Origin of the sequence: Chitinophaga chungangae, assembly GCF_017742215.1 — a bacterium.
GTDB lineage: Bacteria > Bacteroidota > Bacteroidia > Chitinophagales > Chitinophagaceae > Chitinophaga > Chitinophaga chungangae.
On sequence record NZ_JAGHKP010000003.1, the window covers coordinates 1 to 230,686 of the forward strand.

General features: G+C 53.9%; 147 protein-coding genes and 1 tRNA gene (1 of these 148 cut by a window edge). 106 read left to right on the top strand and 42 right to left on the bottom strand.

All coding sequences use genetic code 11. The features are described from left to right. The first annotated feature begins 508 nt into the window (after positions 1-508). Positions 509-1,753 (top strand): thioredoxin family protein, encoded by a 1,245-nt coding sequence (locus J7I43_RS14550; RefSeq protein ID WP_209146447.1) that lies wholly within the window; start codon positions 509-511, stop codon positions 1,751-1,753. Here J7I43_RS14550 and J7I43_RS14555 read toward each other — a convergent pair. Beyond that, the gene (locus tag J7I43_RS14555) at positions 1,744-2,685 is read right to left on the bottom strand and encodes a DUF5996 family protein (RefSeq protein WP_209146448.1); all 942 of its coding nucleotides are present in this window, start codon (positions 2,683-2,685) and stop codon (positions 1,744-1,746) included. The genes J7I43_RS14550 and J7I43_RS14555 overlap by 10 nt on opposite strands. 217 nt (positions 2,686-2,902) lie before the next feature. Between J7I43_RS14555 and J7I43_RS14560 the strand changes: the two genes are divergently transcribed. The 4 genes from J7I43_RS14560 to J7I43_RS14575 all read left to right on the top strand — a co-directional run bounded on the left by J7I43_RS14560 (position 2,903) and on the right by J7I43_RS14575 (position 9,824). Continuing rightward, on the top strand, positions 2,903-3,487 hold the full coding sequence (locus tag J7I43_RS14560; protein WP_209146449.1) for an RNA polymerase sigma factor: 585 nt from the start codon (positions 2,903-2,905) through the stop codon (positions 3,485-3,487). 88 nt (positions 3,488-3,575) lie between these two features. Continuing rightward, positions 3,576-4,700 (top strand): FecR family protein, encoded by a 1,125-nt coding sequence (locus J7I43_RS14565; RefSeq protein WP_209146450.1) that lies wholly within the window; start codon positions 3,576-3,578, stop codon positions 4,698-4,700. An 84-nt stretch (positions 4,701-4,784) separates the two neighbouring features. Then, the gene (locus J7I43_RS14570; protein ID WP_209146451.1) at positions 4,785-8,228 is read left to right on the top strand and encodes a TonB-dependent receptor; all 3,444 of its coding nucleotides are present in this window, start codon (positions 4,785-4,787) and stop codon (positions 8,226-8,228) included. 12 nt (positions 8,229-8,240) lie between these two features. Then, positions 8,241-9,824, top strand: a complete 1,584-nt coding sequence (locus J7I43_RS14575; RefSeq protein WP_209146452.1) for a RagB/SusD family nutrient uptake outer membrane protein — start codon at positions 8,241-8,243, stop codon at positions 9,822-9,824. 75 nt (positions 9,825-9,899) lie between these two features. Here the strand turns inward: J7I43_RS14575 and J7I43_RS14580 are convergent, their stop codons facing one another. The 3 genes from J7I43_RS14580 to J7I43_RS14590 form a co-directional block, all read right to left on the bottom strand. After that, entirely contained in the window at positions 9,900-11,393 is a 1,494-nt protein-coding gene (locus J7I43_RS14580; protein WP_209146453.1) for a glycoside hydrolase family 28 protein, read from the bottom strand. Positions 11,394-11,421: 28 nt separating this feature from the next. Next, positions 11,422-13,512, bottom strand: a complete 2,091-nt coding sequence (locus J7I43_RS14585; protein WP_209146454.1) for an alpha/beta hydrolase — start codon at positions 13,510-13,512, stop codon at positions 11,422-11,424. A 289-nt stretch (positions 13,513-13,801) separates the two neighbouring features. Continuing rightward, entirely contained in the window at positions 13,802-14,533 is a 732-nt protein-coding gene (locus J7I43_RS14590) for a GntR family transcriptional regulator (protein ID WP_209146455.1), read from the bottom strand. Between the two features lie 201 nt (positions 14,534-14,734). Here J7I43_RS14590 and J7I43_RS14595 point away from each other — a divergent pair, with 201 nt between their 5' ends. From J7I43_RS14595 to J7I43_RS14670, 16 genes are all read left to right on the top strand, one after another. Further along, positions 14,735-16,477, top strand: a complete 1,743-nt coding sequence (locus J7I43_RS14595) for a class I mannose-6-phosphate isomerase (RefSeq protein ID WP_209146456.1) — start codon at positions 14,735-14,737, stop codon at positions 16,475-16,477. Positions 16,478-16,487: 10 nt separating this feature from the next. Beyond that, on the top strand, positions 16,488-18,815 hold the full coding sequence (locus tag J7I43_RS14600; protein ID WP_209146457.1) for a GH92 family glycosyl hydrolase: 2,328 nt from the start codon (positions 16,488-16,490) through the stop codon (positions 18,813-18,815). 3 nt (positions 18,816-18,818) lie between these two features. Next, positions 18,819-20,132, top strand: coding sequence for an MFS transporter (locus J7I43_RS14605; protein WP_209146458.1), 1,314 nt, complete (start codon positions 18,819-18,821; stop codon positions 20,130-20,132). A gap of 9 nt (positions 20,133-20,141) precedes the next feature. Continuing rightward, a complete protein-coding gene (locus tag J7I43_RS14610; RefSeq protein WP_209146459.1) occupies positions 20,142-21,044 on the top strand; it encodes an ROK family protein in 903 nt (300 codons plus the stop codon). Next, positions 21,041-23,365, top strand: a complete 2,325-nt coding sequence (locus J7I43_RS14615) for a GH92 family glycosyl hydrolase (RefSeq protein WP_209146460.1) — start codon at positions 21,041-21,043, stop codon at positions 23,363-23,365. Before J7I43_RS14610 ends, J7I43_RS14615 begins: the two co-directional genes overlap by 4 nt. Positions 23,366-24,304: 939 nt before the next feature. Further along, the gene (locus J7I43_RS14620; RefSeq protein ID WP_209146461.1) at positions 24,305-27,676 is read left to right on the top strand and encodes a SusC/RagA family TonB-linked outer membrane protein; all 3,372 of its coding nucleotides are present in this window, start codon (positions 24,305-24,307) and stop codon (positions 27,674-27,676) included. Between the two features lie 60 nt (positions 27,677-27,736). Continuing rightward, complete coding sequence (locus J7I43_RS14625) at positions 27,737-29,425, top strand: SusD/RagB family nutrient-binding outer membrane lipoprotein (protein WP_209146462.1); 1,689 nt, start codon at positions 27,737-27,739, stop codon at positions 29,423-29,425. 110 nt (positions 29,426-29,535) lie between these two features. Continuing rightward, entirely contained in the window at positions 29,536-30,093 is a 558-nt protein-coding gene (locus tag J7I43_RS14630) for a redoxin domain-containing protein (RefSeq protein ID WP_209146463.1), read from the top strand. Between the two features lie 5 nt (positions 30,094-30,098). Then, entirely contained in the window at positions 30,099-31,394 is a 1,296-nt protein-coding gene (locus J7I43_RS14635; RefSeq protein ID WP_209146464.1) for a c-type cytochrome, read from the top strand. A gap of 43 nt (positions 31,395-31,437) precedes the next feature. Then, positions 31,438-32,655: an ROK family protein gene (locus J7I43_RS14640; RefSeq protein ID WP_209146465.1), complete on the top strand. Its 1,218-nt coding sequence runs from the start codon at positions 31,438-31,440 to the stop codon at positions 32,653-32,655. A 26-nt stretch (positions 32,656-32,681) separates the two neighbouring features. Continuing rightward, positions 32,682-35,141: a carboxylesterase family protein gene (locus tag J7I43_RS14645; RefSeq protein WP_209146466.1), complete on the top strand. Its 2,460-nt coding sequence runs from the start codon at positions 32,682-32,684 to the stop codon at positions 35,139-35,141. 80 nt (positions 35,142-35,221) lie between these two features. Next, positions 35,222-36,208: a GlxA family transcriptional regulator gene (locus tag J7I43_RS14650; protein ID WP_209146467.1), complete on the top strand. Its 987-nt coding sequence runs from the start codon at positions 35,222-35,224 to the stop codon at positions 36,206-36,208. A 517-nt stretch (positions 36,209-36,725) separates the two neighbouring features. Continuing rightward, positions 36,726-39,506 carry a TonB-dependent receptor gene (locus J7I43_RS14655; protein ID WP_209146468.1) on the top strand — a complete coding sequence of 927 codons (2,781 nt, stop codon included), beginning with the start codon at positions 36,726-36,728 and terminating at the stop codon, positions 39,504-39,506. A 28-nt stretch (positions 39,507-39,534) separates the two neighbouring features. After that, positions 39,535-40,740, top strand: a complete 1,206-nt coding sequence (locus tag J7I43_RS14660) for a DUF4876 domain-containing protein (protein WP_209146469.1) — start codon at positions 39,535-39,537, stop codon at positions 40,738-40,740. Between the two features lie 33 nt (positions 40,741-40,773). Then, positions 40,774-42,246, top strand: a complete 1,473-nt coding sequence (locus J7I43_RS14665; RefSeq protein ID WP_378108790.1) for a DUF6850 family outer membrane beta-barrel protein — start codon at positions 40,774-40,776, stop codon at positions 42,244-42,246. A gap of 21 nt (positions 42,247-42,267) precedes the next feature. Then, a complete protein-coding gene (locus tag J7I43_RS14670) occupies positions 42,268-43,389 on the top strand; it encodes a cytochrome-c peroxidase (protein WP_209146471.1) in 1,122 nt (373 codons plus the stop codon). Here the strand turns inward: J7I43_RS14670 and J7I43_RS14675 are convergent. From J7I43_RS14675 to J7I43_RS14730, 12 genes are all read right to left on the bottom strand, one after another. Then, a complete protein-coding gene (locus tag J7I43_RS14675) occupies positions 43,386-46,751 on the bottom strand; it encodes a GH92 family glycosyl hydrolase (RefSeq protein ID WP_209146472.1) in 3,366 nt (1,121 codons plus the stop codon). The genes J7I43_RS14670 and J7I43_RS14675 overlap by 4 nt on opposite strands. Further along, positions 46,708-48,690 (bottom strand): glycosyl hydrolase 115 family protein, encoded by a 1,983-nt coding sequence (locus tag J7I43_RS14680; protein WP_209146473.1) that lies wholly within the window; start codon positions 48,688-48,690, stop codon positions 46,708-46,710. Before J7I43_RS14680 ends, J7I43_RS14675 begins: the two co-directional genes overlap by 44 nt. A gap of 47 nt (positions 48,691-48,737) precedes the next feature. Continuing rightward, positions 48,738-50,321, bottom strand: a complete 1,584-nt coding sequence (locus J7I43_RS14685) for an arylsulfatase (RefSeq protein ID WP_209146474.1) — start codon at positions 50,319-50,321, stop codon at positions 48,738-48,740. Positions 50,322-50,331: 10 nt separating this feature from the next. Then, positions 50,332-51,861: a sulfatase family protein gene (locus tag J7I43_RS14690; protein ID WP_209146475.1), complete on the bottom strand. Its 1,530-nt coding sequence runs from the start codon at positions 51,859-51,861 to the stop codon at positions 50,332-50,334. Further along, positions 51,836-53,362, bottom strand: a complete 1,527-nt coding sequence (locus J7I43_RS14695; RefSeq protein ID WP_209146476.1) for a sulfatase family protein — start codon at positions 53,360-53,362, stop codon at positions 51,836-51,838. Before J7I43_RS14695 ends, J7I43_RS14690 begins: the two co-directional genes overlap by 26 nt. A 23-nt stretch (positions 53,363-53,385) precedes the next feature. Beyond that, the gene (locus J7I43_RS14700; RefSeq protein ID WP_209146477.1) at positions 53,386-54,930 is read right to left on the bottom strand and encodes a sulfatase family protein; all 1,545 of its coding nucleotides are present in this window, start codon (positions 54,928-54,930) and stop codon (positions 53,386-53,388) included. A 2-nt stretch (positions 54,931-54,932) separates the two neighbouring features. Continuing rightward, positions 54,933-58,751, bottom strand: coding sequence for a DUF4962 domain-containing protein (locus J7I43_RS14705; RefSeq protein WP_209146478.1), 3,819 nt, complete (start codon positions 58,749-58,751; stop codon positions 54,933-54,935). A 32-nt stretch (positions 58,752-58,783) separates the two neighbouring features. Next, positions 58,784-60,181 carry a TolB-like translocation protein gene (locus J7I43_RS14710; RefSeq protein WP_209146479.1) on the bottom strand — a complete coding sequence of 466 codons (1,398 nt, stop codon included), beginning with the start codon at positions 60,179-60,181 and terminating at the stop codon, positions 58,784-58,786. Continuing rightward, positions 60,181-61,998 (bottom strand): RagB/SusD family nutrient uptake outer membrane protein, encoded by a 1,818-nt coding sequence (locus tag J7I43_RS14715; protein WP_209146480.1) that lies wholly within the window; start codon positions 61,996-61,998, stop codon positions 60,181-60,183. The genes J7I43_RS14710 and J7I43_RS14715 overlap by 1 nt, the downstream gene beginning before the upstream one ends. Positions 61,999-62,023: 25 nt before the next feature. Then, complete coding sequence (locus J7I43_RS14720) at positions 62,024-65,302, bottom strand: TonB-dependent receptor (RefSeq protein ID WP_209146481.1); 3,279 nt, start codon at positions 65,300-65,302, stop codon at positions 62,024-62,026. 198 nt (positions 65,303-65,500) lie between these two features. Beyond that, positions 65,501-66,484, bottom strand: a complete 984-nt coding sequence (locus tag J7I43_RS14725; protein WP_209146482.1) for a FecR family protein — start codon at positions 66,482-66,484, stop codon at positions 65,501-65,503. A 135-nt stretch (positions 66,485-66,619) separates the two neighbouring features. Further along, positions 66,620-67,177 (bottom strand): RNA polymerase sigma-70 factor, encoded by a 558-nt coding sequence (locus J7I43_RS14730; RefSeq protein WP_209146483.1) that lies wholly within the window; start codon positions 67,175-67,177, stop codon positions 66,620-66,622. A gap of 351 nt (positions 67,178-67,528) precedes the next feature. Between J7I43_RS14730 and J7I43_RS14735 the strand changes: the two genes are divergently transcribed. From J7I43_RS14735 to J7I43_RS14870, 28 genes are all read left to right on the top strand, one after another. Then, positions 67,529-68,128, top strand: a complete 600-nt coding sequence (locus J7I43_RS14735) for an RNA polymerase sigma factor (protein ID WP_209146484.1) — start codon at positions 67,529-67,531, stop codon at positions 68,126-68,128. A gap of 106 nt (positions 68,129-68,234) precedes the next feature. Further along, entirely contained in the window at positions 68,235-69,434 is a 1,200-nt protein-coding gene (locus tag J7I43_RS14740; RefSeq protein WP_209146485.1) for a FecR family protein, read from the top strand. 252 nt (positions 69,435-69,686) lie between these two features. Next, entirely contained in the window at positions 69,687-73,178 is a 3,492-nt protein-coding gene (locus tag J7I43_RS14745) for a SusC/RagA family TonB-linked outer membrane protein (RefSeq protein ID WP_209146486.1), read from the top strand. 11 nt (positions 73,179-73,189) lie between these two features. Further along, a complete protein-coding gene (locus J7I43_RS14750; protein WP_209146487.1) occupies positions 73,190-74,620 on the top strand; it encodes a RagB/SusD family nutrient uptake outer membrane protein in 1,431 nt (476 codons plus the stop codon). A 76-nt stretch (positions 74,621-74,696) separates the two neighbouring features. Beyond that, positions 74,697-75,641: an ABC transporter ATP-binding protein gene (locus J7I43_RS14755; protein ID WP_209146488.1), complete on the top strand. Its 945-nt coding sequence runs from the start codon at positions 74,697-74,699 to the stop codon at positions 75,639-75,641. Then, the gene (locus J7I43_RS14760; RefSeq protein WP_209146489.1) at positions 75,638-77,848 is read left to right on the top strand and encodes a Gldg family protein; all 2,211 of its coding nucleotides are present in this window, start codon (positions 75,638-75,640) and stop codon (positions 77,846-77,848) included. Before J7I43_RS14755 ends, J7I43_RS14760 begins: the two co-directional genes overlap by 4 nt. A 246-nt stretch (positions 77,849-78,094) precedes the next feature. After that, positions 78,095-78,700: an RNA polymerase sigma factor gene (locus J7I43_RS14765; protein WP_209146490.1), complete on the top strand. Its 606-nt coding sequence runs from the start codon at positions 78,095-78,097 to the stop codon at positions 78,698-78,700. 57 nt (positions 78,701-78,757) lie between these two features. Further along, a complete protein-coding gene (locus J7I43_RS14770; RefSeq protein WP_209146491.1) occupies positions 78,758-79,945 on the top strand; it encodes a FecR family protein in 1,188 nt (395 codons plus the stop codon). Positions 79,946-80,069: 124 nt separating this feature from the next. Next, positions 80,070-83,720, top strand: coding sequence for a SusC/RagA family TonB-linked outer membrane protein (locus J7I43_RS14775; RefSeq protein WP_209146492.1), 3,651 nt, complete (start codon positions 80,070-80,072; stop codon positions 83,718-83,720). 27 nt (positions 83,721-83,747) lie between these two features. Then, on the top strand, positions 83,748-85,181 hold the full coding sequence (locus tag J7I43_RS14780; RefSeq protein WP_209146493.1) for a RagB/SusD family nutrient uptake outer membrane protein: 1,434 nt from the start codon (positions 83,748-83,750) through the stop codon (positions 85,179-85,181). 37 nt (positions 85,182-85,218) lie between these two features. Beyond that, positions 85,219-86,487 carry a TlpA disulfide reductase family protein gene (locus J7I43_RS14785; RefSeq protein WP_209146494.1) on the top strand — a complete coding sequence of 423 codons (1,269 nt, stop codon included), beginning with the start codon at positions 85,219-85,221 and terminating at the stop codon, positions 86,485-86,487. Positions 86,488-86,958: 471 nt separating this feature from the next. Then, positions 86,959-87,324 (top strand): hypothetical protein, encoded by a 366-nt coding sequence (locus tag J7I43_RS14790; RefSeq protein WP_209146495.1) that lies wholly within the window; start codon positions 86,959-86,961, stop codon positions 87,322-87,324. Positions 87,325-87,361: 37 nt separating this feature from the next. After that, positions 87,362-88,462 carry a C2 domain-containing protein gene (locus J7I43_RS14795; protein ID WP_209146496.1) on the top strand — a complete coding sequence of 367 codons (1,101 nt, stop codon included), beginning with the start codon at positions 87,362-87,364 and terminating at the stop codon, positions 88,460-88,462. Positions 88,463-88,704: 242 nt separating this feature from the next. Then, positions 88,705-89,268 carry an RNA polymerase sigma-70 factor gene (locus J7I43_RS14800; RefSeq protein WP_209146497.1) on the top strand — a complete coding sequence of 188 codons (564 nt, stop codon included), beginning with the start codon at positions 88,705-88,707 and terminating at the stop codon, positions 89,266-89,268. Between the two features lie 68 nt (positions 89,269-89,336). Then, the gene (locus J7I43_RS14805) at positions 89,337-90,410 is read left to right on the top strand and encodes a FecR family protein (RefSeq protein WP_209146498.1); all 1,074 of its coding nucleotides are present in this window, start codon (positions 89,337-89,339) and stop codon (positions 90,408-90,410) included. Between the two features lie 283 nt (positions 90,411-90,693). After that, positions 90,694-94,077, top strand: a complete 3,384-nt coding sequence (locus J7I43_RS14810; RefSeq protein WP_209146499.1) for a SusC/RagA family TonB-linked outer membrane protein — start codon at positions 90,694-90,696, stop codon at positions 94,075-94,077. Positions 94,078-94,100: 23 nt separating this feature from the next. After that, entirely contained in the window at positions 94,101-95,780 is a 1,680-nt protein-coding gene (locus J7I43_RS14815) for a RagB/SusD family nutrient uptake outer membrane protein (RefSeq protein WP_209146500.1), read from the top strand. A gap of 33 nt (positions 95,781-95,813) precedes the next feature. Beyond that, positions 95,814-96,791 carry a discoidin domain-containing protein gene (locus tag J7I43_RS14820; RefSeq protein ID WP_209146501.1) on the top strand — a complete coding sequence of 326 codons (978 nt, stop codon included), beginning with the start codon at positions 95,814-95,816 and terminating at the stop codon, positions 96,789-96,791. Between the two features lie 298 nt (positions 96,792-97,089). Next, positions 97,090-98,448, top strand: coding sequence for a MutS-related protein (locus tag J7I43_RS14825; RefSeq protein WP_209146502.1), 1,359 nt, complete (start codon positions 97,090-97,092; stop codon positions 98,446-98,448). Next, the gene (locus tag J7I43_RS14830; RefSeq protein ID WP_209146503.1) at positions 98,445-99,752 is read left to right on the top strand and encodes a MutS-related protein; all 1,308 of its coding nucleotides are present in this window, start codon (positions 98,445-98,447) and stop codon (positions 99,750-99,752) included. The genes J7I43_RS14825 and J7I43_RS14830 overlap by 4 nt, the downstream gene beginning before the upstream one ends. Before the next feature lie 24 nt (positions 99,753-99,776). Then, a complete protein-coding gene (locus J7I43_RS14835) occupies positions 99,777-100,364 on the top strand; it encodes an RNA polymerase sigma factor (protein ID WP_209146504.1) in 588 nt (195 codons plus the stop codon). A gap of 110 nt (positions 100,365-100,474) precedes the next feature. Then, entirely contained in the window at positions 100,475-101,695 is a 1,221-nt protein-coding gene (locus J7I43_RS14840) for a FecR family protein (RefSeq protein ID WP_209146505.1), read from the top strand. Positions 101,696-101,803: 108 nt separating this feature from the next. Further along, a complete protein-coding gene (locus J7I43_RS14845) occupies positions 101,804-105,145 on the top strand; it encodes a SusC/RagA family TonB-linked outer membrane protein (protein ID WP_209146506.1) in 3,342 nt (1,113 codons plus the stop codon). Beyond that, positions 105,146-106,543 carry a RagB/SusD family nutrient uptake outer membrane protein gene (locus J7I43_RS14850; protein WP_209146507.1) on the top strand — a complete coding sequence of 466 codons (1,398 nt, stop codon included), beginning with the start codon at positions 105,146-105,148 and terminating at the stop codon, positions 106,541-106,543. It begins immediately after the preceding gene. Positions 106,544-106,570: 27 nt separating this feature from the next. After that, positions 106,571-107,275, top strand: coding sequence for a DUF4843 domain-containing protein (locus tag J7I43_RS14855; RefSeq protein ID WP_209146508.1), 705 nt, complete (start codon positions 106,571-106,573; stop codon positions 107,273-107,275). A 5-nt stretch (positions 107,276-107,280) separates the two neighbouring features. Then, a complete protein-coding gene (locus tag J7I43_RS14860; protein WP_209146509.1) occupies positions 107,281-108,804 on the top strand; it encodes a PKD-like family lipoprotein in 1,524 nt (507 codons plus the stop codon). Between the two features lie 7 nt (positions 108,805-108,811). Then, complete coding sequence (locus J7I43_RS14865) at positions 108,812-109,744, top strand: ABC transporter ATP-binding protein (protein WP_209146510.1); 933 nt, start codon at positions 108,812-108,814, stop codon at positions 109,742-109,744. A 17-nt stretch (positions 109,745-109,761) separates the two neighbouring features. Then, entirely contained in the window at positions 109,762-112,080 is a 2,319-nt protein-coding gene (locus J7I43_RS14870; protein WP_209146511.1) for a Gldg family protein, read from the top strand. Between the two features lie 160 nt (positions 112,081-112,240). On the opposite strand, the gene pdxR is transcribed toward J7I43_RS14870, so the two are convergent. Continuing rightward, entirely contained in the window at positions 112,241-113,764 is a 1,524-nt protein-coding gene (gene pdxR / locus J7I43_RS14875) for a MocR-like pyridoxine biosynthesis transcription factor PdxR (RefSeq protein WP_209146512.1), read from the bottom strand. A gap of 193 nt (positions 113,765-113,957) precedes the next feature. On the opposite strand from pdxR, the gene J7I43_RS14880 reads away from it, so the two are divergent. The 9 genes from J7I43_RS14880 to J7I43_RS14920 all read left to right on the top strand — a co-directional run bounded on the left by J7I43_RS14880 (position 113,958) and on the right by J7I43_RS14920 (position 119,853). After that, positions 113,958-114,884, top strand: coding sequence for an NADP-dependent oxidoreductase (locus J7I43_RS14880; protein ID WP_209146513.1), 927 nt, complete (start codon positions 113,958-113,960; stop codon positions 114,882-114,884). Between the two features lie 324 nt (positions 114,885-115,208). Beyond that, entirely contained in the window at positions 115,209-115,958 is a 750-nt protein-coding gene (locus J7I43_RS14885) for an AraC family transcriptional regulator (RefSeq protein WP_209146514.1), read from the top strand. A 94-nt stretch (positions 115,959-116,052) separates the two neighbouring features. Beyond that, on the top strand, positions 116,053-117,048 hold the full coding sequence (locus tag J7I43_RS14890; protein WP_209146515.1) for an L-histidine N(alpha)-methyltransferase: 996 nt from the start codon (positions 116,053-116,055) through the stop codon (positions 117,046-117,048). A 58-nt stretch (positions 117,049-117,106) separates the two neighbouring features. Next, the gene (locus tag J7I43_RS14895; protein ID WP_209146516.1) at positions 117,107-117,460 is read left to right on the top strand and encodes a hypothetical protein; all 354 of its coding nucleotides are present in this window, start codon (positions 117,107-117,109) and stop codon (positions 117,458-117,460) included. Between the two features lie 51 nt (positions 117,461-117,511). Then, positions 117,512-117,955: a hypothetical protein gene (locus J7I43_RS14900; protein WP_209146517.1), complete on the top strand. Its 444-nt coding sequence runs from the start codon at positions 117,512-117,514 to the stop codon at positions 117,953-117,955. 17 nt (positions 117,956-117,972) lie between these two features. Then, positions 117,973-118,431: a peptide-methionine (R)-S-oxide reductase MsrB gene (gene msrB, locus J7I43_RS14905; protein WP_209146518.1), complete on the top strand. Its 459-nt coding sequence runs from the start codon at positions 117,973-117,975 to the stop codon at positions 118,429-118,431. Position 118,432: 1 nt separating this feature from the next. Further along, complete coding sequence (locus J7I43_RS14910) at positions 118,433-118,753, top strand: GNAT family N-acetyltransferase (protein WP_209146519.1); 321 nt, start codon at positions 118,433-118,435, stop codon at positions 118,751-118,753. A 34-nt stretch (positions 118,754-118,787) separates the two neighbouring features. Beyond that, a complete protein-coding gene (locus tag J7I43_RS14915; RefSeq protein ID WP_209146520.1) occupies positions 118,788-119,318 on the top strand; it encodes a carboxymuconolactone decarboxylase family protein in 531 nt (176 codons plus the stop codon). Positions 119,319-119,340: 22 nt separating this feature from the next. Next, complete coding sequence (locus tag J7I43_RS14920; RefSeq protein ID WP_209146521.1) at positions 119,341-119,853, top strand: OsmC family protein; 513 nt, start codon at positions 119,341-119,343, stop codon at positions 119,851-119,853. Between the two features lie 212 nt (positions 119,854-120,065). On the opposite strand, the gene J7I43_RS14925 is transcribed toward J7I43_RS14920, so the two are convergent. From J7I43_RS14925 to J7I43_RS14945, 5 genes are all read right to left on the bottom strand, one after another. After that, positions 120,066-120,860, bottom strand: a complete 795-nt coding sequence (locus tag J7I43_RS14925; protein WP_209146522.1) for a hypothetical protein — start codon at positions 120,858-120,860, stop codon at positions 120,066-120,068. 11 nt (positions 120,861-120,871) lie between these two features. Continuing rightward, positions 120,872-121,645, bottom strand: coding sequence for a hypothetical protein (locus J7I43_RS14930; protein ID WP_209146523.1), 774 nt, complete (start codon positions 121,643-121,645; stop codon positions 120,872-120,874). Positions 121,646-121,673: 28 nt separating this feature from the next. Continuing rightward, on the bottom strand, positions 121,674-125,096 hold the full coding sequence (locus tag J7I43_RS14935) for a TonB-dependent receptor (RefSeq protein WP_209146524.1): 3,423 nt from the start codon (positions 125,094-125,096) through the stop codon (positions 121,674-121,676). A 163-nt stretch (positions 125,097-125,259) separates the two neighbouring features. Continuing rightward, positions 125,260-126,195 carry a FecR family protein gene (locus J7I43_RS14940; protein WP_209146525.1) on the bottom strand — a complete coding sequence of 312 codons (936 nt, stop codon included), beginning with the start codon at positions 126,193-126,195 and terminating at the stop codon, positions 125,260-125,262. Between the two features lie 97 nt (positions 126,196-126,292). Then, positions 126,293-126,871: an RNA polymerase sigma factor gene (locus J7I43_RS14945; protein ID WP_209146526.1), complete on the bottom strand. Its 579-nt coding sequence runs from the start codon at positions 126,869-126,871 to the stop codon at positions 126,293-126,295. Between the two features lie 141 nt (positions 126,872-127,012). On the opposite strand from J7I43_RS14945, the gene J7I43_RS14950 reads away from it, so the two are divergent. From J7I43_RS14950 to J7I43_RS14970, 5 genes are all read left to right on the top strand, one after another. Beyond that, entirely contained in the window at positions 127,013-127,576 is a 564-nt protein-coding gene (locus J7I43_RS14950) for an RNA polymerase sigma-70 factor (protein WP_209146527.1), read from the top strand. A gap of 257 nt (positions 127,577-127,833) precedes the next feature. Further along, a complete protein-coding gene (locus J7I43_RS14955; RefSeq protein ID WP_209146528.1) occupies positions 127,834-128,973 on the top strand; it encodes a FecR family protein in 1,140 nt (379 codons plus the stop codon). Positions 128,974-129,130: 157 nt separating this feature from the next. Continuing rightward, the gene (locus tag J7I43_RS14960; RefSeq protein ID WP_209146529.1) at positions 129,131-132,472 is read left to right on the top strand and encodes a TonB-dependent receptor; all 3,342 of its coding nucleotides are present in this window, start codon (positions 129,131-129,133) and stop codon (positions 132,470-132,472) included. Between the two features lie 26 nt (positions 132,473-132,498). After that, positions 132,499-133,344, top strand: a complete 846-nt coding sequence (locus J7I43_RS14965) for a hypothetical protein (protein WP_209146530.1) — start codon at positions 132,499-132,501, stop codon at positions 133,342-133,344. 645 nt (positions 133,345-133,989) lie between these two features. Next, positions 133,990-134,151, top strand: coding sequence for a hypothetical protein (locus J7I43_RS14970; protein WP_209146531.1), 162 nt, complete (start codon positions 133,990-133,992; stop codon positions 134,149-134,151). Positions 134,152-134,248: 97 nt separating this feature from the next. On the opposite strand, the gene J7I43_RS14975 is transcribed toward J7I43_RS14970, so the two are convergent. From J7I43_RS14975 to J7I43_RS14985, 3 genes are all read right to left on the bottom strand, one after another. Then, a tRNA-Leu gene (locus J7I43_RS14975) sits at positions 134,249-134,332 on the bottom strand. Between the two features lie 449 nt (positions 134,333-134,781). Then, positions 134,782-136,464 carry a C25 family cysteine peptidase gene (locus J7I43_RS14980; RefSeq protein ID WP_209146532.1) on the bottom strand — a complete coding sequence of 561 codons (1,683 nt, stop codon included), beginning with the start codon at positions 136,462-136,464 and terminating at the stop codon, positions 134,782-134,784. A gap of 124 nt (positions 136,465-136,588) precedes the next feature. Beyond that, entirely contained in the window at positions 136,589-137,569 is a 981-nt protein-coding gene (locus J7I43_RS14985) for an MBL fold metallo-hydrolase (RefSeq protein WP_209146533.1), read from the bottom strand. A 70-nt stretch (positions 137,570-137,639) separates the two neighbouring features. Between J7I43_RS14985 and J7I43_RS14990 the strand changes: the two genes are divergently transcribed. Beyond that, positions 137,640-137,990, top strand: coding sequence for an MmcQ/YjbR family DNA-binding protein (locus J7I43_RS14990; RefSeq protein ID WP_209146534.1), 351 nt, complete (start codon positions 137,640-137,642; stop codon positions 137,988-137,990). 21 nt (positions 137,991-138,011) lie between these two features. Here the strand turns inward: J7I43_RS14990 and J7I43_RS14995 are convergent, their stop codons facing one another. Beyond that, positions 138,012-141,326 carry an ATP-binding protein gene (locus tag J7I43_RS14995; RefSeq protein WP_209146535.1) on the bottom strand — a complete coding sequence of 1,105 codons (3,315 nt, stop codon included), beginning with the start codon at positions 141,324-141,326 and terminating at the stop codon, positions 138,012-138,014. A gap of 17 nt (positions 141,327-141,343) precedes the next feature. Next, positions 141,344-143,197, bottom strand: coding sequence for a hypothetical protein (locus tag J7I43_RS15000; protein ID WP_209146536.1), 1,854 nt, complete (start codon positions 143,195-143,197; stop codon positions 141,344-141,346). Between the two features lie 205 nt (positions 143,198-143,402). On the opposite strand from J7I43_RS15000, the gene J7I43_RS15005 reads away from it, so the two are divergent. The 3 genes from J7I43_RS15005 to J7I43_RS15015 all read left to right on the top strand — a co-directional run bounded on the left by J7I43_RS15005 (position 143,403) and on the right by J7I43_RS15015 (position 153,253). After that, positions 143,403-146,702 (top strand): caspase family protein, encoded by a 3,300-nt coding sequence (locus J7I43_RS15005; RefSeq protein WP_209146537.1) that lies wholly within the window; start codon positions 143,403-143,405, stop codon positions 146,700-146,702. Between the two features lie 11 nt (positions 146,703-146,713). Continuing rightward, the gene (locus J7I43_RS15010) at positions 146,714-149,317 is read left to right on the top strand and encodes a S8 family serine peptidase (protein WP_209146538.1); all 2,604 of its coding nucleotides are present in this window, start codon (positions 146,714-146,716) and stop codon (positions 149,315-149,317) included. Between the two features lie 345 nt (positions 149,318-149,662). Further along, positions 149,663-153,253, top strand: coding sequence for a PAS domain S-box protein (locus J7I43_RS15015; protein WP_209146539.1), 3,591 nt, complete (start codon positions 149,663-149,665; stop codon positions 153,251-153,253). Positions 153,254-153,255: 2 nt separating this feature from the next. On the opposite strand, the gene J7I43_RS15020 is transcribed toward J7I43_RS15015, so the two are convergent. From J7I43_RS15020 to J7I43_RS15035, 4 genes are all read right to left on the bottom strand, one after another. Then, positions 153,256-153,696 (bottom strand): GNAT family N-acetyltransferase, encoded by a 441-nt coding sequence (locus tag J7I43_RS15020; RefSeq protein WP_209146540.1) that lies wholly within the window; start codon positions 153,694-153,696, stop codon positions 153,256-153,258. 47 nt (positions 153,697-153,743) lie between these two features. Beyond that, positions 153,744-154,562 (bottom strand): universal stress protein, encoded by an 819-nt coding sequence (locus J7I43_RS15025; RefSeq protein WP_209146541.1) that lies wholly within the window; start codon positions 154,560-154,562, stop codon positions 153,744-153,746. 181 nt (positions 154,563-154,743) lie between these two features. Further along, complete coding sequence (locus J7I43_RS15030) at positions 154,744-155,715, bottom strand: glycoside hydrolase family 43 protein (RefSeq protein ID WP_209146542.1); 972 nt, start codon at positions 155,713-155,715, stop codon at positions 154,744-154,746. A 24-nt stretch (positions 155,716-155,739) separates the two neighbouring features. Next, positions 155,740-156,165, bottom strand: coding sequence for a carbohydrate-binding protein (locus J7I43_RS15035; protein ID WP_209146543.1), 426 nt, complete (start codon positions 156,163-156,165; stop codon positions 155,740-155,742). 234 nt (positions 156,166-156,399) lie between these two features. Here J7I43_RS15035 and J7I43_RS15040 point away from each other — a divergent pair, with 234 nt between their 5' ends. The 3 genes from J7I43_RS15040 (at position 156,400) to J7I43_RS15050 (ending at position 163,394) form a co-directional block, all read left to right on the top strand. After that, positions 156,400-158,913 (top strand): kelch repeat-containing protein, encoded by a 2,514-nt coding sequence (locus J7I43_RS15040; RefSeq protein WP_209146544.1) that lies wholly within the window; start codon positions 156,400-156,402, stop codon positions 158,911-158,913. A 245-nt stretch (positions 158,914-159,158) separates the two neighbouring features. Next, a complete protein-coding gene (locus tag J7I43_RS15045) occupies positions 159,159-161,282 on the top strand; it encodes a GH92 family glycosyl hydrolase (protein ID WP_209146545.1) in 2,124 nt (707 codons plus the stop codon). Between the two features lie 33 nt (positions 161,283-161,315). Continuing rightward, the gene (locus J7I43_RS15050) at positions 161,316-163,394 is read left to right on the top strand and encodes a T9SS type A sorting domain-containing protein (protein WP_209146546.1); all 2,079 of its coding nucleotides are present in this window, start codon (positions 161,316-161,318) and stop codon (positions 163,392-163,394) included. A gap of 109 nt (positions 163,395-163,503) precedes the next feature. Here the strand turns inward: J7I43_RS15050 and J7I43_RS15055 are convergent, their stop codons facing one another. Next, the gene (locus tag J7I43_RS15055; RefSeq protein ID WP_209146547.1) at positions 163,504-164,283 is read right to left on the bottom strand and encodes a DUF5602 domain-containing protein; all 780 of its coding nucleotides are present in this window, start codon (positions 164,281-164,283) and stop codon (positions 163,504-163,506) included. Between the two features lie 105 nt (positions 164,284-164,388). Continuing rightward, positions 164,389-165,717, bottom strand: a complete 1,329-nt coding sequence (locus J7I43_RS15060) for a sensor histidine kinase (RefSeq protein WP_209146548.1) — start codon at positions 165,715-165,717, stop codon at positions 164,389-164,391. A gap of 85 nt (positions 165,718-165,802) precedes the next feature. On the opposite strand from J7I43_RS15060, the gene J7I43_RS15065 reads away from it, so the two are divergent. Together J7I43_RS15065 and J7I43_RS15070 are read left to right on the top strand one after the other, a co-directional pair. Continuing rightward, entirely contained in the window at positions 165,803-166,645 is an 843-nt protein-coding gene (locus J7I43_RS15065) for a ribonuclease E inhibitor RraB (RefSeq protein WP_209146549.1), read from the top strand. Positions 166,646-166,698: 53 nt separating this feature from the next. Next, positions 166,699-167,547, top strand: a complete 849-nt coding sequence (locus J7I43_RS15070; RefSeq protein ID WP_209146550.1) for a ThuA domain-containing protein — start codon at positions 166,699-166,701, stop codon at positions 167,545-167,547. A gap of 110 nt (positions 167,548-167,657) precedes the next feature. On the opposite strand, the gene J7I43_RS15075 is transcribed toward J7I43_RS15070, so the two are convergent. After that, a complete protein-coding gene (locus J7I43_RS15075; protein WP_209146551.1) occupies positions 167,658-168,623 on the bottom strand; it encodes a serine hydrolase domain-containing protein in 966 nt (321 codons plus the stop codon). Between the two features lie 133 nt (positions 168,624-168,756). Here J7I43_RS15075 and J7I43_RS15080 point away from each other — a divergent pair, with 133 nt between their 5' ends. Then, the gene (locus tag J7I43_RS15080) at positions 168,757-169,116 is read left to right on the top strand and encodes a nuclear transport factor 2 family protein (RefSeq protein WP_209146552.1); all 360 of its coding nucleotides are present in this window, start codon (positions 168,757-168,759) and stop codon (positions 169,114-169,116) included. An 88-nt stretch (positions 169,117-169,204) separates the two neighbouring features. Beyond that, entirely contained in the window at positions 169,205-169,372 is a 168-nt protein-coding gene (locus J7I43_RS15085) for a hypothetical protein (protein ID WP_209146553.1), read from the top strand. Positions 169,373-169,416: 44 nt separating this feature from the next. Here J7I43_RS15085 and J7I43_RS15090 read toward each other — a convergent pair whose 3' ends face one another. Then, positions 169,417-171,810: an ABC transporter permease gene (locus J7I43_RS15090; RefSeq protein WP_209146554.1), complete on the bottom strand. Its 2,394-nt coding sequence runs from the start codon at positions 171,808-171,810 to the stop codon at positions 169,417-169,419. Between the two features lie 413 nt (positions 171,811-172,223). Between J7I43_RS15090 and J7I43_RS15095 the strand changes: the two genes are divergently transcribed. The 6 genes from J7I43_RS15095 (at position 172,224) to J7I43_RS15120 (ending at position 181,928) form a co-directional block, all read left to right on the top strand. Continuing rightward, on the top strand, positions 172,224-175,331 hold the full coding sequence (locus tag J7I43_RS15095) for a SusC/RagA family TonB-linked outer membrane protein (protein WP_209146555.1): 3,108 nt from the start codon (positions 172,224-172,226) through the stop codon (positions 175,329-175,331). A gap of 11 nt (positions 175,332-175,342) precedes the next feature. After that, complete coding sequence (locus tag J7I43_RS15100) at positions 175,343-177,208, top strand: RagB/SusD family nutrient uptake outer membrane protein (protein WP_209146556.1); 1,866 nt, start codon at positions 175,343-175,345, stop codon at positions 177,206-177,208. Positions 177,209-177,225: 17 nt separating this feature from the next. After that, a complete protein-coding gene (locus J7I43_RS15105; RefSeq protein ID WP_209146557.1) occupies positions 177,226-177,627 on the top strand; it encodes a hypothetical protein in 402 nt (133 codons plus the stop codon). A 24-nt stretch (positions 177,628-177,651) separates the two neighbouring features. Further along, positions 177,652-178,635: a DUF4466 family protein gene (locus J7I43_RS15110; RefSeq protein WP_209146558.1), complete on the top strand. Its 984-nt coding sequence runs from the start codon at positions 177,652-177,654 to the stop codon at positions 178,633-178,635. 70 nt (positions 178,636-178,705) lie between these two features. After that, positions 178,706-180,748 carry a right-handed parallel beta-helix repeat-containing protein gene (locus J7I43_RS15115; RefSeq protein WP_209146559.1) on the top strand — a complete coding sequence of 681 codons (2,043 nt, stop codon included), beginning with the start codon at positions 178,706-178,708 and terminating at the stop codon, positions 180,746-180,748. Then, on the top strand, positions 180,723-181,928 hold the full coding sequence (locus J7I43_RS15120) for an alginate lyase family protein (RefSeq protein WP_209146560.1): 1,206 nt from the start codon (positions 180,723-180,725) through the stop codon (positions 181,926-181,928). The genes J7I43_RS15115 and J7I43_RS15120 overlap by 26 nt, the downstream gene beginning before the upstream one ends. A gap of 72 nt (positions 181,929-182,000) precedes the next feature. Here J7I43_RS15120 and J7I43_RS15125 read toward each other — a convergent pair whose 3' ends face one another. Further along, positions 182,001-182,813 (bottom strand): ThuA domain-containing protein, encoded by an 813-nt coding sequence (locus J7I43_RS15125; RefSeq protein WP_209146561.1) that lies wholly within the window; start codon positions 182,811-182,813, stop codon positions 182,001-182,003. 54 nt (positions 182,814-182,867) lie between these two features. Between J7I43_RS15125 and rpiA the strand changes: the two genes are divergently transcribed. Together rpiA and J7I43_RS15135 are read left to right on the top strand one after the other, a co-directional pair. Then, a complete protein-coding gene (gene rpiA, locus J7I43_RS15130) occupies positions 182,868-183,527 on the top strand; it encodes a ribose-5-phosphate isomerase RpiA (protein WP_209146562.1) in 660 nt (219 codons plus the stop codon). Between the two features lie 98 nt (positions 183,528-183,625). Next, the gene (locus J7I43_RS15135) at positions 183,626-185,284 is read left to right on the top strand and encodes a glycoside hydrolase family 28 protein (RefSeq protein WP_209146563.1); all 1,659 of its coding nucleotides are present in this window, start codon (positions 183,626-183,628) and stop codon (positions 185,282-185,284) included. Positions 185,285-185,291: 7 nt separating this feature from the next. Here J7I43_RS15135 and J7I43_RS15140 read toward each other — a convergent pair whose 3' ends face one another. The 4 genes from J7I43_RS15140 to J7I43_RS15155 are packed head-to-tail and all read right to left on the bottom strand — an operon-like array spanning position 185,292 to position 192,373. Beyond that, positions 185,292-186,011, bottom strand: coding sequence for a DUF4998 domain-containing protein (locus tag J7I43_RS15140; protein ID WP_209146564.1), 720 nt, complete (start codon positions 186,009-186,011; stop codon positions 185,292-185,294). An 18-nt stretch (positions 186,012-186,029) separates the two neighbouring features. Continuing rightward, positions 186,030-187,244, bottom strand: a complete 1,215-nt coding sequence (locus J7I43_RS15145; protein WP_209146565.1) for a DUF5000 domain-containing lipoprotein — start codon at positions 187,242-187,244, stop codon at positions 186,030-186,032. A gap of 24 nt (positions 187,245-187,268) precedes the next feature. Continuing rightward, positions 187,269-189,185, bottom strand: coding sequence for a RagB/SusD family nutrient uptake outer membrane protein (locus tag J7I43_RS15150; protein WP_209146566.1), 1,917 nt, complete (start codon positions 189,183-189,185; stop codon positions 187,269-187,271). An 11-nt stretch (positions 189,186-189,196) separates the two neighbouring features. Beyond that, the gene (locus tag J7I43_RS15155) at positions 189,197-192,373 is read right to left on the bottom strand and encodes a SusC/RagA family TonB-linked outer membrane protein (RefSeq protein WP_209146567.1); all 3,177 of its coding nucleotides are present in this window, start codon (positions 192,371-192,373) and stop codon (positions 189,197-189,199) included. A 519-nt stretch (positions 192,374-192,892) separates the two neighbouring features. Here J7I43_RS15155 and J7I43_RS15160 point away from each other — a divergent pair. The 15 genes from J7I43_RS15160 to J7I43_RS15230 all read left to right on the top strand — a co-directional run bounded on the left by J7I43_RS15160 (position 192,893) and on the right by J7I43_RS15230 (position 217,256). Further along, positions 192,893-193,528 carry an RNA polymerase sigma-70 factor gene (locus J7I43_RS15160; RefSeq protein WP_209146568.1) on the top strand — a complete coding sequence of 212 codons (636 nt, stop codon included), beginning with the start codon at positions 192,893-192,895 and terminating at the stop codon, positions 193,526-193,528. Positions 193,529-193,576: 48 nt separating this feature from the next. After that, positions 193,577-194,617, top strand: a complete 1,041-nt coding sequence (locus J7I43_RS15165) for a FecR family protein (RefSeq protein ID WP_209146569.1) — start codon at positions 193,577-193,579, stop codon at positions 194,615-194,617. 46 nt (positions 194,618-194,663) lie between these two features. Further along, complete coding sequence (locus tag J7I43_RS15170) at positions 194,664-198,155, top strand: SusC/RagA family TonB-linked outer membrane protein (RefSeq protein ID WP_209146570.1); 3,492 nt, start codon at positions 194,664-194,666, stop codon at positions 198,153-198,155. 93 nt (positions 198,156-198,248) lie between these two features. After that, positions 198,249-199,853, top strand: a complete 1,605-nt coding sequence (locus J7I43_RS15175) for a RagB/SusD family nutrient uptake outer membrane protein (protein WP_209146571.1) — start codon at positions 198,249-198,251, stop codon at positions 199,851-199,853. A 23-nt stretch (positions 199,854-199,876) separates the two neighbouring features. Next, on the top strand, positions 199,877-201,013 hold the full coding sequence (locus tag J7I43_RS15180; RefSeq protein ID WP_209146572.1) for a SusE domain-containing protein: 1,137 nt from the start codon (positions 199,877-199,879) through the stop codon (positions 201,011-201,013). An 8-nt stretch (positions 201,014-201,021) separates the two neighbouring features. Continuing rightward, complete coding sequence (locus tag J7I43_RS15185; RefSeq protein ID WP_209146573.1) at positions 201,022-202,161, top strand: glycoside hydrolase family 76 protein; 1,140 nt, start codon at positions 201,022-201,024, stop codon at positions 202,159-202,161. Positions 202,162-202,343: 182 nt separating this feature from the next. Further along, positions 202,344-204,716, top strand: coding sequence for an ABC transporter permease (locus J7I43_RS15190; protein WP_209146574.1), 2,373 nt, complete (start codon positions 202,344-202,346; stop codon positions 204,714-204,716). Positions 204,717-204,873: 157 nt separating this feature from the next. After that, complete coding sequence (locus J7I43_RS15195; RefSeq protein ID WP_209146575.1) at positions 204,874-205,461, top strand: RNA polymerase sigma factor; 588 nt, start codon at positions 204,874-204,876, stop codon at positions 205,459-205,461. An 82-nt stretch (positions 205,462-205,543) separates the two neighbouring features. Then, positions 205,544-206,563, top strand: a complete 1,020-nt coding sequence (locus J7I43_RS15200) for a FecR domain-containing protein (protein ID WP_209146576.1) — start codon at positions 205,544-205,546, stop codon at positions 206,561-206,563. 145 nt (positions 206,564-206,708) lie between these two features. Beyond that, the gene (locus tag J7I43_RS15205) at positions 206,709-210,188 is read left to right on the top strand and encodes a SusC/RagA family TonB-linked outer membrane protein (RefSeq protein ID WP_209146577.1); all 3,480 of its coding nucleotides are present in this window, start codon (positions 206,709-206,711) and stop codon (positions 210,186-210,188) included. A 12-nt stretch (positions 210,189-210,200) separates the two neighbouring features. Then, a complete protein-coding gene (locus J7I43_RS15210; protein ID WP_209146578.1) occupies positions 210,201-211,664 on the top strand; it encodes a RagB/SusD family nutrient uptake outer membrane protein in 1,464 nt (487 codons plus the stop codon). Positions 211,665-211,675: 11 nt separating this feature from the next. Beyond that, a complete protein-coding gene (locus tag J7I43_RS15215; protein WP_209146579.1) occupies positions 211,676-212,509 on the top strand; it encodes a DUF4843 domain-containing protein in 834 nt (277 codons plus the stop codon). Between the two features lie 16 nt (positions 212,510-212,525). Continuing rightward, entirely contained in the window at positions 212,526-213,947 is a 1,422-nt protein-coding gene (locus J7I43_RS15220; RefSeq protein WP_209146580.1) for a PKD-like family lipoprotein, read from the top strand. A 32-nt stretch (positions 213,948-213,979) separates the two neighbouring features. After that, complete coding sequence (locus J7I43_RS15225) at positions 213,980-215,098, top strand: TlpA disulfide reductase family protein (RefSeq protein WP_209146581.1); 1,119 nt, start codon at positions 213,980-213,982, stop codon at positions 215,096-215,098. A gap of 253 nt (positions 215,099-215,351) precedes the next feature. Next, positions 215,352-217,256 (top strand): glycoside hydrolase, encoded by a 1,905-nt coding sequence (locus J7I43_RS15230; protein WP_209146582.1) that lies wholly within the window; start codon positions 215,352-215,354, stop codon positions 217,254-217,256. Between the two features lie 4 nt (positions 217,257-217,260). Here the strand turns inward: J7I43_RS15230 and J7I43_RS15235 are convergent, their stop codons facing one another. Further along, complete coding sequence (locus J7I43_RS15235) at positions 217,261-217,929, bottom strand: Crp/Fnr family transcriptional regulator (protein WP_209146583.1); 669 nt, start codon at positions 217,927-217,929, stop codon at positions 217,261-217,263. A 121-nt stretch (positions 217,930-218,050) separates the two neighbouring features. Between J7I43_RS15235 and J7I43_RS15240 the strand changes: the two genes are divergently transcribed. The 7 genes from J7I43_RS15240 (at position 218,051) to J7I43_RS15270 (ending at position 227,686) form a co-directional block, all read left to right on the top strand. Continuing rightward, a complete protein-coding gene (locus tag J7I43_RS15240) occupies positions 218,051-219,895 on the top strand; it encodes a chloride channel protein (protein ID WP_209146584.1) in 1,845 nt (614 codons plus the stop codon). Between the two features lie 216 nt (positions 219,896-220,111). Further along, complete coding sequence (locus tag J7I43_RS15245) at positions 220,112-220,783, top strand: hypothetical protein (protein ID WP_209146585.1); 672 nt, start codon at positions 220,112-220,114, stop codon at positions 220,781-220,783. A gap of 184 nt (positions 220,784-220,967) precedes the next feature. Next, the gene (locus J7I43_RS15250; protein ID WP_209146586.1) at positions 220,968-222,518 is read left to right on the top strand and encodes a putative Ig domain-containing protein; all 1,551 of its coding nucleotides are present in this window, start codon (positions 220,968-220,970) and stop codon (positions 222,516-222,518) included. A 66-nt stretch (positions 222,519-222,584) separates the two neighbouring features. Further along, positions 222,585-222,962, top strand: a complete 378-nt coding sequence (locus tag J7I43_RS15255; protein ID WP_209146587.1) for a hypothetical protein — start codon at positions 222,585-222,587, stop codon at positions 222,960-222,962. A 33-nt stretch (positions 222,963-222,995) separates the two neighbouring features. Next, on the top strand, positions 222,996-224,540 hold the full coding sequence (locus J7I43_RS15260) for a hypothetical protein (RefSeq protein ID WP_209146588.1): 1,545 nt from the start codon (positions 222,996-222,998) through the stop codon (positions 224,538-224,540). A gap of 165 nt (positions 224,541-224,705) precedes the next feature. Next, positions 224,706-226,349 carry an acyl-CoA dehydrogenase family protein gene (locus J7I43_RS15265; RefSeq protein ID WP_209146589.1) on the top strand — a complete coding sequence of 548 codons (1,644 nt, stop codon included), beginning with the start codon at positions 224,706-224,708 and terminating at the stop codon, positions 226,347-226,349. A 71-nt stretch (positions 226,350-226,420) separates the two neighbouring features. After that, complete coding sequence (locus tag J7I43_RS15270) at positions 226,421-227,686, top strand: TCR/Tet family MFS transporter (protein ID WP_209146590.1); 1,266 nt, start codon at positions 226,421-226,423, stop codon at positions 227,684-227,686. Positions 227,687-227,733: 47 nt separating this feature from the next. Here J7I43_RS15270 and J7I43_RS15275 read toward each other — a convergent pair whose 3' ends face one another. Next, on the bottom strand, positions 227,734-229,176 hold the full coding sequence (locus J7I43_RS15275) for a PQQ-dependent sugar dehydrogenase (RefSeq protein WP_209146591.1): 1,443 nt from the start codon (positions 229,174-229,176) through the stop codon (positions 227,734-227,736). A gap of 288 nt (positions 229,177-229,464) precedes the next feature. On the opposite strand from J7I43_RS15275, the gene J7I43_RS15280 reads away from it, so the two are divergent. Beyond that, complete coding sequence (locus J7I43_RS15280) at positions 229,465-230,217, top strand: LuxR C-terminal-related transcriptional regulator (RefSeq protein WP_209146592.1); 753 nt, start codon at positions 229,465-229,467, stop codon at positions 230,215-230,217. Between the two features lie 306 nt (positions 230,218-230,523). Beyond that, positions 230,524-230,686 carry the start of a hypothetical protein gene (locus J7I43_RS15285; protein WP_209146593.1) on the top strand. The gene runs 1,694 nt beyond the window's last position, so only the first 163 of its 1,857 coding nucleotides appear in the window; the start codon lies at positions 230,524-230,526; the stop codon falls past the right edge of the window.

Genomic DNA, 230,686 nt, shown 5'->3' on the forward strand with positions numbered 1-230,686 from the left:
AGGCATCGACCCGAAACGGTTGTATTACAGCAACAAAGGCGAGCTGGAACCGGTGAACAAATGCAAGGACGGCGTGCCCTGCAGCGAGGAAGAATACAGGGAGAACAGGCGTTCGGAACTGAAAGTGAAATGGTAAAATTAAAACCGATAAAAAGGACTACAATATTGGACAGGTTATGTTGACGCATAACCGTATGAAAGGCGTACCGGCCATTCCTGGCGGGTAATTTCAAAATACGTATACTTTCAACTTGGCAAATGTGTAAGAAAAAGAAGCCGGAATTTTTTCCGGCTTTTTATTTTGTTATCCAGAGAACGAAGCGGAATTTTTTAAAGCAGATGTAATGTCCTGCTGACGATTTTTTCTTCGGCGATCCCTTCCGGCGGCGACTGTTTCTTGTTGCAGAAATATTCCGTAAAGCCGCTGTGGCGATGCTTCGATAATCCTGCTGCTTTCTTTTTTATTAAAAATAGACCTATTGTCCCGCGTATTCGGTATTTTTAGAACATGCGCATCCTGAAAATACTGCTCCTTTCATTGATAAGTTTTTCCGCAGCAGCGGCAGACACGGCTCCGGGCGTACAGTTTTTTGAAGGTTCCTGGGCCGAATTGCTTCAAACCGCCCAGAAACAGGGCAAGCTGATATTTGTTGACGTGTACACCGACTGGTGCCCGCCCTGCAAGCAGATGGACAAAGAAATATTCCCCTTAAAAGATGTGGGAGACAGTTACAACGCCATGTTCATCAACTATCGGCTGGACGCGGAAAAGGGCGAAGGCGTTCAGCTCGCCGGGCAATTCGCGGTGAAGGCTTATCCCACCTATCTCTACCTCGATGCAAAAGGCTCGCTGCTATACCGCGCCGTAGGCTTTCAGACCCCGGAAATGCTGGCCGCTAACGCGAAACAGGCCATGGCTTCCAGTGTAGCCGGCAATAATTCCATCAGCTTTTTTGAAACACAATTCAAAAACGGGAAACGCGATGCGGATTTCTTGCGCGCATATCTCAAACGCACGGCCGAACTGGGCCTCGACAATACTACCGCACTGAATGCATATCTGGAAACGCTGCCTGTCAGCAGGCTTTCGACGGAAGGCGAACTGCTGTATCTCAGCGAACAACTTTCCAGCGCGCGCAGCAATGCGCTTGAATTTGTAATGACGCATTACGACAAGCTGAACGCGGAACAAAAGAAAAAAGTTGCCGCCCGCCTGTACTCCGCGCTGCTCTACACGGCCAGCGGAGCGTCGATGAAAGAAGGCAGGCCCGTGGAGGTGAAGCAGATACTCGCTTATATCACGCAGCTGGAACCGGAGCTCACCGCAAAACAACTTGAAGGCGCCAGCCGGATGCGCATGATGTATTACGGCATGGTAAAAGATGTTGCGGGCTTGAAAAAAACGGGGTACAACCTGGTCGGCCGGTCGATGGACATACCGATGGATTCGGTACGCGCGGAAGACGCGAAACTTTACGAACAAACCATGAAACCCTTCCTCACCGGCGAGCGGGACAGCACGAAGATCCCGGGTTTCCAGGAAGAAAAACAATTCATCGTCAATCAATATTCCCGCAAGCTCGCCATGCCGCTGTACGAATCAGCCACCGCGTTCGCCAAAACGCTCGATCCCGGAGATCCCGCACTGGCAGATGCTTTGCGCTGGGCCTTGCGTTTACGGGAGCTGATGCCCGCAGATAACCGGTTCGACGAACTGGTGAGCCGCCTGCGCACGCTTTCGGCTCAACGGTAACACCCGAATTCCGTTTCAAAAGAAGACAGGTCGCACTCCAATGCCACGCGGTCCCATTTGCCGGTGTTGGCCGCCGCTTCGTACGTGGTCTGAAAAAAGTCCATCAGCGCGGCTTCAGGGTCGGCAGATTGCTGCACTATTGCGTATGGCAAGAGGTATTCTCCCATTTCAGCACTGTAAAACGCGCCTTCCGGTTTTAAAGGCTGTTCCCCGAAACCGGGCGCGGCGGGATAGGCATATGCATAGAAGGCCGCGTGCGGGTACTGATCATTACCCGGCCAGAAACCGCAGGAGCTCACTTCTTTCGAATACGATTCCTGCATTACTTTATCGGGCATATTCGGCGTGGAGCCCTGGTACAGCGGCGCATCGCGGCCGGAGAAACGGGTTACGGCCAGGTCGAACCCGCCCCAGAAAAAATGCACCGGGCTGCATTTGCCCGTAAACCGCGTGCGGAAGCGGGTGAGCACGGTATGCACGTTTACCAGCGCCTGCCAGAACGCCTGCATCTGTTCGGGGTTGTAGGATTGATGCACCCGGTCTTCCGAAAAAGGAATGGCATTTTCCATTTCGCTCGGCGCGGCATGGATCGTTACGTCGATCTTCAGCTGCTTTAATTTTTTAAACACTTCATTGTAAAAATCCGCGACGGTCATCGGCCTTAATTCGATCGTTTCCCGCTCTCCCTTGCTGGTGGTGATTTCCAGCCGGTGATGCACAAAATCGAAACCGATCCCGAAAATGCCCGGATCATACGGCATACTGCCCGTGCCGAGGCCGAAGGGCGTCACGTACAGCGTAACATGCCAGGAATGGTTCAGCCAGGGCATTGTTCTCAACCTGATCTTGCCCACGATCTGCGTCCAGAGGTGAACGGTGGCAAGCGTATCTTTCCAGCTGGAATAATCCAGTACAGGCCAGTTGTTTTGCATAAAAAATATATTGAGGTACGTTATCTTAACAACCAAAAGCGCCGTTAAGTTGCGCTTAACAGCAGTAATTAACAGCCGTGCAAGCGCTTGTCCGCTAAATTGTTGCGTCCCGCAAAACAGCCGTTGCGAATTAGATGGTCGTGAACCAAAACAATTTTTTAATATTGTGTCAAGACGTACCGTCTGGAAATTACAGGAAGTTTTTATCAACCACATTATGGATCATGCATACAGCCAACTATCAGACCTGGAACTGGCGGGCTTGCTGAAGTCCGGGGACCAGTCTGCCTTTGCACAGATCTATGAGCGTTACTGGCGGGTTATTTACGGCCACGTATACAAAATGCTGCTGGACGAGGAAGAAGCGAAAGACGTGATACAGGAGGTGTTCAGCGAAATATGGATAAAACGGGAACAGCACTACTCCAACCTGGCCGGTTATTTATATGTATCGGCCCGTCATAAAGTGATCAACCTCGTCAGGAAAACCAAATTCCACAGCGCATACCTCGATTCGCTCAGCCGTTTTGCCAACGGGATCAGCACCGCCACGCTCGAGCAGCTGGACGAAAAAGACCTCGCGGCCGCCATCGAGCGGGAAATACAGGGCCTTCCGCCGAGAATGAAAGAGATATTCGAGCTCAGCCGGAAAGAAAACCTGAGCTACAAAGAGATTGCCGGCCGGCTCGGCATATCAGACAAAACAGTAAAAAAACAGATGCATAAATCCTTGCAGCAGATCAGGCTGAACCTGAAAGATTCGGGCGCGGTAGCGATCGTTTTGCTGGCATGGATACGCTGACGGAAATTTTTTTTGGACCCGGGTACTACCTTCCCTTTTTCCGGTTGTCTTATTATTAAAGCCGCCCTCCGGGCACAATACAATTACTGTGGACCAACAACAGGCAGAAGAACTTTTGACGAGATACGCCGAAGGCACCGCCAGCGAAGCTGAACGGGCCATGGTAGAGCGTTGGTACGAATCGGAGGCGGCGGGCCGCCAGCTTGGCGACGAACATTTCTTCGAACATCTGAACACGGAGATCTGGGCGGGAACGCTGGAAAAAGCGGGCATCAGCCGCCCGCCGGCACGCCGTAAAATATTCAGCCTGTACAGGGCTGCGGCCGCTGCGGCCGTCCTGTTGCTGGTTGCGGCGGGTTTGGTCTGGCTGATGAAAGGCCGTGAAACGGGCGCTGTCCGGCAGCCGGTTGCGGCCCAGCAGGAAAATATCCTGCCGGGAAGCAACAAAGCGATACTCACGCTCGGCAACGGCCAGTCCATTTCGTTGACGGACGCGGCAGACGGGGAGCTGGCGCGGCAGGGAGATACGCGTATTTCCAAAACAAAGGAAGGCCAGCTGGCTTACGAACCTGGCGCAGGCACGGGGGCGGCCAGCCACAATACCGTCAGCACGCCGCGCGGCGGGCAATACAGGATCGATCTGCCGGACGGCACGCGCGTTTGGCTGAACGCCGCATCGTCGCTCACGTTCCCGGCGTCGTTCGCGGGACTGCGGGATCGTAGCGTGGAATTGTCCGGCGAAGCGTATTTCGAAGTGGCCGGAGACGCGGGCAAACCATTCAAAGTGATCAGCAACGGGCATACAGTGGAAGTGCTGGGCACGCATTTCAACGTCAACGCTTACCACGACGAGCCCGATATAAAAACCACCCTGCTGGAAGGGGCCGTGAAAGTGAACGGCAGCCTGCTGAAGCCGGGCCAGCAGTCGGTGCTGCATAACGGAACGATCAGCATCCGCGACACGGAAACGGAAGCGGCCACGGCGTGGAAAAATGGCGAGTTCATCTTCAACGGGCAGGACTTCAAAACCGTGATGCGCATGATCTCGCGCTGGTACGACGTAGACGTGGAATATGAATACGATCCGAAACCGTTCCGTATCGGCGGCGAAGTATCGCGCGGCAGAAATATTGCCGAAGTGCTGAAGATGCTGGAAGTAACAGGAGGAGTTAAATTCAGGATAGAAGACAGGACGATCAAAGTGATCAGATAAGCTGGAATATTACCAATAAGCCCTGGCATGAGAAGCCTTTTTGATAAAAAGGCCCGGGCATTTATCAACTAAAATACCGATTGAATGTTCAAACAAATTACCGGGAAAGGTAAGCGGCCCCGCTATGCCTCCACGTTTCCGCTCGTTATGAAGTTCGCCTTCGCGATGCTGTTAAGCGCCGCTTTACAGGCCAGCGCCGCTTCGGGCTACGCGCAAAACATCACCATCAACGAAAAGAACGCACCGCTGGAGAAGATCCTCAAGCTCATCCGCGTACAAAGCGGCTACGATTTTATGTATGATAAAGATCTTATCAGCAAAATCGACAAAGTAGACCTCCAGGTCAAAAATGTAACCGTGCAGCAGGCCATGCAACGCTGTCTCGCCGGTTTGCCGCTGAGCTTTTACATAGACGACCGTATGATCGTGATCAAAAAAAAGGAAGCCGCGCCCCAGCAAAAAATGGACAGTACCATTACCGGCCGGGTGACAGACGATGAAAGCGGCGAAGCCGTACCCGGCGCTTCCGTGATGGTAAAAGGCGGCAGCGCCCGCGCGGTAACCGACCAGGACGGTCATTTCAGGATCGCCGCGCCCGACGGCGCCGTAGTAGTGATCAGCTTTATCGGCTACGAAAAAAAAGAAGCGGTGGTAAACGGGCGGGAACTGTCCGTAAAAATATCGCCCACCGCATCGGCCATGAAAGAAGTAGTGGTAACGGGTTATGGCGAAACCAGGAGAAGAGACCTCACCGGCTCCATTGCATCGGTGAAGATGGAAGATTTTCATAAAGCGCCCGTGCGCTCTTTTGAAGAAGCGCTGGCCGGCCGCGTGGCGGGCGTGCAGGTAAGCTCTTCAGACGGGCAGCCCGGCGCGGACATGAGGGTGGTGATCAGGGGGAACAATTCCGTTACGCAAGACAACTCGCCGTTGTACGTGATAGACGGTTTCCCGATGGAAAGCCCGGACAACAACGCCATCAATCCTTCCGAGATCACCAGCATCGAAATATTGAAAGACGCTTCCGCCACGGCCATTTACGGCGCGCGCGGCGCGAACGGCGTTGTGATCATCACCACCAAAAAAGGCCGGGAAGGCCCGCCGGTGATCACTTACAACGGTTACTACGGCATCCAGCAGAATATCCGGAAAATGGACCTGATGGAACCTTACGAATTTGTAAAGTACCAGGTGGAACGCGACAGCGCGCTCGCCAATCCCGCTTATCTCGCCAACGGCAAAAGCATCGAAGAATACCGCAACGTAAAAGGGCTCGACCTGCAGGACGAAATTTTCAGGATACAGCCCATGCAAAACCATTTTATTTCCATCAGCGGCGGCACCAAAGCCACCAAATACCTGATCTCCGGGTCGTACCTCAACCAGGACGGGGTGATCGTGAACACCGGTTACGACCGCTTCCAGGGGCGTCTTAATGTAGAAACCGCCATCAGCGATAATTTTAAAGTAGGCATCAACGCCAACCTGAGCCATCTCGACAAATTCGGCACCACGCCGGCTACCGGCAGGGGCTCGGTATTTTCCAGCAACCTGATGTACAGCGTGTGGGGTTTCAGGCCGGTAACCGGCAATTCAGGCAGCGCGCTGATCGACGAGGAAATAGACGATGTGGTGGACCCTTTGAGCGATTACCGCTTCAATCCTTTGTATTCGGTGAAGAACGAGCACCGGCAAACGCTTTCGGATATAACGATGGTGAACGGTTTTGCGGAATACAAAATCGGCAAATACCTGACGCTGCGCGTAACCGGCGGCATGACCAAAGAAAAGATCAAAACGGAAGCGTTTAATAACAGCAAAACCGCGACGGGCAGCCCGTTTACCCAGGCCGGGAAAAACTTTGGCGTGAACGGTTCGGTGAATTTTGTGGAAAGGAACAGTTATCTGAACGAAAATACCCTCACCTTCAACAAAGAACTGAACCGCTCGCACCGCATCAACGCGGTGGCGGGTTTTACCGCGCAAAGCAGCAACAGCGCACGGAACGGTTATGCCGCCAACCAGGTGCCCAACGAGGCCCTGGGCGTAGCCGGCCTCCGGGAAGGAACGCCGGTGACCGTCAATTCCGGCGCGTCTTCTTTTACGCTTGCGTCGTTTCTCGGGAGAGTGAATTACACCTTCCGCGATAAATATTTACTGACGGCGTCGTTCCGCGCAGACGGCTCCTCCAAATTCTCCGACGGCAACAAATGGGGCTTCTTTCCCTCCGGCTCCGTGGCCTGGAGGATCAACGAAGAAGCGTTCATGAAATCGCTTCGTTTTATTTCCAATGCCAAGCTGAGAGCGAGCTACGGCGTAACGGGCAACAACCGCGTGTCTGACTTCGCTTATCTCTCCGCCATCACATTGCCGGCCGGTATAGCTTACAGTTTCGACAACCTGCCGGTGAAAGCCGCGATATTGTCCGAGTTGGGCACGAAAATGCTGAAATGGGAAAGCACGCGTCAAAGTAACATCGGGCTGGACCTCGGTTTCTTCGACCAGCGCCTCACGCTCGAAGCGGACGCGTATAAAAAAATGACCTCCGACCTGTTGCTGAACGCCAAACTGCCCACTTCCATGGGTTTCACGGAGGCGTTCAAAAATATCGGCAAAGTGCAGAACAGCGGCCTGGAGTTCACGCTCAACGGCGATATTCTCCGGAAAACCGCGTTGAAGTGGAACGCAGGTTTCAATATTTCCTTCAACAAAAACAAACTGGTACAGCTGGCGGACAACCAGACCGAACTGCTGTCTATCCTCACCTGGAACCTCGACTTCAGCAAAGTGCCGTTGTATATCGCTGAAGTGGGCGCGCCCATCTCGCAGTATTACGGCTACATCTGGGAAGGCAATTACCAGTACAGCGATTTTGATGAAACCAGCCCGGGCGTTTATGCGCTTAAAGACGGCGTGGCTACATACCGTACAAACCGCGCGCAGACGCAGCCGGGAGACATCCGCCTCAAAGATATCACCGGGGACGGAAAAGTGAATACAGACGACCGTACAGTGATCGGCAATCCCAACCCGGATTACACCGGCGGTTTTACCAACAATTTTTCATGGAAAGGTTTTGACCTGAACGTGTTTTTCCAGTTCGCCGTCGGGCAGGAAATATTCAATGCCAACCGCATCATTTTTGAAGGCGGCGGCAGGATGCACCAGAACATGTTTGCCACTTACGAAAACCGCTGGACGCCGGAAAACCAGAACAACACCTACTACCGCACCAACGGGCAGGGCCCGGCGGATTTCGGTTATTCCACCCGCCTCGTGGAAGACGGTTCTTACCTGCGCCTGAAAACGGTGGCGCTGGGATATAATATTCCCGCCGGCGTTTTAAAAAGAATAAAACTGAGCAGCCTGCGCGTGTACGCATCCGCGCAAAACCTGGTCACCTGGACGAAATATTCCGGTTTCGACCCCGAGGTGTCCGCCTTTGATTCCGCGCTCACACCCGGTTTCGATTACTCCGTTTATCCACGTGCCAGAACCATCACCTTTGGCCTTAACATGACATTATAAAAGAAGCTGAACATGAAAAAATCACTCGTCCTGTTAATTGCGATCACACTGCTGGCCGGCACTTCCTGCAAAAAGTTCCTCGCCACCAAACCGAAGGATTTTTCTTCACCCGAACAGTATTACAGCACTGAAAAGGAGCTGAACGAAGCGCTGGCGGGCGTATACGCATCGCTGACCACCACTTCCACCTATGGGCTTTATTTGTCTTTGTTCCTTGCCCACGGCAGCGACGAAGCATTTTATAAAAATACGACCAGCGCCGCCAACGCCATGGCGTACGATCATAATACCGCGGATACGTATGTAGACCAGGTGTGGAGAGACCTTTACATCGGCATCAACCGCGCCAATTACCTGCTGGCCAATATCCACAAACCGGAGATGGGCGAAGGCGCGAGGAATGTGATCAAAGGCGAAACCCTTTTCCTGCGCGCGTTTATGTATTTCCAGCTCATTTCGCTCTGGGGCGATGTGCCGCTAATGCTCGATCCTACGGAAGACAGCCGGAATACGGACAACCCGAGAACGCCCTCCAAACAGGTGTTTGACCAGATCGTGGGAGACATGATCGCCGCCAAAGACCTCGTGAACAGCTACACGGTTACCGGAAAACCGACGCACATATCGAAAACCGCGATCATGGGCATGCTGGCGCGGGTGTACCTGAAAATGGCAGGCGAGCCGCTGAAGGACGTGAGCAAATACGCGGACGCGCGGGCCTGGGCAGACAGTGTGATCCAATCCGGCATTCACCGCCTGAACGCCGATTATAAACAAGTGTTCATCAACGAGACGGCAGACCTGTACGATACACAATTCAATGAAACGCTGTGGGAGATAGAGTTTTACGGCAACAGCACCGAAACGCTGAAGATGGGCGGCCGTTTCGTGAACTATGCGTCCACGCTTAACCGCGACAACGTGGCGGGTTACGCTTATGAAAGGATCGGCGCTACGGGCACACTCTATAAAATGTACGCGCCCGGCGATCTGCGCCGCGATTGGAACATCGCGCCTTACAGCTTCCGCGGCAACAAAGGAACGGAAGAAGTCGAGAAAGCGCCCACGGACATCTATTCCAGGAGCTGCGGAAAATGGAGAAGGAAATACGAAACATTTTTGCCGAGAAGTACCGATTACGGCCCGACGAACTTCCCAATGCTCCGGTATTCAGACGTGCTGCTGATGTTCGCCGAGGCGGACAATGAAGTGAACGGAGGCCCCTCCGCCGCCGCGTACGACGCCATCAACCAGGTGCGCAGGCGCGGTTACGGCAAACTGTTGCCGGACGCGACGGATATCACCGGGGCCGATTTCAGCGGGATGGACCATGGATCTTTCTTGTCTGCATTACAGCAGGAACGCGCCAGGGAGCTGACTTTTGAAGCGCTCCGCAAACACGACCTGATCCGATGGGGCATCTTTATCCCGGTGATGAAAGCCGTGGGAGCCGATCACGGAGCGAATGCGCCCGCCAACCTGAAATACGCCACGCGCGGCTACAACAATGTGGAAGAAAAACACAAACTGTTGCCGATCCCCAGCCTTGAAATGTCACTGAACAAAGCGATGGAACAAAACCCGCTCTGGAAATAAGATAAACACCGCTGAAAAAAGCAAGTCCCGCTTCTGTTTTACACGGAAGCGGGACTTGATTTTTATGTAGATTTTTTATTGGCCGGTCGTTTTCATCAGCTGCTTTTCCCAACCTGCAGGCGTTTCCACCTGCAGATGTTTTACATCGTTGCCGATAAAAAAATGAGAAGCGCCGTTATTTTCGATTTTCGCTATGTTTTTTATTTGCAGCCCCTCCACATCTTCCGCCATCACCGGCGGGCGCGGGTCCTGCGCTGCGGAGCCGAGCATCAGGCCGTTGATCTGTACGTTTTTAGCGTGGCGGATAAAAAGCCCGGAGGAAGGTAGTTCTTTCCATACGGTGGGCTGGGGGTAACCTTTTTCATCTTCCTTCACGTCTTTAAAACCGGCCAGGTAACCGCCGGGCTGAACGCCGCCTTTGTTGAAGAACTGGATATTGGAAAGCGAAATGTTTTCAACGTAATGGCCCGGAATAGCGGTGACAGACGAGCAATAATTGCCGGTATTGTAAGCCGTCACATTGCTGATCACGATATTTTTCATGGTGCCGACAGGGGGCGCCGGGGCGTCTGCCGTGTGTTTGCGGGCGCGGTTGCCAAGGCGAACGTACAACGGGCAATTGGAGCCGCTGATGGTCACGTTGCTGATGTTGACGCCTTCCATGGCGCCGCCGTCCACGATTTCGAGGGAGAGGCCCGCGATGCCGTTCGCATTGCCGTAGATCGGCGGATGTTCGTTGCGGCTGGGTTTGATCACGCAGTTTGAAATGGCGATGTTTTTAAACCCGCCGGTGGATTCGGTGCCGGCTTTAATGGCGTTGCAGAAGCTGGACACGATGCAGTTGGTGATGAGGAGGTCTTCCGTAGCGGCCGCGCCCGTGCTTTTGATCACGATCGCATCATCGTCCGTATCGAACACTGAATTGGACAATATAAACCGCCTGCAACCGTCGATGTCGATGCCGTCGTTGTTGCGGTTGGCGTGGTTGTACACGTTGATGCGATCCACGGTTACGTCTTCGCAATCGAGGTAATGCTGGTTCCAGATGGCGGCGTTGAGCATGCGCACCTGTTCCACGCGCACGTTGCGGCAGGAGATGAACAGGATATTGCGCGGGCGGCCGTCCATATCGCCGCCCAGTTTGTTTTTCGGGTTGCCGGGGTGTTTGGCGCCGTTGCCGTCGATGGTGCCGGGGCCGGTTACCGCGATGTTGACGGCTTCGCTGGCATAAATGAGCGCATGCCATCCGCCGGGATCTTTTTGCGAACGGTAACGCGGCTGCGGCTGTGTGGGGAAATCTTCTTTCGCTGCGCTGGCCAGCAATGTGGCGCCCATTTGCAGATGCAGTTCCACGTTGTTTTTTAGGACGATCGTGCCGGAGCTGAAAATACCCGCGGGAACGATCACCCGGCCTCCGCCGTTCGCATGGCATTCACCGACGGCTTTATTGATAGCGGCGGTGTTGATGTTGCCCGCGCCGGGTTTTGCGCCGAAATCCGTGATCAGGTAGTCGTTTGCGGCTGCCTGAAACGAGAGGGCGCACAGCCAAAGCCATCCTGTTTTTTTCATTATGTTCATCATTTTTTTGATTGTTTCGTCAGTCATTGAGCCACCACAGCAGCGCGTTTTGTACATCCGCCAGGGGTACGGTTTTTAGCCGGTCTTCTGCATGTTGTTGCCGGTAAATATTTTGGAGGAATGAAACATCGTCCATTTCACCCGCGATCAGCAATTTTTTAGGAGCGAGGCTGGCGGCGAGATCGGGGAGGTCGTACACGCCGTTTGCACCGGCCACGGCGCTTTGTATCAGCATTGGTTCGTAAGTGCGGCTGGAAAGAATATTGTACCATGATGCACTGGGATGAACGAGCGCTACCCGTGAAATGTTTTTATCGAATGCGACGGCGTGCAGCAGAACGGGCGCCATGTGTTCCTGCGCAAGACCGGATATTTCCTTCACCCCATTTTGCGCCAGCACGCCTGCAAGCCTTGCCACATCGCCCGCGCGGATGCCGGTGATGCTGCGGCCGGTTTGAACGGCGGCGAACCAGAGATTATACGAAATGCTGTCGATGAAGGAATCGCCCTGGAAAATACCCGGGCCGGTTTCGCCGGTGCCGATCATGTCCGGCGCGAGAACAGTAAAACCCTGTTTCACCAGCCATTCCATTTGCCCGCCCGCACCCGCGTCTTTCGCCTTTCCGGCGGGATGCAGGTAGATAACGGCTTTGCCGCCCGCGTTTCCCGGTTTCATCAGAATGTATGGCACCACATAATCGCCTTCGCCTTTGATGAAATATTTTTCAATCACATATCCCTCCTTCCGCAAACGGCCGGTGAACACCGGCGAAGCGGCAACGGCCGGCGCACGATAGCCGGAAAGTATCCGCGCGGAATCGAGCATGGCCGGAATGTAGGAAGGTTGTTTCCTGGCGTTTTCAAGCCGCGCGTGCTGCTGTTTGGCTTGTACCAGGTGAAGGCTGAAGAGGGTTTCGCCTTTCAGCGAAGTGCTGAGCTGCCCGGTGGGCGTTACCTGCAGTTCTTTCGCGCTCAGCGGCTGTACATCCTCATCCACAGCCGTTCCCGGCCTGCCGAGATGTTGTTGCAGGAACGCGTACAGCGCTTCGCGGTTCTTTTTGGTGGAGGCATGCGGCGCATCGTCCGTCACCATCTGGAAATTTTCTTTTCCGTCCAAAGCGGCATACATCGCGGCAACTTCCCGGGCGCTTTCCTGCGCGCCTTGTATGGAAAACATATCGCGCGAAGTGGTGATCATCAGGCAGGGTTTGGGCGCGCGTACCATCAGCAGGTCGCCCATATCGAGCCCGCGCGCGATGCCGCCCGGGAAGTTCTGTTCCGCGTCCTGCGGGCCAATGGATTGAAAGAGCCGGGTGAAACTGGTGATATAATTTTCGGGTGCAGCCACTTTGATGCGTTCGTCGAATGCCGCGATATAAGCGCTTTGCGTGCCGCCGCCGGAACGGCCGGTAACCGCGATGCGCGAAGCGTCCACTTCTTTCCGCGAAAGCAGGAGGTCTACCGCCCTGATGCCGTCCCAGATCATGTACATCGCCAGCGTACGGCCATTCATGAACAGCTGTGCGCCGGGGTAAGAGTGTTCGTTAGACGGCCATTTGTGTTTCGATCTTTTGGTCGCGGCATCGTAATATTCCAGCCGCTCTCCCTGTCCTACCGGGTCAAACGCAAACACGACGAAACCTTTTTTCACGAGGTTCAGTATCACGTGCTGGTAAACGGCCGAGCGGTAGCCGGTGGCGGAATGGCCGCTGCAATACAATACGGCCGGGGCTTTTTCGCCTTTTTTCAGTTCCGGGACGAACAACGAGCCGGTTACAAAAAAACCGGGCTGCGATTCGTACACGATGTTCTCCACCCGGAAACCATCCTTTTTCAGCGTGGCGGTCACTTTCACGTGCAGCGGCGTTTTTTCCGGGAACGCGCCCACGGCTTCCTGCAGCGTTTTCCGGAGCCATAGCCTGCGTTGTTCCCATTGCGTGGGAGATTGCAGGGCGGAAACTTCCTCCGCGCGTTTTTCAAGGTGCACGAAAGCTTCCGCGGCAAGATGATGATAGAGGGAATTGGGCGCATCGCTGTATTGCATCCATTTCTGAAGCACATCGAGCTCCTGCTGTGCGTTTGCATTGGCGGCGGCCAGCAGCACGATCATACACGCTGCGTACAGGCGGGCGCAAAGCCTGGTTATTGGAATTCTTCTAAACATACGACATTCAGGCCCCATGCCGGGGGCGGCTTTTTCATAACACGACATACAAACTGTTTGCTGTTATAAATTAGACAACTGAAAAGGGGCGTGGTAGTATGGAAGATAAAGTTTTTTGTTTATTCGCAACGGTTTTGATCACTTCGAGGATAGCATGGTTAATATCCAATATTTGTAAGAATGTATGTACATGAATCATTTCCAGGTCTACGCCCAAAAGCCGGATATCGTTTTATTATGTCCGGCGGCTTTCCACGGTGTACACGAAACTTTCCGCTTTGTAGTACCCGAGGTTATATTCGATGGGGCGGTCGCCCTGGTCGTACACGAACCGTTTGCGCAATAGCAGCGGGCTTCCCGGCTCTATTTCCAGCTTTCCCGCCACGAATTTATCCGCGGCCCTGGCGCTGATCTCTTCTTTTGAAAGACTGGCGATCACGTGATGGTCTTTTTCGAGGATCTCGTACAGCGGGCGTTTAAAATCTTCTTCCCCGGTGAGGCCCACGCGCGGGTGGAAGTAGGAGATGAAATACACGAAAGGCTCTTCCTGCTTGCCCCTGAGGCGTTCCAGCTTCAGTACTTTTTTGGCAGTGTCAACACCGAAAAAATTAGCGATGGCTTCTTCCGGATATACCCAGCTGACGTGCAATTCGAAGTTGCGGATGGGAATGCCGCGGGCCTGCATTTCCTGCGAAAAGCTCAGCCAGTTCTTGGATTTGGAGCTTACGGAAGGCTCGGCGATACGGGTGCCCACGCCTTTTTTGCGGATCAGCAAACCCTCGTATACGAGTTTGTTCAGCGCCTGCCTCAGCGTAGTGCGGGAAATAGCGAGCTGTTTAGCGAGCTCTACCTCGTTGGGAAACATTTTGCCGTCGGCAAAATGTGGGTCTTTGATGAGCTTGCGAAGCAATTCTTCAGCCTGGAGATGCAGGGGAACAGCACTCCTGTGATCGATACTGAGTTTCATATTGGTAACCCAAAAGTAGAAAAAAAAGTTTGTATCTATGGATTATGTATGTATGTTTGTACATATGGCTCCGTTGCCGACCTAGTCTGGGAATAACAATTCAACATGTAAAATCGTATTTATTCAGTTATGGAGATTAGCCCAAATGTTGCAGGCAGTGCGCAGGCAAAAGGAACTAAATGGAGAAAAACCTCCCAACCCATGATGCCGCAACAGGTTACGGTCGCTGGCAGTCGCCGCGGGTACGACATCAACCCGTTCCATTCGTTGGCCGGCGGAAAGATCTTCAACGGCTATGCCTCGCTGGCGGAATGGATCAAGGAACGGAAATCCGTCAGGATCGACGGTTTTGTCGGCGTGTTCTGGAAAGAAGTGCGCCAGCTGCTGGACGAACAGTTCCGCCACGCGGGCCTCAGCGTGAAATGGACGGAAACGGCCGGTTACCTGAAACCTTCGGCCGAAATAGAAAAGATGGTGGCGCCATATATCGGCACGCCCGGTTCGGTGTGGGGCACTAAAGCCGCGCTGGATATCGGCGATTTTTTCCTGCCCGGGCTTGCACAGCTGTCTGCCGATGCTGTTTTTGATATCAATATCGTGATCGGCACCGGCGCGGCGCTCGTGAAAAACGACGCGCCGCTGATCTACCTCGATCTGCCGAAAAATGAATTGCAATACCGTATGAAAGCCGGTACAGTCCTGAACCTGGGCGCTTCTTCCGCAGGCAGTTCCTCCGAAATGTACAAACGGTTTTATTTCGTGGACTGGGTGGTGCTCAACGAACATAAATGCCGCATCGTGAACGAGATCGCGGTGATCGGCGACGCGCAGTGGAAAGATTCGCTGAACTGGATGGCGGCCGGTTCGTTGAAACAAGGCATGCAAAAGCTCAGCGGCAGCGTGTTCCGCGTAAAACCCTGGTTCGAGCCGGGCGCTTGGGGCGGGCAATGGATGAAGGAAAGGATCGATGGGCTGGACAAAAACGAAGTGAACTATGCCTGGTCGTTCGAACTGATCGTGCCGGAAAACGGGCTCGTGTTCGAAAGCGGCGGTTGGTTGCTGGAAGTGTCGTTCGATTTCCTGATGTTCCTGCATTACCGCGAAGTGCTCGGCAAACACGCGGAAACGTTCAAATATGAGTTCCCCGTCCGGTTCGATTTCCTCGATACCTGGGAAGGCGGCAATCTCTCCATACAATGCCATCCTTCCGTGGAGTATATCCGGCAGCAGTTCGGCGAAAACTTCACGCAGGACGAAACCTACTACATCCTCGACGCAAAAGCCGATGCGACTGTTTACCTCGGTTTCCAGGAAAACATCGACGCGGCGGAGTTCCGGCAGCAGCTGGAACAAAGCAAGGAAAAGAATCAGCCGGTGGACATCGAGCGGTACGTGCAATGTTTCAAAGCCGCCAAACACGAGCTATACCTGATCCCGAACGGAACGGTGCACAGCGCGGGGAAAAATAACCTGGTATTGGAGATCTCGGCCACGCCCTATATTTTCACTTTTAAGATGTACGACTGGCTGCGCCTCGATCTCAACGGCGAGCCGCGATCCATCAACATCGAGCATGCCTTCAATAACCTGCGTTTCGAACGGAAAGGAGAGAAGGTGAGGCAGGAATTGATCTCGCATCCCGTGGTGCTGCAAGAAGATGCGGCGGGAAAAGTCGTTCACCTGCCTACGCATAAAGACCATTATTACGATGTTCACCGCCTCGAATTCGATCGATCGATGGAAGTGAATACAGACGGGAGTTTTCACGTGCTGATGCTCGTGGAAGGAGAATCCGTTTCCATCGAAACCGCCAATGGCGTCAAAGCCGTTTTTAGTTATGCGGAAACATTCGTGGTGCCTGCCGCGGCCGTCGCATACCGTGTTACCAACAATGGCGGCGGCGCTGCCAAACTTGTTAAAGCATTTTTAAAAGATACGCTGTAAAATAAATCGCATGTCAGGATTTAAAAGATACATGCTGCTGCTGTTCCTCGGAGCTTTCGCTGCCGGCAGCCAGGCGCAGGATAAACAACCGGTGGACTATGCAGATCCACTGCTGGGCACCTCCGAATCGCGCTGGATGCTGAACCCCGGCGCCACCATGCCTTTCGGGATGGTGCAGCTTAGCCCGGACAACCAGGGGAACGTCTGGAAATCCGGTTATGAATACACGCTCAACAACGTGGGCGGTTTCAGCCACATTCACTCCTGGACCATGTCCGGCCTGTCCATCATGCCCACCGTGGGCGCGCTGAACACCCGCATGGGCCCGGCAGACGGCCCTACCACCGGCTGGACCACCGGTTACCGTTCCCGTGTGGACAAATCTTCCGAGAAGGCCAGTCCCGGTTATTATGCGGTTACGCTGCTCAACGGCAACATTCACACCGAACTGACGGCCACCACCCGCGCGGGTTTCTTCCGTTTCACCTATCCCGAAGCCACGGAAACCAACATTGTCATCGATCTCGAATTTTTCGCCGAAAACACGCCCGAAGTGCTGGACGCGAAGATTATCAAAGTAAGCGACCGCGAGATCGAAGGATATTCCAAACAGAAATGGAGCTGGAATGAATACACGGTGCATTTTGTGATCCGTTTCAACAAACCGTTCAAAAGTTTCGGCGGCTGGAACGGCAACAACATCATGAAAGACGTAACCTCCGTTACCGGTAAAAAAGACGTGGGCGGTTACGCGCATTTCGAAACGGAAAAAGGCGAAGTGATCCTGATGCAGACTGGTATTTCGCTGGTAAGCACGGAGCAGGCGCGGCTGAACCTGGAAACGGAAATGAACCCTTTTAACTGGGATTTCGACCAGGTGCGCAACAACGCACGCAACGTGTGGAACAAACTGCTGGGCAAGATCACCGTGGAAGGCGGCACCGAAGAGAACAAAAAGAAATTCTACACCAACTTCTACCGTTCCTACGTGGCCCGCACCACCTGGAGCGATGTGAACGGCAAATATGTGGACGTGTGCGAGCGTGTGCAGCAGGCCGGCCCCAACACGCCGGTATATGGCTGCGACGCTTTCTGGAACACGTTCTGGAACCTCAACCAGTTATGGACGCTGGCCAATCCAGACCTTGCGGCCAGCTGGGTGCGCTCTTTGCTGGAAGTGTACAAACACGGCGGCTGGCTGCCGAAAGGCCCCGCCGGCATCGAATATTCCGGTATCATGGAGGCTTCGCACGAGATCGCGCTGATCACCAGCGCTTACCAGAAAGGCATCCGCGATTTTGATGTGGAAACCGCTTTTAAAGCCATGGTGCACCAGCAAACGGAGCCGGGCAAAGAACATGAGTGCGGTGGCTATGCGGGCAACCGTTTTTTCGCGTCGTACCTGGAGCTGGGGTATGTGCCTGACGAAGAAGGCCAGGTGTCCAACACGCTGGAATACGCATTCGACGACTGGTGCGTGGCGCAGATGGCGAAGGCGCTCGGTAAGAAAAAAGAATACGAGGTCTTCATTAAACGGGCCGGCAATTATAAAAATGTATTCGACAAGGAAACGAAATACATCCGCACGAAAAAACGCGATGGCAGCTGGGTGCAGGACTGGACGCCGTTTTGCTGCACTTCCTTCAGCGGCCCCGGTTACCTCGAAGGCAACGCCTGGCAGTACAGTTTCTTTAATCCACACGACGTGCAGGGCATTTTGAACCTGATGGGGGAAGACGAGTTTAACAACCGCCTGAACGATGGTTTTGTGAAGTCTTCCCGTTTCAATTTTAACGCAGACGGCGACCATTATGACCAGGTGCCTATCAATCACGGCAACCAGCCGAACATGCAGGCGGCATATCTTTTCAACTATTCCGGCAAGCCCTGGCTGACGCAGAACTGGGTGCGCGAGATCATGAATAAATATTACGGTTCCACGCCGCTGCACGGCTGGTTGGGTGATGAAGACGAAGGCCAGATGGGCGCATGGTTCGTGATGAGCGCGATGGGCCTGTTCCAGACGGAAGGCGGTACCTCCGTGAAACCGTTCTACGAGATCGGCAGCCCGCTTTTCGAAAAGGTGACCATTCATCTCGACGATAAATATTATACCGGGAAAACCTTCACCATCGAAGCCCGCAACACGTCTGACGCAAACCGTTACATTCAGTCCGCAAAGCTGGACGGCAAGGCGCTGAACAAACCCTGGTTCTATCATAAGGACCTGGTAGACGGCGGCAGCCTGGTTCTCGAAATGGGCGCTTCGCCGAATGAAAAATGGGGCAGCAGGCCCGAAGATGCACCGCCATCCATGTCTGCGCCCGTAAAAAAATAATGCATGCCTTTTGATATCAACAACAGGTTTTATCTCGCAATCGTAACCACGGTGGCATCGCTGGGAGGTTTTTTATTCGGCTTCGATATGGCCGTGATATCAGGCATCCTACCGCTGGTGCAAAAAGAATTTTCGTTAAGCGCCGCCCAGGAAGGATGGTTTGTATCCTGTGCGCTGGTGGGCTGCATAATAGGTGTGGCTTTATCCGGTGAACTGTCCGACCGGTTCGGGAGGAAAAAGCCGCTCGTTTTATCGGCGGTTTTATTCCTCCTGTCCGGCCTGGGCTGCGCTTTTCTTCCCGAATTGTCGTGGATCATTGTGGCGCGTATTGCGGGCGGCATCGGTATCGGCCTGGCATCCAACGTGGTGCCGCTGTATATTTCCGAGATCGCGCCGGCCAGTGTGCGTGGGCGCATGGTCACTTTCTACCAGTTCGCGCTGACGTTCGGCATTTTGCTGGCGTATTTGTCCAATGCCGGTTTGCTCGGTTATTCGCTGAACAATGCATTGTCCGCCGCAGACGATATTTTCAGTTACATCTTCATCAGCAAGGTATGGCGCGGCATGTTCGCGATAGAAGTGATCCCTTCCTTGCTTTTCCTGGCCGGCCTGTTTTTTGTGCCCGAAAGCCCGAGATGGCTGGCACAGCGCGGGCAGGCAAGCCGCGAGAATGTTTCCTACCGCGAACTGTTTTCGCCGCAGCTGCGGAAAGCCATGCTGATCGGCATATTGCTGCCGCTGTTCTCGCAGTTCAGCGGCATCAACGCCATTATTTATTACGGCCCGAGCATCCTGAACGATGCGGGCATTACGCTGGAAAACTCGCTGGCCAGCCAGGTGGTATTCGGATTGGCCAACATGCTGTTCACGCTGGTGGCGATCTGGAAGGTAGACAGCCTGGGCCGGCGCCCTTTGTATATTGCAGGCACGGCCGGCGCTACGGTGGCGCTTTTTCTCACCGGCCTGTGTTTTTATACGGGGCAGACCAACGGCATGCTGCTGGTGGTATGTGTGTTATTTTTCCTTGCCTGCTTTGCATTTTCCATCGGGCCGCTGAAATTTGTGGTAGCTTCCGAGATATTCCCGGCGCGCATCCGCGGCAGGGCCATGGCAGTGAGCATTATGGTGATGTGGATCGCGGATACCATCGTGGGCCAGCTGACGCCGGTGCTGATAGACAGTTTCGGCACAGCGTCCACTTTCTTTTTCTTCGCGTTTTCCTGTCTCGTGGCGCTGGTAACGGTATACAGGCTGCTGCCTGAAACCCGTGGCAAAACGCTGGAGCAGATCGAAAACGAATGGAGTTATCATCATTAAAAACATGACATGGAAAACACAGGAGACGGCGCTTTTGTGCTCAGCGCAGACATAGGCGGCTCGCATATCACGGCGGCCGTGGTGGATATGACGGCGCGGCAGGTGGTCCGTTCTACCTGGGCGCGGCGTAAAACCGATCCCTGCTGCCCCGAAGCGGCGGAGCTGATCGGTGCATGGAGCGAAACGCTGGCGGAGGCGCGCGGGGAAATGAACATTTCGAAAGTGAGCCTTTCCATGCCTGGCCCGCTCGATTATGAAAACGGTATTTCTTATATCAAAGACCAGGGGAAATTCGAATCGCTGTACAAGCTGAATATCCGTGAGCTGCTTGCGAAAGAACTGGGGCTGGAAGGGCCCTGCATCAAATTTACCAACGATGCGGCCTGTTTTTTACAGGGCGAAGTATTCGGCGGGACCGTCAGCGAAAACATCACTTCCATCGGCGTAACGCTGGGTACCGGCCTGGGCTCCGCCGTGTGCGTGAATGGAAAGGCGGAGAACGCGGACATGTGGAAAATACCTTTCGACGGATCGATCGCCGAAGATTTTATTTCTACGCGCTGGTTCAAAAAACGTTACGAAGAGCTTACGGGGCGTAGCGTCAGCGGCGTATCCGAACTGAGCGGCAAAGCGGAGGCGGAGCCGGTTATCAAAGAAATATTCGAAACATTCGGCAACAGCCTGGGCCGGTTCATTGTGATGTTCCTGCAGCATCATCCTGCGGAAGCGGTAGTGGTGGGCGGCAACATTGCGCATGCATGGCCGCGTTTCAGCGGCGCCATGATGCTGGAATTGAACAAACATTTCCCGGACATCCATATACAAAAGGCATTATTGGGCGAAGAAGCGCCGCTGCTGGGCGCAGCGAGCGCCTGGGACGGACAGCCTTTCACACTCAACCCTACACAATGAAGATCCGACTGATCCTGTTTTTGACATTGATCTGCCCTGCGGCGCGGGCGCAATATACGCAGTATGTAGACCCGCTGATCGGCACCGCGCATTGCCGCTGGTTCCATTTCACGCCGGGCGCCGTGCCTTTCGGCATGGCAAAACCCGCGCCCTCTACCAATGGCAGCTACGGCAACGTGCACGGGTGGGAAGCCACGGGCTACGATTACCGCCATACTTCCATCGAAGGTTTTCCGAATTTTCACGAGTTCCAGGTGGGCGGTATTGTATTCGCCCCGCTTACCGGTGAGCTGCAAACAGTGCCGGGTAAACTGGAAAAGCCGGAAGAGGGCTACCGTTCAAGGTTCGACAGGAAAGACGAACATGCCACGGCCGGTTATTATTCCGTGCTGCTGAAAGATTACGGTATCAAAGCGGAACTCACCTCCACGCCGCGCGTGGCTTTTCACCGCTACAGTTTTCCCGCTGGCAAACCCGCGCATATTCTTTTTGATATCGGCAACCAGCAGGGTGAAAGCGGCCCTGTGAAAGACGCGAAAGTATACCGCCTGCCCGACGGCCGCATCGAAGGCTGGGTAACCACATTGCCAGTGTATGTAGAGAAATACCAGCCCGGCGCGGAAGTGACCATGTATTTTTCCGCGGAGCTGGATGCCGCGCCTGATGCGTTCGGCGTGTTCAGGAAAAACGATATTCAAAAAAGCGCAGACAGCATATCAGGGCCGGGCGCGGGATTGTACCTGAGTTTCAACGACGGCAAAAAAAGAAGCGTCACGATCAAAGCGGGACTGTCTTACACTTCGGTGGAAAACGCGCGGCAAAACCTGCGCGCGGAGGCTGCCGGCCTGCGTTTCGACAAAGCGAAACAAAACGCAATCGCCAGCTGGAACAGTTACCTGGGCCGCATCAAAGTAGAATCGCCGTTGAAGGCGGACATGGTGAAATTTTACACCGGTCTTTATCATTCACTGCTGGGGCGCGGCCTCGCCAGCGATGTGAGCGGCGCTTACCCGAAAAATAACGGGGAAACCGGTCAGATCCCGTTGGGAGAAAACGGGAAACCGTTGCATAATCATTACAATACAGATGCCATCTGGGGTGGGTTCTGGAACCTCACGCAATTGTGGGCGCTCGCGTATCCCGAATATTATTCCGACTGGATCAAAAGCCAGTTGCTGATCTACCAGGATGCAGGCTGGCTGGCGGACGGCATTGCCAACAGCCGTTTTGTGTCCGGCGTAGGTACCAACTTCGTGAGCCTTGCCATATCGGGGGCTTACATGGCCGGCATCCGTGATTTTGATGTGCAACAGGCATATGCGGCTTCGCTGAAAAACGAACTGGAGGGCAAAGACCGGCCGCGTGGCGCTGGAAAGTTAGACATCGACCGGTTCAGGAAATACGGGTATGTAGATCATATCGAAAAAGCGGACGGATGGCCGGAAACCTGGATGTTCGCGGCATCGCATACGCTGGAATATTCCTTCAGCAGCTACGCGGTGGCGCAATGGGCAAAACTGCTGGGAAAAACGGAGGATTACAAAGAGCTGATGCGACTTGCCGGCGGCTGGAAACATTTGTTCGATACATCGCTGAAACTTATCAGGCCGAAATACGCCAGCGGGCAATTCATCGAAAACTTCAATCCGTCGCAGCCCTGGCGCGGTTTCCAGGAAGGCAATTCCTGGCAGTACACATTTTATGTGCCGCATGATCCACGCGGGCTGGTGAGCGCTTTGGGCAAAGACAGTTTTAATTACAGGCTCAATACCATCTTTGAAACTTCCCGTAAAAACAAATTCGGCGGTGGCACTACCATCGATGCGTTTTCGGGGCTGGAAGGGTTGTATAACCAGGGAAACCAGCCCTGCCTGCACATTCCATGGCTTTTTAATTTTTCGGGCAAACCTTCGCTGACGCAAAAATGGGTACGCACGATCTGCAACGAGTTTTATGGAACGGAAGGAGTGCATGGTTACGGGTATGGGCAAGACGAAGACCAGGGGCAGCTTGGCGCCTGGTACGTGATCTCGTCCATCGGGTTGTTCGATGTGAAGGGGCTGGCGGAAACTGCGCCGGAGCTGGGTATTGGCAGTCCGTTGTTTGATAAGGTAATCATACAGCTCAGCGATAAATATTACAAAGGCGGCGCCTTTACCATCGAAACGCGCCATGGCGGCGGGGAAAACATATACGTGCAATCCCTTTCGCTGAACGGTAAAAAGCTGGACGAGCCTTTTGTGCCATTTAAAAAGGTGATGGAAGGAGGGAAGCTGGTGCTGGAGATGGGGAAGGAGCCGAGGGACGATTACAGAAAGTAAGTAACATGGAAAACAATAGACCGATTAAAGCCGCATTTCGATGCGGCTTTTTTTGTAATGATATGATAATGATGTCATTATATCGAAACTGCTGATAACCATTCTCTTAATTTATGAACTTATCAAGCATATTTTTACAATCTATCATTCTTAAAATTGTCTTCTACTTTTTATTTTTTTTCAAAAGTATTTACTACTTTCGTAAAAGTATACCGTGAGAGAGAGCTGTTTTTTAGTTATTATCAGCGCTATTAAAGAAGTTTCTTCCTTTAATTAGAGCGCTGGCGGGAAGTTTATCCACTAAAGTTAGCCCGGACATTATTGACATCAAACCAAAATCGAAATTGCGAGGAATCAATTTACTTAACTATCGAAGCTAACGCGGCAACCACGAGGGGAGCCAAAACAGATGTAATATCTACAGTTGAACATTCAATCGAAAAATTGCGAGGAACATGACATGTTACAATTAACGACAGACCGTATTGTGCACAAACTTTTCCTTACCAAAATCAATTTTTTCAGCACCGGGTTCTAACGCCAGCACCTATACGTATCGGGGCCGAAGAACATTTTTTCATGTAATATTTGTTGGGGATTATTTACGCCGGGCCTTCGGGCCCGGTATGTCGGGGTCAGTAAAGTATTATCACGTTAACGGCTATACGCTTATAGCCGATCCGAAGATTTTTGCACTAATATTTCGAGAGACATTATTTATCAAACCAAAATTTATCATTTCGCGTACATCGGAAAAGAGAGACTAAGGGCTGCAATGCCTGCTAACAATGAATTCCAGGATAATAACCAAAATTAAGCTGCGCGCAGATCAGTAAGCGTGATCGCCAGTACCGTTTTCCTTACCGACGGGATATGCTCATCTGCTGCCATTTTTCGGAAAGTTTATATTTCATAGTCAAACCAAAAATCAAAATTGCGATGCGAACATCTCATGCATTTTTCATGCTGACGTTGCTGCTATTCGGCATTACGTCGTCTTTGTCAGCACAACAAAAAGTGACGGTCGGGGGCCTGATCACGGACAGTAAGTCCGCCCCCGTGATCGCTGCCAACATCATTGAAAAGGGCACCAAGAACAGGGCTCTTTCGGATGACCAGGGCGCTTACCGCATATCGGTATCGCCCGGCGCCACGCTGGTGATTTCATGTGTAGGGTTTACCACCAAAGAAATAACCGTAGGCGCGGGCAATACTTTCAACATTACGTTGCAGGACGATCAGAAAGCTTTGAATGAAGTGGTGGTGACCGGTTTTGGTGAAAGCCGGGCGAAAAGAAGCCTTGGTTATTCCGTTACCCAGGTTTCCGGCGACGAGATCCGCAAAACCGCTGCTGTAAACCCGATTTCCGCCTTGCAGGGCATGGTGCCCGGTTTGCAGGTAACGCCCAACTCAGGCGGCCCGCAAGCGTCTACGCGTTTCCTCATCAGGGGCAGCGCCAACCTAGACCCTTATGGCAACCAGCCGCTGGTAGTGGTAGACGATATCGTGATGGACGACCAGGTGGTACTTCACAACCGCGGCGGCGAGCAGGATTTCGGGAATATCCTGAAAGACATCAACCCGGATGACATCGAATCTATTTCCATATTAAAAGGCGGCGCGGTTACGGCGCTTTACGGCAGCCGCGCGTCCAACGGCGTGATCCTCATCAAGACCAAAAAAGGCTATTCGCAGAAAGGCCTGGGCGTTTCTTTCTCCCACAGCATGATGTTTGAAAAAGCCTATAGAACGGTAGACCTGCAGGACCGTTTCGGCGCGGGCGTTCACTCTGGCGACTGGACCAAACTGGGCGCCGATTCCCTGGCGATCAACACCGCGACGTATTACCTGGGCTTCGGCCCCGAAATGAATGGCCAGATGTTCAAAGACATCACCGGTTTATACCGCCGCAACGACCCCGGTTACAACGAGGTGCTGGACCTTTACCGCAGCGGGGTTAACCGCAATACCAACATCGGTATTTCCGGCGGCAACGAAAAAACCACTTTCCGTTTTTCCTATTCCAACCTCGGTGTTACCGCGGCCACGCCTAACAACGACATGAACAGGAACAGCTTCAACTTCAGGGCTACGCACCGTCCCATCAAGTCTGTACTGATGGACGTGAATGTGGCTTATGTACAAAGCAAGATCAAGAATCCCGCGCTGATGGGCGGCAACAGCCTGCTGTATGCCACCAGCTACGGCGTTCCGAGAAACTACGACATCAATTACTGGATGAATAACTACATCAACACTGTTGACGGCGGTTATACCAACCTGGACGAATCCGGCGCATCCAACTCTTTCTGGGCTATGTACCAGAATGAGTACCTGCAAAGGGAAGGCAACCTGAGAGGCAACTTCAACCTGAGAGCCGACCTTACCAACTGGCTCCGTTTTGAAGGAAGCGCGTCTATCAACACGTTTGAAACTAACTACACGGCCAAGATCAGGGGTAAATCCGCAAGTTTCGCCAACGGCGAATATCGTGCGAATAACAGCACGATCAGGCAATACCGGTACAGGGGCGCTTTGAACTACATCAAAAGCATCGGCCAGTTCAACCTGCTCGTGCAGGGCGGCGGCGAGCTGAACAAATCCGGCCAGGTTGGTACCAACACCAGGACCGATGGTATGGTGGTACCCGACCTGTATCGTTTTACCAACTCCAAAAACAGGGCGATCGTAGAAGAACTGGACCCGATGAAAACGCAGATGGCCTCTTTGTTTTTCCAGAGCACTATCGGTTACAGGGATTACCTGACGCTGAACATCTACGGGCGTAATGACTGGAACAGCACGCTGGTGTACAACGACGGGCACGGGGAATATTCGTATTTCTATCCCGGTGCAGACCTCGCCTTTGTGTTCACAGACCTGCTGAAAATGCCCAAGGCGGTAGATTTTGGCAAGCTGCGCCTTTCTTATGTTGAAGCGGGGGGCGGTACTACTCCTTACAGGACCAGCACCGGCTCTTACACTGCATACGGCGTGTATAACGATGCGACCGGCACACCCATTCTCCGGTATGGCATTCTCGGCCGCGAACTGGGCAACCAGAACCTTGTGCCTGTAAGAAACCGCAAACTGGAAGCCGGCCTGGAGTTCAAAATGTTTTCCAACAGGCTGGGCGGCGACGTGACCGTTTACCAGCAGGATTCCAAAAACCAGATACAGGGTTTTACGGTAAGTCCCGAAACCGGTGTGGGCGCGGCGTTGATCAACAGCGGCAAGGTGCGCAACAGGGGGCTTGAAGTATCGCTCTACGGTACGCCAATCAAAAAAGGCCTGTTCTCCTGGGATGTGCTGCTGAACTATACCCGCAACAAAAACTATGTGATCTCCCTGCCGTTCAACGCAAAAGCGGCCATGCTCGATGGTAACGACGGCATCTATTCCGTAGCATACATCGGCGGCGACTACGGTTCCATCCGTTCCAACTACGGTTATGCATCCTACCAGGCGAAAGGCTCCGGCGGCGAAAACGTGAACAGTCCGCTGAACGGTATGCCTGTAGTAGGTTTTGGCGCTTCAAGAGGTATGCTCGGCGGACCGGTGATCTATTTCCTGCGCGCGCAGAACTATAACCCGACCGTTGGCGGCGAGCGCGATCCCGTGGTAGGTTCCACAATGCCCAAATTCCTCGGCAGCATGCGCAATACCTTTAACTATGGAAGGCTGGCGCTGGGCGTGTTCCTCGATGCAAAAATCGGCGGCGACGTTTATTCCACCACCTATGGTTACGGTTCACAATACGGCATGATCAACAATACGCTGTTCGGCCGCACTTCAGACCTCGGCGGCGTCACTTACCAGAGCAGCACCAACTACAACGGCCAGGGCCCGGGACAGCGTACCGACGGCATTCTGCCGGTAGGCGTATTTGCGGATGGTACTGTGATCCCAGCAAACGTAAGCCCCGACGGACAGGAGCACAATGTAGGCGGTATGACAGTAGCCGACGCATATGCGAAAGGTTGGGTGAAACCCACCATGGCAGCGGATTATTACGATCATACCTATGGCTGGGCAAATGGTATCAGGCAGGCTGCGCTGTTCGAATCTTCGTGGATCTCCGTGCGCGAAGTGTCTATCAGCTACGAGTTGCCGCAAAGCATCGCGGGCAAGTTGAAAATGAACAACCTGAGAGCGTCCCTGATCGGCCGCAATCTCGGTTTCCTTTACAACAGCGCTCCCGACCACGTAAACCCGGACAATCTGACCTCCACGAGTGCGGGCGCATTTGTTGAGAACGGCGGAACGCCTTATTTCAGGCAGTTCGGTTTTTCATTGAACGCAAATTTCTAAGCGCAGCAGCGATTGAGATCAACAGCAATTTTAAATAATCAGGATACTTAAAATATAGTTATGAGGAAAATATTCTTACAGGCCGGTTTGCTTGCTTTATTGGCAACTTCCTGTAGCCGCGAGAAATACGCGGAGATCAACACCGACCCGGACCTGATCCAGGGTGATAAGGTGAACCCGGCAACCGTATTTCCCACTGCAGCGATTGCCATTCATACAAATGACTTTGAAGCATATTACGATATTCACCGCAACGTGCAATACTGGATCGGTGCATGGGTGCCCCTGGGCGGAAACGGCGGCATTATTACGCGTTTCAAAGCGCCTACTTCGGCTTCCAGCTATCCGTATTGTTTCGAGAATTTTTATTCCAGGGAAACGATGGGCGCCGGCGGCACCCTGGCGGAAGTGAGGAATCTTATCAGCAAGATGCCCGCGGATAAAAAAGCAACGTACGCGCATATCAACGCGATCTCTTACATCCCGATGGCACTGGCTGCCTTCCAGCTTTCCGACCTGATCGGCAGTATCGCGTACACCGAAGCTTTTAAAGCCAGGTATACCGATCCCCCCTTGCTGCAGCCCAAATACGAATCACAGGAAGAGCTGTTCGTTCTGCTTGAAAACGAGCTGAAAGCGGCTGTGGCGGCGCTGAAACAGGATGGCGGCGTAGCGCAGGAAAAACTTGGCACGTCTGACCTCTGGTACAGGGGCGCAGGCGTGGAAGCGACAAACTGGATCAAAGCAGCCAACTCGCTAAGGCTTCGCCTTGCCATGCGCCAGCTGAAAAGAAAACCCAACGAGGCCAAAGCCATCATTCTCGATGTGCTGGCAGACAACGTGGGCCCTATCGACAGCAGGGCGGAAAGCTGGATATTTAAAGCCGGCACCAGCGTTGCCAATGGCGGTAACTATGGATTGGCAGCCGCTCTTTCCGGCCAGAAAGCCGCCATCGACTTCATGTACAAAACCAGCGATCCCCGCATGAGAATTATGTACCGCAAAGTAGCGCTTACAAAGGCCGATTTCGACACTTACCAGGCAAACGGTACCATCGCTCCCGGCGAAGTATACCAGGAGTACCGCGGCCGTTATACGAGTCCCGATGCCGTAGGCGAAGCAGACAAACGTTTCTACTTTAACTACGTTTTCGGCAGCACCGCGTACGTTTCCTACATCCAGGACCAGCTGTTCAATTCGGCCGTATCCAGCGGTAAGGTGAACTATCCCGTGATCACTTATGCAGACGTATGTTTCTGGAGAGCGGAACTCGCCGCCAGGAACATAACTGCCGAAAACGCCGAAGATTGGTACAACAAAGGCATCGAAGCTTCTCTCGCAGATTACGACGAGTGGGGCAAAGATGCTAACGTGGCCGAATATACGGCACTGACGCCTGCGGAAGTGGACGCTTACAAAAATCACCCGGACATCGTGTACAACCCTGCAAAAGGTATCGAGCAGATCTGCATCCAGGAGTTTTTCCACCTTTACAGGAACCCGCTGGAAAGCTGGGCCAATATCAGGAGAACCGGATACCCCAGCCAGACCGGCACGGTATTCAAGGCCGAAAAGATCCGCAACGCCGGCATCGAGGCTGTGATGCCTAGGAGATGGAGCGTGTTTATCCCCCCGATCACCGAATTTAATTACCAAAACAGGTTAAACGCGATCGAGGATATGCGGAAAGACCCTGAGTTCGGCGATCTGTCAGACCTCACCGGCCGCGTTTGGTGGGATAAGAAATAGATTATCTTAGTATTTTCACTACAGTAATACAACGAAATCCAGGCCGGTCAAACGGCCGGTCTGGTTTCTTCATAACTTTCAACCAGCAGCACCGTCTTAAAAAAATATCCATGAAATGGTTTTTTGTGATACTTGGCTGTTTTTTCCTCCCCGCGTTGCACGCGCAGCAACCGGCATACGCTTCGCTGAAACTTAAAACCACCGGTGGGGAAACGCTTTCCCCCGCCAGCAAACCACTAACGGCCTTCGTGTTCCTTTCGCCGGATTGCCCCCTCAGCCGCAACTACACCCTCACCCTGAACGATATTCAACAAAGCCGGAAAAACGCCCTGCAGATCATCGGCGTTTTCCCTGATGCCGGCTACAGTGACAATGAAATAAAAGCTTTTAAAGATAAATACGCGATAAGTTTCGCGCTGGTGAGCGACAAAAGATCACAATTGCAGCATTTCACACGGGCCGCCATCACGCCCGAGGTCTTTTTGTACGATAACAGAGGCGCGCTGCTGTACAAAGGCGCTATCGACGATTGGGTGGTGAGCCTGGGCCGGAAAAAACACCAGCCGGAAAAACATTACCTCGCCGACGCGATCGATAATTCTCTTCAACATAAAACAGTTAGCCCTGCTGAAACAAAGGCAATAGGTTGCTTCATCAGCACTAAATGACCGGTATGCGCATATTGTTATTCACCATATTATTCGCCTGTACATTCGCAAGCGCCCATGCGCAAACTTACCATGATGTGGAGCCGATCCTGCTGAACAAATGCGGCACCTGCCACAGGCCCGGAGAAGCCGGCCCTTTCCCGCTGCTGCGGTACGAAGATTTCACCAAAAGACTGAACTTCCTCAAAGAGGTGATCTCTACCGGTTACATGCCGCCATGGCGCGCCGATACGTCGTATTCCTGCTTCGCCAACCAGCGCGGGCTTACGGCGGATGAAAAAACAAAGATCCTCGCATGGATAGATAACAACGCGCCGAAAGGAAAAACGCCGAAAAATAAAACATCGGCAGCTCCCGCAGGTAAACAGTCACCGGAACGCGCGCCCGACCTGGTACTGAAGTCAAAAGACGTATTCCTGGTGAAAGGGGACAACAAAGAACGTTTCGTTGAATTTAAAGTGCCTTTCGAGCTGCCAGCCGGTAAAAGCGTTGAAGCGGTGGAATTCGTGACCAATAACCGCAAGGTGATCCATCATATCAATTACGGTTTTTATAATGTGCCCGATGCAAATATCGATTTACATGAAGGCATCAGCATGATCAATACGGACGAAGACCCGGGCAACCGCCCCGCATTTGACCGCTACAAACGGGAAATGGTCTATTACACGGGCTGGATACCGGGCGCGTCTGCCGAATATTACCCGAAAGAGTTCGGCTGGATGCTGCCGGCGAGGGGAGTGGTGATCTTCACCGTGCACTATGCGGCCATTGCCGCCAATGAAGAATCTGTCGTGGGCGTTAACCTGTACTTCAAAAACGGACCGGTGAAAAGACCGGTGCGTATCATCAGCCTGGGATCGGGCGGCGTTGGCGAGCGGGATATCGATCCCATTTTTATGATCCCGCCGAACGAGGTGCGAACTTTTGAACTGAAAATGAAAACACCGGAAGAACAATCGTTGTTATATGTTTGGCCGCATATGCACTTCCTCGGCAAATCCTTCGAGGCATACGTGGTAACACCCGCCACCGATACCATCCCGCTGATCAGGATACCGGAATGGGATTTCCGGTGGCAGGAACTGTACCGCTTCAAAAAACCGGTGCACATCCCAAGGGGCTCGGTTATTTACATGAAAGGCACTTACGACAATACGACAAACAATCCGCTGAACCCGCACAATCCGCCTAAATACGTGTTTTCGAAAGGAAGCATGAAGTCTGACGACGAGATGTTCACACTGCTGCTGATTTATTCGAAGTATATTGCGGGCGATGAATCGATCGAACTGGAGTAGAAGATCGACATTAGTTTTGTAACAACGTTAGCGATTTGTGTTTATGGTAAATAAAAGTTATTATAAGGCATTGGCTTTGAGGGAGTTCTATTTCTCCGGCAAGTTGTCGTCCACCGACCTCAGCGAACGGATGGGAAAAAGTATTCCCCATGTGATGAAAGTGATCGATACGCTGATAGCAGACGGTGTGATCGTGGAATCCGGGTTTGCCCCTTCCAGCGGCGGCCGGCGGCCGGTGATCTACGCGCCGAAACCTGGCGCCATTTACATTTTGTCCGTCGCCATGGACCAGATGTTTACCCGCATTACGTTAATGGACATCGACAACAAGCCGGTCACGCCCGTCCGGGAATTTGAGCTGCCCCTTACCAATAATCCCGACGCCATCGTGCTGCTCGCAGAAAAAATGGGAGAAGTGATCCGCGATTCCGGCATCGACCGGGAAAAGATCGTAGGCGCGGGCATCGGTATGCCGGGTTTTGTAGACTTCAAGAACGGCGTCAATTATTCTTTCCTCAACGCGGGCAATAAAACCATCACCGAATACCTGACAGGCGAACTGAACATGCCTGTATATATCGATAACGATTCCAGTTTGATCGCGCTCGCGGAGTTCCGTTTTGGCGCGGCGCGCCAGAAAAAGAACGCCGTTGTGGTGAACATCGGCTGGGGCATCGGCCTGGGCATGATCCTGAACGGCGAACTGTTCCGCGGGCACGACGGCTTTGCGGGCGAGTTCAGCCACATTCCCATTTTTAATAACAACAAACTCTGCAGCTGCGGCAAAAGCGGCTGCCTGGAAACGGAAGCTTCGCTGCTGGTGGTGATCGAAAAAGCCGCGCAGGGCCTGAAATCAGGCCGCCCCTCCGCCCTCGGCCCCAATTTCCCCACGGGGCACGGCGATACCGATTGGGACGCGATCGTGAAAGCGGCGCATAAAGGCGACCGTTTTGTGATCGAGCTGCTGTCTCATACCGGTTACGACATCGGCAAAGCAATAGCGATCCTGATCCACCTCATGAACCCTGAATGGGTAGTGCTCAGCGGCCGCGGCACGCTGGCCGGAAAAGTATGGGAAGCGCCGGTGCAGCAGGCGCTCAACGAGCACAGCATTCCGCGCCTGGCGGCCAATACGAGGCTCGCCATTTCAACCCTGGGTTACCAGGCGGAACTGATCGGGGCGGTGGCGCTGGTGATGGAAAACAAAGTCAAAGAATTTAAAGCCACCCGGAAAAATATCAAAGAGAAAGCCTTTTCCTGACCTTCAACTGCCAATTTATTCCCTACATGAAGAAGATCAAATTTGCACTGCTTTTCGTTCTGATCTGTCAGCAGGCAGAGCTGTCCGCGCAAGACACCTATTATTTCAAAAACGGCCTCGCCGTTTCCAGTCCGCAGCGTTACGGCCGCGAAGCGATATATACAGACCTGCTGGCTTACCGCCTTTATACGAACCAGCTGAAAACGCCCGCGGACGGACAGGAATTCGAAAAAAGCGCTGACGGTCAGCCGCAGGTATGGCAGGCCGTTACGGCGGATTCGGCCAACCGCCTGTTCCGCCGCGGCGCGAGAGGCCGCGGGGGAAATTTCGGCAGGGGCGGGTATTTTTACCTCACCTACCAGTCAGACAAGGCACAGCACGCGCTGCTGAACGTCAAAGGCAACAGCGGCCTGTATTTTAACGGAGAGCCGCACACCGGAGATCCTTACGGCTCAGGCTGGCTCTACATTCCCGTGCAGCTTAAAAAAGGGCTGAACGAAATTTACGTGCGCGGCGTATTCATCACCGCCAGTCTCAGTTTTCCTCCCAAGCCGGTAATGATCGTCACGGAAGACCCCACCATGCCCGCCATCGTGACCGGCCAGGAAAACGGTGCGTTGCAGGGCGCGGTGGCAGTGATCAATAATACCATGAAAGAACTGAAAGGACTGCAATTCCGTTCCACTTTCCTCGGCAAAACAGTGACCACCGACGTGCCTCCTATTCCTGCGATGAGCAGCCGCAAAACGCCTTTCACGTTCGACGGCAGCGGCGCAAACGCGGAAGGAAAAACACCCTGCTCCATCGTATTGTTCGATAAAAACAAAACGCTCGACGAAGCAACTATCGACGTGGAAACGGTAATGCCTTCCGGAAAATACAGCAGCACGTTCATCAGCGACATAGACGGCAGTTTACAATATTATGCGGTTACGCCGCAAACGGGCGGCCCGCAGAAAGGCGCGGCGCTTTTCCTGTCTGTGCACGGCGCCGGCGTGGAAGCGATCGGCCAGGCGAGAGCATACCAGCATAAAGACTGGGGCACGCTGGTAGCCGCCACCAACCGCCGCCCGCGCGGTTTTAACTGGGAAGACTGGGGCCGCCTCGACGCGCTGGAAGTGCTCGGCATTGCACGCGAAAAATTCCAGCCGGACCTGCAGCATATTTATCTCACCGGCCACTCCATGGGCGGGCACGGCACCTGGTTCCTCGGCGCCACCTATCCGGATAAATGGGCAGGCATAGCACCCAGCGCAGGATACCCCACGCTGAAAGGTTACGGTTCCGCAGACGGTCTGATCCCGGACAGCAGCAATTCCCCGATGGAACAAATGCTGCTCCGTTCCGGCAACCAGAGCGATGTGATCAAACTCGTACAGAATTACAAACCGCTGGGCGTGTATATTTTTCATGGCGATGCAGACCGCACCGTGTCTGTCAACTACGCCCGCCAGATGCGCGACCTGCTCGGTAAATTCCATCCCGATTTCAGTTATTACGAATATCCCGGCGGTGGGCATTGGTTTGGAGACATCAGCGTAGACTGGAAACCGCTCTTCGACTTTTTTAAATGGCATGAGCGCCCGGTAGACACGGCGGTGAACGACATTGACTTTACCACCTCCAACCCTGGTATTTCCGCGGCTTTCCGCTGGGCTTCCGTGCAGCAGCAGCAACATCCCTTGCAATACAGCCGCATCCGGTTGAACAGGGACAGGGCGGCGAAAACCATTTCGGGCACTACGGAAAATGTGCGCCTGCTGCGCCTCGAGCTTAACGATTTTGAAGGCGGCGACATAAAGATCAGCGTAGACGGAACGGAGATCACGGCGAAAGCAGGCGCCACGCCGCTTTACCTGCTGAACGACGGCCGTAAATGGTCCGTTCACCAGGCGCCGCCGCTGTCTGAAAAAGGCCCGCACCGCAACGGTACGTTAAAAGACGCGTTTAACCACCGCATGGTGTTTGTGTACAGCACCGGCGGCAGCAAGGAAGAAAATGAATGGAGCTTCAACAAAGCGCGTTACGATGCCGAAACATGGTATTATCGCGGCAATGGCGCGGTGGACATTATTGCGGACAAAGATTATGCGCCGGGGAAATACAAAGACCGCGGCGTGATCGTCTACGGGAATAAAACCACCTGCAAAGCGTGGAAACTGTTGCTGAACGATTGCCCCATCCAGGTGGAGCGCAACAAAGTGACCGCCGGCGGGAAACAATGGACGGGAGAAGACCTCAGCGCCTGTTTCGTGTGGCCGTTACCGGGGTCGGACGTTGCGTCTGTGGCCGTGGTGAGCGGCAGCGGAATAACGGGCATGAAAGCGGCTTATGCGAACCAGTATTTCGCCGGCGCCAGCGGTTTTCCCGATTTTATGATCTATGGCGCAAAAATGCTGGAGACGGGCGTGAACGAAGTGAAGATGGCCGGTTTTTACGATCATGCGTGGAAGCTGAGCGATGGGGAGATGATACAGGCGGAATAGAACCCCAGGGGGTGCAATATGGACATTCTGGCGGGTTGATCCGGACAGCGGTTCTGCCGACATTTGCGGAAAGCATTTGTATGAAACATGTCACTATCGTGGTGCCGCAATGCGAAGTAAATATGAACAGCATAGGCGGCGCTTTTGAGATACTTACCGGGGCGGACAATTGCTGGCGCAACGCCGGCAACGAATCCCGGGTTGCCGTGCAGATCGCGGGTTTTACGTCAGAAAAAGGTATTCACCAGGGATATTTTTCCGTGCGGCCGAACGATATCAGGGCCATCGGTCAGACGGACCTGGTGATCGTTCCTTCCCTCTTCGGCAATTATAAAAAAATAGTGGCGGACAACCAGGAGCTGATCGGCTGGATAGACCGCCAGTACAAAGCCGGCTCCGAGATCGCCAGCATGTGCACGGGCGCTTTCCTGCTGGCCGCCACCGGGCTTCTCGACAACAAAAGCAGCTCTACGCACTGGATGTCTGCCAGCCTGTTCAAACAGATGTACCCGGCCGTAAAAATGGTAGAAGACCGGATCATTACAGACGAAAACGGCATTTATACCAACGGCGGCGGGTATTCGTTCCTCAACCTGATGCTTTACCTCGTCGAGAAAATCTTCGACAGGGCCACGGCCATTTTTTGCTCGAAGGTTTTCCAGATCGATATAGAAAGAACCTCTCAATCGCAATTCAGCATTTTTCACATCCAGAAAGGGCATGGCGACGAGCTGATCAACCGCGCCCAGCTGTACATTGAAGAAAATATCGAAGAAAAGATCTCGTTTGAGAAACTGGCGTACGACCTGGCGATCAGCAGGCGCAACTTCGACCGGCGTTTCGTGAAAGCTACCGGCAACACGCCGGTGGAATATCTCCAGCGCGTAAAGGTGGAAGCCGCCAAAAAAGAACTGGAACGGGGCCGCAAAACAGTGTTTGAAGTGATGAGCGACGTGGGATATGCGGACGATAAAGCATTCCGCGAAGTGTTTAAAAAAATCACGGGGCTTTCGCCGCTGGAGTACCGGAATAAATACAATAAAAACAGTCTGAAGTACCCACGATAGTATAAACGGCTTCGCGAAGAACCCGCGCGAGCCCTCTATCACCGGAACGCACCAGTATTATTGCAAACCCCGGATTATTGATTTTCTATTTTCGGAAAAAAAAGTAGATTGACAGGAAGACCGGCTTTGCGCCGGTCTTTTTTGTATCCGGAGGCCGTCTAATGACCATCCGGAATGGCGCTTTTTAGCAGGCCCTGACCGGGGATGCGAAACCCTTGCAATTTATTTAATTTGCTTTCAATAATTTCTTAATACGTTTCGTTTCCTTATATCGGATCGGAAAAAAATCTGCTGGTTCCCATGGTTCCGACGGGGAGCGCCCAGGATCGGTTGCTTCATCAATTCCTTTGCTGTAGCGGATTTAGGAGCATTGTAGCCTAACTGTCACGAACATCTGATGATCGGATCGGGAAAATTTTCATTTTGAAGAATTCCTGAACAGATGCCCCCTCGGATCTTGAGTATCTTTGCGCCATCATTTACGGAAATCTGCAAAGTGGGGTTATTTGTCATTAGAATGAGCTATTCTTTCAAACTGGTTATCGCCTGTATCTTGATCATCGTTCTGCCGGCTATTGTTTTCGGGCAGCAACATGTGCTGTCTGGCAAACTGTGGGACCCGGCGCTGGGAAAAGGCGTCGATTCGCTGGTTGTGACCGCCAAAGGCGGCGGCCGTGAATACCGGGCTTACAGCGACAGCCAGGGCCGTTTCAGCTTCGGCAGCATTCCCGGGGGCCACTATACCGTAGACATTTCCAGCATTTTATTCAAAACAACGCCCAAACAGGTGCATCTTCAAAAGGACCATCACCTGGACCTGATCGTGAGCAAAGCGCTTCAGACCTTACAGGAATTTTATGTAACGGCAAACGAGGGCAAAGAAAAAATGACCAGCACTTCCGTGATAGACCGCAAGGCCATGCAGCATCTGCAGCCTTCCAGTTTTACCGACCTGCTGGAATTATTGCCCGGCGGCCGTTCTGCAGATCCGCAGCTGCTGCGCATGAACCAGATCAGGCTGCGCGAGGCCGGCAACCCTTCCGGTTCTTACGACATCAGTTCGCTGGGAACGGCTTTCCTGATAGATGGCGCGCCCATCAATACTTCCGCCAACCTGCAAAGCGCAACCGGCTTTTTTGCACTAGACCCAAATGAAAGCCGTTCTTCCGTCAATAAAGGAGTAGACATGCGCACGCTTTCCACCGACCAGATCGAAAAAGTGGAAGTGATACGGGGCATTCCTTCCGTGGAATACGGCGACCTCACCAGCAGCCTGATCAAGATCGAACGCCGGCAAGGCGCAACGCCGTACTCCGCCCGCGTGAAGGCGGACGGGTTCAGCAAGCTTTTTTCCCTCGGCAAAGGTTTTTATATCCCGGAAAAGGATCTTTCCGTAAACATAGACCTCGGTTACCTCAATGCCAAAGACGATCCGCGGGACAACTTCCTGAATTATAAAAGGATCAACGCAAGCCTGCGCACGCAGAAACGCTGGAGCGACGCGGCCCATAAACTTACTTGGGACGCTGCGCTGGATTTCAGCGGCAATATCGACAACAGCCGGACCGATCCCGACAACGGCGTTGCCCGGATCGACAAATACACTTCCAATAATAACAATTACGGCGTCAGCTCCCGTCTCCGCAACGAGATCCACCGCGCGGGCTCGCTGGTGAAATCCTGGGAGATCTCCGGAAGGATGGGCTACCAGCAAGACAAAGCAGACATCACCAAATGGCTGCAGGTGAAATCCGCGTCTGTGCTCACCAATTCCCTCCTGGAAGGCGAGCACGACGTAAATTACATGACGCCCAGCTATGCTTCCCATTTGACCGTAGACGGGCGGCCGCTGACGGCTTTCTTCAAAGCCATGACCACCCTCGGTTTCAATACGTCAGACATTAACCATCACCTGAAACTCGGCATTGAAACCAACTACAGCAAAAACTTCGGGAAAGGCCAGGTGTACGATCTTGATTTTCCGCCCTCGGAAGGCGTTCCCGTAAGGCCCCGCGCATTCGATACCATTCCGGGCATGCTGAACCAGTCTTTTTACGTGGAAGACATGATGACCTGGCGAATAGGCAAACACAAACTGGCCGCGACGGCCGGCGTTCGCGGCATGATGTTGCCGGGTATGGACAGCCGTTATGCCATCGCCAATAAAATATACCTGGACCCTCGTGTGAACGTCCGTTGGGAGCTGCCGGGCGCGCCTGTAGGGGATTATCAGCTGAAAACTACGCTGGGCGGCGGTTTTGGTATTCACACCAAAATGCCGACCATGGACCATTTGAATCCCAAGTGGTTATATGAAGACATTGTGCAGCTGAACTTCTATCATAACAATCCCGCATACCGCATCGCCAACGCGGTGACCTATATTTTTAACCCCACGAATTACGAACTGCGCGCCGCGGTGAACCGGAAATTTGAGCTGAACGCGGATTTCGAGCTGAATGGCCACAGGCTTTCCCTCACCTGGTTCAACGAAAACCTGACCTCGGGGTTCAGGGATGTTTCCAGGTATCACATTCTCGCGTATAAACGTTACGATAACGCTTCCGTAGATGCGGGCAATCTTACCGAAAGACCGCAGACCAGCGATTTTACTTATACAGACAAGAGCAGGTTCTTTTCTTACAAAATGACCGCCAATGGCAGCCGTCTTGTAAAAAAGGGAATAGAGTTCCAGTACGTTTCGAAACGTTTTGAAGGCATCAATTCCCGCATCACGGCAAACGGCGCCTGGTTCGATACAGACTACAGCAACAGCCTGCCTTTTTACGAGCAGATCAAAAGCGACGTACTGGTGAATGGCGAACAGGCCCAATACATCGCGCTGTACGACTATTCCAACGGGTACAACCAGCAACGTTTCAACACCAACCTGACGATGGATACCTACCTGCCGAAACTGGGGTTGATCGTTTCCGCATCATTCCAGAACATTTGGTTCACTTCGCGCCAGGACGATTACAACAGCGGGGTGCCGGTGTCTTACATGGGGGTAGACGGCGTGGAACATCCCTACACCAAGGAAAGTCTCAACGACGCCGCACTGGTATGGTTCAAGGAAAAATACGACTACACCGATTTCGTGAAAACCACCGTACCGATAGACCTTCAGGCAAACATAAAAGTGACCAAGGAATTTAAGAAAAAAGCGATGATCTCGATGTTTGTGAACAGGCTTTTCACTTACGCACCTGACTATACGAATGTCAATAATGTACGGGTCAGAAGAGGCGGGTATGTAACCCCTTATTTCGGGATGGAACTGAACTTTAATTTTTAAACTACAAACTATAAACATTCAGGATATTATGCGACACACAAAATTATTCTCCCTTGCCATCACATTTGGCGGCCTGCTTTTCGCCGCTTCGTGCTCCAAAGAAGACCTGGCGGTGAAAAACTCCACCGTTGGCGTAACGTTCACCAATCCCGCCAACCTCAAAGAAGTGAAAACTTCCGCGCTCACCGTTACTTTCAAAGAGGTGAACAGCGGCACGGTGAGCACTTTCAACGTAAACAGCGCAAGCGAGCTTTCCAGCCTCAACCTGCCCGAAGGCAGCTACGATGTAAGCCTCGAAGGAGACATCGAATACAAGCTGGATGAAACCATTTACAAAAGCAAGATCCGCGGCGTAAAAAGCGGCGTGAAAATTACCGGCGGCAATGTGGCCATCGACATCCCGCTGTTCCTTTACAACGTGAACGCCGGCCTGGTGCTGAAAGAAATTTTCTTCACCGGCACGCGCACCCCTGAAAATAAACTGTATCACGGCGATAAATATTTCATCGTATACAACAATTCCGAAGACACGCTGTACACAGACGGCCTGATCTACGCGGAAGCACAGTTCCTGACCACCACCAAATACGATTACACGCCCAACATCATGGCGGAAGCTTTTACGGCCAACAACATCGTATTGTTCCCCGGCAGCGGTAAAGAACATGAGATACTTCCCGGCAAACAGGTAGTGGTAGCGGCCAACGCCATCGACAACCGGGAGCTGAACCCGAACTCTTTCGACCTGAGAAATGCCGATTACGAGTTGAACCTCGGCGGCACTATCGATGTAGACAACCCGCAGGTGCCCGACCTGGTGAACGTGAACGGAGCGATGATCATGCACGACCGTGGTTTCCGCAGCTATGTGCTGGCACGCCTTCCGCAGGGCACGACACCCGGGGATTTTATCGCGGAAAATCATTATGAGTACACTTACATCGGCGCCACCGGCAAGGTAATGACCAACGATGGCGTGAAGATCCCCAACACCTGGATACTCGACGCGGTGAACCTTTCCGTTCAGTCCGAATTCGTATGGACCCTCACCGCCCCGTCTCTCGACATCAGCTGGACCTACTGCGGCAAGGTGAACTCAGACGCAACCCGTTATGGCAAAAGCGTGCGCCGCAAAGTCGTGTACACCAATCCTGACGGCCGCGTAGTGCTGCTGGACAACAACGATTCCGCCAAAGATTTCGAAGCGGAATCGAAACCTTCTTTAATGCCGTAATGGATGAGATTAAAACTGACGATTTGTGTGTGGATGATCCTGGGCGCCGGTACTGCCGCCGCCCAGGATTCCCTTTCGGAGAAACTGGTGCGCGAACAAACCTCGCCGGTAACCGTGCTGAGGGATGAATTGTATACGAGCCCCGCTTTGAAAGCATGGCAACGCGAAAATACCTACAGCAGGCTGTCTGCTTCCTTCGGGAAACATGAGCAGGACCTTTACCTCCAGCAGGAAGGCAGCGGGAAACAACAGCTGGACGTGCATTCCGAAACCTATCTCAGGGGGAAAGACAATACCACCATTTGGGGAAAGGCGTATTACATCAGCGAGAAGCTGTTCAAGGTAAAATTTAACGAATCCGCCAACTACGATCTCGTGTATCCTTATGTGATGGCGGATACCGTAGGCGGCGACCTCAATTCGGAAACCTATGCCTTCAGCGGCGGCCTGGCCAAAGGTTTTGGCAAATACCAGGTGGGCGTGCAGGCCGGGTTTAAGGGAGAGCAGTCGTACCGCAACCGCGACCCCCGTCCAAAAAATATTTCCACCATCCTCGACCTGGGCGTCGCCGTTTCCCGCAGGCTGGGCAACCGGTACCTGCTGGCGCTGGACCTCAACGGCACCAAATACAACCAGGAAAACAAACTGGAATTTGTGAGCGAGGTGGGCGAACCGCTGATATACCACGATGCTGGCCTTGGCGCGTACAACGAATTTCTTTCCGGCGCCCGCATGAGCGCCAATTACAACGGGTTCATCTATGGCGCGGGGCTGCAGCTGTCGCCCGCCGGGCGCAAAGGCTGGTACGCCGGCGTATCCGTTCAGCAAACGAACATCGGCAAACTGCTCGACCGTATCGTGTTCGAGATCGGCACGGCGAAAGAACGGCTGCTGAGCGGCCGCGCGGGATATATTTTTGATAAGGACGACCGGCATTTTATGGCCGGCGTTAAAGCCACGGGTCTGAGCAGGGAAGGGCTGGAAGCGAAATTCCAGACCGGCGCTTCCGACATCAGTATCGTAAAGATCGCCGAAGATGTGCGTTACAAACGTGCGTGCAATACCGTTGGGGCAAACGTGCTGTACGGCCGCACGGGCGGTTTTGCAGACTGGTACGCGGGTGCAGACGCGGAATATCTCGACGAGCTGCAGCAATACGTGCAGCCCAACCGGCGTCTGTCTTTCACCCGGCTTACCGCAGGCATCCACCTCACCGGACGTAAACAGTTCGGCCGTACATCGGTTACGCTGAAAGCCGCCGCCCACCGCCAGGAAACGCTGGAGCAGTCCGGCAGCTGGAGCGATATCAACCCGCAGAAAGCGATATTTTCCATGATGAATAGTAACTTTGCGTTCCTTACGGCTTCCGGCATGAACTATCGCGGCCAGGCGAGAGTGGATTTTCCGCTTATGGAAAAACTGGCTTGTTTTATTGCGGCGGACGCCGCGCACCAGACCGGCACGGGAAGGCAGGAATGGAAGCTGACAACGGCATTTCAATTTTAAAGACAACGACCAACGAATATTATGAAACGGTACCTGATCATCCTCGCAGCGTTAATTACTTTCCTCACCGGAACGGGATTCTTTTACGACAATCCCGGCGATCTGCGGGCGCTGTATCAGAAACCGGTGAACGAATGGCCGAAGCCGGACATCGATTCCGGTGTGGTATGGTCTGAATTTAAGCCCCTTCCTAAAACCGATACATCTTATTTCAGGATCATGGCGCAGCCTGATGTGAAGCTGGGTAAACTGCTTTTCTTCGATCCGATGCTTTCGCGGTCCAGCCAGATCTCCTGCAGCAGCTGCCACGACCCGCACCTTTCCTGGGGCGACGGCCGCCGGGTATCCCTCGGCAGCGACCACCAGGAAGGCACGCGCAACACGCCCAGCCTGCTGAATATCGCTTACCGCAAAAACTTTTTCTGGGACGGCAGGGCGTTTTCTTTGGAAGACCAGGCCAGTTTCCCCATCGAAGCGCATCACGAGATGAACATGGATGCAAAAGAGCTTGGTCCCAAACTCTCCGCCATCAAGGCTTATAAGAAACTCTTCAAAGACGCGTACGGCTCGGAAGAAGTAACCACAGACAAGATCTTCTCCGCCATCGCCGCATTTGAAAAAACCATCACCTCCCGCAGAAGCGCTTTCGATAAGTTCATGGAAGGCGACTACAAAGCCATGACCGACCAGGAAATTCATGGCATGCATATTTTCCGCACCAAGGCGCGCTGCATGAACTGTCACCACGGCCAATACCTCACCGATGAAAGTTTTCACAACATCGGTCTCACTTATTACAAACGCAAATACGAAGACCTCGGCCGCTACAATCTCACCAGCAATCCCGAAGATGTTGGCCGCTTCAAAACGCCCTCTCTCCGCGACGTGATGCACAACCACCCATGGATGCACAACGGTCTTTTTAACAACATCAGGGGCGTGATCAATATCTATAACAGCGGCATGCACATGATCGATCCGAAGCCGGAGCAGAAAAAGGCCGATCCCAATTATCCGAAAACAGACGCGCTGCTCAAAAAACTCAACCTCACCGAAGAAGAAAAAGAAGCGCTGGTCGCTTTTATGAACGCCATTACCGCCACGCAATACCTTATGCCGCGGCCGGAGCTGCCGAGGGATTAATCCGCATTCTCCAGAAAACGGTACATCTGTGCGCCGGCCAGCAGCAATGCCCCCGTGCCGTATGCTTCCGTGCTTTCCGCATTCACTTTGTTGGGCGCGGCGCCGATCGGTTGTACGTATCCGGGTTTGCCATCTGGTGTTACGGATGAAACCATGGCAGACCAGGCGTTTTTCGCTACCGGCCCATAAGTTTTTTTATCCAGCAGGCCATGATTCATGCCCCATAACAGCGCGTAACAGAAGAACCCCGTTCCGCTGGTTTCTTTAATGTCGTAGCTGTCCGGGTCCAGCAGGGAAGCGTGCCAGCTGCCATCCGGCTGCTGGATGCGCGCCAGTTTTTCCGACATTTCGTGGAAAAGTTTGATGAAGCGTGCCCTGTCGGGATGATCGGGCGGCATGTTCTCCAGCACTCTCACCAGCCCGGCTATCACCCAGCCGTTGCCTCTCGACCAGAAAACTTCTTTCCCGTTTTTTTCGCGTTGTGCGAAGTACCTGCTGTCGCGGAAAAAAAGTTGTTCTTCCGGGGCGTAGAGATAGTCCGTTGTTTTCCACCACAAGCGGCTGGCGAGGTCGAGGTAAGCGGGGTTGCCGGTGGCGGAAGCGAGGTAACTCAATGCAGGCGGGCCCATGTACAGGGCATCGCACCACGACCATTCACGGTGGCGGATGGAACCGTCTTTCCATTCGAGCGATTCGTTATTGGGCTTGTTGAGAATGCTGTCTGCCAGCGCCCGCCAGGGAGCGATCATTTCAGGTTTTTTGTATATAGCATACAGTTGGGCATACACCTGCCCGATGCAATAATCGTCCGCGAAAAACCGCTGGGGACCAGGTTGCCAATTCATCGCTTCGCTGGTCGTTCTAACATAACGGATATATTTTTTGCTCTTGCTGATGTCCGCCAGGGCCAGCAGGCCGGTAAGGCCGGTCGCGTTTACCCAGTGGTTCATCCGCTGTTTTTTTTCTTCCGTTTCCCATTCTTTGATCTGCCAGTCCGCCACTTTTTCCATCAGCTTCCGGATGTCTTTTTTCCGGGGCGATACGGGGAGGGCGGTGGAAGGGCGGTCTGCGAGGCGTATTTCCATCGTGCCGCCTTTCATGATGGTGGAATAATCTGCCTGGTAACCGGAATGTGGTTGTTGGTTCAGTGTGATGGAAGAAATGTACATCGAACTGGTTGTTTCTTTTTGTGTGACGATCCTGAACTCCCGGTCATCTTTTAACCGCAGTGTAACGGTGTCGAAAAGCGGGGAGCACAGTGCATATTGCCCTGATACCGGGCTCACGGGGTACAGGCCGATAGCGGCCATGACGTACCAGGCGGACATTTGCCCGGCATCGTCGTTCCCGCTCAGCCCGCCGGGGCCGGAGGTATATTCGCTGGCCAGGATGTTCCTCACCTCGCGCTGCGTTTTCCAGGGCGATTCCGTGTAGTTGTAAAGAAAAGGCACCTGGTGCCCGGGCTCGTTCCCATGCCAGTATTCCTTCATCCGGAAAACATCGTCCAGCGCTGATTCGAATGCCTTTTTGCCGCCTTTCAGCCTGATAAGGTCTTCGATATTATGCGGCACGTACCAGGTATATTGACGTGGCGTTCCTTCAGTGATATAAGGCGCTCTTTTATCGGGGTCGAAAGGCGTATACCAGCTGCCGTTCGCATAACGTCCCCTGACGAAACCCACGCCCGTATCGAAAACGTGGCGGTAATTCAGTGCGCTGGCCGCCAGCCGGCGGTAGTCTTCTTTTTTGCCCAGCGCCTTTGCCACCAGCGACAGTGCGTGATCGTCATAAGCGTATTCAAGCGTGCGCGATACCTGTTCTTTTTTATGAAAAGCATCCGGCACGCCGTCTTCCAGCGGAACGTACCCGTATTGCAGGTAACTTTTCAGCGCGCGGCGGCCTTTACCGTCGGAATATTCCGCGGTATCGGGCGTTTCAAAAGCATTGCGGCGCATCAGTGCATAGGCGGCCTTTACGTCGTAGCCGCGGATGCCTTTGAGATATGCGGAGGCGATGAAAGGCGTTACATGATCCCCGATCATAGCCGAGGTATAGCTGTTCCAGCAGGGGAATATGGGCAGCCACCCGCCCTGCTGCCCTTTGAGGATCATGGAGCGGACGAAGTCGCTGATCAGCGCGGGATCGATGATCTCATAAAGCGGGAGCATCGTGCGGTAGATATCCCACATGGAAAAATCGTCGTAATAGTTCCCTTCGGAAAGCCGGGCGGTTTCGTACTGCCGGGAAAATGCCGGGTAGGTGCCGCTGGCGTCGCTGAACAGCCGGGGCTGCTGCATAGTGTGGTACAACGCGGTGTAAAAAATATCCAGCGAACGGTCGCCGGCGTTTGTAACTTCTATTTTACGCAGCGCCTTTTCCCATATCGCGGCGGATTGTGATTTTACGGCTTCAAAGTCCCGGCCGGATATTTCCGCCTGCAGGTTTTTTTCTGCTTCGCGGATACTGGTGAATGAAGTGCCGATGCGGATGATCACTTTCGTGCCTTTGGGCAGCTTCCAGCTGAAATAAGCGCCGATGCCGGCTTGTTGTACAAGACTGTCTGCAAGTATGCTGTTGCCGCCGGAAAAAGTACCGGCATTTACCGGCACGATCTCCGCCTTCACTACAAAATACCCGCTGAAGCCCGCTGGTTTCCCCCAGCCCTGGTAAATACGATGGGCGGGATTGTACCCTTCCACCTGGTTCTTCGACCGGTTTATTTTGACGAATCCCCGGCCCTGGTCGCTGTTGGGCGTTACAAGCAGGTGCAGGCTGTCGTCTTTTTCCATGGTGAAACGCATCACGCTGCTGCGTGCCAGTGCCGTAATTTCCGCCAGCAGGTTGTATTCGTTCAGCTTTACGGAATAATAATGTGGCGCCGCGTATTCTTCGTCGTGAGAAAAAGGTGTTGCATAATCGGACACGTTCAGCCGGAGCCTGCCCGTTACCGGCATCACCGTAAAGCTGCCGTAATCCTGCGTGCAGGAGCCGCTGAGCCAATGCGTGCCGCGGAAACCGCTGAGCAGGCTGTCTTTGTATTGATAAGGCGGCCTGCATTTTTGTTCGGAAGTACGGGTTTGCGGCGTCCATTGCGTCATTCCGAAAGGCACGCCTACGGCGGGAATGGTGTTGGCGTACTGTTCCGTGCCTTTGCCGTGGATGGCGCTGGCAACAGTTGTGCTGGCGGCGGTTCCGATGAGCGGCTGTACAAATCGCAGCAGGCTGTCCTGCCAGGAAGCCGCGGCGGTTTCACAAACGATCGATAAAATAATCAGTGCGGTAATTCGTAAAAAATATCCCGGGTGCATATTGAATTTTTTATTGGGCTGATAATTTTTGTAAATGTCGCTGAATGTGAGCAATCATGCCTTTTGTCGGAAAGCCATTATTGGGTCGCCGTTTCGCCGGATCGTACCATGTTTTCCATTTCGGGTTTCGGTCGCCTTCCAGGCAGGTGGCATCGATGGCTTGCATCTGTTGCATCGCCTGGCCGGCGAGTTGTACAGCAGTTGCGATCTTTTCTTTTCCGCCACCGGACAGATAAGCCTGTTTCAGCCGCGCCATTCCGAGCAAAGTATTTTCCAGGTCGAGCAATTGCCGGTACATAAGCGCGGGAAGATATATATAATCGTGGTAGAAATCATTACCGGCTGGCAAACCGTCTGCCGCGGCCTTGCAGGCGGCCTGTACCATTGCATACCGTTGCGCTGTACCGGGCGCTTCCAGGTCTTCGTACTTTGCGGTGAACGATCCGTGCGGCGTTTCCACCGGGGTATCGCCGAGGAAACCGATCAGCTTTTTGATGTCGGAGAGTTTCCTTACATATCCCGTTCTTCCGAAATGCGCTTCATGCAGCGTTTTCATGGAAGTTACGGCGTTAGGCGCGGCTTTTGTTCCGAAGTAATAATTGGTCCATTGCCGGTAGAATTTTTCGCCGTCGAAATTTTGCGGGTCTGTGGCCCATTCGCCGAACGCTTCCAGGTTCAGCAGGAACGGCCGGAACGTTTGCCCGTTCACCTTCAGGTATTTGTCTGCCGCGTAATTCCGTTGCATGAAGGTCATGATGGAATCGATCAGCAGCGGGCCTGGATCGTGTACGGTATGGTTGGTCCAGAACCCGGCGTGCATGTAGGTGCCGAAGGGATAGCCACGCGTGCTTACAGGCATCCTGTCGAAATTGCAATATCCATCGTCCGCCCACACGACGATAAAATCTTTCGGGGGCGTAAAACCTTGGTTAAAGAGGTCCATGCCATCGTCGTAACAGGTGCAGATCTTCAGCGCGCCCGGTTTGTAGATGGCCAGCACGCTGTCTAAAGCGGCGAATACCTGGTTGAATATCTCCACCCTGTTTTCACCGCAACTGCTTACATACGCCCTGTCCCAGACCTGGTTGCGCGGCCGGAGCGAATAAATGTCGGCTTTGCCCAGCGGGGTTTTGGTAAGGTAATATATCCAGGTATCGATCCACTTGTCTTTGTATTGTGTCCAGCAAAGCGCCTCGCTGTCGCTGATGGAGCGCATCTGGTACCCGAGGCTGAGGTCTACCTGCACTTTCATGCCTTTGAGATGCGCGTAATCGATCATGCTGTCTACCAGCGGAAGATTTACTTTGTAATCGGGCCGCAGTTTACGGTAGGGCTCGCGGGTATAAAATTCCGGCCTTCCGAACATGTCGAAAGGATGAATGGCGTTGTAACGCGTCCTGCGGAGGGAATTGACCATCGCTTTCCATGTTGCCATATCATATTCCAGGTAAGGCTTGCTCATGTTCGCCAGTTCGTCCACATCGTTTTCGAAATAACATACGATGGGCACTTTTTGGGAAGGAACCACGCGGTGCTGTGTTTTACGTAGATCTGCCAGTTTCTTTTTCCCCGGCTCGCGCCCCGTCCAGTAATACATCGGGTCGATGCCGAGCGTTGTGCGGCAATAATCGTACACGGTATTCTGCATGCCTTCCACCGTGATTCCGGCCAGCAGGGTTAAAGAACCGTTAGTGCGGATGATGCCGTCTCCTACGGAGGGGATCTTTTTTTCATCCGCCATGCGCGAAATCAGGTCGCTGCTGGCTGGCGTGCCCACGAGGTAATAATTTCCGCCGCCGGTTATTTTGGGTGGTTCCTGCGCGATGTGAACAACGGCGCCTGTTACTTTTTCAAGATCTTCCCGGAGGTCTTCGCAAACGGCCAGTTCCGTGGGTGTGCTGCGGGCGCCGTGATAGATGGTTACCTGGCTTTGTGCGCATAGCGCGCCGGCCAGCATCGGCAAGATGCCGGCCAGTAGTTTTTTTATGATCATCTTTCAGATTGATTTACGGATTTATCATTTAAATGTGCTGCGGCTGATCACCTGATCCCTACGCGTTTCGCCCATGTTTCCCATTGTTGCTGCATATCTTTTACCTGCAGGGGAAATGTGGCCGCACAGTTATCGTTTTCCATGCGGTCTTTTTCCAGGTTGTACAATTCCCACGGCGCGTTTTTCCCGGCGGCGGTCAGTTTATACTTTCCCGTTATGATCGCTTTTTCATCGTTCAGCGACCAGAAAACGGGCGGATGTGACTGCACCTTTCCCGTTTCAATAACAGGCAGCAGGTTCCGGCCTTCCATGGGCAATACGCTGTGGCCTTTGTACCGGGTGGGATAGCGGGCGCCGGCCGCGGCGCAAAGCGTGGGCATCATGTCGGTTACATGCCCTGCCTGCTCTATTATCTGCCCGTAACGTTGCGGCTGAATGCCCGCGGGCCAGCGTACGATCAGGGGCGTGGAGATGCCGCCTTCCAGCAGGTTTTTTTTGAAGTGACGGAAAGGAGTGTTGCTCGCATTCGCCCACGATTGGCCGTAGCTCATGTACGAATCAACGCTGCCGGGCGTAATGCCGTTTTTCCTGTTATCCAGGCCCTGCGGGCCGCCTTCGGCGCATCCACCGTTGTCGGAAAGAAAAATAACGATGGTGTTGCCGGCTTTTCCGCTGCGTTCGAGCTGGTCGAGCATACGGCCGATGCCCTGGTCCATTCGGTCTACCTGCGCGGCATATACCGCCATTTTGTGCGCCATTTCTTTTCTCGTTTTTGCCGGCAGCTGCGCCCAGGCCGTTACGCCGGAATCCCTGGGTGAAAGCGTTGTTGCGGGGCTGATAATGCCCAGCTGCTGCAGTCTCCGGTATCTCTGGAGGCGGAGCGAGTCCCATCCGCTTTCGTACCTGCCGGCATAACGGGCGATGTCTTCCGGTAAAGCATGTAACGGCCAGTGCGGCGCGGTGTAGGCGACGTAAAGGAAAAACGGCGCGACGGTCGTTTTTTGCCGTTCCAGTATTTTATCCGCGTAACCGGTAATGGCGTCCGTCATATAAAACCCTTTTTTGGGCGGGTAATAACGCTGACTGTCCAGCGCCATGGTGCGCACGGTGGAAGGCGTTTTATCCTGTGTGATGTCGAAGTAATTCACGGCGCCGCTGATCAGCCCGAAATAATTATCGAACCCGCGGTCTGTCGGCCAGTTTGGCCGGTGCTCGCCCAGGTGCCATTTCCCGGCCATGGCTGTATAATAACCAGCTTCTTTGAGCACTTCGGCGAGTGTTACGCAGCGGTCGTTCAGGTATCCCTGGTCCGGGCCGGGAGGGCCGGTTTTGGGCCATGCGAGGCCGGCCATGCCAGCCTGTTGAGGGTAAAGCCCCGTGAGCAGCGACGCGCGGGTGGGGGAGCACCATGCGTTGTTATAAAAACGGGTGAAACGAATGCCTTCGCGCGACAGTTTGTCCAGGTTGGGCGTATGTATTTCACCGCCGAAACACCCGATGTCGGAAAAACCCATATCATCCGCCATGATCAGCAAAATGTTCGGCCGCGTTTGCGGTTTGCTCTTTGCGGGCGCATCCCCGTAGATCCATAAAATGCCTGGCAGTACCGCCAGCAATACAATCCATCTCATATTGTCGATGTCAGTGTTGAACGGTTAATTGTTTGATGCTGTCCAGCGAGCGGCTGAGCGCGTTGGCTCTTCCTGGCATTTTCATGCAATGGTTTTCCGTTTCGGAAGGATCTGTTCGCATGTTGTACAATTGCCCCTGCGGCCCGCCGGGGCGCGGTTCTTCGGTTACGGGCACGCTGAAACCACCCGAGCCAAGGCCTTCCACCCATTTCCATTCCCCGCTGCGGATGCCGAACATGCCATTGGAAGAAGCGTGTACGATCATCTGCGGAATATCCGCTGAATCTGCCCTGCCCAACAACACCGGTAATATGCTGTAACTGTCAGTGGCAGCGGGCACGCGCGCAGGGCCGCCGTTCAGCTCCGAACAGGTAGCCACCAGGTTGGTAAGCGAGGTAACGATATTGCTGACCCTTCCGGCGGTTACATGCCCCGGCCATCGTACGATCAGCGGAACGCGGTGCCCGCCGTCCCAGATGTCGGCTTTCATACCACGGTAAATGCCGGTGGCATGATGGTTGTATCGTTGCGTCATGGCCGGCCGCCAGTAAGGACCGTTATCGCTGCTGAAGATCACGATGGTGTTTTCGCCCAGACCGTTTTTTTCGAGGGCAGCCAGTACCTTGCCTACCATCGCGTCCGTCATGGCAACATAATCGCCATAATCACCCGCACGGGCAGCGCCTTCATATTCCGCGGAGGGCAGCCAGGGCGTGTGCGGCGCCGGCATGGCGAAATACAGAAAAAAAGGTTTTTCGGAATTTTTCTGCTGACCGATATAAGAAACGGCCTGCTCCGTCAGATGCGGCAATACCTGGTTGAAATCGAAGCCCGGCGCCATTTTTCCCGCGCGCCAGAATGCGCCGGTCGCATATTCCGGATCGTCTTTTTCCCGCACTTCACTTCCTGCTGTATATTCATCCGGTATCGCGGTGAGCGTATCGTTGCGGACGTAACAATAAGGCGGCATGTCCAGCGAAGCGGGGAGGATATAGGAATGATCGAACCCGTGTTTATTAGGCCCGTCGTCTACCGGCCGGAAAAAATCAATGTCTTCCGGGTCCGGCTCGGGCAGCAGCAGCGTTTGTTCATGTCCTTTTTTGATGGCCCAGTTCAGCCCCAGGTGCCACTTCCCGATGGCGGCGGTATTATAGCCGTATTGTTTGAGCACGGTAGCGGCGGTAGTTTGGCCATTCGCGATAAGTGAGCCGCCATACCCGCGCAGCACGCCCTGCTTCAGACTGCTGCGCCAGCAATAAACGCCGGTAAGTATCCCGTAACGCGAAGGCGTGCATACGGAAGACGAAGCATGCGCATCCGTAAAACGAATACCTGTTGCTGCGAGCTTGTCTATCTGCGGCGTGCGGATCGCGGATGCGGGGTTGTAGGCAGACACGTCGCCGTAACCCAAATCATCTGCCAGGATGTAAACGATATTGGGCTGCGCGCGCTCCGGCTTTTCCTGGCGGCAACCCATGCCCGCAAGGAAAAACAATGCCGAAGCGGCCAGTATTTCAGGAATCGGATTCAGACTTTTCATTGAGTTTTGCGTAGTTCGTCAGGAATTGTTGGTATACGTCGTCCGGCAGCCGGAGCAGGTCGCCGGTCTGGCGCATGTGTTCTTTTATTTTGCCGATCAGCCGTTCTGCCAGCGCACGGTTTTCCGGCTTCATCACGAGGTTTTCTTTTTCTTCAGGATCTTTTTCCACGTTGTACAATTCCAGGTAAACCTCGTCGCGGAAAGTATCCATGATCAGCTTGTGGGGCCTGCTTACCACGCAGCGCTGATTGCTGCCGTAAGCGGCGTTGCCGTCGTATTGAATAAAAACATCGTTCCTGCCGAAGGTTTTCCCTTCCACCAGCGGCATCAGCGAAATACCGTCTGTTTCTCCCGCGCCGTTGATGCCGAGGTAGCTGATCAGCGTAGGCCAAACATCGATCAGGCTTACGGGCTGCGATGTTTCGCTGACTGCGGGCCGGAAGCCGCGCGGGAACTTGATGACGAGCGGAACACGGGCGGATGCTTCGTACATGCACATTTTCATCCAGAGGGAATGACTGCCCAGCATTTCACCATGGTCTGCCGTGAAAATGATCAGTGCATCGTCGTAAATGCCTTTGTCTTTCAGCGCCTTGATGATCTTGCCCGTTTCGTCGTCCAGCAGGCTCACGAGGCCCATGTAACGCGGCCATACATCTTCCCATTGTTCCCTGGAATACCGTGAGCCGATAAAACCCGCAAGGCCGTACAGCTGCAGCGGCGACTGGCCTTCGTACCACTGTCCCACGTTTGAAGGTATGCGGATGTCCTGCCTGCGCACTTTGTCGTAATAAGGCGCGGGAATATGAAAGGGCGGGTGGGGCGACATAAACATCGTGGCGAGCATCAGCGGTTTTTTGCCTTTATGGTTGCGGATAATTTCGGCGGATTTTTCACCAAAAAAATCGTCCGGGAAATAACGCAGCCCCGGAGTATACAGTTTATGCACCGGCACGGTATAACGTTTGGCATGCGTATATGCGCCTGATACAAGCTCCGGCGCATAGTCAGTAAACTCCCTGCCACCGGGCTTTTTAACGCCCTGCGGCGCCAGCCACTGCTGGTAGGTTTTCTGCGTGATCCATTGCACGTTCACATTGGGGTCTTTTTCGATGTCGGGCTGCGTGAAAAAATGCTGTTTGCCCACATGCCAGGCTTCCCATTGTTTGGAAAGGGTTTCGTACAGGTTGCGGGTGCCTTGTTTTACAACGCGGTAACGTTCATCCTGTTTCACCCACCCGTTGATCAGGCTGCCGCTGGTGTTGGGATATTTCCCGGTGAAAAACGCGCCCCTCGCGGGCACGCATATTGGGCTGGCGGTATAGGTACGGTTGAATGAAACGCCATCTTTTTTCAATGCGTTAATGTTCGGCGTGTATTGCCCGATCGCATCGTAGCGGAGCTGGTCCGCCATGATGATGACGACCGGTATTTCCTTTTGCTGCGCCCGGCTTTGGAAAAGGCTGAGCTGCAACAGGAAAACGATGACAATGTATTTCATGTAATAACTTGTTCGAAGTATGATCAATGATGCTGAAATGCGGGATTGTATTCCCCTCTTTTTTTGAACCCGGGCCAGTTGCGCATATTGCCAAACCTTGGATAACTTTCAAAGATATCGCCGTTACCGTGCATCCGCGGATCGCCCTGTTGCGTAAGCATGTCTTTCAGCTGGCCGCGCAAAACGTTCCGGACGGAATCGAAAGCGGGGTTTGTAGAAAGATCTTTTGTGCAGCCGGGATCGGTGCGGATATCGAACAATTGTTCGGCCGGCCGTTTTTCAAAACCCTGCCGGAATAAAAGCGGCCACTCGTCCCGGTGTGAGATGAGGAACATTTTGGAAGGGGAAGGATCGTCCACATCGGAGTAACCCGGCCCGATCGGTTTGATATCGGGGGAAGGGGAGGGCGGTTCCGACACGGGCGGCGGATCGCCGGCGGGCCAGCGGCCCGGTTTGAAATTCAGCACGAAGAGATAGTCCGCCGTTCTGATCGCGCGTGCGGGATAACCAACATTATCAGGCCGTGAAGCGGAATGCCTTTCCATGCCCGTGAGCACGTAGGCGTTGCGCGAAGGGTCTGTTTTTCCCTTCAGCAAAGGCAGCAGGCTTTTGCCGGGCGTATGCGGTATTGCAGCGAGGCCGGCCGCTTCGAGGAAAGTAGACGCCAGGTCTATCAAACCAACGGGACGGTTTTCCTTTCTGCCGCCACCGATCACTCCTTTCCAGCTAATGGCAAGCGGCACGTGCGCGCCGTATTCCATCAGCGTAGCTTTGGCGGAAGGGAAAGGCATGCCGTTGTCGGACGTCAGCACAATGAGCGTGTTTTCCAGTTCTCCCCGCTCGCGGAGGAAATCGAGTATTTTCCCCAGCTGCGCGTCGAACCAGGCGATCTCTACCATGTAATCGCGGATATCGTTTTGTACGACAGGATGATCGGGTAGAAAACCTGGCACGTATACACCGCCGGAATCACCACCGGAGTCATTGGCGTATGGGCGATGCGGCTCGTGCGCGCCGACCCAGAAGAAAAACGGCTGGTCTGCCTGTTTCTGCTGGTAGAACGTTTGAAAGTTCGTGCTGTAATCGATGTTGCTGATGGCTTTATAAGGCGGCTTCAGGGTTTGTTTGTTATAAGCGGGACCAACGGGATTCTCTTTCCAGCCTGCGTCTTCCCAGTTGCCCGGCCCCCAGGCTTTCCCGGTATACCCGGTTGCATAACCGGCGTTGCGCAGAAGGGTAGTGAACACGGGGAATTTATTGGGGAAATAGCTGCTGTGGGTACCGGCTTCTTCCAGTTGCCAGATGTTGCGGCCCGTGAGGATCGCCGCCCGCGAAGGGCTGCATTGCGGCGCCGCCGCGAAAGCGTTGTTAAACAATACGCCGCTTGCCGCTATTGCATCGAAAACGGGCGTGCGTACGCCGGGTGTTCCGTAAGCGGAGGCGTAGGGAAACGACTGGTCGTCTGTAATAACGAAAAGCAGGTTGGGCCTTTTGCTGTTTTTTTGCTGGGAGCGGGCCACCATCGCCGGCAGGCACAGGATGGCAATCAGCCATAGTTTGTATCGCATGTTCATCTTTTTTTAACGGGTGCGGGAATTTGCTGTACGATTTCCGGCGTTTTGTCCGCGGTTTCCGTCTGCACCCATTTTCCGTGAATATTTTCGCGCAACAGCGTAACGTCGCTGCCGGAACTGAAAAAAGTTTTGCCATCGTTCCGCGATGCCCTGATCATGGCTGGTTTGGACGTATTCAATTCCGCTTTCAACGTCCAGCCGCCAACAACGATCTCCTGTTTTTCATTGATGCTGCAGGGGAATGCCTGCTTCCCTTCACGTATCCGCATAACGGCCAGGAAACGCGCTTTGCCTGTTTTCCCCACGGTCGCTGCGTTCAGGTGCCACTGGTTGTTGCCGTAAGATATCAATTTGCCGTTCGCATCGCGGCGTTCCATCCAGTTTTCGGCTTCAACGGCAAACGTATCGGCCAGCGCCCATTGCACGGGTTGCGAACTGAAGAAGGCGGCGCAAGCAGAAACATCGTTTAACGCGCAATGAAAATATTGCCGGGCGGAATCGACGACGATCTGCTGTGGGCTGTGAATGTACCACGACCAGCTGGCCGGGTGGTCTGCCTCCAGTTCATCGTACACCACCACCACATCGGGGTGGAGGAGCAAAAGGTGACGGCGGAATTTTTTCAGCCCCGTTTTTTCTTTTCCCGAATTGCCGTTATAAGCTACAGATGCATCGCCCGCCGCGTAGGAAAGTTGCCGGCCGTTTACAAAACGTGGAATCCATCCATAACTTTCCGAGTCAAAGCCCTGGCCTTTGCCGTCGATCAATACGCCGTTGTGCCCGATGGTAGCCTTGTACCATTCCAGCCGGTGTTTGTCGCTCATGGCTACTTTGTGCCCGGACATATAAAACAGTGGCTTACCGCCATACAAGATATTAAAAGTGTTTTGGTCAGCCAACATGTGGCCGTATCCGCCATATGGACTGGCCCGCATCGATACCATGAGATTTTTGGCGGTGTTGCCGATGTTGGAATGCATGTCTGCCACGCCAATGTCGCTGAAAAGACGTGCGGGCGTAAATGCGCTGTCGGGCAGTACGGGCGGGCGTTGTACGTTTAACAGGTATCGCAGCCGCAACCAGCGGAACATATCCGCGTCTGCCAGTGTAATATTTTCCGTTTGCTCTATTTTCTGCGCATACGTAGCCGCTGCACGGCTTCCGGTCAGTTTGGCGAGCGCGTCCGCATAAGCCAGGTAATCCTTCCCGGGAGAGGGATTCGTTTCCACATTGTCGCCGAAGCCATCGCTGAAAGAACCTGCGGGAAAGGAATAGAGCATCCAGTACGGGTTGCCGGTGTACCAGGGATGGTTGCGGATAAAATCAAAACCGGTGTAGTCGCGGATGATCATGGGAATGCCCAGCAGCGCTTCCACGTTGATCATGAAATAATGCGCCCCTTCCAGCCAGCCGCCTTCCGTGCCGCCGAGGATGGGCGCGCGCGAGGTCCATAATTCATATGAATAGGTGAGCCAGTCGCGGGCTTCTTTCAGATCGCCGAACGTGGCCAGCGCGGTCTGTATAAAAAAATGAAGATCGTATTGCCAAACGTGGGCAGACAGTACTTTGGCGTCTACATCGTTGATCCAGTTCTTATAAAAACGGGAAGCGCGCACGCGGATGTTTTCCAGCAGCGCTTTTTTGTCTTCGCCGGAAAGCTGGCCGTAAAAAGTATCGTAAGCCAATGCCATGGCCAGCATACAACCCGCATCGCCGAAATCGCTGACGCTGGTGGCGCCTTCAGGGTCCCAGCGGGCGATCGCTTTGGCCCATTGCAGGGCTTTGTTCGCATACTTTTGCCGCCGTGTGAGCAGGTAAGCCTGGCTGTAGGCCGAAAGGTGATTCATGGCGCGGAATCCCAATGCTTTGCTTTCTGAATTTTTTATTTTGCTGTCTTCGTAATCGCCGGTTTTTTTTCCTGTACGCTGAAGGGTGGGCGCACTGTCCGGAATGTCCCCCAGCAACTCGTCTGCCTCTTTGATGATCGCGGCTGCGTCGTCAGATCCGGCGGCCTGTCGGGCAAATTCCAGTTCTTCGTTTTTACCGATCAGTAATCGCGGATGATGCGCGGGAATGGAAGAAAGCAATTTTTCGACGGAAGGGGAGGGGCTGTATTGCATTTTTTCCGGCATACGGAAAGTGTTCACGGATGACCATTCGCCGTTATGCACGCGGTATTGCCAGTACCACCGTCCTGAAGCCAATGCCCGGTGCGGGTTGAATATCGTCCAGGGAATATTTTCGGCATGAATGGTTTGCGAAAGCGGGAATTGCTCGTTTTTCGACAGCCGTACGTCGTACCGTGCGTTTTTCCCGATAACGGGCCAGCTCAGCGCGGGAGGGACGTCTGTGATCAACACGTCCGCAGCGGGTGAGGGCCATTGCCGGTAACGCGGGTGCAACGCGGGATAATCGCCGGGAAAACTGCGGCGTGCGCCCAGTACTTCCGCACCCTGCTGTTCAAGGTGCCGCATTAATTTGCGTTCGAGCGCGGCGGTTTTTTCGGGTTGTTTTTTTGCCAGGTCGTGTATTTCTTCGAGATCGTTTTCCAGGTCGTACAATTCCACTTTACCGGTTCGCCAGAATTTGAGCAGCTTATATTTTCCTTCGATGATCGTAGTATGCTCGTAACTTTTTTCGTAACGGTGAAAAAAAAGATCGTTGTCTTTTCTGTGTACTGTTCCCTGCGCGGGATCGGCCAGTAAAGGTTTTATGCTGCTGCCGTCCAGGTAATCGGGCAGCGTTGTGCGGTTGCCTGCAAGTTCGCCGATAGTGGGGAGAAGATCGTATCCCAGCACCGGTTTGTGGCAGAAGCTGCCAGGTTGTATGCCCGGCCCCTTGATAATAAAAGGTACGCGGATGCCGCCTTCATACAACACCCATTTGCCTCCCCGCAACGGGTAGTTGTTTGTTTTTTTACCGGAAGGCATGTCCAGCTTGTGTTTGGTTGAGGGAGGCGGTAACGACGGCACGCCGCCGTTGTCTGACAAAAAAATGATGTACGTGTTATCTGCAATGCCAAGGTCTTCCACCATGTTCAGTATACGGCCCACGCCATCGTCCATGTCTTCCAGCATCGCCGCCCAGCCGGGATTGTCGTGGATGCTGCCGGGTTTTTTGCGCTGGTATTTTTCATATGTTTTTTCTTTTGCCTGTATGTCTACATGTGGCGCGTAATAAGATACCTGCAGGTAAAACGGGTGGCCGCTCCTGTTTTGCCGCTGCATAAAACTCAGCGCGCGCGCCGTAACGGTTCCCGTTCTTTTCGGGTCTTTGGTGAGGTGTACCTGCTCCCATTTGGTTTTGCTGTCGGTCATCAGGTCGCCGTTGTTGTTGCCGGTATCGCCGTCGCTTTCATCGTACCCGAGGTCTTCGGGGAAGATGCCGGCACGAAGGTCCCACTTTCCGTAATGCGCGGTTTTATAACCGGCGTCTACGGATTTTAGCAGCGACGGAATGGTGATCCATTTTTGTTTCCGGGGATCGTACCGTTCGGCGAAGGTGGCGTCTCCCGTATGAATAGGAGATTGCCCGAACTGGATGCTGCGGCGGGAAGGCGTGCAAAGCGCGGCAGGAGCGTAACCCCGGCTGAACCGCATACCTTCTTTGCCCAGCCGGTCGATATTCGGCGTTTCGTAATAATTGCTTTTGAAATCCGGATGCCGGTTGTCCATAGCCGCGGAAACCGAAGTCCATCCCTGGTCGTCGGTGAGAATGAAGATGAAGTTTGGCCTGATGGGCTCCTCCGGTTTTCGCGCGGACAAATAAAAAGATGCCAGGCCGGCGATGCCTGCAAGTAACAGTATTTTTTTCATGATCGTTTTTCTTTTCCTGTCAGTAGGCGATGTTATGAGATCACCCGTTTTAAATCGGCGATATACACCTGCCTTTTCCTTTCCGGCGCGCCGTTGAACGCGATTTGTTTGTTGTCCGGGCTCCAAACGGGATGCGGGTCCAACTTGTACCCGCTGCCGCCTTGTGTTTCATTCTCTGCTGTGTATTGCCGGCCGCGCCCGCCCACGTCGTTGGCGATGGTGCAAAGGATCTGTTCTTCGTCGCTGCGCAGTTCTATCAGCCGGATGGGTATCTCGCCGTTGGTGTTTACAACGTAGGTCTGTTTCGGATAAGCGTCCGCCAGCAGGTAACGCCCCGTTATATCGATGCTGGGATGCCCGCTGCCCGTGTGGCGCTCGCTTAATACGGTAAAGTTCGAGCCATCGTATTTGAACTGGCAAAAGCGCATGTCTTTGTATCCCAGCCAGGTGGGCACACAATTCATAACCACATGTTCGCCGTCCGGGTGCCAATTGGGATGGTTGCCGGAGCCGCCCGGCGCTTTCTGGTTCCATTTTTCCATGCCCAGGCATTGTTTTACCTGCGTGCCGTTTGTATTCAGGCTGAACAGGCAGGCGTTGCGGCCTTTGTTGTTCACCTGCGCGCGAAATACCTGCAGTATGCGCGTGTTCTGGCGGTTGAACTGGGAATGGAAAAGATATGGAATGGCTTTACCGTAAAATTCCCGGTCGTTTTCAGACCGTGCGATAAACTCCGAAAAAGGCGCGAGTAAAGATTCCGTGTTGGTCTCGAGATCGGTTTTCCAAAGCCCTTCGCGTTGCAGGTCGTCTGCCGTGAACGGGACCGGCTTGCCGGAAACAGGGTCTGGCACGGAATAGCCGTATTGCGTCATATTCATGTTCATCAGCTGCGGACTGATCACGGACGAATTGTCCGGCGCCAGGTCGTATTTCGCGCCTGCGTATACTTTGACGGTATGATCGCGGATATCTATGCGAACGCATACCACCCTCCTTTCAATGATATCATTCGTATATAGGTACCTGTTGCTATCATACCGCCATTGTAAATTGGCGCCCAGCTGATAACCCCACGCCTTCGTGCGGTACACGGTGCGGATGCTCTGCTCCTGCAGGTCTATCACGCATACGTCCGCCGTTTCCCCCCATTCCGCCTTCGCCTTTTGAGCGGGCAGCCTCGTTACCGCGAAATAACGGCCGTCCGCGCTCCAGGGACATTTGTTGTAGAAGGTGTGAAGATAGAAACCGTCGTCGGGGGTGATGCATGTTACCGGGGCCAGCGTCTTGCCCGGCCGGTAAGTTCTGAAACGGTAAAATTTTTTTTCCGGCAAAGGCGCGCCGGCATGCAATATGCCGGGTAACGCCGTGCCGCCCAATAGCCCCGCCGAGGCCCGGATAAAAGACCTCCTTCCCATATGGCCGCTCATCATCAATAGTCTTTGTTTTGTTCGATGGATGGTGATGAAAGATCGATCTCACCCTGCGGGATCGGGCGCAGCAGGTGATGGTCGTCCAGCTCGCCGCGCAACTTCGTCCAGGGGTTCATCGCTTTTGTACGTTCGATGAGTTTGCCTGTGCGTTTGAGATCGTACCAGCGCATATTTTCTCCCATCAGCTCGCGGGCGCGTTCGTCCAGGATCATGTCGATGCTGATGGTGGCCGCGGTGGCACGGTAATGCACTGAATCCAGCGAAGCAACTTCGCCGGGCTTTTGTGCCATGTAAGGCTCCGCGCCGGCGTTGGCGCCCAGGGCACGGTCGAGCACGCGGTTGTAATACACCTCCGCGCCGCCCAGTGTGCCGCCGGTAGCGCCTTTTACGATGGCTTCCGCGGCGATCAGGTAGGCTTCGGCGGAACGGAACAGGATCTGGTCCGTGGTGCCGAAGGCGTCGCCGTATTCGATATTCGGCTGCCAGAATTTCCACATCATCGGGTGAATAAAACGGTCATTAAAACCGGTAGGCTCGCCGGGCTCGCCATAATCGGGCACGTTGTATACGGCATATTTTTTTACGCCGCCTACGTCCAAGCCTTTTTCAGCAGGCAGCGCCGGGTCGTTCCAGGGGCGGAACAGGATAACAGTGTCACCTTTTTTTATATCGATCGTGATGGAATTGTCGGTTTTGGAAGGATGAAATCCGTTCTGGTCTTTCAGCGCGTATTGTGCCGCCACGAAGTTCCAGGCATAACGCGAATCCAGCCGCGGATCGAACATGCGGTAAGCGGCGGGCGTTACCGTCTGTTTTTCCTGGTGCCTGTTGTAATCGCTGGTGCGGCCGATGTTGCCGGGCACGGTTTCCACCTGCCCGCCGAAAATGGAATGCGCGTTGTTGCCGGTCGTATTCACGAGGGGATTTTCGTTGGTCAGGATATTGTCGCTGTATTGCACGGCGAAAACGATCTCCGGGTTTTTATCGTTTTGTACCGGATTGCCCTGCTGCAAAGGATTTTTGGAATGCTGCGGGAAAAGGTCGCTGTATTTGTTTGCCAGCGGGTACGCGGCGATCACTTTGTCCGCATAATCCAATGCGCTTTTGAAATCGGCGTTGCTGCCGCCGAGCGACTGGCGGAAGTTCCAGCCTCTTGTGAGATGAACGCGTGCCAACAGGAACTGCGCGGCGCCTTTGGTAGCGCGGCCGTAATCGGAAGCGACGGGAGGCAGCACGTTTTCCGCTTCTTCAAGGTCTTTGATGATCTGCGCGTAAACCGTGGCGGACGCAACACGTTCCGCTTTTTTGGAAGCGGTCACAGTTTCCGTCAGCGGCATCGGCACGTCCCCCCATTGCTGCACGAGCTGGAAATACGCGTATGCGCGTAAAAATTTCGCTTCGGCAAGGCGTACCTGCAATTCTTCTTCATTCATGCCCGTAACATCCGCCGCGCGCGTAACCGCCGTATTGCAACGACCGATCTCCTGGTAGAGATACGTCCACAGGGTTTGTAAAGACTGCAGGTTGGAGTTGAGCGTCGCGTCGTACGCGTTTTCTGCATTCTGCACGCTGGCGCCGTCGTTCCATTGGGAGCCGGTGAAAATATCCGTGCCCTGCAATACCAGGTCGCGCTCCTGCGTAATGGTCCTCCACAAAGGATAACAGGAACGTACCAGGTCGTTGTAGCCTGCAGCGGTCGTGTAATAGGTGTCTGACGTGGTGGTGGAAACGGATATTTCATCGAGATAGTCCTTGCAGCCCGCACTACCCAACGAAAGGCCGGTCAATATCATCAGTATTTTATTGTTCAGTTTCATAATTTTTCGGTTTTGATAAAACAGGTCAGAATGAAGCGTTCACACCAAATGTGAAATTGACGGACGGCAGATCGTCTTTATAGGTACTGGAATTGTATTCCGGATCGAAGCTCACGAAGTTGGTGAACACGAATGGGTTCATCACCTGCGCATATACCCTGATATTGCCTATTTTCCAGCGGTCCAGCGCGGTTTTCGGCACTGCGTACCCAAGGGTGATGTCGGTTACGCGCCAGTAAGACGCATCCTGGTAATAGATCGCCGAACGGTACGGGCCGGGATTGTTGAGCCCGTAATAATCATTGGTGGGATTTTCCGGCGTCCAATAGTTCAGGTTGAGGGCGTTGTACCGCCCTTTACCGATCTCGCCCATGGTGCCGGACAGCATCGCGTTCCTGAACTGCGCGCCCTGGCGGGTGTAGATCATAAAAGAAAGGTCCCAGTTGCGGTAGCCGAACGAGTTGAGAATGCCCGCCATCCATTTGGGCTGCTCCGAGCCGAGTATCACGCGGTCTTCGTCCGCCGTGATCTTGCCGTCGTTATTCAGGTCTTTCACGCGCACGTTGCCCGCTTTTTGTTTGTACTCCAGCGCATGCGAAGAATCGGCCAGCTGCCAGATGCCCGCGAACTGGTAGTCGTAATTGGCGCGGAGCGGCTGGCCTACAAAAAGACCGTTGCCCACGTCCGCCGTGGTATTGCCGCCATACAGCTCGAGTATTTTGTTTTTGTTGGTGGAGAAGTTGATGGTGGTCCTCCATTTAAAATCTTCGCTTTGTATGTTCACGGTGTTCAGCGTTACTTCCAGGCCTTTGTTCTGCACCTTGCCGATGTTGGTGATCACGTTGCCGAAGCCGGTGGAAGTGGGCAGCTGCTGCTGCACGATCAGGTCGAGCGTGTTTCTTTTGTACACGTCGATGTCCGCGGAAATTCTTCCGTTGAGAAAACCGATGTTCATCCCCAGGTCCGCTTCACGGCTTTTTTCCCAGCCCAGCTCGCGGTTGGCGATGGACGCGGGCGCAAAACCAAAGGCCGTGGAACCGCCGAAGTCGTACGCGGTATTTACCAGCGTGGCTTTTGTGCCGTAAGGCGGCACCACGTTATTGCCCACAATGCCGTAGCTGAAGCGGAGCTTCAGGTCGGTGAACACGCCGAGGTCGCGGATAAACGGTTCGTCTACCAGTCTCCATGCAAAAGCCGCGGATGGGAAGAAGCCCCATTTATGCCCTTCTGCGAGCTGCGAAGCGCCATCCCAGCGGCCGGTGAGTGTAAGCAGGTATTTGTCGTTGAAACCGTAGTTGAGCCTGCCCATGTAGGAGAGGAGCGCCCTTTCTTCCAGGTTGCTTTCAACGCCCACGATGGTGCCCGCGGAGCCGAGGTTATGCCATTTCGATTCGTAAGGCAGGTCTTTAACCGATATAAAATACCTTTCGTCGGTCCTTTTGTAGGCGCTTTGCAGCACGGTAAGATTGAAGTTGTGTTTGTTGGCCAGGCTCAGCTTGTAAGTGAGCAGGTTGTCCAGCGTATAAGACGTTTGTGAAGATGTTTCGTGAGAGGCGGTCGGTTTGGCGGTGCCGAGATTGGTTTTGGTGAACGTGCCGCGGTAATCGCCCACGCCGTTGCCGTACACGAAGGTGGACAGGGAAGAACGGATAGACAGGCCTTTCATGGGCGTCAGTTCCACAAAACCTCTCGCGCTGAAGCGGGACAATTTGGTTTCGAGTATCTGGTTGCCGTCGTACGATTCAATCAGCGGGTTGATCACCTGGTGATCGTTGATGCCCATCCAGAGCGCGTATCCTTTAAATTCAACGTCGCTGCTCTCGGAAGGGTCCAGCACTTCGTCGTAATAAGCCACGCCGGTGGGGCGCGCGCGGAACGCGGAGCGGATCGTTTCCATGGAGCCGGTGTTCTGAACGCTGTACGCGTAATTCGTGTTGAACCCTGCTTTCAGCACTTTGTTCAGCTGCGTGGTAATGTTGCCGTTGAGCGTATATCGTTTGTAATTGATGCCCTGGGTAAGACCGTCCTGGTTAAGATAACCCGCGGAAAAATAATAGTTGACCTTCTGCGTGCCACCGGATGCCGCCAGCACGTGATTGGTCTGCATGGCCGCGGAGCGGGTGATCATGTCTATCCAGTCGGTGGATCTGCCCGCTTCCACCATTGCTTTTTCCGTGGCGGTGAAAGTGGCTTTGGGGTTGGCCGCGGCCCATTGCGCGGCGTTCTGCATGTCCGGGAGATGCGCGGTTTTCCGCATGCCGATGTAAGCGTCGTAAGTGATGCGGACCGTTCCCGTAACGCCTTGTTTAGTGGTCACGATAATCACGCCGTTGGCGCCGCGCGAGCCGTAAATAGCGGTGGCGGAAGCGTCTTTCAGTACATCGATAGACGCAATGTCGCTCGGGTTCAGCGTATTCAGATCGCCGCCCATATTACCGTCTATCACCACCAACGGCGCATTGTCGTAGTTGATGGAACCAAGCCCACGGATATCTATCTGGAAATCCGCGCCGGGCAGGCTGCTCGTTTTGGCGATATTAACGCCCGCCGCCTGGCCCTGCAGCGCCTGCAACGGGCTCACGGGGTTGCCACGCTCGATGGTTTTGGAGCTGACGGTGCTGATGGAACCGGTGAGGTCTTTCCGTTTTTGCGTACCGTAACCCACTACTACCACATCGTTCAGCGATTGTGAGTTGGGCGTTATTTTTACGTCGAGGGTGGTTTTGCCGTTCAGCGGTACTTCCAGGCGGTTGTACCCGATATAGGTGAACACGAGGGTATCGTTGGGGGAAGGCACTTCGAGGGAATACCGCCCGCTTGCGTCCGTTACGGCGCCGTTCCTGCCGGCTTTTGCCTGTACGGTAACGCCTACCAGCATATTGCCTTCCTGGTCTGCAACCGTGCCGGTAACAATGTGCCGGGGAGCCACGGAGGGAAGATAGGCCGGCGGTTCGGGCAGCGGTATTTTCAGCGGGCCTTGCAGGTCGTCGTAACTCAGCGCGATGCAGTCGTTCACAACGCGGTACCGGATATTTTTAGGGATCAAAAGCCTGTCGAGCACGGCTTTCAGCATTTCTCCCTGTGCGTTCACCGAAACTTTCTGGCTGGCGTCGATGATGTCGTTGCTGTAAATAAATTTGACGTCTGCCGATTTTTCCAGTTTTTTCAGGACCTTATCCAGGCTGACGCTGTTGGCGGAGAGGTCTACCTGGCGGTCAAGGATGGCCTGCCCGTCTGCAGTGCCCGCGTAGGCAATGCTGGTAAAGGTGAACGCTATCAATAGCTGGCTGAAGGTAATTCTCATGATTTTGCACCAGTTGACGCGATTTTGTAAATTAAATTTCATAACTTGGAATGTTTCATTTTTGAAAAAAACTGAGACAAAGCAATCCCCTTCACATGCCTAATGTGTTCATTCAGGGCGGTTGCCTGTAACGGTCTGGAAGTGCTGACCCACTTTCAGACCGCTTTTTTTTGGTTGTTGGTTATGTTATCACATGCGTTATTTTTTGGAAAAGATGATTTGATCGCCTTCTAATTCATAGGTGATATTCAGGGATGTCTGCATCATTTCAAGAATATCGGGAAGATTTTGGTCTGTAAAGTCCGCATTAAGCGAATAGTTTTCGGTTGACTTGTCTTTCAGGGTTATCTGCACGCCAAACTGCCTGTTCAATTTTTTGATGACCTCGCTGACGGGCGTGTTGGTGAATGAAAGGCCTGCCTTTTTCCAGATGGCCATCGAGGCCGCAGCCGACGAATCCCTTGCCAGCCGCTGATCTCCCGGCTCATAAGTAACATGCTGGTCTGGCAACAATATCATTTCCGAGCGTTTGTTGCCTTCGATGGCTACCGATACTTTGCCGGTAGCCACGGCCACTTCGGTAGACGTTTTTTCGAACGACCTGATGCGGAAGCTGGTGCCAAGCACTTTTGTAACAATGCCGTTGCTGTATATGATAAACGGGCGCCGCGCATCTTCCCTGACCTGGAAGAACGCTTCCCCGGTAAGCCTTACCTGTCTTTTGTCTCCGCTGAATTGCTGGGAATATTCCAGCTGGCTGTTCGGGCTCAGCCATACCACGCTGCTGTCCGGCAGTAATTGTTTATGCATGCCGGTAGTAGTATTGGAAACGGTGATCTCTCCCCGGATGCCGCTTTCCAGCTTTTCGGGCGTTTTACGCAGCAGGAACTGGAGGCCGAATACAAGCACCAGCATGGCCGCCGCGCCGGATAACGAATAGGTCAAACGCCTGATGACCGCCCGGCGTTTACCGGAGCGTGTTTCCGCGTCCGCAATGTTTGCCCCGATCCTGTTTCTCATCCGTTCTTTCAGCGCCTGCTGGCTCGAAGGCGGCATGATCCCGTCCAGCCCTTCGCCGGAGGCGAGGGAATCGTACCAGTCGTACAGCGCCATTTCTTCTTCAGGTGTACAGGCCTGGCGAAGGTATTTTTCGATAAGCTCGTGCGGTATTTCGCTTTTCATTGTCGGGTGATGGATTTATAGAGTATGTCCGTTGAAACGGCATTACCCCCTAACCGGTTGGTGATTTTTTTCGGTGGAAGAGGATGTTGGAGTGCAAAAAAGCGATAAGATCCAGGCTGGTAAAGTAGTGTGGCGTCAGAAAAGGAACAGGAAAATTTCTTTCAGGCTCAGCCGGAGATGTCTGAGCGCCCTCGTAAGGTGATTTTCCACGGTTTTTTCGGAAATGCCGAGCTCTTCGGCGATCTCTCGGTTGGTTTTGTGTTGGCGGCGGCTAAGCTCGAAAACGGAACGGCATTTTTCCGGCAGGCGGGCGATAGCCCCGGAGAGCCTGTTGTTGAGGTCGTTCAGCAGCACCGCTTCTTCCGTGGAATTGGAATGGCTCGCCGGCAGCGACTTGAGGGAATCTTTGTATTTTTTCCTGGTAACTTCTTTCTGAATATAATGAAACAGGTGATAACGCACCGCCGTAAACGCATATGCTTCAAAAGTGCCGGTTATCTGCAGTTTTTCCCGTTTAAGCCAGAGGCTGGTGAAAAAATCCTGCACGATGCCCTCCGCCCATTCCGCAGACTTCGTTCTGCTGTAAATGGCGTTGTATAGTTTTTTCCAATAGCGGTTGTAGAGTTCTTCGAAAGCGTTCTCATGTCCCTGCTGCATCAATACCAGAATCTCTTCATTCGTAAGGTCGTGCATACGCGGCAGTGTTTTGGCGACGATACAAAAGTATTCATTTGCAGATAAAAATTACGAATAATAAGCGTGATAACAAATACTGCCTGCTGTTTTGATCAGCTTTGCAAAAAAGCCTGTATTGGTGTAATGAAGCGCTGCGGCAGATCGCCGGGCTGACGCTCCGCAGCGTAGACCAGCTTTGCAACGCAGGCCGGTAAACGAAGAAGTGCTGCCGGCATAGCCGTACCATTGCATATCCCGCGGATTTTAACGAAATTCGTTCCCGGATTTGCATATCCGGCCAACATCTTTTCACCATTCAGTTTTCTCCATTCGGGCGTGCAACACATTCATTATTAATATATCGCTTCATTGAACGAAGGCCATTTTATTGATGCTCCTGACCTGTATGAACGGATTGCAGCCGGCGATGAATCTGCGTTCAGGAGCCTCGTTGAGCTTTACGCACCGCGCCTGCAGGCAATGGCGGCACGTATCACGGGATCGGTGGCGGTGGCGGACGACCTGGTGCAGGATACCTTTCTTAAAATATGGGTAACCCGCGACCAGCTTGCCGAAGTTACCCAGCCGGCTGCCTGGATCAAAAAGATCTGTTTTTTCCTGGCCGTAAACTACGTTCGCCGTCAAACTATCCGCGATAAGGTCATGTTTACCGTTGAGCAGGAAAAAGACAGCGCGGGCAACGTTTTACCCGGTACGGAAACGATCGAGTTCCGGCAGCTGCTCGGCCTGGTCAATAAAGCCGTAGGGCAATTGCCCGAAAAACAACGCCAGGTCTACCGTCTGAGCCGCGAACAGGCGCTCAGCACCGGCGAGATCGCCCTGCACATGGGGCTGGCGGTGAGCACTGTAAAAAACCTGCTGGTGATGGCGTTGAAAAATATCCGCGCTTCCCTGCAAAAGGCCGGTTACCCGCTGATACTCGCCATATTAATAGATCTCCTCATCTGAATTTGTACGGCCCGGAAAAATATTTTCATTTTTTTCGGTACCAATGCCCCGCCCGATTGTCTGGTATAGTAGGGGGCACAAAAACCTTTGTTTAATTACCGCCTGAATGGAACAAAACGCCCGATTAACATATTTACTGGAACGCCTGGCAACGCATACCGCCACGGAAGACGAACTGAACGAACTGACGGCTTTGGTCGGGCAGGACGGGCCCGGCGTTTCCATCGACGAGGTGGAAAGCTGGCTGCAGGAACACGGTGAGCAGCCGCTGCCGGCCTACAACCCGCAGCATTGGACGCAGCTGGCAGACCAGATACTACAGTCGGATAAACTGACCGAAAACCCAATAAGCCGGCCGGCCCGGAAAGTGCATTTCCAGCGCAGATGGGGATGGGCGGCCGCGGCCATCGTGCTGATCGCTGCCGGTACCTGGTACCTTAGCCGTTCGCATCAGCCGCAGCCCGTGCCCATCGTGGCCGGCAGCACGCCGGTGGACGTGAGCCCCGGGAAAAACGGCGCCATCCTTACATTGGCGGACGGCTCGGAAATGGTGCTGGACAGCGCCGGCAACGGCGTGATCACCCGTCAGAACGGCACCGCCGTTGTGCTGAAAAATAACGGGCTGCAATACACCGCGGAAGGTCCCGGTACGGGGGAAATGAAATACAATACCCTTACTACGCCCAAAGGGCGGCAGTTTGCAGTGGTGCTGCCGGACGGCTCCAAAGTATGGCTCAACGCGGCCAGCTCGCTGCATTTCCCCGTGGCTTTCAACGGAAAGGAAAGGAGCGTGGAGGTTTCAGGCGAGGCTTATTTCGAAGTGGCGAAAGATGCGGCGAAACCATTCAGGGTAAAGGTTCCCGGGAAAATATCGCTGGAAGTGCTGGGGACCGTGTTTAACGTAAATGCTTATACGAACGAAACGAATAGTTATACCACGCTGGTGGAGGGCGCCGTGAGAATATCGCCCGACGGCAAAAACGGCGGCGCGGTGGTGCTGAAGCCGGGCGATCAGCTACAGGCGGGTGGCGCGGGCATGGACGTAACGCGCAACGCGAATGTGGACAAAGCCGTTGCCTGGAAAAACGGCCTCTTTAATTTCGAAGGGGTGGGCCTCCGGGAAATGATGCGCCAGCTCGAACGCTGGTACGACCTGGAGGTAGTGTATGAAGGAAATGTGCCGGACGTGCGGTTTTTCGGGGAAATGAGCAGGAAACTGAAACTCTCCGACGTATTGACCGGCCTGGAAAGGTCTGACGTGCATTTTCGCCTGGAAGAAGGGCGCAGACTGATCGTAATGCCTTAATTAATAATTTATCCCGGTATACCGTAAACTGAAACATTACACATGAGATAAAATACATTCAGCTAAAACAAACAATCGACCGCACAAAAAAACCGGAAGCGCGCTAACACTCCCGGGTAAGATTGCAGGTTGATCAAAACGGGTTTCGAGACCTCCTTTTTAACAACCAAACGTTGCAAATCTATGCAAAAAACTGCTTATTGGAGCCGTTGGGACATGCCATGCCGGCTCCCAACCAAAATGCTCCGGATTATGAAGTTTACCAGCTTTCTCCTTCTCGCCATTTGTTTACATGTATCTGCCAGCACTTTTTCACAGTCCATCACCTTTTCCGGAAGGGATGTGCCGATGAAAAAACTTTTTGCCACCATTAAAAAACAGACCGGTTTTGTGGTATGGGGCAAATCGGAGCTCCTGCAAAAAGCAGGCACGGTATCGGTATCCGTGCAAAATATGCCGCTCACCAACTTCCTCGACCTGGTCATGAAAGACCAGCCGTTCAATTATAAGATCGCGGACAACACTATCATGTTGTACAGCAAGCCCATGCGTACCGCGGGAAACGAAACGCCGGAAGATAAAGGCTCGCCGGTGACCGGGCGGGTAACCGACAGCACGGGCGTTCCGCTCATCGGCGCTACGGTGCTGGTGATGGGCACCCGCCAATCCGCCGCCACCAACGAAGAAGGTAATTTTACCCTGCCTGTTTCGGCGGGCAATATCCTCCGCATCAGTTTCATCGGTTATAAAACAAGGGAGATCGCCATTACGCGCGCCATGCTGCAATCCGGCAATGCGGGCATTATTACGCTGTCTGTTCTTTCTTCCACTTTAACCGAACTGAACATTACCGCCAATACGGGTTACCAGTCTATTCCCAAAGAGCGCGCCACCGGTTCTTTCAGAGTGATCACCGAAGAAACGCTGGGCGCCAGGATGGAAACCGGGCTTATGGACAGGCTGGAAGGCACGGTGCCGGGCCTTTTTATGCAGAACGGCACTCCCACCATCCGCGGTCTTTCCACGCTTTACGGCAACCAGGCCCCGCTGTACGTGGTGGATGGATTTCCGTATGAAGGGGATCTGAATTACATCAACCCGGCAGACGTGGTGAACGTAACCGTGATGAAAGATGCGGCCGCAGCCTCCATTTACGGTACCAGGGCGGCTAACGGTGTGATCTCCATCACCACCCGCCGGGGAAACAGCGGAAAACTGACCGTGAACTTCAGCAGCACGGCATTTGTCACCGGCAAACCCGACGCCGGTTATCTCAACCTGCTTAATTCAAAGCAGATGGTGGATATGCAGGAGGAACTTTTTAATAAATGGCATCCTTCCTACAACGACGCTATCCGCCGCGGTGGCTCGAGCAAAGCGCTGGAAGCGCTGTACGACCGCGAGCAGGGCCTGATCAGCCAGGCGGAACTGGACGAAACCCTCGACCGTTTACGCGGCTACGACGGGCAAAGCCAGCTGGAAGACCTCTACATGCGCAACCGCATCAAACACCGCCAGAGCTTTTCCGCTACCGGCGGCAACGACGTTCACCGGTATAACATCTTCATGAACTATACCGGCAACAGCGGCTATGGATTGCAAACCCGGAACCAGGATGTGAACATCGGACTGAGAGACAATGTAAAAGTGTTCAAATGGCTGGATGCCGAAATAGGCGCCACCACCAACATCCGCAACGGAAAATATATCCGCGAAAGCCCGGAAAGTTTTTACCGGAACATGCCGTACGAGATCCTCAGGAACCCGGATGGCAGCTCCGCGCCGTTCACCACACTGAAATCCCGCTATGAGATCGAAAGATTAAAAGCCCTGGGACTGCACGACGAAACCTTTAACCCGCTGGACGAAATGGACAAGGCCGACCTGTCGTACTGGTCCAATTACTTCAGGCTCCAGGGAGGTTTCACCATTAAGATCATCCCCGGGCTTACGCTCGATCTCAAATACCAGACGGAACGCGGCACCAGCTACGATAAACAATATTACACTTCCGGTTCCTACTACGCCAAAAACCTGATCAACGACGCGGCGCAGATCGACGCAAACGGTGAAATTATATATAATGTCCCCAATGGCGGACAGGTTTATGAAACGCGTGGGAATTCCAAATCCTATACAGCCCGGGCGCAGCTCAACTTCGACCGGGAAATAGCGCCCAGGCATCGCCTGACGGCCCTTGCCGGCGTAGAGCGGCGCGCCATCTCCAACGCCACCACTTCGCTGTTCAAAATGGGTTACAACGATAACAATCTCCAGTTCCAACCCGTGGACGAACCTGCGCTGGGCAGCCTCAAAGGAACGCAGTCGCTGAACGGTCTTTTCTTCTGGAACTTCAACGGCAATACCAATTTCACGTATGTTGAAGAGCGGTACATTTCAACTTATGCCAACGCCGGGTATACCTTCAACGGAAAATATAACCTTACCGGCAGCGCGCGGATCGATAATTCCAACCTCTTCGGCACAGACCCCCGCTACCGCTACCTGCCGCTCTGGTCGGTGGGCGCAAGCTGGAGACTGACGGAGGAAGACTTTATGAAAGACATCCGCTGGCTGAACAGCCTGAGCGTACGCTCCACCTACGGGCTCGGCGGCAACGTGGCCCGGAACGTAGGCCCCTTTCTGCAGGCGCGCTCCACTTTCATGAACGAAGCGAATGCCACCGCCACAGATATCCTTTTCCCGCCCAACAAATCCCTGCGATGGGAGAAAACCGCCACCACCAATATCGGGATCGATTTTGCCGTGCTGAATAACCGTATCTCCGGATCGATGGATTATTACATCCGCAATTCCACCGATCTGCTGGGTGAGAAGCTGACCGACCCTACCAATGCTTTTCCTTACGCCCTGATCAATTACGGCAGCATGAAAAACAAAGGTTTCGAAATGGCGCTCAATACGCAGAACATCAATGCGAAACATTTCTCCTGGAACAGCACGCTGGCGTTGAGCTTTAACAAAAACCGGATGACGGACATCAATCTCCGCAATATGAGATACGACCTGCTCACGGCGGGTTACGGCGTGAACCGCATCGGTTACCCGATGGATGCGTTGTTCAGCTTCAAATACGCCGGGCTCGACCCCACCAACGGCACCGTGATGTTGTACGATGCGGAAGGTAAAGTGGTGACAAACTACGATCAGACCGGCACCGTCGTGGCGAATATGACCGACATCAACGGCCTGGCGTACAGCGGCACCCTTCGCCCGAAATACACCATGGGGCTCACCAACAGCTTTACCTACAAACAGTTTTCACTCAGCGTCATGATCATCGCCAACGGCGGCAACGTGATGCGGGATGTGGTTGGCCCGATACAGAACAACTTCGGCAAAACGAACGTAGACGCGAGAACGATGAACTTCTGGCGTAAACCGGGCGACGAAAATGTGCCTGGAATGTTGCCCGCGCCCGATCTGAGCGGAAGCGGCCGCGAATATTACAACCTGATCTGGTTCGCTAACGATCAGAACGTGCTGAAGGGAGATTATATCAAAGTAAGGGATATCGCATTGTCCTACAACTTTGCGCCGGCGCTGTCGCGTATTAAAAAGCTGTCGTCTGCCAAGCTGACGCTGCAGGTACAAAATCCGTTCAGCTGGTACAGGAACGATGCGGACATTGACCCGGAAGCGTACGTGCTCGCCAGCACTTATGCTAACAGATCATTGCCCGTGATGCCTGTTTACATGGCGGGTATCGACATCACATTCTAAAACGAGGAATCATGAAGAGATTACATCTGTATATCATTGTTATCATAACATTATCCGGCTGCGACAAGTTCCTGGACATTAAACCGAAAGACAAATTCATCCCGGTAACGGTGAGTGATTTCGAAAATATGCTCAATTCCGGTACGATGGTCAATTTCGGGGACCAGTACTGGGACCTGATGTCTGACGACGCTTTCCTGCCCGAAGGCGAGCCGGGCAATCTTTATTCGAAACAACAGCCGTATGGCAGGCTGATCTACACCTTCAACACGTCTCCCTACGACCAGGGCAACAACGATTTTATGTGGAGCGAAGGTTACAAACGGATCTTCTATTGCAACACGGTCATCAATAATATCATGGAAGCTACGGAAGGAACGGACGCCAACCGGAAGAGCGTTCGTGCGGAAGCCTATCTTTTCCGTGCCATGGAGCACCTGCAAATGGTGAACATCTATGCGCATCACTACGATGCCGCCACCGCCGCTTCGCAGCCCGGCATTCCCATCGCGCTGATAGCGGACATCAATGCAAAATTTGTACGGAACTCCGTACAGGAAGTATACGACCAGGTGCTGAGCGACGCCAACGCCGCGATCGCCGATCTGCCCGTTAAAAATAAACTGACGAAGTTCAGGGCCAGCAAAGCCGGCGGGTATGCGCTGCTCGCGAGAACTTACCTCTTTATGGGCGATTATGTGAACGCCCGCAAAAATGCGGACCTGGCGCTTTCCCTGCAAAGCGAACTGGCCGATATGAATGATTATAAGATCATCATCCCGGGGCCTTTCCCGAATGTGCCGGGCGCGCCCCTCGGCTGGACGGACATTCCCGACGCGCAGCGCAACAAGGAAACCATCGTGGCCAGGCATTTCCTGCGGCCTTTCGGCCTTGGGATGGACGTTTGCGCATCCCCGGAACTGTCTGCGCTTTTCTCCAACGACGACAAACGCTGGACACTGTATTACGCAGATGGATGGCCGCCCGCACCGCCGTTCAATTATATGAACAGGTACGGCGTGAAGATCTTCCTGCGCGGCGATTATTACAGCAACTATCTCAATGTGCCCGAAATGTACCTCGTGCGCGCGGAATGTTTCGCCCGCGACAACAAACTGGCGGAAGCCCTGGCAGACGTTAACAAACTGCGGGAGAACAGGATCGTGCCGGCGGCGTATAAAGCCTTTACGCCCGCGGACTTCGACAACGACGCTGAAAAAGTGTTACGTTTTGTTCTGGAAGAAAGAAGAAGGGAAATGGCATTTACCGGCATCCGCGTGATCGACCTGAAACGGTTGAACAAAGAAGCCCGTTTCTGCAAAACCGTTAAACATACAGCCGAAGGAGTGGAGCATGAATTGCTGCCCGGCAGCGATCAATACCTGCGCCAGTTGTGGCCCAACGCCACGATATTCAACCCGGAATGGCCGCTGAACCCGTAAACTGTTTTTCCCTGTTCCATATATGGCGCCGGAATGGCCGGCGCCATCCACTTCCTATTGATTTAATAAATCGGACATGCAAGACAACATAGTTAAAATTGAGGAGCTGTCGCACCGCTACAGTAAAGACTGGGCCGTGAAAGACGTCAGCTTTGAGATCAATAAAAAAGGCATTCTTGGATTGCTGGGCTCCAACGGGGCCGGCAAGTCTACCACCATGAACATCCTTTGCGGCGTGTTGAGCCAAACGAAAGGCCGCGTGCTGATCGAGGGCATCGATATGAGAACGGACCCGGAAGAAGCCAAAAAAAGGATCGGCTTCCTGCCGCAGAACGCGCCGCTTTACCTCGAGCAAACGGTGGACGAATACCTCACATTCTGCGCTCACCTCCGGCTCATAGAAAAAAATAAAATAAAAGCGGCGGTAGACATGGTGAAGGAACGTTGCGGCGTGGCGCATTTCAGCAAAAGGCTCATCGGCAATCTTTCCGGCGGTTACCGTCAAAGGGTGGGCATTGCACAGGCGATCATCCATACGCCGCTGCTGGTGGTGCTGGACGAGCCAACCAACGGCCTCGATCCCAACCAGATACTGGAAGTACGGCAGCTCATCAAGGAAATAGCGGCAGACCGTGCGGTGATCTTCTCTTCCCACATCCTTTCCGAAATACAGGCCACCTGCCAGGATATCATCATGATCGAAGGCGGGAAGATCGTATTTAAAGACACAATGGATTCTTTCAACAATTACATCGAGCCGGACAGTTTGATCGCCACATTGGAAAACCCGCCGGCCGAAGAGGAGCTGAGGGCTATCAGGGGAATAAAGGAAGTGGAATTTCTGTCGGACAAAACGGTGCGGGTAAGATTCGAGACAGGTGCGGACATCGCGGAAAACCTCGTGGAAACGAGCGTTCAGCGCAAATGGCGCCTGAAGGAAATAACGCTGGAGAAAAGCTCGCTCGACGCCATCTTCGCACAGTTATCCAATAAAAAATCTAAACCCGCCGTACAATCATGAAATTAATTATAAGAATAGCCCGCCAGGAACTGAGCCTCCTGTTTCATTCACCGGTGGCCTGGCTCATATTGATCGTGTTCCCCGTACAGATAGGGGTCAATTTTATCTATTACCTCCAGATGATAGGAAGGGCGCAGCGGATGGGCAATCACTTTTCCGACGTTACTTCCATGGTCTACGCCGGCCTGCATGAAGGGTTTTACCCGGGTGTGAAAAACACGCTTTACTTTTATATCCCGCTGCTCACGATGGGGCTTATCAGCCGTGAAATGCACAGCGGTTCCATCAAACTGTTATTGTCTTCACCCATTAAAGTGAGGGATATTGTGCTGGGGAAATATGTAGCGATGATGGGTTACGGCGCTTTGCTGCTGGTCATCATTTGCATGTACGCCGTCTCCGGTTCGTTTTTTATCGAGCATATCGACTGGACGTTGCTGGGCTCCGGCGCGCTGGGGCTTTACCTGCTCATTTGTGCTTACGCGGCCATCGGGCTGTTTATGTCGTCGCTCACCACTTACCAGGTTGTGGCGGCCATCAGCACATTGGCGGTACTGGCGGGCCTCAACTTCGTGGGCGGTCTGTTCCAGGGCAACGATACCGTGCGGCATATCACTTATTACATGTCTATCGCGGGCAGAACGGAACAATTCATTTTCGGCCTGATCAGTTCGCAGGACGCGATCTATTTTTTAGTGGTGATCGGTTTTTTCCTCGCGATCACGACGATGCGGCTGCAAAATCAACGCGAGGCAAAATCTTCTTCCGTCCGCACCTTCAGGTATCTCGGGCTGATAGCGTTGTGTTTCCTGGTCGGGTATGTCAGCTCGCTGCCGGCCCTTACCGGTTATATCGATATGACGGCCACCAAAACCCATACGCTCGGCCCGCAAAGCCGCGAGCTGATCGAAAAAATGGACCAGCCGCTGAAGATCACGACCTATGTGAACATTCTCGATAATAATTTTTACCTCGGCGCGCCGGAGAAAAAAAGCGCGGACGAAAGGATACTTACGCCGTACCGCCGTTTTATGCCGGACCTGGAAATGGATTACGTGTATTACTACGACTTTTCCAACAACGAAGGCCTGTATAAAAATTATCCCGGTGAAAGCGACGCCGCTATCGCAAAAAAAGTGGCGGACATCCAGGAGCTGGATTACAAAAAGGTATTGTCGCCCGAGCAGATCAAAAAAACGGTAGACCTCGGCCCTGAAGAAAACCGTCTCGTAAGACTTTTGCAATATGGCAACAAAAAAACTTTCCTGCGGTATTACAACGATATCAGGATCTATCCCGGCGAGCAGGAATTTACCGCCGCGCTGAAACGCCTGATCACGCCGGACGACATGCCGCTGGTCGTTTTTCTCCGCGGCAACGGCGAAAGAAGCATTACAAAAGCGGGTGATGCGGATTTCAGGATGTTCGTGAACGAGCTTACGTTCAGGGGCGCGCTGATCAACCAGGGATTTAACGTGGATACGGTCAATCTGGTGAATGACGAGATCCCCGCCACAACATCCGTACTGGTGATCGCGGACCCTAAAACGGCGCTTCCGCCGGATGCGCAGGCGAAGCTGGGCCAGTATATCGCAGGCGGCGGAAACCTGCTGGTGATCGCGGAACCGGGATCGCAGGAAATTCTGAACCCCGTATTGCAGCAGCTGGACGTGCAGGCGGGCAGCGCGCCGGTAACGGAAGAAAGCCGGGATTATGCGCCCGATTTTATCCTCGCCCGTTTTTCAGACAGCGCAGGGGCCATCAATCCCAAATTTTCGGCATACAGGGCCGATAAAGGCGTAGTGTCCATGCCAGGGGCGGTGAGCCTTCAATACGGGCAGCAGCATGGTTTTCACACCATTCCGCTGCTGGTCGCGAAAAACAACGGCGCGCTGGCAATTGCGGCGGAAAGAAAAGTGAACGGCAAAACGCAACGGATCGTGGTTACCGGCGATGCGGACTTTATGAGCTCCGGCGAACTGGCGCGGCGCAAACCGTACATCTGGAACCAGCCGCTGATCACGGAAATGTTCCGTTGGTTCACCTACGGCAAATTCCCCGTCAACACGGGCGCTATCAAATCGAAAGACGCGATCGACACCAACGATAAAGGAATCCTCACCATGCGGATATTTTTCTTCGGGGTAATACCCGGACTGCTGCTGGTTTTCGCCACGGTGCTGTTGTTGTACAGGAGAAGGAGATAACGATATTTTTTTACAGATCATCTATGCTTGCCCCAAAAAATTAAAAACTAACCGGCCACGAAGCCCGCTCTATGAGCGGGTTTTCGTTTTATGGTATGGCCCGTGGCGCACACTTTCCATAGTTGGCTGCCGCTTTCGGCAAATACCTATTTCAGGAGGGCGACCCGCAACGCCGTCTTCCTGTTGTCCCCGATCGTATACCCCAATCCTGAAATTTAATTATGTTTACACCGGCTTCAACGTTACATGGTGGAAAACTTTAGTTCATATCAGGAAAATGACCTGCTGATGCTGGTGGGAGCGGGGGACGAGCGCGCATTTTCCGCTATCGTCGCACATTATACGCCCATTATCTACGCCCAGCTGCTGCTGTACCTGAAACATGCGCAACGCGCCGAAGAAGCCGTGCAGGATATTTTCATGAGCATCTGGCGGAACCGGGAGAAGCTCCCGGGAATGGAAAACTTCCCGGGATATGTGTACGTCATCACCAGGAATAAAGTGCAAACGATCATCAAAGAAAAGGTTTTGTCCGTCGCCGAACCGCCCCCGGACCTGCTGCGGGCGCAGCTGGCCGGCCCCGAATCCGCCGTTCAGCTGAAAGAGCTGCAACAGGCCGTTTTTAAAGGCATCGACCGGTTGCCGGCGCGGCGGAAGGAGGTATTTACGCTCAGCCGCCTGGAAAACCTGACCTACGAAGAGATCGGCGAACGCCTCGGTATTTCCCGCAACGCTGTGAAGCAGCACATCACCGAAGCCATGGTGTTTCTCAGGCATTACCTGAAAAAAGAACTGGATGTGATCGTAATAGCGTTGATCTGGCTTTCGCTGCCCGGCGCCTGGCCCGTTTAAATTTTTTTTTACCCCGACCTACCCTCTCTCTTAAAAAAGCAGTTTATATAAGTAGTCATGCCACAAAACAACCTGGAATATTATATCGACCGTTTTGCACAGGGCACCATTTCTAAAGAGGAATGGGAGATTTTGCAGGACCTGCTCCGGCAGCCGGAAAATTCGGCCGCGCTGGATGAAATATTAAAGGAGCAGCTTGAGCAGTTTGCGGCGGCGCCTGCCATATATCCGGACGTGGTGAAACGCGTGCAGGAAGGCGTAGCAGCGCAGATATCCCGTGAAAAGGCCGTTCCCATGCGGCCCGTTCCCGGCGTGCATTTCCTGCGCAGATGGGGCTGGGCGGCGGCTTCCATCATATTGATCGCTGCCATCGGCGCATATTTCCTGACCGCGCGCAAAAAAGATCTGCAACCCCCGCTGATAACGGCAAACACCATGGATGTTGTGCCCGGTAAAACCGGCGCCATCCTCACGCTGGCAGATGGCACCACCATTCTGCTGGATAGCGCGGCCAACGGCCGGTTAGCTACGCAGCAGGGCAGCCAGGTGGTTAAAAAAGACGGGCAGATCGTGTACACTCCCGGTGGAGATGAAGGCGTTGCGGCTTACAATACGCTGCGCACTCCCCGCGGCCGCATGTACCAGGTCACGCTCCCTGATGGAACAAAGGCCTGGCTCAACGCCGCAAGTTCCATCAGTTACCCGGTCGTTTTTTCCGGCAGCGAGCGGGTAGTGGCCATAACGGGGGAAGTTTATTTCGAAGTGGCGCCGCACGCGCAAATGCCGTTCAGGGTGAAGCTGAACGAAACCGGTTCCGTAGAAGTGCTGGGCACGCATTTTAACATCAAGGCTTATGAGGAAGAAGAACTTGTCAGTACCACACTGCTCGAAGGCGCGGTACGCGTAGCCGGGAATGGGAAAAAAGTGATTTTGAAACCGGGGCAGCAGGCGCAGGTATCTTCAAAACAGTTGTCCGTCAAAACGCTTGGCCAGCAAGGCATTTCAGAAGCCATGGCCTGGAAGGAAGGACGGTTTAATTTCCAGGATGCAGACCTGCAGGACATCATGCGCCAGCTTTCCCGCTGGTACGATATCGAAGTGGTGTATGAAAACGGCATCCCCGACCTGGAGTTTATCGGCGGAATGGAACGGTCGCTCCCGCTTTCGGAAGTATTAAAAGGCTTGAAAATGTCCGGGGTGAATTTCCGCCTCGAGAACGGGAGACGTTTGATCGTTTCCCCATGAGCATGTTTACATGAGTTAAGTACATACAAAAACCAACCAGGCCCGGTTCGTGGAGGACGTCATCCGCGATCAGGGAGACTTTTTGTTCATTTTTATTCATTTTATCAACTAAATGTGTTCTTTAATGGCTGCTCAACCAAAAACGGCGGTATCACGATGGCAGGCCAGGTGGCTTGGCGTGATGCTGCTCATGTCGATCTGTTGGGGAATAAATGCCCAGTCCACCGGCCCCGTTATTACCTATACCGCGAAAGAAGCGCAACTGGTAACGGTATTCCAGGCTATCCGCGAACAAACGGGGTACAGTGTGTTTGGGGGTAAACAATTGTTGAAGGAAACCCAACCTGTTACCTGCGCGGTACGCAACATGCCGCTGACGGAATTTCTGGACCTGGTGCTGCGCAACCAGCAACTCTCCTATGAGATCAGCAACAAAACCATTTTCCTGAAAGCGAAGCCCGTTACGCCCGCCGGCGAGCGCCCCAATGAACCGGGAACGATCAGCGGTTCCGTAAAAAATGAGGCCGGCGCTCCGGTCACACCCGCAACGGTGATGCTGGAACCTCAAAAACAAGGCATGGTTACCAACGAGCGGGGCGAATATCAGTTTAAAAATTTACCGGAAGGATTTTACGTTGTGCAGGTTTCTTGTGTAGGCTACACGCGCGAAGAGAAAAGAGTGTACGTGAGCAAAGGCAGTCATACATTTGTTGATTTCGTGCTGAGCGGATCTTCCAGCCAGCTGAAAGAAGTGGTGGTGAGCAGCGGTTACCAGTCGTTCTCGGTAAAACGCAGCGCGGGCGCATATGCCAAACCGAATATGCAAATACTCCGGGACAGGACCACTTCCATGAATATCCTGCAGCGCCTGGACGGGCTGGTGCCGGGGCTTACCGTGAACAATGCGCCTTCGGCCGCAGGCACGCCGGTGCTGATCCGCGGCCTCACGTCCATCAACAGCAACAAATCGCCGCTGCTGGTGGTAGACGGTGTGCCGCTGGATAATATCAATTCACTGAACCCGCAGGACGTAGCGGAGATCACTGTATTAAAAGACGCTTCCGCCGCATCCATCTGGGGCGCAAGGGCCGCCAACGGGGTGATCGTTATCAGCACCCGCAAAGGCGGCAGGAACGAAAAACTCGCTATCGAATACGACGGTTTTGTGAATTTCCAGGGAAAGCCGGATGTTGATTATTACCCTGTGCTCAGCAGCCGGCAATTTATCCAGGCCGCCAGCGATATTTTCCGGCCGGACCTTTATCCGTGGGCAAACGTCAGCGCCTATACGGGATTGGGGTCTACCGGCGTGCCGCCGCACAACGTTATTTTGTACAACCGTTACCGCGGGCTGATTTCCGATGCGCAGGCAACGGCGAGCCTCGACAGTTTGGCGGCTATCAACAACGTCCGCCAGATACGCGATGCATGGTACCGGCCCGGTCTGCTCACCAACCATACGCTTTCGATACGGGGAGGCGGGGAATCGTACGGCATATACGGCTCGCTCGCGTATACCGGCACGCAAAGCAACAAACCGGGTGAAACGAACAACACGTATAAAATAAATGTCAGGCAGGATTATACCGTCAATAAACATCTCGATGTATTCCTGATCACAGATCTTACGAATGTAAATACCACCGCGCCGAGGAATGTGGAAGCAGATAACCGTTTTCTTCCTTACCAGCTGTTTGAGGACGCGCAGGGCAAACCGCTTTCCATTCCTTACGTGAAGCAGCTTTCCGATTCAACACGGCGGGCATTTGAAGGGAAAAGCGGCGTCAACCTGGATTACAACCCGCTGCTGGAGCGCGACTACGGTTATACCAAAGCAGACCTGCTGCAGGCAAGGATCACGGCGGGGCTTACGGTGAAGCTGCTGGATGGTTTATCTTTCTCCGGCGTATACGGGCTGTTTAAAACGGCGGAAAAGATCCGCTCTTACGACGACAGCCGGAGTTACCTGGTGCGCTCGGAAGCCGTACAATTCACCGTGCCCGCCACGGCGCCGGGCCAGCTGCCCAAATATTATCTCCCCGTCACCGGCGGAAGGTATTCGTTGTCGAACGCCACGCAAAACAACTGGACGGTTCGGAACCAACTCGCTTACGATAAGGCATGGAACGGCAAAAGGCATCAGCTTTCGCTGCTTGTGGGCCAGGAATCGCAGGAACAGCTGGTTGTGACCAGCCAGTCGCTCACGCGTGGTTATAACGAATTGCTGCAAACCTATCCCGCGATCGATTACGCCACGCTTTCCACCACCGGCGTAGCCGGCCCGGTGATGCCCAACAACGGTTCGCGCAGCCTGCTGGCCAATGCGCAGCCGTTCGGGGAAACGGAATCGCGCGTCAGGTTTCTTTCCTATTATGGCAATATGGGTTATACCTGGCTCAGGCGGTATACGTTCAACGGCAGCATCCGCCTGGACGAATCGAATCTTTTTGGCAGGGACCGTTCTTCGCAGCGCAAGCCGGTATGGAGCATTGGCGGGCGCTGGGAGCTGGGCGACGAATCGTTTATGGAACACCGGGCATTCAACGATCTTGCCCTGAGAGTGTCGTACGGCCTCACCGGGAATTCTCCCGTTCCGGGCACCGCTGCTTCTTACGACATCCTCGGCGCGCAATCCGGCTCCACGCTGCCGGGCAATACGGGGCTTGCCATCGTAACGCCGGCCAATGCCGCCCTTACCTGGGAAAGCTCCCGCACGCTGAATATCGGCGTCGATTTCGGGGTGCTGAAAGGCAACCGGCTGAGCGGGTCCGTCGATTTTTACAGCAAACAAACGGAGAACCTGATCGGCCAGATGGAAGTGAACCCCTTCTCGGGTTACAACACGGTGGTAGGGAACTTCGGGAATATGCGGAACACCGGCATTGAAGCGTCTATCCGTTCCCTCAACATCACCGCCGGCCGTTTCAGCTGGGTGAGCCAGCTGGTGCTTGCGTACAACCGCAACAAGATCACGAAGCTCAACCAGCCCGCGCTGATCGCAACCGGCGAGCAAAAAACCGGTACCATCTATCTCGCGGGTTACCCGGCGTTCGCTGTTTTTGCGTACGATTTCGCGGGGCTGGACGGTGAGGGCGATCCGCAGATCAGCTTGCAGGACGGTAAGGTCATAAAAGAAAGAAATGCCGCCATGCCTGACGACGTGCTGTACATGGGCACTTATCAGCCGGTGTGGAACGGCGGTCTGTCGAATATCTGGACGTTCGGGAACCTCTCGCTGTCTGCCAATATCGTTTACAACTTCGGGAATGTTATGCGGCGGGACGTGAATAGTTTTTATTCCGGCAACGGGCTGATCCCGCTTACGGCCAACAACGCCATGCAAAGCGGCGACCTGCGTTTTCGCAGCGGCAATGTGCATGCGGAATTTGCAGACAGGTGGCAGCAGCCCGGCGACGAGCAGACCACGAACGTTCCTTCCTGGATACCGGTGAACAGCGTGAATGCAAGCAGGAGGGACACAAGATATTATACGCAGGGCGACATCAACGTCGTGAGCGCCGCTTTCGTAAAACTGAGAGATATCTCGCTGAGTTACGACCTTCCGCGAAAGGTAGTGTCTGTGGCGAAACTCAACGGCGTGAAGCTGCGCCTGCAATTATCCAACGTAATGTTGTGGAAAGCCAACGACTACGGCATCGATCCTGAATTCCAGGACGCTCCGGGCGGCAGCGCCGCCGGGCAACTGGCCGGGGGCATCCGTTACATGCGTATCAACCAGGGCACTGTTACCGCGGGTGTAAATATCCGGTTTTAGAAAAAGAACATTTATTAAAAGAAGGACATGAAAAAATATATTGCTGCTCCGGCCATACTGCTTCTTCTGCTAACAGCCGGCATATCCTGCAAAAAAAGTTTCCTGGAGGTTTTGCCGAAAGGAAAGGTGATCGCGGTCGGCTACAAAGACTACGAGCTGTTGCTCAACAATCCCAACCTGCTGAATGTGGGCGCGGACGCGCAGCTGCTGATGGGAGACGAAGTAACCGCCATCGAGCCTTATTACAGCGGGCTTACCCTGCGCGAACAGCGCCTTTTTACCTGGAGCGACCAGGTTTATCAGCGCGATGAAAACAGCGCGGAAACTTCCGGTCCGCTCGCAAGCATCTATACCTATAACAAGATCATTAACGAAGTGATGGAAACGCCGGACGGAACGCCGGGGCAAAAAAGGATGGTACAGGCCGAAGCGCTTGCAGGGCGGGCGTGGACCTATTTCCTGCTGATCAATTATTACGGCAAACCTTATCAATCCTCCACAGCCGCGTCCGACCCGGGATTTCCCATCATTACCACGGCGGATATTACGGTGAACCAATTCAGCCGCGCTTCCGTACAGCAGGTGTACGATTTTATAACGGGCGACCTGGAGAAGGCGCTGCCCGATCTGTCTGTACCTGTATTTCATCGCCTCCGCATGAGCAAACCCGCCGCGCAGGCCCTGCTCGGGAAGGTGTATGTTTTTATGCAGCGCTACGAAGAAGCGCTTCCGCTCCTGGAAGCGTCGCTGCAGGGGCTTGCAACGGCGCAGGTGCCGGTCGGTCTGTACAACTACAACGAAACTTTTGCACCGGGCGGCGCTTTCACGCCGGTCGATATGTTCGGTCCTAATTATCCCGTTACCGCCAATAACCAGGAAGCGTTGTACCTCCGGCAATTCTCCAACTTTCATGTGCTGTTCAATACGCTGCAGGTGAAAAGTGAAACTATGGCATTGTATGCGCCTTCAGACCTTCGCCTGCTGTTGTACTCAAAAACGCCTTTCCCCGCCGGCGCGCCGTTCATGGGGGGCGCCCAGCGCAGAACAGCGCCCAGCATTGTGCCCTTTGGCGTAGTAGTGCCGGAAATATATTTGCTGATAGCGGAGTGTAAAGCCCGGTTGAAAGACCTTCCCGGTTCGGTAACCGCATTGGAGCAGCTGCGTGCCAAACGTATGCCGGAAGCCGATGCCGCCGTACCCGCCGTTATCGCGGGCGATCAGGCGCAATTACTGCGTTTCGTGATGGATGAACGCCTGCGGGAATACGCCGGGCTCGGCGTTCGCTGGTTCGATATGAGAAGGCTTTCCGTCGATCCGCTGTTCGGCAATCCTTCGTATACGCATACACTTTACCAGGCAGACGGCACTACCACCGCATACCAATTGCGGCCGGAACGTTTCGTGCTGAAGATCCCGCCCAGGATGCTGCTGACGAACCCGGGCATGGAAGACAATCCGTGATACTGAAACCAATCCACTGATAAAAACAGATCGTTACATGAAAAAGATCAAACTATCGTTACTCGTTTTACTGATCGCTGTCCCGCTGCTGGCGAGCGCCCAGCAACAGACCGCCATGATGGAGCAGATGAAAAGCCTCACCAAAGAAAGCGACCCGGGAAAAAGCGTTTCGCTGATGAGGAAGATCATCGCGGACAATAAGCTGGACGCGGCTAAGGACGCGGAAACGATCGACGTCTTAAAAGGCACCGTTGCGCTCGCTTTTCTTCGCGAACGCCGCTACGACGCGTTTAAAAAATATATCGGCGAAATAAAAAACAAATTCAACCAGACCTCTTATATGAACATGGGCGCCAGCATACTGGTGCGCGATAAGATCGATGCAAAAATGGCGGAACAGCTGGCGAAGGAAACGATCGATCTTTATCTTTCCTATAAAGACGATCCCGCCGCCAGGCCCGTATCCATGGAAGAAGCCGACTGGAAACGGTTCATGACCTTTGCCCAATACCCGTATTACGATACCTATGCCGCCGCGCTTTTCGCCAACGGAAAATATAAGGAAGCGCTGGCATACCAGGAGAAAACTTTTGACGGCGACCCGGAAGAAGGAATGTCGTCTTCCGTGGAGAGATATGCGCGGCTGCTGGCGCTCACGGGCCAGCAGGATAAAGCGTACGGCCTGCTGGAAGCCCTCACCAAAAAAGGCAAAGCAACGGCGGACATGCATGCGCAGCTGAAAGAGCTGTACGTCGGCAAACATGGCAGCACCAAGGGGTTTGATGAATATGTCGGCCGGCTGGAAAAAAGCGTGCAGACCGCGCTCAAAGAATCGCTGAAGCCCAAAATGAAAGACACCGTGGCGCCGGGTTTCGCGCTCCGCGATCTGAACGGCAAAATGGTATCGCTATCGGATTTCCGGGGGAAAGTAGTAGTGCTGGATTTCTGGGCTACCTGGTGCCAGCCCTGTATCGCTTCCTTCCCGGCGATGCAAAAAATGGTGAAACAGCACCCGGAGGTCGTATTCCTCTTTATTGCGACGCAGGAAAAGGCGGATGGCGCGTTGCTGAGGGTGAAATCATTCATGGAAAAGAAAAAATATCCTTTCCATGTGCTGATGGACGAACCGGTGGGGGACAAGGGTACTTTCCAGGTAGTCTCCAAATACAAGCCCAACGGCATCCCCGCAAAAGTGGTGATCGACGGCAGGGGCAGGATGCGGTTCATGAGCACCGGCTTTTCGACCGATTCCGAACTGATCAACGAGTTGGAAGCGATGATCGACCTTGCGAAAGAAGCATCCTGATCGACGTAAAAATCTTTTTTTTGAAGCCCTGCTCCCTGAGCGGGGCTTCATTTTTTAACAGGCAACATAGAAGATATTGCTTAGGTGATAATTCGTTGAATGTTATTGTAAAAATACTTTCGTATATTCGTAGCGTTAGATGTATATCGCTGCCATAAGAAGCGCCCATCGCTTTGTTGTGAGACAAATGAACCCTATTTTTCATTCCTTCAACAGCAGTACCCGGGAAAAACAGGGATGCCCCGTTTTTCATTATTAAACACATCCGAGATAAGTTCGCTCCCCGCACGCATGAGGGGAAAATTACGCATGGCGCCGCCCGGACGGGCGATCTGCAGCGGCATTCCCGCAAGTGGTCTGTCGCGCAGGCCCGCATTTACAAATGCCGGGCCGGCAGGTATGTTATTGCCCGGCTCAAAACGCCCCGAAAGTATCCAGGCTAACCGATTTGTTAACTAATAAATTTTAACCATGAGTAAACATTCTATCCGGGTAACTTCAATTGTTTGCAACGCCACTTCCGAATCCGGCGTTACCGATGGCGACGAAGTGTATTTGGTATGCCAGGCAGATGGCGGATTACCCATCCGCGTGCCTGCCAAGATCAATTCCAGCGAAAACATGGAGAAAGGCGATACCTGGAACCTGGAAGACCTCGTGCTCAACTTTGAGTATGAAGTGCTGGTCACCATTTGGGACCACGATCTGAGTTACGATCCCAACCTCGCCACCTATCTCCAGAGCACCGATTTCGAGCCGGGCAGCGGTTCCGGTTCCAGGCGGCTGAAAAACCATAACGGGGCGGATTACACCATCTCTTACACGTACATCGATTAAGCCCCCATTTATTCCGTAAATCAAAAAAAACATTGTTATGAAAGAAGCACTGAAAATACAACTCGCAAATTATGCAGGGCTTTACCGGTCCATGCAATCCCCGTCAGCACCCAAACCTCCTTCCAAACCGGCATCGATGGAAAAAGAAAAAGAAGTCTTTGAAGAAGCGGCAAAAGCCTGGGCCAGCTACAGCAACTCACCTGAAGGAAAAAAGGAACTGGCGGCGGTGGAGCATATGGACCTGCAGGAAGTACGGTCGTATGTGGCAAGCCTGCCCGACAAACCGGTATTCGTTAAACTGATCAGCTGGATCAGGTCGCTGGACCTTCCGGAAAGCAGTTTCACGATAGGCCTGAGCTTCGAGGCGGAATTGGTCATCGGGTTTTCCGGGACCATCGGGGTAGCCATCGGCGTCGGAAATTCGAAGGGGATGCAGACTGCTGAATTTTTAGCGTTGTCGCTGGAAGAAGGCCTGGAGATCGGAGTAATGGGAGGCGTGCAGTTCGGGTTGTGGAACAGTACACCGGCAGACCTGGAAGGGTACCGGTGGGGCACGGAAATAGATCTCGGTTTCGAGGCGGAAATGAGCGCGGGCATTTATTATACTTCAGACGGTATTTCCGGTATAGCGGTCACTCTCGGCATAGGCGTGGAAGATGGCATCGCCGAAGTGGAATGTTATATATTCATCCTGGGCGACCAGGGAGCGGACCCGTACATCAAACCGGTCGTCCAGCCCCGGAAGAACAACTTTTTAATCATCGAAAGCCTGAAATGCGTGCATCCTTCCAACGACGGGGCGGGCGATGAGAACGAGATCTATTTTATTTTCCAGGCCGACGGCGATACACAATATCCATATCCTACGTACGATTATTTTTCGATGAAGGAAGGGGAAACCTGGCAATGCGGCCGTTCAGTCTGGTTCAATTCCAGCGTGGCGGTAACGGTGTATGACGAAGACGGCTCGAGCGACAATGATGTGGTGGGCACATTCAGCATCAGCCTTTCACAGCTGTCGCCGGGCAAAAGCGTTACTTTCAAAAGCACCAAGGATTATTCGTCCAGGACGGATGCCGTGGAATACACGATCAATGTGAAGCTGGTAGCGCAGAACGTTCCGGCAAAGGTCTCATAACAGGGATGCGGTAGATACCAAGAGGGCCGGTCTGAAAAACAATTGCTGTTTTCCGGGCCGGTCCTTTTAGTACCTGCTAACCGGCGGCGGCATCACCGTTTTTACCTGGTTCGCGGCGCTGATCCCGCGGAATCCCGAAAATGTGAATTTTGAATACCTCTTAGCGAAAATAAGCCCAGTCCCGCGGTTTTTTTTAACCGGACTAATGCCTAGATTTGACATTACAGGTACTACGGGTTTTCATGGATATCGCATTACTACAGGAGCAGGTTGCCGTCTACCGGAATGAAGAAGCCTACAAGCAGTTGTTTCTTCACTTCTATAAAGGCCTCGTGCGCTTTGCCGATACGTATGTAAGGCAGGGCGAAGTGGCGGAAGAGCTCGTGTCCGACGCCATCCTGAAGGTATGGACCATGAAAGAAGGCCTGCTGAACATCCACAACCTGAAAGTCTATCTTTTTAAATCCGTCAAAAATGCCGCGATCAATTACCTGGTGAAAAACCGGAACTACATCGTTTGCGACATCGACAATATCGCCCCGGCTTCATTTGTTTCCTACCTTACGCCGGAAGACATCTACATCGGCCGCGAACTGAAAAACGACTTCGCCAAAGCCATTTCCCAGCTGCCTCCCAAATGCCAGATGGCCTACAAACTGGTACGCGAAGAAAAATTCAGCTATAAAGAAGTGGCCGCCATCATGGAGATCTCCGAAAACACGGTGGACCGCCACCTGAATATCGCCATGCGCCGCCTGGCGGATGTGTTTAAAACCCACCGCGGCAGCTCCGCCGGAAAATTCTAAAAAAATCCCGAAAAGGATTGGGGAGTTTGTTCCCGGATCTTGTCTTATAAGCAATTACCCTTTGTTAAATGCAGGAGGACCGTTTTTATCATTTAATGGGCCGGGTTTTGTCCGGCAGTGCCAGCGACCCTGAAGCAGCGGAGCTGCAACAGCTGATCGCGGAGGATGAGAGGCTGCGGCTGCTGTATTGGCAGATGGTGCCGGGAACGGCGGAACGGGAGGAGGAAGAACAGTCTGAGGCCCTTCAGGCCTACGCCACCCACTTCGCCAAAATGCAGATCGCCGGGCTGATGGACGAAGCGGAAACGCCCGCGCCTGCGCCCCGGAGATTCCGTAAAGCGCTCGTAATGACGGTTTTTCTGCTTGCGCTCACCTGCGCGGGAGGCTGGTGGTACTGGTCTGCCTCTTCCGGGCAAACCCGCGGGGCCGCGGCGCAGGAAGTGAAAACACCGAAAGGGTCGCAGTCTTATTTCACCCTGGCAGACGGCACGGAAGTGTGGCTGAACTCCAACAGCAAGATCACTTACGGAGACGATTTCAACCGTTCTTCCCGTAACGTGCGGCTCACCGGCGAAGCTTATTTTAAAGTGGCGAAAGATGAAGACATGCCTTTTATCATCGAGGCGGGCGGGCTGAAAGTGAAAGTGCTCGGCACCGTATTTAACATAAGGTCCTACCCGGACGAGCAGAACACAGAAACCACGCTGGTAAGCGGTTCCGTGGCCATAACGCTTACGGACCAGCCCGGCAACACGATCCAGCTGAAACCCGGCGAAAAACTGGCCGTGCGCAACCGCATCAGCCCGGTATACCAGGCGCAGCATAATGCAGACAGCCTGGAGGCGCAGCAGGTCCCGATCCTGACGCTCAGCAAACTGCGTACGGACCCGCTGGACGGCACCCTGCTGGACGCAGGATGGAAAGAAGGCAAACTGATCTTCGACGGGGACAACTTCGGGAAAGTGGCTTCCAAACTGGAAAAATGGTACAATGTTACCGTGGTCGTGGAAAACGATGCCCTATACAACGCCAGCTTTACCGGCGTTTTTGAGAAGAAATCAATGACAGACGTATTAAACGCGCTACAGGCTACAGGAAAAATAACATACAGCCAGGACAATGATACGGTGTATGTTCGCTAACAATATTTTCGCTAACAAATGATCACAAAAAATTTCGCGTAACAAGTTCTCACGTTAATGTATTGAATATGGTATAAAAGCAATCACAATCAACTGAAATCACAAAAAAGAAGGAGAATGCTTGCGACATTCTCCGTTCTCAGGCAATGTAAGGCTTCTCCGGTTCATCAGGGAAGGGGAAGCCTATTTTTCAAAACCTAACATCAAAAGTATGAAAAAAATCAGATTGGGTCCGGGTGCGAGCCCCGGTCGTCCTGTCGCGCCACTTATCAAGCTATTGTTCATGATGAAATTGACCGCCATTATCATTTGTATGTGCTCCATACAATCCTTTGCGCTATCCGGTTATGCGCAGGAAAAGGTGACGCTGAACATGAAGCAGGCTTCCCTCCGGAAAGTATTAAAAGCCATCGAGAAACAGATCCCGGTTCATTTCGTGTACAACGACGAAATGCTGCAGGACCTTGCGCCGGTAAACATCGAAGTGAAAGACAAAACCTGGACGGAAACGCTGGGGCAGGTACTGAAAAATACCAAGCTGGGTTACAAAACGATCGCCGGCAACCTCGTGGTGATCGCCCCCGCGGGCGACAAGCCGAATGTGGTGCAGGCCATTGTGGCTCATGGTAAAGTGACCGATGGCCAGCAGCAGCCGCTTATTGGCGTAAGCGTTTGGGAAAGAGGCACCACTAACGGCACCATCACGAAAGAAGACGGTTCGTTTTCGCTCACCGTAAAAAGTGACACGGCCACGCTGATGTTTAAGTTCGTAGGATTTGTGACCCTGGAAAGACGCGTTACTTCCGGCGCCATGAACATCGTGCTGGAAGAAGGCAATACCGCGCTGAACGAAGTGGTGGTGGTAGGTTACGGCACCCAGAAAGCCGCAAACCTCACCGGCGCCGTAGCTACCGTAAACGCCAAGGCGCTGGAAAGCCGCCCGCTGGTGAACCTGGCGCAGGGCCTGCAAGGCACTATGCCCGGCCTGCGCGTGAATATGAGCACCGGCGCTCCCGGCCAGGGCGCTTCCTTTAATATCAGGGGCGACAATCCCCTGGGCTCAAGCGGCGGTGCGGCCCCGCTCGTGCTGGTAGACGGCGTGGTGATGGACCCGAATCTCATCAACCCCGACGACGTGGAAAGTGTGACGATGCTGAAAGACGCCGCTTCCGCAGCCATTTACGGCGGCCGTGCTGCATACGGCGTGCTGCTGATCACCACCAAAAGCGGGAAATCCGGGAAGATCAATATCAGCTACTCCGGCAACTACACGCTTTCCCGCCCAACCCGCCTGCCAGATTACCTGAGCGGTCCCGAATACATCAACATGTTCCGCGACGCCGCGCGCAGGGCCGGCGGCAACAGCTACAACTATACCGACCAGGATTCCATCCTGGCCTCCAAATACGCCGCCGATCCCGCGAACAATTCAGATGTGTACGTAGACCCGGACAGGCCCAACCGTTACCGTTACGTAGGCAACACAGACTGGATAGACGTGCTGTACCCGGGATGGCAGCCGCAGCAACAGCATAACATCTCGCTGTCCGGCGGGGAAGGTAAAACCACCTATGCCGCCAGCATGGGCATTCTCAACCAGGAGGGCCTGCTGAAAGAAGCCGACCAGCAATACAAACGGTATAATGCGAGCCTTCGCCTCACCAATAAAACGACCGACTGGCTGGAGCTGAACTTCAAAGCCAGCCTGAACCGCACGACGCTGAACACGCCCAACGGCACGCAGTTCGTGAACGACAACATCTCCAACTGGTCTTTCATCCCCACCGACTTAACCCCGCTGATGCCGGTGTACCACCCGGACGGCAATTTCTCCGGCCAGGGCAACTACACCAATATGATCGCCGTGATGAAACAGAACGGGCGGTATAAATATGACATCAACGACGTATGGCTCACCGGCGGCTTTGTGGTGAAGCCCCTGAAAAACGTACGCTGGGTAACGGATTACACCTGGAACGGGTATTTCAAAAATACCAGCCAGCATTATAAAGCATTCAGCGAATACGGCGTAGACGGCGCATTGCTGGGCACCTATCCCTGGACCACTCCCAGCCGCCTGTACCAGGCCAGCGCCAGCGATTTTTATTACGCTTTGAACTCTTACCTCCAGTATGAAAATACCTTCGGCGGGAAACATTATCTGAAAGCGATGATCGGCTACAACGAAGAGCTGAAGCAGAACAGGAACTTCAATGTAACCGCCCGCAACCTGGTGGACCCGACCATGCCGAGCCTCGTGCCTAACAACGACAAGAGCCCGATCCTCGGCGCGGCGCAGAACGAATGGGCGGTAAGCGGTTCCTTTTTCCGCCTCAACTACATTTATTCGGATAAATACCTGCTGGAAGTGAACGGCCGTTATGACGGTACTTCGCGTTTCCAGAGAGGCAACCGTTATTTGTTCGCGCCCTCCGTTTCAGCGGGCTGGCGCGTTTCGCAGGAAAAATTCTTTGCGGGCATTTCCGATATCGTCAACGACCTGAAACTCAGGGCTTCTTACGGAACCCTCGGCAACCAGGCCACCAGCGTGCCTTATCCTTATATCGCCACGATGCCGATCGGGCAGACGGGATATGTGTTCGACGATAACCTCACCAGTCCTTATGTAGGCGCGGCCGGGCTCGTATCGCCTGACTTCACCTGGGAAAAAGTGAGCACCATCGATGTCGGTCTGGACGCATCTTTCCTGAAGAACAGGTTGGGGCTTGTATTTGACTATTACGTAAGAACCGTGAAAGACATCGTCCAGTCGGGTGCTGCAAGGCCCGCCATCCTCGGCGCAACGCCGCCTACCACCAACTCCGCCGATATGCGTACCAAAGGCTGGGAGCTGAACCTTACCTGGAGAGACCAGGTTGGCAGCGACTTCAGCTACAACGTAGCTTTCAACCTGGCAGACGCCACCTCCGAAGTGACGCGATACGAGCTGAACCCCAAAGGGCTTATCGGCGATTATTACGAAGGCGAGCGCCTCGGCGATATCTGGGGCTACACCACCGCCGGATTTTTCCAGTCCGCGGAAGAAGTAGCGAAATCCGCTTCCCAGAAAAACCTGTATGGCGGCGCATGGCTGCCCGGCGACATCCGTTACACGGACCTGAACGGCGATGGCGTTATTTCCGTGGGCGACAACAGCATCTACAATCCCGGCGACCGCCGCGTGATCGGCAACAACACGCCGCGTTATCTCTTCGGCCTGAACCTTGGCGCCGAATACAAAGGATTCGACGCGACAATATTCGTTCAGGGCACCGGCAAACGCGACTACATGCTCGGCGGTACCTATTTCTGGGGCTTTACGAGCGAATGGGACGTGCCGCTGAAATACCACCTGGATACCTGGACGCCCGGGAATACGGACGCCTATTATCCCGTAAACAAGATCGGCGCAGGGTACAACCAGCAGACGCAGACCAAATACTTGCAGAACGCGGCTTATGCGCGCCTCAAACAGGCCACTATCGGGTATTCCCTCCCGCAGTCCCTGCTTTCCAGGGCGAAGATCAACCGCGTGAGAGTGTATATCACCGGCCAGAACCTGTTTGAAGTGACCGATCTGCACAAAGCCTTCGACCCCGAGCTGCTGGGCGTTCAGACATACCCGCTGAGCCGCAGCTGGTCATTTGGCCTGCAGGTTGGTTTGTAATGCTGAATTAAAAAATTGAAATCATGACAAGGAATCACATTTTATATATCTGCACGCTCGTTCTGCTGCTGGCCGCCTGTAAAAAGGAAGATTTCCTGGACAGGTTCCCGCAGGACGCCATCAGCGAGCCCACGTTCTTCAAAAACGAGAACGACCTGAAATTGTATCTCAACCAGTTCTACGACGCATTGCCCGTACAACAGGGCAACAGCGAAGCAAACTCGGACAACTTCGCGCAAAGCTCCCGCAACACGTTTCTTGCCGGCGAATACGTGGTGCCCGCAACGGACGACAACTGGAACTACGCCGGCTGGTCAGACATCCGTGATATAAACTACTTCCTGCAGCGGTACGGCCGCGCACAGATGGACGGCACTGTAAAAAATTACTATGCTGCCGAGGCCCGCGCTTTCCGCGCGCTTTTTTACTGGAATAAAGTAAAACGTTTCGGCGCAGTGCCCTGGCTTTCGCAGGACCTGACCGATACATCTTCCGCCATCCTTTACGGCCCGCGCCAGCCGCACAAGCAGGTGATGGATTCCGTGCTGGCGGACCTTAACTTCGCCACGGCCAATGCCGCCGAAGGAGACAACCAACAATTCAGGGGAAGGATCACCAAAGACGTGGCAAACGCCCTGAAAGCCAGGATCTGCCTTTGGGAAGGCACTTTCCGGAAATATCACGCCCTGGGCGATGAAACGATCTACCTGCGCGCCGCTGCCGATGCCGCCGAAGCCGTGATGAACACCGGCCGTTACGGCATCTGGAAAACCGGCAACCCGTTGAAAGATTATTACAACCTGTTTATCCAGGAAGAGCTGAGAGGCAACCCGGAAGCCATCCTGGCGCGCCGTTACATCAAGGACATCAGCATGCACAACCTCACCCGCCAGATATCCGACATATGGCCGGCGCTCACCAAGGATTTCGTACGTTCTTTCCTGGACAAGAACGGCACGCCGACCGCCCTTAGCGCGCTGTACCAGGGAGACGAAACGCTGGACGATGAAATGGTGGACCGCGACCCCCGCTTCAGGCAGATCATTGCAACACGCGGCTTCGTGGTGACCAACAATCCCGGCGGCGTAAACGATGTGGTGACGCTGCCGCGCATTCCCGGCGTGGTAACCGGGTATGCCGCGGTGAAAAACTACAGCCCCGACCTCGCGCAGTGGAACGCCAACCAGTCCACGCTCGACCTTTTCATTTTCCGTTACGCCGAAACGCTGCTGATATTCGCGGAAGCCAAAGCCGAGCTGGGCGAAGCGGGCCAGGCGGTGATAGACAGAACGGTGAACGAGATCCGCTCCCGCGTGGGCATGGCGCCGATGGTGATCGCCTCGCTGGTGAGAGACCCGCAATCCAAATTCCCGGGCATTCCCTTGCTGCTGGACGAGATAAGGCGGGAAAGAAGGATCGAGCTGGTGGGAGACGGTTTCCGTTTCGACGACCTGCTGCGCTGGAAAGCCGGCCCGCTCATCAACAACCCGGAAACGATACTGGGCATGAAACTCACGCCCGCATTGCGCGCGCAATACCCGGCCAACCAGGTGAGCAATGTGATCGTAGACGGCAACTTTTACATTCGCGTTTACAACAACATCACGTCCCGTACCTGGAACGACAGGATGTACCTGTACCCGCTGCCCACGAACGAATTAACGCTGAACCCTGCGTTGCTGCCGCAGAACCCGAACTGGTAAGGGCGACGTTTTATTATCCTTAAAAATGGAAAGATGAAAAAATTACTTCTCTATACACTGTTGGCAGGGATCGGCGCCGCAGGCTGCAAAAAGGAAAACGCGTTTTCCGAAAACGACGGCGATGTGCGCATCTACATGTCGCAGGCCATCAACGGCGCTTTTACGGATATTACCGTGAACAGGAGGGCGCCGCTGCAGTCCGATTCCGCTTATGCATTCGACCTGAACGCCTTTTTCGCGGGCTCCGGTTTTGCCAGCGCCCCGCGGGACGTTACGGTGAATTTTGACCTGGATTATTCGAAATGGGATTCGATCAACACCGCGCGCGCCAATGCCGGCCAGCCTGCGTTCGAACGCATTCCCGATAACATCTTCGTGTTCCCGAAAGGCGGCACGGTGATCAAAAAAGGCAGCACGATCAGCAACAATATCGCGTTCACCATCAATGCCAAACTGATCGAAGAAGGGCATAATTATATGATCCCCGTAAGGCTTTCTTCCGCGGATGGTTACAGCATCAACGGGGCGCAGTCCATTACGTATTTCGTGGTGAAAGTAACGCCGCCGGTATATCCGGAGATCAGCCGCGCCGCATGGACCATCGCCGAAGTGGATTCGGAAGAAGCGAACGGCGAAGGCCCGAACAACGGCCGCGCCATCTTTGCGCTTGACGGATTGCTGAACACGTTCTGGCATACCCAGTGGGATGGGGGAGAGCCGCCGCTGCCGCACCATATCAGCATCGATATGCACGCGAGCAACACGCTTTCCGGCCTTTACCTCACCGCCCGCCAGAACGCGCCCAACGGCGCGCCCAAAACGGTGACGGTGGAAGTGAGCGCGAACGGCACTACCTGGCAGAATGCCGGTACATACCAGCTTCAGGCCATCAACGCCCGCCAGCCCGTATTTTTTACCCAACAGTTTTCCGGGAGATACTTTAAGGTAACGGTAACGGCTACACACGGAAATACCAACATTACTTTCTTCGCCGAGATCAGCGCATTCTGATCGGAGGGATATAAGATCAAAAACACCGGTCTGCAAGGCCGGTGTTTTTTTATGCGGAAAATTTCCGGATAAGAGATGTTTTCACATCGCGCATGCCTGGCATATAGGGGAACAGCCGGAACGTCCGTAGCCTGAACAGCGCCATTGCCACCGTTAACGTGAGCCAGACCTGGGATTTGCATGTAGCCCTGACTTTAAATTCCCCCTGTCAATTACACGATCTGACCGAAAATGTTACAGCCGGCCAACCATTTCCGAAAATATTTTAGATATTCGCTGCTGCACTCAAATCAACCAAATGTTATTTACCACGGATAAACAAACGCTGGACGACCTGAATATATTCGGCAAACACGGCGGAGATTCCATTTACAACATCTTTAACCGCTGCGCTACCAGGGGCGGCGCGGGCATCCTGGAAGAAATGTTCCGGTACCCGCTTGCAGACAGCGAAGCGATCAACAAACGAAGCGGCATTATACAATCGTTCGCCGCGCTGGACACCTCGTTTCCCTTTAAAACCGCGGCCTTCGACGCGGCAACGCCCTATCTTGCCAACACAGACGAACGTTCCAAACTGACAGTACAGGAAAATTCGGTAGCCCGGAAGCTGACGAATATGATGGCGATGGACGCTGATACGCAACTGATCTACAAAGGCGTGGAGTCCCTCACAGACCTGCTGAAACAGGCAAAAGAATTTATAAAGGAGCTGGACGGGAACGGGTTTTACCGGGAAGAAAAAGAAGAAATGTCCGTGATCCTCAACGATCCGGCCTTTGCCGCCATCCTTCAAAGCAGGGAAAAGCTCTCGCATGCGCAAATAGCGGAGTTTGACGTTATCCTGCGTTTCCGGCAGAGAAACCTGGTTGAAAAGCTGCTGGGACTGATCTTTTACCTGGACGTATACCTGTCCGTGGCGAAAGTGGCGGCCGAACGGAAATTCGTTTTCCCCAAGGCCCTGCCCGCAAACCAGCAGGGAAACGGTCATGATCTGCTGAAACTGGAGGGAGTATACCATCCCCTGGTAAAAAACGCGGTGCCCAACTCCATCCATGTTACGACGGACAGCAATGTCATCTTTCTTACCGGCGCCAACATGGCCGGCAAATCCACTTTCATGAAATCATTGAGCATCGCCATGTTCCTGGCGCATGCGGGTTTCCCGGTGGCGGCGAAGAAGATGGAATTTGCCGTGCTGGACGGCGTTTACACCACCATCAACCTGCCAGACAACCTGGGCATGGGCGCCAGCCACTTCTATGCGGAAGTATTGCGCGTAAAGAAGATGGCCCAGGAGCTGAGTTTGAAGAAGGACCTTTTTATCGTGTTCGACGAACTGTTCCGGGGAACGAACGTAAAAGACGCGTATGAAGCCACCATTGCGATTACCAGCGCCTTCGCGAAAAAAAGGGAAAGCATTTTCGTGATCTCCACCCATATTATCGAGGCCGGGGACGTGCTGAAGGAAAAGTGCGGCAATATCAGCTTTGTTTACCTGCCTACCCGGATGAAAGGCCATCAGCCTGAATATACCTATACCCTCGAACAGGGAATTACCAGCGACAGGCACGGAATGGTGATCGTTAACAACGAAGGAATACTGGAAATTCTCCGCAACGGGAAAAAGAAACCGCAAAAAACTACAGCAACATGAGTTTCATAACGGACAAACAAACGCTGGACGACCTGAATATAACCGGGAGATTCAGCCCGCAATCCTTATTCAGTCTTTTTAACGCCACGCGGACGAGAGGCGGGGAAAAGCTGCTGGACAGGATGTTTCATGAGCCGCTATCCGATCCCGCCGCCATCAACAGCCGTAGCGGTGTATTGAAATATTTTCATGAGCGGGAATTGTCGTTCCCGGTTAGCGCGCAGGTATTCGAAGATGCGGAAGCATACCTGGGCGGAAGCACCGGCAGCTCTTTCCTGGCGGTAGCCGGGGACCTTTTGCGAAAGAAGGCGCTGGAAACAGCTGTAAAAGATGAACAGTACGGCCACCTTCAGAACGGCCTGCTCGCCACCATCGGCATGTTAAACGCCTTGCAGGGTTTCCTGCAAAAAGTGAGCGATCTTTCAACCGGGCAATTTGAAGCCGTTCAGGCCGCCCTCAATACCCACCGGGCGAAATGGCTGCAGGATGCGCCGGAAGGCCAGCCGCTTTCCCTGTTCCAACTGGCGCGTTACGACCACCTCATCCGCCATGTGCTCCGGGAAGAAACGGAAAACATACTGGACTTCATGTACCACCTGGACGTATACATAGCGGTCAGCAATGTAGCCCGCGCCAGGGGGTTTTCGTATGCACAGGCCCTTCCAAAGGAGCAAAATATCTTCCGGACCACGGCGGTAAGCCACCCGGCCCTGGAAAAAGCGGTGGCGAACCCGCTGACCCTGCAGGAAGACCGGAACGTACTTTTCCTGACGGGCGCCAACATGGCCGGTAAATCCACTTTTATGAAGTCGCTGGGCATCGCGGTTTATCTTGCGCATATGGGATTTCCCGTAGCCGCGAAGGACATGCAATTTTCCGTCAGGGACGGGCTTTATACCTCGATCAACGTGCCGGACAACCTGAACCTCGGCTACAGCCATTTTTATGCGGAAGTGCTGCGGGTAAAGAAAGTAGCGGAGGAGGTAGCCAAAGGCCATGACCTCCTGGTCATTTTCGACGAGCTGTTCAAAGGCACCAACGTAAAAGACGCCTACGACGCAACGCTGGCCGTTACAAAAGAATTTTCTACGTATCGTAACAGTTTTTTTGTTATTTCGACACATATTATCGAAGTGGGCGACCGCCTGAAAGAAGATTGCGATAACCTGCAATTTTCTTACCTCCCCACGATCATGGAAGGAACCGTGCCGCGCTATCCCTATACGCTGACGGCGGGAATTACCAGCGACCGTCATGGCATGGTGATCATCGAGAATGAAAAGATATTGGAAATGATAGAATAATGCTTTCCGGGAATTATATATTTTATGTCAGATATCGAGCTTGACAATGACACCATACTGAGTTTTAAAAGTGGCGATGAATCGGCCTTTACCGTCGTTTACAATCATTTCTACCATCATATTTTCTCATTCTGCAAGTATCTCCTGCCTGCTATAGAGGATGCGAGGGATATGACGGCACAGCTTTTTATCCTGTTATGGGAAAAAAAAGAGACGCTGGATTCCTACAAACATCTCCGGGCCTTCCTTTTTTTAAACGCGCGGAACAAATGCTTTAATTTCCTGCGCGACCAAAAGGCCCGCTCCGCGATTGACCGGCAGATCAGCGATTTTACCGCCTCGGAACAAACGGCCATCCTCTTTTCCGAGATCGAATCGGAACTGGTCACCCGTATCCGGGAAGAAGTGGAAAAGCTGCCGGACTATTACCGCAATATTTTGAATCTCTCCTATTACCAGGGATATAACAACCAGGAAATCGCCGACATGCTCCAGGTAAGCGAAAAAACGGTGCGCAACGCCAAGTCCATTGCCATCAGGTCGGTCAGGATGATTTTCCTGAGCAGGACCGCACAGATAGGCTTTACCCTGAGCCTTTATTATTTTTTTTAGATCCTTCGGGACAAACAGCGCCCTTTGCGGGTTATATATGCGCAAAGGGGGAATTATAGCCAACTGATTCAGCCCGCTGTCCCGGCTTTACACTTTTCAACTATTGGTTTATGAACGAAATACCGAAGGTTATTTCCGATCTGATTGCCAGGCATCTTAACGATGAATTGAACGACCAGGAAAGACAGGAATTGGATAAATGGGTTCAGCAATCTGAAGACCACCAGCGGTTTTTCCGGCAATTTACGGACGAAGCGTCGCTGGCATCGGCATTGAAGGAATATGAGACCAGCAGGGACATTGTTTATAACAAAATAAAAGAAGCGGTTTCGTTTAACGGGCAGGCCGGTAAAAAGATCGTAAACATCCGCCGGCTCCGCATGCGGAGGTTTGCCGCCGTTGCGGCTTCGTTGCTGGCGCTGGCGGGAGCGTTTGTCTGGTGGAATTTACTTGAAAATAACGCCGGCGTTCCCGGGACCGCGGTGACGCAAAACACCGGTAACGGCCGGCCGGCGTCCCCGGGCGCCGTACTAAAGCTTGCCGATGGAAAGGAGATCGTGCTGGACGATGCGGTGGACGGCGCCGTGGCAAAACAGGGAAATACCCGGATCACAAAGCAGGGAGGCCAGCTTTCCTACGCCGGCAATAATTCCGGCAGCCAGGTGCTTTACAATACTTTGTCCACGCCGAAAGGGAAGATCTACCAGCTTTTATTGCCTGATAGCTCGAAGGTTTGGCTGAACGCGGCAAGCTCTATCCGTTTCCCTACGGCATTTACCGGCGGCGAGCGCAGTGTGGAGGTTACCGGCGAAGTGTATTTCGAGGTAAAGCAGAATGCGGAAATGCCTTTTCATGTAGCGGTGAGCCAACGCGCTGCCATCGACGTGCTCGGCACGAGCTTTAACGTGAATGCTTACGGCAACGAGGAAGCGCTTCGCGCAACGGTGCTGACCGGAAGCGTGAGGGTACGGATGGCCGAACAGGAAGACGGCAAACAAGGCGTGGTGCTGAAACCCGGCCAGCAGGCGCAGTTGAAGCAGCTGGAGGTGGTGCAGTCCATCACGGTCGTTCATAATGCCAATATCAAAAACGTAATGGGGTGGAAAGACGGTTATTTCAGTCTTGATGATCTCACGCTGGAAGAATTGATGCGTGAGGTGGAACGCTGGTATGATGTAGAAGTGACCTATGAAAAAGGAATCCCTGCCAAAGCTTTTTTTGGAAAAGTAAGCAGGAACCTCTCTTTGCCCGATTTTATGGAAGGATTAAAAGATTGGGGAGTTCGTTTCCGGCTCGAAGGAAGGAAAATAATTATCACGGGAGTTCAATAAGCATTTCAATAGGCTCTTCAGAAGCCGCAACCAAAAATCAAAAACAGTGCTGACATGAGATCAACAGCGTTATCAATTGCTGTTCTTCTCCTGGTCCACCTATCCGCTATGTCCCAGAACATCACGTTCTCCGGGAAGGACATCGCCATGAAAAAAGTGTTCCAGGTAATTGAAGAACAGACCGGTCATGTGATCTCCGGCGACAGAAGCATCCTCACTTCTGCGAAGCCGGTTTCCCTATCCGTTCAGAATCTTCCGGTAGAACAGTTCCTTGGCCTTGTATTCAGGGACCAGGGCATTACTTACCGCCTCCGCGGGAAAAACATTTTCCTTTCGCGCAAGGCCCCGCCTGCAGACCCTGCCCGACCGGCGGAAGCGGATACTCCCGATCAGCCGGTGATTATCACCGGCACGGTCCGTTCCCGTTCGGGCGAATTGCTGGCCGGCGTATCCGTTCGCGTGAAAGGCACGCAAACCGGTACCACCACAGATGCGCAGGGCGCCTTCCGGCTTACCCTCGACCGGGGCGCCGTTTTGCAGATCTCCAGCATCGGTTATGAAACGCTGGAAGTCGGCATACGCGAAACGGCCAACGGTTACGCCGTGTCTGCCGTTAAAGCGGGAATGAACGACAACGTAAAAGCCACGTCCGGCAACGGGATCAATATCGAGCTTGTGCTGGAAACGAGCACCAACCAAATGAACCAGGTGATCGTCAACGGTTATTCGTATATCAACAAAAATAATTTTACCGGCTCGGCGGTTACCATCAAACGCGAGGAGCTGTTGAAAGTGGCGCCCAACAACATATTGCGGAGCCTTCAGATCTTTGATCCTTCTTTCAAAGTGCTGGACAATAACAGCCTCGGTTCCGATCCCAACAACATCAACCCGGTATATATCCGCGGCCGCTCCGGCATTGGCGACGTTACGCTCCCGGACGACGGGGCCGCGCTGTCTCCCACCCAGCTCCGCAACGATCCTAACCTGCCTACCTTTATCCTCGACGGTTACGAGGTGCCGGTGCAAAGGATCTTTGACCTGGACCCCACCCGCGTGGAGAGCATCACCATCCTGAAGGATGCGGCCTCAACGGCCATCTATGGCTCGCGTGCCGCCAACGGCGTGGTGGTCATAGAAACCGTAAAGCCGGTGAGCGGCAGGTTGCGGGTGAACTACTCGCTGAACGGCAGCGTTTCAGCGCCGGACCTTTCCGGCTACCACCTGCTGAACGCCAGGGAAAAGCTGGAGCTGGAAAGGATCGCGGGCGTATTCGACCGCAGGGAAAATGAACAGCCCGGGCAGGCCATCATACGCGAGCAAAGTTATTACGGCAAGCTGGCGGAGATCAACCGCGGCGTGGAAACGGACTGGCTCTCGCAACCTTTGCGCACCGGCCTGAACCAGCGGCACAACATCCTCGTGGAAGGCGGTTCCAAAGAGTTCGTCTTCGGCGCAGACATGAACATCGCCCGTACGCAGGGCGTGATGAAGGGCTCGGAGCGGAACAATAATTCGCTAGGTTTCTCCATTTCTTACCGGAAAAACAACCTGATGTTCAGGAATTATATCCAGTGGAATAATATCCGGTCCGAAGAATCCCCGTTCGGTTCTTTTGCAACATACGCGCAGCAAAATCCCTATGAAGCGTTCCTTGACGAAGAAGGCAATTACAAAAAGGAGCTGGGCGAATGGGGGCATCCCGGGAGCAGGGGAAACCCGCTGTACGACGCGCATCTCAAAAGCTACGACCGCACCAAACACAACGATTTTTCCAACAACTTCAATCTCCGCTGGACCATCGCCGACGGCCTGCGGTTGGATACCCGCCTTTCTGTAATGCTGCAGAACAGCCAGCGGCAGAACTTTAAAGACCCGGCCTCCTCACAGTTCGACAATGTGGAATTTGAAAAAAAAGGCATAAAAAGCATCCTGGACGACCAGATGCTTACCTGGGATTTTAACGCGCTGCTTTCTTACGGCAAAGCTTTTGGCAAACATTACCTCAACACCACGCTGGGCGCCAACGCCAACCAGAAAGACATGACGCGGTCCGGTTACTCCGTTCAGGGTTTTCTCACCGGCAATACAGACGATATCAATTTCGCCGCCGACATCCTGGACAAACCCACCGGCGATAACGAAAAATCACGGCTGCTGGGGTTCCTCGCTTCCGCCAACTACAGCTATGACAATATTTACCTGCTGGACTTCTCCGGCCGGTACGACGGCGCTTCGCAATTCGGTTCCAACGCACGTTTCGCGCCTTTCTGGTCGCTCGGTGCGGGCATCAACATTCATAACTATGCCGCCATTCAGAAAAACTATCCCTGGCTGACCAACTTTAAAGTGCGTTCCAATTACGGGCAGGTGGGTAAAGCAGGTTTTTCGCAAAGCGTATCCAAAAGCACCTATGGGTATAATTTTGAAGACTGGTACGCTTTCGGTATTGGCGCTAACCTGATCACGCTCGCCAATCCCGACCTGGAGTGGGAAAAAACCACGATGTTCGACGCCGGGTTCGATCTTACCGCTTTTAACAAACTCAGCATAACGCTGAATTATTATCATAAAAAAACCGTGGACCTGATAGGGGATATTACATTGCCCTTTTCCACCGGTTTCAAATCGTATAAAAGCAACCTCGGCGAAATACTCAACGAAGGTTATGAGATCAGCGCGCGATACCAGGTACTGAGCGCCCGGAACCTTAGTCTCAACATATACGGTACCGCGGCGCACAACAGCAATAAATTCCTGAAGATCGGGGACGCGCTGAAAGACTACAACAAACGCGTAGAGCAGTATTACGACGATCACACGGTAGTGAACAAACCACTGAACAAATACTACGAAGGCGCGTCCCAAACCGCCATCTATGCCATGCAGTCGCTCGGCATCAACCCCGCAGACGGCAGGGAAGTATTCCTGGACCGGAACGGGGAGGTAACCTATGATTGGAACCAAAGCCAGCATGTGGTGGTCGGCGATTCGGAACCGGCCTGGAGAGGAGCGTTCGGGTTTAATTTAAGCTATAGATCATTTTTCATCTTTACCGGCTTCCTGTATGAATACGGCGGGGACATGTACAACAATACGCTCGTGAGCAAAGTGGAGAACGCCAATGTTTACCAGAATGTAGACAGCCGCGTATTCACCGACCGGTGGCAGCGCCCCGGCGACGTCACCCTCTTAAAAGATGTGCGCTTGTGGAATACCGTTACGCAGGTAACCTCCCGTTTCGTACAACGTAATAATTACGTGGAATTTAATTCCATGACGATCGGTTACGACCTTCCCAAACGCATCCTGGACAGGTGGAAGGTAAGCACCTGCAGGGTACAGGTAACCAGCAACGAACTGGGGCGTGTATCGAGCATCGACACGGAACGCGGCACTGATTTTCCTTACGCGCGCACCATTAATCTCACTTTAAACCTGGGCTTTTAAATGAAAAAGTTATGTTTAATATTGGCCGGCCTCATCGTGCTGCTTTCGGGTTGCGTAAAAGACTGGCTTGACCTGGAGCCAAAGTCGGAAGTATCCGCGGATGTGCTTTTTGAAACACCGGAAGGTTTTTCGATAGCGCTCAACGGCATCTATACCAGTCTTTCTTCCACCACTTTATACGGCGCCGAGCTTACACATGGTTTCGTGGACGTACTGGGCCGCTGTTATGATCTGAAGAACACCCAGTACGACCCGTTGAAAAATTACGATTATGTATCCAACGGCATGGAGCAGCGCATCAATTCCATCTGGGCGCTTGCTTACAGCACTATTGCCAATTGCAACGGGCTGCTGGAAGAAATGAATAAAAAAGACGCAACATTCTTTAAACCGCATGAGCGCGCCAGGCTGGAAGGCGAAGTACTTTCGCTGCGCGCCATGTTGTACTTCGACCTGCTTCGCCTGTACGCTCCCGCGCCGGCGGTGCAGGATGCGGCCGCCATTCCGTATTATACGGAACTGACCCATGTACCCAGGCCGGAAAAACGCACCAGTGAAATATTGCAGCTGCTCATCGCGGACCTCACGCGCAGCAAGGCGCTGCAGAAAGAATTCGATACCCGGCCGACGGCCAGGAGGGACTTTCATGAGTTCCGGTTCCGCTTTAACGATGACGAGACCTTCTTCGGTTACGGGAAAAGAGGCTTCCGCATGGGATATTTCGCTACCACGGCGCTGCTCTCCCGCGTTGCGTTATACGCGGGCGACGACCGGCTTGCATACGATAATGCGATGGAAGTGATCAATGATAAAACGGCGGACAACGAAGCGACCATTTCCTTTACGCCGGCTACCGTTATTGATGTGAACGTGTACGACCGGCTGCTGTCCGACGATCTTATCTTTGCATTGTACCGGATAAAATTCGAAGAAGAATTCAACAAGGTCATCTTTTTGCTGCCTAATACCTCCCCCATCTTTGGCAGCGACCTGAATTCCGATTACCGGAAAAAATGTTACCTCACCGCCGACGGAAGGCAATTGATGAAGTTTGACATGGAGCAGGAGCGGGAAGGGTTTATTACTTCCGCAATTCCCTTATTCAGACTTAGCGAGCTGTACCATATTGCCGCGGAAGCGCTGTACGATACAGATCCTGAAGGCGCCCTGGCGCTGCTGAACACCCTTCGCGCAAAGCGGGGCTGCACAGTCCCGCTTTCTTCCATTGCTTCCAAATCAGCGTTCGAGGATGCGATCATCAACGATGCCCGCAGGGAGTTCGTGGGAGAAGGAAAATTGTTTTTCCTCTACAAGCGGCTGAATAAGACCATACTGGACGAGTACGGGGGCAACCAGGCGCTGACCGACAAATTCGTATTGCCTGTAACTGAAAGATAGTTGTCAATGATAAAAAAATTCCAACGCATGAAACGTTTATCTGTCATCGCGATATTATGCTGCTGGTTAATAAGCTGCAGCAAGGATGCGGTGGATCAATACGGAGAAATAAACTACGTTTACCTGGCCGACGACAGCACAGACATCGATGAGGTGACGCCCATTGAATATTCCTTTGCCTTCCACCCGGGAGCGGAGAAGGATACCGTGCCGGTGCTGATAAAGCTGATCGGCAAACCGGGCAGCGAAGACCGGCCGGTGGCCCTGACGGTAGACGCCCCGAACACCACTGCCCTGAAGGGCGATTACCAGCTGCCTGAACCCCTCGTGTTCCGCGCCGGGCGGGCTTTTGATACCATCGCGCTGGTGTTGCATAATTCCGGGCGCCTGAAGACCGGGAAATTCAAGATCAGGCTCATGCTGCAACCCAACGGGCATTTCCAGCTGGGGCCGCCGGACAACCGGTATATCGATATTACTTTTTCCGACATGATCGCCCGCCCGGGATGGTGGGACAACGTCGTGGAGACCAATTTCCTGTCAACATATTCCGATGCCAAATACCGTCTTTTCATCGAGGCTACGGGCATTGCCGACATGGCCGGCCTGTCCGAATCCGAACAACGCGCCTATGCGGTCATCTTCCGCGATTTTCTCGCCCGCGGCCGCGAAAACGGGGAAGTATACGAAGATGAAAATGGTTTGATCAATGTTTCGCCTAATTTATACTGATACCCATGAAACAAATAAAACGATATAGCCTCATCGCGGTATTGTTCCTGCTGGTTTCCTGCTACAAGGATAAGGGGAACTACACTTACGACGAGCTTAACAAAGTAGAGATCGTATTTGAAGGCGGCGGATTTCTGAGCCCCAGGGCCGCTGATACGCTGCATATCGAGCCGCAGCTTATCTACCGGGGCGATACGATGCCGGCCGGCGAACTTACGGAAAGCTTTTCGTTCACCTGGTATTGCAACAACGAAGAGATAAGCACCGGGCCCGTGCTGAATTATGCGGTGCGCGACCTGACCGGCCTGCGGCCATACGTGAAGCTGAAAGCCGTCAACAAAAAAGACGAATCCACCTTCCTGGAAGGGTTTTACGTGGATGCCATCCCGGCTTACCTGACTGGCTGGGTAGTATTGACGAAAAAAGACGGCCGCAGCATTATATCTTTTATCGATCCGGTCACATTCGAAGTGACGGCCGACTTTTATACCACGATCTCCGGGGAAGAGCTCGGGCCAGACGCCGTGGAAGTAAAAGAGCACTGGATGGCAAGCGCCGGGCTGAGCAACCCGGGAAACATCCTCGTCGTAAGAAACGATCCTGCGGGCAATATCGAGCTGGACGGCATCAAGCTGGGCCCTCTTTACAACACCAACAATTTTTTTCTCGGGAATACGCTTCCCACCGATTTTCGACCGCGGGGAGAGTTTTATATGTGGGATTACAGCATGATGCTGGACGATAACGGGAACATTTACACACGGAAACACGTGAACCCGGCATTTTCCCAGTCCGGCGTATATCCCAACAAACCCATGTTCATACCGGGCGGGGTGAAGTTCGACAAAGGATGGACCGGTACTTACCTCAGCGGGCAGACCATCCTGTACGACAAAACCAAAGGCCGGCTTTTCCTGGGCTCGGACCATGGCCTTGTGCTGCCGGTCAACTATATGCCCGGCCCTCCCGTACCTCCCGGCACCACCCTCATCAACGCGATGGATAAAGAAATGGTGTACGTGGGCAGGTTGCAGCAGGGAAGGTTCACCTCTTCCTACTACCTGGTGTTTTTTGACGGCAACCGGCATTTTGCGCAGAAGATCATGGTGATGGACCAGTTTTATACGATCCAGGCGCTGTTCATGTCCGAAAATCCTTTAGGCGTGGGCACAGCCAACGCGGAAAGTGTTTTCTGTCAGCTGCCCCGCATCGACAATTATCTCTTTTATTCCGGAGGCAGCGGCAACAAAACCCTGTACCTCTGGGAACACGGGCCGTCAAGAAGCTCCGAGTATTTCACTTTTGATTCCCCCATCAGAACGATTACCGCCAGTCAGAACCAGATCATGGGTGTACATACCCATGATCAGCTGATGGTGGGATTGGAGAATGGTGACATCTATATTCTCGGGATACTGTCAGACCAGATGGCCGACCCTTCCCGCCGTTTGATAAAAAAGATCGGTTTAGGAGAAGGCATGCCGGTAAGCAGCATGTACAAAATGGGATTTGGCTATACTCAAATGTAAACGACATATGCAACAACCAATCATAAAAGCAGAACAGCTTTCGCATCGTTATACCGCTCAATGGGCTATACGTGATATCGATTTTGAAATACCGGTCAAAGGCATTTACGGCCTGTTGGGAGCGAACGGATCGGGCAAGTCTACGATGATGAACATTTTGTGCGGCGTGCTGAAGCCCACGAAAGGAGATGTTTTCATCAACGGGATCGATATCCGCAAAGATGCGATCACCGCCAAAAGTTTAATGGGGTTCCTTCCGCAACGGCCTCCGCTGCACATAGACCTCACCATTGAAGAATATCTCACGCATTGCGCGGGATTGAGATTGATACCACGCAAGGAACAGGCGCGCGCGGTGAACGAGGCGCTTGATCAATGCGGGATCACCCATTTCAGGAAAAGACTGATACGGAATTTATCAGGCGGTTACCAGCAGCGGGTAGGCATCGCGCAGGCTATCATTCATAATCCCCGGCTGGTGGTGCTGGATGAGCCCACCAATGGCCTTGATCCCAACCAGATCGTGGAGATACGGAACCTGATAAAGGAAATCGCCCGGGAAAGAACGGTGATCCTGTCCACCCACATGCTCTCCGAAGTACAGGCAGCCTGCAACTACATCCTGATGCTGGCGGAAGGCCGCGTGGTTTTCTCCGGCAGCGTGGAAGAATTTGACCGTTATGCAGCCCCCGGCACGATCGTGCTCACGATGCTGGAGCCGCGGGGAATAGAGGAATTAAAACGGCTGCCGAACGTTGTGGGCGTGGAACCGCTCGGCACGGCCCGGTACCGGGTGAAAGTAGACAGTGTGGACGACATGCTGGAAACCATCATCGGCCAGAGCGTTCAAAACGGCTGGCGCCTGAGGGAGATCAACGCGGAGAAAAACTCCATGGATACCATTTTTGCCGAACTGTCAAAAAAACAGGTCCGGTCCTAAATACAGAAATCAAGATAATGAAACAGATCATAAGAATTGCCCGTACCGAATTGCAGCTGCTTTTTTATTCACCTATCGCATGGCTGATCCTTATTGTGTTTACCATTCAGGCCAGCCTCACTTTTACCGGCGTGCTGGGCGGTTTCGTCAATTTCAAGGAGATGGGATATAATCTGGAAGGTGTTACACTGAACCTGTATACCGATCCCTGGCAGGGATTTTATGCGAGGTTGCTCGGATATCTTTACTTCTACATACCCCTGCTCACAATGGGCATGATGAGCCGTGAGCTGAGCAGCGGTTCCATCAAGCTGCTTTATTCTTCACCGATCAGCGATGCCCAGATCATTTTCGGGAAATTTTTGTCCGTTGCGGCTTATGCGCTGCTGATGACCGGCATTGTGTTCCTCTTTACGCTGTACGGGGCCTTTGTAGTGGACAAATTCGATTTTCCCGCAACCCTGCCCGGACTGCTGGGCGTTTTCCTGCTGATCTGCGCTTACGGCGCCGTGGGGCTTTTTATGTCCAGCCTCACCTCTTACCAGGTAGTGGCCGCTATGGGCACCTTTGCCGTTTTTGCCGTGCTGAATTATACCAACCAATTATGGCAGGACGTTCCCTTCGTGCGCGATATTATGTTCTGGCTGACGATCGGCGGCAGAACGAACGAATTCATCGGCGGCATCGTGAGCAGTGAAGATGTCATTTATTTTCTCACGGTTATCGGTCTGTTCCTCGGGTTGTGCATATTCCGCTTCCGCGCCGTGCGCCAGAAAACCCGCCGGTCCGTTTCCCTGGGCCGTTACCTGCTGGTGATCGGCAGCGCGGTAATGATCGGTTATATCAGCTCGCGTCCCGCACTGATGTATTTTTATGATGCTACCAGAACAAAACTGCGCACGCTGACCAAAGCCAGCCAGGATATTGTCAGTAAAGCGGAGGGCGGTTTAACGGTCACCACTTATGCCAATGCGTTGGACGAAGACCGCTGGTTGTGGATGGGCATGCCCAGGGCCGAACTGGAAGATATGCGCCGGTTCAGGGAATACGTGCGGTTCAAACCGGAGATCAAAATGAATTATGTGCGTTATTACGCCAAAGGCAAAAATGAAAGGTCGCTGAATCACCGCTACCCCAAACTGAATGAGAGGGAGCGGATGGGAAAGGTCGCCCAGGCCTTCGGTGTGGATTCCGCTTTGTTCGTACCGGCGGATGAGATCGGCAGTATAAAAGAAACACTTGCCGGCGAGGAATTCAGGTATGTAAAGGTACTGAAGCGTGAAAACGGGCAGCAGTCCGTATTGCGTGTTTTTGATGATGCCATGGGCTTTCCTTCTGAAGCGGAAATAAGCGCCGCCATTAAACGGCTGGTGATTACGCTGCCCAAGGTAGGATTTGTGGAAGGGCATGGCGAGCGCGACTGCATCAAAGAAGGCGACCGTGATTATAACAAATTTGCCAGGGAAAATACTTTCCGCTATTCCCTCATCAACCAAGGCTTCGATTTCGAGCAGCTTTCCCTTGACAAGGAAGTACCGCCGCATATCAGCATCCTGGTGATTGCGGACGTGAAAACAGCCCTGCCGGAACTTCACCTGGAACACCTGAAACAATACATAGCCCGTGGAGGAAACCTGCTTGTCGCAGCCGAGCCCAAACGGCAGGGCACCATGAACGCCGTCACGGAAATTTTCGGCGTACAGCTGATGGAAGGCAGGCTGGTAAAACCCAGCAAAAACTACCAGGCTGATGTGATATTTACACGCCCGACAAAAAAAGCCGGCGACCTTGCGGATGCTTTTGGCGCCATTCAACGCAACAAACAGGTAGTAGTGATGCCGTCGGCAGTGGGCCTTCAATACAGCGGCGCCACAGCAAACGGGTATACCGCCGATCCTTTGTTCGTAACCGATTCCGCCGGCGTATGGAATGAGCTGGAAACGGTTGATTTTGTGGACGACAGCGCGGCCCTGAACCTTGCCGCCGGCGAAACAGAGGCCGCCAATATGGCTACCGCGCTGGCACTCAGCCGCAAGGTGAAGGAAAAGGAACAAAAGATCATTATCCTGGGAGATGCCGATTGTATCAGCAATGGAGAACTTGGCCATTCACGAAAGGATGTTATGGCTGGCAATTTCCTGCTGATCGCCGGGGCTTTCAACTGGCTGTCTGACTACGAAGCGCCTGTTGATGTGAGCCGCCCGCCATTTACCGATAATGATATTAAAATCGGGAAAGCAGGTTTCAAGGTTACAAAGATCGCATTCACGGGTGTTTTGCCTGCCGTGATGCTGATCAGCTACCTGGTAATATGGTTCCGGAGGAGAAGACAATAGTTTTGCACGCAAGAAGCTACAGGAGAGGACAGGCCGTGAACCTCGGTATTTCCGTTGAATAACGGCCTGTCCGCCAGCTGTAGCCCGTTTGCGGCGTTCCCCCGGCAGCGGGGCGGGAGAATGTTTCCGGGACAGCGTTTTTGCAATATATCTTTACCGGTTATTTTGCGGCAAACGGTTTAAGTGCCTGTTTCCATATACGAATCGCAGCGGCCATTTCCGTTTCGTCCAAAGAACAATAACCTATACGTACGAAGTCCTGCGGCCGCGAAGTATTAGGCTGGAAAAAATAGTTCGTGCCATCGCTGATCTTTAATCCGAGCTTTTCCGCATTCAGGGCGACTGTTCTGCCGCTTATGCCCTTTCTGTAAGTTGCCCAGATGGCCAGTCCGCCGTTGGGCCGGTCGAACGTTAAATATTCCCCCAGCTGCTCCCTGAGCAACCGGGAGGTATTTTCCAAACGCTCCCGGTAGATCTTGTGCGACTTTTTAATATGCCGGGCAATTTCGCCATTGCTCAAAAGCTCGGCGGTCGCTTCTTCCAGCAACTGTTCCCCTTGCCGGTCTATTAATTTACGAAGGGCGGCGGCCTCATTGATCACCACTTCCGGCGCCACCATAAACCCGATACGGATACCGGGTGCAATACTTTTGCAAAAGGAACCTACATAAATAATGTGCCCGCCCGTATCCACGCTCGCCAAAGGCAAAAGAGGATTGCTGGTAAAATGATAGTCAAAATCATAATCGTCTTCCAGCAATGCAAATCCGTATTTGCCGGCCAGGCTCATCAGCCGCATGCGCCGCTCTGCGCTGAGGGTTACAGTGGTAGGCCGGTGGTGATGCGGGATGATATAGATCAGCTTAGGCGGTTTTTTTTTGCACAGCTGTTCGATCCTGTCTACATCCATGCCATCTTTATCTACCGGGATATATGCCAGGTTGGCGCCTGCCATCCTGAAAGCCTGGTTCGCATCTATATAGCCCGGTTCCGGTACAAATACACTGTCTCCCGGGCGAACGAGCAGCTGTGTGGCTAAATAGATGGCCATCTGCGTTCCTTTGGTGATCAGTACTTCCTTTTCAGTGATCTGCATTCCTCTGGTGCGGTTTAAAAATTTAGCCAGTTCAACCCTGAGACGATAGGAACCATGCTCCGGGCCATACATGAGAAATTGATTTGCCAGGCGGCTTTTTCCCAATCTCCTGTACTCCCGCACCAGCTCGTCTATCGGCGCAATTCTGGGATCGGGAAAACCATCATCGATCTTATACAGCAGCGGCCGGGCCCCCGGCGCATTGGTTGTCCGGCTTGGAGCCGTTCCGGTTGCCACGTTAGAAGGCCGTTTCATGAATTTATAGCCAGGTTGCCCGCTACGTACCGGCTTTTTGCCGTTTTGGCCGGTTGAACGGACCGAAGTTTCAGGGAGGTCGCTGGAAACATATACGCCGCTTCTGTCCCTGCTTTCCACCCAGCCCTGCGCACCCAATTCCTCGTAAGCCGCCACCACCGTTTTGCGATTGATTTTCAGGCTCTCCGCAAGGTCCCGTGAAGATGGAAGCGCTTGTCCCGGTTTCAGTACGCCGCGGCAGATCAGCTGTATGATTTCCGATTCCAGTTGAAGATATAAAGGGCTGTGCTGCCCGTCTTTTTTGAATGAAATTTCAAGCAATTTTTTGATCATAACTGGACCCCTGTATTTTTTGAAATTGGACCACTAAGGTAACCAAACTAAGCGCTAGTTTTACATTGGAATCAAAGGACCAGCAGAATCATTTGTCCGGCTTATATCTTAAAATCATGTTGAAAACAATAATGTGCGGCAACATCCCTTCACCAACCGGATGTTCGCCGCTGAACAAAAAAGGAGGTATGTTATGAAAGCGATCGTTGTAACAGACCAGGCCGCGGGAACGGCCGGAATGAAGCTCGTGGAACGGCCCCAGCCGAATGGTGAAGGTGCGAACTACGGCGATGTTGTTGTACAGGTGTATGCGTCGGCGCTCACCGGCGATGAACTGTCCTGGCCGTCGACCTGGGTCGACCGCCTTGGCCGTGACCGGACGCCCTCGATCCCCGGTCACGAGCTGGCCGGAGTGGTCACCGCACTTAGTTATGGAACAACAGGCCTGTCAGTGGGGCAGCGGGTGTTTGGCCTTACGGACTGGACCCGCGACGGCACACTGGCGGAGTATGTATCCGTGGAGGCGCGCAACCTTGCGCCGCTGCCGGGCGACGTTGACTTCACGGTGGGAGCGGCCATCGTAATGCCGGGCCTTACCGCCTGGCAGGGGTTGTTCGAACACGGCCGTCTTCGCGCGGGGCAGACCGTGCTCGTGCACGGCGCGGCCGGCATAGTGGGCTCTATGGCGGTGCAGCTCGCACGGGAGGCCGGCGCGTACGTGATCGGCACCGGGCGCGCAGACGGCCGCCAGGCGGCGCTCGACTTCGGCGCGCAGGAGTTCGTTGATCTCGAAAACGACGTTTTGGAAGATGCCGGCGGGGTGGACCTCGTGTTCGACGTTCTCGGGGGCGACATAGCGAAACGCTCTGCGGACCTGATCCGCTCCGGGGGAACGCTGGTGACCATTACCGGCCCCACCGAGGCGCGGCCCGCTTACGGCCAGACGATCGACTTCGTTGTGGTACCCGACCGCGCGCAATTGATCGAGGTGGTGCAGCGGGTGCGCGAAGGGCGTATACGCGCGAACATCGGCACCATCGCTACCCTCGACGACGCCGTTGCCACTTACAATTCGGCCGGGCGGGCCAAAGGGAAGACGGTTATCCGCGTTCGCCCATAAAAAGAGCGGGGCTGTAGCCTCCGGGCGGAACATTATTGCACACCTCTGAACATTTTAGGAAACCATGGAGTATGTACATCCGTTTTGGATGGGCGTACTCCATTTTCTTTCAGGAAGGCTGCGGCCTTTCCTGGTAAAACCTTTTGAACTTAGCAGCACCAATGTTGTTATCAAAATAACGGCATTGGAATAAACCGGCGGACGATGAACGAACAATTAAAAATAGAACTGGTAAATCCCCAAACCAATGTGTTGGCATTTAGGCTGATACAGCTTAATGATGATGCGTATTTTAAAAGCCTGAAAAGCTTTAACTGCTATAAGATGATTCTGATCAAACAAGGGAAAGGTCAGGTTATTTTTGATACGGCGAAGTACGATTTCTCTGAAAACTGCCTGATCAGGTTTCCCATTTACCAGCCTTTTCAAATCGAGGCAGACGGCCCGCTTGACGGGATATTATTACAGTTTCACCCGGATTTTTTCTGGAACCATAAATACGATGTGGAATTAACCAGCAAACAGGTGCTGTTTAAAAATATCGGTGAAATCCCTTTAATAAAGATCGGCAAAGAAGAAATGGCGGAACTGCTTTCACCGCTGGATCATCTCCTTTCCGAGCTTAACAGCGACCGCCTCGGCCGTTATGACATAGCGATCTCATGGGTGAAAATATTCATGATCTACGCCTCGCGGATAAAGATGGAAAGAGGGGTGACGCATTCGGAGGCACTCTCGGAGGCGCATTACATTGTCCGGGAGCTGATCAATGCCGTGGAAGAGCATTTTCGGCGCAAACACCGGCCGGCGGATTATGCCAAACTATTGAACGTAACCGTCAAAACGCTGAACCGTATGGCTAAACAACACCTTGAAAAGACGGTGGGAGACATGATCTCGGATCGCATCATAACGCAAGCCAAACATGAATTATATTTAAGCGACAAACCCGTAAAACAAATTGCCCTTGAACTGGGATTTCAAGACGTAGCTTATTTCAGCCGCTTTTTTAAGCTGCGGGCCGCTGTTTCCCCCGATGTTTACCGTAAATCGCTCAGGGAAGACGCCGGTTAAACTGCGTTAAATAGCCATAAAGTACAAACGATTGTCCCTTCTGTCCATTCCGTTTTTAATCGTGGTGATCTTAATTTGCATTAAGAGATTTTCTATGATTGAAGAAGGCGATTTCAATTTTTATGAGCCGCAATACCGGGTTGGAAAGGAGAACAGGGATTTTTACCTGGACGTTATCCGGGGCCTGGCACAAGTTCCCAAAAGGCTGCCGTCGAAATACTTTTACGATAAGAACGGAGATCGTCTTTTCCAGGAGATAATGGCCTCCCCGGACTATTATCTTACCAGGTGCGAAATGGAAATTTTCACCTGTCAGGCCAAAGAAATTATTGACAGTTTATCAGCGGGAGACCTGGATTTTGAATTAATTGAATTAGGGCCGGGCAATTGCGCCAAGTCCATTCACCTGTTACGCGCCCTTGTTGCTGCAAATGCGTCTTTTAACTATGTTCCTATCGATATATCTGAAAATGTGATCAGCGGGCTGCAGTCATTTCTGCCCGGTAACGTTCCGGAATTACGATTTAAAGGATTGGCAGGCGATTACTTCGACACGCTGGCATTCCATTGTTTGTTGCCTGCAACCCGCCGGGTCGTGATGTGTTTGGGAGCCAACATCGGCAATATGACCGTAGCGGAAAGCAACCAGTTCTGCAAACAGCTGCGCGGTTATTTGCAGCCCGGCGACCAGTGTATTATCGGGTTCGATCTCGTTAAACATCCCGCTGTGATCAGGCGCGCATACGACGACCGGGCCGGGGTCACCAGGGAATTTAACTTAAACCTGCTGAAGAGGATCAACCGGGAATTGGAAGCCGATTTCAGGATCGACCGGTTTGATCATTATTGCAGCTACGATCCGCTGACAGGGGCGGCAAGAAGTTACCTTGTTTGTTTAAGCGACATGGTCGTGAATATAGCCGGTACCGACATTCCTTTTCAGAAAGATGAATGTATCTGGACCGAAATATCGCAGAAATATTCAAAGGACCAGATCCGTCAAATGGCGACGAACAGCGGTTTTATCCATACCTCGGAGTTTTTAGACAGCAGATCATGGTTTATGGATGCAGTATGGACCGCTGTTTAAAGGAAAAGACCCGGTTAAAAAGCAGGTATAGTCATTCTTCACATTCAAAACAAAAAAAATGCAAAAGGATCTCCAGGAGTTATCAGCCAACATGAATGAAATGGTGGTAAAAGGCCAGCTCGTTGATGCCGCTGAAAAATATTACGCATCCAATATCAGAACAGTTGAATTCGACGGCACCATCACGGAGGGTAGGCCCGCCGCTATGAAGAAGCTCAACGAATTTGTAGGTTCGATAAAAAAGGTGAAAGAAATTACGTTTCTCAGATCGGCTGTTGACGACAATGCCTCTTTCTCGGAATACATTTTGAGCTTCGAAATGACGGATGGAAGCGAGGTTTATTTGCATGAGATCGTCCGGTCGTTGTGGGAAAACGGCCAGGTGGTAGAAGAGCGGTATTTCAAAGGATAAGGTAATGATGAACATATTTCAGTAGTACCGGGAACGGACAAAGCATATAAAATGGATAAGGTTACTTTAAAGGCGACACTCATAAAGGCGCACCAGGAAACACTTCAGCGCCTGAAGGAAGACTATGCAAGCCATCAAAGCGGTGGAGATCTGAACCTGGAGGACGTTCGTGACGCCGACGACAACTCACACAGGGAACAGACCGAGGAATATCTGCAGGCTATGGAAAGACAAATTCACCAGCGGGAGAATGAAATAAAAATGCTTCGCGATCTGGATTTTGGCGGGAAAACATCTGTGACGGAAGGCGCAGTGGCATTGGTCAACGGGCAGTATTACATTATCGGGATACCTGCGTGCCAATTCGATTTTGAGGGGAAACATTTTATTGCAATGTCTCCCAATGCACCGTTTTACCTGGAACTTATGGATAAAAAGCAAAACGATTCCTTCGTTTTCAACGGCAGGAAGTTTACAATCGAATCTATTTTTTAACCTGAAAAACCCCTGTTATGTTAAAATGGCTTGATGTTATAAAATTTGCCGATAACGGCAACCCCATTCCTGATAAAAGAGTAGAAAAAACCGATGCGGAGTGGAAGGCGCTCCTTACGCCCGAGCAGTTCAGGATTACCCGGCTTAAAGGTACGGAGCGCGCATTCAGCTCGGAGCTTTGTTCTTATTTCGAGCCAGGGAAATATGCCTGTGTTTGTTGCGGAACGGAACTTTTCGATGCGGGAACAAAGTTTGAAAGCGGGACAGGATGGCCTTCCTTCACCCAGCCGGTAAAAGAAAACGCGGTTGCTTACCACAAGGATAACGCGTTTGGCATGCAGCGCATTGAAGCGCTCTGCAATACCTGCGACGCTCACCTGGGACATGTTTTCCCGGACGGTCCCAGGCCCAGCGGGCTTCGTTATTGTATGAACGCCGTTTCCCTGGAGAAAATAGAGACCATTAAAAACGCATAAAATGGAAAAGATCGAAATACACGAGGGCGGAAAGGGGATCTCTTTTTTTTCGCTGCATGTAGACGGCCAGGAAGTCGGAAGAATGACTGTTAATATTACTCCTGGTTTATTAAAAGCGGGATTCACAAGTGTTGGCCTTACGCAACGTAAAAACGGATATGGAAGGAAGCTGGTAAGCGCGGTAGTTGGTTATGCGCGCGAAAATAACCTGAAAGTAATACCGGAGTGCGGGTTTGTGGCCATGATGTTTAACAAATATCCCGATGTCTATGGAGACATCCGGGCGACCAACGAAACCGGTTCTGCCGCGCCCGGCAAATAAACGCAGCAATAAACTTATTTAAATAATTGATTTTATGAGCGACTTCTTAATGCCGAACGAACAAAATATTTCGGAAAAGAATAAAAAAATATTCGGTGAACTGAAGGGTTTGTTTGGCGTGGTTCCCAATATTTTCGCGGCATTCGCCAGCAGCGAGAACGGTCTTGAAAATTATTTCAATTACCTCACGCAAAAAAGCTCATTGAGCGATCGAGAACGTGAAGTGGTAAGCCTGGTGGTGAGCCAGGTGAATCAATGCCCGTATTGTCTCAGCTTCCATAGTGCGATAGCCGCGCGTCTTGGTTTCAGTAACGAGCAGATCCTGGATATCCGCGCCAACGACATCCGGTTTGACAGGAAATTGAAAGCCGTCGCTGCGCTGGCGCATAACATCGCGTTCACGAAAGGAAGGATCGTAGGGGATATTCTCGAAGACTTCTACGAGGCGGGGTACGATCAGGGGCACCTGGTAGACGTGGTGCTGGCGGTCGGTAACATCACTACGCTTAACTTATTGTACGCCATTACAAATGTTCCTATCGACTGGCCGAAGGTAGCCGTATAAGATTCCCATAAATTTAAAGACCATGATACGTAAAAAACAAACGGTACGTTTGTTCGCAAAAGACATTACGGGCGATCTCGTGAAAGACCGCCAGGAGGTTACCGTTAACTGGCGCGCAGGTCAGCTGGTGCTCGATGAACCTTCGTTCAATGGCGGAAAGGACATTGGTCCCGATCCGTTCACCACTGTGCTGTCTGGTTTGGTGGGCTGCACACTAACTACCCTGCGGATGTATATCAAAAGGAAAGGATGGGACATAACCGATATACATTGCTCGGTGAATATGCTCCAGCAAACGGAGCCGTTCAAAACATCGGTTTTCAGAACGCTTTCGTTCGGCCAGCCCGTAACCGACGAACAAAAAGAACGTTTGCTTTGGATTGCGGTAAACTGCCCGGTTGCAAAGCTGTTACAGGGGGAGATCAATATCGACACGCGGCTGTCCGACGATCCGGCTGTACCTGCGGGGACGGGGAATTATCCGCCATCGGATGAGGCTTCTGCCGATGTGACGGGAAGTTATTTGACGCAGTAATGAGAACGGGGAAAAGTTATAGGAGGCGTTAAGTTCATTTATTTATCCTTTAATGGACCGGATTGGCCTGAATAAGCAAAACCCGCTATCAGGGCGGGTTTTGCTTTGTCGGTGCGCGAGGGAGGACTTTTCCCCGGACCACTTCCTGGCTTGTATGAAAATGCCATAAGACGTTAGGCCGGATAACTCATGTTATCCGGCCTTTTACATGATTAACCCCTGTCCGGGTAAAAGAACATCCGCCCGATCTCCAGCCCCCATACTCCATGCACCACGAAGTAAGGCTGCACGATCCCTTTTTCACCCGCCTGCGGCAGAAGGAGGCTCGTGACAGACATCTTGCTGTTGCTTTCATCGTCAAAGAACGCCCACTGGTCGGTGGTGCCGGCTTTCGTAAAACAGATACTGGCGCCCTCCAGCATTTGGCGGTTAGCGAATTGCGGGTGCGCCAGGTAGTCGGCGTATGCCCAGGTATTGGGCTGCACGTTCCGGGCAAGGTAGGCGCGGTGCACCTGCCCGGTGGTGGCGTCTGCGCGGGTGAGGGAGATGTCTACCGGGTCGTTGCTGCCGGTGTAGCGCAGGTAGAAGCCCAGCGTGTTGGCCTGTGGATCGGCCGCGGGCGGTTGCGAAGGCACTTCCTTCCCGTCGATGTACAGGAAGCTGAAGTAGGCTTTGGTGCCGCTGGCGGGCAGCGGTTGCCGGAATACTTCCTGTTTCGTGACCGTATCCGTGATCACGACCATTTTGTGCTGGCGGTTGGTTGCATAGAAGTGTGTGGCGTTGAAATGCACGAGCGACTCCGGTTTGACGATAAAGTTGCCGGCCTTGACGGACGCATCGTATACGGTAGTGTCGAGTGATACTTGCAGGGCGTGGCCGGAACTGTTGTAGCCGGCTATCAGCACCTGCATGGCCCTTCCGGCACTGAGGTCTTCCTTGTTGCAGGCCGTAAAGGCCGCAGGCAGCAGGGCCAGCAGGGTCAGAATATGTTGTTTGTACGTTTGCATGGTGGGTGGTTTTAAAGTTCCAGGTTCTTCACGAAAGCCATGAGCGAACCGGAAGGATTTTCGGAAAAGATGTACAGTTTCGACGAAGCGACGCTTGCCGGAGGCTTTGGGGCGGAAGTACTGATGTTCCAGTTGTAACCCGTTCCGGCGGTGTAAAACTCGTTGGTGCCGGCTTTGTAAAGGTATACGACGAGCAGCACGGGGGTAGGCTGGCCGTTGTAGGTCTGCCCGGTGGTCGGAAAGGGCTCGATGGTGATGGTTTCGGAGAATTGGCCGGGCTTCACGTTCTTCACGCGCGCCAGTTCCTGGAACACCTTGGGCGTAAAGTACAGCTTGCCCACGGCAATGTCTACCGCGCCGTCGTATTTGGTCATGACGGGGTTCCACATATAAATGAGCTTGATCTTTCCCGCTTCGGGGGCCGGCGGCTCGGGCATTTCGCTGGCCACGCCGTCGAGGTAGAAGAAGTTGACTTTGGCGGCGCCGTCTTCCTTTTTCCACTCCCGTTCCAATACCTTCTTGCCGGATTCTTCGTCCGTAACGGACATCTTCACGGTCTTTTGCCCTTCGGGGAAGGTAAAGGCCTGGCTGACGGCAAAGGGGCCGTTGCCGATGCGGAAGAGCTGCCGGAAGGTGTCTACCTGCACGCGCAGGTATTGGTTGCCGGCGTTGAAGCCGGAGATGGTGAAGGGCATCATGTCGCCCTTGTACAGGAATTCGCCCTCTTTCCGGCAGGCCGCCGTGGTGAGTAGCAGCAGGACTAAAAGTATATGTGTCGCTTTCATGGTTTTAATGTTTGCGGGTGCTGAATGTTTAGAACGTATAGGCGGCAGACAGGCTGAACGAGGAGCCTACCTTGCGGATGAAGGTGTCCTGGTCGCCGATCCTTCTTTTTGTTTTACCGTCTTGCGACAGCTCCAGGTATCCTTCTTCGTATTTCCGCGAGAAGCCGAATTTCCATTCGTAGATGGCATCCCACTCGGTTTCGGGGATGGCCGAGATAGGCATGTTGCGGTACTTGTCGCGGACCTGGTAGGTATCGTCGCTGTTGATGTAGTAGCGGTAGGCGCTGTTGGTAAGGTTGCTCATGTTGAGGCGCGCCATCAGCTTCCTGCTTTTCAGGAAGGCGTAGCTGAGCTGCGCGTCGAGCTGGTTGCGCGGGCGCTCGAACTCCACGATGTTGGGCGACATGCCGGTGGTGAAGGTCTTGTAGCCCATGTGGTTGAATGCGATATTGGCGCCGAGGCGCTTGCCGGCATACTGCAGCGCGATGTTGTACAGCACGGGCACCTGGCCGTAGAGGGGTCTTTTTTCCTTGAGCTGCTTTTTTGTGCGGTAGCGGTATTCGAAGCCGTACTTGTCGGTGCTCATGGTCTGGCCTCCGAACTGCGCAGCCTGCACGGTGGAATTTTGCAGGGTCAGGTTGCCGCTCAGGTACAGGTTCTGGAGAAACTTCCAGTGCGGGTTGAGGAAGCCGAAGCTTTTGCGCAGGTCGAACTCCCAGCCCTGCACTTTGGCCCATTCGGAGTTGCTGGTCCGCACGTAGATGCGGGCGGTGGCGTCCGGCTGGTCGCGGTAGATCTCGGCGGGGCGGTCGAAGTATTTGTAGAACCAGCCGAAGGAGATGACCTCGCCGGGCTGCGGGTACCATTCCAGTCGGAGGTCGTAGTGGTCGATGGTGGTGGAGAGCACCCCTTCGTTCATGCGGTAGGCGCCCAGTGCCGGATCGAAGCGGATCATGCGGGAGTTTTCGATCAGCGAGGGCCGCACTACAGACTGCGCATAGGCGGCGCGGATGTTGAAGTCCTGCAGCGGGGTAACGGTAAGGCTGGCGGAAGGAAGGTAGCGCCAGGTTTTTTCCTCGCTGACGGGGTCGGCAAAGGCGCTCACGATCTTGCCCGTTTCGGGGTCTACGTACCGGATGCGCTCGCCCTCCCTGATGAGCGCGTCGATCTGGCGGTCGTTCGCGCTGTTGCGCATTCTTTCATATTTGTAATATTCCGCCCGGATGCCCCATACGAGCCGCAGCCATTTGGTGAACCGGTTGTCGAGCATGGCGTAGTAGGCCTGGTTGGTGTTCTTGCCTTCGTAACCGTTGGCCGAAAAGGCGGCCGGGTAGTACAACAGGTCGCTCATCGGGTCTTTGAATTCGAGGTATGGGTTCCAGCCTTGTACCGGGGTAAAGGGGAACACGGAGTTGCCGGGGCTGGCGGTGCCGATCGGCAGGATCGTCCAATCGTAGTAGCCGTGGCGGTCCATGAACTGGTAGCCTGCTTTGGCCAGTTGCTTTTGCCCGAAGAGGCGTGCACTGTAACTAAGCGCGCCTTCGGCGCTGCGGTTGGTTTCCTCGTACAGGTATTGTGCACGGTTGAAGGGACCGGTGCCGGGGTTGGTGACGCCATGGGGGATGACGTTGTACCCCGTATCGTTGAGGGTGACAACGGGCGCCAGCCAGGCTTCCACCGCATCCTGCTCCAGGTTGCTGAGCTTGTTGCGCGCTACGTTCCATTCGAAGCGGAACCTGCCGAAGGTATGGTCGCCGTTGAGGCGGTTCTGCAGCATGTCGATGAATTTGGGACGGTCGTACTCCCGGATGGCAGGCATTCCCTGGTACCCGATCTCGTTGCCCCAGCCTACCATGCGGTTGAACTGGTTATTGAACACACGGGAGTAAAAGTTGCGGACGGTTATCTTGTGCCGCTCGGCGCTCCAGCCGGCGTTGAGCAGCGCGCCCCAGGTGGTATTGAAATTATACTGGTTGGCAAAGGTCGGGTCCATCTCTTCGCCGGTAACCGCATCGTAGTAGCGGTTGTTCAGCTTTTCCCAGTTGCCCCTTTCGAAGTGCTCGATATCGTCGATCGATTGTTCGTTGCGGTAAGTGATGCTGCCTACGAAGCCGATGCGGCTGTTCTTCACGTTGTAGCTGCGGCCGAGGCTGACCTGGTAGTTCTGGCCGGGAGCGGCCTTGTAGGTGCGGGTACCGAGGCGTTCCAGGCCACCGATCCGTTTGTTCTGCTCCGCGATCTGCTCCGGCGTGATCCTGGGCTTACCGGGCTCGGGCTGGGCGTTGGGATTGGTGGGGTTGTAGTTCCTGCCGTCGAACAAAAGGAGGTTATCCGGAAAGTGGTCGCGGGAGCCGTCGTCGAAGCCAAGATAGTCGTATTTGCCGCGGCCGTACCCGAGAAACGATTTGCCGGTAACGCCGGACACATACTTGCCGCCTATGCCGATGATGGTGAAGTTCTGGTGCGGGATGGCGAAGGTGTTGACCTGCACGAGGCCGCCGCCGAAGCCGAAGCTCATATCGGGCGTAGCGGTCTTGGACACGATGACGTTATCGATCAGGTTGTTGGGAATGATGTCGAACTCGAAATCGCGCACCTGCACATCGGTGCTGGGCAGGATGGCGCCGTCCATCATGGCGATGTTGTAGCGCTCGGCGATGCCGCGGATCACTACGCGGCGGTTATCGTTGGTGCTCACGCCGGAGATGCGTTTGAGCGTTTCGCCGATATGCTTGTCGGGCAGCGCGGCGATCTGTTCGCGGCTGATGCCGTTGGAGATGCCGGCTTCGTTCTTCTGGCGGGCGTAAAGCGAGGCCACGGATTCGCGGCTGGCGGAAGAGGTGACCACGATGCCGCTGAGCGTGCTTTTCTGCCGTTTGAGGGTGACGTTCAGCTCAAAGGTCTGCCCGTTCTTCAGCACAATCTCCGTGATGCGTTTGGTGACGTAGCCGATGGAAGAAACTTCCGCCACATATTCGCCCGGCGGAAGGATGATGACGAAGGAACCGTCCGCTTTGGTGGTGGTGCCTTTGTTGCCTATACGGACCGTCACGAAAGGCAGCGGGTCGCCGTTAGACTCGTCGATCACTTTGCCGGACACCCTTCCGTCGGCCGGTTGCGCCGGTGTATCGGCGGGAGCGGACTTGAGAATGATAGCGCCCGCGCCGTCCACGCTGTGAGTGATGCCCAGCGTGGATTGAAGCATGCCCAGCGCCTCTTTGACGGTGGGCTGGGCGTGCCGGAAGCGGAGAGGGCGCTCGAGGCGGCCGCTCACTTCTTTGCCGTAAGTGAATTGCACAGACCCGGTTTGCTCGATCAGGGCGATCAATTCTTTTCCTTTCAGGTCCGTTGCCGGAAGCGTGATGTGCCGGGCCATGTCCTGCGCGCGGGAACGGGCAGGGGCCATTGTGCAGGCCAGCAGGATGATGATACAAAGTATCCTTAATTTCATAACTTTAGGTGATTAAATGTTGCAGTCGCTTGTTTGTACTGTACGTTTAACAAAGGCTGTCCGGGTGGTGAGATACCCTGGCAGCGTGAGCCGGCCTGCTACCACAGGCCGGTTTCTTTTTGGCGTGCGTTTTTACATCATACGGAATAGGCGGTTTAAGCGGTTAGTAAATAATGATCCGGCGGTTGTCCTTTTTATACCGGAAGCCAAGCGTGGCAGACAGCAGGGCCATCGCATCGTCGCATGACTGGCGCCGGATGCGGATGGTGACGGTTTCTTGCCGCCATTTGGCCTGGGAGATCACGATCGGCACGTTGTACCAGTCGGAGAGTGATTGCACCACCTCGGCGAGTGGCGCCTGGTGGAAGACCATGCCGTTGTTCCACCACTCGCAGAGCTGGGCGGCGTTGACGTCGTCGATCGTAAAGTCGTTATGTTGTGTATGGAAGCGCAGGCGCTTGCCGGGCAAAAGCTCCGCCAGCGGCCGTCCGTCGTATTGCACGCCCACCTTGCCGCTGCGTACCGTCACGGAGGTATGGAGGCTGTCGGGCGTGCTCACTTCGAACGAGGTGCCAAGCACGCGCGTGACCATCTTGCCCGACGATACCTGGAACGGGCGGGCCTGATCGGGCTTTACTTCGAAAAAGACGCGGCCCGAAAGGGCGATGCGGCGGTCGTGGTCGTTGTAATCTTCCGGTACGGTGATGGTGGCGCCCGGGAACAGGTGGGCCACGCTGCTGTCGGGCAGGGTCACTTTTTTATGCGAGCCGGGGAGCGCGGCGATGGTTTGCATGGCTGGCGTGCGCCGCCCTGTTGGCTGCAGCCAGAAGGCGCAGGCCACCAGCAAGGTTACGGCTGCGGCATAGGCCTGCCATTTGCGGGAGAAAAGGATCGTACGGGCAGGCGGTGGCTGCCAATCCGTACGCGCGGTAAACGACTGCCAAAGCCGCTCTTCCACCGCGCGGCGGTGTTGCGGATCGAGCGTGACGTGGTCTTCCGGCCGCTCCTGCTGCCATTGTTCGACCAGTTTTTTTTCCTCATCCGAAGCGGCGCCGGCGAGGTATCGTTGGAGAACGTCTCCCAGTTGTTGGATATTCATATAGCGAAGGACGTCCGGTCCTTACCTATATGCGTGAAAAAGGGAGGCATTCAACTATCCGCAAATGTTACCAAATCATTACCAATAGGCGTGACCGTTATAAGTGCTGGAAAAAGATGACGGTAAGCATCGCTTCTTTCAGGTGCTTGCGCAGCTTCAGGTAACTGGCGCTGAGCTGATTGCGGACCGTTTGTTCGGACACGTCGAGCAGGCGGGAGATCTCTTTGACCGAAAGATCTTTTTCCTGGCGGAGGCGGTAGACCTGCTGCATCTTTTCCGGCAGTCGCGCCACCTCCGCTTCCACGATGGCCTGCATTTCTTTCAGTTGAACCAGGTCCAGGAAGCTGGTGAAGGCGGGGAGAACGTTTTTCTCCAATTCTTCCCGGCGGCCAGCTATTTTGCTGGCTTTGGCGATGTGGGCCAGCACTTCGTACTGCACGGCGGCATGAAGATAGGCGGCAAGGGTGGTGTCGATGGAGACGGTGGCGCGGCGGGACCAGAGGTTAATCAGGACGTCCTGCACAACGTCCTGCGCATCGGTGTCGGATTTGAGGCGGTTGAGGGCGTAGACGTAAAGCTTTTCCCAGTAGCGGTCGAACAGGCACTTGAAGGCAGGGCCGTCGTCCTGCTGGACCAACCGCCAGAGATCGGCATCGGTATGTTCGGTGCGGCGCATGGTGTGGTTACGGGGTGTAAATGTAGGGGGATCAATAACTGCAATCGCTCCTCTTCTATAAATTAATAGTAACGTAACATATTATCCCACCACTTCCTGAAGTCTAACTGATACTTTTGCAAGGACTAATGGCATTCACCAGTGGAAACAAAAAGTACAGGACCATCCCGGCCACGAACCATACTTCAGCATGAGGATGGCGTTACGTTCGATCAGGTTTATGCGAAGTATTGGAAGCCACTGTTGCAAACCGCTTTCCGAATTCTAAAAGATGAGCAGGCTGCGGAAGACATCGTCCAGGACACATTCATCAAGCTTTGGGAACACTGGAACATGCCCCATACCAATATTAAAGGCTGGTTGTTCACCACATCCTATCACCTCGTCCTCAAAAAACTGAAACAGTTGCAGTCTGTCGAGCGGATCGGACTGGCTAATTTTTCCGAACCCCTTGCCGGAGAAGCAGACGAACTCATACAGGCAAGCCAGTTGCAGTTTGCTGTAGAAGCCTGTGTAGACGATCTCCCCAAACAATGCCGCCGGGTATATACCATGAGCCGGCATGAGAAGCTCTCGATCAAACACATTGCCCTGGAGCTGGGCATTTCTCAGAAAACTGTGGAGTACCATATTTCTACGGCGCTCAGGCGCATACGCCAGCGTATCAGTGGCGCGATCCTGATTCTGCTTTATCTTTTCCTGTAATCGCTCTCCCTCCCCCTTATGTAGATTCTGGAATTACCTGTTGAGCTGACCAAAAAGGTCGACGAAGGCTCTGAGAAGCGCGTAAACGACTTTTCGTCTCCATCACCTTCCCAGTGGGGTACCTTTTTAGTCGGCCCAACCGGTGTTCGATTAGTTGTAAAATTATTTAAAAAAAGATGCCCGGCCGGCCTAGGGATGCCACCCATTTCCGGATTGTATATTTAGCGGTATACTATCTGCCGGTAATAAATTAAAAGATGGATAACGATATCTTCAAAAAACTATTACAAAAACATACGGAAGGAAAGGCGCTAAGCCCGGAAGAGGCAGCGTTGCTCCGTCAGGGATACGACCAATTGCTGGAAGAAGCGCTGAACGCAACCGGGGAAAATCCATCGGAGGAAAAAGGGCTTGAATTGCGCCACCGGATCGACCTGGCAATCACCGGGCGGCAAACAAAACGTTTCCATCTCAGGGATATCAGCCGCATCGCTGCTGTCCTTTTAGTGGGGATTACCCTTTTGGCGGGTGCATATTGGCTTTGGCCGGGTAAAGTGACGAATGACGCACGGGCAGATATCCTGCCTGGAGTCAATAAAGCCAGTCTCACATTGTTGGATGGTTCGGTCATTGCGCTGGAGGAAATTCAGGACGGCACCGTTGCTGTGCAACGAGGCGTTCGTATTGAAAAGGATACCGGCGGAAATATCCGGTATTATGCCGATAGAAAGCAGGAGACGTCGCCTGTGGCCATCAATACCATCACCACACCCAAAGGCGGTCAATACCGTATCATTCTCCCCGACGGATCGGTAGCCAGGCTCAATGCGGCATCGTCTCTCGTTTATCCCGTACGCTTCGCTGGCAGTGAACGCCGGGTGAAAATGACAGGCGAAGTTTATTTCGAGATCAGTAAACTACCGCTGCCCGGCGGGAAAGGTAATGTGCCCTTTTTCGTGGAGTCGGCCGGGCAGGAAGTACAGGTCTTGGGCACACATTTCAACATCAACGCATACGGCGATGAAGCTGCGATCAGGACAACGCTGGTGGAGGGCAGCGTAAAGGTCAGATCGACCGATGGCAGGTCCGCAATGTTGAAGCCCGGCCAGCAAGCCGTATTGGCGAAACAACTGCGTGTACAACAGGCCGATATTTCCCGGGAGCTCGCCTGGACCAACGGCGATTTTGTTTTTCGCGGAGAAACCCTGGAAGGTGTATTGCGGCAGGTGGGGCGCTGGTACGATGTATCGGTGGAATATCCGCCGCATATCGGCCAGTTGCGTTTTAGCGGGATGATATCAAGGTCACAGCCGCTCTCCGCCATCGTCAAAATGATACAATCCACAAAAAAAGCAACTGTAACTATAAAAGAAAGGAGGTTGATCGTGACAGATTAATACATGACCAGAATCCGGCAAGTTAAAAAAATAGCCAAAGGTGGTGGAACACCTCTGGCCGCATCGTTAAAGCTTATCGGAGACATTGCGACAACAATAATCATCAACAGCGTTTAACATTAACAAAAGTATGAATTTTTATCAATGCATGCGTGTTATGAAGATCACCATGTTCCTCTTCACCTGCCTGCTATTGCAGGTTAACGCCAGCTCCTATGCCCAGCGTATCAGCATCAACCGGCAGCATTGTACGATACACACCGTACTGGAGGATATCAGGAAACAGGCAAAGTATGATTTTTTCTATGATACAGATCTGTTCAGCAAAGCAAAACCCGTCAGCATTCAGGTTTCGGACGCCACGGTAGCACAGGTGCTCGACGCCCTTTTCAAAAGGCTGCCCTATAGTTATACGATCGATAACAAATGGGTGGTCATCACCGCGGCAACGAAACCAGGCACGATGGATGCCGCGCAGGAAACGCCCCGTCAGCGGCCCGGCCGCATCGCCGGAAAAATTATCGACGACCGCGGCGCACCGCTTCCCGGCGCAAGTGTAAAGATCATACAAACCCGCCAGGCTGCGCTTAGCGGAATAGACGGCAGTTACAATTTTAACATCGTTCCGGGAAGCTATACCATAGAAGTTAGTTACATTTCTTTCCAGACACGGCAAATCACCCAGGTAGACGTAAAGGCCGGACAGCTGACGCGCCTCAACATCGCCCTGAAGGCATCGAGCAGCACGCTGTCGCAGGTGGTGGTGACCGGCACCTTCAAAAAGGAAAGCGTAGCCGGACTGTATGCCGCGCAGAAAAACGCCGCTTCCGTCACGGATGGCATTTCCGCGGAACAGATCTCCCGCGCGCCGGACAACGACATGGGGCAGGTGCTGAAACGTGTGACAGGATTGACGACGGTCAATAACCGTAACGTGATCGTGCGCGGCATGTCTGACCGTTACAACCAGGCCATGCTGGACGGCGTGGTCATACCCAGCACTTCCCAGAACAGGCGTGATTTTTCGTTTGATATCATCCCTACTGAAATGGTGAGTGCGGTGGTCGTCAACAAAACCGCCACGCCGGACGTGTCCGCGGAGTTTTCCGGCGGGCAGGTTTCCGTGATTACCATCGACATTCCCGAAAAGAACTTTACCTCCGTCCAGTACGGCATCGGCGGCAATACGCAAGCCGTCGGAAAAGATTTTTACCGGTTGGGCGAACGGCATACCAGCGAGTATTTCGGATTTTTCAACGATGCGGCTAAAATGCCGGAAGGCATGAAAACCTGGCAATGGAGCACCCGCGCCATGCTACTGGATGCACCTCCCGGTTACAACCTGACCGACCCGGAACTGAACAGCCAGCCGCTAAACCCGACGGAATACGGGAATGATGTAAAATATAACGACCTGGATGCGATTGCGCAATCCAGGAAACTGAACGCTGCGTCCTTAAAGCCCTATACCTATAAAGTCCGTCCCAATCAGAACATGCGCTTGTCGGTCGGGCGGGTGTATGATCTGAAGAAAGGGAACCGGTTCGGTTTTGCCGTTTCCGCCAACATCCGGAGCGAACAGAATATCGTGCCTTTCAATAACACGCGCAATTCTACCAAGGGCAATTACATGGATAGCACGGGGATCGGCGACAAAGGCGCGGGAACGTCTTACCGGTTCAACAGCAACATGGGCCTGGTTGCGAACATGGGATGGCAGGGCCGGAAGTTCAGGATCGCCCTGAAGAACATGTATGCCCGCACGTACAGCGATCATTACAACGAATCGATCCGGAAACCCCACGACGATTCCAACCCCATCGCCAACCGGCTAATGTACCAACTGCCGGAAGCGATGTCTTTACAGCAACAGCAGTTGACCGGCAGCTGGCAATTGCCCTGGAAGATCAAAGCGGAAGGAATGTTTACCGTCAATAAAATCCAGCAGCAGATACTGGACGAACGGAAGCTTTCGTATCAGTTGACAAGCGTTGTGGGCGGCAAGCCCTATTTTCAGACGCCTTCCCTGATGACGAACAGCGCGGCCTCGGTTAGGGGAAGCGTGAAGGACTGGCGGATGTGGACATCGATCGATGAAACGGATTATAACTGGAGCGCCGCCTTCTCCCGCAAATTCGGTGAAGGCAAAAAGGTATCCACCCTCATGAAATTCGGTTACCAGGCCTGGTCGAAGCAAAGATCGCTGGATGTGTTCAAGTTCATTCCTTTTACCCGGTCCTGGGTCGAAGGCACCACGAATCAACCCGCGCCTGCCATTGAAATCAGCTACGACCAGTTATTATCCGGCAACAACATCGGTAACGGCAACGGGCAGGCGTATTATTCCGCGGATGTCCTGGGCGGCCGGTACTACGACGGCAAAATGGGATCGCATGCATTATACCTGATGGCGGATCAGCAGTTTTGGGGCAAGCTCCGGCTCGCTTACGGCGTCCGCGCCGAGTATTTTGACCTGAATTCCCGGCAGGAAGAAATATACAAACGCGCCACCGAAAAGCAGGAACTGGACCCCGACGATCAATTCCGCCACCGGTTCGGGGTGAAGGAAAGCAACTGGCGCTTCCTTCCATCCATCAACGCTACCTACAGCCTCACCCCGGACCTGAATATCCGCAGCAGCTATTCGCGCACCATCATCCGCCCTGATTTCAGGGAAGTAGGCATGTTTGCCATGTACGATTTTGAAATAGACGGATATGTGTATGGGGAACATGTGCAGTCCACCCAGATCGATAACATGGACGTTCGCGTGGAATGGTATCCTTCTCCCGGGGAAATCATCTCCATCACCGGGTTTTATAAAAAACTGGACAAGCCCATCGAGTTGATCCATTCGGGTGGGTCCGAGTACACCTTCGCGAACATGGAAAACGCGAAGAATATAGGGCTGGAAATGGAGATCCGGAAGAACTTCTCCTTCATTTCCGACAAGGATTGGTTGAAGCAGCTGTTCGTTTATGCGAACGGGACTTTGCTCAAATCCGAGGTGAATGTACTGAGCCACTGGCAATGGATCAACGATCCCGTTACGCAGAAGGCGGAAAGGGTGCAGATGCGCTATCCTAACCAGGACCGGCCGCTGATCGGGCAGTCGCCCTGGCTGCTGAACCTGGGCGTCGGGTATTGGGGAAACAATGTGGGCGCTACGGTGAGTTACAATCACCGCGGCTACCGCACGAACCTGGCGAACGTTGAACTGGCGAGGGTGGAGTACGAACTGGCGCCCCGGCAGCTGGATGCGCAGGTGTATGCCCGGTTCTTCAAAAGAAAACTGGAAGTCAAACTCAACCTGGCCAACCTGCTGGATGAGTATACGCGTTTCTATATGAACATTCACGATTACGTGCAGGACGATACCAAGTTTTCCGTATTGAAGGAAGGGCGATCGATCAAATACCACAAGGAAGACGGGGATATCATCACGTACAGAAGGAAAGAAGGGCGCAGGTTCAGCCTGAGTTTTAGCTACAACTTTTAATTCACGGACGCTTAAAAAGAAAAACAATGAAAAGTCAAATAACCAGGATAATGGCCGCCGCGCTGATGGCGACAGGTTGGTATGGCTGCGGGAAAGGTGAGCCTGCCGCTCCTTTCACGGAATTCGTAGAAGTGTATTTTGATGCCGAGAAAACAGCATTGCGCAATAACGGCGAGGGTGTGTTCATCGCTGCCAGGTACAACGGGCAACCGATCGAATGGAACGTGCTCAGTAAAAAGATAAAAGTCGTTACCGGTGAAGGGAAATTCGAATTTTACGATACCCGCAACGGAAATGTGGTGGCGGAGAAAGTGGTGGACGTGAAACCGGGCGCCCGCCAGGAGTATACAATGTTCCAGCCCACGCTGGACGCGCCCGTGAGTTTTATCGATCCGGATGCCCAGGGAAGTGAAAGCCCTGCCCCGGCCGGCCAGATCAAACTGAAAGTGGCTAACTACGCGAAAGACCTTATTCCCTTTACGAAGCTGGATATCAGGGTTTCCATCAGCTATTTCGATGCCGACTGGAATGAAGTGATTACGGAGGTAGGGATGATCAGGGATGTACAGGACGCTGTCGACAAGGCTGCATACCACCTGTTGCCAAATGGTGTGCCGGCTCCGGCGCCTGAATTCGGCTACAACTATGTTTTCGAATTCCTGGATGGAGATACCGGCGAGCCATTGCGCAATTATGGAGGTACGGGATATTCCAATCTGGCATTCTCTCCGCAGGGAATCGACCCTTTGCCCGTCCGGAATGTGTTCACGCTATATATGGTTTCTAATAAGACCTGGGGCGAAGCGCCTCCCTTTATTAAAAAAGGAGACGATTTTTACGAAATAGCTACGACTGTGCTTTTCGCGAATTAGATTTTTTCAATCATTTCGATCCCGGGAAAACCGGATTGATCCAAAGTACAGAGGCTTGTAAGTAATGCTTGCAAGCCTCTCTTTTCTGAATCCCGGGCGCTATTTATCTCCGCTGTGGTGTATACAAAAACATGATTGAGTAAATAGTAATTACCAGCAAGCATTTGCGAGAACGAAATGGGTCCATTGCAACGCTGCCGACCGGTATGCTTTGCTTCTTGAAAATTATCCCAAATTAAATAATCGCGTATCCGACGCCAGCCTTGCCTCTTATCTCGGCATCTCGAGGGTACATTTCAGCCGTATTAAATGCGATTATCTTAAAAATGGCAACAAATGTTAACGCTTTTCTAATCTTCCACCGATAAATTTGCATAACAGAACAGGTAATACGATTTTTAGCGAATGGCAGCATTTCTTAACCCAAATCCTGTGATATGACGTTCTTCTAAATTATTCCATTCAGCCAAACTTTTTCACCCCGGATATTCAAAAGCCCCCGACACAGGGCCGGGGGCGTCATCTACCTATTGTACCGCAAAGCCAAACTATTCGTAATTGGGATCGGTTTCGCAATTAACCTGCGGTTTGGATATAGAATGATAGAAATACGAACACCCCGCGAAATTTTAAATATACGCCACCATGAAAAAAGATAAAAAGAAATACGACGCAGTTCAGGAAGTACGCGAAATCGGTGACCGGTATAGCGAATACCACCGCAATAACCCAGAGGAATTTAGGAAGGCTTTGAAGGCCGCCAGGAAAAAATTGGCCCCCACGACAAAAGCGAAGAAGCCCAATTAAAGGCTTCTTTTATTAAAATTAAAGAAAATGCTTAGAAGTTTTTCACTGAAACAAAAAAAGACAAACCAGCATTAAACCGATTTGTCTTCATTTATAGTGCCCAGAACTGGATTCGAACCAGCACACCCTTGCGAGCGCTGCGACCTGAACACAGTGCGTCTACCAATTTCGCCATCTGGGCATCTTGTTTCAGGGAGTGCAAAAGTAAATCATTATTTCATTTTTCCAAATTCGGGGTAGATATTTTTGCATGCTGTCATGCAAAAATAATCGTTCGTATCGGCCTCGTATCGGCCTTGAATTGGCCTTGGGCCGGCCTTGATCTGCCTTTAGTAAAGGAGTGGGCCGCAAAATACTTCCGCAATCTCGAAAAAGAGATTAAGATTGAACAACTTCGTGATGAAGAGGACTCGCTTCGGAGGTAATAAAAAAAACTCCCGGGCTGGTTCCCCGGGAGCTGACATTTCCAATTGCTAACCCTTTGCATGGGCAAAAGATTAGTAATCGGGCGGTATCTATATCAGTAACGTATATACGGCGTTTTTGTTCAGTTGAAAAAAATGAATTGGAAAAAGCAGCCGCGCATCGCCCGGCGAGCCGGCTGCTTTTTTTATGCTGAATGGATACTCCCTAGATCGTGAAACGGAAATAACACCAGCAGCTCCATGCGCAATACCTGTCGCCGATCTTCGCGCGTACTCTCCAGCGGCCCGGCTGCGCCCCCACGAAATTGTGGTGGAAAGTAGTGCCGGTAATGCCATGGTATACCGCGAAGCTCCGGAAAGATTGTGCGGCCCATTGACCGCTGTTCACCGCGCCGTAAGCGTCTATCTCGATGCTGTACGTAGCGCCGGGAATGTTCACGGGCGCCCATTTGAAGGTCATGCTGCGGGGATAATGGTTGAACACGCTGCCTTCGGCCGGTTCCAGGGGGCGGGGCACCGCTCCTTTCCACCAGGTGAGCGTCGGGTCGCCGAGAATGCTCATGCCATAGAACCATTGCCGTTCGCCCAGGTCGTGATCGCTGCCGCGCGCTTTCCACCAGTCTACCATCGCGTCGCCGATGCATTTGCCTTTGCCGATGGGATCGTAAAAATCCGCGAAAAACAGCATCGAGCCGGTTTTGGTGCTGCCTACGGCTGTTAGGCCGTAATTGGTTTCTCCGCCGGCTTTGTCAAAAATGTACCAGCCGCCGAGATAGTCGTTTTCAGTGAAACGCGCCGTGCTGCAGCAGAAAAGATTGTAAAAATGCGCGTTCGGGGCTCGGCTGTCGCGGAAATACGAACGGTCGATCCACTCGGTAGTGCCGGTAGACGGGATGTGGAAGGAATGCACATGCGGAGAAGAATGTGAACAAAGCTGCACGAAAGAACGTGTTTTGTTCACTTCTTCTTTGTAAAGGTCCGCATCCGTGATGTCTGGGTTGGTGTATTTGGTGATATAGGCTGCAGGGGTCATCAGGTCCATTTCGCAATCGTCGAAGCCGGTCCAGTCGTCTTCCACGTAAGCCAGCGCGGAGCGGGAATGGCCCAGGTTGCCGGTGCGGAAAAAATGGTTGCGGTCGAAATAATTGTTGATCAGCGCGGCGTCGTTGCCGTTGAGGGTGGGCGTCCAGACGCGGCCTACCCATATTTCGGGGATCACGTCGCCGGACACGGCGTTGTATTTGCCATCGCCGTCCGCATCGGCCCAGGTGCCATTGGCGTCCATGTAAAACAGGTCGCAGGGAAACTCGGAACTGGCGCCATAAAAATCGTCGCTCATTTCGAACCAGGCCGGGGGAATGGCGCCTACCATCACTACGCCGGCGGGCGATTTGCCTTTGATGTAATTGCGGATGAAAGAGGGTTTGCCGCCGCGCACCACGTGAACGGTGGCCCAGTAACCGTCTCTGCCGAGGTCGAGCACATAACGTTCCACGCGTTCTTTGGTGGCGGTGTATACATCTTTATGCACGAGTATCAGCACTTTGCCTTTCGGAAAACGCAGCCAGTTGTAGGTGTTGAGATAGGCCTCGTTTACACCATAGGAGGGGCGCGGCATTTCTTCGATCAGCGGCACGAGGTCGATGAATTTTTTATGGATGCTCAGGTAATCGGCGAACGTTTTCAGCTGGATCTTGTTCGGGTCCATCAAACGCAGGTTCCGCACGCTTTTGTAAGCCTGCGCCAGCTTGTAATTGCGGCCTACGGCGGCCAGGTTGAACACCGTACGGTCCTGCAGCACCTGCGTGCGGATGGTTTGCAGGTCCGATACGGCCTGTTTTTCACCGGCTATCGTAAAGCCGTTGAGCGGTTTTTTTTCAGTAGACATTTTCTTTCTTTTTTGGGGGTTAAATGTTGACACAAATCTACTGCCCGTTCCGCGCGGGGAACAGGGAACATCTACCTTATTTTTTCCGTATTTATACGCATCGAAGTGTTGGGGAGAATACCGGTTACGTCCACCAGGGCGCGTCGGGATAAGAAACATCCAATATCACCTGTTCGCCGATACGCGGCAGTGTAAGCCGCACGCCTTTGGCTGCCGCGCTGTTCATAGCCCTTACGGGCGGCTCGTTCCATGCATGGAAAGCCAGCGCGAATTTTCCCCAGTGAACGGGCATCAGCACTTTGGCTTCCAGGTCGATGCTGGCCTGCACGGCTTCTTCCGGGTTCATATGGATATTCGGCCATTGCGGGTTATATTGCCCGGATTCGAGGATGGCGATATCGAAAGGACCGTATTTTTCGCCGATCTGCTTAAAATGCGGCCCATAGCCGGAATCGCCGCCGATGAAGATCTTCCGGCCATTGTTCTCATACACGAAAGACGACCACAAAGAGCCGTCGCGGCGCAAACCGCGGCCTGAAAAATGGCGCGCGGGTGTGGATGTCAGCGAAATTCCCGGCGCGATCTCTTGCCGGTTGCCCCAGTCCATTTCCCTGATGATGGCCGCGGGCATGCCGTAATGTATCAGCGTTTTTCCCACGCCCAGCGCGGTATAGACGGATTTCACGCGGTGGCGCAGCCGGCGGATGGTACGCGCGTCGAGATGATCGTAATGGTTATGGGTGATGATGAGGATGTCGATATCGGGCAGGTCTTTCACGCCGTACACATTGCTGCCCTGGAATGCGCGCACCGTAAACGGAACGGGGGAGGCATGGCCGCTGAACACGGGGTCTACCAGCACGTTCAGCCCCCTGTCCTGCAACAGGTACGAAGAATGCCCGAACCAGGTGATGGCCGTTTCGCCGGCCGGCGTTTCTTTCAGGTTGGTGCGCACGGAAGGAACGGCCGCTGAAGGATAGGCCAGTGGCGGTTTCCGGAAGAATTTAAACAACAGCTTCCACCTTGAGGTGTCTTTCGTCATGATCGCTGTAGGCTCCTGGTTGTGAAAGGCGCCGTTCCTGAAATTCGGAGATGTCCATTCCATACGAACGAATGTACGAACCAATGTCGGATTCTTACAATTCCATTCCGCCGTATCGTCGTATTTTAGTGGCATGATCTCCATCGAAACTTTCAGGGAAATATGCCTTTCCATGCCGGAAACGTACGAGGTGCGGCATTGGGAAAACGCCGCCTTCCGCACCAAAAAACGGATCTTCGCCACGGTGCGGGAAGCTGAGCAGACCGTCAATTTCAGGTTTACGCCGGAAGTACAGGCTGCTTTCTGCGCGCAGGACGCAAAGGGATTTTATCCCGTTAAAGGAGGCTGGGGCCTCCAGGGCTGGACGATCGCCGATCTCCGCAAAGTAAAAAGATCCATGCTGGTGAGCGCCGTGCAAAGCGCCTGGTACGGCGCCGCGCCGCCAAAACTGCAGGAGCAGTACAGGATGCAGAACGGGCTATAGAATGGCCGGGTTGAATATGTTTTATTTGAACGACAGCCCCAGTTCTTTCCTCCGCTGTTTCGATACGTCCATTTTCAGTTTCTCATGGTTCAGCTGCTCCCATGCCCGCGCCGCGTTGAACACATGCAGCTCCAGGTCGTTGCGGAAAACGCTCAGGTACCGGTCTCTTACGTAATAAAGAATGTCCCCGTTGTCTGACATGCCGTAGCGGTCGTTGGCCGTAAGCTGCATGGCGGTTTTTTCTCTCATGTTCCCGTCCAGCACAATGAGCTTGTTCTGGTTGGTAAGCAGCAGCAATTCATCTTTCTCCCGGTTGTATTGCAGGGTTGCAAACCCGTCCGGATGCGTGTATGCGGGCGCTGTTTGCCTTCCGGTGAAATCCCGGCGCCAGAGCGTGTCGTACGGCATGTCGGGAGATTTGTACCAGGGCATATACGAACGTTTGAAATAGACGGATATCAGTGTGTCGAACGGATGGATATAATTATACCTCTCTATGTTGCGGGTGATGAAGGTATTTTTTTCAAAGTTGGCCGCTACCAGCGTACCGTCGAACCTCCGCCGGGAATTGTCGGCCATGTCGATCAGTTCCAGCTCTTCCCCGTAAAACGACGTTTTTTTCCTCGCCAGCAGTTTGTTTTTGCCCGCGCTGCCGTATGCATAGGCGTAGGGCATCCGGTCGCGGCTGGTGAAACGCACGGTGTCCCTTCCGTCCAGCAGTTTTATTTCACCGCCTGTGCCCCAGATCAGCCGGCCGTCTTCCGTGAAATCGCCGAAAAATACGTCCATGATGCCATACGGTATGTGGTATTGCATCTGGTGCAGCATCTGGCCATTGGGGCCGTATACGTTCATATGCCCGGTAATATCGTCGGTTTCGTCGATCGTCAGCACCCGCGTGAAATCCCGCGAAGTGGTAACGGTGTAGCTCGAAGCCAGGTCTGCCAGATGATTCCCTTTGCCGTCGAGCACCTGCGCTTTTTTAACCAGGAAGCCGTCCGCATCCATCTGGAGGTATGGCACCAGCAGGTTGCCATTGTCGAGGAACCGTACACGGTACGAATCGAATTCCGTAAAAAGCCCGTCTTCTATGGCTTCCACGGGATGCAGGTACCTCCTGGCGCCGCCGAGGCGAATGGTGTCTCTCGTGCCTTTTACACAATCGAAAAGGTAAAACTCGTTGGGGAGCGGCGTTTCGGATTGGTACGACTGGTTCTGCGCCTCCTGTTGCTGCTGCTGCTCCTGCTCTTCGGCGTTTTTCCGCGATTGTTTGCTGTAGCTCCGGGACAGGATGCTTTTTTTCCTTTCCTGTTCTTCCACGCCTTTATGCGCCAGCAGCAGGATGTTGGGCCGGTTGGTGAAATACACGTAGTTGATGTTGCCGAAGCTGCTTACATTTTGCTCGCCGCGGTTCCTGATATTTTCTCCTTTGTTGTTGTAGATGGCGTAGTCCCGCAGTTTGGAGCGCGAATTGTCACCGGTGGTATCCAGCACGATGAAGCCGCCGGTCGCCGAAATGTCGATCCTGCCCGGCTCTATCAGCGATACCGTCAGGTATTTGGTGTACTCGCTGAATTTCTCCTGGATGTTTTGCGTTTGCATGAACTCCAGCAGTTTCTGGTTCACTTTGCTGGTATCTTCCCCATATACTTTTTCCTTGATGGGCCCGAACAGGTTCAGCGCTTCCACGGGATCGAGGTTTTTCATTTCATACCCCATGAACACCAGGCTTTCGTTGCGGTTGTATTCCCGGCGAAGCATCTGCGAATAAAAATACAATGCCGTGGAAGCCACTGCCAGTATGCCTCCCAGTACCCAACCCCATTTCCAGCGGCGCTGCCGTTCTTTCAGTTTTTGCAGTTTCTGCGCTTCCGCCGCACGCTGCTGCGAGATCGTGTCGCGCTGTTTTACGCTGGCCTCATAAAACGCGAGGATCTCCGGCGGCAGGTTCAGCTGCTCGATGAATGGTTTGTAGGATTCGATCTCGCGATTGGACAGCAGCTCGCTGATCTTGTTCTGGTAACCGGTATACCGGCTGCGGATCTGCTGGTCGGTAAAACCCGCCTTGCGTTGTTCTTCCGTGCGCCGGCTGTCTATCAGCCCTGCGAGCACGTCGTGCGCCAGCTCGTACGTGAGCCCTTCCGTGCGCAGGATCTTGTTTTTCTCCATTTCGTTCAGGCAGCGGATCATCAGCGTGCCGGCGCGTTTCTGGAGATAAGGCGGCACCTGACCGGTGAACCAGATGCCGTTGTTGATGCGTACGTACGCCAGCGGCCGTTTGGTGCCTTCGGAGGTCACGAACGCGTCGAGCACGTTGCTCACGAAATCTTCCGGGATGCCGGGGAATTCCTGTTCGAGCAAATCCTGTATCACGTTGATGCGCTCGCGGATGAACCGTTCCAGCACTTCCTGCATGCCGCCGAAACGTTTGATGATGGCGTTGTTGAATGTTAATGCGGGATAATCTTTTCCCGGCGCAACGGTTTTAACGGGCGTGATCATGTACACGGCGCGCCACAGCTGGTCCAGGTAGATCTGCAGGTAAGGCAGGCTCACCACGCCTTTTTCCATCAGCACGCTGATGATCTGTTTTGCGTTTTCTGCCCCTTCCTGCAGCTGTATGCCGAATTCCTGGCAGCTTTTGGTGATCACTTCCTCTACGTTGCGCGCGTTCATCGGCTCGATGCGCAGGCGGCGGTCGCAGAAGTCGGGGATCTCTTTTTCGAACTCGCTCAGCCCCGCGAAAAATTCTTCGCGCATGATGAACAGCATGCTGCAAAACTGGAGATCGGGGTCGGAGAGAATATGATCGACGATGCTGATGAACGTTTTCTTTTCCGCGTCGCTGCCCATAATGAGCAGTTCCTCGAACTGGTCGAAGATGAGGTAAACGGAGCGCAGGTACCGCAAATTCACGCTTTTGAGATGCTCGTACACCTCGTCGCTCACGTTGGCGGCCCTGATAATGTTGGTGTGGAGTTGCGCGGGCGCCTGCATCAGCATGCTTTTTCCCGCCAGCGCTGCGGTTACGCCGGTTTCGGTTTCCACTTTCCCGCTCACTGTTTTTTTGAGGTTGTTGAGCAGCGAATCGTTGAGGTTATCTCCGCGGCGAATGAAAAAAGGCGTCCAGTCCAGGTCGTCCATGCGGTTCATGAGGCCGCATTGCACGATGCTGGTCTTCCCGGTGCCGCTCGTGCCGTACACCAGTACCAGCCTGTTTTTGTGGATATGCTGGTAAAGCTGGCTGATCTCTTCGTCGCGCCCGAAAAAGATGTTGTAATCGTCCCTGCCGTACGGGTCAAGGAATTTGAAAGGGCTGTTGATGATCGGTTCCATATTGCTGTTTATCGCGCTCAGGTTTGGGGCTCCAGCGCCTGCAACGCGAGATGTTTAAATGCGGTGAGCTGCTGGCATACGGCTTCGTAGCGGCCCTGTTCCTGCTGCTCCGTTCTGCCGAATTTCCGGTTGATGTTGATTTCCTCGCGGTTGATCTCATCGTCTATTTTGCTCACGTTGCGGAATACGTACACATCGTCCGCGGAGCGGTATTGCCCGTAGAACACGAGGTTGGAACGGTCTGCCTTGCTTTCGAAGGAATTGATGTCTATCACCAGCGGCGAAAGGTTCAGGAATTCCAGCGCGTCGCCTTTCCATTGCCGCCGTTCAACATTGAACACGGTAAGGTTCTGTTTGGTGAGCACCACGCCGCTGTTGTCCAGGTGTTTGGCCAGCAGGTAATAATTCACTTCATGGCTCGCGTTGGAGTTCATCAGTTTCACCACCTGGTGGTCGAACACGGTGAGCGTATCGTGCCGGTATTTGTTGATCCGGATGTTCTGTATGCTGGTGAGTGTGTAGCGGTGTAAAAAGCCCAGTTTGTCGAAGAAGGCGGACAACATCAATTCCGCCCGCAGGCAAAGCCCCGGCACTTCCTCTTCTTTGATCGCGGCGGGTTTGTTGGGGTTCACCACCGTGAAATAAGTGCCGCTGCGGATGTAGGTCAGAAATTCGCAGGCTTCCTTGAACGGACGGTTGGCGGGGTCTTCCTCGCGCAGGGTATCCAGCTCGCTCACAAAATAATTCACATCGCCCAGCGAATCGATGTACTGCCGGATGTCGCGGATCAGGGTGCTGTAATTGTAAACGGACCGCTCGTCGATGCTGAGCGAAAAATAACTTTCCAGCAATTGCGCGATCGGCCCGGGAAATTTTTTCACCCGCCCGGTCACCTTCAGTTCCCACAACTGCGAGATCATGATGATGCCCATGAATTCCGCCGTGATGTGAAACACCCGGCCGATCTGCTCCAGTCGCCTGCGGCCGGGCTGCTTCAGCGCTTCCGAGCCGTATTCCGCGGCGAAAAGGGTTTTGAGCTGTATCGCGATGGGGTGGGGAAACACGTCCATGATCGTTTTCTGGAACACGTTATCTTCGATGATCTCGGTTTGTTTGCGGAGATTAAGCTGCTCGGCGGGGATGTTTTTATCAGCTACCAGGGCGTTGAAGATCGATTGGGTCAACTGCAGGTTGGGCTCGTAGTTAACGGCGGCCGTGTCTGTTTTCACCGGGGGAAGGGGATTGTTGTCTATCGCATCGGCCGTTTTGTAAAACAATCCCCAGAATGGTTCTCGGGGCGTATCGCCTGGAATGTGGAGGTCGCGGTGAAGCGGCTCGTCCACGCCCAGGGTCGCCGGGGTGGCTACCTGCGCCGCGGCCAGCGCGGCGGAGAACGCGTTGCGCGTGGTCATTCTTTTCTGGATGATGTTTTTAAACAGCTCCACGCCGAATATGCCCGCCGCATCGTCGTCTATCGCGCAATTGGTGGCGATCACCGCGGGTACGCCCAGCTCCAGCAGCTTTTCAACCTGTTTGGCCGTGCTGCAGCCGTTGAGCACCACGAGCTTGAGATTTTGAGCGTCTATGCTCGGTTTCAGCTGGTAGGCGATGCCCACGCCATTGGCTTCCTGGTCGTTAAAAAGCAGGGAAGTTTGCCCGGCATGCCCGCCGTAGTGAAAAATAGCGATCTCGTTGCCGTAAGCGCCAAAGGCGTTGTTCATATTGGCGACGGTGGCGTAAGATTCCCGGTGTACGTCGTAAACGCCGCGCCGGTTGGCGATCAGGATGCCGTGGATACCTTCGTCTTCAGCCGTTATGGATTTTAAAGGCGCATCCGTGCTGTTCGCAAAGGATATAATAATAGTTTTCATGACAAGAGCTTCGGGGTAAATAATTCTTGTGCGCGCTGTGGTATTTTTGGAGTAACAATGCATTGTAATTTACGATTTTTACAGGAATTCAAATTTTATTTGTCTGAGCCTCAATAAAGTAGTAGGTTTGACACGATCCCAAAACAGAACAACAACAGAAAGGACGATCGTAACCCCATAACTTCGCATTAAAATATTAGCTGATATGCAAAAACGTAAGTTTTATGCCGCGTTCGTGGGCATAAATGCCTATCCGCAGGGCGCTTTGAGCGGATGCATACATGACGTGCTCAGGATGGACCTGCTTTTCCGTCAGCAAACGGCCCAGCAGCCAGACATGCAATATCTTCCCGTCTATTATCTCGCCCCTAACGCGGCCGACGAGCGCCAGATAACCGCCTACCGGCAGGAACAAGAGGCCGAACTGGCCTACGATGCGCCCACTTTCGCCAATATCACCGGCAAACTGTTCGGTCATTTCGAAAAGGCCGGCGAAGGAGACGTGTGCGTGCTCTTTTACAGCGGTCATGGCTCCCAAACCGAAGCCCCGGAAGAGTTTTACCAGGACAATCCCGGGCGTAAAATGGAAACGCTGGTGTGTGTGGACAGTCGTACCGCCGCCCGCGACCTCATCGATAAAGAGCTGGCTTACCTGCTCTGGAAAACATTTTCCGCCACCCAAGCGCATTGCGTCGTGATCATGGACTGCTGCCATTCGGGCAATAACACCCGGGCGCTGGTCAATGAAGACGATGTGCAGTTCCGCTTCCAGCCCGCTTCCCGCAACAGGGTGGCTTTTAAGGATTTTATCGGTTATGGCGACAGCGGGTTTTATACTTTCGAAAACGGCCGGCCGAAGATCGGCATCCCGCGATATGTGCACCTGGCGGCTTGCCGCAACGACGAAAAGGCCCAGGAATCCATGCGCGGAGGACTGTTTACCGGCAAGCTCACGGAAGTGCTGCGCGCCGGGGCTACCGCGGCCAGTTACCGCGACCTGGTGCAGCGGCTGGAGATCACGGTCAGCAGCCGGGCAGACCGGCAGCACCCTGTCGCATTTTCGTTCAACGACGCCGACCTCGACCAGCAATTCCTTTCTTCTTCCATGCAACCTTACAAACCTTCGTTTGAAGTGCGCTTCAACGATAAAGAGCAGGTGTGGAAACTTTACGGCGGAGAATTGCACGGCATCGCCGCGGGCGATATCGTGCAGGTGAAAGACGGGGAACGCACGGCGGAAGTGCCCGTGACAGCAGTTTTCCCGATGTACGCCATTATTTCGCCGGAAGGTTTCGATACGGAAAGTTTGAATGTAAGGGCCACCGTGGTGAAGGCGAACAGGGCGTTTATGATCGTGGAAAGCGAACCGGACAAAGACCTCGAAGAAGCGTACAGGAAAGGCAAATTTCCTTTCCTGCAATTGTCGTTCACACCCAATACGCCCGGCGCGCAATACAAAGTAAGGCGGCTGGAAGACGGGCAATATGTGCTCACCGGTTACAACGGCGAACTGCCGCTGTTCCGCCGTGAGCCGAATGCCAAAAGTTTTGCCGGAAAAATGAACACCGTCGCCAACTGGCGCTCCGCGAAGGAATTAAAACACCTGGACGAAGCGCTTACGAAAGATCATTTTATTTTCGAATGGGAGGCGGTGGAAGGGCAAACGGCGAACGACGCCGCGGAAGGGAAACCGGTAACCGGCGACGATATCCGTTTGCATTACAAAGACGGGAAATTCCCCGCGTTCAGGCTCAGGATAACGCTGAAGGAATATGCGCCGGTAGAGCGTTGTTTTATCAAGGCGCTGTACCTCGGCAGCAAATACGGCATTTTTACGGATCTGATCCGTAACGATCAGCCCGCGTTGCTACCGGGCGAAAGTGTGTCGCTGGAATTTGCGCAGAACAACAAACTGTCGAAAACCATTCCCGTCAGCATCGATCCCGCTTATAAAAATTACCAGGTCACCGAAGTAACGGATTATTTGAAGATCATCGTGTCCACCGCTGAGTTCGACGCCGACCGTTACAAACAGGATAGCCTGCAGCTGGACCTTTCGCCGCAAACGGCCAAAACGCGCGACCTGGGCGGCGGGGAAGAAGTAAATGACCAGCCTTACTGGTCGGTGTTCACCTTTTCCGTGACCTGCGTGGCGGAAAGCAGCGAACAGCAGCTTCCCGCGGGCGGTACGGCCGATTTCGGGGCGTTTACGATCACCGCGCCGCAGGGTTTTTCCGCCAAAGCGACGGCGATAACGGAAACGAACACACGAAGCATGAACGACGCGCCTTCGCCGGACATCTGGGGAGAAGAAAAAACCGATAACGGGCTGAACGGCAGCATTGCGGCGATCGAGCTGCAAACGGAAGGAACGCTGAAGCCCGGGGAACCGCTGGTGATAAGGCAATCGCCGCCGGCAGCGGCCGTCCGTTCGATAGACGGTGCGCAGGGCGAAGAAGTGATCGTGCCTTTTGGTTTCGATCATGCATTGCAGATGTACGTGCCGTTGGGTTATGCGGATGATGAAGGGAATATTTTCGTGGAAGAACTGCCGTCTTCGCCGGTGAATACGCGCAGCCTCATGTCTGCCGTGAAACTGTATTTCAAAAAGGTCTTCCGTTCCAAAAATACGAACACGCTCGCCATTTATCGTTTCAAAGACGGGAAATGGGAAACGGTGGACAAGCTGGAGCCAGCCGCCAAAGCCACTTTGCTGGTGCATGGCATCATCGGCGACACGCAGTACATGAAAGAGGTGTTCATGGCGCAGGATTCGCCGCCGGATTACATTATGACCTACGATTATGAAAATCTTTCCACCCCCGTGTCCGAAACGGCCACCCGGCTCGACGAAGCGCTGAAAGCCGCCGGCATGGGCCAGGCCGGCATGCCGGACCTCACCATCGTGGCGCATTCCATGGGCGGGCTGGTTTCCCGCTGGCTCACCGAGAAAGTGAAAGATACCGGTTATATCAAAAAACTGATCCTCGTCGGTTCGCCCTGTTCCGGCTCCGAAATGGCCGGCCTGAGCAGCTCCGCGAGAGATCTGCTTACACAGGCGCTGAACGTTACCGGCCCGGTGAAATTCGTAATTACCGGTCTCGCATACCTGGTTAGACAGCTGAAAATAAACCCCGCAACGACGTTGAAAGAACTGACGCCCGGCTCGCAGCTGTTGCAGGACCTCGCGCTTTCGCCGATGAAAACCGGCGTGGAATATCACATCATCGCGGGCAACACGGCGTTGCTGGAAAATTATTCCGGCGACGATTTTTTCCTTCGTAAAGTAGCGACCATCGTGAAAGAAAAGATCGTTTACCCGGGGCTTTCTTACGCGCTGTACGATAAAGAAGCCAACGATATGGCCGTTACGCTCAAAAGCATGTTCGCCATACCCGCGCTGAACAAGGAAAAACAGGTGCGTGAAGTGGCCAGCAATCACCTGTCGTATTTCCGCGAGCCCGCCAGTATGAACGAGCTGATGAACCTGATCCATCACACCTAAACCCCAATAATATGTCAAAAGGTTATTCCCTTCACATCGGTTTGAACAAACTCGATGTTGATCATTATCCCGGCGTACCCGCGCTGAAAGCCGCCGTGAACGACGCCGTTTTTTGGGAATCGTACGCGCGCAAACTGGGTTACGAACCGCAGTCGCTGCACGACGCCGCGGCTACGGACAGTGCCGTGCTCAGTGCTTTGCGGGCCAATGCGGGGAAAATGGAGCCGGGAGACATCCTGCTGCTTACGTACGCCGGGCATGGCAGTCATGTGCCGAATGAAAAAGCCGAGGGATTTGACGACGAAAGGGAAGACCAGACCTGGTGCCTGTACAACCGCGAATTGCTGGACGATGAGCTGTTCGAGGCTTTCCGCGCTTTTAAGGAAGGCACGCGCATCCTCGTAGTGTCCGACAGTTGCCATTCCGGCACCATCGTAAGAGCCTTGCCGGATGAGACCGATCTCAGCGTAATGCTCGAATCAGGGTTGAACCGCGCGGCCTCGGCGAGAGGCCTGCGCTCGCGCAAACTGCCGCTGGAAGCGGAACAGGAGATCATGATGCGGTTTGGGGAAAAAGTGTACGAGCCACTGCAGAAAAAATACCGGAAAACCGCGCAGGCCGGTAATGTAAAAGCCGCGGTGAAACTGATGGCCGCCTGCCAGGACGATCAGACCACTTACGACGGTGAAGCCAACGGCATTTTCACAGAAGCATTCATACAGCTGTTCGATCAGCCTTCCATGCAAAAAGCGACCGCCGAAACGCTGATCGACGAGATCCGTGAAAAATATTATTTCCCACGCCCCAATTTTTTCCAATACGGCGCTATCATTCCTTCGTTCGATAAATCTTTCCCGTTCACCATTTATATCCCGGATGCGGACAAAATAAAGGGTTTCCGCCGGCCGGACCTGCGGCCCGCGCCCGTTCGGCGCAGTCTTTCGCTGGAAGAGCAATGGGATAATGTAAAGGTCAAAAAGAACGCGCAGCTGCTCGTCACTTTCGAAGAAAAGCCCGATGCGGGCCTGAGCGGCGGGAAAGACATTGAAATACTGGAGCAGGACGGCAATACGCTGTTGATAGAACTGAAAAATACGCCGCACGAACATTCCTGGAGCGCGGCCCATGCCCTCCACCAGGAATTGATGGCCAAAGGCTGGAAAGCCACAGTGGAACCGGTATTGAGCGTGAACCCGGCGCAAGACAAAAGGGCCACGCGCGAAGGAGACGCCAACAATCCCGACTTCATCCGCGAATGGCCGCCCGCGCACCCGGAAGGCAAGATCGGCTGGCACCTGGACGACGATCATTCGCAGCTGAAAAAAGCCAACGAGGCCGTGAGCGCCAAACCCGGCGCGCATGTATGCATCGCGCATCTCGATACGGGTTACATCGCCGGGCATACCGCGCTGCCGCAGAAACTTGACTTTGCGAGGCAGCGGAGTTTCGTAAAAAAAGAAGACCCCTCGCAAGCGATCGATAAACCCGAATCCGGGCAGGACGGTCATGGCCTGGGCACAATGATATTGCTCGCGGGTAACAAAGTGACGGCGGAAGACACTTTCGGGGAATACGAAGGGTTCATCGGCGGCGCGCCCCTGGCGGATGTGGTGCCGATGCGCATTTCCGAATCGGTGGTGATCATGAACGATAAAAATTTCAGCGAAGCGTTATCCTACGCCATCGAAACCGGCTGCGAAGTGGTGACCATGAGCATGGCCGGCAAACCGAGCAACCGGATGGCGAAGGCAGTGAACGGGGCGTACGAGGCGGGCATCGTGGTAGTGTCTGCCGCGAGCAACTGCTGGTACAAAGGCACGGGCAACCTGCTGCCGAAATGCGTGATGTACCCCGCGGCGTTCGAACGCGTGATTGCCGCTACCGGCGCCATGTACAACCATAAACCATACGATGTGGACTTTCTGCAGCCAGGTAGCGAACGCGCCATCGGCACGCAATACATGCAGGGCTCCTGGGGCCCGGCTTCGCGTATGACGCGCGCGCTGGCCGCTTACACGCCCAACACGCCCTGGGCTTCTTCCAAACACAAATTCGTGCGCAGCGGCGGCGGCACTTCTTCCGCAACGCCCCAGGTAGCGGCTGCGGCGGCGCTGTACATCGCGTTTCACCGCGAAGAACTGGAACGGAAGGGGTATTACCAGGAAGGCCGCAAATGGCTGAAGGTGGAAGCGGTGCGCCATGCCCTCTACACTTCGGCGGCAAAGGAACAGCTGTTTCCCGACTGGCAGAAATATTACGGCAACGGCGTCCTCAAAGCATTCGACGCGTTGCAGGTGCCGGTGGCGGACGAAAGCGCGCTCATGCAGTCGCCTTCGGCCGAAAGCACGTTGTTTGGCGTAGTGGAAACGATCGGTTCTTTCTTCAAGCGCCGCCGGCTGTTCCGCAGCGCGGAACCCAAGCCCGAAGCGGAAGCGTTGGCCATGGAACTGCTGCACCTGCTGCAAACCGACCCGCAGTTTTTCCCGCTGTTCTCCCGGCTCGACCTCAACGACCCAGCAGCCGTGGAAGCGGAAGTCAGCAAAAACGAGTTCCGCGACAAGGTATTGCAATCGCCCTACGCATCGGAATACCTGAAAGAAGGCATGATGACCTGAACCAGTTTATGACGCCCAACGACGAATATGCGGGCGTACATCCTGGCCTGGACGAGGGAGCCGAGGCATGGCAATATTGCCACCGGCCGGGATCGGCAAGCTGTTGCGGCAGGCCTTGCTGTTGACGCGGGCGAAACAGCCGTAACTAATGAAGATCATGGGAAAAACTGACGCAGATCAGTTCCAGGTCGGCTGAGCCGGGCGATCTTTGCGGTATTCTAAGCAATTTTAGTGTTTTCATAAGATACGTTAGTAGTACAGGCGCCGGGGATTCTTCTACGGCGCTTTTCTTTTTTTGTTTACTTTTACGCCACGACAACCAATATCCTGAAAGAGGAAAGCAGTATGAATACACCGCCTGTTCCGCTGAATGAAAAAGAACGGCTCGCCGCGCTGCACAGCTACCATATTCTGGACACATTCCGGGAAGAAGAATATAACAACCTTACCGAACTGGCATCCCGCATCTGCGATGTGCCCATATCGCTCATTGCGCTGGTCGATGCGAACAGGGTATGGGTGAAGTCCGCCACAGGGACCGGTTTACGGGAAGCGTCCAGGGAAGGTTCCATCTCCGGGTTGACCATTTTGGGAACGGGGCTGCTGGAAATAAAAGACACGGCGAAAGACCCGCGGGTATCCGGCCTGGACGTGGTAACAGGGGAAGAAGCGATCCGTTTTTATGCGGGTTACCCGCTTACGGACAGGAACGGCTTTGCCCTGGGCGCGCTTTGCGTGTGCGACCGCCGGCCCAACTGCCTCAGCCCCGAACAGCGCGACGCGCTTAAACTGCTCGCCGAAACGGTTGTAACGCTGATCACCGGCCGGCGCAGAACGGAGGAACTGGACCACTTCGAGAAACTTTTCGAGCTTTCCAACGATATGATCTGCATTGCCGGGCTGGACGGCTATTACAAACGCATCAACCCCGCGTTTACCCGCGTGCTGGGTTGGAGCAGGGAAGAAATACTGAAACAGCCCGTCTTCAACCTGATGCACCCGGACGACCTGGAAGTCTCCAGGAAAAGCCTGGGCGATCTTGCCACCGGCGCTGGCACCGTAAGCTTTACCCGCCGCATGCGGATGAAAAGCGGCGGCTTCCGCGTGATACAGTGGATGGTGAACCCCGAGCCCGCCAGCGGCCACGTTTTCGCCATCGGGCGGGATATTACCGAAGAACGCCTGCACGAAGAAATGCTGGCGAAAAGCCAGCAGCGGCTGAGCGCCTTTTTTGAACACAGCCAGGGCCTCATGAGCACGCACGACCTGGACGGGAATTTTTTATCGGTGAACAGCGCCGGTGCCGGTTTGCTCGGATATGCGCAGGAAGAGATGGTCTTGATGAACCTGCGCGACATCATTCCGCCCAGCCATCATGCCGCCTTTGATCAATATCTCGCCGAGATCCGTGAAAAAGGCCGCGCTTCCGGGCAAATGACCATCCTGCACCACGACGGCTCCCGCCGCATCTGGATGTACAGCAACTTCCTCGAAAAAGGCATCAACGAAGAACCTTACATCATCGCCAACGCCATCGACATCACCGACCGTTACCTGCTCGAAAAAGACCTGGCCCGCACCAAGGAAATGCTGGAACAGACCAACCAGGTAGCCCGCGTAGGCGGATGGGTGGCCGAAACCACGAAGGAAAAAATATACTGGACCAACGTTACCAAAGAACTGCACGGCGTGCCGGAAAATTATGAGCCGGACCTGCAGTCTGCCGTTGGTTTTTTCAAAAAAGGCGAAAGCCAGGCCGCCGTGATGCGCGCCATCAACCGCGCGATGCGCACCGGTCAGAGCTGGGACATGGAAGTGCAGATCGTGACCCACCAGGGGCTGGAGCGCTGGGTACGCACGCAGGGCCATGCGGAGTTTGAAGACGGCGTGTGCAAACGGCTTTACGGTTCTTACCAGGACATCAACGAGAAAAAACTCGCCCGGATCGAAACCGCCAACTCCCGCAGGATGCTGGAAGACATCATGCAGGCCGCTTCGGAAGTAAGCATGATCGCCACGGATACAAATGGCATGATCACCCTGTTCAACAAAGGCGCGGAAAGAATGCTCGGCTACACCGCCGCGGAAATGATCGGCAAACAACCCGCTTCCGTGGTGCACGACGAATTCGAGATCGAGGAACGCGCCCGCGAACTGTCCAGGGAAACAGGCGAAGAGATCAGAGGCCTCCGCGCGTTTGTGTACCGTACCGAAAAAGAAGGCTCCGAACAACGGGAATGGATATACGTAAAAAAAGACGGGTCGCGCTGCATCGTGTCGCTCGTAATGACCGCTATCCGCGACGCGAAAAACAATACCGTGGGGTATCTCGGCATTGCAACGGACGTCACTAAACGAAAACGGATGGAACAGGCGCTCATCGCGGCCAAACAGCAGGCCGAGCAGGTGAGCAACGCCAAAACGGAGTTCCTCGCCAATATGAGCCACGAGATACGAACGCCGCTCAACGGCATCATCGGGTTTGCGGACCTGGTGATGAAAACGCAACTCGACGACACGCAGAAACAATACGTTTCCATTGTACATCAGTCAGCCAACGTACTGCTCAGCATCATCAACGACATACTCGACCTTTCCAAAATAGAAGCCGGCAAGCTCGATCTGAACATCGAGCGGTTCGACCTGTTCGGGACCGGCCGCGAAGCGATGGACATAGTTTCCTACCAGGCGAAAGAAAAAGGGCTGGAAGTTGCGCTGGAAATATCGGAAGAGCTGCCGCGTTTTATCTTCGCCGATGCGCTCCGGCTGAAACAGGTGCTGGTGAACCTTTTGGGCAATGCGGTAAAGTTCACGGAAAAAGGTTCTGTCAAGCTGCGCATCACGGCGCTCACCGACCCGAAAGACGATGAGATCACTTTTAAATTCGAAGTGCGCGATACGGGCATCGGCATACGGGCCGACAAACAGGAGAAAATATTCGAAGCCTTTGCGCAGGAAGATGCGTCTACCACCAAACGTTACGGCGGTACCGGCATCGGCCTGGCCATCTCCAACAAAATACTGGCGCTGATGGGCAGCAAACTGCAGCTGATCAGCTATCCCGGCTCCGGTAGCATCTTTTATTTCTACCTCAAATTGCAGGCGGACCACAACGCAGACTTCGATGCGGACGACGCGCTGCCCTTGCTCACGGACGAAGGCGCGCAACAGTTGCGCAAAATGCAGGCGAACATTCTCGTGGTGGAAGACAATACGGTGAACATGCTGCTTACCAAAACGATCATTCGCAAGATCATGCCCGCGGCCGCCATCATCGAGGCGGGCAACGGTTTAGACGCGGTGAAGATCTGCCGTCAGCATATGCCCGATATGATCCTGATGGACATCCAGATACCTGAGCTGAACGGTTACGAAGCCACGTTCAAGATCCGGGGAATGGAGCGGAAGGGCCGCGTGCCGATCATTGCGCTTACCGCCGGGAATATCAGCGGCGAAAGGGAAAAATCGATCGCGGCGGGCATGGACGATTTTCTTTCGAAACCGATCGTTGAAAATTCACTTTCGGAAAAGCTGCGTAAATGGCTGATGGGGAATGGAACGCAATCCAAACCGGGAACGGCAGACGAACGGACGGATATGTCCAGGCACTTCGACGAAAATGTGCTGAAGGGTTACCTGGGCGACGACAATGTGGGGAAAGAAATTCTTGCACTGATCCGCTCCGAATTGCAGAAATCCGTGGACACGATGCAGCAGTTCGCGGAAGAGGAAAACCTGCAAGGCCTCAACGCGATGGGACATAAGCTGCGCGGCACCACTACCAGCACGGGATTGGGAGAGCTGAGCCGTCTGGCCCTGGAATTCGATCGTATGAAAACATTCGAGCCGGAGCGGGTGAAAACGCTGCTGGAGGAGACATCGGCGGAAGTGGCGCTGGTGATGGGGCTGCTCCAGCAACATATCGACAAGGCCTGACGTTACATTTTCTCGTAGTCGGTAACAGACATGGTGAACCTGATCTCGCCGTTCATCCTGATACCTCCCTGTTTTTTCCAGCCTTTCCGGAGATAGAACTGTTCGGCCCTTGTGCCTGGCATGGTGCCGAGGCGAAGCGTATCTTCAAAATATTCAAAATACCATTCCAGCAGGGCGTCGTGCAGTTTGGCGCCGATGCCGCGCCCTTCCGCATCCGGGTGAACGAACATCGCCCATACTTCATGCGCGCGGGTATTCACGATCGCAAAACCTTTTATTTCGCCGCGTTCTTCAAACAGCCAGCCCTTGCCGTCGGTAGTGAGGTAACGGGCGTAATCGTCTGTGGTCGCCAGCCCGGGGCTGTGCAGCACGTTCTCGCGTACGGCCATACGAATGTTGTGAAGGGCTGGAATGTCGTCTATGGTGGCTTCGCGGAGCGGCATCGTTGAAAATTTATATAAAATTACGGCTTCCGGCCGGGTATGCCATATTAATTGTGCGCAACGAACAGCGGGCATTTGAGGTGCTTCTGGATTACATCTGCCATGCTGCTGCGGAACCACCGGCTTACGGCATTGCGCTGGTAAGCGCCCAGCACGATGAGGGTGGATTCTTTTTCCTGTTCGAGCCGGTGAAGGATGGCCGCTTCCGGCTCGCCGGTGAGCACGGTGTATTGCGCGTTGGGATTGTGGCGTTTCATGAACTCCTTCATGAGCTTGTTTTCCGGCAGGTGCAGGTTTTCGTCGCCTTTTACGGTGATCACCTCCGCGGGCAGCCGGTTGATTGCCGGGAGGATGCCGGTGAACATTTTGATGGCGAACACGGAAGAAGGCGCGCCGTCGTACAGCATCACTACTTTTTCAAACGGTTTGTACGCCTCGGGAACCACCATCACCGGGCATTCCGAGCCGCCCAGCAGGTCGCGCACGAAGCGGGTGGGAGGGGGTTCGGTGAAACGCGTGAACGTTTCCCCGGAAGAGATCACCAGCAGGTCCGCATAAATGCTTTCACGCATCAGGTCCGGCAATGCAAACGATTTATCGCGGTGAATGGCGTGATTGACGCCCGCTTCGCGGCAATGGAAATCGAATTGTTTCACCGCCCTGTCGCGCTCCTGCTGGTCTTTTTCGGAAAGTTCCTTCAGGTTATTGTGATGGATGGCGTCTTCCATGCTGAAACTGTTGCGCGTAAAATCGTCCAGGAAAACCCCGACGAGATGCGCGTTTTCTTTTTGCGTGAGGCTGATGGCGGTCTGGATGCCGGAAAGCGAAAGTTTAAGTCCGTCCAGCGCAACGATGATCTTTTTCATGCAATGAAGTTCGGGAGTTTGCAGGTACGGGAAAATGAGGACGGTCAGAAGGGGTGTTGATCAATATCAACGTTCGTTTTCTCAATATGAAACACGCGGGAGCGGGGTTGTGTTCAAGCGGACGGCCAAATAAAAAGCCGGCCTTACCATAAGACCGGCTTTTTCATATTCAATTCATTCATCATTTCAATTTCTTCGCTCCCACGCCTTCCACCGTGATCTCCACGGGTTTGATCAACCCCTGCGCGTCGAATTCCATCTTTTCGATGCATACTTCGCGGCTGTTTGCACCGGTTTCGGTCAGGGGGCGGCGGTGGTAAACAATGTACCAGCTGTCTTCCCCCGGCACCTTGATCACCGAATGATGGCCCGCGCCCTTTGCAATGGCAGGGTTTTGCTCCAATATTTTGCCGATCCGCTTAAAAGGGCCCATCGGGGAATCGGCGATGGCGTATGCCACGCAGTAGTCCGGGCCCGTCCAGCCGCCTTCCGACCACATAAAATAATATTTGCCGTTTTTCCGGAACATAAACGGCCCTTCCACGTACTTGTCCGGCGTAATTTCCTTAAATACAGTGCCGTCCGGGAAAGGCTCGAAGCCGGTGAAATCTTCCTTCAGCCGCGCGATATTGCAATGCCGCCAGCCACCGTAGATCAGGTAATACTGACCGTCCGCGTCGTGAAACACGAACTGGTCTATCGGCTGCGCGCCGTTGTGGAATTTATCGATCAAAGGTTTGCCGAGATGGTCCTTAAACGGCCCTTCCGGCCTGTCGGCCACCGCCACGCCGATGCCGCCGGACTGCTGATCGTTCTGAATATCGTTTGCCCCGAAGAACAGGAAATATTTTCCCTTCTTTTCAATCACCGAGGGCGCCCACATCGCCCGCTTGGCCCAGCGGACGGCCGTTGTGTCGAGAATACGGGCATGTTTCGTCCAGGTAACGAGGTCCGGACTGGAAAATGCGTCGAGGAACACCTGTTGATTGTACGGCGCCGAATAGGTCGGGTAGATCCAGTACTGTTTTCCAAAGATGATCCCCTCCGGGTCTGCATACCAGCCGGGGAACACGGGGTTGCCCGCTTTTTTTTCCTGTGCGGAAACGTGCAGGGTTAAAATGGCCGCGGCGGCCAGGCAAATAAATCGCTTCATGCCGGGAAATTATAAAAAACAAACCTACCGTTCCGCATAATAATTATGAATGAACCCGAAACCGGAAATTTCAAATTCGCCTTCCCCCTTTGCGACGAGGAAAAGGTCGTGTATGCCGAAGGCGTGCCGCAGCTGGCCGGTGAGTTTGATGTTAAACGTGGTATCCGCCGTGTCCGGGATCTTCAGGGTGCCGATCTTTTTGCCTTTCGGCCGGTCGATCCGGAACTCGAGCCTCGGCCCGTTCTTCGATTTGATATTGCTGCTGATGGTTACCTCGAACCCGATCTCGCCCATGCTCAGGTTCACCTGCCGGAAAGCAAGGAACGAACCGTCTTTCATCTGGTATTTCACCGTGTCCGGCGGAGGGATGCGCGGAAGCAACTGACCTCTTGCGGGCAGCGAAAGGAAAAATAAGATAGCTGCTGTTGCAGCTAATGCAAGAAGCCTCATAGGTTAAGGACAGTAACTTTTTTTAACAGATAACAGGCCGGGTTTTTAAGCCGTTATCCCGGTTTCAATAAAAATTTACATAAAGATAAATAATAATATTTAGTTTCCGGCTGCTATGGCGTTAATAAAAAAACAATTATCTTTCAAGCCAAGCCGACCGAACGGGAGCGCGCGCATGCGGCCTTGTTCCATACATGAATTGAGATGAAAGGATTTTTCCTTATTGTTTGCTGTTTGCTGATTAACCGGGTTTCCTATGCGCAGCCGCACGGGCTGATTTTTTCATCCTTCGAAACGGTGCAGGAAAAAAGAACTTCCCTCGACCTTGGCGGCGGGGCGCCGGTTTGCCTTTCTCACGGTTTCAGCCTTAGCTTTGATATTTCTTTCCTCCCGGGCCAGCCTGCTTATTTCGGATATGTTTTCCGGCTGATCAACCGCGAACATCAGAACATCGACCTGCTGTACAGTCCAAATACGGGCGCGTTTAACCTCGTAACGGGAGAACGGCTTTCCGGCATCAGTTTCCGCGCGGAAGCGCTGGGCGCGCAGCTGCGGTGGGCGCGGTTCCGCCTCGTGCGCAACGGCAGGGAGCTGGCTTTTTACGTGGACGGAAAACTTTGCGGCAAAGCGGAAGCCGACCTTACCGACGATTGTTTCCATATTATATTCGGTGCTTGTAATTTCCCGGATTTCCGGAGCACGGACCTGCCGCCGATGCAGGTCAGGAATGTGCTGCTGGAAAAAGACGGCCGGCCCGACGCGTTCTGGCCTTTGCGGGAAATTTCCGGCAATACGGCGGTGGACAGCCTGCACGGGCAAAAAGCGCTGGTTACCAACGGCACCTGGGCCGCGGCGCTGCACCTGCACTGGCAGCCGCGGTACGACGCGACGGTAAAGGGGCATGCTTCCGTCGCATTCGATGCGGAGCGGGAAGAGCTGATCGTTGTTGCGAAAGATTCCATTTACCGGTATGCGGAAAAGAACGGCTCCGTGAGCGCCGTACCCGTTACCGACCCGCGCCACCAGCTGCTGCTGGGCAGCCATTCCTTCCTGGACCCGGTTACCCGCGAGCTGTGGCAGTTCAACATCGATCACGGCTGGGCGGCGGTTTTCCGCAATGGCGGCTGGTTGCCGCCTTTTGATTCCGTGTACGTGACTGAATATTGGCAGGCGAACCGGTTTTATGCGCCCTCCCGGCGGAGTTTGTATTTCCTGGGCGGTTACGGGCAATACCGGTACAAGAACCGGGTGTGCCGCTATAATTTTGATACCGGGAAATGGGACACGGTGCGCACTAACGGGGACAGCTATACGCCGCGTTACCTTGCCGCATTGGGCGCCGCGGGCGATACGGCTTACATTCTCGGCGGTTTTGGCAGCACCACCGGCGAGCAGATGCTGAACCCGCGTTATCTTTACGATTTCCTGCAGCTGGACGGACGCACCGGCAGCATCAAAAAACTATTCACCCTCCCCACGCCGGCCGGGCAGTTCGTGTTCGGCAATTCAATGGTGATCGACACGGCCGCCCGTCGATATTACGCGCTCATTTTCCCGAACGACCGCTACGATTCGCGGCTGCAGCTCATCCGCGGTTCGCTGGACGCGCCGGGTTACACCCTGCTGGCCGATACGATACCTTTTATGTTTAAAGACACCCGGGCTTTTGCCGGGTTGTTTTATTGCGCTGCCAGCAAACGTTTGCTGGCCGTTACCACTTTTACGAAGGAAAACCGGCATACGGAGGTAAAGGCATATGCGATCGGTTTCCCGCCGGAAAAACTGCCCGTGACCGCGACGCCGCGGCCGCCGTACAGGATACCGTGGTGGTACTATATAATAGGGCTGGCGCTGCTGGTGTTTGCGCTGCTGCTGTCCGCCAGGCGCCGGCGCCAACGGAAGCATCAAAACCCGCACCCCGAAACCCGGGCGGCTTCCGCTGTACCCCCTGAAAACCAGGCTGCTTCATCTTATGCGCTGCCCGAAGGGGAAGATCAGCGGGAGCACGACGCGGCGGTGGCGCAGCAACGGCCTTCTGTTTCCTGGATCTTCTTTTTCGGCAATTTCACCGTAAAAGACGCTGCCGGGCAGGACCTCACCCGGCAATTCACGCCGCTGCTGAAAGAGCTGTTCCTGCTCATCGCCGTGCATACGTTTGAAAACGGGCAGGGCATTTCCGTGGAAAAGCTCAGCGAAATACTCTGGAACGATAAGTCGGACAAAGCGGCGAAGAACAACCGCTCGGTGAACATCCTCAAACTCAAGAACATCCTTGAAAAACTAGGCGGCTGCGCCCTGCGGAAAGAATCGGGCAACTGGCGGCTGGATTGCGACGGCACCGTCTACATCGATCTGCGGGAGCTGCACCGGCTGGCCGGCGGCGACCCGGACGAGCGCAGCCTGCGGGAAGTGCTTTACATCGTGATGCGCGGCGCTTTCCTTTACCAGACCGAATACGAGTGGCTCGACGATTTTAAGTCCGCCATTTCAGGCCGGCTGCTTGACCGGCTAAGCCGCGAGGCGGCGGGCGGCAAATGGAACGGCGACCCCGAGCTGCTGATCGCCATCGCTAACGGCATTTTTGTGCTGGACCCGGTGAACGAACAGGGGCTGGCCGTTAAATGCCGGAGCCTCGTCGCCCTGGGGCGGCACTCCCTGGCAAGGCATGCATACGAACGTTTCGTGAAGGAATACAGGCATATTTACGGTGAAGAATACCCCGCTTCCTTCGGAGACATCCTCCATTAACGCATTAATTCGCTTAACCCGCGGAAATTAATGCTCCTGTTAATCGTTTATTATACTCCCTGTTAAGCCCCCCGGGTTTACTTTGTGATCATATTTTCCACGAAATGTTTCCACGATGAAAAACAGATCACGATCATTCGGCCGGTCCCGGCGCCCGGCAGTTTCGGTTTTTTCTTCACCCGATCACAAAAAGTAATTAACGGATATACCTTATGCTCAAACAATGCTTAAAATGGACAGGTGTTTTGTTGTTATTCATGCACCAGGGTTTCGGTCAGAATTTCCAGCAGTATGTGGACCCGAAGATCGGGAATGTTGGCCAGCTGCTGCAGCCCACGCGCCCGACGGCGCAATTGCCTAACCAGGTGATGCGTATGCATCCGGTGCGGGCGGATTATATCGACGACCAGATCAGGAGTTTCCCGATGCTCGTGGTGTCGCACAGGCTGGGAGAGGTGTTTGCCGTTAAACCATATACCGGCGCGGCCGCGCCCCGGGCCATGCCATACGATCACGACCTGGAGATCACACGCCCATGGGTGTACGAAACCTACCTGGTAGACGATGAGATCACCGTACGGTTCGTTCCCGGTGAAAAAGCGGGCATGTTCCGTTTTACGTTTCCCGCGGGCAAACCGAAAAACCTGCAGTTCAGCCCGTTCAACCGCGGCTTTTTTGAATGGAAATGGCTGGACAATAAAACCGTGGCCGCCACCGAAACCTGGCACGACGATGTGAAGGTGTTCCTCTACGGACAATTCAACACGCCCGGCACTACCGGCAAATCGCAGATCAGTTTTGCCGCCGGCGCGCCGGAAACGATCGAGCTGCGGTATGCCGTGTCTTTCGTAAGCGCGGAACAGGCGAAGAAAAATTTCACGAAGGAAGTAAGCCCCGGCGTTACTTTCGAAACGCTCGAAAAACAGGGCGAAGCCGCCTGGGCCAAAGTGATCAATCAAATCCAGGTAACCGGCGGAACGGAAGCGCAGCGCAGGTCTTTTTACACCGCCCTGTACCGCTGTTATGAAAGGATGGTGAACATCACGGAAGACGGCGCCTATTATTCCGGTTACGATAAAAAAGTGCATACCGGCGCCACCCGCCCGTTTTATGTGGATGACTGGAGCTGGGACACCTATCTCGCCCATCATCCGCTGCGCACCATCCTCAACCCGAAACAGGAAGAAGATATGCTGCAGTCGTACGTGAACATGTACGAGCAAAGCGGCTGGATGCCCACCTTCCCGGTGCTGTTCGGCGATCATGCCTGCATGAACGGCTTCCATTCCTCCATCACTTTCCTGGACGCATACCGCAAAGGCCTGCGCAATTTTGATGTGGAAAAAGCTTACGAAGGCATGAAGAAAAACGCCACCCAGGCCACTATGCTTCCCTGGCGCAACGGCCCGAAAGGCCCGCTGGATGATATCTACCATGCCAAGGGATTTTTCCCCGCACTGCCGAAAGGCGAAAAAGAAACCGACCCGATGGTGCACGGTTTTGAAAAAAGACAGGCAGTAGCAGTAACGCTGGGCGGCGCTTACGACGACTGGGCATTGGGCCAGCTGGCGGACGAACTGAAAAAGACCGGCGACAAACAGGCGTTCGGAAAACGCGCGGAGAACTATAAAAATCTGTGGGAACCGCAGGCGAAAATGTTCATGCCCAAAGACGCGCAGGGCCAGTGGATCAAAATCGACCCGAAGATCGACGGCGGCATGGGCGGCCGTGAGTTCTACGACGAAAACAACGGTTATACCTATCAATGGCAGGTGCAGCACGACATTGCCGGCCTTCGCAGCCTGTTCGGCGGCGCCAAAAACATGGAAGCCGCGCTGGACCAGCTGTACCGCGAAGGACTGGGCCGCAGCAAATACGAGTTCTGGAGCGTCTTTCCCGATGCTACGGGCCTGGTAGGACAGTATTCAATGGGCAACGAGCCCAGTTTTCATATTCCGTATCTCTACAACTACACAGGCAGCCCGTGGAAGACGCAGAAACGCATCCGTTTCCTGCTGGACGTATGGTTCAAAGACAACATTTTCGGCATCCCCGGCGATGAAGACGGCGGCGGCATGAGCGCCTTCGTGGTCTTTTCTTCCATGGGTTTTTACCCTGTTACACCCGGCCTGCCCGAATACAGCATCGGCAGCCCGCTGTTCGAAAAAGTGAGCATACAGCTCGACGGAGGCAAACAATTCACCGTACTGGCGCACAACGCGTCTGTCGTGAACAAATATATTCAGCGTGCGAAGTTCAACGGCCAGCCTTTGCTGAAGCCGGTATTTACACACGAGCAACTGACAGGAGGCGGCACCCTTGAACTGGAGATGGGCCCCAAGCCGAATAAAAGCTGGGGAGCGATGTGATAAGACATTCCTTCATCTTTAAAATTTCATCCAATGCGAAAACAATTCCACGTACTCATTTTGCTGTTAATGTGCGGGTTGCCCGTGTTAGCCCAGGTAGCGCCTGCGGCGCAGGCTGTTAAAGGAAAAGTGATCTGCGGGTACCAGGCCTGGTTCAACTGCTACGGAGACGGTTCTCCCGTAGCCAGGTGGCGCCACTGGAGCGCGGGCCAGTACAATTCCAACAACGGCAGTCCCGCGCCGGGCGCTATCTCATTCGAGGCTTATCCAGACGTGAAAGAGTACCCCTCCGCGGTGATGTTCCAGACGAACCTGGGCAACACCAACCTGGGCGACCCCGCCAAACTGTTCACTTCCTGGCAGCCGCAAACCATCAACCTGCATTGCCAGTGGATGCAGCAAAACGGCATCGACGGCGTGGCGCTGCAACGTTTCCTCGGCGAAACCCGCGACGGCGTGTTCAAACGCAACCGCGACAGCGTGGCCGTACGCCTGCGAAGGGCGGCGGAACAGTACCAGCGCATCTTTTACATCATGTACGACATGAGCGCGGACGACACCACGTATTTCAAGAACGACTGGCTGCACATCGAAAACAACCTCGGCGTGGTCAATTCGCCGTATTATGCGCACCAGGACGGCAAGCCTGTGATCTGCCTCTGGGGCTTCGGTTTCACCGGCCGCGCCAACGTGCCCGCGCACAGCATCGCCATTATCAACTGGCTGAAAGCAAAAGGGTATTACGTGATCGGCGGCGTGCCCACCAACTGGCGCACCAGCAGCGGCGACAGCCATCCCGGCTACAGCGCGGTGTACGACAGCTTCGACATGCTGTCTCCCTGGTCTGTAGGCCGTTTCAACAGCATCGCGGGGGCGGACAATTTCAAGAACAACCACGTAACGCCGGACCTCGCTTACTGCAACGCCAACGGCATCGATTACCAGCCGGTGATCTTCCCCGGGTTTGCGTGGAGCAACTGGAACGGTGGCCCGGTGAACGAGATCCCGCGTGCAAAAGGCGAATTTTTCTGGCGGCAGGTGTACAACCTGAAGAACCTCGGTTTCAACACCGCCTACATCGCCATGTTCGACGAATACGACGAAGCCACGAACATCATGAAAATGGCAGACAGTTATTTCGACGTGCCGCATAACCAGTATTTCCTGACCGCCAGCGCAGACGGCACTTACATCGGCCCGGACTTTTACCTGCGCCTCGCGGGCCAGGCCACGAAAGTGTTTAAAGGTACCGCGCCGCTCACCACGAACGTCAGCATCCCGTTCTCCGTGGCGCCGCTGTGGTTCCGCACCAGCGTGCAGGCGGGATACGATGCGATGCCTTCCTGGACCGACAGCCCAGACCCGTCTTCCGTTCCGAAAAATGTGCTTAGCCCGATCTGCGGCGTGGTGACGGGTGAAACAAGCTTCACCGGCAACGCTTCCATCCGCGCGGGCGGAACGGACAATGCGTCCAGCGGCGGCTCTTATCATTACTTCCGCGTTTTCGACGTGAACATTCCTGTGAACGCCGATACACGCCTTACGTGGATGGCGTTTCCCACCAATAACCTGTCGCGCTACGTGAGCGTAGACCTGGTTATGACCGACGGCAGCAACCTGCGCGACGCCGGCGCAACGGACATCAACGGCGTATCCATGCATCCGGGCGCGGGGCGCGGAACGGTGAACGCCTGGCAAAAACAGACCTGTTACATCGGCAACTGGCTCAACGGCAAAACCATCGACCGGATCATGATCGCGTACGATCACGGCGCGGATGTGGGCGCGTTTAAAACGTATATAGACGATATCGTGATCAAAGACACGGCGGAGGTTTTTGCGCCGGCGGCCTTTAAAATGGCGGCTGAAGAAGAAAGCATTGTGCAGGTATTCCCGCAACCAGCGAACAAAACCGCCACCGTAAGCATCAGCGGCTGGACGGGCGCGGAAAAAATGGAATTGCTGAACGCAGAAGGGAAAAGCCTGCTGCGGCTGCAGGCCACGGGCAGCAGAACGGAACTTCCCGTACAACAATACCCGGCGGGCATTTATTACCTGCGCGTGGAAAGGAACGGGAAATTCATCGTCAAAAAGATCCTCATTACAAGATAAAGTTTAAGTAGTAACGTGATAAACAATGAAAGCCCACCCGTGATCTCACAGGTGGGCATTTTTCGTTTTTGGGGCTATACTTCGTGCATGGATGTCCGTTAGTTATTTTTTATGACGCTTTATGAAATTCGAATTTGTCCATGATCACATCGTAGGTAGTGGCGGTTTTAACGATACGCATGCGGGTGGGGTAATACCCGTCTTTCGCGAATTTCGTGCCCTGCTTGATCGTTTTTTCGAACGCGGGTGTGTTTTCCATGAACTGCCGGGTGATCATCGGTTCGTAGAACAATACTTTTCCTTTGAAGGTGCCGAACAGGAACGTTTCGGTGAACGGCGCGGGATTTTCTGGTTGCAGCTCCGGCGAGGTAATGTCTACCCAATGTTTGCCCATAGCGGCTTCGCCGCCGTCTGTGGGAATATATTGAGGATGGAGGGAACCGGCGGGCGGCAGGTTGTCGAAATCGGCGGGCGCCTGCGCGTAAGGCGGGATCGCGTTCACGTATTCCGGCGTTTCGGTATAAAAATGAAAATCAAAATGCGGTTTGCCGTAGACCGGTTCAGGAAAATGCCCGTTGGGGTTCCAGTTTACCACAACGTGATTGAACGGCGTCTGCTCTTTTTCGTTGGGCAAACGCAGCAGGAAAGCGCCTTCATGTTCGTGGCCGCTGCCGCCGGCCGGCAAATTCTGAAACGCGGAATGTGTGAATGAAGCGCCCACTTCCACCGGCTGTCGGTCGCTGCCGAGCCTTACCCAGGCCCAGGCTTTTCCGCTTCCCATGTTTACTTCGGGGCCTTTGAATACGTCTTTCGGGGTTTCGGGGTCTTTTTTGCAGGATGCAACCAACAGAAGAAAGGCCGGCACTGCACAAAGGATCAATCGTTTCATACAAAAGTTTTGGGGTGAATGTTTTAATCTTCCGCAAAGCTCGTGTGAAACACCCGTCGTGTCAAGCGTAATGTGTATCAATTGTTGTTTTCGGGGGATGAATCCTCAAAAATCGTCCTCTTCTTCTTCATTCTGCGCTTTTGCACCGGCAGAACCGGCGGGGAGAATGACGGTGAATACCGTGCCTTCGCCGGGATGGCTTTTTACCAGTAGCTCGCCGTTGTTGAGATTGGTGAACTCCAGGCACAGCAACAGTCCCAGCCCGCTGCCTCTTTCGCCGCCGGTGCCGTAGGAAGGGATCGTGCGGAGGGAAAACAGCTCGCCCATTTTTTCCGGCGCAATGCCCGTGCCTTCGTCGCGCACGGTAATGAGAACGGTGCTGTCTGATTGCGAAGCGGCTACATGGATGTTACCGCCGGGATGGCTGAATTTGATCGCGTTACTCACCAGGTTGCGCAGGATCACGGCCACCTGCTCGCGGTCTGCATACAGGTAAATATCTTCCGGGAGGTCCTGCGTTACGTGCAGCGATTTCCCTTCGATGCCGGGCACGAACATCTGTAAGATCTCGTCGGCGAGCGGGGCGGGAGGGAAGTGTTCGGGCGCCGTTCTGATCCCGCGCATCTGCCCCATGCTCCAGCGCAGCATATTGTCGATCGAGCCGCCGAGGTGATGCACTTTTTTGTAAAGCTCTTCGGAGGCTTCGAGCATGTTGCCTTCGGTATATTCGCCTTTGCGGAACATGTCCAGCAGCAGCTCCAGCGTGGCAAGCGGCCCCCTGATGTCGTGCGCGATCACGGAGAACAGTTTTTCCTTGTCCCGGTTGAGCGCGGCCAGCGCCTGGCGTTTGGCTTCCATTTCCTGCTGGTAATCGGCATGCACCTGCTTGAAATAACTAAGGGCTAGAATAGGGAACAGCAATGCGCATGCGACGTTAAAAACGATCCGGGGAACCGGTACCTGCAGCGTGCCCGGTGGGTTCAGGCCGGTGAAATGAATGATCATGAAAGCGGAAATGGTCACCAGCGAAAGTGCGGCGATCAGCCGTTTGTTGTCGTACACGAGGGTGGTGACGATGAGGATGTTCAGCAGGAAATATTCAGCCCCGTTGCGGTAAAGAAGCGCGGTGATCGTATATAAAACAATGCTGTAAACGATCAGCAGCAGGCGGGCGCTGAGGTACCGCTGCCGGTGGTGAAACCAGAAAACGCCGAAGCAACTCGCCACGTTCAGTCCGTTCAGCAGGCTAAGGGCGTACCGGCCCTGGAATGCGTTGATGATGCAGAAGATCAGCATAAGCGGCACCCAGGGAAGGGCCAGCAGGTTTAGCAGTTTGGTACGCCTGGCTTCAATGAACGGCATTCCAGGGCGCACGCCGGTATTGACGATGCGCCGGAACATAGTAAGGAACGGGTACGGGGAAAAAGCCGGCATGGGCACAAAGATAAACATCCGGGACGGAAACCGGCAGTGCCCTTTCCCGATAATCGCGTAGCTTTGCCCCTGAAAATCAATACAGATGGCAGGAAGATATTTTACGCGGGAGGAGTTCATTACCCGGTTTCCCGGGGAAGCCGCGCTTGCGGGGGATGTTTATGCAAGAATGACGGCGAACGGTTTCACGGCGTACGCCCTGGCGGAGTTCGACGTGTATTTCGTGTCGGATTCGCGGGAGAAGCTGGAAAAACTGGCCGCTTTCCTGACGGCCGTTTATGGCATGCAAACCAAATCCCCCGCGGAGCAGAACGGGCAGTGGGAACTGGAAACCGCTTCCCCGAAATTCCCGGTGGATGCGGATAATCTTCTCTGCTGGGCGATAGACCTGGCCATTAAAGGTTATGAGCATGATTGCCGCCTGGACGGATACGGCACTTTCGCCGGGGCGGATAATAAAGATTTCCAGGACGAATCGGCCGGGCAGCTGGCGCATTATTTCGAACTGGCCATGGAATCGTACCGCCAGCGGAATTTCGGCGCGGCCGTTATCAACTTCACCACGGCCATCCGCATTTTTCCCGAAAACCCCAATTCCTGGTATTCCCGCGCCATCGCCAAAGAAGAGATATTGCTGGGCCCCAAAGCCCGCGAAGATTACGACAAAGCCATCGCACTTTCGCCGGAATTCCGGGAAGCCTACATCAACCGCGCGGTGAATAAAGACGAAGCCGGGGAATACGAAGCGGCGCTTGCGGATTTTAACAAGGCCATCGAACTGAACGCGCTCGATCCCGTCGTGTATTTCAACCGCGGCAATACGCGCCGGCACCTGGGCGACCAGGCGGGCGCCTGCAGCGACTGGAAAAAGGCGAAAGACCTGGGCGGGGAATACGCTGCGGCGAAGCTGGAAGAGTTTTGCAAATAAGTGCAACTTCTGTAGATTGTGGGTATTAGAATTCCACGTAAATACCTGTCTTCATGCGCAGATTCCTCAAAGTAGCAATGGTGCTGCTATTGCTGGCGGGCTTCAGCCTGTCCATGCTCCGGCCCGATCCGCCGGTTATCGTTCCTTCGCCGCAAGGTTCCCGCCTCGTTACCAGTCTTCTTTCCGGCGAAATCGTTCAGGCCGCGAAAGTCCCGCGTTTCAAGGTACTGGCCCTTGCCGAGCCCGGCGGCCATCACATCGCCTATACCCGCGCGGCAAAGCCATGGCTGGACCAGCTGGCGGCAGACAGCAACTTCAGCATTCAATACATCGAAAATACAGACCAGATCGACGAAAAATTTTTGGCGGGTTTCCGGCTGTTCATCCAGCTCGATTACCCGCCTTATGCCTGGAAACCGGGAGCGGTAAAGGCTTTCGAGGCGTACATCAATTCCGGCAAAGGCGGCTGGATCGGTTTTCATCACGCCACGTTGCTGGGCGAGTTCGACGGGTTCCCGATGTGGCAATGGTTTTCGGACTTCATGGGCGGTATCCGTTTTAAAGATTACATCGCCGGTTTCGCAAAAGGAAAGGTAATGGTGGAAGATGCGGGGCATCCCGTCATGAAAGGGATAAAGAACGGTTTCTGGATCGAAAAGGAAGAATGGTATACTTACGATAAAAGCCCGCGGCCGAATGTGCACGTGATCGCGAGCGTAGACGAAAACACCTATTCCCCCGAAAGCACGAAAAAGATGGGCGACCACCCGGTGATCTGGAGCAATCCGCGCATGCCGGGCAGGAACGTGTACATTTTTATGGGCCATTCACCAGACCTGTTCGGCAATCCCGCTTATATCACTTTATTCAGGAATGCTGTGAGCTGGGCTTCCGGGCGTTAACCGTAACGTTACGCTATACGGAGATGTAAACCGTAACGCTGCGCTTTACGCGCAGGCAATTCTTTTTCACCGGCATCTTGATCTCCGGGCGGCTTTAACAGTAAAAGCTTTTATGGATGAACGATCGCCCTGATCTTGTCCTGCATGGAATACGTGCCGTCCATATCCGCTGGATCGGCGGTGATGTTTTCCAGCACCACCAGGCTGATCTGCTGCGCGGGGTACCAGATGCAGGTAGCGTGATAACCCGCGATATAGCCGTTGTGGCTCAGCTCGCCGTCCATTATTTGAATGCCGTACCCGTATTCCACATGGCCCCATCGGTGCGTGGGGCGAACGGATGAAGGGGTGATCATCAGGCGGTAACTACTGTCCTGAAGTATTTTGCCGGTGTGCAAAAGTTGGTTCCAGCGGGTAAGATCTTCCACGGTAGACACCAGCGCGCCGCCGGGAACGGGCAAACGGCGGTAATCGAACGTAACGGCGCGGCCTTTTTCGTAAGGCGTGGCGAGCTTTTTCATACCCGGCCCCGGCACCATGCTGTGGCGCATGCCGCAACGTTTGAACAATGCTTCGGCAAGCGCGGCGTAGGTTTTGCCGCTTGTTTTCTCCAAAACGTCCGCCGCTACGCTGAAAGAAACGGTGGAATACTGGAACCGGCTGCCCGGCCTGAACGCCAGCGGCTGACCCCACATCACGATGCCCGAAGTATGGTTCAGTATTTGATGCAACGTAACACTGTCTGCCCATTTATCGGCATAATCCGGCAGGTAACGGCGGATGGGCGCATGAAGGTCTACCTGTCCTTTTTCGGCGGCCAGCAGCACCAGCACCGCGGTAATTTGTTTGCTGACGGAACCGATGAGGAACTGCTGGTCTGTGCGCAAGGGCGTATGCGATGCGGGGTCGGCGAATCCCCGGCTTTTCAGGTATTGCATCTTCCCGTTTTCCGCCACGGCAACTATGCCGTTGAACGATGCGGAGGAAGGCAGGCCGAGCAGGGAATCGATAGCGGACTGTGCAAAGGAATGGAAGCCGGCAATGCAGCAGATCGTCAGCAGGAACAAACGTTTCATGGGTGTTGAAGTGCCGGTTGTTTTAAAGGCGGGCCATTAAAATTACAGCTAAAAAATGCAATAAGTATCGTGCCGGGTATAATTTTTCAGGGCAGGATAAATCCGGATATTTACATTCCAAAATTTGTTACCAATGACTACCGAACAGATCGCACAACGCCTGGCGGACTATTGCCGCAAAGGCCAGTTTGAAGAAGCTCAGAAAGAGCTGTATGCAGACGATGTGGTGAGCGTTGAGCCGTATGCCACGCCCGATTTTTCCAAAGAAGAAAAAGGACTGCAGAACATCATCGAAAAAGGCCGCAGGTTCGAATCGATGATCGAGGAAATGCACGAGATGACGGTGAAAGACCCGATCGTAACGGGTAACGTGATCGCGCTGGTAATGGGGATGGACCTGACCATGAAAGGAAAAGGCCGCGCAAAATGGGAAGAGCTGTGTGTGTACACGGTGAAAGATGGGAAGATCGTTTCCGAGCATTTCTTCATGTAAATTATTTCATCACCTGTACCAGTATTTCCGACCTTCCGCCGTATGCCCCCAGATGCGGAGGCAGTTGTTTTTATGCGTGCCATAATCGGTGGCCCCGTACACAAAAGCAAGGTCTCCGCTGGAAGAGATCCTGCCGCCGAGCGGGATGAACGAAGGTGTCAGTTTGTTGATGGCGGGTAATATGGCCGCCTGCGTGGTGAACGGCGGATGGCCTTCGAGATTGAACCAGCTGTCTGCGTTGGTCGTGGCGCTATAAATGTTTCGCTACGGAAACATGGATTTTGCTGAACGGCCGATAATCTATTCCGTTTTGATGCTTTTCGAGGGGTTCATCAGCGCGACGGACATGGTGTGATAAGCCACTGTGGCCAGCGCCAGGCCCAGGATCACGGCGGCGGTGGCCACGAACGTCCAGCCGCTGAGCGAAATGCTGTATGCGAATTGCCGCAGCCATAATTGAATCACCCATGCGGCGGGCGGCGAAGCGATCAGCAGCGCTACTACCACCGGTTGCAGGAATTGTTTGGACATCAGGGCGGCGAGGCCCGGCACGCCGGCGCCCAGCACTTTCCTGATCCCGATCTCTTTGATCCGCTGGCGGGTAGATAAATGCGCGATGCCGAAAAGACCCATGCAGCAAATAAAAACAGACAACACCGTTGCGATGGTGATGATCTTTTTCCAGCGAAGCTCCTGTTCGTAAGCCTGCGCATTTAGTTCGTCCAGGTGCTGGTATCCGAAAACCGCCGTGGGCATTGCTGTTTTGAACGTTTTTTCGAATGCCGCCAGCGCCTGTCTGCCGCGGTTTTGATCGTACCTTACCCATATACCGCCGTTGTGCCAGCTGTGCCTGAACAGGATCATCGGCTGCAGGCGGCGGTGAAGCGAAGTGTTATGAAAATCCTTCACCACGCCCGTTACGGTTCTCGGCATTTTATCGAAATAATCATTCGTATAAACGGTTTGCCCGATGGGTTGTTTCCAGCCCGCGGCCGTTACGAACGCCTCGTTCACGATGAGGCCGTAAGGTTCGCCGGGAGAGAGGTTGCGCCCGGTTTTCAGCGTTATTTCCATCGTGGGCAGGTAATGTTCGTCTATGACCATATGCACGGCTTCCACGGTGCGGCCGTTTGTTTTGGCGTTCATGGCGCCGGCATCTCCGCCGAAAGAAACGGAGCGGATGCCCGGTTCGCGGCTTAGTTCCGTACGCAGGAATTGTTGTACCGGTTTGGGGTCGCGGTTGCCGGGGATGTGCGAACGGATCACCTGGTGGGGATTATAGCCGAGATCTTTTGCGCGGATGAATTGCATTTGCCGGTAATAGCTCACCGAAGCGATGAGCAGGAACACGGCGAGGGAAAATTGCAGCACGACCAGTCCCTTGCCCAACCATCCCCTGCCACTGAGTTTTGGCTTGGAATACAATACGGTGGCGGGTTTGAAGCCGGAGAGGATATACGCGGGATATAAGCCTGCCAGCACTACAACGCCCGCCAGCAGGGCGATAGCGTAAAATGGCAACCCCGGCGCGTCCGTTACCTGCAAATGTTTGCCGCTTAGCTCATTGAATACAGGCAAGGCGATCAGGGTGAAAACACCCGCAAGGATAAACGAAATTATGCAAACGATTGCTGATTCCAGGAGAAACTGTTTGATGATCTGGCGCCGGCTTCCGCCGTTCAGTTTACGCACGGCCACTTCTTTTGCGCGCCTGAGCGCGCCGGCGTTGCTGATGTGAATGAAGTTGATCACCGCCATAAGCAGGATGAAAGCCGCAATGCCCAGGAAAAGGCGGGCATACACAGGGTTGCTCTCGTGCACGATGCCGTTTTCGCGGCCGCTGTTCTCGTGGCGCAGGGGATTCAGGTGCACATCCGTCAGTTTTTGCAGGCTGTAACCGACCTGCGGGTCGAAAGGATGGGCCTTGCGCCCGGCGGCCGCGGCAGACTGGTAGATGCGGTCCATTTTCTTTTCGACGGCGGCGATGTTTGCGCCGGGCTGAAGTATCACGTAGGTGCCGAGATAAGCGTTGAACCAGTATTCATCGGTAAACGAAAGCTGCAGGAAGCGGAAGTTCATCAACAGGTCGAAACGGATGGAAGACTGCGGGGGCGGGTCTTTCAGCACCGCCGTGATCGTGAGCGGCTTGCCCAGCTTTTGTGCGGAAGGGTCGGCATCGAGGTACAGGGCGCGGCCCAATACGTCCGTTCGCCCGAAAAGCCGCATGGCCGTGCTTTCCGTAATGGCGGCGGCGTCTGTATTCCGGAGTGCCGTAACCGGGTTGCCGGAGAGGGCGGGGAAGGAGAAGGTCTGCAGGAAATTCTCGTCCACAAACAGCTGCTGCAGGCGTAATGCCTTGCTGCCAGTATGCACGTCTCCATATATATCGCCGCCCATCACACGAGTAAACTGCCTGATCTCGGGGATCTCCCGCTGAAAAGCGGGCCCCTGCACCTGGCCCGTGCCGCCGAAAGTACGGCGGGGAGCGCCTTCTTCGGTTACCAGCGTGGTATTGATCCGATAAAGGCTTTCATGATGGGCGTGGAATTTGTCAAACCTTTGCTCATCCAGCATAAACAATACGGCAAACAACATACACGTAATGCCGGCGGCCAACCCGAGCGCGTTGATGCCCGTATACAATTTATGCGACCAGAGATTGCGGAATGCGACCCGGAGATAGTTCACCAGCATGCAGGATGATTTTATCAATAATATAATAACAAAGGGTGATATTATCGTGCCCTTTTTCAAACGGCCGAAATCCTTTACCAACGGTTATTTGCGCGTTTTTTGTTAATGGATTTAACAAGAAAATACCACGAAACGGTAAAATGCTTGAAATTTTTTATTTCAATCGATTGTTTTTTATACATTTGTTAAAGCAGGAGTAGGGTAAAACCAAAATCTCATTTTAAACACCAAACGAAACTAAACACAAACAATTCAAATCAAAGTTTTCCACGTATGTCGCTAAACCAACAGGACTGTTTAATATGTAAATAAATGCAAACGTTTGCATTCAAGGGACGGCAACTTGCCTGATTGTCCGCGAAATAGCCGGGCATTTGCCTTTTTATTGCTGATACAATCTCAAACTAAGCGTTATGTTCAAACATTCACCTCCTTTTTTGCGCAGGCTTCCCTTCAGGTGTTTCTGTATGTTGCTGCTCGCCGCGGCATTCATCACTAACACGGCTAAAGCACAACAAACCTATGCCATTACCGGCCGCGTAACAGACGAAACAAACACCCCGCTTCCCGGTGTGAGCGTGGCCGTAAAAGGCACCACCGCGGGCGCGGCAACAGATGCCACCGGCAGCTTCAACATCAAAAACGCGCCGAACGCCTCCGGCATCCTCGTTATTACTTTCCTCGGTTATGCCACGCAGGAAGTGGCTTACACTTCCGGCAAAGCAGTGGCGGTTACGCTCAAAACCGACCAGAAAGCACTCGGCGAAGTAGTGGTAGTGGGTTACGGCACACAAAAGAAAGTAAACCTCGTTGGTGCGGTGTCTGCCGTTAAGGTAGACGAAAAGATCACCAACCGTTCGCTGCCCAATGCTTCCTCCGCACTGTCCGGCCTCGTGCCCGGCCTGGCGGTAAGCCAGTCCAGCGGCATGGCCGGCCGTAACGGCGCCGCGCTCATCATCCGCGGTCTTGGTACGGTTAACAACGCCAACCCGCTGGTGGTGGTAGACGGTATGCCAGACGTAGACATCAACCGCATCAACATGAACGACATCGAAAGCGTGTCCGTTTTAAAAGACGCGACATCCGCTTCCGTGTACGGTTCCCGTGCGGCCAACGGCGTAATCCTTATCACTACCAAATCAGGTAAAGGACAAAAAAGGACCGCCATCAACTTCAACGGTACTTTCGGTTTGCAGAAACCGACGCGCGCCTACGATTTTATGGCCGACTATCCGCGCGCGCTTACGCTGCACCAGCGTCAGAACGCCGTGGGCACTTCCCGCTCACAGTGGAAGTTTAAGGACGGTACTATCGACCAATGGATGGCGCTCGGCATGATCGATCCGCTCGTATATCCCAACACAGACTGGTGGGACGTGATCGTTCGCGACGGGCAGATCCAGAACTACAACATCTCCGCTTCAGGCGGCAACGAGCAGTCCAACTTCTTTATGAGCGTGGGCGTGCTGGATGAAAAAGGTCTTCAGATCAACAACGACTACAAACAATATAACGCCCGTTTCAGCTACGATTATAAAGTACGCAAGAACATGAACGCCGGCGTGAAATTCAACGGCAACTGGTCTAAAATGGTGTATGCGCTGGAAGACGGCTTCACCGACGACGCCAGCTCCAACACCGCGGGTTTCGACCTGCAATACGCCATCGCCGGCGTTACGCCTTACGATCCCGTTACTAACCGTTATGGCGGCGTAATGGCCTATGGGGAAGACCCGCAGGCGTATAACCCGTACACCGTTTATCAGAATATGCAGAACCGTAACAACCGCCAGGAAGCGAACGGCCAGGTATATTTCGACTGGACGCCCATCGAAGGGCTGACCGGCAGGATCGATTATTCGCTGAACTATTATAACCAGTTCCGGTATAGCGCCAACATTCCGAACCAGGCCTGGAACTTCCAGTCCAACTCCCCGGGCAGCCGCGTGTACGTGGGTGAGAACGCCGGCATCGGCAACTTCACCAATACCGGTTATAAAACGATGATGACGGGCCGTATCAATTACAACCGCACCATCGCGAAAAATCACCAGATCGGCATCCTGGGCGTGTACAGCGAAGAATACTGGTATGCGCGCATTCAGAATGGCAGCCGTAACGACAGGCTTCACCCGGACCTGCACGAACTGGACGGTGCACTCACCGGCATCCAGAGCGCTTCCGGCAGCTCCAGCGCTGAAGGGCTCCGTTCTTACATCGGCCGCGTGAATTATACCGCGTACGACAAATACCTGTTGGAAGCTAACTTCCGCTACGACGGTTCTTCCAAGTTCCTCCCCGGCAGCCAGTACGGCTTCTTCCCTTCGGTGGCAGTGGGATGGCGTTTTACCGAAGAAAGTTTTATCAAGCCCATCACCGGCGGTGTGTTCAGCAACGGTAAACTGAGAGCTTCTTACGGCAGCCTCGGCAACAACAGCGGCATCGAACGTTACGAACAGCAGAATACGCTTTCCGCCAGCCACTACATGCTTGGAACAGACATCGGCAAAGGTTTCGTGTACCGCAAAATCGTGAACAAAGAACTGACCTGGGAAACTTCCACGGTATTCAACCTCGGCCTCGACCTCGGGTTTTTCCAGAACAAGCTGACCGCTGAACTGGATTATTACGACCGTCTTACTACCGACATGGTACGTCCTTCCGATATGTCCATGCTGCTCACCGGTGCGTTCGACGCGCCGCGCCGCAACATCGGCAACCTGCGCAACCGCGGCGTGGAAGCGAACCTTACCTGGAGCGACCAGATCGGCCAGGTCAGGTACGGCATGAACTTCAACGCATCTTACAACAGAACGAGACTTGAAAAATGGAATGAGTTCCTCGCCAAGGGTTGGGTATTCCTGGATATGCCTTACCACTTCCTGATCACTTACCAGGACATTGGTATCGCGCGCACCTGGCAGGATGTGTATGACAACACTCCGCAAGGCGCATCACCCGGCGACCTGATCCGAAAAGACGTGAACGGCGACGGCCAGATCAACGACAACGACAAGGTGGCTTACGACAATATTCAGCGCGACAGGCCCACCACCAACTATTCCTTCTCCGGCAACGTTTCCTGGAAAGGCATCGACGTTGCGTTCCTGATCACCGCAGCTACCGGCCGCAAGGATTACTGGATCAATAACTACAACAATGTGAACCCTGCCGCCGCGCGTTATGCATGGGGCTGGGACCAGTGGAACCTTCCTTTCAACTACGATAACCTGGACGGCGAATGGCCGCGTCTTGGCGGCTCGGGCAATAACCGCTCCGAATCAACGTTCTGGCTGGATAACCTGAACTACATCCGTTTCAAGAACGTACAGGTAGGTTATACCATCCCTGCGAGCATCCTGAAAAGACTGGGCATTTACAGTTTCAGGATCTTCGGTTCCGCTGAAAACCTGGGCACCCTCACCAAGTTCCGCGGTCTTGACCCCGAATTGACCGGCAATAAGAGCAACGCTTATCCGTTGAACAAATCTTACTCCTTCGGGATTAACGTAGGCCTTTAAAAGCATCAATTATGAAAAGAACAAAAATTCATATACAAATATTAGCGATAGCGGCAGGTTGGTGCGTATTGGCTACTTCCTGCGTGAAAGACCTGCTGGACCAGCCGCCGACCACCGAACTCGCGGAAAACGAATTCTGGAAAACGGAGAAAGACGCCAAGATCGCGATCATGGGCGCTTATGCAGACGTACGCCCTTTGTTTGACCGTGAATATTACTGGGACGGCCTGGCCGAATTCCAGCGTACCCGCGGCACCAGTGCGTCTTCCGATCTGCAAAAAGGTAACGCGTACCCTACCGGCAACTGGAACCCCGCTTCTCCCGCGGGCGGCGGCGAACGTTACGACAATATGTTCCGTTACCTGTATGGCGGCGTGAACAGGACCAATTACGTGATCGAGAACGTGAAAAAAATGCTTCCGACCGTGAAAGATTCCGACGTGCCCGAGCTGGAACGCATTATGGGCGAGGCCCGTTTGCTGAGGGGAATGGTGTATTTCAGGCTCATCTCCATGTGGGGCGACGTGCAGTATTTTACGAATATCGTGAACAACGAGAACCAGGGCGAGATCGCCAAACTCGCGCGTTTGCCTATAGCGCAGGTGAAGGATTCGATTTATGAGGACCTGACCTATGCGTATGAAAAGCTGCCGCTGAAATCTACCGAGCAGGGCCGCGCATCGAAAGCCGCTGCGCTTGGTTTCCGTGGGAAGCTGATGCTGTACTGGGGCAGCTGGAAAAAATACGGCTGGCCCGAAATAGAAGGTTTCCAGGCTAACCAGGCGGAAGCTACGGAAGCGTTTACCAAAGCGGCCGCCGATCTCCGGGAAGTTTCCCTGGGCATGGGCCTTACGCTTTGGAGAAACGGCGAGCCGGGCGAAATCGATCCTCCCGGTAAGGCGGACATCCTGCCCAACTATTATTATCTTTTCACGCCCATCGCAAACGAAAACAACCCGGAATTCGTGATGTATTTCACGCATGGGGGCACGGGCACCGGGCAGGGGGAAGAGTTAATGCGCGACGTGGCCGGCCGTTCCCATGAAGGGTCTCAATGCTGGGTATCTCCGCGTTATGAGATTGCGGACAGGTACCAGCTGATCAGCACAGGCGATTTCGCGCCCCCGCTGATCCCGATGAAACCCGGCGCCGCAGGAGCGCGCACCCTCCCGAATTCCGCGCTGAACCCGCAAAGTTACGCCGGCAGGGATTATCGCATGAAATCCTCCATCATGTGGGATTTCGAGCTGAGCGTAGGTTTCAACTCCCTGAAATCGACCGGTTTCATTCCTTTCATTTACAACACCTGGAACTCGCCGAATATTATCGTGAACGGCATTCAATACGCCAACGTATACAACACCGATGGTTGCAATACCGGTTACGTTTTCCGCAAGTTCCTCAGGAATACCGCGGGCCTCGGCCGCAGCGAGGGGAACTATTCTTACCCGATCATGCGCCTTGCGGACGTATACCTGATGTATGCCGAAGCGTCTAATGAAGTGGGAGGGCCAAATGCAGAAGCCGTTGACCTGGTAAATAAGATCAGGCACCGCGCGGCATTGCCGCCGCTGGCCGCGGACAAGTTCAGCAGCAAGGAAACCTTCTTCAACGCCATCGAACAGGAACGTATCGTTGAATTGTTCGGTGAAGGCCAGCGTTTCTGGGACCTCCGCCGCTGGAGAGCGCTGGAAAGGGTTTGGGGACCTCCCAACGGCCCCGGCCGCGACTTTAAAGACACCCACGGAGAAATTACCGCCAAAGGCGTTTTCCAGAACCAACAGGAAAGAGCTTACCAGCGCGCGTACATTTTCAGGATACCTCCCGCCGAAAGAGAGCGTAATCCGAACCTGACACAAAACACTCCTTGGTTATAATCTAAAATCAATCTAAGATGAAGAAATATATTTCAGCAGTTTTCACGGTAGTGCTCGCGGCATCGCTTTGGATGGGTTGTAAAAAAGACAGCCCCGTGGATGAAGACGGCCTGCTTATAACCACCCGCGCGGAATGTTTCGTGGCCAGCTTCGACATGCTGGGCTCCGATCACCTTGTAACGAACAAGGCCGCTGTAATAGACACCACCGCCCAAACGATCAATATCGAAGTGAAATTCGGCACCGATCTCAAAAAGATCTGGCCCCGCTTCGGCCTCGCGCAGGATTGCAAGCTGGACCCGAAGATCACTACCTGGGTAGACTTTTCGGACCTGAGCACTCCCCGGGAATGGACAGTGATCTCCGGTAACAGGCAGGTTAGGAAGACCTACAAAGTATTCGTAACGGTAGGCAATTAATTGTCCCAATTAAAAAATTGAATCATGACAGGAAAATTCTTTCGATATACAACAGTGCTTGCGGCGGCGGTAATGCTGGCATCGTGCAGTGATAAGGATTACCAGGTGCCGGAGCCGAAGAACGAGCTGCAGAACGACGCTATCAAACGGAGCATCGGGCCTAATATGGCAGGCCTTCAGATGGAGTTCGCTTACGCGATCGCGCTTCCCGCAGATAAAGGAAAACTCGTGTCCGCCGAGGTGGAAGCCTCTATAGCAGGTGCGCCCGAAACGTACATCGACAACCGCTCGTATTACACCAACGGCAGCGGAGACGATATCGGGATCGAAGTAACAAATCCTTCTGAAAATAAAGGCAACGTTACTTCCGTGACCTTCAATAAAGACACGATGGCCTCAACGCTGCGTTATTATTACGTTCCGGCAGCCGAGGCAAGAGGCAAGGAGGTGACCTTCAAATTCACCGGCCGCGCCAGCAACGGCCAGACCGTTACCTACAATCTCGGCCCCTTCAGGATCTCCGCGATGGAAATGAAACTGGACATCCCCGTTTCAGACGCAGGCGCGAAATACTTTTCGATCGCGGACATGACCGCGTATAACGCCGCGGATGCCGCCGCGAACGCGGACAAGATCGACCTGGTATACCTGCACCGCACCACCCCTGCCTCTTTCAAGCATGGATTAGTAGCGCCTGCGGCCGATGCGCAATACCTGCCCGGCGTTACGCTGCCCCCCGGCGTGAACAGGAATACCAAAATGGCGAAAGTGAACCAGCTGCGTGACCAGCAACTGTCCCGCGATCAGTTTGCCGTATTTGTGGACGATACCGATTTCCAGGAACTGGACCTCAGCAACGGCTCGAACTTTGCGCTTGGTCTTGACAAAGACTACGGCGTATGGGCGGAAACGGCCGATGGGAAATACAGGGCCTACATTTTCGTCAACTCTGTGAACAATGGCGCCAAATCCGCGGTGCTCAGCATCAAACGCTACACCATGAAATAACGCTTGCCAACAATAAAAAAGGGACCGGTGCATGCCGGTCCCTCTTCATTTTATCCACTCCACGGAAGCTATGAAAAAACTCGTTCTGCTTTTTATGCTGTTCCTCCCCTGGGCGGCAGCCAGCGCACAATTCAAACATCCCGGCCTCGACCAGTCCACCGCGGACCTGGCGCAAATGAAATCGCTCGTTCTTTCCGGCACGCAACCTTACCGCGCCGCATTCGACCGGATGAAGGAAAGCATCGACCTGGATGCGGAAATTAAAGCATTCGCGCACGTTTTACGCGGCTCTTACGGCCGGCCCAACATCGGCGGCGGCGAATTGTCCAAAGGCGCAAATACCGCCTATAACGCGGCTTTGGTATGGTACGTTACCGGCGACCGGCAATATGCCGATTATGCCATCCGCATACTCAACGCATGGTCTGCCACGCTTTGGGACTTCGACTACAACGACGCCAAACTGCTCGCCGCCTGGACCGGCCATTCGCTCTGCAATGCCGCGGAGATCCTCCGTTATACCAAATCCGGCTGGAAACAGCAGGATATGGACCAGTTCAGGGATATGCTGATGACGGTGTATTACCCGCTCATGCGTTTTTATTACCCGCAGGCCAATGGCAACTGGGACGGCGCCATCATTCATTCCATCATCGCCATGGGTATTTACCTCGACGATAAAAAGATGTTCGATAATGCTGTAGACCACTTCCTGCATGGGCCGGTGAACGGCAGCATCTTTAAATACATTTATCCCTCCGGGCAATGCCAGGAAACAATGAGGGACCAGGCGCACGTGCAGCTGGGGCTCGGCGAATTTGCCGGTGCGGCGCAGATCGCGTTCACCCAGGGAACGGACCTGTTTTCCATTGCGAACAACCGCATCGGCTGGGGATTTGAATATACCGCGCGTTTTCTTTTGGGCGACAAACCGCACAGTTACGGCGTTATTTCAGAGCGCGCCAAAGAGCTCCGCGACGATTACGAATATGTTTACCGTCATTACCAGCGCGCCGGTATCCACTTCCCGCACATCCAGCGCGCGGCTGATTCCGTGCGCTCAAAAGCGGGCCGCAGCGTGCTTACTTCCGTGCGCGTAGCACCGAAACAGCCGGCCAGCCTGTTTACGCCGGTGCTTGCAACGCATATCGGCATTGTTGGTGCACAGGGGGAAAAAGATATGACCGTTGCGCCGGAAAACCCGATCGTCGTGAGCCCGGGCGAATCCATCCAGCAGGCGCTGGATAAAGCTGCCGGGGGAAAACGCATCGTGTTGGTAAAAGCGGGCATTCACACGCTGGACACCACGCTGCGCATGCCTTCCGGCGTCAGGTTGATAGGTGAAGGGCTGAAAACCGTGCTGTTCCTGAATCCCGCATCCGGCAGAGATGCGATCGTGAACGCTTCCGACGATATGAGCGATGTGGTGATCAGTAACCTCGTGGTGGAAGGTTCCACCAAAACCGACCCCGGCACCGATCCCAACAGCAACCGTTCTTTCCGCAGCAACGCGGGCAACCGCGGCGGCATCATCTTCCGTTCACAACATGCCGGCCAGATGAAACGTATCAAATTTCAGAACATTACGGTGCAGAACTGCACGTTCAACGGTCTGCTGGTGAGCGGTGCGGAAGACGTGTCTATCATTAGCTGCAACTTCAGCGAGAACGGCGGAAGCGTAGTGCCCGGCCCGAGGCTGCAGCATAACGTGTTCGTCAGTCATTGTAAAAACGTGACGGTCCGCGACAGCCGTACGGTAACATCGCCCTTTGGCAGCGGCATCGCCGTACTGCATGCTTCCAACGTTATTATCGAACATAATGAAGTAGCGAGGAACGGTTTTTACGGCATTCTCGTCACCGAAAGCAACCAGGTGCGCATTACGGATAATCTCGTGGAAGGCAACGACCGCAGCGGCGTGATGCTGGAATACCTGCACCGCGGCTCTTCCGGCGTAACCGTGAACAATAACCATATTCATTACAATAGCGGTTTCGGTCTTGAATCCTATGCCGCAACGGGCCTTAAGGAAAACAACAACCTGTTCGCGGGGAACGGGAATCATTCATCACAACAAAAGATCAGCAATGAAAAATATATTGTCATGGACTAAACTCATGCTCTGCCTGCTGCTGAGCCTGCAAAGTTTTGCGGAGGATACGCCGCGCACTTTCCTGATGCGCCCCGAAACGCTGGTAAAAGGCAAACAGCTTGTGCGGCAGGGCGATGCCGCCATGGTAAAGGCATTGGGGAATATTTTGAAGGAAGCGGACGCGGCATTGAAAAAAGGCCCGTATTCCGTGGTGAGCAAAGAAAAAATGCCACCCAGCGGGGACAAACATGATTACATGAGCGTAGGCCCTTACTGGTGGCCTGATTCCACCAAAAAGAACGGGCTGCCGTATATCCGGAAAGACGGGCAGGTGAATCCCGAACGGTACGCCGTTCGCGATGCGGAATTTCATACCGCACTTTGCCGCGATGTGTACATGCTCAGCATCGCCTGGTATTACACCGGCAAAAAAGAATACGCATCGCATGCGGCGCGCCTCCTGCGCGCATGGTTCATCGACCCAGCCACCAAAATGAACCCCAACCTGAATTTTGGGCAATCGATCCCCGGCATTACGGAAGGCCGCGGCATCGGGCTGATAGATACAAAAGCGCTCGCAAAACTGCTCGATGGTATTTCGCTGTTGAAAGGCTCCGCCTTTTTGCAGGCCGGTGAAGAAACCGCCATCCGCGACTGGTACGCCAGTTTCCTGCAATGGATGCGCACCAGCCCCATCGGGATGGACGAAGCGGACGAGCACAATAACCACGGCACCTGGTACGACGTACAAACGGTATCTATCGCGCTGTTCCTGGAAGATAAGGCGCTGGCGGAAAAAATACTGAAAGAGCAGACCATCCCGCGCATCGAAAGCCAGCTGAAGCCCGACGGCAGCCAGCCGCATGAACTGGCCCGCACCCTGTCCTGGAATTATTCGCAGATGAACCTGAAGGGATTTTTCGAACTGGCGCGCCTCGCCGAAAACGTGCGGCTCAACCTCTGGACGATGGAAACGCCCGGCGGCAAAAGCCTGAAAAAGGCGTTCGGCTGGATGCTGGGTTATGCAGACGAAAACAGTCACTGGGAGTACAAACAGATCAAACCAAGGAACGTGAAAGGTTTCACCGAACTGGCACGCCTGGCGGCCCCGCATTATCCCGAATTCGACGTGCGGAAATTGCTGTCGCAGGAAGAGGATCAGCAAAGCGACCTCGTATTGCTTACGGGAAGTACATTTTAATGCGATACTTTACACAACCGAAAACGAAATGCCGGCATCATGCCGGCATTTTTGTTTGTTTTGAAATAAGGTTTATTTTTCTTTCCGCCCAAGCCACAAAAGGCTATTAACGATCAGCTGGTTTTGCACCGGGTTGTCGAATGTATAAGACAACGTTTTATTGGTCTTGTTCTCATAATCGATATCGTTGTGCCCCATGTTCATGTACACCATCCGGTAATTTTTGTTGGTCCACACCACGGGGTAATAGCCTTCGTGCCAGATCTCGTGCGGTTTGGGGCCGGTGCCGAGCGGGAAGCTGGAAGGATCGATGGAGAGCAGGATGCGGATGTCCGGGTTTTTGCGGAGGTCGTTGCTCCAGCGGTACCATTCGTTTGGCGATGCTTTAAACGTTTGGGGCAATCCTTTCATGACGGGATGCGCGGAATCTTCCACCCGCAGCACCGCAGAAGTGGGCCGCCAGGTGTTGCTGCCGTAAGCGCCGGAGCCGAGGAAGGTGTTGTGATACCAGTCCCAGTTCTGCGGGAATGCCGATGGCGTAAGCGCAAACGCGGAGAAATGAAAGCCCATCCATGTGCCGCCTTTTTCCATGTATTGCCGGAAGGCTTCGCGCTGGGCGGGCTTCTCCGGCCGTGTGTCCAGGAAAAGCACAACGTCGTAATTAGCGAGGAACGCGGTGTTCAGGTTGCCCCAGTTGCTGGTGGAATCGTACGTGAAATGATGTTTTTTACCTGCGGCGGGGAACCATTGATGGGCCTCGCGCACGAAACTGATGTGCGCCTGGTCGTTTTTGCCTGTGAAAAATGCGATGACTTTAAAGGGGCGCTGTGCCAGGGTGCCGATGCTGTAAAGCAAGGCGAGGCATAAGGTAACGTGGAATTTCATATCAATAAATCTACATTAATTTTTTAGTATCTCCCAGCCGGCGTAAATTGAAAGATGACAGCGCAGCAAAACCATGAAAAACAGGCCGCGGCACTGGAAGCGGTAAACCTGGTGAAAGACGGGCAGGTAGTAGGTCTGGGCACCGGCTCCACCGCCGAATTTGCCATCCGGGAGATCGCGGAACGCGGCCTCCGCATCACCGGCGTGCCCACTTCCGAAAGAAGCGCAAAACTCGCCGCCTCGCTAGGCATTCCGCTGGCGGACATCAACGCCGTGGAAACGATACATCTTACCATCGACGGGGCAGACGAGTTCACGGAAGAGCTGTACCTGCTCAAAGGCGGCGGCGGCGCGTTCCTTCGTGAAAAGATCGTGGCGGAACGGTCGCGGCAGGAGATCATTATTGCAGACAGCGGCAAGCTCGTAAAACAGCTTGGCGCGTTCAGGCTGCCCATTGAAGTGGTGCCTTTTGCGCAGCGTTTCGTTTGGCAGCGGCTGGAAATGCTCGGCGCCGTGTGCCGCCTCCGCGAAGGTTTTACGACAGACGAAGGGAACCATGTGATAGATGCGGATTTCGGATTGATAACCGAACCGGCCGCGCTGGCCGCGGAATTGAACGGCATCACCGGGCTGGTGGCGCACGGGCTGTTCATCGGGCTGGCTTCGATGGTGATCATGGGGAAGGGAAATGAAATCGTTCGTTTTACCCGGTAAAAACTGGTGTTTTTTATGCAGGATGTATGCATATTTTCAGTTCCTTTGGAGTTCGGAAAGCCCTTTGGTAAATTGCGTGAAACAGCATTCCACCAGTTATGAACACAACGGTCTTTTCCCGCAAGCCGGCAGCGGCGCTGCTTGCTGCGGTATTTCTCAGCCTGGGCGTCCTCGCGTCCGCGAAGGATATAAACATCGCGTCGCGCGGCGCAAAAGGAGACGGGCAAACGCTCAATACTACAATTATCCAACAGGCGATCGACGAATGCAGCCAAAGCGGCGGCGGAAATGTGATCATCCCCGCCGGGAAATTCCTCTCCGGCACGGTCGTGCTCAAAAATAACGTCACCCTTCACCTCGAAGAAAACGCCGTATTGCTCGGCAGCACTAATGTAAACGATTATACGAATCCTGACCCGTTCACCGATGGTTTGGGCATAGATGTAGGCTGGGCGCTGCTTGCGGCCGTAGACGCCACCAATATCGGCATTGAAGGGGAAGGCGCCATCAACGGCCAGGGCGCCGCGCTCAAAGCCAGGCAGATCGAGACGGACACGCGCCCCGAATCCCTCCGATGGGGCCGCCGGCCTTTTCTTGTGCGCATCGTGCGCTGCAACGGCGTAAAAGTGAGCGGCGTGCAGCTGCAGTTTGCCGCGGCATGGACGAGCCACTATTTCCAGTGTAAAAACGTAACGATCGAAAATGTAAAGATCCTCAGCCACGGCGTAGCGCATAACGACGGCATCGATATAGACGGCTGCCAGGATGTGAAGATCGCGCGCTGCGACATTCAAAGCGGCGACGATGCGCTGTGTTTCAAAACTACTTCCAGCGCTATGGCGTGCCGCAATATCGAAGTAACGGACATGCGGCTGAAAAGCGGTCACGGCGCGATAAAAATGGGTACCGAATCGATGGCGCCCTTCGAAAATATCAAAATCTCCCGCTGCTACATTTACGACACAAACAATGGCGGCATCAAGCTGCTGACGGTAGACGGCGCGCATCTCCGGAATGTGACCATCAGCGACATCACCATGGAAAACGTCAAAACGCCCATGCTGTTCCGCCTCGGTTCCCGCCTCAGCGTGTTCCGGAAAGGCAAAGACACGCAGCAGCCCACCGGCACGTTCACCAACGTAACCGTTCGCAATGTAAAAGCCCATTCCGCCAAAGTAACGCAGCTCACGCCGCCTTCAGGCATCCTGATCACCGGCGTTCCCGGCCATTACATTACCGGGCTCACGCTGGAGAACATCGGGATCAGTCTGGCCGGCGGCGGTACCGCGGAAGATGCACGTCACGAAGTGCCCGAGGCTATCGACAAATACCCTGAGGTAAAAACCTTCGGCCCCACCATCCCCGCATATGGCATCTGGGCAAGGCACGTAAAAGACCTGCAATTGAAAAACATCACTTTCAAACTGGACGGCAACGACGTAAGGCCGGCTTTTGTTTGTGAAGACGGGCAGAACGTAACGCTCAAAGACTGGACGCTTCCCGAAACCAACGGCGCGGAATCCATTATCCGGCTCGAGAACGTGGAAGGGGCGAACATCACCGGCATTCATGCGAGGGGCCGCGCGGCTGATTTTGTAAAGGTGGAAGGGGAAAAAAGCAAAAAACAAAAACATCGGTCCTTCAAAATAGATAAGCACCGGTTTTTAAAACGGGAAAAATGGGCTGGCCGCATGCGCCGGCCCTTTTTTATGGCAAAAAAGAAGCCCGCAAAAAGGCGGGCTTCGGTTCATCTTTGATGTATGATCACTGGACTGTTTGCAATTCATACTGCGTATAAAACGTATCGATCGCGGTGACTTCAGGCTTGTAAGCCGTTCTGTACCTGATCTCAGTGCCTTGTTTGAAACCCTCGAGGAACGTAGTGTCCTGGAATTTCGCCGGCCTGTTGGGATCGGTAGGATGTTTCAGTGCTATTTCCCGGTGTTTGACGGTCTGACCGGCCACGTTGGTGTATTCAATATCCACGGCCACCGCATCGGGGCTGATGCCGAACCATATGATCTCCGCCCGCTCGCTGGCCGCTTTGTAGCTGGCTTTGCGAACCGGGCGGTTGGCGAGGGTGCCCTGGTAAACGGTACCATACGATGTTCCGATCACTTCTTCTTTTACGGAAGAATGACCTTTGTCGTCGTAAGTGAATACGTGGAAAGCGTACACGTTCTCATTCAGCCCGGGTATCGTAACGCGAACGGTATCAACGCCAGACGTGCGTTGCACGGGAACATTCAGCGAATCGGCGCCGTTGTTCCAGAATACGCGGCAATGGGTGATCTTCGGGTCGGCGGTAAGCAGCCAGCTGAGCGCGATGCGGTTATCGCCCGCAAAAGCTTTCAGCGAATCGACCCTGGCGGTGTAAATGATAACGCCGTCTGTCAGGAATTCCCGGTAAATATCTTCCTGTTTTTCGCAAGCTGCCAGCAGCATGCAGGCGAAAACGCCGGTGATGTATTTTTTCATGTGCATGTCTTCTTCTTTTTTGAATTATTGAACCTGTCCCCAGAAAGTCATTTCCACGACGTGGAAAAACCCGAGCATGCCCTGTACGGATGCCCAGCTGTCGATATGTTTCCAGGCGATGTAACGCACGGCGGGCGTGTTGACGGGGAATTCGTATTCCTGCCCGTTGGTCACCACCAGGTTGTCTTCGTTGGTCACCTCGCCGAGCGGCAGCCCGGAAGGTTTGACCATCGTGCGCGCATCGAGCAGTACCCAGCTGTTGACATCTTTCGGGGTGTTGGTGCCCCAGATCTCCCATTGGTGTGGGTTGCCATGACTGAACGCGTAACCGCCGGGCCTTTGCCAGAGTTTGTAGCGGCTGAGGCGCGCTGTTACGCCGAGATCTATCGGTATCCAGATGGGCTGGTCCTTGTTTTCGCTCGTATGAAAACCATTGCCGGTGGTGTTGCCGTCGAACATATTGCCGAAAGGCCAGGAGCTAAGGTTGCCAGGCTCCACGATGGGCTTGCCGGATTGCGGCAGCGGAAACAGTTGCGGGATGGCCCAGTTTTTCTTGCGGCCGTCCGTGATCTTTTTCTTGTCCAGCTCTTCTTCGTAGATCGGCGTGAGCGTTACCTCCATGGTGTCGGTATGGTTTTCCCAGCGGTCGCGTACAAAAAGCCCGAATTTAGCCTGCACTGCTGGCAGCCCGCGAACGGAAAAGTTACCTGAATCGGCGGCGGTGTAGTAGTTGTCGTAATGGTCCCAGGCATTGTCATGTTCGTTCCATACCAGTACGCCGATCACGATGTTGCCGCCGAAAGTGTTTTTGTACGAAGTGTTGATGCCGCCGAAAGATTCCCGTACGGCAAGTGATTTAAACACGGTGTCGATGGCCGGGGGCAAGGGTTTTATCTTTATTTCGACGGGCGCGGAGGACTGTTCGGCATAACTTACGGAGTACAGTTTCACGGTGCGCTCGCTCACATCGCCAAACCCTTCCACGATCACTTCGCGTTTATAAAAAGATGCTTTGGTCTCGCGTTTTTCGCCGTTCACTTCAAATTCCGCCCTCACGTAGGCGAGGTTCTGATCGTCCGGCAGGGTATAGGTGATTTTGGCCGCGCCGGGCAGCGGTGTGAAGGAAGGCGACGAAATGGGCTGCGGAGCGTTGCCGTTTTTGGACAGCGGGCTGGCGCCTTCTTCTTTACAGGCGGCCAGCGCGGCGATCAGCAGCAGGTAAGCGGATATTTTTTTCATGACGAATGATTTTTGTGTTGTGAATTACCACCCGGGATTTTGCACCAGGTTCCGGTTGATGGTCATTTCGTTGAGCTCTATCGGCCAGAGATAATCGCGGAGCGTGAAACGCTGGTTGAACAGCAGGCGTGCCTTGTAATAAGAAGGCGCGTCTTTCTGCGTAATGTCCCAACCTTTGATCGGCGCATTCAGCACGATGTGCGCGGTTTTCCAGCGGCGGAGGTCCCAGAAGCGGTGGCCTTCGAAAGCCAGCTCCACGGTGCGCTCGTGCTGGATGATCTCACGCAGCCCTTCTTTGCTCTGGAATTTGGTAGGCTCGGTGGAAAAGTTCGTCCAGGAATCCGCCACGCCCTGCAAGCCGGCGCGTGCGCGTACTTTGTCGATCCAGCTGATGGCTTCCGCGGTAGGGCCGTTGGTTTCGTTGATGGCTTCCGCGTACAGCAGGTACAGGTCGGCCATCCTGAACTCAGGCCAGGGATAGTTCACGAGGTTGCTGGTGAAGTTGCCGTCAGACGCTACGCTGGTTTCGATGTTCACCAGTTTTTTGATGTTGTAACCGGTTACGGAATAGTTGCTGATGCCGCGGCGGGAGCTCATTTCACCGGCGCGCAGCTTGGGATAAAAAAGCGGTTTCGTTACGTCGTAGTTGCCGAGCCAGTTACCGAACCAGGTGCCGCGGTCGAACGACACGCTCGCGTAAAAACGTGGCTCGCGGTCGAAATGCAGCTGCACGGTCTCTTCCCCGTCTTTCACATAAAACCTTTCTTCGGACGTGGCTTTGCGGAGGGTATATCGTTTGTTGTAATCCCAGGTCCTGTCTTCCTCGATGGGCACGCCGTTTTTGGAATAAAACTGTTCCACCATTTTGATGGTCGGCGCAAGAATGCCTTTGGGCCCCGATGTGCTGGCGCCTTCGGCGATCAGCGGCATGCTCCAGCGCTGCATGTCGGCGGTCGTGCTGTTGGTATTGGCCCAGATCACTTCGGTGTTGTTGATGATGGAAGTGAGGGAAGCGCGCAGGTCGAGCTCGGTTTGAACAGTGTCGTTGAGCGTATAGCCGAGCATGCCGGGGAAGTGATACAATGCATAACCCTGCGCCTCGCAAAACTCGATGGCTTCCCTGCAGGCGTCCATCGCGCGGCGCCATTTTTCGGGGCTGAAAGTTTGATTGAACAGCGGCTCGCCTTTGCTGGTTTTGTCTTTCAGCGAAGCGTAATCGGTATTTCCGTTGAAAAGCGGGCTGGCGGCGGTTACCAGCACTCTCGCCTTCAGCGCGAGCACGATCGGTTTGGTGATCCTGCCAAGCTCGGAGCCTTCGCTGCCGGAGATCATTTCGGGCAGGTTGGGACTGGCGTACGCTTCGTCGAGCAGCTGCACGATGTAGTTCACGCAGCTGTCTACCGGCATGCGGGAAACCTGTACGTCTTCAGGACTGGCCGAGATGGGCAGGTTTTCTTTCATCAGCGGAATAGGGCCGTACATGCGGAAGAGGAAAAAATGATAATACGCTTTGAGGAATTTTACTTCGGCTTTCCAGCGGTCCCTTTCATATTCGGTCATTTCCTGCACCTTGTCGATATTGGCGATAAAGGTATTGCAGTCGCGCAGGCCGATGAACAGGGCTTTGCCGCGGTTGGTGCCGCCCCAGAAGTTGCCCAGCGGGTTGGATACGTTCTGCTGCCCCTTGGCGATGTTGAAAAACTGCGCCTGGATGTCGCGCGGGGGATCGTCGTGCCAGATCTCGTCCGCGCAGTTAAACGCTACGTTGTCGTTGAAATGGCCGTTGGCCGGCATGTAGGAATAACAGGTGAACAGGAACCTTTCCGCGCTGGACCGCAGCGTAAAGGCGTTTTCTATCGTCGGAATGTTGTCGGGCACCACGTCCAGGTATTTACACCCGGAAAGTGCAGCCAGCAACAGGAATATGTATGTCTTTTTCATCACTTCGTTTTTTAGAATCCAATGTTGAGGCCGATGTTCATGACTTTCTGCACGGGATAGCCGAGGCCGTTGCCCGCCATTTCCACGTCCCATAGCTTGAAGCCGCTGATCGTGAACAGGTTGGTGCCGGAACCGTAAATGCGCACCGATTCGATGTGCCAGCGTTTGGTGAGATGGCGCGGGAGCGAATAACCGACTTCCACCTGTTTCAGTCTCAGGAAAGAACCGTTGCGCATGAACCAGGTGCTTTGCTGCGCACTGTTGGAATTAAGCTCGGGGCTCAGGCGCGGCCAGAGCGCATAGAGGTTGCGGTTTTCTTCGGACCAGTAATTTTCCGAATACACTTTCAGCATCTGTGTTTCGGAAACCGCCACGTCGCTGCCGTCCTGCCTGTAATCCAGGAAGGGAGAGGTTTCCTCAACGTTGATCCAGAAAGATGAACGGGCGGAGCCTTGCCAGTAGAGCGAGAAATCGAAATTTTTGTAAGTGGTGGAGAACCAGATGCCGTAGCTGATCTCGGGACGGTCGGGGAAACCGATCGGCACCATATCGCGCTGGTCGATGATCTTATCGCCGTTGATGTCCCTGAACTTGATGTCGCCGGCACGGGTGATGAAACCGTTGAAACTTTGCGTGGGCGAGCTTCTTACTTCCTCGTCGTCGATAAAGAGGCGTTCCGCGATATAACCCCAGCGCTGTGCGGTGGAGTGGCCTTTGCGGTAACGGTAAGGTTCTTCATACATCGGCTCTTCATAGTTCTCGTACAGGTTGCGGGAGAAGGTGAACGTGCCTCTTGCGGATACGAACCAGTCTTTGTTCACCTTCGCATTGTAATCCAGTGTGGCTTCGTACGATTTGCTGGAAGCGCTGCCCACGTTGGCTTTGGGCGTAGTGCCTTGCAGGCCCATCGTTTTCGGGATGGAAGCGCGGCTCATCAGGATGCTGGTGCGGTGCTCGGTGAAATATTCCAGGATGATGTCGATGTTTTTCAGCAGGCCGATCTCCAGGCCGAAGGTGGAGTTCTTCGCGGTTTCCCAGGTAATGGCCGGGTTGTCGTACCGCTGGATGGAAATGCCCGGGCGGCTGTAACCGCCGGTGTTGCCGAAACGCGCGCCTTTGCCGCCGTCGTTCATGTTGACGTTGGAAAGGTAAAAGAAACGCTCGTTTTCGTCGCCGATCTGGTCGTTGCCCACCAGGCCGTAGTTGGCGCGGATCTTCAGCTTATGGATAAAGGATTTGTACGGGTCCCACCATTTTTCGTTGGAAATGTACCAGGCTGCGCCCGCGGTGGGGAAAAAACCGAAACGTTCCGTTTTATAAAAACGTTCGGAACCGTTGTAACCGAAGTTGAATTCGAAGAAATACCGGTTGTCGTACCCATACGTCGCGCGGCCTGAAAGACCCAGGTTGCGGGCGGGGAGCGACTTCTGCAAACCGTCCGCGTTATTGCCTTCCAGCCTGTTGCGTGCGATGAAGATCAGCATGCCGGCCAGGTTGTGTTTGTTGTCGAAAGTGCGGTTGTAATCCATGGCTACTTCGCCGTAGAATACGGATTGCACCGTTTTATCCCGCGGCACGAAGCTCAGGTAATCGGTGCCGGTTTCGGGATTGATGTTGTAGATCTGGTATTCGTTGCTTGGTTTGTCGTACGCGCCAACAGTGTACCAGAAGGGATTGTACTGGCGTTGCAGCTCGAAATAAGCGGTACGGTTGGTGTTCATCATGCCGCGCAGCGAAAGGCCTTTGGTGATGATGTCAGACAGGTCCTGCTTCAGCTCGAACTGCGCCACCATCAGCGAACGGGAATATTCGCGGTAACCCTTCACCATGTCTGCATAGGGGTTCAGGTACTGGCCCTGGTCTTCGTTGCCGAACATGATGTGGTTGATCCAGGCGTGATCGTCATCTTTCGGATAATAGGCGGGGAAACGCACCTGGCTGGTGTGAAGCATTTTCCAGAAAAGTTTCTGGCCGCCGTCTATCGGCCCGTTGTAGTCGTCGAACGTGCCGTTGAGGCGCACCATTACCTGGGTGGATTTTGTGACGCGCAGGTTGATGTTCGAACGGAGATTGTAGGTTTTCAGGTCGATGTTGTTGTTGAAGTTGTTTCGACCGTCTACTTTCAGGATGCCGTTGTCTTTATTCACGCCGCCGGAGATATAATACGTGGCGATGTCGCCGCCGCCGCTCACATTGAAGTTCGCGCGCTGCGTGGTGGTGGATTTTTTGAACAGCATCTCGCGCCAGTCTGTGGTGGGGTACACCGTCGGGTTGATACCGGCTTCCGTGTAATCTATTTTCGCCTGCGTATACGGCAGCGGGGCGAGCGGGTTGCGCGTGGCCACGGCTTCGTTGTGCAGTTTCATATAGGTAACGGGGTCGGTCAGTTCGATGTCGCGGGTGGGGGAGGAGAATGAATTTTCCAGCCTGATGTTGATCTTTGCTTTTCCCGCGCGCCCTTCCTTGGTGGTTACGAGAATTACGCCGTTGGCGCCGCGTGCGCCGTAAAGCGCGTTGGCGGTGGCGTCTTTCATGATGGAAAAACTGGCGATATCGTCCGGCTGCAAACGCGCCAGTTCGGTAGTGGTATATTCGATGTTGTCGATGAGGATGAGCGGATCTTTTTTATACCCGAAAGTGGTGGCGCCGCGGATGTAAAATTCCGCGTTGTCGCGCCCCGGTTCGCCGCTGCGCTGGTAGGCGATGATGCCCGCCATTCTTCCCGCCAGCGCCGTGGTAAGGTTGCTGGACGGCACTTTCAGCTCGCCCGGATTGATGCTGGTGATGGAGCCGATCACGGATTCGCGTTTTTGTTTGCCATACGCAACGATCACCGTTTCGCCCAGCTGGTTGTTGGCGGGCGCAAGGTTTACATGGAGGGTGGTGCGCCCGTTCAGCGGCACTTCCTGCGTGGTGTAGCCGATCATGCTGAAAACGAGCACCAGCGTGTTGTCTGGCACATCGAGGATGAAACGCCCGTTCATGTCTGTAGTGGTGCCGATAGTGGTGCTGCCTTTTACTAGGATGGTTACGCCGGGCACGGCCGAGCCGCTGCTGTCCGTTACCTGGCCTTTGATTTCCTTGTTGAAAGCGATTGCCGCGGGCGGAGGCGCGGCTTTGCTTTGCTGCAGCAATGGCAATAGCAATGCCAGTACGCAACAAATGCGCATCAGGAGATGTCTTTTCATACGTGCTTTTTTTTGTACAGTTTTCCGGGCCGTCATTCTATGGAAGAATGCAGCCGCATATTTCGTTTTTGGTTGAAATGAAAATTCCTGCACCGGTTATGACCGGCGATTTATGCAATCGTTTGCAGAATTGGTTCGGTAAAAAGGCCCTTCGGGGCGGTGGTTTAAGGAATCAGTTTTTACAGGTGATTAAATCTTCATAACGTGTGCCATCAGGGATAATCTAATGGGATCAGGCTCGCAAGTGCTTCATGGAATCGTTTCTGTATGTTCGCGGATACAGATGTTGGTAATATAAAATTCCAGAATTTTATTGATGCTTCCTCCCGCGATTTTCCCTATTGCTTGTATTTTTTTAACGCAGCTATGTAGTATTTACCGGGGAGAGGTGTGTACATCATACAGTATCGGCCCCGGAATATGGAATTTTTTTTCGCCTTTTGTACGTAATTTCCCGTTATTACCTGTCCTATCTGTACAAACCGGCGTTTTGCGCCGGAACCAGAGGGTTATAGCGACATGACAGCCATTCAGACCAAAATCAGGGAGCTGCAGCTCCAAATTGCGCGTTGCAAAAATGAACAGGCATTCTCCGCCTTGTTCAGGCTGCTGTATGACCGCCTTCTCCGTTTTTGCATCCAGTACGTCGATTCCCGCGAAGCGGCGGAAGAGATCGTGTCCGACGTGTTCGTAAAACTCTGGAACCGCCGCCGGGAGCTGGAAAGCATCGCCAACCTCGAAGTTTACCTTTTCGTGGCCGTAAAAAACCACTCCCTCAATTATATCCAGCAATTTTCTTCCCTCCGCATCACCCCGCTGGACAACGGCATGTCGCAGCTCACCGCCCCGGCAGACCCGGAAAAGGAAATGGAATGGAAAGAAATGCACCTCAAGCTGGACCAGGAAGTGAACCGCCTGCCGGACCAGTGCCGGAAGGTGTTCCGGCTGATCCGTGACGAAGGTTTCCGTTATAAGGACGTTGCGGTGATCCTCAATATCAGCCCGAGAACGGTGGAGACGCAGCTTTTCCGCGCCATCCGCCGGCTCAACGAAGCCATCGCGCCGTTCCTCTCCGTAAAGCCCGGTAAAAAGAAAGAACCGCCCGCCACGCTTTGGCTTTTACTGCTTGCTGATATTTTTTTGAACGGCTTGTAGGGAATTTTGGAAAACCGCCTGTCCTTATACATACAACAGCGCAAACGCATGATGAACGAAGAACAATTCATTGAACTGGTGGCCAGGAAACTGGCAGGGCAGGCTTCGCCGGCGGAGCTGGCCGAACTGGAAGGATTGTTGTGTGAAGAGAATCTCCGGGAAAGGTACCTGCTGCTCCAGCAGTATTTTTCCGCGCCGGAAGGCCAGTCTTCCGCGGATACTGAACTTGCGCTGCAAAAAACACTGGAAAGGATCCGTGAGCCGGAAAACGGTCTTTCGTCCATCCCTTCTTCAGCCACCACGCCGCGCCGCCGCAGATGGCCCGTTTATGCCGCCGCTGCAGCAGTCTCCGGGGTGATCATTTTTTTTCTTTTCGCACATCGGCAACGGCCGCAAACCGCCGCGCCGGTAGCGCAAACCCTGCAGGATAGGGCGCAGTGGCTCAACCGGCAGAACGGCAAAGCCACGCGCGCGGTGATAGAACTGGCGGACGGCAGCAAGATCTGGCTCAATGCGGAAAGCAAGCTGTCGTACCCCGAAGTGTTCACCCGCGACAGCCGCGAAGTATACCTGAACGGGGAAGCTTTTTTTGACGTGGCGGCCGACCCCGAAAGACCGTTCATCGTTCATCTCGCCAAAGGCACGGTAAAAGTGCTGGGCACTTCGTTCAACGTGCGCGCGTACGACAACGAGCCCGTGCAAACTTCCGTTACCACCGGCAAAGTGGCGTTCATCCCGAAATACGAGAACGGCAACCAGCGCCCGGATACATTTTATATTACACCCGATCAGAAAGTAACTTACCGCCATACCGCGGAAGACATTATAAAAGAGAATACTTCCGGCCAGGAAGACAAAGCCTGGACCGAAGGCCGCCTCGTGTTCCGCGACGCGCTGCTGGAAGACATCGGCCACGAGCTGGAGCGCTCGTTCGGCAAAAAAGTGGTGTTTACGGCTGAAGCGCCGAAGTATTACCGCATGACAGGATCGTTTCAAAACAACAGCTTACAGGATATTTTATTTTACCTGGCAAGGTCCAGGCCATTCAGGTACACAGTCACAGACAGTACATTATTTATCGGGGATTAACCACGTCAATCAAAACAGATTAAATCACAATTTCGCTAACAACGTTATGAAAGAAAGACCACAACCTAACGTGGGCGCTTTCCGTTTGTTGTTCCTTCTTTTATGCACCTGTTTTACCCTCGTGGGCCTTCCGGGCCTGCAGGCGCAGCATGTGTACGCGGCCAATACGGTCAAGGCAGGATCGCAACAGGAAAAAGAAGCCCCCAAACCGCTGGACAAACGCATCAGCCTGCAGGTAAAAGACGCCCGCCTTGCCGATGTGCTTGAAAAGATCGAACAGCAGACGGCCTACGTATTCGTTTTCTCCAACGACGAAATACCGGCAGCCAGGAAAATTTCCCTTAATGTAAAGGACAAACGGCTCGAAGAAGTGCTGGAGATGATATGCTCCCCGCTGGCCATCCGCTACGAGCTGATCAGCAACAAGATCATCCTGAAACAGGGAAACGCCGCCAGCACCGTAAATTCACAGCAGGACGACGTGACCATATCCGGTCGGGTGGTGAGTGATGACGGTGAGGGCATTCCCGGCGCAAACGTTCGCCTGCAAGGCACCCCTACATTGGGCGCTGTTACCAACGAACAAGGTTATTTTACATTCAAGGTCCCGGAATCGGCCATGGACGGCACACTGATTTGCTCTTCCGTAGGTTTCCAGCAATCGGTAGTGCCCATCAGCCGCCGTACCAGCATCACCATCGTGCTCAGCACCGATTCGAAGGAACTGAGCGAAGTGGTGATCACCGCTTACGGCTCGCAACGCAAAAAACAGGTGACCGCCGCCATCAGCACGATCTCCACCAAGGATATCGAAAGCAGGCCCGTGTCCAACATGTTCCAGGCATTGCAGGGCACTGCGCCCAACCTCACGCTGCAGCAAAATACCGCTGAGCCGGGAGCCGCGCTGGTGCTGAATATCCGCGGGGTGGGCAGTCTTACCGGCAACGCGCCCCTCATCATCATCGACGGTGTGCAGGCCGGCAACGAAGGCCTCCGCAACCTGAACCCTTACGATGTGGAAAGCATTTCGGTGCTGAAAGACGCCGCGTCTTCCGCCATCTACGGCTCGCAGGCCGCCAACGGCGTGATCTACATCACCACCAAAAAAGGGAAAAGAGACGACAAACCCTCCGTGCAGTACAGCGGCATGTACGGCTGGCAAACGCCCACCACCATGACGCGCCAGGTAGAAGGCTGGGAATATATGACGCTGAAGAACGAAGCGCTGGTGAACTCCGGTAAAACGCCGCAATTCACTCCCGAAGAGATCGTGTACTGGAAAAACCGCGGTTCCGAGCCGGCTTATGTGGATGAAATGCTGCGCAAACACACGCCGCAACAAAACCACAGCCTCAGCCTGACGGGCGGCGGCAAAAGCGCCAGCTACCTGCTGTCGCTCGGTTATGTGAACCAGGGCAACATGCTGCAGAACAAATACATTCCTTCCGATATCGATTTCAACTACAAACGGTACAACGCCCGCGCGAACATTTCAGTAGACGTGAGCAAATACGTGAAGGTGGACATGAACCTCGCCTACACCAAATCGTACTACAACAAACAACAACCCGATATCGGCCTGCTGATCCGCGATGCCATCCGCACGCCGCGCATTTATCCCGTAAAGGATTCGCTCGGCAATTTCGTGGTGCCCGCGCTGAACAGCAACAACGTGATCGCGCAGCTGGCGCAGCAGGGGTATAACAAGGAAGAGTGGGACAACCTGCTGGGCGGCCTGAACATCGCCATCACGCCGGTGAAGCACCTTACCTTTAACTTCAACGCCTCCGGCACCTATTCCATCAAAAACTACCGGAACCGCGTGAACAAATACAGCTACGCGCCATATTACACCACCGCCAACCCGCCGGTGAACAACCAGATGACCGTGTCTGAATATAAAGACATGGCCACCAACGTATACGGCACCGCCGAATACGAAAACACCTTCGGCAAACATTACGTAAAAGCGCAGGTAGGCGCCCGCAGCGATGCGATGAACGAAAACTACGGATTCCGCGCCACCCGCTACGCAGGCACCAATCTCGACGAGGAATGGACCATCGGCGGCGGTTACATCCCCAAACCCGACGGTACCCTGGATTACGCCACCATCGGCACTTACAACGACATCACCAACCCGAACCTCTACGCGCTCAATTCGCTGTTCGGCCGCCTGAACTACGTGTTCAGGGACCGTTACCTCGCCGAATTTACCTGGCGTTACGACGGCTCCAGCAAACTGGCGCCCGGCCACCGCTGGCAGTTCTTCCCGGCGTTCTCGCTCGGATGGCGCGTAACCGACGAAGCTTTCCTCGAAGGTTTCCGCGACCGTTTCGGCGATGTGAAGTTCCGTTACAGCTGGGGCCAGGTGGGCAACTCCAACATCGGCGGTTTCAATTACCAGGCGCGCGTAAACCTCAACCCGAACAAATACCCGTTCAACAATACTGCCAATCCCGGCGCGGACTTTACGCCTTACAACGAATTGCTGGAATGGGAAATTTCCACCATGAGCAACTACGGGGTAGACGCGGAATTTTTCAAGAATAAGCTCAGCGTCAGCTTCGACTTTTTCAACAAACGCACCACCGGCATTTACCTTACGCAGGAAGTGCCCGGTACCGCCGGCATCGGCTCCAGCCTGCAGAACGTAGGCGAAGTGGAAAACAAAGGATGGGAACTGGCGGTCAATTACCGCGGCCGCACTGGCCCGGTAAGCCATACCGTTGGCGCGAACCTGTCAGACAACCTGAACCGCGTGATCCGCTTCGGGCAGGAATCCATCCGCGGCGCCGATTATACTTACATCATCCGCGAAGGTTTCCCCATCGCGTCGTATTTCGGTTACCGCGCAGACGGTCTTTACCAGAACCTGGACGATATCAAAAATGCGCCCAAAGTGCCGTTTGCTTACAACCAGCAGGTGCAGCCGGGAGACATCCGGTACATCGACCGCAACGGCGACGGCGTGATAGATGCGGATGACCGTTATGTGTTCGGCAATCCCTTCCCGCGGTACACGTTCGGGTTTACGTATAACGCAGTATGGAAAAACTGGGACTTCACCATGTTCTGGCAGGGCGTGGGCAGGCGCTCGCAGTTCCTGCGCGGCGATATCGTGGAAGCGTTCCATAACAACGAAGATCATGCGTACGTGCAGCACATCGACCGCTGGACGCCCACCAATCCCGGCGCTTCGTACCCGAGGCTGACCATCGGCACGGCCAACGCCAACAATTTCGCGTATTCCGATTATTGGATGTTCGATTCGAAATACCTGCGGCTGAAAAACCTGCAACTGGGCTACACACTGCCGAAATCGGTGACGGGCGTCGTAAAGCTGCAAAGCATGAGGGTATACTTCACCAGCCAGAACCTGCTCACGTTTACGCCGAAAAGGTTCAGGGAACTGGGCGTAGACCCCGAGTTCACGCAGTACGACGACAAGCTGGGCTTTGCCAATTATAACGCCATCGCAGGCCGGAATTATCCGAATGCCGCAACGTTCGCATTCGGACTGGACATTAAATTCTGATAAACAGGTTAATTATGAAACCGGGCATGATCAATTTTTATCACTGATACATGCGAGGTTCCATCCGACTTTTAAAAAGAAAAATATTAACGGATGAAAAAATTATTGTTCATACTGCTGTGTGCCGCGTTGGTGGCCGGTTGCCGTAAGCTGGACCAGCCCAACACGCGGGAGTTCACCGACGAGGCTTACTGGCGCGACGCGCAGGACGCGCTCGACGCGCTCACCAGCTGTTACGAAAATATGTCGGACGACGGGCATTTCTTCGGAGACGAAGCCGCCAGCGACAACGCATTTGTGTCCGGCACGGGTTTTAACGGCGTGTCGCTGATCGCCGCAGGCAGTTACGACCCCTCTATCGGCCGTGTGCGGGGAGAATGGTCTTACCGCTACAGCGCCATCCGCAAATGCAACAACGTGATCCAGAACATAGACCGGGTGCCTTCGATGGACGCGGCGCTGAAGCAGCGCATCCTGGCGGAGGCCCGTTTTATCCGCGCGTATTCGTATTTCCAGATGGCCTTCTGGTTCGGCGATGCGCCGTTCTATACCAGTCTCATTTCCATCGAAGAATCGAAAACGATCGGCCGTACGTCTAAAGCGGAGATCATCGGTTTTGTGCTGGAAGAGCTGGCCGCCATCCGCAACGATCTGCCGGTGAACACCGCTTACGCGGAAAAAGACAGGGGCCGTATTACCCGTGGCGCGGCCATCGCCATGAGCGCCCGGGTGAGGCTGTACAACGGCGAGTGGGACGAAGCGAGGAAAGAATGCGAGCTGCTGCTGAACGGTACGGAGAACGGTACGTATTCGCTGCTCGGCAATTACGCCAACCTGTTCGTTACCGCCAATGAGTTCAACAGCGAAACTATTCTCGACATACAATACGGCGGGGGCAGAACCTGGGGCACGCAACGCAGCTTTCTCCCGCAAACCGTGGCCCTGCTGCGCAGCACGCTGGTGCCCACGCAAGACCTGGTAGACGATTACATCATGCTCAACGGCAAAGGCATTGCCGAAGCCGGCTCAGGTTACAACGAAAACAATCCGTACGTCAACCGCGATCCGCGTTTTGCGGCCAGCATCATTTACCATGGCGCTACCATTACCGATTTTGAGAACCACGTGCAGACGATCCTTACGCAACCCGGTTCGGTTCCCGCTACCAACAGCGTAGACGACCAGGGCGCTTCGCCCACCGGGTATTACTTCCGGAAATTCTACGACCGCACCGCGTCCAACTACAATTCCACGCTCAACCTGCCCGTTATCCGTTATGCGGACGTGTTGCTGATGTACGCCGAAGCGCTCAACGAACTGGGCACGTTCGACGCAGCCGCATGGAACAGGAGCATCCGCCTGCTGCGCGTGCGCGCCGGTTTTACCGAAGCAACGGCCACCGAATTTCCGGGCGGCTCCAAAGAGCAGCTGCGCGCCATCGTTCGCCGGGAAAGAAGGGCGGAACTGGCTTTCGAAGGTTTGCGGATATTCGATATACGCCGCTGGGGAACCGCCGAAACCGTGCTGAACAGGCCGGTGCGCGGCATCAAAGTGAGCGGCGGGGCGTTCAACCGCGACCCGAACGGGTACATCATCGTGGAAAACAGGACCTTCACCAGTCCCAAACATTACCTCTGGCCCGTGCCTACTTTTGAAACCGACCAGAACAAAAACCTCGGTCAGAATACCGGCTGGTAATCACAACCAAATAAACTCATGTTATGAAAAGATATTTCACAGCCATCACTTTTTCCCTGCTCGCCTTGGCCATCACGGCCTGCAAAAAAAATGACTATACCCTCAACACGAACCTGAAGCCGGTGGAAAAACTCACCGCGCCCGTCAACGACAAGTTCACCAAGCTGCAGCCCGCCACCAGCGCCACGCTGAGCTTCGAGTGGGACCAGGCCCGCGCCGAAGACGGCTCGCTGGTGCTGTACGAAGTGGTGTTCGACAAAGAATCCGGCGATTTCAGCGAACCGCTTGCCCGCATTGCATCAGACGGCGGCGGCATTCAGAACAAACTTACCCTTAGCCACAAAGACCTGAACACGCTGGCCGCCAAAGCAGGCATTCCCGCGCTGGGCATGGGCAAGCTGAAATGGAACGTATCCGCCAGCAAAGGTTTTAACGTGCAGCCTTCCGCCGAAACGAGAACGATCGAACTCGAAAGGCCTGCAGGTTTCGCGGAAATTCCCGTAGACGTATTTCTTACCGGTACCGCCACCGAAGCGGGCGCCGACGCAGCCAACGCGCTGCAGATGAAAATGCTCACCGCAGGCGTGTTCGAGATCTACACTTCGCTGAAAGACGGTACTTTCCAGTTCATCGACCGCAAAACCGGTACGCCGAATAATTTTTACATGGATGGCGAGCTGCTCAAGGAAAAAGGCCAGAGCACACACGCGGGCGGCACCAAAGCGATCCGCCTCCGGCTCGATTTCAACAACGCCACCGCTACCGTTACGGAAATACTCAGCATCGGACTTTGGTTCGCGCCAGACGACAAGTTCCTTTTCGAAACCGCTTATGCGGGCGGTGGAAAATGGAGCGCGGCGGATAAGAACATCACTTTCAGGCAGGAATCCTGGGGCCGCGATGAACGCTACAAATTCCGCATGCGCGTGAAAAACGCCGCAGGTGTGGAAAGCGATGAATGGATCGGCAGCTCCAATGCGGACAATAGCCGTCCCACCAGTACCACGCCGCCCGCTTTCTGGGAGCTGCGGCCGATCACAAATAACGACCGCTGGAATTACTGCTACAAATTCAAAACCGAAGTGGATACTAAAAACTGCGATGTAAACCTGTTTTTTTACACGGACAAAAATTACACGCACGAAATCATCATCAAATAGAACGTCTTATGAACATACCGTTCAAATTACTGCTCTGCGCCGCCCTGGCCGTTTCGCTAAGCGCCTGCCTGAAAGAACCGGTAGACGACGGTCCCGGCCCGGGCGCGGGCAAAAAGCCCGTGACGCAGAACTGGGCTAAGAATGCGGATTCGTCGTACGTTTCGCTGCTCGGGAGTTTTTATAACCAGTCCGGCAAATATTACAACGAAAACAGCGCCGGCAAAGCCGATTTCCATTACTGGCGCAACGCACACGCGCTCGACGTGCTGCTGGACGCATTCATCCGCACCAACGACGAGCAGGTGAAAGCCCGCATGGACGAGCTGCTGGAAGGCATGCGCGTGAAAAACGGCAACACATACATCAATCATTTTTACGACGATATGGAGTGGATGGCGCTTGCCTGCATCCGTGCGTACGAAGCCACCAGCGACACGAAATATAAAACCACCGCGGAACTGCTGTGGACAGACATTAAAACCGGCTGGGACGATACCTGGGGCGGCGGCATTTACTGGAACAAGGAGCGCAAAAACAAAAACACGCCCGCCAACGCGCCCGCCTGCATCATCGCGGCGAGAATGTACCAGCTCAACCAGCAGCCCGAAGACCTTGAATGGGCCAAAAAGATCTACCAATGGCAAAAGTCCAACCTGGTAGATCCTGCTTCCGGCCTGGTTTGGGACGGGCTGGACGGTACCGGCACCAACAAGGCCTGGAAGTTCACCTACAACCAGGGCGTGTACATTGGTTCCGGCGTTGAATTGTACAAGATCACCGGCGAAACCGCCTACCTGAACGATGCGCTGAAAACCGCGAACAATGCACTCACCGGCGATTTTACGCAAGGCAATATCATGAAAGACGAAGGCGGGGGAGACGGCGGCCTTTTTAAAGGCATACTGGTGCGTTATCTCATGCTGCTGATCACAGACGGCAATATCAGCGCCACCGACAAAACGAAGTTCGTGAACTTCCTGAAACTGAACGCGGAAACGCTTTGGCTGCAAGGCACTACACGCCCCTCGATCATCTTCGGCCCGAAATGGACGGCCACCGTCAGCTCGACAGACCTGAGCACGCAGCTCAGCGGTGCAATGCTGATCGAAGCGGCGGCAAGATTAAAAACACTTGGATTGATAGAATAACATGATCTTATGCCAGTGAGGCCGCAGGGTTTTCCCTGCGGCTTTTTTTATTCCTCAAACCGGACATGCCCTGTACCGAAACCGGACAATTTAAAAATTAAGATAATGCGTATTGGGCTGGGGGATATCTGCCTGATATTCTGGCATTCTCTTCGCACGCGAAACACAAACGGCCGCCGCTCATGTTAAGGAATTATCTCAAAATCGCCTTGCGTAACCTGCAGAACAACAAGGTCTATTCCACGATCAATATCGCCGGGCTCGCCGCCGGTATGGCCGTGGCGTTGCTGATCGGCCTGTGGATATGGGATGAAGTTTCGTTCGATAAATATCACAAGACCTACGACCGCGCGGCGCAGGTAACGGTGCATACGACCATGGGCGGCCAGCTTTTCAGGGGCACCACCACTTCCATGCCGATGGGCACTGCGCTGCAGAACGACTTTACGGCGGATTTCGAGCATGTGGCGCTTGCTTCGCATACGGCTGCGCACGTACTGGCCGCGGGAGATAAAAAGATATCGCAGACGGGCATGTGGGCGCAGGAATCTTTTCCCCTGATATTTTCTTTAAAGATGTTAAGCGGCGATGCACACGCCTTGAAAGACCCTTCTTCCGTATTGCTTTCCCGCTCGGTAGCGCAATCCCTTTTCGGCGATGCCGAAGCCGTTAATAAGATCGTTCGCGTAGACAACCGGTTTGATATGAAAGTGGCCGGGGTATACGAAGACCTTCCCCGCAACACGACCCATTACGTGATAAAGCTCCTGCTGCCCTGGGACCGTTACGTGAACAACACGGAAGACTGGATCAAAAACGCGCAGACGCAGTGGGACAATCACATGTGCCGGGTGTACGTGCAGCTGGCGAAACGGGCGGATATTGAAAAGGTGGACGCCAAAATACGCAACGTGCCCACACCACACATTACTTTCGCCAAAGAAGAGCTGCGCCTTCACCCGATGGCGAAATGGCACCTGCACAGCGGATCGATCAACGGGCAACCGGCCGGCGGGCGTATCAAAACGGTGCGCCTCGTGGGCACTATCGGCATATTCGTGCTGTTGCTGGCCTGCATCAACTTTATGAACCTGTCCACCGCACGCAGCGAAAAACGCAGCAGGGAAGTGGGCATCCGCAAAGCGATCGGTTCCATGCGCGGCCAGCTCATGGGGCAGTTCCTCAGCGAATCGCTGGTCGTTACTTTTATTTCTTTGTTGCTCGCCTTGCTGCTGGTGCAGCTGTCGCTGCCATTTTTTAACGGGCTGACAGGGAAAGTTATTTCCATGCCCTGGCTGAATCCTGTGTTCTGGGCGATGGTACTGAGTTTCACGATCTTCACCGGCCTGGTCTCCGGCAGTTACCCCGCACTTTATTTATCAGGTTTTGAACCGGTGAAAGTATTGAAAGGAACATTCAGGCCGGGACGGTTTGCCGCGATTCCCCGCAAAGTGCTGGTGGTAACGCAGTTCACGGTATCTATCGCCCTGATCATCGGCACGCTCATCGTTTACCGCCAGGTGCAGCATGCGCGCAACCGGCCGGTAGGTTATACCCGCGAAGGGCTGATCACCATCGACATGAACACGCCGGATATGGTCGGGCATTACGACGCCATCCGCAATGAACTGCTGCAAACCGGCGCAGTGGCGGATATGGCGCAATCCAACAGCGCGCCGACGGAAGTATGGTCCAATAATCTCGTAGACTGGCAGGGGAAAGATCCTTCGCTGACGGTAAGCCCCGGCACCATCGCCGTATCGCACGATTTTGGCAGCACCATCGGCTGGACGATCAAGGAAGGGCGTGATTTTATGCGCGGTCATACGTCAGACACCGGCGCGTTCATCTTAAACGAATCCGCCGTGAAAATGACAGGCTTCAAAGAACCGCTGGGCAAAACGATGAAACTTTTCGGCGAGGACCATATGATCATCGGCGTAGTGAAAGACATGGTGATGGAATCGCCGTACGAGCCCATCCGCCCCACGATCTTTCATTTGCAGCCTTATTGGGCGAGGATGATCATGGTGCGGATCAAACCGGGCGTTTCCATCCGCGAAGGGCTGAACAAGATCGAGCCTGTATTTAAAAAATACAATCCCGGCAGCCCGTTCGTATACAAATTCACAGACGACGAATATGCCGCGAAGTTCGGCAACGAAGAACGCATTGCCAGCCTGACCACGTTCTTTTCTGTGCTCGCCATTTTTATTTCCTGTTTGGGTTTGTTCGGCCTTGCTTCTTTTGTAGCGGAAAAACGCACGAAAGAAATCGGTATCCGTAAAGTGATGGGCGCGTCCGTATTTAATCTCTGGAGAATGTTGTCCAAAGATTTCCTGGCGCTGGTGCTGGTCTCCTGCGCCGTGGCCGTTCCGCTCACCTGGTATTTCCTGCACCTGTGGCTGCAGCAATTCAATTACCGCACGCAGATATCCGGGTGGATCTTTGTGATGACCGCCATCGGCGCCATGCTGATCACGCTGGCCACGGTAAGTTACCAGGCGGTGAAAGCGGCGGTAATGAACCCGGTAAAAAGCCTGAAGGCGGAATGATGGATTGCCCGGTTTTTCGTGTTTTAACCCTTAAAAAATCGATATAGCAACGGCGCCGCGCCGGTTTGTCACCCTAAAATGGCCTTGCATCCTATCAATCCGGTACATATCTTTATCCGGTTTCACAGTAAAAATCAAAATCTTAAACACGAGCGAGTTGTACGCGAGCCTGAATGATAGCGCACTATGGGCGAAGGTGACGGAAGGGGATAAGGAGGCGCTGGCCTTCGTATACCGCACCTCGTTTCCCGCTTTATTCCGTTACGGCATGAAATTGCAGGCAGACGAAAGCCTCGTAAAAGATTGCATCCACGATCTTTTTGTGACCATCTGGCTCAGCCGCGAGCGGCTTTCCTCCACCGATTCCATTAAATATTATTTACTCGCAAGCTTGAAAAGGCGCATCAGCGCGCAGCTGCAGAAAAATGCGGTGGACAGTTTCGAAGACGTGCCCGAAACCGTGGCCATTTCGGCTTCTCCGGAAGAAAACATCATCCGCGAGCAGGCCGGGCAGGAGTTGCAGCTGAAACTGGTGAAAATGATGGGCCAGCTGCCGCCGCGCCAGCAGGAAATATTACACCTCCGCTTTTACGAGGGGCTTAGCCCGCAGGAAACCGCCAATATCATGGACCTCAGCCTCAATTCCTCTTACGTGCTGCTGTCCAAGGCGCTGAATTTTCTTAAAAAACACAGCGAAGGGCTTAAATGTGCTCTTTTTATCGTCATTCAACTCATTCATTTATAATCAGTTGAAAAAATTTTAAAAAAAAGCGGGAAAACGCGCTAAGATTTTACCCGTTTCCCGCTTTACCATATAAGTACCGATAATGACATTCAGCAATTTCACGACGCAAGATTTTTTGCAGCACCCGGACTTCCGGAAATGGGTGCTTGAGCAGGACGAAGCAGCCGCCGCTTTCTGGGCGGGTTGGCTGCGGGACAACCCTGGCCGGGAAAAAGAGCTGCTGGACGCAAAAGAGATACTGCTGGCCCTTCAGGCCCATACGCACACGCCCCCGGAAGGCGCCGAAGCGGAAACCTGGAACAGGATCGCGCGGAGCATGGAAGAGGGAGCGAAGGTGGTGCGGATGCCTGTGGCGAAACGCCGCGTTTCCGCCGGCATGTGGCTCGGTTATGCCGTGGTCACGATCGGTATTCTTGCGCTGGCAGCCGTTTGGCTGCTGAAGGCGGAGGAAATTACGTACGAGACGGCCATGGGCGAGATCCGGACGATCGAACTGCCCGACCATTCCGTGATCAGGCTGAACGGCAATTCCGGCATTCGTTATGAAAGCGGTTGGGAAAAAGGCGCGCCGAGGGAAGTGTACCTTACCGGCGAAGCATTTTTCACCGTTACGCAACAGCCGGGAGCCGAGCCTTTTATTGTACATACCAACGATCTGCAGATACGCGTGCTCGGTACGTCGTTCAACGTCAACACCCGCCGCAAGGCCACACAGGTGGTGCTAAGCAACGGCAAAGTGCAGCTGGTGCCGAACGACAACAAAAACGCAAGGCCCATCACGATGTCGCCCGGCGATATGGTCGTGTATTCGGAAGCTACCACTACAATGGTGACCAAACAGGTGGAACCGGAAAATTATTGCTCGTGGCGCAACAAAGTGCTCGAGTTCACCGATGCGCCGATCAAAGATGTGGTGCGCGCGCTGCAGGAAAACATGGGCGTGACCATCGAGCCGGAAGATGCGGGCCTCGGCGACCAGACATTCACAGGAAGCATACCATTAGACGATATCGGGATTTTCTTTAAAACGATCTCCCGCACATTTGACGTAGAGATAGAAAAAACAGGTTCAAATTCATACCGGATCAGCAAGCATAACTAAGCACAGTTAATTATTGGTCTTTCCCGCGAAGGCGCGGGGCTATGTCGATATAAATTCCCGTTAAAATAAGCGGGGCAGGCCGTGCCATGCCTGCAAGGAGGTAAATCAAAAATCAATCAAAACAACCAACCAAAAATCTATTGTTATGGTAGAATTTTACGCGGGGAAATTTCGTAGAGGTCTTGTTCTGGCTTTATTGCTGCCTGCCGCGGCGTTGAGCGGGGGCGTAAAGGCCGCGGCCAAGGCATCGCCCGGGTATTTTGAGATGCAGAACGTTCCCGCGGACGGAAAGCCGTTGCCGCTGAAGGATGTATTATCGCAGATCGAACAGGAGTATAAGGTCCGCATCAATTACATCGGCAACACCATCCAGGGCGTGAACGTAAAAAAGCCCGCCGCGCGGAGAAACGGGGAAAGGATGGAAGATTACCTCAACCAGTTCCTGGTGCCCGCCGGACTTAAAGCAGAACAGGCGGGGCTGGGACAGTTCATCGTTTACAAATTCGGAAATCAAAAACCAACCCGTACCAACAGCGGCAATAGCACGGTGCAGCAGCCTTCCGCCAGCCAGCCCATGCAGCTGGAAGCCGTAGTGGCGCAACAGGCGGGCATCACCGGGCAGGTAACCGAGGAATCGGGTGTGCCGCTGCCCGGCGTTACCGTGGTGGTGAAAGGCACCTTCAACGGCGCCAAAACCAACGAAAAAGGCCGCTACACGCTCAACAATGTGCCAAAAGAAGCGGTGCTGGTATTCAGTTACCTCGGTTACAAAACCCAGGAAATAAAAGTGAACGGCCGCACCAGCCTCGACGTGAAACTGCTCACCGACGTTCAGTCCATGAAAGACTTCGTGGTGAACGGCTATCAGAAACTCAAAAAAGAAAGTTACACCGGTTCCGCCATCGTGATCACCGGCGAAGAGATCAAACGGTTTAACCCGCAGAATATCCTTGCCAGCATCCAGGCGTACGATCCTTCGTTCCGCATCGTGGAGAACAATCTCGCGGGCTCCAATCCCAACGCGCTTCCCAACATCAACGTAAGAGGCGCCACGGCCGTGCCCGCGGGTGATCCCAAATTATTGTCGCGCAGCTCGCTCGCTACTGTTACCAACCTCCCCATGTTCATGGTAGACGGTTACCAGGTGGGCATTCAAACCATTTACGACCTCGACGTGAACCGCATCGAAATGATCACCCTGCTGAAAGACGCCGCGGCCACCGCTATCTACGGTTCCCGCGCATCCAACGGCATCGTGGTGATACAAACCAAACTGCCGAAAGAAGGCAGCCTGGAAGTGTATTATAATTACGAGCTGAACGTAACCACGCCCGATCTCACCGCCTACAAAGTACTGAACGCGGAAGAAAAGCTCGAATACGAGCGCCTGGCGGGATTGTATTCATCCAACTCCGTTGACCCGCCGGACGAGCTGGCGCAAAAATATTACGCCAAAAGAAAGAACGTACTGGCCGGCGTGAACACTTACTGGCTCAGCCAGCCGCTCAGCACCGATTTCGGGCACAAACATTCCATCAGCCTGCAGGGCGGCAGCCCTTCCATCCGTTACGGCGTAGACGCGCGTTACCAGACCAACAACGGCGTGATGAAAGGCTCCGGCAGGGACCGTTACAGTCTTGCCAACAGTCTTTCCTACAATCTCAAAAACAACAAACTCCTTTTCCGCAACAGCTTCACCATTTCGCAGGTGAACGGCACGGAATCGCCGTACGGACTGTTTTCAGACTATGTGCGCATGAACCCGTATTACCCGCGCACCGATTCCGCGGGCAGGATCGTGCCGACCGTAGACCAGTGGAATTACCTCAGCAACGAAGACCGTATCAGCGGCGACCGCGTGCTGGCACCGGTGTTTAACCCGCTGTACGAAGCCACCACCGGCAGTTTCAACAAAACGGAATACACCGAGTTCATCGATAACTTCGCCATCGAATACAATCCTTCCACTGCATGGAGGGTGAACGGAAATATCAGTCTCACCAAACGCAAAAGCACAGACGACCGTTTTGTATCGCCGCTGAGCAACCAGTTCTATTACGACAAAGGCGATGCGCTGAAAGACCGTGGCCGTTATTATTACAGGGCCGTACAGGAAACGCAGGTAGACGGCAGCCTGACCGTGAACTACAACAAAACGCTGGCCGGTTCCCACTTTCTCAACTTCTCGCTGGGCACCAACATCCAGGCAGCTAAGTACACCGGGCGCGAATTTGTGGCGCAGGGTTTTACCAATGACCGTTTTACCGACGTATCGTTTGCGCGCGGTTATGAGAAAGAAAGAGCGCCCACCGGTTCAGTTACCGAACAAAGGCTGATCGGCGCTTTCCTGTCTATGAACTACTCCTACCAGAACCGCTTCCTGATGGACGGTACCGTGAGGGTGGACGGCTCCAGCAAATTCGGTTCCGAATCGCGCATGGCGCCTTTCTGGAGCTACGGCCTGGGCTGGAACCTGCACAACGAAAAATTCATGCGCAACACCGTTTTTAACCAGCTGCGCATCAAAGCCACCACCGGTCTTACCGGCGATGTAAGTTTCCCGGCCTACCTGTCTAACACTACCTACAACTATTATACTTCCGACTGGTATTCTACCGGCGTAGGCGCGGTGTTTGCCGGTTACGGCAATTCGAACCTGAAATGGCAGCGCACGCGCAACTACGACCTGAGCATGGAGATCTCCATGTTCAAAGACCGCCTGTATATTTCTCCACGTTATTACCACAAACTCACCCGCGACCTGCTGACCGATGTGAACGTTGCGCCCAGCACCGGTTTCAGCCAGTACAAAGAAAACCTCGGTGAGATGGTGAACAAAGGGTACGAGGTGTACTTCCGCGCCAACATACTGCGCGGCAAAAACTGGTCGTTCAACCTCAACGCCAACCTGGGCCACAACACCAACATTATCACCAAAATTTCCAACTCGCTGAAAAGCTACAACGACGAGGTGAACAAAAACCAGCAGATCGATTCCTCGCTGAGAACGCGCCCGCTGCTGCGTTTCCAGGAAGGCCAGAGCCTCAACACCATTTACGCCGTGAAAAGCCTCGGCATCGATCCGGAGAACGGAAGGGAAATATTCCTCCGGCCAGACGGCACCACCACTTACGACTACGATGTGCGTAACACCGTGGCGGTGGGAGATATGACGCCGGACTTCGACGGGTATTTCGGCGGCAGCTTCGTGTACAAAAGTTTTATGGTGGAATTCAGTTTTTATGCGAAAATGGGCGGCGACATTTACAATCAAACGCTCATCGACCGCGTGGAGAACGCCGACCCGAAGTATAATGTGGACAGCCGCGTGCTCACAGAAAGATGGCGCAAGCCCGGCGACCGCACGTTCTACAAAAACATCGCGGACCTCACCACTACCAAGGCCACCAGCCGTTTTGTACAGCGGGAGAACAGGCTTGAGTTCAAAAGCGTGTACGCTTCGTGGGAAGCGCCTTCCAGCCTTTACAAACGCCTGAAGATGAAAAGCCTCCGCGTGGCGCTCAACCTCAACGACCTGGCTTACTGGTCCAGCCTGCAGATAGAGCGCGGCATCGATTACCCGTTTGCACGGAGCTTCACTTTTTCATTAGCCACCCGATTCTAAAAAAGACCGACAATGAAGCAATACCTGATAACGATCATCACCATATGCACGCTGGCTTCCTGCAGCAAGTGGCTGGACGTAACGCCGGCCTCGGAAGTGAGCAAAGACGCGCTGTTCAGCACCGAAGACGGTTTTAAGGAAGCCGTGAACGGGATGTACGGCAGGCTGACCAAAGAAGACCTGTTTGGCCGCGAACTGACCGCGGGCACGCTGGACGCGCTGGCGCAGAACTATACCGTAGACGTAAACGATCCCTGGAGATACCGTCCTACGATGCAGTACAACTACCAGGACCAGTATTTCATGAGCCGCCGCGACGAGATATGGAAAGGCCTTTACAATGTGGTCGCCAACGCCAATCTCATCCTCGAAAATGTGGACGCGAAAAAGAACCTGTTCAAAGGCGTGAATTACGAACTGGTGAAAGGAGAGGCCCTGGCGATGCGCGCTTATTGTCATTTCGACCTGCTGCGCCTGTTCGCCGGATCGTACGCGGTGGATAAAAGCGGCAAAGGCATTCCTTATACCACCAGCTTCAGCAACAAAACGCCGGAAATGAAGAAAGTGGAAGAAGCGCTGGACCTGGTGATCAAAGACCTGCTGGACGCGAAGGAACTGCTGCGCGCCACCGACCCGATCCGTTCGCCGGGTTATAAAGTGGGCTATCCCGAAGGCGATACCACCACCGAAGCGGACGCGCCCGACCTGTTTTTACAGGAGCGCCGCCACCGGCTGAACTATTATGCCGTATGCGGGGAACTGGCGCGCGCTTATCTCTACAAAGGCGACAAAGACGCCGCGCTCGGCAATGCGCTGGAAGTGATCGGCTCCGCGAAATTCCCTTTCACGAAAGCCACCGATTTCCTCAACCCGGATGATGAGAAAAAAGACCGCATTCTATACAAGGAGCTGATCTTCGGGATCTACGCGCCCAATGCCAATCAAACCCTCCGCGATGTGATAGACAACGGCATAGCGGCCCTGTACCTGCAGCCGGCGGAGTGCCGGAGCATTTACGAAGTAGGCGGCGTAGGTGCGGAAGATTACCGGTATAAACAATGGTTCGAGGAAAGGTCTTCCGCAGCCGGCAGTTACCTCCGCGTGATGAAATACACCCGCGACGGCGACCGGAACCTGCACAACCTGATGCTGCCGGCCATGCGCCTCAGCGAAATGTATTACATCGCCGCGGAATGCACCTTCGACAAAAATCCCGCCGAAGCATGGGGATATTTTAATACCGTAAGGCTCAACCGCGGCATCGGCGTAAGCCTCAGCGATCCTTCCCGCACGGTGTTTATGAACGAACTGCTGAAAGAAGCCCGGAAAGAATTTTTCTCCGAAGGCCAGCTGTTCTACATGTACAAAAGGCTGAACGCAAATATCGCCGGCCCGCAGGGCAGCGTGATATCGGCAGGTAACGCAGTGTTTGTGCTGCCTTTCCCCGACGACGAAATCGCATACGGTAACCGATAAAAACAACAGCGATGAAAAAGATCCTCACCTATATTTTCATAACCGCCGCGGCGCTCTCCGCCTGCAAAAAAACGGAAGAGCAGCTGTTTTCCTCACCGGACGGCGTGTATTTCGACTTCAACGACCCGCTGAAAAACAATCTGCGTACAGACAGCGTGCTGTATTCCTTCGCATTGTTCCCAGAAAAGTCTGTAGACACGGTTTGGCTGCCCGTGCGTATTACCGGGTCGCGCCGCAGCGAAGCGCGGTTTTTCCGCATCGCGCCGGTAGACAGCGCTACCACGGCCGTGGCGGACAAACATTACAAAGCCCTGGAAAAAGAATACGAAATGCCCGCGGACAGCGGTGTGGCACGGGTGCCTATCATCCTAATGGCGTCCGATCCTGCGCTGACTAGCACCACCGTTCGCCTGAAGCTGCGCCTGCTGCCCACAGAAGATTTTACCGTGCCCAACCCGGCGTACGATTCCGCCAAGGTGATATTTTCCAACCGGCTGGAGAAGCCCGTTTGGTGGGACGTATGGAGCTCCGAGATAGGCGCTTATTCCCGCGTGAAATATGAACTGTTCATCCGCGTTACCGGCACCTCCGAGCTGCCGCGCACCTTCGACGCGCAGGTGTTGCCCAAAGTACTGTATTACACGCGCCGTTTCAGGAACTTTTTAGGCAGCCCGGTGAGCTGGGTGGAAGAGAACCCGCAGGCCGGTTATACGCTGGAGCCTGCCGGTGCCGGCAAATACAACTTCTTCAGTGTTACCAACCCGGAGAAAAAATACCTGCTGGAGTTGAACCCGGCGGATAACAAATATTATTTCACGGACGAGAACGGTAAACGGATCGTTTAACGCCAAACAGCAAAACATGAAAAAACACCTGTTATATATTCTGGGCGGATGGTGGCTGCTGGCCGCCTGTTCAAAAGACAAAGGGAATTACGATTACATCGCCGTTCCCGAACCGAAGATCAGCGGGCTGGATACGGCTTACAACGCCATTTCCGGCGACAGCCTGATCATAGAGCCCGTGATCACGCTGCAATCCGGTAAAAACGATTATTCCTGCCACTGGAAGATCGATGTGCCGGAAAGGGCCATGGCCGTGGAATACGACGGGCAGCAGCTGCGCATCGTGTTCGGCCTCGGCGCCAACCGTTACAATGCTTTGCTGATCGTGACAGACAACAACACAAAACAGAAATATTATTACAAGTTCGTGGTGAAAGGGCAAACCCAGTTCACCCGCGGCACGCTGGTGCTGAGCAATTTCAACAACCGCAGCGTGATCAGCTTTGTGAAATCAGACGGCACTTTGCAGCCGGACATCTACACCAACATCAACAACACCGCCATTCCCGGCGGCGGCATGCAGCTGGTGCCCGTGAGGAACCAGTTCTACATGAACCAGCTCACCTATTTCTGGGTGACCTACAGCGGCGAAGGAACGGGCGCCGTGCAGGTAGACGCCAACACGCTGATCCGCGCAAAATCCCTCGAAGAGAACTTTTACACCGCGCCGCCCATGCGTGAAGTAAGCACGTTCATCAACATGCCGAACGGCGTTACAACCGCGGTGATCAACGGCAAACTGTTCCTCGGCGCCACCGAAACCGCTCCGTTCTGGCCGTATTACGGCTTCTGGGGCGAGCCGATGGGCGGCGATTACCAGCTGCACCCGCGCGTAATTACCAATGCGTACGAACAGCCGAATGCCGGTTATTACCTGGGCTTCGAGAAAAGAAAAAAACAATTCGTACGCTTCAGCCTCAGCAATTTTTACGATACTACCTATACCCTTACAGACACCGCGTTTAACCCCAAAAAGCTGGGCAACGCGGAGCTGCTGTTCATGGACCGCATCAGCGACAATGCCTGTTATGCATTTATCGACAGCGCGGGCAAAAAACTGGAATTGCAGTTCAGCCTCGACTGGTCGCAGGACAAAAGCCTCTTCAGCGCAAAAAACAAACGGGAGTTTCCAGGCGCCGCGCTGCTGACCGCCGGCACGCTGTGGCAAACTTCACCGGTAGGCGTGTTCTTTTTTACGTCCAACGACAAAATTTACCGCTACAACCCGTTGAATAAGGAAGTAAAACCGCTGGACGCCAATTTCGGCGGCAAACGCATCACCATGCTGAAACTCGTGAACAACGGCAACCAGCTGATCGCCGGCGTGGAAGGAAGCGTGTATTACCTGAACACCAGCACCGGGCACAACGGAACGATAGAAAAACAAACGGACGGCATCCCCGGCGAACCGGCGGATATCATGGTCCGCGAAAATTAATAACGGAAACCACTAAAACAAAAAGACCGACAATGAAAAAATGGTTGTTACTGGCCGCCGTAGCCTGCCCGGCCCTGGGCTTCGCGCAAGGCAAATATCTGCTGAAAGGAAAAGTGGGCAATTATAACAGCCCCGCAAAAGTTTACCTGGATTGTCACCTGAACGGCGAAGCCATCAAAGATTCCGCCGAGATCGTGAACGGCGTGTTCGAGTTCAAAGGTGATGTTCCCTTTGCGGACCTGGCCATGATGCAGCTGATCGCCAAACCGGGCGGCGAGCCGGACCGCCTGCTGTTTTATCTTGAAAAAGGAGAGATGAACATCACCAGCGAACACGAGCTGGGCAAGGCGAAGATCACAGGTTCAGCGTTGAACACAGAATTTGACCGGTACAAACTTTTTATTTCCGGGTACGATTCCGCGATGGCGTCCATCAACCGCATTTACGGCGGCTCGTCCGAAGTGCAGCGTAACGATACTACCTTCATGCAGTGGCTGGACGGGCGTTTCCGGAAGGCGATAGAACTGCGCCGCAACAAACAGCGGGAGTTCATTGCTGCTAACCCCAATTCCTTTTTCAGCATCGTGGCACTGAAAGAAGTGTCTGTAGGCAATAACATGAACGTAAAAGAGCTGGAACCGATGTTTGCCAGCCTCAGCGAATCGGTGCGTAATTCCCGCGAGGGCAAAGAGTTCCGCAGCATGATGAATATGGAAGGCAAACTGGCCATCGGCGGCACTGCGCCAGATTTCGTGCAGAACGACGTTAACGGCAAACCCGTTCATCTTTCCGACTTCCGCGGCAAATACGTGCTGCTGGACTTCTGGGCTTCCTGGTGCGGGCCCTGCCGCGCTGAAAACCCCTTCGTGGTGGCCGCTCATAAAGCGTACAAATCGAAGAACTTCGAAGTGCTGAGCGTGTCGCTGGACAAGCAGGACGCAAAAGACGCCTGGCTGGCCGCTATCAAAAAAGACGGGCTGGAATCTTTCACGCACGTGTCTGACCTGAAATACTGGAACAATGCCGTGGCCAAGATGTACAATATCCGCGGCGTGCCGGCTAACTTCCTCATTTCCCCGGAAGGCAAGATCCTTGCGAGGAACCTGAGAGGGGAGAACCTGGAAAAACAACTGGCCGTTCTGATCAAATAAAAAGAAACCCTGTTTTGTAGTCCATCGCTGCGCCGGTATTTTATGCCGGCGCAGTTTTTTTTTATTTAATGATCTTGCTCTGCTGCCCGTCTACGATCATGTTGTTGTTATCGGTGTCGTAGAACACGAGGATGTACATACCCGCCGCGAGATCCGGCGTTTTGCTACATATTCACCCCTGTTTTTTTACAAAACGATACCCTTTTCCCCGTTTTTGCTGTTATTTTTATCCCGGCTTTACCACATCCGCATTATGAAGATCATCACGCTGACTTTACTCGTCATTTTAAGTTGTTTTGCAGAAACAGCCATGGCGCAAACCGAGCTAATGCCTTGGGGCAACATCCGCGGCATTCGTGTCAACGGGCAGCTCATGGAATTTGAAACCTCCCTGAGAGTTGGGGGAAAAGAAATGACCCGTGCTACCGGGAAAGAAAGGCAACGCCCGAAATACGAACGTAAAAACGGCGGCCAGGTGGTAACCACCGCGATCGGGCAGCTGGATTTTATGGAAACGGTGCGGGACGGCGGTACAGGTTCCGCCGCCGTAATGGTGGAAGTAACGGCGAAGGAAGTTACTGAAGACGGGATCTACTTTTGTGTAACATTGCCCGGAAAGTGGTACGGGAAAGCTGTGCTGCAGGCAGACGGTTTGCCTGCAAAGGCAATAACGGCGGGCATTGCAGGCACTGCCGGGAAGATCGGCTTCCGCGCGGCCGGGCGCAGTCTTACCATTCATCTTTCCAAACCTTCAGCTTTCCGCATTCAACAAAACAAAAACGGCAATTTCGAATTATATCTCCCCATTCATGAAGGCAGGCTGGAGAAAGGAGGAACGGCGAGCCTTTCCCTCACGCTGTTAACCTCCGGCACTGCAGATACCAGCCTCGTGCACGTAACGATCGAAACAGCCAACGAAGGCCGCGCATTCGACGGTTTTGGCGGTAACTTCAGGCTGCAAAACGCCGCCACCGACCCGCAGGTGATCGATTATTGCCTGCAAAACATGCGCCTGGCCTGGGGAAGAGTGGAAATGCCCTGGCGTTTCTGGCAGGTGAAGAAAACCGGCAACCCGCTGGATTCCGCCCATGCGGGCAAATTGCACCCGCAAGTGCAAAGAGCGATGGAAATGGCGCAGCGGCTGGGAAAAATGGGAATGCCCGTGATACTTTCCGCATGGTCTCCGCCGGCCTGGGCCGTGATCGGCGAGCCGCGTTTTGCGCCCACGCCGGAAGGCGTTTGGGGCAACCCGCTGGATACCGCCAGCATGGAAGCGATCTACCGTTCCATCGGCGATTACATTCAGTTCGTGAAGGAACATTATGGTGTGGAGATCGCGATGTTTTCTTTCAACGAATCCGATCTCGGCATCAACATCCGGCAAACGGGAGAGGAGCACGCAGCATTTATCAAAGGCATGGGCGCGCATCTGCAACAACGCGGCCTCAGCACGAAACTCCTGCTCGGCGATAATTCCGACGCCAATTCTTACCAATTTATTTATCCCGCGATGAACGATGCTGCCGCATTGCCTTACATCGGCGCGGTGTCTTTCCACAGCTGGCGCGGCTGGGACGAGCGTACGCTGCAAAAATGGGCGGACGCCGCCGCAAAGCTCCGCCTGCCGCTGCTCGTGGCCGAAGGCAGCATCGATGCACAGGCATGGGGTTACCCGCAAGTATTCCTTGAAGAAACTTATGCCAGGGAAGAGATCAACCTGTACACACGCCTGCTCAATATCTGCCAGCCCGCTTCCATCTTGCAATGGCAGCTTACTGCAGATTATTCGGTAATGGCGGGCGGCGGTATCTTCGGCGACCGCTCACCGCTTCGCCCCACGCAAAGGTTTTGGAACCTGAAACAGCTGTCGTCTGCCCCCGCAGGGCTCAAAGCGCTGAAAGTTACGTCTGACAAAGAAGATGTAACGATCGCCGCGCTGGGCGACCATCAAAAAGGACAATACGTGATCCATCTCGTAAACAACGGCGCCACGCGGAAAACCATCATTGAAGGATTGCCGCGCAACGTTCGCTCGCTGAAAGTGATCGTTACGGATAAAACGAGGAATATGCAGGAAGAAAAACCGGCGACGGTGAAAAACGGCCGTGCGGAACTGGAGCTCGGCGCAACCACTTACACGACTTTGATGGCTGAATAGCAGGTTATTGCACGATTTTCTGCAGTTTGGGAGCGTTGAGGATGGCGATCTGCCTGCCGGCTGAAGTAACGATGCCTTCGGCCATCCATTCGTTGAGGGTTTTGAAAAGCGTTTCATAGGTGGTGCCGGCATAAGAAGCAACGTCCTGCCGGCTGAGGCCGCCGTTGATAAATCCCGCTTCGTCTTTCCCGAAGATCTCTTCCAGCTTCAGCAGGCTTTTGGCGATGCGGCTTTTCACGTTCATATGCACCATGTCGCGCATGGACTGTTCCGCCTGCTGCAGCTCGTCCGCATACAGCAATATCATTTTATAGGCCAGCTCGTGGTTCACGAGCATCGTGGCCTGGAAAAACTCGGGGCTGATAAAACAGGCTTCCACCGTTTCCACTACCGTGGCAGACACGGGGTACACCTCGCCGGATACCAGGCCGCGATGCCCCAGCAGGTTGCCTTCGCCGGCGAACTTGATGACCAGGTCTTTCCCTTCTTCCCCCCAGTATTTATGCACTTTCACCTTACCGGAATGGATAAAATAGAACCCCTCCACGAGATCGCCTTCACGGAACACGACTGTACCCTTCTTCAGGCTGACGAGGCGGGCATTGGCGTCTATGGCGGCTTTCCATTCCGGCAGGCAGTGCCGGTGCAAAAAACAGTTCGGGTGATGCGTCATGGGCGCAAAAATAACAGAAAATGATTAATTGCGTCGGCAATAAAATGTTAATATTATTTTTGAAATATCATGGAATAATATTGCGAAGGCAATATCTTTGCAGAAAATTTCCAAAACGAATATGAGCAAAATACCTGTTGCCCCTTCGCTGGACGCATTGCTGGACGAAGGGCAGCAAGACGGGCAGGAAAGGCCCGTTTCAAGAAGAGTGCTGTATGTGACGATACAGGCCGTTATCAACGCCGTTATCATCGGCTTTATCGCGAAGCTGCTGGTGGCGCTTATCAGCCTGATTACCAATCTCGCATTTTATGGAGAGTTCTCTTTCCATGAATCCAGCCCGGCGCATAACCAGCTGGGCATTTGGGTTGTGGTGGTGCCCATCGTCGGCGGCCTCATCGTGGGGCTGATGGCGCGCCTCGGCTCCCCGGCCATCCGCGGCCATGGCATTCCCGAAGCCATGGAGCAGGTGCTGGTGAACGAAAGCCGCATCAAACCGATCATTACCTTATTAAAACCTTTATCCGCCGCCATTTCCATCGGTACGGGCGGGCCGTTCGGCGCGGAAGGGCCCATCATCTCCACGGGTGGCGCTTTCGGCTCATTTGCCGGGCAAATCATGCGGATCTCGCCGAATGAAAGGAAAGTGATGCTCACAGCGGGCGCCACGGCCGGTATGGCCGCCATTTTCGGCACGCCGGTAGCCGCAGTGCTGCTTGCGATCGAGTTACTGTTGTTCGAGTTTTCGCCCCGCTCCATTATTCCCGTAGCCCTGGCCTGCGCCACAGGCGCGGCGATGCACTTCGCGCTGTTCGACACCGCGCCGGTTTTCGCCATGCCCGATATCGCCGCGCCCACCTACGGCGCGCTGATCTGGTACACCGTGCTGGGCGCCGTAATAGGCGTGATCTCCGCGCTGATCTCCAAAAGCATTTATTTAATAGAAGACCTTTTCGAACACCTCCCTGTTCACTGGATGTGGTGGCCCGCCATCGGCGCCGTTGCCATCGGCGTGGTGGGTTATTTCGCGCCCTACACGCTGGGCGTGGGATACAATAATATCTCCGACCTGCTCACCGGCTCCATTCCCCTGCAGCTGGTGCTGGGATTGTGTTTCATGAAATTCATCTCCTGGGCCATTTCGCTGGGAAGCGGCACGTCGGGCGGTACGCTCGCGCCGTTGCTCACGATAGGAGGCGCTACAGGCCTCGGTTTGGGCATGATCGTGCTGCATTTTGTTCCGCAAAGCGGCATCAACCTGCCCACCTGCGCCCTGATCGGCATGGCGGCAATGTTTGCCGGCGCGGCCCGCGCATTGCTCACTTCCATTGTGTTCGCATTGGAAACCACCATGCAGGCGCACGGGTTGCTGCCGCTGCTGGGCGCCTGTACGGCCTCTTATTTCGTGTCGTTTTTTATGATGAAAGGCTCGATCATGACGGAGAAGATCCGCCGCCGCGGCATCGCCACGCCGGAAGCCTACGAGCCGGACATCCTGCAGACGCTGCGCGTAGCAGACGGTATGTCCGGCCAGTTCATCACCGTATCGCCCGAAGAAAATGTAGCCGGGGTGAAAACGAAGCTCCGTGCGGCAGGCAGCCCGCAACAATTGTTCGTGGTGGAAGACGGCGAAGGGCGTTTTGCAGGCGTCGTGAATGCGAACCTGCTTTACCAGGCGCAGGACGGAGAAAAAATTCAGTCGCTGCTCGGCCCGGGCAGTCCCTGGGTATATCCCGCCAGCAGTCTCGATCTCGCCGTGCAGCTGATGGACAAACACGGGCTTTCGTACCTGCCCGTATTGCGGAAAGAAGACCGTTCGCAGATCGTGGGACTGCTAACCGCGCCGCACGTATTTGCCGCGTACCGCCGGCGCCGCAATGCCGCGGAAAAGCAGCAGCAGGCCATTTCCGTGAAAAGAAGGCGGAATAAACTGATCGTAAGCAGCCGTAAATGGCTGGGAAAATAGTTGATGGATGGATTCTTGTGTTGCAGCCTGCTAATCTCCGCTTCATAGCACGGAAGGTTAGACAGGCTGCTTTTTTTAACTGGTTTAGTTCAATACGATATTGATCGAGCAGTGGTATTTTCGTTGTTATATCTGCACGGATCGGTTATGAAGAGAAGATCGCGTAACCGATATAGAGCATATTGTGGAAAATGTATAATACGGCGTCTTACCGTTATGAGATTGCCATTACTGATTTTTTTGACACTGGCTGCCGCCTGCCGGCAGGAACTGAAGTTTGAGGCCAGCGATACTGGCGACGCGCGGCTGGATGCATACAACGATCTGCTCAACGAGATCGTTGCGCGGAGAACGTACAATATCTATCTCGGGGAGGATGAGGAAAAACTGTTTGACCTTGGAATAAAAGATTCCGCCGCGGCCCGTAAAGAAAAGGTACGACTGCACAACCGGCTGTTTGGTGATACCTCGCGGTTTTGGACACTAGTACTGGATACGTTCCGCATGCCGCAATTAAACGATGCGGAAACGGAACAGCGGGAATATCCCGACGCGGCGGGGAGATTATTTCCTTTGCTCGACAGCATTTCCCCCGACCGACAGGCCGTGATCGACCAGCTGAATACGAATATGGACGAATATCCGCCCGCCGCGTTCAGCCTTCATACCGCGCGGACAAGACCGATGGAAGAAGCGCGCCGGCGCAACGAATGGATAATCGGGCGGCTGCGGCTCTCGCGCATGGTGTTTAACAAACGGATGGACAAAGCGTTGGTGTTTTACGAATTTAAATGCGGCGATCTTTGCGGCAGGAAAGAGTTGTTGCAGTTGGAAAACAAGGGAAAAGGATGGAGAATTACCCGCTCGATGTCTTTCGCGGTATATTGATACCGGTGAGTTAAAAATTTCGTATACCTGTTACAGTAATTACAATAATTTTTCCCCGAACGCCGCATCGCCCCAAAAAGATTGCTGAAGCTGCATTTGAGCGAATGCAGTATTGGGATTGAGCATTTTTATACCAGCAGAAACGCGGAACAATCCGGTTCTTTATGGTCTAAAATTCCACTTTGTGAAACATTACATCTGCACACTGCTAATGTTGCTGCTGCTATGCGCGGGAACGAAGGCGCAGAGCACCGTTGCGCCCGCCGGCAATGCGGTGATACTCACGCCCAAACAAAGCCCCGCCCCGCGCATCAACGGGCCGAAAGTATTCGGCGTACGGCCGCGGCATCCCATCCTGTTCACCATTCCCGCCAGCGGCGAAAAACCGATGCGTTTTTCCGCCAGCGGCCTTCCCAAAGGCGTAAAACTGAACGCCGCCACCGGCCGCATCAGCGGAAGCGTGACCAAACCCGGCACTTATGTTCTCAAACTTTCCGCGAAAAACAGTTCCGGCGAAGCCAAACGCGAACTGCGGCTCGTAGTGGGCGAAGAGATCGCGCTCACCCCGCCGATGGGCTGGAACCATTACAACATCTACGGCACCCGCATCACGCAGGCGCAGGTGAGCGCACAGGCGCGGGCCATGGCTTCCAGCGGACTGATCGATCACGGCTGGAGCTACATGAATATCGACGACGGATGGCAGGGCCGCCGCGGCGGCGAATTTTATGCCATCCTGCCGGATACCGCGCGTTTCCACGATATGCAGGCGCTCTGCGACGAAGTGCATGCGCTGGGGTTGAAGATCGGCACTTACTCCACGCCCTGGGTGGAATCGTACGGTCACCGCATCGGCGGTTCTTCCATGAACAAAGAAGGCATTTTTGAGCGCACCAAAGAAAACGTGCCGAGAAATAAAAAACTGCTGCCTTACGCCATCGGCACTTATTCTTTCCTCGGTAACGACGTCAAACAATTCGCAAAATGGGGCTTCGATTACCTGAAATACGACTGGAACCCGATAGAAATGCCTGAAACCAAAGCGATGTACGACGGCCTCCGCAACAGCGGGAGAGACGTAGTGCTGAGCCTTTCCAATTCCACGCCTTTCGCAACCATCGCCGGTCTCAGCACCGTATCGAACGCATGGCGCACCGGCGGCGATATTAAAGACAACTGGAAAAGCCTGAAGAGCCGCATTTTTACGCAGGACAAATGGGCGCCCTACGCGCGCCCCGGCCACTGGAACGATCCGGACATGATGATCGTGGGCGTGGTGGGCTGGAACGCTCCTGAAAAATGGCCGAGCAAACTCACGCCTGACGAACAATACACACATATGAGCGCATGGTGCCTGATGGCCGTACCGCTGCTGCTGGGCTGCGATATGACCCGCCTCGACGATTTCACGATCGGCCTCCTTACCAACGACGAGGTATTGGCCGTTAACCAGGACCCGCTGGGCAAACAGGCGGTCATCGTATCGCGGCAGGGCGACGATGTGGGCGTGATGGCCAAAGACATGGAAGACGGCTCCAAGGCGGCCGGTCTTTTTAACCTGGCAGACGATGGCGTTCAACAGGTTACGGTGAAATGGGAAGAACTGGGCATCAGCGGCAGATACATCGTGCGGGACCTCTGGCGGCAACAGGATATCGGTACGTTCGAAGGCCGGTTTTCCGCGCCGGTGAACCGGCACGGCGTAGTGATGATCAGTCTCCGGAAAACAAAATGAATTTTGTGCAACCTGCTGGTATAATCCGGTTTTAGCGATTATATTGGCATGTTAAAATTCATTTATATGAACGCGATCGTCAGAAAGTTCGTTGAATACATTTACAATAATTACATCGGCAATTTCCTGGGGTTTGTGATCGGGATGGCTTCCACCAGGCTGGTGTCTCACTTCTTCACCACGCGCAGCATCCGCAACCTCTGGGGGCTTACCGCGCGGAAAACAGTGGTGGACAAACACACGTACACCACGATGGAATGGGTGATCTCGATCATCATCGGATTTATCGTGTTTGAGCTGGTCAGCAAGTGGTTGAAGAAAAGGCTCAACGAAATGTTGCCAAAATACAAGCTCACGCAGTGGATGGTAAAAGAGGAAACCAGGAACCTTCCGCCTGCACAACAAAAACCAGCAGTACAGCCGGTTTCGGGGAACCCGGAATAAACCGTTTCGCTGCTGTGCTAAAAAAATCACGTTATGAAAAAACATTTTTATGCGCTTTGCGCAGCAGCTTTTTTAATGATGTCCGCGCTTCCGCGCGAAACATACGCACAGGCAAAAAGTGAATGGGCTTACTTTGGTCCGGGCGGGAAACTGGCATATAAAACGCTCGAAAAAGGCGACCGCATCCCCGACTTTTCTTACGCAGGATACATGGGCGGCGGCGTGCCCATTCCTTCTCCCGTCGTTACTATTACGCTCGACGCACAATCCGGCGGCAACGCCGCGGCTATCCAGCAGGCGGTGGACGAGCTGTCGAAACGCAGTCTCGTGAATGGTTTCAGGGGCGTGTTGCTGCTGAAGCCGGGCGTTTACAACTGCGACAAAACGATCAATATTACGGCAAGCGGCATCGTGATACGCGGCAGCGGAAACGGAGAGAAAGGCACTGTGCTGAACCTTACGGGCGCGCCGCATACCGGCATTTCGGTGAGAGGCGGGGCGAACGTGCGGGAAACGGGTTTTACCGCTGTGCTCACCGATGCATATGTACCCGTCAACGCCAGCGTTTTCCATCTTTCCGATACGAAGGGCCTGGCCGTGGGAGACGTGGTGCGCATCAGCCGCCCTGTAACGCCTGCCTGGGTGCATTTTATGGGGATGGACAGCCTTGTGCGCGACGGTAAAAAACAAATCTGGATCACGGGAGATATTACGGTAGACCGTGTGATCGCGAAGATCGAAGGGAAAAAAGTGACCGTCACCCTTCCGCTCACCGATAATTACGACGCGGCTTACCTCGGCAATGGCGGCGTAAGGGTATCGAAGATCATCTCCGGCGGGGAAATAGAACAGGTGGGCCTTGAAAACTTCCGCATCGTTTCTCCCACACAGTCCGGCACCATCAGCGAAGGCCATCACAAAGCATTTACGATCCGCAACGCGGTGGATGCCTGGGCAAGGAATATCGAAGCGCTGAATACCATGAACAGCATCAGCGTATCCGACGCAAAACGCGTAACGCTCGACCGTGTGAACATCCGGCACGAAACGCCGTCCAAAGGCGCGGCCAAGCCTGCAGACCTGAATGGCAGCGGCTCGCAGATTTTATTCAATCGATGCAACATCCAGGGCGACAATGTTTTTTATTTCGCCACCGGCGCCAAAGTATCCGGCCCTATCGTGCTGCTGCATTGCACGTTCACCGGCAACGGATGGATCCAGCCGCATCAGCGCTGGGCTACTGCCGTGCTGGTAGACAACTGCAACGTGCCCACGGGCGGCATTGATTTTATGAACCGCGGCGTAATGGGCTCGGGTCACGGCTGGTCGATCGGCTGGGCCGTAGCATGGAACTGCAAAGCCAAAACTTTTCTCAACCAGCAGCCGCCCGGCTCGGCCAATTGGGTGATCGGCAGTGAAGGCGAAAGAACCAAAAGAGCGATCCCTTTCGATACGGTCCCGTACCTGCCGGAAGGCATTTTTGATTCCCACGGCAAGCCGGTTGCGCCATCGAGCCTTTACCTCGCGCAGCTGGCAGAGCGGTTGGGAAAAGGTGCGGTGAAGAACATCGGTTATTGAACAGATTTTTAACAGCGCCCGCAGTTGCAGGGCCGGGGTGCGCCTGCTGGTTTACCGGCAGGCGCGCTTGTTTCTTCGAATTGCATAACGCGGCAATCACAGCGGATATATTTATCGGCCCATGTCCCTAATTGGCTTAAATTTAACCAGCCAAAACCCGTTACCATGCATCCCCAGGGCTTTGATTTCCAGCGCACGGTTAACCAGCCGCCCGTACTCGAAAATTACAATTCATTTGTTTCCAACACCGCGCTGCAGGCCGCGATGAACGCTTACGGCGGCAACGCCTTTTCCGAACAGGCTACGGCTTTCGGCCTGCTGATGGGCGGCCATGACATGCAGGAAGCGGGCGACCTGGCGAATAAAAATCCGCCCCGCCTGCGCACGCACGACCGCTTCGGCAACCGGCTGGACGTGGTGGAATTTCACCCCGCCTATCACCGAATGATGGAAACCAGCATCCGGTATGGCGTGCATTCCGTGGCATGGACGTCGAGGTGCAGCGGCGGGTATCTTGCCCACAGCGTTCTATCGTACCTCAAACAACAGATAGATGAAGGCAGCAGCTGCCCGCTGACCATGACGTTCGCCGTTACGCCCTCGCTGGAGATAGACCCGGCAATTGCACAGGAATGGCTGCCGCTGGTGCTTTCCAACGACTACGACGAAAGGCATGTTCCTTATTTCGAAAAGAAGGGCGTCACCTTCGGCATGGCCATGACCGAGCCGCAGGGCGGCAGCGACGTGCGCAGCAATCTCACTTTTGCGAAAAAAGAAGGCAACAGTATTTACCGGATCACCGGTCGCAAGTGGTTTTGCAGCGCGCCCATGAGCGACGCCTTCCTGGTGCTGGCGCAGGCTGAAGGCGGGCTGAGCTGTTTTCTCGTGCCGCGTTTTTTGCCGGACGGGTCGAAGAACCGGCTTTGGTTTCAACGGCTGAAAGATAAGCTGGGCAACCGTTCCAACGCTTCGGGCGAGCTGGAGCTTCATGAAACCTGGGGCCGGATCATCGGGGAAGAAGGCCGCGGGATCGCCAATATCATGGAAATGGTGCGGCACACGCGGCTCGATTGTGCCACGGGATCGGCCGCCACGCTGCAGCGCGCCGTGGCGGAAGCCATTCATCATTGCCTTTACCGCGAAACGTTCGGCAAAAAGCTGATCGATCAGCCATTGATGAAAAACGTGCTGGCAGACCTGAGCCTGGAATCAGATGCGGCCGTTACGCTGGCGATGCGCCTTGCCAAAGGGTTCGACGATTCGCTGACGGACGAAGAAGCCATATATTTTACGCGCATCGCCACGGCGGTGGGCAAGTTCTGGAATACAAAAAGAGCCGTGCTCGCCGTTGGCGAAGCGCTGGAATGCATCGGGGGGAACGGTTACGTGGAAGAATCCATCATGCCCAGGCTCTACCGCGACGTACCGGTGAACGCCATCTGGGAAGGCTCCGGTAACGTGCAGGCGCTGGACGTGCTGCGCGCAATGCGCAAGGAACCGGCCAGCATGGAAGCCATGATGAATTATTTCCGCGCGGCGAAAGGCCAGGATCCAGACCTCTCGCGGCACCTGGATAGCCTGGAGCAATTGCTGGCCTCGCCGGACGTGCACGAGCTGAAAGCCCGCGTGATCGTTGAAAAGATGGCGCTGGCCATACAGGCCGCCGAACTGATCCGCATCGCGCCGCCGGCCATCGCGCATTTGTTTTGCCAGTCGCGGCTTTCGGCCAAAAGAAACCTCACCTGGGGCGCGCTGGAAAACGGCGCGGCGCTGGACGAGGCCATCGGCCGGACCTACCGGGAAAGCTGAAAAATCCTTTCAAAAACCTGTGAAAAAATCGGCAAATTTGCAACCACAAAACCTGTAAAAAACCTAACTGAATGAAAACGTCCAAAAGCGCGGCAATCGGCTTTATTTTCGTGACATTACTGATCGACGTGATGGGCTGGGGGCTCATTATTCCCGTAATGGCAGACCTCATCGCGCAGCTAAAGGGCATCCCGGTAAACCAGGCGAGCACCTACGGCGCATATCTTCTTTCCATTTTCGCCATCACGCAGTTCGTGTTCGCGCCGATGGTGGGCAACCTCAGCGACCGCTTCGGGCGCAGGCCGGTGTTGCTGCTTTCGCTGCTCGGTTTCGGCATCGATTACATCATTCTCGCACTGGCGCCCACTTACGGCTGGCTGTTCGTCGGCCGCGTAATAGCGGGCATCACCGGCGCGAGTTTTACCACAGCGTCTGCCTATATCGCCGATGTAAGTACCGACGAAACTTCCAAAGCAAAAAATTTCGGGCTGATCGGCGCGGCATTTGGTCTCGGTTTTGTGCTGGGCCCTGCGCTGGGCGCGCTGCTGGCTAACTGGGGCATCAGGGCGCCGTTTTATGCGGCGGCCGCTTTGTGCCTGCTCAACTGCATATACGGTTATTTCCTGCTGCCGGAATCGCTGGCGAAAGAAAACCGCCGGCCCTTCGACATCAAACGCGCAAACCCTTTCGGCTCGCTGAAATTCCTTACACAACATCCCGAGATCAGGGGGCTGGCGGCCAGCTTTTTCCTGATCTACCTCGGCGCGCAGGCCGTGCAGGGCAACTGGAACTTTTTTACGATCTACCGTTTCAACTGGAGCGAAAAAATGGTAGGCATTTCACTGGCGGTAGTGGGCGTGCTGGTGGGTGCGGTGCAGGCCGGGCTTACCCGCGTGGTCAACCCCAAGATCGGCAATGAAAAAAGCATTTACCTCGGTCTTTCGTTGTACATCGTAGGGCTGGTACTGTTCGCCTTTGCCACAGAAGGCTGGATGATGTTCGCATTCCTCGTGCCATACTGCCTCGGCGGTATCTGCGGCCCTTCGCTGCAATCGGTCATCTCCGGCCATGTGCCGCCCAACCAGCAGGGCGAACTGCAAGGCGCGCTCACGGGGCTTATGAGCGTAACGACCATTATCGGCCCGCTGATCATGAACGGTTCTTTCGCTTATTTCACCAGCAGTAAAGCGCCGTTCCAGTTCCCGGGCATTCACTTCATACTCGGGGCGATCTGTATTTTCTTCAGCATACTTATTACTTACGCGGTGCTGAGCAGAGAAAGAAAGATGAGGCCCCTGCCGGTGAAAGCGGAAAGAGAAACCTTACCATTAGAATAACGATTCAACAAAAAAGCCGCGATCATTCGCGGCTTTTTTGTTGAAGTTTATCGTTTCCCATAACCGCTGTTGCCATGGCGATCGTCGTCGTCGTTGTTTCCATGCCCTTTTCCTTTTTCTTTCACCAGTTTATACACCTGGCCTGTAACGCCGCTTGGCCCTGCTACGCCAGACACGGTGAGGTACACTTCCCCTTCCAGGTCCTGGCCGAAACCTTTCAGGTAAAAACCGAGATCGTTCGGCCGGTCTTTCAGTTTCACTTCGCTGTAATCCCATAAACCGCCGCCGTTGCGCGGGCTGGCTACGAACAGTTCGCCGTTGGGTGTGCCGCCGGGCTGGGAGAAACTACCGAACAGGTACATGCCCCTGAGCTCGGGTATTTCACGCCCGCGGTATACGTTGCCGCCGATGATGGTGGTGGCCCTGCCGCCCGCCGGGTTCGCGCTGTTGTTCACCTCGATCACCGGGTCGATGAAATTCATGCCGAATACGTCTGTAGCCGGGCAACCGGGCAGCTCAACGCTGTTGTTGGCCGCGTTGAAACAATGCGTGCCTTCTTTTACGTTCCAGCCGTAATTGCCGCCTTTTCTTACCACGTTGATCTCTTCATACAGCACCTGCCCGGCATCGCCGGCGTACAGCCAGTTGTTGCCGCCCATGTCGAACGAAAAACGGTAGGGGTTGCGGAAACCGTAGGCGTAGATCTCATCCATGCCGGCTTTGCCCACGAAAGGATTGTTGGGAGGAATGGCGTAAGGACTGCCGCTGTTCACGTCGATGCGGAGGATGTTGCCGAAGAGATTGGAATCGATGTCCTGCCCGTTACCGCCGGCATTGGGAAGATACCAGTCCGTTACGTGCCCGTTGGCCACGTCGTTGGCGCCGCCGCCGTCGCCAATAGCGATGTAGAGGAAGCCGTCTGGCCCGAATGCCAGCGCACCGCCATTGTGGTTAGACTGCGGGTCGTCGATATCGAACAGCACCCTTTCAGAGCTCATGTCTGCCATGTTGGGATTGGCGGACACTTTAAATTCGGCGATACGGCTGAGGTTGTTCCAGTTCGCGCCGGGTACGGGGCCGCCCGTTCTGGCGGGCCGGTTGTAATAGACGTAGAATTTGCCGTTCTGCCTGTAATCCGGATGGAACGCGAAACCCAGCAGCCCGCGTTCGTCGTAGTTGGGGTTCAATGCCACCATCATGCCGCTAACGTCGAGGAAAGGAGCGGCGAGTTTATTGCCGTTTTTGTCTACGATCCAGATCTTGCCCGCCTGGTCGAGAATAAAAAGCCTGCCGGTATTGTCCGGCGATTCGACGGCGCCAAGCGGGGAAACAAGGCCGTCTGCGATCAGTTTCAGGGTTACTTCTTTCTTCGGCAGATCGTCGAATTTTCTACAGCCGAACGTCAGCAACATGCTTAGGAAAATAAATGCCAGCGGCCCCGCAAGGCCTTGGCGGAAGGGGCGTGTAGCCAGTGTGGAAGTGATTCTCATAGTTTCTCAATTTTTGACGGTTAATAATCAAAACGAACTAAAAAAATCATGATAGGCAGAGAGAAAGTGCTCAGTTTCTTTACCGGAAGGAAGGGGACAGGTTGATAACGGCAGTAAAGAAAAAAATGAGATAATAAATGATTACGAAAATGAACGGAGAAAGGTTGTGCGGTGGGATGAAATTTTTTTTCAGCAGTAAAAATGCGGCAATACATGGTTTTGCGGAAACAACGGTAAAGCAGTGCGATAATTTGTATATTTAAAAATACGTCAACCAAGAGCACGCGAATGAAACCTCAAATAAGGAAATTATACCAGGTGTGGGAGCACGAAATGAAGTCCGTCGAAAAAACGGATATCCCTGTCCGGTTCGACGAGATCGTCAGTTCCGTATTTACCGCGGGCCCGTCCTATTTTTATGTGATCGACTTTTTCGATATGACGCTTTCGCATATGAGCGCTTCCGTGAAAGAAATTCATGGGCTGGAGCCGCGGTCTTTAACGTTCAGAGATATACTCGACCTGATCCATCCGGATGATGCAGGTTTCGTGGAAAAGGCGGAAGCCGCCATTATCAGCAAGTTTGAGGAGATCGGGTGGGACAAGCTGATGAAATACAAAGGAAGTTATTGTCTCCGCATGAAAGGGGCGGACGGTGGGTACCGGCTCTTCCTTCACCAGCACCTCGTGCTCACGCGGGACATGAATGGCGGCTACGCCAAATGCCTTAATATTCATACGGACATCAGCCACCTCGTTTCCGTCAATAATTATAAGCTCTCACTCATCGGGCTCGATGACGAACCATCTTATTGCGACATGCACGTACTGAACGATCAGCCCGGAAGCCTTCGTTTTACGCGCCGGGAAATGGAAGTGCTGCGGCTGATCGCTGAAGGGCTCACTACCGTGCAGATCTCCCAAAAACTAAACCTCGCGATGGATACCGTCAAAAACCACCGCCGGAATATTCTTTCCAAGGCGGGCGTAAAAAATACCGCCGAACTGATCCGCAGCTGCGTGCTTAACGGCTTGATTTAGCTGTTTTTATAAAAAAATGACCCAAAAGGGCTATACCTTTCAGTCCGCTCATTCCGGTAAATTTGCGGTACGAATACCTACTACACGCACACTAATTCCTATAATATGAAATGGCTGACCATTTGCTGTTTTTTGATGGCAGGAACCCCGGTTTTGCACGCCCAAACTTCCAACAGATCTTCGCCCCGGGAATTTGTCTGGACTTACCAGGCTCCCGAAAATCAGACCCGCGGCCCGCTGGATATCAAGGTGGTTGGATCTTATTATTTCACGCGGATGTCTTTGGGGAATAAGTATACGGCGTCTGTGCATCTGAATATAAAGTCGATGGAATTTATCCCGATGTTCGGCTCGCGCCGCTACAAATACAACGGCCATATCTATAAAGAAGCGGATTTAAGCGGGGTTGAAGGGGAAAAGTCGCACGAATTCGACCAGTTGCGGATTACCAGCATAAGCATACAGATAG

Coding starts and splice junctions, on each gene's coding strand:
- J7I43_RS14550 (WP_209146447.1), top strand. CDS start 509: ATGCGCATCCTGAAAATACTGCTCCTTTCATTGATAAGTTTTTCCGCA.
- J7I43_RS14555 (WP_209146448.1), bottom strand. CDS start 2,685: ATGCAAAACAACTGGCCTGTACTGGATTATTCCAGCTGGAAAGATACG.
- J7I43_RS14560 (WP_209146449.1), top strand. CDS start 2,903: ATGGATCATGCATACAGCCAACTATCAGACCTGGAACTGGCGGGCTTG.
- J7I43_RS14570 (WP_209146451.1), top strand. CDS start 4,785: ATGTTCAAACAAATTACCGGGAAAGGTAAGCGGCCCCGCTATGCCTCC.
- J7I43_RS14575 (WP_209146452.1), top strand. CDS start 8,241: ATGAAAAAATCACTCGTCCTGTTAATTGCGATCACACTGCTGGCCGGC.
- J7I43_RS14580 (WP_209146453.1), bottom strand. CDS start 11,393: ATGAAAAAAACAGGATGGCTTTGGCTGTGCGCCCTCTCGTTTCAGGCA.
- J7I43_RS14585 (WP_209146454.1), bottom strand. CDS start 13,512: ATGATCGTGCTGCTGGCCGCCGCCAATGCAAACGCACAGCAGGAGCTC.
- J7I43_RS14590 (WP_209146455.1), bottom strand. CDS start 14,533: ATGAAACTCAGTATCGATCACAGGAGTGCTGTTCCCCTGCATCTCCAG.
- J7I43_RS14595 (WP_209146456.1), top strand. CDS start 14,735: ATGATGCCGCAACAGGTTACGGTCGCTGGCAGTCGCCGCGGGTACGAC.
- J7I43_RS14600 (WP_209146457.1), top strand. CDS start 16,488: ATGTCAGGATTTAAAAGATACATGCTGCTGCTGTTCCTCGGAGCTTTC.
- J7I43_RS14605 (WP_209146458.1), top strand. CDS start 18,819: ATGCCTTTTGATATCAACAACAGGTTTTATCTCGCAATCGTAACCACG.
- J7I43_RS14610 (WP_209146459.1), top strand. CDS start 20,142: ATGGAAAACACAGGAGACGGCGCTTTTGTGCTCAGCGCAGACATAGGC.
- J7I43_RS14615 (WP_209146460.1), top strand. CDS start 21,041: ATGAAGATCCGACTGATCCTGTTTTTGACATTGATCTGCCCTGCGGCG.
- J7I43_RS14620 (WP_209146461.1), top strand. CDS start 24,305: ATGCGAACATCTCATGCATTTTTCATGCTGACGTTGCTGCTATTCGGC.
- J7I43_RS14625 (WP_209146462.1), top strand. CDS start 27,737: ATGAGGAAAATATTCTTACAGGCCGGTTTGCTTGCTTTATTGGCAACT.
- J7I43_RS14630 (WP_209146463.1), top strand. CDS start 29,536: ATGAAATGGTTTTTTGTGATACTTGGCTGTTTTTTCCTCCCCGCGTTG.
- J7I43_RS14635 (WP_209146464.1), top strand. CDS start 30,099: ATGCGCATATTGTTATTCACCATATTATTCGCCTGTACATTCGCAAGC.
- J7I43_RS14640 (WP_209146465.1), top strand. CDS start 31,438: ATGGTAAATAAAAGTTATTATAAGGCATTGGCTTTGAGGGAGTTCTAT.
- J7I43_RS14645 (WP_209146466.1), top strand. CDS start 32,682: ATGAAGAAGATCAAATTTGCACTGCTTTTCGTTCTGATCTGTCAGCAG.
- J7I43_RS14650 (WP_209146467.1), top strand. CDS start 35,222: ATGAAACATGTCACTATCGTGGTGCCGCAATGCGAAGTAAATATGAAC.
- J7I43_RS14655 (WP_209146468.1), top strand. CDS start 36,726: ATGAGCTATTCTTTCAAACTGGTTATCGCCTGTATCTTGATCATCGTT.
- J7I43_RS14660 (WP_209146469.1), top strand. CDS start 39,535: ATGCGACACACAAAATTATTCTCCCTTGCCATCACATTTGGCGGCCTG.
- J7I43_RS14665 (WP_378108790.1), top strand. CDS start 40,774: ATGATCCTGGGCGCCGGTACTGCCGCCGCCCAGGATTCCCTTTCGGAG.
- J7I43_RS14670 (WP_209146471.1), top strand. CDS start 42,268: ATGAAACGGTACCTGATCATCCTCGCAGCGTTAATTACTTTCCTCACC.
- J7I43_RS14680 (WP_209146473.1), bottom strand. CDS start 48,690: ATGATCATAAAAAAACTACTGGCCGGCATCTTGCCGATGCTGGCCGGC.
- J7I43_RS14685 (WP_209146474.1), bottom strand. CDS start 50,321: ATGAGATGGATTGTATTGCTGGCGGTACTGCCAGGCATTTTATGGATC.
- J7I43_RS14690 (WP_209146475.1), bottom strand. CDS start 51,861: ATGAAAAGTCTGAATCCGATTCCTGAAATACTGGCCGCTTCGGCATTG.
- J7I43_RS14695 (WP_209146476.1), bottom strand. CDS start 53,362: ATGAAATACATTGTCATCGTTTTCCTGTTGCAGCTCAGCCTTTTCCAA.
- J7I43_RS14700 (WP_209146477.1), bottom strand. CDS start 54,930: ATGCGATACAAACTATGGCTGATTGCCATCCTGTGCCTGCCGGCGATG.
- J7I43_RS14705 (WP_209146478.1), bottom strand. CDS start 58,751: ATGAAAAAAATACTGTTACTTGCAGGCATCGCCGGCCTGGCATCTTTT.
- J7I43_RS14710 (WP_209146479.1), bottom strand. CDS start 60,181: ATGATGAGCGGCCATATGGGAAGGAGGTCTTTTATCCGGGCCTCGGCG.
- J7I43_RS14715 (WP_209146480.1), bottom strand. CDS start 61,998: ATGAAACTGAACAATAAAATACTGATGATATTGACCGGCCTTTCGTTG.
- J7I43_RS14720 (WP_209146481.1), bottom strand. CDS start 65,302: ATGAGAATTACCTTCAGCCAGCTATTGATAGCGTTCACCTTTACCAGC.
- J7I43_RS14725 (WP_209146482.1), bottom strand. CDS start 66,484: ATGAAAAGCGAAATACCGCACGAGCTTATCGAAAAATACCTTCGCCAG.
- J7I43_RS14730 (WP_209146483.1), bottom strand. CDS start 67,177: ATGCACGACCTTACGAATGAAGAGATTCTGGTATTGATGCAGCAGGGA.
- J7I43_RS14740 (WP_209146485.1), top strand. CDS start 68,235: ATGGAACAAAACGCCCGATTAACATATTTACTGGAACGCCTGGCAACG.
- J7I43_RS14745 (WP_209146486.1), top strand. CDS start 69,687: ATGAAGTTTACCAGCTTTCTCCTTCTCGCCATTTGTTTACATGTATCT.
- J7I43_RS14750 (WP_209146487.1), top strand. CDS start 73,190: ATGAAGAGATTACATCTGTATATCATTGTTATCATAACATTATCCGGC.
- J7I43_RS14755 (WP_209146488.1), top strand. CDS start 74,697: ATGCAAGACAACATAGTTAAAATTGAGGAGCTGTCGCACCGCTACAGT.
- J7I43_RS14760 (WP_209146489.1), top strand. CDS start 75,638: ATGAAATTAATTATAAGAATAGCCCGCCAGGAACTGAGCCTCCTGTTT.
- J7I43_RS14765 (WP_209146490.1), top strand. CDS start 78,095: ATGGTGGAAAACTTTAGTTCATATCAGGAAAATGACCTGCTGATGCTG.
- J7I43_RS14770 (WP_209146491.1), top strand. CDS start 78,758: ATGCCACAAAACAACCTGGAATATTATATCGACCGTTTTGCACAGGGC.
- J7I43_RS14775 (WP_209146492.1), top strand. CDS start 80,070: ATGGCTGCTCAACCAAAAACGGCGGTATCACGATGGCAGGCCAGGTGG.
- J7I43_RS14780 (WP_209146493.1), top strand. CDS start 83,748: ATGAAAAAATATATTGCTGCTCCGGCCATACTGCTTCTTCTGCTAACA.
- J7I43_RS14785 (WP_209146494.1), top strand. CDS start 85,219: ATGAAAAAGATCAAACTATCGTTACTCGTTTTACTGATCGCTGTCCCG.
- J7I43_RS14790 (WP_209146495.1), top strand. CDS start 86,959: ATGAGTAAACATTCTATCCGGGTAACTTCAATTGTTTGCAACGCCACT.
- J7I43_RS14795 (WP_209146496.1), top strand. CDS start 87,362: ATGAAAGAAGCACTGAAAATACAACTCGCAAATTATGCAGGGCTTTAC.
- J7I43_RS14800 (WP_209146497.1), top strand. CDS start 88,705: ATGGATATCGCATTACTACAGGAGCAGGTTGCCGTCTACCGGAATGAA.
- J7I43_RS14805 (WP_209146498.1), top strand. CDS start 89,337: ATGCAGGAGGACCGTTTTTATCATTTAATGGGCCGGGTTTTGTCCGGC.
- J7I43_RS14810 (WP_209146499.1), top strand. CDS start 90,694: ATGATGAAATTGACCGCCATTATCATTTGTATGTGCTCCATACAATCC.
- J7I43_RS14815 (WP_209146500.1), top strand. CDS start 94,101: ATGACAAGGAATCACATTTTATATATCTGCACGCTCGTTCTGCTGCTG.
- J7I43_RS14820 (WP_209146501.1), top strand. CDS start 95,814: ATGAAAAAATTACTTCTCTATACACTGTTGGCAGGGATCGGCGCCGCA.
- J7I43_RS14825 (WP_209146502.1), top strand. CDS start 97,090: ATGTTATTTACCACGGATAAACAAACGCTGGACGACCTGAATATATTC.
- J7I43_RS14830 (WP_209146503.1), top strand. CDS start 98,445: ATGAGTTTCATAACGGACAAACAAACGCTGGACGACCTGAATATAACC.
- J7I43_RS14835 (WP_209146504.1), top strand. CDS start 99,777: ATGTCAGATATCGAGCTTGACAATGACACCATACTGAGTTTTAAAAGT.
- J7I43_RS14840 (WP_209146505.1), top strand. CDS start 100,475: ATGAACGAAATACCGAAGGTTATTTCCGATCTGATTGCCAGGCATCTT.
- J7I43_RS14845 (WP_209146506.1), top strand. CDS start 101,804: ATGTCCCAGAACATCACGTTCTCCGGGAAGGACATCGCCATGAAAAAA.
- J7I43_RS14850 (WP_209146507.1), top strand. CDS start 105,146: ATGAAAAAGTTATGTTTAATATTGGCCGGCCTCATCGTGCTGCTTTCG.
- J7I43_RS14855 (WP_209146508.1), top strand. CDS start 106,571: ATGAAACGTTTATCTGTCATCGCGATATTATGCTGCTGGTTAATAAGC.
- J7I43_RS14860 (WP_209146509.1), top strand. CDS start 107,281: ATGAAACAAATAAAACGATATAGCCTCATCGCGGTATTGTTCCTGCTG.
- J7I43_RS14865 (WP_209146510.1), top strand. CDS start 108,812: ATGCAACAACCAATCATAAAAGCAGAACAGCTTTCGCATCGTTATACC.
- J7I43_RS14870 (WP_209146511.1), top strand. CDS start 109,762: ATGAAACAGATCATAAGAATTGCCCGTACCGAATTGCAGCTGCTTTTT.
- pdxR (WP_209146512.1), bottom strand. CDS start 113,764: ATGATCAAAAAATTGCTTGAAATTTCATTCAAAAAAGACGGGCAGCAC.
- J7I43_RS14880 (WP_209146513.1), top strand. CDS start 113,958: ATGAAAGCGATCGTTGTAACAGACCAGGCCGCGGGAACGGCCGGAATG.
- J7I43_RS14885 (WP_209146514.1), top strand. CDS start 115,209: ATGATTCTGATCAAACAAGGGAAAGGTCAGGTTATTTTTGATACGGCG.
- J7I43_RS14890 (WP_209146515.1), top strand. CDS start 116,053: ATGATTGAAGAAGGCGATTTCAATTTTTATGAGCCGCAATACCGGGTT.
- J7I43_RS14895 (WP_209146516.1), top strand. CDS start 117,107: ATGCAAAAGGATCTCCAGGAGTTATCAGCCAACATGAATGAAATGGTG.
- J7I43_RS14900 (WP_209146517.1), top strand. CDS start 117,512: ATGGATAAGGTTACTTTAAAGGCGACACTCATAAAGGCGCACCAGGAA.
- msrB (WP_209146518.1), top strand. CDS start 117,973: ATGTTAAAATGGCTTGATGTTATAAAATTTGCCGATAACGGCAACCCC.
- J7I43_RS14910 (WP_209146519.1), top strand. CDS start 118,433: ATGGAAAAGATCGAAATACACGAGGGCGGAAAGGGGATCTCTTTTTTT.
- J7I43_RS14915 (WP_209146520.1), top strand. CDS start 118,788: ATGAGCGACTTCTTAATGCCGAACGAACAAAATATTTCGGAAAAGAAT.
- J7I43_RS14920 (WP_209146521.1), top strand. CDS start 119,341: ATGATACGTAAAAAACAAACGGTACGTTTGTTCGCAAAAGACATTACG.
- J7I43_RS14925 (WP_209146522.1), bottom strand. CDS start 120,860: ATGCAAACGTACAAACAACATATTCTGACCCTGCTGGCCCTGCTGCCT.
- J7I43_RS14930 (WP_209146523.1), bottom strand. CDS start 121,645: ATGAAAGCGACACATATACTTTTAGTCCTGCTGCTACTCACCACGGCG.
- J7I43_RS14935 (WP_209146524.1), bottom strand. CDS start 125,096: ATGAAATTAAGGATACTTTGTATCATCATCCTGCTGGCCTGCACAATG.
- J7I43_RS14940 (WP_209146525.1), bottom strand. CDS start 126,195: ATGAATATCCAACAACTGGGAGACGTTCTCCAACGATACCTCGCCGGC.
- J7I43_RS14945 (WP_209146526.1), bottom strand. CDS start 126,871: ATGCGCCGCACCGAACATACCGATGCCGATCTCTGGCGGTTGGTCCAG.
- J7I43_RS14955 (WP_209146528.1), top strand. CDS start 127,834: ATGGATAACGATATCTTCAAAAAACTATTACAAAAACATACGGAAGGA.
- J7I43_RS14960 (WP_209146529.1), top strand. CDS start 129,131: ATGAAGATCACCATGTTCCTCTTCACCTGCCTGCTATTGCAGGTTAAC.
- J7I43_RS14965 (WP_209146530.1), top strand. CDS start 132,499: ATGAAAAGTCAAATAACCAGGATAATGGCCGCCGCGCTGATGGCGACA.
- J7I43_RS14970 (WP_209146531.1), top strand. CDS start 133,990: ATGAAAAAAGATAAAAAGAAATACGACGCAGTTCAGGAAGTACGCGAA.
- J7I43_RS14980 (WP_209146532.1), bottom strand. CDS start 136,464: ATGTCTACTGAAAAAAAACCGCTCAACGGCTTTACGATAGCCGGTGAA.
- J7I43_RS14985 (WP_209146533.1), bottom strand. CDS start 137,569: ATGGAATGGACATCTCCGAATTTCAGGAACGGCGCCTTTCACAACCAG.
- J7I43_RS14990 (WP_209146534.1), top strand. CDS start 137,640: ATGATCTCCATCGAAACTTTCAGGGAAATATGCCTTTCCATGCCGGAA.
- J7I43_RS14995 (WP_209146535.1), bottom strand. CDS start 141,326: ATGGAACCGATCATCAACAGCCCTTTCAAATTCCTTGACCCGTACGGC.
- J7I43_RS15000 (WP_209146536.1), bottom strand. CDS start 143,197: ATGAAAACTATTATTATATCCTTTGCGAACAGCACGGATGCGCCTTTA.
- J7I43_RS15005 (WP_209146537.1), top strand. CDS start 143,403: ATGCAAAAACGTAAGTTTTATGCCGCGTTCGTGGGCATAAATGCCTAT.
- J7I43_RS15010 (WP_209146538.1), top strand. CDS start 146,714: ATGTCAAAAGGTTATTCCCTTCACATCGGTTTGAACAAACTCGATGTT.
- J7I43_RS15015 (WP_209146539.1), top strand. CDS start 149,663: ATGAATACACCGCCTGTTCCGCTGAATGAAAAAGAACGGCTCGCCGCG.
- J7I43_RS15020 (WP_209146540.1), bottom strand. CDS start 153,696: ATGCCGCTCCGCGAAGCCACCATAGACGACATTCCAGCCCTTCACAAC.
- J7I43_RS15025 (WP_209146541.1), bottom strand. CDS start 154,562: ATGAAAAAGATCATCGTTGCGCTGGACGGACTTAAACTTTCGCTTTCC.
- J7I43_RS15030 (WP_209146542.1), bottom strand. CDS start 155,715: ATGAAGCGATTTATTTGCCTGGCCGCCGCGGCCATTTTAACCCTGCAC.
- J7I43_RS15035 (WP_209146543.1), bottom strand. CDS start 156,165: ATGAGGCTTCTTGCATTAGCTGCAACAGCAGCTATCTTATTTTTCCTT.
- J7I43_RS15050 (WP_209146546.1), top strand. CDS start 161,316: ATGCGAAAACAATTCCACGTACTCATTTTGCTGTTAATGTGCGGGTTG.
- J7I43_RS15055 (WP_209146547.1), bottom strand. CDS start 164,283: ATGAAACGATTGATCCTTTGTGCAGTGCCGGCCTTTCTTCTGTTGGTT.
- J7I43_RS15060 (WP_209146548.1), bottom strand. CDS start 165,717: ATGCCGGCTTTTTCCCCGTACCCGTTCCTTACTATGTTCCGGCGCATC.
- J7I43_RS15065 (WP_209146549.1), top strand. CDS start 165,803: ATGGCAGGAAGATATTTTACGCGGGAGGAGTTCATTACCCGGTTTCCC.
- J7I43_RS15070 (WP_209146550.1), top strand. CDS start 166,699: ATGCGCAGATTCCTCAAAGTAGCAATGGTGCTGCTATTGCTGGCGGGC.
- J7I43_RS15075 (WP_209146551.1), bottom strand. CDS start 168,623: ATGAAACGTTTGTTCCTGCTGACGATCTGCTGCATTGCCGGCTTCCAT.
- J7I43_RS15080 (WP_209146552.1), top strand. CDS start 168,757: ATGACTACCGAACAGATCGCACAACGCCTGGCGGACTATTGCCGCAAA.
- J7I43_RS15090 (WP_209146554.1), bottom strand. CDS start 171,810: ATGCTGGTGAACTATCTCCGGGTCGCATTCCGCAATCTCTGGTCGCAT.
- J7I43_RS15095 (WP_209146555.1), top strand. CDS start 172,224: ATGTTCAAACATTCACCTCCTTTTTTGCGCAGGCTTCCCTTCAGGTGT.
- J7I43_RS15100 (WP_209146556.1), top strand. CDS start 175,343: ATGAAAAGAACAAAAATTCATATACAAATATTAGCGATAGCGGCAGGT.
- J7I43_RS15105 (WP_209146557.1), top strand. CDS start 177,226: ATGAAGAAATATATTTCAGCAGTTTTCACGGTAGTGCTCGCGGCATCG.
- J7I43_RS15110 (WP_209146558.1), top strand. CDS start 177,652: ATGACAGGAAAATTCTTTCGATATACAACAGTGCTTGCGGCGGCGGTA.
- J7I43_RS15115 (WP_209146559.1), top strand. CDS start 178,706: ATGAAAAAACTCGTTCTGCTTTTTATGCTGTTCCTCCCCTGGGCGGCA.
- J7I43_RS15120 (WP_209146560.1), top strand. CDS start 180,723: ATGAAAAATATATTGTCATGGACTAAACTCATGCTCTGCCTGCTGCTG.
- J7I43_RS15125 (WP_209146561.1), bottom strand. CDS start 182,813: ATGAAATTCCACGTTACCTTATGCCTCGCCTTGCTTTACAGCATCGGC.
- rpiA (WP_209146562.1), top strand. CDS start 182,868: ATGACAGCGCAGCAAAACCATGAAAAACAGGCCGCGGCACTGGAAGCG.
- J7I43_RS15135 (WP_209146563.1), top strand. CDS start 183,626: ATGAACACAACGGTCTTTTCCCGCAAGCCGGCAGCGGCGCTGCTTGCT.
- J7I43_RS15140 (WP_209146564.1), bottom strand. CDS start 186,011: ATGCACATGAAAAAATACATCACCGGCGTTTTCGCCTGCATGCTGCTG.
- J7I43_RS15145 (WP_209146565.1), bottom strand. CDS start 187,244: ATGAAAAAAATATCCGCTTACCTGCTGCTGATCGCCGCGCTGGCCGCC.
- J7I43_RS15150 (WP_209146566.1), bottom strand. CDS start 189,185: ATGAAAAAGACATACATATTCCTGTTGCTGGCTGCACTTTCCGGGTGT.
- J7I43_RS15155 (WP_209146567.1), bottom strand. CDS start 192,373: ATGAAAAGACATCTCCTGATGCGCATTTGTTGCGTACTGGCATTGCTA.
- J7I43_RS15160 (WP_209146568.1), top strand. CDS start 192,893: ATGACAGCCATTCAGACCAAAATCAGGGAGCTGCAGCTCCAAATTGCG.
- J7I43_RS15165 (WP_209146569.1), top strand. CDS start 193,577: ATGATGAACGAAGAACAATTCATTGAACTGGTGGCCAGGAAACTGGCA.
- J7I43_RS15170 (WP_209146570.1), top strand. CDS start 194,664: ATGAAAGAAAGACCACAACCTAACGTGGGCGCTTTCCGTTTGTTGTTC.
- J7I43_RS15175 (WP_209146571.1), top strand. CDS start 198,249: ATGAAAAAATTATTGTTCATACTGCTGTGTGCCGCGTTGGTGGCCGGT.
- J7I43_RS15180 (WP_209146572.1), top strand. CDS start 199,877: ATGAAAAGATATTTCACAGCCATCACTTTTTCCCTGCTCGCCTTGGCC.
- J7I43_RS15185 (WP_209146573.1), top strand. CDS start 201,022: ATGAACATACCGTTCAAATTACTGCTCTGCGCCGCCCTGGCCGTTTCG.
- J7I43_RS15190 (WP_209146574.1), top strand. CDS start 202,344: ATGTTAAGGAATTATCTCAAAATCGCCTTGCGTAACCTGCAGAACAAC.
- J7I43_RS15200 (WP_209146576.1), top strand. CDS start 205,544: ATGACATTCAGCAATTTCACGACGCAAGATTTTTTGCAGCACCCGGAC.
- J7I43_RS15205 (WP_209146577.1), top strand. CDS start 206,709: ATGGTAGAATTTTACGCGGGGAAATTTCGTAGAGGTCTTGTTCTGGCT.
- J7I43_RS15210 (WP_209146578.1), top strand. CDS start 210,201: ATGAAGCAATACCTGATAACGATCATCACCATATGCACGCTGGCTTCC.
- J7I43_RS15215 (WP_209146579.1), top strand. CDS start 211,676: ATGAAAAAGATCCTCACCTATATTTTCATAACCGCCGCGGCGCTCTCC.
- J7I43_RS15220 (WP_209146580.1), top strand. CDS start 212,526: ATGAAAAAACACCTGTTATATATTCTGGGCGGATGGTGGCTGCTGGCC.
- J7I43_RS15225 (WP_209146581.1), top strand. CDS start 213,980: ATGAAAAAATGGTTGTTACTGGCCGCCGTAGCCTGCCCGGCCCTGGGC.
- J7I43_RS15230 (WP_209146582.1), top strand. CDS start 215,352: ATGAAGATCATCACGCTGACTTTACTCGTCATTTTAAGTTGTTTTGCA.
- J7I43_RS15235 (WP_209146583.1), bottom strand. CDS start 217,929: ATGACGCATCACCCGAACTGTTTTTTGCACCGGCACTGCCTGCCGGAA.
- J7I43_RS15240 (WP_209146584.1), top strand. CDS start 218,051: ATGAGCAAAATACCTGTTGCCCCTTCGCTGGACGCATTGCTGGACGAA.
- J7I43_RS15245 (WP_209146585.1), top strand. CDS start 220,112: ATGAGATTGCCATTACTGATTTTTTTGACACTGGCTGCCGCCTGCCGG.
- J7I43_RS15255 (WP_209146587.1), top strand. CDS start 222,585: ATGAACGCGATCGTCAGAAAGTTCGTTGAATACATTTACAATAATTAC.
- J7I43_RS15260 (WP_209146588.1), top strand. CDS start 222,996: ATGAAAAAACATTTTTATGCGCTTTGCGCAGCAGCTTTTTTAATGATG.
- J7I43_RS15265 (WP_209146589.1), top strand. CDS start 224,706: ATGCATCCCCAGGGCTTTGATTTCCAGCGCACGGTTAACCAGCCGCCC.
- J7I43_RS15270 (WP_209146590.1), top strand. CDS start 226,421: ATGAAAACGTCCAAAAGCGCGGCAATCGGCTTTATTTTCGTGACATTA.
- J7I43_RS15275 (WP_209146591.1), bottom strand. CDS start 229,176: ATGAGAATCACTTCCACACTGGCTACACGCCCCTTCCGCCAAGGCCTT.
- J7I43_RS15280 (WP_209146592.1), top strand. CDS start 229,465: ATGAAACCTCAAATAAGGAAATTATACCAGGTGTGGGAGCACGAAATG.